Source organism: Falsiroseomonas bella, assembly GCF_003173615.1.
Lineage (GTDB): Bacteria > Pseudomonadota > Alphaproteobacteria > Acetobacterales > Acetobacteraceae > Falsiroseomonas > Falsiroseomonas bella.
Genome location: NZ_QGNA01000007.1, coordinates 55,434 through 242,245, shown reverse-complemented (window position 1 = coordinate 242,245; position 186,812 = coordinate 55,434). Strand labels below are relative to the sequence as shown.

At 70.4% G+C, this 186,812-nt stretch carries 179 protein-coding genes and 1 tRNA gene (1 of these 180 only partly in view); 100 read left to right on the top strand and 80 right to left on the bottom strand.

What is annotated here, in order from left to right; all coding sequences use genetic code 11:
• Positions 1-28 precede the first annotated feature (28 nt).
• Both DFH01_RS26080 and DFH01_RS26075 read left to right on the top strand, forming a co-directional pair.
• Positions 29-7,777, top strand: coding sequence for a cadherin-like domain-containing protein (locus DFH01_RS26080; protein WP_109873456.1), 7,749 nt, complete (start codon positions 29-31; stop codon positions 7,775-7,777).
• A 115-nt stretch (positions 7,778-7,892) separates the two neighbouring features.
• Positions 7,893-8,147: a hypothetical protein gene (locus DFH01_RS26075; protein WP_109873455.1), complete on the top strand. Its 255-nt coding sequence runs from the start codon at positions 7,893-7,895 to the stop codon at positions 8,145-8,147.
• A 12-nt stretch (positions 8,148-8,159) separates the two neighbouring features.
• On the opposite strand, the gene DFH01_RS26070 is transcribed toward DFH01_RS26075, so the two are convergent.
• Positions 8,160-8,798 (bottom strand): LolA family protein, encoded by a 639-nt coding sequence (locus DFH01_RS26070; protein WP_109873454.1) that lies wholly within the window; start codon positions 8,796-8,798, stop codon positions 8,160-8,162.
• 168 nt (positions 8,799-8,966) lie between these two features.
• Here DFH01_RS26070 and DFH01_RS26065 point away from each other — a divergent pair, with 168 nt between their 5' ends.
• Positions 8,967-9,239, top strand: coding sequence for a hypothetical protein (locus DFH01_RS26065; RefSeq protein ID WP_109873453.1), 273 nt, complete (start codon positions 8,967-8,969; stop codon positions 9,237-9,239).
• 28 nt (positions 9,240-9,267) lie between these two features.
• On the opposite strand, the gene DFH01_RS26060 is transcribed toward DFH01_RS26065, so the two are convergent.
• The 5 genes from DFH01_RS26060 to hemC are packed head-to-tail and all read right to left on the bottom strand — an operon-like array spanning position 9,268 to position 14,360.
• Entirely contained in the window at positions 9,268-9,879 is a 612-nt protein-coding gene (locus DFH01_RS26060) for a DUF4412 domain-containing protein (protein WP_109873452.1), read from the bottom strand.
• A gap of 43 nt (positions 9,880-9,922) precedes the next feature.
• Positions 9,923-11,200: a heme biosynthesis HemY N-terminal domain-containing protein gene (locus DFH01_RS26055; protein WP_109873451.1), complete on the bottom strand. Its 1,278-nt coding sequence runs from the start codon at positions 11,198-11,200 to the stop codon at positions 9,923-9,925.
• Between the two features lie 13 nt (positions 11,201-11,213).
• A complete protein-coding gene (locus DFH01_RS26050) occupies positions 11,214-12,521 on the bottom strand; it encodes a hypothetical protein (RefSeq protein ID WP_109873450.1) in 1,308 nt (435 codons plus the stop codon).
• A complete protein-coding gene (locus DFH01_RS26045) occupies positions 12,518-13,276 on the bottom strand; it encodes a uroporphyrinogen-III synthase (protein ID WP_158287909.1) in 759 nt (252 codons plus the stop codon). The genes DFH01_RS26050 and DFH01_RS26045 overlap by 4 nt, the downstream gene beginning before the upstream one ends.
• A 1-nt stretch (position 13,277) precedes the next feature.
• Positions 13,278-14,360: a hydroxymethylbilane synthase gene (gene hemC / locus DFH01_RS26040; protein WP_109873448.1), complete on the bottom strand. Its 1,083-nt coding sequence runs from the start codon at positions 14,358-14,360 to the stop codon at positions 13,278-13,280.
• 58 nt (positions 14,361-14,418) lie between these two features.
• On the opposite strand from hemC, the gene tsaD reads away from it, so the two are divergent.
• The 6 genes from tsaD to DFH01_RS28355 all read left to right on the top strand — a co-directional run bounded on the left by tsaD (position 14,419) and on the right by DFH01_RS28355 (position 18,389).
• A complete protein-coding gene (tsaD, locus tag DFH01_RS26035) occupies positions 14,419-15,459 on the top strand; it encodes a tRNA (adenosine(37)-N6)-threonylcarbamoyltransferase complex transferase subunit TsaD (RefSeq protein WP_109873447.1) in 1,041 nt (346 codons plus the stop codon).
• A gap of 19 nt (positions 15,460-15,478) precedes the next feature.
• Complete coding sequence (locus DFH01_RS26030; protein WP_109873446.1) at positions 15,479-15,778, top strand: hypothetical protein; 300 nt, start codon at positions 15,479-15,481, stop codon at positions 15,776-15,778.
• Positions 15,779-15,842: 64 nt separating this feature from the next.
• Entirely contained in the window at positions 15,843-16,049 is a 207-nt protein-coding gene (locus DFH01_RS26025; protein WP_109873445.1) for a YMGG-like glycine zipper-containing protein, read from the top strand.
• Positions 16,050-16,107: 58 nt separating this feature from the next.
• Entirely contained in the window at positions 16,108-16,941 is an 834-nt protein-coding gene (locus tag DFH01_RS26020) for a 23S rRNA (adenine(2030)-N(6))-methyltransferase RlmJ (protein ID WP_109873444.1), read from the top strand.
• A 4-nt stretch (positions 16,942-16,945) separates the two neighbouring features.
• Positions 16,946-17,941, top strand: coding sequence for an NAD(P)H-dependent glycerol-3-phosphate dehydrogenase (locus DFH01_RS26015; protein ID WP_109873443.1), 996 nt, complete (start codon positions 16,946-16,948; stop codon positions 17,939-17,941).
• Between the two features lie 190 nt (positions 17,942-18,131).
• On the top strand, positions 18,132-18,389 hold the full coding sequence (locus DFH01_RS28355) for a YjiS-like domain-containing protein (protein ID WP_158287908.1): 258 nt from the start codon (positions 18,132-18,134) through the stop codon (positions 18,387-18,389).
• A 14-nt stretch (positions 18,390-18,403) separates the two neighbouring features.
• Here DFH01_RS28355 and DFH01_RS26005 read toward each other — a convergent pair whose 3' ends face one another.
• The gene (locus tag DFH01_RS26005; RefSeq protein ID WP_109873441.1) at positions 18,404-18,658 is read right to left on the bottom strand and encodes a hypothetical protein; all 255 of its coding nucleotides are present in this window, start codon (positions 18,656-18,658) and stop codon (positions 18,404-18,406) included.
• A 207-nt stretch (positions 18,659-18,865) separates the two neighbouring features.
• Here DFH01_RS26005 and DFH01_RS26000 point away from each other — a divergent pair, with 207 nt between their 5' ends.
• Positions 18,866-19,273 carry a hypothetical protein gene (locus tag DFH01_RS26000; protein WP_109873440.1) on the top strand — a complete coding sequence of 136 codons (408 nt, stop codon included), beginning with the start codon at positions 18,866-18,868 and terminating at the stop codon, positions 19,271-19,273.
• A gap of 9 nt (positions 19,274-19,282) precedes the next feature.
• Here DFH01_RS26000 and DFH01_RS25995 read toward each other — a convergent pair whose 3' ends face one another.
• From DFH01_RS25995 to DFH01_RS25975, 5 genes are all read right to left on the bottom strand, one after another.
• Positions 19,283-19,651, bottom strand: coding sequence for a gamma-butyrobetaine hydroxylase family protein (locus tag DFH01_RS25995; protein WP_109873439.1), 369 nt, complete (start codon positions 19,649-19,651; stop codon positions 19,283-19,285).
• A gap of 25 nt (positions 19,652-19,676) precedes the next feature.
• A complete protein-coding gene (locus DFH01_RS25990) occupies positions 19,677-19,877 on the bottom strand; it encodes a Trm112 family protein (protein WP_109873438.1) in 201 nt (66 codons plus the stop codon).
• Between the two features lie 30 nt (positions 19,878-19,907).
• Entirely contained in the window at positions 19,908-20,567 is a 660-nt protein-coding gene (locus DFH01_RS25985) for an LON peptidase substrate-binding domain-containing protein (RefSeq protein WP_109873437.1), read from the bottom strand.
• Between the two features lie 72 nt (positions 20,568-20,639).
• The gene (locus DFH01_RS25980; protein ID WP_109873436.1) at positions 20,640-21,593 is read right to left on the bottom strand and encodes a tetratricopeptide repeat protein; all 954 of its coding nucleotides are present in this window, start codon (positions 21,591-21,593) and stop codon (positions 20,640-20,642) included.
• An 81-nt stretch (positions 21,594-21,674) separates the two neighbouring features.
• Positions 21,675-22,184, bottom strand: a complete 510-nt coding sequence (locus DFH01_RS25975; RefSeq protein ID WP_109873435.1) for a prolyl-tRNA synthetase associated domain-containing protein — start codon at positions 22,182-22,184, stop codon at positions 21,675-21,677.
• A gap of 75 nt (positions 22,185-22,259) precedes the next feature.
• On the opposite strand from DFH01_RS25975, the gene DFH01_RS25970 reads away from it, so the two are divergent.
• The 4 genes from DFH01_RS25970 (at position 22,260) to DFH01_RS25955 (ending at position 26,794) form a co-directional block, all read left to right on the top strand.
• Positions 22,260-22,334: transfer RNA gene (locus tag DFH01_RS25970), tRNA-Gly, on the top strand.
• A gap of 470 nt (positions 22,335-22,804) precedes the next feature.
• On the top strand, positions 22,805-23,485 hold the full coding sequence (locus DFH01_RS25965) for a vWA domain-containing protein (RefSeq protein WP_109873434.1): 681 nt from the start codon (positions 22,805-22,807) through the stop codon (positions 23,483-23,485).
• Positions 23,482-24,279: a PP2C family serine/threonine-protein phosphatase gene (locus DFH01_RS25960; RefSeq protein WP_109873433.1), complete on the top strand. Its 798-nt coding sequence runs from the start codon at positions 23,482-23,484 to the stop codon at positions 24,277-24,279. The genes DFH01_RS25965 and DFH01_RS25960 overlap by 4 nt, the downstream gene beginning before the upstream one ends.
• Positions 24,280-24,283: 4 nt before the next feature.
• The gene (locus DFH01_RS25955; protein ID WP_158287907.1) at positions 24,284-26,794 is read left to right on the top strand and encodes an SH3 domain-containing protein; all 2,511 of its coding nucleotides are present in this window, start codon (positions 24,284-24,286) and stop codon (positions 26,792-26,794) included.
• Between the two features lie 48 nt (positions 26,795-26,842).
• Here the strand turns inward: DFH01_RS25955 and tnpC are convergent, their stop codons facing one another.
• The 11 genes from tnpC to DFH01_RS25900 form a co-directional block, all read right to left on the bottom strand.
• Positions 26,843-28,423: an IS66 family transposase gene (gene tnpC / locus DFH01_RS25950; RefSeq protein ID WP_408609218.1), complete on the bottom strand. Its 1,581-nt coding sequence runs from the start codon at positions 28,421-28,423 to the stop codon at positions 26,843-26,845.
• Positions 28,424-28,469: 46 nt separating this feature from the next.
• Positions 28,470-28,817 (bottom strand): IS66 family insertion sequence element accessory protein TnpB, encoded by a 348-nt coding sequence (gene tnpB, locus DFH01_RS25945; RefSeq protein ID WP_109873431.1) that lies wholly within the window; start codon positions 28,815-28,817, stop codon positions 28,470-28,472.
• Positions 28,814-29,257, bottom strand: a complete 444-nt coding sequence (tnpA, locus tag DFH01_RS25940) for an IS66-like element accessory protein TnpA (protein ID WP_109873430.1) — start codon at positions 29,255-29,257, stop codon at positions 28,814-28,816. Before tnpA ends, tnpB begins: the two co-directional genes overlap by 4 nt.
• A 248-nt stretch (positions 29,258-29,505) precedes the next feature.
• Positions 29,506-30,243 carry a DUF4236 domain-containing protein gene (locus DFH01_RS29165; RefSeq protein ID WP_109873429.1) on the bottom strand — a complete coding sequence of 246 codons (738 nt, stop codon included), beginning with the start codon at positions 30,241-30,243 and terminating at the stop codon, positions 29,506-29,508.
• 181 nt (positions 30,244-30,424) lie between these two features.
• Entirely contained in the window at positions 30,425-30,745 is a 321-nt protein-coding gene (locus DFH01_RS25930; RefSeq protein WP_146217149.1) for a DUF2845 domain-containing protein, read from the bottom strand.
• Between the two features lie 124 nt (positions 30,746-30,869).
• Positions 30,870-31,280, bottom strand: coding sequence for a hypothetical protein (locus DFH01_RS25925; RefSeq protein ID WP_109873427.1), 411 nt, complete (start codon positions 31,278-31,280; stop codon positions 30,870-30,872).
• A complete protein-coding gene (locus tag DFH01_RS25920) occupies positions 31,277-32,599 on the bottom strand; it encodes a recombinase family protein (protein WP_233256296.1) in 1,323 nt (440 codons plus the stop codon). Before DFH01_RS25920 ends, DFH01_RS25925 begins: the two co-directional genes overlap by 4 nt.
• A gap of 26 nt (positions 32,600-32,625) precedes the next feature.
• Positions 32,626-33,144: a DUF2924 domain-containing protein gene (locus tag DFH01_RS25915; RefSeq protein WP_109873425.1), complete on the bottom strand. Its 519-nt coding sequence runs from the start codon at positions 33,142-33,144 to the stop codon at positions 32,626-32,628.
• Between the two features lie 241 nt (positions 33,145-33,385).
• Positions 33,386-34,147, bottom strand: a complete 762-nt coding sequence (locus tag DFH01_RS25910; protein WP_109873424.1) for a hypothetical protein — start codon at positions 34,145-34,147, stop codon at positions 33,386-33,388.
• Between the two features lie 4 nt (positions 34,148-34,151).
• On the bottom strand, positions 34,152-34,433 hold the full coding sequence (locus DFH01_RS25905) for a helix-turn-helix domain-containing protein (RefSeq protein WP_109873423.1): 282 nt from the start codon (positions 34,431-34,433) through the stop codon (positions 34,152-34,154).
• Entirely contained in the window at positions 34,430-35,224 is a 795-nt protein-coding gene (locus DFH01_RS25900) for an ImmA/IrrE family metallo-endopeptidase (RefSeq protein ID WP_233256295.1), read from the bottom strand. Before DFH01_RS25900 ends, DFH01_RS25905 begins: the two co-directional genes overlap by 4 nt.
• Before the next feature lie 228 nt (positions 35,225-35,452).
• Here DFH01_RS25900 and DFH01_RS25895 point away from each other — a divergent pair, with 228 nt between their 5' ends.
• From DFH01_RS25895 to DFH01_RS25835, 13 genes are all read left to right on the top strand, one after another.
• Positions 35,453-36,118 (top strand): sigma factor, encoded by a 666-nt coding sequence (locus DFH01_RS25895; protein ID WP_109873421.1) that lies wholly within the window; start codon positions 35,453-35,455, stop codon positions 36,116-36,118.
• Between the two features lie 49 nt (positions 36,119-36,167).
• On the top strand, positions 36,168-36,482 hold the full coding sequence (locus DFH01_RS25890; protein ID WP_109873420.1) for a hypothetical protein: 315 nt from the start codon (positions 36,168-36,170) through the stop codon (positions 36,480-36,482).
• Complete coding sequence (locus DFH01_RS25885) at positions 36,482-36,907, top strand: hypothetical protein (protein ID WP_233256294.1); 426 nt, start codon at positions 36,482-36,484, stop codon at positions 36,905-36,907. Before DFH01_RS25890 ends, DFH01_RS25885 begins: the two co-directional genes overlap by 1 nt.
• A gap of 156 nt (positions 36,908-37,063) precedes the next feature.
• A complete protein-coding gene (locus tag DFH01_RS25880; RefSeq protein ID WP_109873419.1) occupies positions 37,064-37,537 on the top strand; it encodes a hypothetical protein in 474 nt (157 codons plus the stop codon).
• Positions 37,538-37,539: 2 nt separating this feature from the next.
• Entirely contained in the window at positions 37,540-37,740 is a 201-nt protein-coding gene (locus DFH01_RS25875) for a hypothetical protein (RefSeq protein WP_109873418.1), read from the top strand.
• On the top strand, positions 37,740-38,531 hold the full coding sequence (locus tag DFH01_RS25870) for an ATP-binding protein (protein ID WP_109873417.1): 792 nt from the start codon (positions 37,740-37,742) through the stop codon (positions 38,529-38,531). The genes DFH01_RS25875 and DFH01_RS25870 overlap by 1 nt, the downstream gene beginning before the upstream one ends.
• 3 nt (positions 38,532-38,534) lie before the next feature.
• Positions 38,535-39,095, top strand: a complete 561-nt coding sequence (locus DFH01_RS25865; protein ID WP_109873416.1) for a DUF669 domain-containing protein — start codon at positions 38,535-38,537, stop codon at positions 39,093-39,095.
• 73 nt (positions 39,096-39,168) lie between these two features.
• A complete protein-coding gene (locus DFH01_RS25860) occupies positions 39,169-40,269 on the top strand; it encodes a PD-(D/E)XK nuclease family protein (RefSeq protein ID WP_109873415.1) in 1,101 nt (366 codons plus the stop codon).
• Positions 40,266-41,849, top strand: coding sequence for a DEAD/DEAH box helicase (locus tag DFH01_RS25855; RefSeq protein WP_109873414.1), 1,584 nt, complete (start codon positions 40,266-40,268; stop codon positions 41,847-41,849). The genes DFH01_RS25860 and DFH01_RS25855 overlap by 4 nt, the downstream gene beginning before the upstream one ends.
• 125 nt (positions 41,850-41,974) lie before the next feature.
• Positions 41,975-42,196 carry a DUF6511 domain-containing protein gene (locus DFH01_RS25850; protein ID WP_109873413.1) on the top strand — a complete coding sequence of 74 codons (222 nt, stop codon included), beginning with the start codon at positions 41,975-41,977 and terminating at the stop codon, positions 42,194-42,196.
• Entirely contained in the window at positions 42,193-44,514 is a 2,322-nt protein-coding gene (locus DFH01_RS25845) for a bifunctional DNA primase/polymerase (protein ID WP_109873412.1), read from the top strand. The genes DFH01_RS25850 and DFH01_RS25845 overlap by 4 nt, the downstream gene beginning before the upstream one ends.
• Positions 44,515-44,730: 216 nt before the next feature.
• Positions 44,731-44,958 (top strand): hypothetical protein, encoded by a 228-nt coding sequence (locus DFH01_RS25840; protein ID WP_109873411.1) that lies wholly within the window; start codon positions 44,731-44,733, stop codon positions 44,956-44,958.
• A complete protein-coding gene (locus DFH01_RS25835) occupies positions 44,948-45,499 on the top strand; it encodes a hypothetical protein (RefSeq protein ID WP_109873410.1) in 552 nt (183 codons plus the stop codon). Before DFH01_RS25840 ends, DFH01_RS25835 begins: the two co-directional genes overlap by 11 nt.
• Before the next feature lie 4 nt (positions 45,500-45,503).
• Here DFH01_RS25835 and DFH01_RS25830 read toward each other — a convergent pair whose 3' ends face one another.
• Positions 45,504-45,710 carry a hypothetical protein gene (locus DFH01_RS25830; protein WP_109873409.1) on the bottom strand — a complete coding sequence of 69 codons (207 nt, stop codon included), beginning with the start codon at positions 45,708-45,710 and terminating at the stop codon, positions 45,504-45,506.
• Positions 45,711-45,784: 74 nt separating this feature from the next.
• Between DFH01_RS25830 and DFH01_RS25825 the strand changes: the two genes are divergently transcribed.
• The 7 genes from DFH01_RS25825 to DFH01_RS28565 all read left to right on the top strand — a co-directional run bounded on the left by DFH01_RS25825 (position 45,785) and on the right by DFH01_RS28565 (position 51,146).
• The gene (locus tag DFH01_RS25825; protein ID WP_109873408.1) at positions 45,785-46,120 is read left to right on the top strand and encodes a hypothetical protein; all 336 of its coding nucleotides are present in this window, start codon (positions 45,785-45,787) and stop codon (positions 46,118-46,120) included.
• A gap of 74 nt (positions 46,121-46,194) precedes the next feature.
• Positions 46,195-46,506, top strand: coding sequence for an HU family DNA-binding protein (locus DFH01_RS25820; RefSeq protein WP_109873407.1), 312 nt, complete (start codon positions 46,195-46,197; stop codon positions 46,504-46,506).
• Between the two features lie 28 nt (positions 46,507-46,534).
• Positions 46,535-46,774, top strand: a complete 240-nt coding sequence (locus DFH01_RS25815) for a transcriptional regulator (RefSeq protein ID WP_109873406.1) — start codon at positions 46,535-46,537, stop codon at positions 46,772-46,774.
• 333 nt (positions 46,775-47,107) lie between these two features.
• Positions 47,108-48,577, top strand: a complete 1,470-nt coding sequence (locus DFH01_RS25810) for a site-specific DNA-methyltransferase (protein WP_109873405.1) — start codon at positions 47,108-47,110, stop codon at positions 48,575-48,577.
• Positions 48,567-49,814, top strand: a complete 1,248-nt coding sequence (locus DFH01_RS25805; RefSeq protein ID WP_109873404.1) for a site-specific DNA-methyltransferase — start codon at positions 48,567-48,569, stop codon at positions 49,812-49,814. The genes DFH01_RS25810 and DFH01_RS25805 overlap by 11 nt, the downstream gene beginning before the upstream one ends.
• Before the next feature lie 103 nt (positions 49,815-49,917).
• Entirely contained in the window at positions 49,918-50,154 is a 237-nt protein-coding gene (locus DFH01_RS25800; RefSeq protein WP_109873403.1) for a hypothetical protein, read from the top strand.
• Positions 50,155-50,285: 131 nt separating this feature from the next.
• Positions 50,286-51,146 carry a DUF3489 domain-containing protein gene (locus DFH01_RS28565; RefSeq protein ID WP_199231413.1) on the top strand — a complete coding sequence of 287 codons (861 nt, stop codon included), beginning with the start codon at positions 50,286-50,288 and terminating at the stop codon, positions 51,144-51,146.
• A 16-nt stretch (positions 51,147-51,162) separates the two neighbouring features.
• On the opposite strand, the gene DFH01_RS25790 is transcribed toward DFH01_RS28565, so the two are convergent.
• On the bottom strand, positions 51,163-51,393 hold the full coding sequence (locus tag DFH01_RS25790) for a hypothetical protein (protein ID WP_109873402.1): 231 nt from the start codon (positions 51,391-51,393) through the stop codon (positions 51,163-51,165).
• A 165-nt stretch (positions 51,394-51,558) separates the two neighbouring features.
• On the opposite strand from DFH01_RS25790, the gene DFH01_RS25785 reads away from it, so the two are divergent.
• The 16 genes from DFH01_RS25785 (at position 51,559) to DFH01_RS25715 (ending at position 63,073) form a co-directional block, all read left to right on the top strand.
• Positions 51,559-52,074 (top strand): MerR family transcriptional regulator, encoded by a 516-nt coding sequence (locus DFH01_RS25785; protein ID WP_109873401.1) that lies wholly within the window; start codon positions 51,559-51,561, stop codon positions 52,072-52,074.
• Positions 52,075-52,078: 4 nt separating this feature from the next.
• Positions 52,079-53,998, top strand: coding sequence for a phage terminase large subunit family protein (locus DFH01_RS25780; protein WP_332903299.1), 1,920 nt, complete (start codon positions 52,079-52,081; stop codon positions 53,996-53,998).
• Between the two features lie 14 nt (positions 53,999-54,012).
• Positions 54,013-54,366, top strand: a complete 354-nt coding sequence (locus DFH01_RS25775) for a hypothetical protein (protein WP_109873399.1) — start codon at positions 54,013-54,015, stop codon at positions 54,364-54,366.
• Positions 54,363-54,968 (top strand): hypothetical protein, encoded by a 606-nt coding sequence (locus tag DFH01_RS25770; protein ID WP_109873398.1) that lies wholly within the window; start codon positions 54,363-54,365, stop codon positions 54,966-54,968. The genes DFH01_RS25775 and DFH01_RS25770 overlap by 4 nt, the downstream gene beginning before the upstream one ends.
• Entirely contained in the window at positions 54,968-55,204 is a 237-nt protein-coding gene (locus DFH01_RS25765; RefSeq protein ID WP_109873397.1) for a phage head-tail joining protein, read from the top strand. Before DFH01_RS25770 ends, DFH01_RS25765 begins: the two co-directional genes overlap by 1 nt.
• The gene (locus tag DFH01_RS25760) at positions 55,204-56,676 is read left to right on the top strand and encodes a phage portal protein (RefSeq protein ID WP_109873396.1); all 1,473 of its coding nucleotides are present in this window, start codon (positions 55,204-55,206) and stop codon (positions 56,674-56,676) included. The genes DFH01_RS25765 and DFH01_RS25760 overlap by 1 nt, the downstream gene beginning before the upstream one ends.
• A gap of 2 nt (positions 56,677-56,678) precedes the next feature.
• Complete coding sequence (locus DFH01_RS25755) at positions 56,679-58,790, top strand: prohead protease/major capsid protein fusion protein (RefSeq protein ID WP_109873395.1); 2,112 nt, start codon at positions 56,679-56,681, stop codon at positions 58,788-58,790.
• Positions 58,791-58,904: 114 nt separating this feature from the next.
• Positions 58,905-59,255: a DUF2190 family protein gene (locus DFH01_RS25750; protein ID WP_109873394.1), complete on the top strand. Its 351-nt coding sequence runs from the start codon at positions 58,905-58,907 to the stop codon at positions 59,253-59,255.
• Complete coding sequence (locus DFH01_RS28940) at positions 59,252-59,893, top strand: structural protein (protein WP_233256293.1); 642 nt, start codon at positions 59,252-59,254, stop codon at positions 59,891-59,893. The genes DFH01_RS25750 and DFH01_RS28940 overlap by 4 nt, the downstream gene beginning before the upstream one ends.
• Positions 59,890-60,123 (top strand): hypothetical protein, encoded by a 234-nt coding sequence (locus tag DFH01_RS27945; protein WP_146217148.1) that lies wholly within the window; start codon positions 59,890-59,892, stop codon positions 60,121-60,123. The genes DFH01_RS28940 and DFH01_RS27945 overlap by 4 nt, the downstream gene beginning before the upstream one ends.
• The gene (locus DFH01_RS25740; RefSeq protein ID WP_146217147.1) at positions 60,086-60,277 is read left to right on the top strand and encodes a hypothetical protein; all 192 of its coding nucleotides are present in this window, start codon (positions 60,086-60,088) and stop codon (positions 60,275-60,277) included. The genes DFH01_RS27945 and DFH01_RS25740 overlap by 38 nt, the downstream gene beginning before the upstream one ends.
• Positions 60,274-60,582: a head-tail joining protein gene (locus DFH01_RS25735; RefSeq protein WP_109873392.1), complete on the top strand. Its 309-nt coding sequence runs from the start codon at positions 60,274-60,276 to the stop codon at positions 60,580-60,582. The genes DFH01_RS25740 and DFH01_RS25735 overlap by 4 nt, the downstream gene beginning before the upstream one ends.
• Before the next feature lie 11 nt (positions 60,583-60,593).
• A complete protein-coding gene (locus tag DFH01_RS25730) occupies positions 60,594-60,914 on the top strand; it encodes a phage holin family protein (RefSeq protein WP_109873391.1) in 321 nt (106 codons plus the stop codon).
• Positions 60,911-61,639, top strand: a complete 729-nt coding sequence (locus tag DFH01_RS25725) for a DUF6441 family protein (RefSeq protein ID WP_109873390.1) — start codon at positions 60,911-60,913, stop codon at positions 61,637-61,639. Before DFH01_RS25730 ends, DFH01_RS25725 begins: the two co-directional genes overlap by 4 nt.
• The gene (locus DFH01_RS25720) at positions 61,636-62,082 is read left to right on the top strand and encodes a hypothetical protein (RefSeq protein WP_109873389.1); all 447 of its coding nucleotides are present in this window, start codon (positions 61,636-61,638) and stop codon (positions 62,080-62,082) included. The genes DFH01_RS25725 and DFH01_RS25720 overlap by 4 nt, the downstream gene beginning before the upstream one ends.
• A 34-nt stretch (positions 62,083-62,116) precedes the next feature.
• Positions 62,117-63,073 (top strand): phage tail tube protein, encoded by a 957-nt coding sequence (locus DFH01_RS25715; RefSeq protein WP_109873388.1) that lies wholly within the window; start codon positions 62,117-62,119, stop codon positions 63,071-63,073.
• A 22-nt stretch (positions 63,074-63,095) separates the two neighbouring features.
• Here DFH01_RS25715 and DFH01_RS25710 read toward each other — a convergent pair whose 3' ends face one another.
• The 3 genes from DFH01_RS25710 to DFH01_RS25700 form a co-directional block, all read right to left on the bottom strand.
• Positions 63,096-63,674, bottom strand: a complete 579-nt coding sequence (locus DFH01_RS25710; protein WP_109873387.1) for a hypothetical protein — start codon at positions 63,672-63,674, stop codon at positions 63,096-63,098.
• Positions 63,675-63,761: 87 nt separating this feature from the next.
• Positions 63,762-64,064, bottom strand: a complete 303-nt coding sequence (locus DFH01_RS25705) for a type II toxin-antitoxin system RelE/ParE family toxin (RefSeq protein WP_269846297.1) — start codon at positions 64,062-64,064, stop codon at positions 63,762-63,764.
• Between the two features lie 26 nt (positions 64,065-64,090).
• Positions 64,091-64,354 (bottom strand): type II toxin-antitoxin system ParD family antitoxin, encoded by a 264-nt coding sequence (locus tag DFH01_RS25700; RefSeq protein WP_109873385.1) that lies wholly within the window; start codon positions 64,352-64,354, stop codon positions 64,091-64,093.
• A 72-nt stretch (positions 64,355-64,426) separates the two neighbouring features.
• Between DFH01_RS25700 and DFH01_RS25695 the strand changes: the two genes are divergently transcribed.
• Complete coding sequence (locus tag DFH01_RS25695) at positions 64,427-64,804, top strand: phage-derived protein YdaY family protein (RefSeq protein ID WP_109873384.1); 378 nt, start codon at positions 64,427-64,429, stop codon at positions 64,802-64,804.
• 404 nt (positions 64,805-65,208) lie between these two features.
• Here DFH01_RS25695 and DFH01_RS25690 read toward each other — a convergent pair whose 3' ends face one another.
• Positions 65,209-66,618 (bottom strand): ATP-binding protein, encoded by a 1,410-nt coding sequence (locus DFH01_RS25690; protein WP_109873468.1) that lies wholly within the window; start codon positions 66,616-66,618, stop codon positions 65,209-65,211.
• Between the two features lie 163 nt (positions 66,619-66,781).
• Here DFH01_RS25690 and DFH01_RS25685 point away from each other — a divergent pair, with 163 nt between their 5' ends.
• The 15 genes from DFH01_RS25685 to DFH01_RS25615 all read left to right on the top strand — a co-directional run bounded on the left by DFH01_RS25685 (position 66,782) and on the right by DFH01_RS25615 (position 87,536).
• A complete protein-coding gene (locus DFH01_RS25685; protein WP_109873383.1) occupies positions 66,782-68,956 on the top strand; it encodes a tape measure protein in 2,175 nt (724 codons plus the stop codon).
• A 15-nt stretch (positions 68,957-68,971) separates the two neighbouring features.
• On the top strand, positions 68,972-69,661 hold the full coding sequence (locus DFH01_RS25680; protein WP_109873382.1) for a hypothetical protein: 690 nt from the start codon (positions 68,972-68,974) through the stop codon (positions 69,659-69,661).
• The gene (locus DFH01_RS25675; protein WP_109873381.1) at positions 69,658-70,236 is read left to right on the top strand and encodes a hypothetical protein; all 579 of its coding nucleotides are present in this window, start codon (positions 69,658-69,660) and stop codon (positions 70,234-70,236) included. Before DFH01_RS25680 ends, DFH01_RS25675 begins: the two co-directional genes overlap by 4 nt.
• Complete coding sequence (locus DFH01_RS25670; RefSeq protein WP_109873380.1) at positions 70,236-70,589, top strand: DUF6950 family protein; 354 nt, start codon at positions 70,236-70,238, stop codon at positions 70,587-70,589. Before DFH01_RS25675 ends, DFH01_RS25670 begins: the two co-directional genes overlap by 1 nt.
• Positions 70,590-70,610: 21 nt before the next feature.
• Entirely contained in the window at positions 70,611-72,617 is a 2,007-nt protein-coding gene (locus DFH01_RS29090; protein WP_109873379.1) for a phage tail protein, read from the top strand.
• A 15-nt stretch (positions 72,618-72,632) separates the two neighbouring features.
• Positions 72,633-74,459, top strand: coding sequence for a pectate lyase family protein (locus DFH01_RS25660; RefSeq protein WP_109873378.1), 1,827 nt, complete (start codon positions 72,633-72,635; stop codon positions 74,457-74,459).
• Between the two features lie 486 nt (positions 74,460-74,945).
• Positions 74,946-75,581 carry a hypothetical protein gene (locus DFH01_RS25655; RefSeq protein WP_109873377.1) on the top strand — a complete coding sequence of 212 codons (636 nt, stop codon included), beginning with the start codon at positions 74,946-74,948 and terminating at the stop codon, positions 75,579-75,581.
• A complete protein-coding gene (locus DFH01_RS25650; protein WP_109873376.1) occupies positions 75,581-76,240 on the top strand; it encodes a type 2 periplasmic-binding domain-containing protein in 660 nt (219 codons plus the stop codon). The genes DFH01_RS25655 and DFH01_RS25650 overlap by 1 nt, the downstream gene beginning before the upstream one ends.
• Entirely contained in the window at positions 76,237-77,247 is a 1,011-nt protein-coding gene (locus DFH01_RS25645; RefSeq protein WP_109873375.1) for a hypothetical protein, read from the top strand. Before DFH01_RS25650 ends, DFH01_RS25645 begins: the two co-directional genes overlap by 4 nt.
• A gap of 359 nt (positions 77,248-77,606) precedes the next feature.
• Positions 77,607-79,040 carry a DUF2252 domain-containing protein gene (locus DFH01_RS25640; protein WP_109873374.1) on the top strand — a complete coding sequence of 478 codons (1,434 nt, stop codon included), beginning with the start codon at positions 77,607-77,609 and terminating at the stop codon, positions 79,038-79,040.
• Positions 79,041-79,229: 189 nt separating this feature from the next.
• A complete protein-coding gene (locus DFH01_RS25635; protein ID WP_233256300.1) occupies positions 79,230-80,090 on the top strand; it encodes a helix-turn-helix domain-containing protein in 861 nt (286 codons plus the stop codon).
• 75 nt (positions 80,091-80,165) lie between these two features.
• The gene (locus tag DFH01_RS25630; protein ID WP_158287903.1) at positions 80,166-81,377 is read left to right on the top strand and encodes a patatin-like phospholipase family protein; all 1,212 of its coding nucleotides are present in this window, start codon (positions 80,166-80,168) and stop codon (positions 81,375-81,377) included.
• Positions 81,378-81,748: 371 nt separating this feature from the next.
• Positions 81,749-84,190 carry an arylsulfatase gene (locus DFH01_RS25625; RefSeq protein WP_199231412.1) on the top strand — a complete coding sequence of 814 codons (2,442 nt, stop codon included), beginning with the start codon at positions 81,749-81,751 and terminating at the stop codon, positions 84,188-84,190.
• Between the two features lie 148 nt (positions 84,191-84,338).
• Positions 84,339-85,073, top strand: a complete 735-nt coding sequence (locus tag DFH01_RS25620) for a neuromedin U (RefSeq protein ID WP_109873370.1) — start codon at positions 84,339-84,341, stop codon at positions 85,071-85,073.
• A gap of 174 nt (positions 85,074-85,247) precedes the next feature.
• Positions 85,248-87,536 carry a tetratricopeptide repeat protein gene (locus tag DFH01_RS25615; RefSeq protein ID WP_158287902.1) on the top strand — a complete coding sequence of 763 codons (2,289 nt, stop codon included), beginning with the start codon at positions 85,248-85,250 and terminating at the stop codon, positions 87,534-87,536.
• A gap of 26 nt (positions 87,537-87,562) precedes the next feature.
• Here DFH01_RS25615 and DFH01_RS25610 read toward each other — a convergent pair whose 3' ends face one another.
• Both DFH01_RS25610 and DFH01_RS28350 read right to left on the bottom strand, forming a co-directional pair.
• Positions 87,563-88,027 carry a hypothetical protein gene (locus DFH01_RS25610; protein WP_109873368.1) on the bottom strand — a complete coding sequence of 155 codons (465 nt, stop codon included), beginning with the start codon at positions 88,025-88,027 and terminating at the stop codon, positions 87,563-87,565.
• 613 nt (positions 88,028-88,640) lie between these two features.
• Positions 88,641-89,375, bottom strand: coding sequence for a YfaZ family outer membrane protein (locus tag DFH01_RS28350; protein WP_158287901.1), 735 nt, complete (start codon positions 89,373-89,375; stop codon positions 88,641-88,643).
• 277 nt (positions 89,376-89,652) lie between these two features.
• Between DFH01_RS28350 and DFH01_RS25600 the strand changes: the two genes are divergently transcribed.
• Positions 89,653-92,211 carry an arylsulfatase gene (locus tag DFH01_RS25600; protein WP_199231411.1) on the top strand — a complete coding sequence of 853 codons (2,559 nt, stop codon included), beginning with the start codon at positions 89,653-89,655 and terminating at the stop codon, positions 92,209-92,211.
• Positions 92,212-92,780: 569 nt separating this feature from the next.
• Here the strand turns inward: DFH01_RS25600 and DFH01_RS25595 are convergent.
• The 10 genes from DFH01_RS25595 to DFH01_RS25550 all read right to left on the bottom strand — a co-directional run bounded on the left by DFH01_RS25595 (position 92,781) and on the right by DFH01_RS25550 (position 103,580).
• Positions 92,781-94,967: a hypothetical protein gene (locus DFH01_RS25595; RefSeq protein ID WP_146217145.1), complete on the bottom strand. Its 2,187-nt coding sequence runs from the start codon at positions 94,965-94,967 to the stop codon at positions 92,781-92,783.
• 193 nt (positions 94,968-95,160) lie between these two features.
• On the bottom strand, positions 95,161-97,014 hold the full coding sequence (locus DFH01_RS25590; RefSeq protein WP_146217144.1) for an ATP-binding protein: 1,854 nt from the start codon (positions 97,012-97,014) through the stop codon (positions 95,161-95,163).
• Between the two features lie 26 nt (positions 97,015-97,040).
• Complete coding sequence (locus tag DFH01_RS25585) at positions 97,041-98,369, bottom strand: hypothetical protein (RefSeq protein ID WP_109873363.1); 1,329 nt, start codon at positions 98,367-98,369, stop codon at positions 97,041-97,043.
• 56 nt (positions 98,370-98,425) lie between these two features.
• A complete protein-coding gene (locus DFH01_RS25580; protein ID WP_109873362.1) occupies positions 98,426-99,133 on the bottom strand; it encodes an ImmA/IrrE family metallo-endopeptidase in 708 nt (235 codons plus the stop codon).
• Positions 99,133-99,501, bottom strand: coding sequence for a hypothetical protein (locus tag DFH01_RS25575; RefSeq protein ID WP_109873361.1), 369 nt, complete (start codon positions 99,499-99,501; stop codon positions 99,133-99,135). The genes DFH01_RS25580 and DFH01_RS25575 overlap by 1 nt, the downstream gene beginning before the upstream one ends.
• Positions 99,491-100,078: an RNA polymerase sigma factor gene (locus tag DFH01_RS25570; RefSeq protein WP_109873360.1), complete on the bottom strand. Its 588-nt coding sequence runs from the start codon at positions 100,076-100,078 to the stop codon at positions 99,491-99,493. The genes DFH01_RS25575 and DFH01_RS25570 overlap by 11 nt, the downstream gene beginning before the upstream one ends.
• 10 nt (positions 100,079-100,088) lie before the next feature.
• Entirely contained in the window at positions 100,089-101,087 is a 999-nt protein-coding gene (locus tag DFH01_RS25565) for a DNA-methyltransferase (protein WP_158287900.1), read from the bottom strand.
• 404 nt (positions 101,088-101,491) lie between these two features.
• Entirely contained in the window at positions 101,492-101,713 is a 222-nt protein-coding gene (locus DFH01_RS25560; protein ID WP_233256291.1) for a hypothetical protein, read from the bottom strand.
• On the bottom strand, positions 101,710-103,068 hold the full coding sequence (locus tag DFH01_RS25555; protein WP_109873358.1) for a recombinase family protein: 1,359 nt from the start codon (positions 103,066-103,068) through the stop codon (positions 101,710-101,712). The genes DFH01_RS25560 and DFH01_RS25555 overlap by 4 nt, the downstream gene beginning before the upstream one ends.
• Positions 103,065-103,580 (bottom strand): DUF2924 domain-containing protein, encoded by a 516-nt coding sequence (locus DFH01_RS25550; protein ID WP_109873357.1) that lies wholly within the window; start codon positions 103,578-103,580, stop codon positions 103,065-103,067. Before DFH01_RS25550 ends, DFH01_RS25555 begins: the two co-directional genes overlap by 4 nt.
• A 1,068-nt stretch (positions 103,581-104,648) precedes the next feature.
• Here DFH01_RS25550 and DFH01_RS25545 point away from each other — a divergent pair.
• The 8 genes from DFH01_RS25545 to DFH01_RS28560 all read left to right on the top strand — a co-directional run bounded on the left by DFH01_RS25545 (position 104,649) and on the right by DFH01_RS28560 (position 112,337).
• Positions 104,649-105,869 carry a toprim domain-containing protein gene (locus DFH01_RS25545; RefSeq protein ID WP_109873356.1) on the top strand — a complete coding sequence of 407 codons (1,221 nt, stop codon included), beginning with the start codon at positions 104,649-104,651 and terminating at the stop codon, positions 105,867-105,869.
• Positions 105,860-108,127 carry a hypothetical protein gene (locus DFH01_RS25540; RefSeq protein WP_109873355.1) on the top strand — a complete coding sequence of 756 codons (2,268 nt, stop codon included), beginning with the start codon at positions 105,860-105,862 and terminating at the stop codon, positions 108,125-108,127. The genes DFH01_RS25545 and DFH01_RS25540 overlap by 10 nt, the downstream gene beginning before the upstream one ends.
• A gap of 46 nt (positions 108,128-108,173) precedes the next feature.
• A complete protein-coding gene (locus DFH01_RS25535) occupies positions 108,174-108,677 on the top strand; it encodes a hypothetical protein (RefSeq protein WP_109873354.1) in 504 nt (167 codons plus the stop codon).
• On the top strand, positions 108,674-109,183 hold the full coding sequence (locus DFH01_RS25530) for a hypothetical protein (RefSeq protein ID WP_109873353.1): 510 nt from the start codon (positions 108,674-108,676) through the stop codon (positions 109,181-109,183). The genes DFH01_RS25535 and DFH01_RS25530 overlap by 4 nt, the downstream gene beginning before the upstream one ends.
• Before the next feature lie 14 nt (positions 109,184-109,197).
• On the top strand, positions 109,198-109,809 hold the full coding sequence (locus tag DFH01_RS25525; RefSeq protein WP_199231410.1) for a hypothetical protein: 612 nt from the start codon (positions 109,198-109,200) through the stop codon (positions 109,807-109,809).
• A gap of 501 nt (positions 109,810-110,310) precedes the next feature.
• Positions 110,311-110,802, top strand: a complete 492-nt coding sequence (locus tag DFH01_RS25520) for a hypothetical protein (RefSeq protein ID WP_109873352.1) — start codon at positions 110,311-110,313, stop codon at positions 110,800-110,802.
• A gap of 363 nt (positions 110,803-111,165) precedes the next feature.
• Entirely contained in the window at positions 111,166-111,390 is a 225-nt protein-coding gene (locus DFH01_RS25515; protein ID WP_233256290.1) for a hypothetical protein, read from the top strand.
• A gap of 98 nt (positions 111,391-111,488) precedes the next feature.
• The gene (locus tag DFH01_RS28560) at positions 111,489-112,337 is read left to right on the top strand and encodes a DUF3489 domain-containing protein (RefSeq protein WP_199231409.1); all 849 of its coding nucleotides are present in this window, start codon (positions 111,489-111,491) and stop codon (positions 112,335-112,337) included.
• Positions 112,338-112,713: 376 nt separating this feature from the next.
• Here DFH01_RS28560 and DFH01_RS25505 read toward each other — a convergent pair whose 3' ends face one another.
• The 3 genes from DFH01_RS25505 to metC form a co-directional block, all read right to left on the bottom strand.
• Positions 112,714-114,117, bottom strand: coding sequence for a multicopper oxidase family protein (locus DFH01_RS25505; protein ID WP_233256289.1), 1,404 nt, complete (start codon positions 114,115-114,117; stop codon positions 112,714-112,716).
• Between the two features lie 124 nt (positions 114,118-114,241).
• Complete coding sequence (locus tag DFH01_RS25500) at positions 114,242-115,231, bottom strand: Bug family tripartite tricarboxylate transporter substrate binding protein (protein WP_109873350.1); 990 nt, start codon at positions 115,229-115,231, stop codon at positions 114,242-114,244.
• On the bottom strand, positions 115,228-116,427 hold the full coding sequence (gene metC / locus DFH01_RS25495) for a cystathionine beta-lyase (RefSeq protein WP_109873349.1): 1,200 nt from the start codon (positions 116,425-116,427) through the stop codon (positions 115,228-115,230). Before metC ends, DFH01_RS25500 begins: the two co-directional genes overlap by 4 nt.
• Before the next feature lie 82 nt (positions 116,428-116,509).
• On the opposite strand from metC, the gene DFH01_RS25490 reads away from it, so the two are divergent.
• Positions 116,510-117,415, top strand: a complete 906-nt coding sequence (locus tag DFH01_RS25490; RefSeq protein ID WP_109873348.1) for a LysR substrate-binding domain-containing protein — start codon at positions 116,510-116,512, stop codon at positions 117,413-117,415.
• Between the two features lie 118 nt (positions 117,416-117,533).
• Positions 117,534-118,001: a Cu(I)-responsive transcriptional regulator gene (gene cueR / locus DFH01_RS25485; RefSeq protein WP_109873347.1), complete on the top strand. Its 468-nt coding sequence runs from the start codon at positions 117,534-117,536 to the stop codon at positions 117,999-118,001.
• A gap of 21 nt (positions 118,002-118,022) precedes the next feature.
• Here the strand turns inward: cueR and DFH01_RS25480 are convergent, their stop codons facing one another.
• The 11 genes from DFH01_RS25480 to copM form a co-directional block, all read right to left on the bottom strand.
• Positions 118,023-118,787, bottom strand: a complete 765-nt coding sequence (locus DFH01_RS25480; RefSeq protein ID WP_109873346.1) for a Spy/CpxP family protein refolding chaperone — start codon at positions 118,785-118,787, stop codon at positions 118,023-118,025.
• 114 nt (positions 118,788-118,901) lie between these two features.
• Positions 118,902-119,174: a DUF2933 domain-containing protein gene (locus DFH01_RS25475; protein WP_109873345.1), complete on the bottom strand. Its 273-nt coding sequence runs from the start codon at positions 119,172-119,174 to the stop codon at positions 118,902-118,904.
• Position 119,175: 1 nt separating this feature from the next.
• Positions 119,176-119,850 carry a Spy/CpxP family protein refolding chaperone gene (locus DFH01_RS25470; RefSeq protein ID WP_109873344.1) on the bottom strand — a complete coding sequence of 225 codons (675 nt, stop codon included), beginning with the start codon at positions 119,848-119,850 and terminating at the stop codon, positions 119,176-119,178.
• Between the two features lie 127 nt (positions 119,851-119,977).
• The gene (locus DFH01_RS25465) at positions 119,978-121,396 is read right to left on the bottom strand and encodes a multicopper oxidase family protein (protein ID WP_109873343.1); all 1,419 of its coding nucleotides are present in this window, start codon (positions 121,394-121,396) and stop codon (positions 119,978-119,980) included.
• A 72-nt stretch (positions 121,397-121,468) separates the two neighbouring features.
• The gene (locus tag DFH01_RS25460) at positions 121,469-122,377 is read right to left on the bottom strand and encodes a ribose-phosphate pyrophosphokinase (protein ID WP_109873342.1); all 909 of its coding nucleotides are present in this window, start codon (positions 122,375-122,377) and stop codon (positions 121,469-121,471) included.
• Positions 122,374-123,891, bottom strand: coding sequence for a thymidine phosphorylase family protein (locus DFH01_RS25455; protein WP_109873341.1), 1,518 nt, complete (start codon positions 123,889-123,891; stop codon positions 122,374-122,376). Before DFH01_RS25455 ends, DFH01_RS25460 begins: the two co-directional genes overlap by 4 nt.
• On the bottom strand, positions 123,888-125,285 hold the full coding sequence (locus tag DFH01_RS25450; RefSeq protein WP_109873340.1) for an MBL fold metallo-hydrolase RNA specificity domain-containing protein: 1,398 nt from the start codon (positions 125,283-125,285) through the stop codon (positions 123,888-123,890). Before DFH01_RS25450 ends, DFH01_RS25455 begins: the two co-directional genes overlap by 4 nt.
• 13 nt (positions 125,286-125,298) lie before the next feature.
• The gene (locus tag DFH01_RS25445; protein ID WP_109873339.1) at positions 125,299-125,769 is read right to left on the bottom strand and encodes a hypothetical protein; all 471 of its coding nucleotides are present in this window, start codon (positions 125,767-125,769) and stop codon (positions 125,299-125,301) included.
• The gene (locus DFH01_RS25440; RefSeq protein ID WP_109873338.1) at positions 125,766-127,760 is read right to left on the bottom strand and encodes a heavy metal translocating P-type ATPase; all 1,995 of its coding nucleotides are present in this window, start codon (positions 127,758-127,760) and stop codon (positions 125,766-125,768) included. Before DFH01_RS25440 ends, DFH01_RS25445 begins: the two co-directional genes overlap by 4 nt.
• A 239-nt stretch (positions 127,761-127,999) precedes the next feature.
• A complete protein-coding gene (locus DFH01_RS25435; protein ID WP_109873337.1) occupies positions 128,000-128,590 on the bottom strand; it encodes a phasin family protein in 591 nt (196 codons plus the stop codon).
• A 2-nt stretch (positions 128,591-128,592) separates the two neighbouring features.
• Positions 128,593-129,042 (bottom strand): CopM family metallochaperone, encoded by a 450-nt coding sequence (gene copM / locus DFH01_RS25430; RefSeq protein ID WP_233256288.1) that lies wholly within the window; start codon positions 129,040-129,042, stop codon positions 128,593-128,595.
• 345 nt (positions 129,043-129,387) lie between these two features.
• On the opposite strand from copM, the gene DFH01_RS25425 reads away from it, so the two are divergent.
• The gene (locus DFH01_RS25425) at positions 129,388-130,818 is read left to right on the top strand and encodes a calcium-binding protein (protein WP_109873335.1); all 1,431 of its coding nucleotides are present in this window, start codon (positions 129,388-129,390) and stop codon (positions 130,816-130,818) included.
• Positions 130,819-130,872: 54 nt separating this feature from the next.
• Here the strand turns inward: DFH01_RS25425 and DFH01_RS25420 are convergent, their stop codons facing one another.
• Positions 130,873-133,407, bottom strand: a complete 2,535-nt coding sequence (locus tag DFH01_RS25420) for a heavy metal translocating P-type ATPase (RefSeq protein ID WP_146217143.1) — start codon at positions 133,405-133,407, stop codon at positions 130,873-130,875.
• A gap of 110 nt (positions 133,408-133,517) precedes the next feature.
• Positions 133,518-133,925 carry a four-helix bundle copper-binding protein gene (locus DFH01_RS25415; protein WP_109873334.1) on the bottom strand — a complete coding sequence of 136 codons (408 nt, stop codon included), beginning with the start codon at positions 133,923-133,925 and terminating at the stop codon, positions 133,518-133,520.
• A gap of 204 nt (positions 133,926-134,129) precedes the next feature.
• Between DFH01_RS25415 and DFH01_RS25410 the strand changes: the two genes are divergently transcribed.
• Positions 134,130-134,336, top strand: coding sequence for a heavy-metal-associated domain-containing protein (locus DFH01_RS25410; protein WP_199231408.1), 207 nt, complete (start codon positions 134,130-134,132; stop codon positions 134,334-134,336).
• Between the two features lie 107 nt (positions 134,337-134,443).
• A complete protein-coding gene (locus DFH01_RS25405; RefSeq protein ID WP_199231407.1) occupies positions 134,444-135,475 on the top strand; it encodes a YncE family protein in 1,032 nt (343 codons plus the stop codon).
• Positions 135,476-135,484: 9 nt separating this feature from the next.
• Here the strand turns inward: DFH01_RS25405 and DFH01_RS25400 are convergent, their stop codons facing one another.
• The 10 genes from DFH01_RS25400 to DFH01_RS28930 all read right to left on the bottom strand — a co-directional run bounded on the left by DFH01_RS25400 (position 135,485) and on the right by DFH01_RS28930 (position 146,728).
• Positions 135,485-135,952: a DUF411 domain-containing protein gene (locus DFH01_RS25400; RefSeq protein ID WP_109873332.1), complete on the bottom strand. Its 468-nt coding sequence runs from the start codon at positions 135,950-135,952 to the stop codon at positions 135,485-135,487.
• Complete coding sequence (locus tag DFH01_RS25395) at positions 135,949-137,313, bottom strand: ATP-binding protein (protein ID WP_233256287.1); 1,365 nt, start codon at positions 137,311-137,313, stop codon at positions 135,949-135,951. Before DFH01_RS25395 ends, DFH01_RS25400 begins: the two co-directional genes overlap by 4 nt.
• Positions 137,310-138,071 carry a response regulator gene (locus tag DFH01_RS25390; RefSeq protein ID WP_109873331.1) on the bottom strand — a complete coding sequence of 254 codons (762 nt, stop codon included), beginning with the start codon at positions 138,069-138,071 and terminating at the stop codon, positions 137,310-137,312. Before DFH01_RS25390 ends, DFH01_RS25395 begins: the two co-directional genes overlap by 4 nt.
• Positions 138,072-138,197: 126 nt before the next feature.
• Positions 138,198-138,593, bottom strand: coding sequence for a hypothetical protein (locus tag DFH01_RS25385; protein WP_146217142.1), 396 nt, complete (start codon positions 138,591-138,593; stop codon positions 138,198-138,200).
• 19 nt (positions 138,594-138,612) lie between these two features.
• Positions 138,613-141,726, bottom strand: coding sequence for an efflux RND transporter permease subunit (locus DFH01_RS25380; protein WP_109873329.1), 3,114 nt, complete (start codon positions 141,724-141,726; stop codon positions 138,613-138,615).
• A gap of 3 nt (positions 141,727-141,729) precedes the next feature.
• Entirely contained in the window at positions 141,730-143,430 is a 1,701-nt protein-coding gene (locus tag DFH01_RS25375) for an efflux RND transporter periplasmic adaptor subunit (RefSeq protein WP_109873328.1), read from the bottom strand.
• A gap of 2 nt (positions 143,431-143,432) precedes the next feature.
• Entirely contained in the window at positions 143,433-144,665 is a 1,233-nt protein-coding gene (locus DFH01_RS25370) for a TolC family protein (RefSeq protein WP_158287899.1), read from the bottom strand.
• A 290-nt stretch (positions 144,666-144,955) separates the two neighbouring features.
• The gene (locus DFH01_RS25365) at positions 144,956-146,029 is read right to left on the bottom strand and encodes an alkene reductase (RefSeq protein ID WP_109873326.1); all 1,074 of its coding nucleotides are present in this window, start codon (positions 146,027-146,029) and stop codon (positions 144,956-144,958) included.
• An 82-nt stretch (positions 146,030-146,111) separates the two neighbouring features.
• On the bottom strand, positions 146,112-146,285 hold the full coding sequence (locus DFH01_RS28345) for a hypothetical protein (protein WP_158287898.1): 174 nt from the start codon (positions 146,283-146,285) through the stop codon (positions 146,112-146,114).
• Between the two features lie 74 nt (positions 146,286-146,359).
• The gene (locus tag DFH01_RS28930; protein WP_233256286.1) at positions 146,360-146,728 is read right to left on the bottom strand and encodes a hypothetical protein; all 369 of its coding nucleotides are present in this window, start codon (positions 146,726-146,728) and stop codon (positions 146,360-146,362) included.
• 207 nt (positions 146,729-146,935) lie between these two features.
• Here DFH01_RS28930 and DFH01_RS28925 point away from each other — a divergent pair, with 207 nt between their 5' ends.
• A complete protein-coding gene (locus DFH01_RS28925; protein WP_233256285.1) occupies positions 146,936-147,232 on the top strand; it encodes a LysR substrate-binding domain-containing protein in 297 nt (98 codons plus the stop codon).
• On the opposite strand, the gene DFH01_RS25350 is transcribed toward DFH01_RS28925, so the two are convergent.
• From DFH01_RS25350 to DFH01_RS25335, 4 genes are all read right to left on the bottom strand, one after another.
• Positions 147,212-148,096, bottom strand: coding sequence for an EamA family transporter (locus tag DFH01_RS25350; protein ID WP_109873323.1), 885 nt, complete (start codon positions 148,094-148,096; stop codon positions 147,212-147,214). The two genes, DFH01_RS28925 and DFH01_RS25350, sit on opposite strands and share 21 nt — an antisense overlap.
• A gap of 2 nt (positions 148,097-148,098) precedes the next feature.
• Positions 148,099-151,221: an efflux RND transporter permease subunit gene (locus DFH01_RS25345; RefSeq protein WP_146217151.1), complete on the bottom strand. Its 3,123-nt coding sequence runs from the start codon at positions 151,219-151,221 to the stop codon at positions 148,099-148,101.
• 5 nt (positions 151,222-151,226) lie between these two features.
• The gene (locus DFH01_RS25340) at positions 151,227-152,381 is read right to left on the bottom strand and encodes an efflux RND transporter periplasmic adaptor subunit (protein ID WP_158287897.1); all 1,155 of its coding nucleotides are present in this window, start codon (positions 152,379-152,381) and stop codon (positions 151,227-151,229) included.
• 61 nt (positions 152,382-152,442) lie between these two features.
• The gene (locus tag DFH01_RS25335; RefSeq protein WP_109873320.1) at positions 152,443-153,099 is read right to left on the bottom strand and encodes an FMN-binding negative transcriptional regulator; all 657 of its coding nucleotides are present in this window, start codon (positions 153,097-153,099) and stop codon (positions 152,443-152,445) included.
• Positions 153,100-153,197: 98 nt separating this feature from the next.
• On the opposite strand from DFH01_RS25335, the gene pdxR reads away from it, so the two are divergent.
• Positions 153,198-154,730: a MocR-like pyridoxine biosynthesis transcription factor PdxR gene (gene pdxR, locus DFH01_RS25330; RefSeq protein WP_109873319.1), complete on the top strand. Its 1,533-nt coding sequence runs from the start codon at positions 153,198-153,200 to the stop codon at positions 154,728-154,730.
• A gap of 138 nt (positions 154,731-154,868) precedes the next feature.
• On the opposite strand, the gene ltrA is transcribed toward pdxR, so the two are convergent.
• The 7 genes from ltrA to DFH01_RS25290 all read right to left on the bottom strand — a co-directional run bounded on the left by ltrA (position 154,869) and on the right by DFH01_RS25290 (position 167,711).
• Complete coding sequence (gene ltrA, locus DFH01_RS25325; RefSeq protein WP_408609217.1) at positions 154,869-156,245, bottom strand: group II intron reverse transcriptase/maturase; 1,377 nt, start codon at positions 156,243-156,245, stop codon at positions 154,869-154,871.
• A gap of 855 nt (positions 156,246-157,100) precedes the next feature.
• Positions 157,101-159,329: a hypothetical protein gene (locus DFH01_RS25315; RefSeq protein WP_146217141.1), complete on the bottom strand. Its 2,229-nt coding sequence runs from the start codon at positions 159,327-159,329 to the stop codon at positions 157,101-157,103.
• Between the two features lie 168 nt (positions 159,330-159,497).
• A complete protein-coding gene (locus DFH01_RS25310; RefSeq protein WP_109873315.1) occupies positions 159,498-162,350 on the bottom strand; it encodes a site-specific DNA-methyltransferase in 2,853 nt (950 codons plus the stop codon).
• Between the two features lie 19 nt (positions 162,351-162,369).
• The gene (locus DFH01_RS25305) at positions 162,370-165,414 is read right to left on the bottom strand and encodes a BPTD_3080 family restriction endonuclease (protein WP_199231406.1); all 3,045 of its coding nucleotides are present in this window, start codon (positions 165,412-165,414) and stop codon (positions 162,370-162,372) included.
• Between the two features lie 55 nt (positions 165,415-165,469).
• Entirely contained in the window at positions 165,470-165,868 is a 399-nt protein-coding gene (locus DFH01_RS25300; protein WP_109873313.1) for a hypothetical protein, read from the bottom strand.
• Positions 165,865-167,214, bottom strand: a complete 1,350-nt coding sequence (locus DFH01_RS25295; protein WP_109873312.1) for a recombinase family protein — start codon at positions 167,212-167,214, stop codon at positions 165,865-165,867. Before DFH01_RS25295 ends, DFH01_RS25300 begins: the two co-directional genes overlap by 4 nt.
• Complete coding sequence (locus DFH01_RS25290; protein ID WP_109873311.1) at positions 167,211-167,711, bottom strand: DUF2924 domain-containing protein; 501 nt, start codon at positions 167,709-167,711, stop codon at positions 167,211-167,213. Before DFH01_RS25290 ends, DFH01_RS25295 begins: the two co-directional genes overlap by 4 nt.
• Before the next feature lie 329 nt (positions 167,712-168,040).
• On the opposite strand from DFH01_RS25290, the gene DFH01_RS25285 reads away from it, so the two are divergent.
• The 16 genes from DFH01_RS25285 (at position 168,041) to DFH01_RS25210 (ending at position 183,288) form a co-directional block, all read left to right on the top strand.
• Positions 168,041-169,273: a hypothetical protein gene (locus DFH01_RS25285; RefSeq protein ID WP_109873310.1), complete on the top strand. Its 1,233-nt coding sequence runs from the start codon at positions 168,041-168,043 to the stop codon at positions 169,271-169,273.
• Positions 169,233-170,201, top strand: coding sequence for a winged helix-turn-helix domain-containing protein (locus tag DFH01_RS25280; protein WP_109873309.1), 969 nt, complete (start codon positions 169,233-169,235; stop codon positions 170,199-170,201). The genes DFH01_RS25285 and DFH01_RS25280 overlap by 41 nt, the downstream gene beginning before the upstream one ends.
• A gap of 112 nt (positions 170,202-170,313) precedes the next feature.
• Positions 170,314-170,874 (top strand): sigma factor, encoded by a 561-nt coding sequence (locus DFH01_RS25275; protein ID WP_109873308.1) that lies wholly within the window; start codon positions 170,314-170,316, stop codon positions 170,872-170,874.
• 33 nt (positions 170,875-170,907) lie between these two features.
• Positions 170,908-171,249 carry a hypothetical protein gene (locus tag DFH01_RS25270; protein ID WP_040614007.1) on the top strand — a complete coding sequence of 114 codons (342 nt, stop codon included), beginning with the start codon at positions 170,908-170,910 and terminating at the stop codon, positions 171,247-171,249.
• On the top strand, positions 171,249-171,791 hold the full coding sequence (locus DFH01_RS25265; RefSeq protein ID WP_109873307.1) for a hypothetical protein: 543 nt from the start codon (positions 171,249-171,251) through the stop codon (positions 171,789-171,791). The genes DFH01_RS25270 and DFH01_RS25265 overlap by 1 nt, the downstream gene beginning before the upstream one ends.
• Positions 171,791-172,666, top strand: a complete 876-nt coding sequence (locus DFH01_RS25260; protein ID WP_109873306.1) for an ATP-binding protein — start codon at positions 171,791-171,793, stop codon at positions 172,664-172,666. Before DFH01_RS25265 ends, DFH01_RS25260 begins: the two co-directional genes overlap by 1 nt.
• 16 nt (positions 172,667-172,682) lie before the next feature.
• Entirely contained in the window at positions 172,683-173,321 is a 639-nt protein-coding gene (locus DFH01_RS25255) for a hypothetical protein (RefSeq protein WP_109873305.1), read from the top strand.
• A 17-nt stretch (positions 173,322-173,338) separates the two neighbouring features.
• On the top strand, positions 173,339-175,015 hold the full coding sequence (locus tag DFH01_RS25250; RefSeq protein ID WP_109873304.1) for a DEAD/DEAH box helicase: 1,677 nt from the start codon (positions 173,339-173,341) through the stop codon (positions 175,013-175,015).
• A 3-nt stretch (positions 175,016-175,018) separates the two neighbouring features.
• Positions 175,019-175,390: a DUF6511 domain-containing protein gene (locus DFH01_RS28555; protein WP_199231405.1), complete on the top strand. Its 372-nt coding sequence runs from the start codon at positions 175,019-175,021 to the stop codon at positions 175,388-175,390.
• Positions 175,390-176,157, top strand: coding sequence for a hypothetical protein (locus DFH01_RS25240; protein ID WP_109873303.1), 768 nt, complete (start codon positions 175,390-175,392; stop codon positions 176,155-176,157). Before DFH01_RS28555 ends, DFH01_RS25240 begins: the two co-directional genes overlap by 1 nt.
• Before the next feature lie 47 nt (positions 176,158-176,204).
• Positions 176,205-178,505 carry an AAA family ATPase gene (locus DFH01_RS25235; RefSeq protein ID WP_233256284.1) on the top strand — a complete coding sequence of 767 codons (2,301 nt, stop codon included), beginning with the start codon at positions 176,205-176,207 and terminating at the stop codon, positions 178,503-178,505.
• A 410-nt stretch (positions 178,506-178,915) separates the two neighbouring features.
• Positions 178,916-179,461 carry a hypothetical protein gene (locus tag DFH01_RS25230; protein WP_109873301.1) on the top strand — a complete coding sequence of 182 codons (546 nt, stop codon included), beginning with the start codon at positions 178,916-178,918 and terminating at the stop codon, positions 179,459-179,461.
• A gap of 65 nt (positions 179,462-179,526) precedes the next feature.
• Positions 179,527-179,685, top strand: a complete 159-nt coding sequence (locus DFH01_RS25225) for a hypothetical protein (protein ID WP_233256283.1) — start codon at positions 179,527-179,529, stop codon at positions 179,683-179,685.
• Complete coding sequence (locus tag DFH01_RS25220; RefSeq protein WP_109873299.1) at positions 179,675-180,229, top strand: hypothetical protein; 555 nt, start codon at positions 179,675-179,677, stop codon at positions 180,227-180,229. Before DFH01_RS25225 ends, DFH01_RS25220 begins: the two co-directional genes overlap by 11 nt.
• Positions 180,230-180,533: 304 nt before the next feature.
• Positions 180,534-182,030: a site-specific DNA-methyltransferase gene (locus DFH01_RS25215; protein ID WP_109873298.1), complete on the top strand. Its 1,497-nt coding sequence runs from the start codon at positions 180,534-180,536 to the stop codon at positions 182,028-182,030.
• A complete protein-coding gene (locus DFH01_RS25210) occupies positions 182,020-183,288 on the top strand; it encodes a site-specific DNA-methyltransferase (RefSeq protein WP_109873297.1) in 1,269 nt (422 codons plus the stop codon). The genes DFH01_RS25215 and DFH01_RS25210 overlap by 11 nt, the downstream gene beginning before the upstream one ends.
• Before the next feature lie 14 nt (positions 183,289-183,302).
• On the opposite strand, the gene DFH01_RS28920 is transcribed toward DFH01_RS25210, so the two are convergent.
• Positions 183,303-184,157: a DUF3489 domain-containing protein gene (locus DFH01_RS28920; RefSeq protein ID WP_233256282.1), complete on the bottom strand. Its 855-nt coding sequence runs from the start codon at positions 184,155-184,157 to the stop codon at positions 183,303-183,305.
• Positions 184,158-184,255: 98 nt separating this feature from the next.
• Entirely contained in the window at positions 184,256-184,480 is a 225-nt protein-coding gene (locus DFH01_RS25200) for a hypothetical protein (RefSeq protein WP_233256281.1), read from the bottom strand.
• A gap of 112 nt (positions 184,481-184,592) precedes the next feature.
• Here DFH01_RS25200 and DFH01_RS28915 point away from each other — a divergent pair, with 112 nt between their 5' ends.
• Both DFH01_RS28915 and DFH01_RS25190 read left to right on the top strand, forming a co-directional pair.
• Entirely contained in the window at positions 184,593-185,171 is a 579-nt protein-coding gene (locus DFH01_RS28915) for an elements of external origin (RefSeq protein WP_109873295.1), read from the top strand.
• Positions 185,171-186,812 carry the 5' portion of a phage terminase large subunit family protein gene (locus tag DFH01_RS25190; protein ID WP_109873294.1) on the top strand. The gene runs 329 nt beyond the window's last position, so only the first 1,642 of its 1,971 coding nucleotides appear in the window; the start codon lies at positions 185,171-185,173; its stop codon lies beyond the right edge, outside the window. The genes DFH01_RS28915 and DFH01_RS25190 overlap by 1 nt, the downstream gene beginning before the upstream one ends.

Sequence of the window (186,812 nt, the reverse complement as noted above, 5' to 3'; positions counted from 1 at the left end):
CGATTTTGAGACGCAATCCTCCTACAGCGTGACCATCCGCGCCGATGACGGCGCCGGCGGCACCTACGACGAGACCTTCACCATCGCCGTCACCGACGTCGACGAGACGCCGGACAACACCGCGCCGACAGTCGAGAACGGCAGCGCCACCATCGACGAGGATGGCGAGATCAGCGGCAACCTGAACGACCTCGCCACCGATGCCGAGAACGACACGCTGACCTTCTCGCTGGTCAGCACGACGCCTGCCGGCCTCACCTTCAACGACGACGGCAGCTACACCTTCGACGCGCCGGCCAACTTCAACGGCCAGGTCAGCTTCGACTTCGTCGCGTTCGACGGCCAGGCCACCAGCAACCAGGGCACCGTGACCATCACCGTCAATGCGGTGAACGATGCGCCCACGGCGCCGAACGGCGTCACCAGGACGGTCAACGAGGACACATCGATCCTCATCAGCACGGCCGACCTGATCGCAGGCGCGACGGATGCGGATGGGGACAGCATCGTCGTCTCCGGCGTCACCTCCAACGCCTTCGTCACCGGCGGCCTGGAGGCCGGCGGCATCCGGGTGACCGGCACGCTGAACACCAACGGCGTGCAGACGATCACCTACCAGCTCAGCGACGGGCATGGCGGCTTGGTGGACGGGCTGATCACCCTCGACATCACGCCGGTGAACGACCGGCCCGTGGTCACGCCCACGACCTTCCAGGGCACGGAGGACGTGCCCTTCGTCATCGCCATCGCCGATCTGCTGGCGCAGGTGGCGTCGGACGTGGATGTCGGCGACACGGTCAGCTTCCTGAACGTCACCGGCGACTTCGGGGGCGCGGTGACGATCGGCGGCGGCAACCTGATCTTCACGCCGCTGCCGAACCGGGACAGCGCCGGATCCTTCTTCCTCTCCGTCACCGACGGGCAGCTGAACGCCGGCGGCACCATCACGATCAACCTGGCGCCGGTGAACGACGCGCCAGTGGCCGGCGACGACGTGGTCGCCCGCACCGCCAGCCCGCAGGTCATCACCTTCGCCACGCTATTCGCCAACGACGTCGATGTGGACACGGCGGCCGCGAACCGCACGATCAGCGCCATCACGAACGAAAGCGGCGTGACGGTCGCGGTGAACGGCGCGGCCCGCACGGTCACGGTCACCTACGACCCGGCGCATGTCGGCGCCTACAGCTTCGACTACACCGTCTCCGACGGTGCGGGCGGCTTCGACACCGCGACGGTCACTCTCAACACCGTGCCGTCCGCGACGGACGATTCGACGACCATCGGCGAGAACCGGGGATGGTCCGACTATCACTTCGTCAACGTCATCGGCAATGACAGCGACGCGGATGGCGACCTGCTGACGGTCGCCTCGGTGGTCGCGCTGAACGGTGCGCCGATCGTGGCGGAGCGCTGGGACAGCAACAGCGACGGCCGCTTCGAAAGCCTGCGCTTCTACGTGGACGACCCCAGCAACAACACCAACGGCGTGTTCCAGGTGGAGTACACCGTCTCCGACCAGCGGGGCGGCACGGACACGGCGGTGGTCACGATCACGGTGACGCCGGAGGACGATGCGCCGATCGTTCGGCCCGACCTACTGTCCTCCGAGATCGTCAGCACCAGCCAGTTCACGCCGGTGGACATCGCCTTCGCCACGCTGCTGGCGAATGACGAGCATCCGGACGGCACCGCCTTCACCATCACCTCGGTGCAGACCTTTGTGCGCGGCAGCGCGGCGTTGGTGGACACCGATGGCGACCTGGTGAACGACAGCGTCCGCTTCACGCCGGACGCGAACACGCCGCTGTTCGAGGATTTCAACAGCTCCTGGCTGGCCTATTTCTACTACACGGCCACCGAGACGAACGGGGACGGCGACACCGCCTCCACCTATGCCTTCGTGCGCGTCTTCGACGTGAACGAGGACCCGACTGCGGCCGACGACACCGTCACGCGGACCGGCACGAACCCGCAGGTGATCAGCTACGACACGCTGTTCGGCAATGATGTGGACTGGGACAGCCCGAAGAGCGGCTGGACCATCAGCGCCATCACGAACGAGAGCGGCGTGACCGCGGTGGCGGACAACGCGGCGCGGACGGTGACCGTCACCTTCGAGGCGGGCTTCACGGGCGCCTATGCCTTCGACTACGCGCTGGCCGACGGCGAGGGCGGCACGTCCAGCGCGACCGTCACGCTGAACACCGCGCCTGTCGCCGAGGACGACGAGGTCACCATCGCGGAGAACACCGCCTGGACTTTCTATACCGACGTCGACGTCACTGCGAATGACGGCGACGCGGATGGCGACCTGCTCTCGGTGGTCGGGGTGACGGCGCTGAACGGTGCGCCTGTGATCGGCATCGGATACGACGCGAATGGCGACGGCCGGAACGAGAGCGTCCGCTTCTATGTCAACGATGCGCTGAACGACACCTTCGGCACCTTCGAGGCGCAGTACACCGTCTCCGACGGGCGCGGTGGCACGGACACCGCGGTGCTCACCATCACCGTCACGCCGGAGAACGACGCACCGCGCGGCGTGGTCGAGAGCCCCGGCGTCTTCACGACGCAGGAAGACACGGCGATCGTCATCCCCGTGGCCTCCCTGCTGTCGAACGGCGACTACGATCCGGATGGCGACTCCTTCTGGATTTCCAGCGTCACGGAGTGGGGCAGCTACGGCGGCGATGCCGTGCTGGACGACAAGGGCACCGCCGACCGCAGCGACGACGAGGTCGTGTTCACGCCGGACGCCAATTTCAACGGCAACGCCTTTTTCTACTACGTGCTCGAGGACGTGTTCGGCGCGCGGAACACGGACACCTATGCCAACGTCACCGTCACGCCGATCAACGACCCGGTGACGGCGAATGACGACGTGATCGCGCGCCTCTTCCCCGAAGCCGGCACGCAGACCATCACGCGCGCGCAGCTGGTCGGCAACGACAGCGACGTGGACAACGATGCAGCGATCACCGGCGTCGTCGCCGGCGCCAATGTCAGCAGCATCGTGCTGAACGCCAACCAGTCGGTGACGGTCACCTACACCTCGGGCGCGGCGACCTTCACCTACACGCTGTCGGACGGCACTTTCTCCGACACGGCGCTGGTCACGTTGAACAGCGGGCCGCAACAGACCGGCACGCCAGGCGTGCTGAACCTGACGGAAGACACGCAGTCCTACTTCACGGACGACCAACTGATCGCGCTGGCCGGCGTCACGGATCCGAACTCGGACAACCTGTTCATCCGCAGCTACGGAAGCAACAGCAACATTTCCGCCTCCGATGGCTTCTTCTTCAGCAACGAGGACAACTGGCTGACGCCGGTCCAGAACTTCAACGGCCCGACGACCTTCACCTTCACCATCAGCGACGGCAACGCGGCCACCGACCTAACTGTCACGCTGAACGTCCAGGTGGCCGCGGTGGATGACCCGGCGGTGGCAGTGGACGACCTCGCGCTCGGCCTCGCCACCACGGAGCAGACGCCGATCGTCATCCAGATCGCCGACCTGCTGGCGAACGACTCCGACGTGGAAGGCAATCCCTTCTCCGCGGTCAGCTTCTACACGGTCGCCTGGATCGGGGGCGGCGGGACGGTGGTGAACAACGGCAACGGCACCGTCACCTACACGCCGGGCACCGATGTCGCCGAAGGCTACAATCCCTGGTACGGCAGCAACAGCTGGGGCGGCTATGGCGGCCCGGGCTTCTTCTACCAGGTGACGGGCGGCGACACGGCCTTCGTCCGTGTCACGGTGAACAACGTGAACGACCCCGTCGTCGCGCAGGACGACTTCGTCGCCCGGCTGCCCGGTGCGCCGGAGAACCAGGACGTTTCCTTCCTGGACATGGCGGGCAACGACGACAACCCCGATCCGAACAGCGTGCTGACGATAATCTCGGTGCAGAACGCGGTGAACGGCAGCGCGGTGTTGAACAACAACGGCACGCCGGACAACCCGACGGACGACTTCGTCACCTTCACCCATACGGGCGCCGACGCTTCCTTCCAGTACACGGTGCAGGAGGAAGGCGGCACCACCAGCACGGCGACGGTGTATTTCAACGGCGCGCCGATCGCGCAGCCTGACGCCGTCACGGTCAGCGAGGCCGAGGCGACCTATGCGCCGGACGGCAGTCGCCGCGACATCTACATCGACCGGCTGGAGCTGGTCGGCAACGACACTGACCCGGAGGGCCAGGACCTCTACATCGCATCGCCGATCTCCAGCTTTCCCGAGGCGCGCTGGGACACCGACGTGATCTCCTCGGTGAGCTACTCCTCCTTCGGGGTGACGGTGCGGCTGCTGGATCCCAACTGGTCCGGCGAGACCTGGTTCGAATATCGCGCCCGCGACTTCGGCAACCCGAACGCCTTCAGCGAGGCGGTGCGGGTGACCCTCACCGTCGAGGACGGCAACGACGCGCCGCTCACCGGCTGGGACTACTGGGCGTACAACGGTGCCAGCTATGGCGACGCCGACCCGGCCACCAACGACATGGTGGGCTACGAGGATGCCGTACTCGACATCCCGGTCAGCCGCCTGCTCGAAGGGCAGTTCATCGGCGGCGTCTACCAGTTCGGCGCCGATTTCGACGAGGAAGGCGACCCGCTCTCGATCGACCCGGCCTCGCTCTCGTCCATCTACGGCACGGTGCAGCTGGTGGAGCTCGGTGGCGAGCAGTTCGTCCGCTTCACGCCCCGTAGCGACGTCAATGGCGAGGTGTATTTCGACTACGCCGCCACGGACGGCACGACCGGCACGCGGAGCACCGCCTATGTCTACATCAACCCGGTCAACGACGCGCCGGTGGTCAGCGACGGCGAGATCCCGGTGCCGGTCGGCGCCACGGACTTCTTCATCAGCTTCTCCCAGCTTCTGACCTTCGTCAGCGACGAGGATCACAGCGATTTCCAGCTGACCTTCCTCGACGCCTTCGCCGTCAGCGGCGGCGCCGTCTCCATCGAGGCGAACGGCATCCGGTTCACCGATGACGGATCGGGCGACCCGCTGCAGTTCGAGTTCAGCTATCAGGATCCGCTCGGCGCCTCGGACAGCGGCGTGATCACACTGGTGCCGACCGTCCCGCCGCCCGTCGTGCTCTACTTCCAGGGCTACGACTACGGCACCGGCAACTCGCAGCTCTGGCACTACGTGCCGGACAACAGCCCCTTCGTCGGCATCGCGCTGCCGGAGATCAACGGCAGCCCATACTACTATCCGTCGGAGATCACGCCCTTCGGCGACGGCGTCGCCTTCCTCGCCGGGGACGGCCTGCACAGCTTCAGCGAGGTCGGCGGGCTGAACACGCTGATCAGCGGCGTCTACATCAACGAGTTTCTCGTCGTCGGCGAGAACATCTTTGCCATCGACTACGACAGTTTCCATGCCTTCGGGCCCGGCACAGCCGGGGGAGCGGTGGCAGAGACGGGCTACGCCCTCTCCGGCCTGACGGAAGGCCAGGGCAGCATCTACTTCGTCGGATACGATGACTCGCAGGGCTGGCAGCAGATCTTCCGCTACGATCCGGCGACGCAGCTGGTCGAGCAGCTGACCAGCGAAAGCGGTGGCGCCGTGTCCAGCATCCGCGACCTCGCGGTGACCTCCGACGCGGTCTTCTTCGCGGCCGACACCTACGATTCCGCGACGGGCACGACGGACGTCGGCGTGCTGTTCCGCCTGGATCTGAACAACGGCACGCTGTCGAGCTTCGGCTGGACCGGCATGGCCGAGGATCCCTATGTCCGGGACCTGGTCGCCGTCGGCGAGCAGGTCTACTTCATCGGTCGGAACGAGACCGGCCAGGAGCAGCTCTGGCGCGCGGACGACAGCGGGACAGGGGTGTTCGTCTTCGACAATTCCTCCGGCCTGGATGGCTTTTTCAGCGGCCTGAACTACGCCGGCGATGTTTCGCTCATGGCCTTCCAGGACGGCGTTCTGGCCAATTTCTATGACAACGCCGGCGACGGCAACTACTACCTCTTCTTCGGGAACCAGGACGGCTTCTCGGCCGCGGACGACTTCAACTACTCTCCGTACGATGTCGAGGTGGTGGATGGCGAGGCATTCTACATCGCCTATGACGGCAACAACTTCGATTACCAGGAGGTGTTCGTCTTCGATGGCGCCTCGGTGCAACGCCTGACCACCCACGAGGCCGACTACTACCTGAACGAGCTTGAGGTGATCAGCCGCGACCGGCTCTTCGTCACCAGCTACGGCTACGCCGGCGGCGCCGAAGGCAGCTACGGCAGCATCGTCTACGAGTACAATCCGGCGCAATACGGCGACACCTTCACGCACGCCCTCCAACGCGAAGCCTCGAACATCGCCTATCGCAATCTGACGGCGGCGGATGGCGGGCTCTACTTCGAAGTCAGCATCGACGACATCATCTACACCTACTTCGCCTCCTACCAGTTCGGGAACTTGACGCCGGTCAACGGATTCAACGTCAGCACCAACGGCGACCAGGGCTTCTTCGGCGACATGCCGCTCGCCTCCTTCGCGTTCGGCCTGGGTGCGGAGGCGACCTTCTTCGACATGACGGACGAAGTGGACTTCGTGGACATCGCGCCCGGCCAGGACCCGGACAACGCCGCGATCCCGGCGAACTCCTATCCCTCCGGCTTCGTCCAGCTTGAGCAGCTGGGCGACTCCTCCATCGCGGACATCTACGCCATCGCGACCATCCCGGAGGTCGGGCCGGACCCGACGGTGATGGTGCGCATCACCCACGATCCGGGCACGGGCACGCGCAGCTTCGATCAGGTCAGCGGCCTCACGGCGGTCGGCTACACCGGGAACCCCGAAGACATCCGCGAATACCTCTTCGAGCCGCATGCCCTGGGCGACGTGGTTCTGGTGACCAAGGGCATCTACGACCCCACCACCCTGCAATACGACGCCTTCGAGCTCTGGCTGATCGAAGGCCTCACCGCGACGATGATCGACGACAACGCGGGCTACCTCTTCAGGACCGAGGTTGCGCGTGCCGGCGACGTGCTGTTCTACGAGGACCAGTTCACCCCCGGCGCCGGCACGGAGCTGATGCTCCACGACCTGGCGACCGGCACGAGCACGCTGGTGGACATCAACCTCGGCAGCGAGAACAGCGACCCGCGCGAGCTGGTCGCGGCAGGTGGCGGCGTCTACATGCGCGCCGTCACCGAGGGCATCGGCTTCGCCGGCGATATCGAGCTGGTGCGCGTCGAGACCGATGGCAGCTTCACTGTCATCGACCTGCGCGACGACGCTGAATCCAGCCAGGGCGCTCTGCCGCGGCAGATCACCGCGGTGGACGAGGACACGGTGGTCGTCTTCGGCGACACCGATGCCGGACCGACGCTCTGGTCCGTCACCGGGACGACGGTGGATTTCAGCATCGGCCTCTGGGAATCCGGGATCTCCGGCATTCCGTTCCTGGAAGGCGGGACGGAGGTCTACGGCACGGGCCTGTTCTTCTTCGCAGACACCTGGACCGGCCAGGGCACGCAGCTCTTCCGCTACGACATCCCGACGCAGGATATCCAGCAGATCAGCAGCGGAACCTTCGTCGGCCGCGATGCCTTCGAGTACAGCATGGAGGTGGCGGAAGGCTTGCTCTGGTTCGTCTTTGACGAAGGCTATGGCGATGGGCTCGAGCTCCACTACTACGAGCAGGGCTTCGGCTGGGGCAGCCTCTCCGATCTCGACCAGGGCTCTTCCGGCTACGACGCCTGGAACCTGGCCGCGATTGCGACACAGGAGGTGCTGGTCGCCTGAGGCACCCGCCCGGGCGGCGCGCGGCCGGCCGGGGACTTTACCGGACCGTCACGGTCCCCCCACATAAGCGAAGCCCGGCCCGCATCGCGGCCGGCCCGCCTGCCAGGAGCCCGAGATGAACGACACGATCTATGCCGACGGCGTCACCGACGTCACCGTCGTCGGCGCGAATGCCCGGGTGCGCTTCCACACGCTCGTCGCCGAAGGCAAGGGCAAGCCGAAGGCCGTGCACGCCTTCACGCTGGTGATCCCGGTGGAGGCGCTGGCCACCTTCGGGGAGCGGCTGCCGCAGCTGACCGAGCAGCTGCTGCAGTCCGGGCGCCTCAAGAAGGTGCAGCGCGAGCCCGCGAAGGCCTCCGCGCCGAACTGATCCCGGCGCCGCTCAGCGCCGCTCCTGCTCCAGGAAGCGGGGGTCGTTGAAGTCGAAGATGCGCAGGTCGGGGCGCGCCGTGGTGTCGATCTCGTACAGCGTCACCCGCGTCTCCCGCCCCTGCGCGTCCACCACGGTCCATTGCCGCAGCTGCATCGGATCCTCCGAGAAGGAAAGCGTCAGCCGGCCTTCCGCCGGCGCGCCCGTGCGGTGCAGGCTCACATGCAGGAAGCCGCCGCGTCGCTCCATCCCGGTAACGGTGACATCGCCGGAAAGCCGGATCTGGTCGCGCAGCAGCAGGCCAAGCGGCGTGGAGGAGGCCGGGACGGTGGTGGGCTGGCGCAGCTCCCGATCGAACATCATCACCTGCCCGCCGGAGGCCACCAGCAACAGCGGCTCGGGCGGGTCGTAGTCGAACCGCATGCGCCCCGGCCGCACGATCCAGGCCGTGCCCTGCGCGCTCGCGCCGTTCTGGCCGATCTGCAGGAAACGGGCGCGCAGGGTTCGCAGCCCGTTCAGATAGGCCTCCACCTGGGCCAGCACCGCCCGGTCGGGCGCGGCGGCGCGCGATTGCGGCCGCTGCTGGGCAAGCAGGGGCTGGAGCGGGAGGGCGGCGAGCAGGGCAGCCCCCAGAAGACGACGTCTCGACATGGCGCAAGAGATGGCCCGCCGAGGTGGCGAACGGAAGGCGGGGAAATGTGACGCAGCGTGCCCCGCGGTTAACGCCTCGGTCACCCAGGCCGCGCCATGCTGGATTCCACGCCGAGGAACGGCGCCGACCGAGCCCCGAGGACCGGGCAGGATGCGGAAGACGCCCCGATGCCGCTCGACTTCGCCGGCCCCCTCACCGCCCCGGTGGACGCCGCCGAACTGCATGGCGTGCCGCGCCACCTGCTGGCCCGGCATGTGCTGGACCAGCTCTCGGTCGAGTTGCGCCGCGCGGTCATCGCTGTTGAGTTGAGCGAGGCCGGCAGCTTCGTGAACATGGGCATGAATTTCGACCGCGTTGCCTGGCGGATTGCCTGGCGCCGCCCCGGGCTGCCGCAGATGTCGGGCACGATCCCGGTGCACAGGGGCGAGATCGTGGCCTGACGCGGCCCGCCCGCCCTGCAAGGCAGCCCTACCGGGTGGGCTGGCCGCCACCCAGGCCGGGGATGAGGCCGGGCGGCATGCCCTGGGGCATCCGCATCGTCTGGTAGCCCTGCGGCCGCTGGAAGCGCGCCGGGTCCTGCGCGCCGAAGGTCACCTGCGTCGCCTCCATCCCGCCGCGGCGGCCCTGATGCGCGCCCTCCGCGCGCAGCACCACGCCGTCCTCGGTGATGCAGGACCGGCCCTGGCCGTCGCGATCCTGGATGCTCCAGATCGTGCAGCGCAGCCCGGCGATGGTCGCTGTCCCCTCGCGGCGGAAGCGCGCCTCGGCCGAAGCGATGCGGGCGGCCATGGCCTGCGCGGCGGGAATGTCCATGATGGTGCGCATCTGCTCCATCACCAGGAAGGCGCGGCCGTTGCGGGTGTCGGCCACCATCCAGCCCATGCCGCCCGGCATGTCGGTGCGCATCGTTGCCGTCGCGGCCTGCCAGCTCACCGTCATGCTGGGTGGCACGCCTGCCGGTGCGTCGGCCTCGATCCGGTAGGTCACGGCGACGTCGCGCTCCGGCGTCAGGGAGGGCCGGTCCTGCGCCAGGGCGGGACCGGCCAGCAGCAGCAAGGCAAGGGCGGCAAGACGGGTCATCGGACTCCTCGCTGCAATCCAGGCGCCGGCCCGGCCGGCGGCGTCAGGTGAGGGCCGCCACCGGCAGTTGCTGCGGCGTCGCCCAGCCGATCGTACCCACCGACTGGCAGTTCGGGCACACGGGCGCCCAGGCCGCCTGGTCGGTGCCGCAGGCGCTGCAACGCCAGCGCGGCTCGGGCGCCGCGGTTGCCGCCAGGCGCAGCCATTTGGCCTGCGCCGCGCGGCTGTCCGGCGAGTCGCCGGCCTCCACCTCCTCGAGATCGGCCAGCGCCAGATAGGCGCGGCGATCCGCCCGGCCGGTGGCGACCAGCGCGTCCAGCTCCTGCCGCGCGCGGCCGGTCAGCCCCGCCTCGGTGGCGAGCCGGCCAATCAGCAGCTGGCTCTCCGGGTTGCGCGCCGTGCCGTGGATCAGCAGGTCCGCCGCCTTCACGCGCTGCAGCGGGTCGACCTCGCCGGCGAGGTAGGCCTCCGCGAGGTCGGGATGCGGCTTTGCCTTCCACGCCTCCTCCAGCACCTGCTTCGCGCGGCGGGGGCTGCCCGTCTCGCGCAGCCGGCGCGCATGCGCGAGTGCGGCGGGGGTGAAGCCCTTGTCGGTCTCGAAGGCCTTGCGTTCCAGCTCCGCCGCCTTCCCGCCCTCGGCCGGCTCTTGCCCGGCCGCGGCGAGCGCGAGAGGCGCCTGGTGCGGGCCGGGGGCGGCCAGCGCCAGCGCCTCGCGCCAGTCCCGCGTGCGCAGCGCCAGCGTCTCGCGTTCCTCGCGCAGCCAGGCGGCGCCGGGCTGGGCGGCCTCCGCCTCCCGCGCCAGGCGCTGGGCGGTCGGCCAGTCCTCGCGCTGGATCGCCTGGCGCAGCAGGCCGCGCAGGCCGAGGAAGCGCGAATCGTCGCGCAGCGCCAGCAGGTGGAAGGCTTCCGCCGCGGCCTCGTCGCGGCCGGCGAGGCGCTCGGCCTCCGCGGCCAGCAGCAGGGTCTGCGGCGTGTCGCCCAGCTTGTCGCGGGCGCGGCGCACCTCGATGCGCGCGAGGTCCGGCGTGCCGGCGGCCAGCGCAACCAGGGCGCGGGTCACCGCCGATTCGCCCTCGGCACGCCGCCGCGCCTCGCGCTTCGCGCGACGCCGGGCCGGCCAGCGACGCAGCGCCGCGATGCCCGCCAGCAGCAGGTGCAGCGCCACGAAGCCCAGGGCCAGCAGCAGCAGGGCCAGGGCGAAGGGCAGGATGACCTCGACATCCCCGACGCGGATTTCCACCGCGCCGCCGAGCCGGGCCATGTAGAGCACCCCCGCCACGCCAAGGGCGAGGAGGGCGAGATAGAGCAGAGCCGCGCGCATCCGCCTGGCCCCCTCAGCCCGCCGCCATCTGGCGGAGCGCGGCGCGGGCCGCGACCAGCGCCTCGGCGCGGCCCATCCAGTCGGCCATCGCCGCCTTGGCCGGCGCCGAGAGGCGGGACAGGTGGCCGAGCGCCGCCTGCAGGTCGCCGGCCTCCAGCGCGCGGCGCGCCTTCTCGATCTCGGCGGCCGCGGCGTCGCCCCACAGCACTTCCTCGCCGCGCCGGACGGTCACCAGGCCGGACAGGCGCGAGACGGCGTTGTCCAGCACGCCGCCGGTCGCGGGCGGCTCGCTGGCGGCCAGCGCGGCGCGCGCGGCGGCGTCGAAATCCAGGCGCAGCGCCGCCTCGGTCGGCGGGGCGGCGGTGGCGAAGCGGGCGAGCGGGGCCGGCGCGTTGGCCAGCTGCCCGATCGGCCGCCCGGCCTCGAGCGCGGCGCGGGCCGCGTCGATGGCGGCGAGCCGCGCGGAGCGGCCTTCCAGGGCGGCAAGGCGCTGGGCGAGGCCTTCGAGCGAGGCGATGCGGCCGGAGAGCTGCTCCGTGGCCTGCGCGCGCTGCACAAGCTGCCCCTCCAGCGCCGCGAGGCGGCCGGTCAGGGCAAGTTCCAGCGCCCCGATCCGCCCGGCCTGGCCCTCGATGGCCTGGGCCCGGGCGGCGAGCGCCGCCTCGGCGGCGCCGATGCGGCCGGCGGCGGCCGCGATCGCCTGGTCGACCGCAGCCTGCCGCTGCTGGCCTTGCGTGCCGGCGGCCTGCAGGTCGCGGCCGAGCGAATCGGCCCTGGCCGAAAGCTGGTCGAGCCGCGTGCCGAGCTGCTCCACCGCGCTCCGCGGCGCCAGCGTCGCCGGATCGATGGTCGGCCGCGCGGCAAGATCGCGGGCCAGCGCGTCCGCCCGCGCCGAAAGCTGGTCGAGACGCGTGCCGAGCTGCTCCACCGCGCCGCGCTGTGCCAGGGCCGCGGGATCGAGGACCGGGCGCGCCGCCAGCTCCTGCGTCAGCGCCGCCACCCGCTGCTCCAGCGCGGTCACCTGGCGGGCCGCCGCCTCTGCCCGCGCCGTCGCGGCCTGGGCGGCCTCCCGCAGCGGGGCAAGGTCGGGCGCGGCCGGCGCCGGGCGGCCCTGCAGCTGGGCCAGGCCGGTGCGCAACTCCGTCAGCTGCTGCGCGGTCTGCGGATCGGGGCCCGTCGCCTGCGGCGGCGGCAGCGGCCGACCGAGAAGCCAGAGGACCGCGCCGACCAGCACGAGGGCCGCGACGACGATCGGCAGGACCGTCGGATCGAAACGCCGGAGCCGGTCGAGGAAGCTGGGGGAGGAGTCGGGGGGGCTCATGGCTCTCCTGATCGTGACGGACTGACCGGCGCGCCAGCATCGCGCGGCCGGCCGAGCAGCGCCAGCGTCGCTTGCTCCTCGGGCCGCTCCGCGACATGCACGGCGCGCCATGCGAGGGGCGACGCGGCCGCGACGGCGGCCTGCGCCACCCGGCGGCTGATGGCGAACACCTCCAACCGTGGCGCGACATCCGCAAGGCCGGCGGCCCGGAGCAGGTTCATCGCACAGCGGGCCGAGCGTGGCGAGTGGAACAGGATGCCGGCGACCTGTCCGGCGGCCAGGGCCTGCCGGGCGGCCTCGGGCAGGCGGTCGGCCGGGGCGGCAGCATAGGCGATGCGGCGGATCACCCGGAAGCCGCGCGCCCGCAGCGTGGCCGCGAGGTCCAGCGAATAGCCCTCGCCGACGGCCAGCAGCAGCGGGCCGTCCCGCGGGTCGAGAGTGGCGGCGACGAGGGCGGCGAGGCTTTCCGCGGTGCCGTCCGCGGCGCGGCAGTCGTTCCAGCCGCGCGCGCGCGCCTCGGCCGCGGTCGCCTCGCCCACCGCGAGCACCGGCAGGCCGGGCACCGGCGGCGGCAGGGCACGCGCCGCGGCGCGGCTGGTCAGCAGCAGCGCCTGGCAAGCCGGGATCACGAAAGCGCGAGGCGCGAGCACCAGGGCCGGCGCGAGCACCGGCTGCCAGCCGAGCGCTGCCACCCGGGCCGCCGTCTCGCTGCCGCCCGGCTCCGGGCGGGTCACGAGGACGGCGGGGCGTGGCATGTCAGGCGAAGATGTCGGCCGGGGCGTCGCGGCGCAGGCTGTCGCCCAGCTCCCGGCCGAGCCGCGCGGCCTCCTTCGGCGCGCCATGCAGCGACCGCTTCAGCAGGAAGGAGCCGTCGGCGCGGGCCACCAGCCCGGTCAGGTGCAGCTGGCCATCCGGCAGCAGCCGCGCATGGCCGCCGATCGGGGTGCGGCAGGAGCCGTCCAGCGCGGCCAGCAGGGCGCGCTCCGCGGTGGATACGGCGCGCGCCTCGGCATCCTCGATGCCGGAGAGCAGTTCCAGCAGCTCGACATCCTCGGACCGGACGGTGACGCCGACGATGCCCTGGCAGGCCGCGGGGACCATGGCGTCGGGGTCGAGCACCACTGCCGCCTCCGCCTCCAGCCCCAGCCGCCGCAGGCCCGCCAGGGCGAGCAGCGAGGCATGCGGGCCGTCCGCGGCGCGGACCTTGCCGATGCGGGTCTGGACATTGCCGCGGATCATGGTGATCTGCAGGTCCGGCCGGGCATGCAGGATCTGGCTCTGCCGCCGGACCGAGGCGGTGCCCACCACGGCGCCGGCCGGCAGGCAGGCGAAGGGGTCCGCGGGGTCCACCGCGCCGGCCTTTGGGCCGTCGTGCCGAAGGCACGCAGAACCAAGAATCAGCGCGTCGCGGCTGTCCTCCCGCGTCAGGGTGCAGGCCAGCTCGATGCCGGGGGGCAGGTCGGTCTCCAGGTCCTTCAGGCTGTGGACCGCGAAGTCGATCCGGCCATCGGCCAGCGCCTCATGGATTTCCTTGGCGAAGAGCCCCTTGCCGCCGACATCGGCCAGGCGCCGGTCCTGGATCTTGTCGCCGGAGGTGGCGATGGCGTGCTCCTCGAAGGCCTTCACATCCCGCAGGATCGGGCAGAACTTCGTGACGAGGCCGAGGAAATGCCGCGTCTGCCACAGCGCGAGCGGCGAGCCGCGGGTGCCGACCCGCAGCGGCAGGCTCCGCATGTGCGGGCGGACATGCGCGGTGGCGGCCAGGCGGGGACCGCCATGGGACGGGCCGTTGGACGCGGCGTGAGGATGGGCTGGACCCGGCGGATGGGCTACCGACATGGGGCGGCGTCATAGAGCCGCCGATGGGGCGACGAAAGTGGCGGAAAACGCGGAACCGATGCGCAGTTTGCCGGGGGACGGGCTGGTGCTCGGCCTCGAGAGCTCCTGCGACGAGACCGCCGCCGCGGTGCTGCGCGCCGATGGCACGGTGCTGGCCGAGGCGGTGCTGAGCCAGCTTGCCGACCATGCCCCCTTCGGCGGCGTCGTGCCGGAGATCGCGGCGCGCGCCCATCTGGCGCATCTGCCCGCGCTGGTCGCCCGCGTGCTGGCAGAGGCGGGCACAACGCCAGCCGGGCTTTCGGCGGTGGCGGCAACCTCCGGGCCGGGGCTGATCGGCGGGCTGATCGTCGGCGCCAGCTTCGGCAAGGGGATCGCGGCGGCCCGCGACATTCCCTTCATCGCGGTGAACCACCTGGAAGCGCATGCCCTCTCGCCGCGGCTGCCTTCGGTGAGCCCGGAGGGGCTGCCGTTTCCCTATCTGCTGCTGCTGCTCTCGGGCGGGCATTGCCAGTGCGTCGCGGTGGAGGGCGTCGGGCAGCATCGGCGCCTCGGCTCCACCCTCGATGACGCGGTGGGCGAAGCCTTCGACAAATCGGCCAAGCTGCTCGGCCTGCCCTGGCCTGGCGGGCCGCATCTGGAGCGGCTGGCGGTGGGGGGCGATCCCGCGCGCTTCCCCCTGCCCCGCCCGCTGCTCGGCCGCCCCGGTTGCGATTTCTCCTTCAGCGGTCTCAAGACGGCCGTGGCGCAACAGGTCGCGAAGGGCCTGGACGAGGCGGGGCGGCGCCACCTGGCGGCCAGCTTCCAGGAAGCGGTCGCCGCCACCCTGGCCGACCGCGCCCGCCATGCGCTCGCGATGCTGCCGGCCGCCACGGCGCTGGTCGTCGCTGGCGGGGTGGCCGCCAATGGCGCGGTGCGGGCCGCCCTGGCCGAGGTCGCGCGGAAGGCCGGGCTGCCGCTGGTCGCGCCGCCGATCCGGCTCTGCACCGACAATGCCGTGATGGTCGCCTGGGCGGGGATCGAGCGGCTGCGCCTCGGTCTCTCGGATCCGCTCGACCACGCGCCGCGACCGCGCTGGCCGCTCGACAGCCTCGCAGCCTGAGCCTGGGAAGGTCAAAAAGATGCGCTCACCCGTCGTCCGCAGCGGCGATCTCCGCGAGACGCTCGACGCCATCACCGATCTGCTGAAGGAGATCCGGCGCGAGCAGCTGCAGCAGGAGGCCTATGGCATGGTCACCCGCTTCGCCCTCGGAGCGCTGCTGCGGGCGGCGCCGCCGGACCAGCGCAAGGCGGTGCTGGCGCGGCTCGCGGCGCCGGAGGCGCTGCTCGGCCCGGAGATCCCGCCCGACAGCCCGCTCGGCCGCGCCGTCGCGGCGGAGGCGGCCAGGCTGGCCGCGGCGCTCTCCGAACCCGCCGGTTGACCGGGCCCCGCATCCTTCTGCGCCCTCCGCGCGTTGCCGGGTGCTGATGCGAAAGGAGAGCGCGATGCGGAACACTTCCTTGCTGCTCGTCGGGGCGATGGCCCTGGCACTGGCCGCCTGCGGCGAATCGCGCGGTACGCGCGCCGTCAGCGGCGGCCTGCTGGGCGCCGGCGCAGGCGCGGCCGTGGGGTCGCTCTCCGGCGATGCCGGCAAGGGCGCGCTGATCGGCGGCGGCCTCGGCGCGGTGGGCGGGGCGGTCACCGGGCGGTAGAGCGGCGACGGCAGGGGCGGTGCTTGCGCCCCATCGGGGCGCGGGCTAGCCCGCCGGCGTGAACTACAGGCACGCCTTCCACGCCGGCAATTTCGCCGACTGCCTCAAGCACGCGCTGCTGCTGGCGCTGCTGCGCGGGCTGCTGGCGAAGCAGAAGCCTTTCGGCGTCCTCGACACCCATGCGGGCATAGGTCGCTACGATCTCTCGGCGCCGGAGCCGCAGCGCACGGGCGAGTGGCGCGAGGGCATCGGGCGGCTGGCGGCGGGGACGCCGCCGCCGGCCCTGGAAGACTATCTGGCGCAGGTGCGCGGGGCCGGCTTCCCCGCCGCCTATCCCGGCTCGCCCGCGCTGATCCGCGCGCTGCTGCGGCCGGACGACCGCCTGGCGCTCTGCGAACTGCACCCCGAGGACCATGCCACGCTGAAGGCGGCGTTCCGCGGCGACCCGCAGGTGGCGGTGCACAAGCGCGACGCCTGGGAGGCGGTGACGGCGCTGACCCCCTTCCCCGAGCGCCGTGGCCTGGTGCTGATCGACCCACCCTTCGAGCAGGAGGGCGAGTTCGAGCGCCTTGCCGCCGCGATCGCCGCGCTGCGCCACCGCTTCCGCGCCGGGATCGTCGCGGCCTGGTACCCCATCAAGCATCGCGCCCCGGTGCGCGCCTTCCACACGGCGCTGCGCGAGGCACGCGTGCCCGACTGCATCGCCTGCGAGTTCACGCTGCGCGAGCCGACCGATCCCGCACGCCTCAATGGGTGCGGGCTGCTGGTGGCCAATGCGCCCTTCGGCTTCGCCGAGAGGGCGCAGGCGATCCTGGAAGCCTTGCTCGCCGGGCTCGGCCGGGGCGAGGATGGCGCATCGGCAACGGTGACGCGGATCACCGAGGAGAATTGAGGCCATGCCCGGACGCCCAAGGCGACGCATCGCGGTGCTCGGCGCGGGCGCCTGGGGCACTGCGCTGGCGGTGCAGGCGGCGCGCGCCGGCAATGCCGTGGGCCTCTGGGCCCGCAACCCCGACCGCGCCGCGGCGATGGCGGAAAGCCGGCAGAACGCCACCTACCTGCCCGGCGTGACGCTCTCCCCGGCGATCGAAGTGACGGCCGATCCCGCCGCCGCGCTGGCCGATGCGCTCTTCGTGCTGCTCGTCGTCCCGGCGCAGTTCCTGCGGCCCGTGCTGATGGCGCTGCCCGACACCGGCGCGCCGGTGGTGGTCTGCGCCAAGGGCGTCGAGCGCGGCACGCTGCGCTTCCCGCTGGAGGTGTTGGAGGCGCTGCGCCCCGGTCGCCCCGCGGCGGTGCTCTCCGGGCCGAACTTCGCCCATGAGATCGCCAAGGGCCTGCCCGCCGCCGCCGTGCTGGCGAGCGCGGATGCGGCGCTGCGCAAGACGGCGGGCGACCTGCTCGGCACCGCCGGCTTCCGAATCTATGGCGGCGACGACCCGATGGGCGTGCAGGTGGGTGGCGCGGCGAAGAACGTCATCTCCATCGCCGCGGGCGCGGTGATCGGCGCCGGCCTCGGCGAGAACGCCCGCGCCGCGCTCGTCACGCGGGGCCTGGCGGAGCTGTCGCGCCTGACGGTCGCGCTCGGCGGGAGGGCGGAGACGGCGGCGGGCCTGTCAGGCCTCGGCGACCTGCTGCTGACCACCACCGGGCCGGGCAGCCGCAACACCTCGCTCGGCGTCGAGCTCGCGCGCGGCGCGAGCCTGGCCGATGCGCTGGCCACCCGCGTCGGCGTGGCGGAAGGCGTGGAGACGGCGCCGGCGATCGTGGCGCGGGCCGCGGAAGTCGGCGTGGAGTTGCCGATCTGCGCGGCGGTGGCCGACCTGCTGGCCGGCGGCGTCTCGGTGGGCGATGCGATGGGGCGGCTGCTGGCGCGGCCGCGCCGCGACGAGTAGCCCCGCGCAACATCCGCCACGACGGCAATCTGCGTGTCGCGCGGCCGCCTGCGCGCCGACATGCGCGCAACGCGATTCCCGGCGCCGCAATGCTTGGCGACATGAGGGTGCAAGGTCAGCTCGGCAGGATCCCCGGCATCGCCCCCGCCCCGGCAAGGTGCCGGCGGAGGGGCCAGCCAGGAGACCTCCGATGCGTGTCCCCGCCTTCATCCACCTGCCCGGCGATGCGATGCCGGCTCCGGACCCCGTGCTGCCGCGGCCGCTGGCACGCCTCGCCCTGCGCTTCCGGCTGTGGCGCGCGGAGCAGCGCACCCTGGCAGAGATCGCGCGCCTCGACGCGGCGACGCTCCGCGACATCGGGGTCTCGGCCTGGCAACTGCGGGAACATTTTCGCGGCGAGCGCGAACGCGTCCTGAGGCGCGAAGCCGGCTGGTTGAACCTGTCCTGAAGGCGGCGCCGCGCTCAGGCGCGGCGGCTGAAGCCCCCGTGCGGACGCATCGGCTCCGGGCGGGGCCCCATCACCGCGTCGATCATCGCCTTGGCCTGGGTGACCATCGCGGCGAGCGTCGCGCCGCCCTCCGCCGGGGTGAGCTCATGCGGGGCGCCGCGGCCACCGGGCGGGTGGATGATCACCTGGCAACGGTCGCGGCCGCTGTCCCGCAACTCGATCTGATGGCCCCGGTAGGAGCGGAAGGAAACAGCTGTCAGGCGGCCCACGTTGCACCTCGTGACGGATGGATGACCTCCCCATGGTCGGAAGGCAGGCTAGGCCGGCTCATGCTGCGTCGCAACGCGCGAAGTGCTGCACTGGCGATCCGGAGAGCCTCCGTCTCGCGGAATCGTCATGCCGGTCCGCAAAGTCAGCATAGCCATCTATGCTGCACTGCACCATAAGCAATCGGCGACGACAGAGGACATGCGGACATGAGCAGCAACCCCTTCCTGAGCCAGTGGCTCAGCGCGGCGAATGCCGCCGCCGGCGCCTGGCGCGGCTTCTGGACGGCCGAATTCGCGCGGCAGCAGGCCGCGATGGCCACCGAATGGCAGCGCCAGACCATGCAGTTCTGGACGCAGGCGATGACGGCGACGATGCAGGGCGCGACAGTCGCTCCCGCGCGGTCGGAGCCCGCGGCCCCGATGACGGCCGAGCCCCTTCCGGCGCCGCAGCAGGCGGCGGATGAGCCGGCCGAGGCGCCGGCCGAGGAGAAACCCGCGCCTGCTCCGAAGCGTCCGGTCCCGGCGCGTGCGGCGACGCAGCGGGTGAAGGCCCAGGCCAAGCGCGGCCCGGCCAGGACGCCGTCGCGCCGCGGACCGGCGGCCACCCGGCACTGACCGGGCGGTTCAGTCGCCGCGCCTGGGCGGGTCGCGGCTGAGCCCCCGCGCGGCGATCGCCTGCTCATACGCCGCCCAGCGCTCAGCCTGCTCTCGGCCGAGCTGGAGCAGGTAGTCCCAGGAGTAGATGCCGGTGTCGTGCAGGTCGTCGAAGACCAGGCGCACCGCGTAGTTGCCCACCGGCTCGATCCGCATGATGCCGACATGCCGGCGCCCGGGCACGATCACCCGCTGGCCCGGCCCGTGGCCCTGGACCTCGGCCGAGGGGCTTTCGACGCGCAGGTATTCTGCCGGCAGGGCGAAGCGCTCGCCGCTGTCGAAGCTGACATGCAGCACGCGCTCGGCGCGGTTCAGGCGGATCTCGGTGGGCGTGGGCATGGTCGTGGCGGGCCGAGGCCTCGCCTCAATCCAGCTTGCGGGCTTCCTCGGGCAGCATCACCGGGATGCCGTCGCGGATCGGATAGGCGAGGCCGGCCTTCTCGCTGACCAGCTCGCCGCGCTCGCGGTCGTAGCGCAGCGGGCCCTTGGTCACCGGACAGACCAGGATCTCCAGCAACCGCGGATCCACCAAGCCGCCCGTCGCCACGCCCGTCTCGCCGCTCATCTCAGCACCCCTTGGTCTCAGGAGCCCTCTCTAGCTTGGGCGGCCCTCGGGCGCCATGCCGTGGCTGTCCATCTGCATCAGCGCCACCAGCATGCGCGCGCGTTCCTCGACGCTCGCCACTTCCAGCAGCGCCTGCTTCTCCCGCACGTCGAAGGGGCAGACCATGCAGAGCGTGGTGACCAGCATCGCGTCCCCGGTCTGCTCCACCGCCTCCCAGTTGGCCTCGATGCCGCGCGCGCGGAAATAGGGCTGCAGCGCACCCAGCAGCGCCGCGCGGTCGAGCTGCGGCGCCGGGCGCTCGGCGGAGAGGTCGGCCTCGTAGGCGGCATAGTCGGCGCGCACCCGGCGATAGCCGCGGCGCCCGCCGATCTCCTCGGCGATGCGGTAGCGGATCACGCCGGTGAGCGTGATCAGCAGCCTGCCGTCATCGGTCTCCGCAAAGGAGGAGACGCGGCCGAGGCAGCCGACCTTGAACAGCTGCGAATCGCTGCCGATGCGCGGCAGCGAGGGATCGCCCTGCACCATGCCCAACATCCGCCCGGCGCCGAGCGAATCCTCGACCATCGCCAGGTAGCGCGGCTCGAAGATGTTGAGCGGCAGGCGTCCCTCCGGCAGCAGCAGCGCGCCGGAGAGCGGGAAGACCGGGATCTCCGTGGGGAGATCCGCGAAGGCCGGATGGAAGGCTGGCATGGTCTCCTGCTCGGTCGCGCGGCGCGGCGCCTGACACTGTCGGAAGCTTCCGACGGCGCGGGCCGGGGCCCGTCAACGGAACAGAAGGGTGGAGAGCTTCCGGCGTCCTGCAAGGGTCGCGGGGTCGTCGAATCCCCAGGCCTCAAAGAACTTCAGCAACTGCTTGCGCGCCGCTTCCTCGTTCCAGGCCTTGTCGCGCCGGATCGCCTCGATCAGCGCATCCACCGCCTTCGCCCGCTCCTCCATGGCGTTCAGCGCGACCGCGAGCTCGATCCGCGCCGCGTGGTCGTCGGGGTCGGCGGCGAGGCGCCGCTCGAACTCGCCGAGCTTCTCGCGCGCGGCGCGGCCCTCGATCGCGAGCTGCAGCGCGGAGCGGACAGAGACGACCTCCGCATGCTCCTTCAGCTTGTCGGGCACCTGGTCGAGCACCTGCTGCGCCTGCTCCTCCTCGCCCAGCGCCATCAGCGCGCGGGCGAGGCCGGCGAAGGCCTCGGGGTTCTCCGGCTCGGCCTCGACCAGGGCGGCGAAGAGCTGGAGCGCCGTGTTGTGGTCGCCCTGCTCGGCGGCGGCCTTCGCCTCGGCCAGCAGGTCGGCGCCGGGCAGGCTGCCGCCGCCGGCCTTGAGGAGGTTCTCGACGAACTTCTTCACCTCGCCTTCCGGCAGCGCGCCCTGGAACAGGTCCGCGATCTGGCCCTGCACGAAGCCGACCACGGTCGGCACCGACTGCAGCGGCAGACCCATCTGCGCCAACTGCTGGACCAGGGCGCGGTTCTTGTCGATGTCGATCTTGACTAGGCGCACGCGGCCCTGCGCGGCCTTCACCACCTTCTCGAGCGTCGGCGTCAGCGTCTTGCAGGGGCCGCACCAGGTCGCCCAGAAATCCACCAGCACGGGAACCTCCCGGCTGGCCTGCACGACATCCTGCATGAACGTCCGCTGGTCGCCGTCCTTGATGATGTCGGCGCCGTCGGGCGCGGCCGCTCCGCCGGGCGCGGTCTGGCGGGTTGGGTCGAAGATCACGTCCATCTCTGGCATTCCCAAGGCTTTCGCACCGATACATGCGCAGCCGGGCCGCGGAGGGCAATGGGTGGCCCGGCCGGCGCCGGTTCAGGGCGCTTCCGGCGGGTCCACCAGCTCGGGCCGGTGGCCGAGGCGTTCGAGGAAGCCCAGCAGGTCGGCGGGCCGTATGGCGGTGGTCATGGCGTTGGTCAGCGGGTGGAAGTTCACCCACTCATGCGCCTGCATCAGCTGTCGGTCGAAGACGGGCCGCACGGCACCGGGCGCCGCGTTGACCAGGCCGAAGGGCGTCACCGAGCCGGGCTCCACGCCGAGCTGCGTCATCAGGTCCTCCGCCGGCCCGAAGGCGACCCGCCGCGCGCCGAGGCCGCGGGCCAGCGCGTTGACCGAGACGCGCCGGTCCTCCTGCAACACGACGAGGAGGAAGGGGCCCGGCGATTTCTGCGGCTTGAGGAACAGGTTCTTGGAATGCCCGCCGGGCAGATCCGGTCGGAGCGCCTTGCTTTCCTCCACCGTGAAGACGGGCGGGTGGCGCACGGTGCGGTGGGCGATTCCCAGCGCGTCGAGGCGCGCGAGCAGGCTTTCGGGTGTCTCGGGCATGGGGGCGAGATGCCGTGCGAGAGGGTGGCTTGCAATCCCGATCCGGGCTGCTAAAAGCCCGCCACCGCACGGAGCGCGGGCGTAGCTCAGGGGTAGAGCACGACCTTGCCAAGGTCGGGGTCGAGGGTTCGAATCCCTTCGCCCGCTCCATTCTTCTCTCTCACAACCTGTCTCTCCTGGTCAGTGCACGGCTCTGTCGTGCAGGTTTGGCCGGGGTTTGCGCGCGGACCTTGATGGTGCCCTGCCGGAACGAGGCCGAATTCTCTCTCTGATTGGGCCACAGGTCTCCAAACCTCGGGGGCGGGCCGATTTATCCATCAAGCTTTGTGTTATTGATTTCAAAGGATATTTTCCTCACCGACCTTGATGGAATTCAGCAGGCACTTCGGCCATCGGAGAGTCCCGGAGAACGGAAAATCGCACTCAACCCCGAGATCGGCTGGGACCGGTCGAGCCGCATGGCAGCCACCCGCCGGAGGCCGCTGACTTGCTACGCGTAACTGGCCTGCGCTTAAGCAGACTGCCGAAGAGGGCCTAACGCGCGGGAGGATAAGCGCGCAGCTAGCGCAACCGTGAGCCACCGGGCTATGACTTGCTCGTAACCTTTGCAGGGCATTGCGATGAGCTCGAGCGACCAGATTCCGTTCGCCTATCCCGATCTCGTGGCAAATCCGGAGCCCAGGTGCCCCTGCCTGCTTCTCCTTGACACGTCCTACTCAATGAACGGGCAGCCCATTGCGGAGCTCAACGAAGGCCTGCGCACGTTCAAGGAGGAGTTGACCTCGGACTCCATGGCAATGCAGCGGGTTGAGGTCGCCATGATGACTTTCGGCCCGGTCCAAACGCTCCTCGACTTCCAGACCGCTGACGTTTTTCAGCCCCCGCACCTGACCGCGAGCGGCGACACCCCAATGGGGGCAGCCATCACGCAGGGCCTCGACATGCTGGAGGCCCGTAAGGCCACCTACAAGCAGGCCGGTGTCGGCTACTACCGGCCCTGGGTGTTCCTGATCACGGATGGTGCACCCACGGACCACTGGCAGGCCGCCGCCGACCGCGTCCGGGCAGGTGACGGCTCCGAGCGGAAGGCGTTCTCGTTCTTCGCCGTGGGCGTCGAAGGCGCCGACATGGGCCGGCTCACCCAGATCTGCAGTCCAAGCCGCCCGCCCATCAAGCTGAAGGGCCTTAGCTTCCGAGAACTGTTCATCTGGCTCTCGAGTTCTCTGAGCGGTGTCGCGCGGTCGCAGCCTGGTCAGATGGTGGCCCTGCCGCCGCCGACGGGCTGGTCTGCCGTCGGATGAGCCAAAGGCGCTGGCGCACCGCGTTCGCATCCGTCGTCGGCACCTCTCATATCAAGACCGGAACCTCCTGCCAGGACGCAGGGGGGTGCGCGGTTATCGAGGCGGCGGACGGGAGCGAAGTTCTGGTCGCAGCGGTCGCCGACGGCGCCGGGACCGCTACGCGCTCGGAGGCCGGCGCATGGCTCGCGGTCAAGCACTTCCTGGAGGCGTTCGGCGAAGCCGCGCGCACAGAGCCTTGCCTGGGGAGCATCGATCGAGCCTTCGCCGACCGCTGGTTGGCCGCCTTCAGGGAGGCTGTCTGTCGGCTTGCGGAGGCAGAGGGCCGCCGAGTCCGGGACTATTCCTGCACCCTGCTTGGCGCCGTCATCGGACCGTCTTCGGCGACCTATATCCACATTGGGGACGGCGCCATTGTCGTGGGCACGGAGGAGCCGGGCGAATACACCTGGGTAGTCTGGCCGCAGCATGGAGAGTACGCGAACACCACACATTTCTTGACGCAGGAGGATGCAGACGCCGTCCTGGTGTTCGAGACCGGCCCTGCGGTCGATGAGGTGGCGCTGTTCTCGGACGGAATCGAGCGGTTGGTTCTGGACCTTTCGTCCAACACGGTCCACTCGCCTGCATTCCGGCCCATTTTCAACTGGCTCGCCGGAACGGAGCCCGACAGGTCGGAGCGCCCGTCGGAAGCGCTCGTCGCCTATCTCAGCTCAGACCACGTGAACCGGCGTACCGATGACGACAAGACGATCGTCATGGCTACCCGCGCCATCCCCGAAGCCGGATGCGGCTAACCAGATGAGTTCTGCGAGGACGTTCGACGTCAATGGCAGCCCGATAGCACTGGGTAAGGAACTCGGCCGCGGCGGTGAGGGCGCCGTCTACGACGTGCAGGGGCGCCAGGACTTAGTGGCCAAGCTCTACCACTCCCCGCCGAAACCTGATCACGCGGCGAAGCTGGCCGCTATGGCGGCCATGGCCAACGATCGTCTGATGCGCGTGGCCGCGTGGCCGAGCGGTACGCTGCACGGCGCCTCCCGCTCTGTCATCGGCTTTCTGATGCCGAAGGTCGGCGGCCACCGCCCCGTCTTCCAACTCTATGGCCCGAAGTTACGGCTCCAGGAATTCCCGCGCGCCGATTGGCGGTTCTTGATCCATGCAGCGTCCAACGCTGCGCGAGCCTTTTCGACCGTGCACTCAGCGGGCCTGGTCGCGGGCGACGTAAACCACGGCAATCTCGTCGTCGCCCAGGACGGCACAGTGCGCCTCATCGACTGCGATAGCTTCCAGGTTTCCTACGCGGGTAAGACCTGGACCTGTCCCGTCGGCGTTGGCACTCACCAGCCACCCGAGATGCAAAGCGTATCAAGCTACTCGGGCGTTCACCGCACGACTAACCACGACAACTTCGGCCTCGCCGTCATCATCTTCCAGTTGCTGTGCATGGCCCGGCATCCGTTCGCGGGCCGCCACCTTGGCAGTGGGGAACCGCCTTCGATCGAGGAGGCCATCGCCCGCTCGCGCTACGCCTACTCTCGCGACAGGGCTCGCACGGCGATGGCGCCACCGCCAGGGAGCCTCCCGATTGATGCCCTGACGCCACGCATCCAGGATCTGTTCGAGAACGCGTTCTCACCGGGAAGCGTGCGAGGCGGCAGGCCAAACGCTGATCAGTGGCTTGCGGCGCTACAGGAGTTAGGTGGGGACCTGCGGCAGTGCTCGGTGAATCAGGGACACCACTACCGCAAAGGACTGTCGCGGTGCCCCTGGTGCGACATCGAGGCGGCCAGCGGTACGCCCCTATTCCCGGCGGTGTTCGTCACGACCGGCGGCCATGCCAGCGGCATGGTGGCGCTCTGGCAGCAGGTCACCACTCTCACCGAGCCGCCACCCCTTCCCCCGCCGCCAAACCCACACGCGACCACGGCCCGGCCTTCATCGGCGGCGATTGAGGCGGGCCGAAAGGCCCGCAAGCTAAAGTTGATCGCATACGGCTCAACGGCAGCTGCGGCCGCGACTGCACTGACGCTTGCTCCGTCGGGGTTGGGCGTGCTGCTGGCAGGCGGCATTGCCCTCGCTGCCTATGCCGCCGCCCAAGCTTCACCGGGAGCGGGCGCTCCCAACGAATTCAAGCGCAGGCTGGACGACGCGCAGAGGGAGTGGGGGCACCTGCGCTCGCACTGGCTGGCACCGATGCCAGGAGCGCCATTCGACCAGGAGCGGGCCAAGCTGAACGCCCTGAAGGCCCGGCACGATGCCTTGCCCAGCGAGCGCGCCAAGCGCCTCCAGAAGCTCGCCGAGCAATTGAGGCAGAAGCAGCAGGAAGACCACCTCGACAGGTTTCCAATTGCGAACGCGCGGATCTCTGGCATTGGGAGGGCAAAGATCGCGACTCTCTCTGCGTATGGCATCGACACGGCCGGGGACATTGTAGAGAGCCGGATTCTGGGCATCCCGGGCTTCGGACCGGCAACGGTGGCGAAACTCGTCACCTGGCGGCGCCAGCACGAACAGACATTCAGGTTCGACCCAAATAGGGGTGTCGCGCCGGCGGACATGGCCAAAGTCGAGCGCGACATCGCTATAGAACGGAACCGGCTCGAGGCCGAGGTCGCAGCTGGTTTGGCGAAGCTGAAGGCAACATCGGCCGCGGCCGACACGCGCCGCCGTATGCTCGAAGGCAAGGCGGCCGAATTGCTGCCCAAGCTCGCTCAGGCGACGGCAGACGCGAATGCAGCCCCGGGCACCGAGGCCGCCCTGAAGCGGGTGGTGGCGGTCGCCGGCGTTGCATTGGCTGCCGCCGTCGTCGTCGGCCTGAGCCGCAAGCAGCCTGCTCCTATCTCACCGCCGTTGCCTTCTCCTGTCGAGTTTCAACGTCCCGCGCCGATCAACACAGCGCCACCAGCCCAGCCTGAGCGCGGTTCGACTTCCTCGACGCCGGCCACCCCCGGGCCCATACGGCCACCCGCTCCGCCGCACTCGGAGCCTTCGCCACCTATGCCGCTCTACCCTGAGCAGCGCTCAGCCCCGCCCGCGCCCACTGTTCGGGTTGCGCCCTCGCTCTCTGGAAGTCCTTGGCTTCAACCGACCAGCCCTGCATCGGCTGGCACGCCTGAAGCGGTCGAACGGGTCGCTACGCGTCAGGGCGCGAACGTCCGCGAAGCGCCGAACGGCAGCGCCACAGTCGTGAGGACCGCTCCAGCTGGTTCGGTGTTCCGGGTGTTCGGCCGGAACAGTGGCTGGGTGCAGGTGGGGGACGGAAGTCCGTGGGGATGGATTCACTCCAGCCTCCTTGATCAGGCTCCCTGACCAAGAGATCGGTAAGCGTTGCTCTGCGGCCCTTTGTGGCGGGGCGGGTCAGGCCGGGCCCGATTTCGTCCAGCACCATGGCATGAGTTCGTCGATGCGGCTCTGCGGCCATCCGTCGACGAGGCGGGTGAGCAGGTCGGTCAGGTATCGCTGCGGATCGACGCCGTTGAGCTTGCAGGTCTCGATCAGCGAGGCGATAGCGGCCCAGGCCTCCGCACCCTCGTCGGAGCCTGCGAACAACGCGTTCTTGCGCCCGAGCGCGACGGGCCGCGCGGCGCGCTCGACACTGTTGGTGTCGAGCTCGATCCGGCCGTCGTCGAGGAACCGCAGCAGGCCCTCGCGATGGTTCAGCGCGTAGCGGATCGCCTCCGCCATGGTGCTGCGCGCGGGCAGCCTCGCCAGCGTCACCGCGAACCAGGCGAACAGGTCCTCGACCAGCGGGTAGCTGCGGGCGTGTCTCTCGGCCAGGCGCCGCTCGGGTGGGGTGCCGCGGATCTCGCCCTCGATGACGTAGAGCGCGGCGATGCGGCGCAGCGCCTCCTCCGCGATCGGCGCCTTGGCCTTCTGCGCGAGGTCGTAGAACTGCCGCCGCGCATGGCTCCAGCAGAACGCCACGACGGCCGGGCCGGGCCCCGTGGCCGGAGCGGCGAGGCCCTTGTATCCGGCATAGCCGTCGCACTGCAGGATGCCGCGGTAGCCACCGAGCAGCGACCGGGCATGCTCGCGCCCGCGACCCGGGGCATAGGTGTAGACGACCGCCGGCGGGTCGGCCCCGCCCCAGGGCCGGTCGTCGCGCGCGATAGTCCAGAACCAGCCAGTCTTCGTCCTGCCACGCCCCGGATCGAGCACCGGAACCGAGGTCTCGTCCGCGAACAGCCGCGCCGCGCCGAGCAGGATCGCCTTCATCCGCCGCACGACCGGCGCTATCTCCGCTGCGGCCGTGCCGACCCAGGCCGCCAGCGTCGCCCGGTCCACCGCCACGCCCTGGCGCGCCAGGATCCCGGCTTGGCGATACAATGGGAGGTGGTCCGCATAGCGGGAGACCAGCACATGCGCGACCGTCGCCTCGGTCGGCAGCCCGCCCTCAATGAGGCGCGCCGACGCCGGGCGCTGCACCACGACGCCGGCGCACGACCGGCAGGCGAGCTTCGGCCGGCGCGTCACGATCACCCGGAACTGTGCCGGCATCACGTCCAGCCGCTCCGATGTGTCGGAGCCGATCTCCGCCATCGTCGCCGCGCAGCACGGGCAGGCGGTGCTCTCGGGCGACAGCACCACCTCGACGCGCGGCAGATGGGCAGGCAGCGCACCGCGGCTGGCCCGGCGCTTGGCCGTGCGCTCGCGCTGCAGGTCCGGATCGCGCTTCTCCGCTTCGGCATCGGACTTCGCGATCGCCGTCTCGAGGTCGGCCAGGCCGAGTTCGAGTTGCTCCTCGGGTAGTTGCTCCGACTTCCGGCCGAACTGGTGCCGCTGCAGCTTCAGTAGGATGTGGCGGAGCCGGTCGTTCTGCGCCTCCAGCGCATCGCGCGCGGCGCGGGCATCGTCGCGCTCGGCCAGCGCCTCGACCAGCAGCGCGCGCAGCAAGGCCGGATCGTCGGGGAGTGCTGCGATGTCGAGTGCGTCGGGCACAGCAGAATCGTCACCGATCGCGCCGCGTCGCGCCAAGCGGAAAGCGCTACCCCGCGATCTCCGGGCGCGCTGTCCAGGCCGGCATGCGCCAGTCGATCCCCTCCAGCAGCATCGACAGCTGCGCCGGCGTCAGTGACACCGCGCCGTCCTGCGCGTTGGGCCACACGAAGCGTCCGCGGTCGAGCCGCTTGGCGTAGAGGCACAGCCCCTGGCCATCCCAGAACAGCAGCTTCACCAGATGGCCGCGCCTGCCGCGGAACGCAAAGACGTGGCCGCTGAACGGATCGCGCCCCAGCACCTCCTGCACCAGCCGCGCCAAGCCGTCGAAGCCCCGGCGCATATCCGTCGGGCCGGCTGCCAGCCAGACCCGCACGCCCGGCGGCGGGCCGATCACGCCTCCAGCGCCGCTGCAAGGCGCGCAACCGCCGCGGCATCCGCCGTCGCCGCAACCCGCAGCACCCGGCCGTTGCGCAGCACCACCTCGATCGGCGCAGGCGCGACATCAGCCGGGATCGGAGGCGGAGACGACGGGGCAGGCGCCGCATCCGGCGCCACGATCCGCACCGGCAGCAACGCCGGCTGCGCCACACGCCGGCTCGGCGCCTCGCCGCGTGCCGTTCGCCGCCAGCGATGCAGCAGGCTCGCGCAGATGCCGTGCCGGCGTGAGACGGAACTCACCGTCTCGCCGGGACGCAGTGTCTCCGCCACCAGCCGGACCTTATCCTCCGCGCCGTAGCTCCGACGCCTCTCACCACGGGTGACGATCTCCACCCGCTCCAAAGCTCCAGTGCCAGCACCAGTGCCGGCATCAGTGCCAGCCAATCCTCTCGCCATCGCCACACCTCCGCGATGGCACTCCTCTCAGCCCTCCGCGCGCCGACGCAAGAAGGGCCGTGGAGCAGCGCTTACAGAGATCGGCACTCTGCGCCGGAGCAATCAGCCCCAGGACTACGCGGATGGAGCCGATCCACTACAATGCCTTCCGCCAACGCCCGAAACGTCGGCGCTCGCCCGGATGTCCATGTGTGCTCGCGAGCATGTCGCCATCCGCGCCCGAGCGCACGGCCGTGATATCAATCAGGCTAATCTCGTTGGGCCAACAGGGATCCATGGATCCAGCCGATCGGCGCCGCGTCGCCGGGGTAGCTGACTTGTCTCCAGTTCCCTGCAGTCTGAACAACCCTGAGCCGAGTGCCGCTGGCAATGGTTCGCAGGACCGTTGCCGACACGGACGGGGATGAGCGCACGTTCGCTGCCTGCGTGGTGGTGCTCCAGGTGACCGGCACGCCTTCACCTGCTACCTCGGCGCCCGCGGTGGGGGTGACAAGCTGTGGAACGGCTACCTGCTGCAGCAGCGGCGCATGCGCCGTCGACGGCCGAGGTGTCGGCGAGATGGGCGACCTCGGCGCTGGCACGATGACGGCGTTGCCGCTCCCCATTGGCGGCGTGCCACTGCGCGCGGGATCCGATGAGTTGCGCAGGACGAGAAACAGCGCCAGCACTGCGCCGGCGACCGCCAGCCAAGTGCCTCGCGGCAGCCTAGACTGCCTCGCTGCGACCGCGATTTTGGGTGATGCAGATCCTGGCAGCGTAGCGCCGTTGATCGGCGCAGCCTGTCGGTAGGACGAGGAGCGGCCTGCCAGCCGCTGCGAGTAAGACAGGCCCGTTCCGGGCACAGACACGGAGCCGTTCACGCCGCGGCGGCTGAAATTCACCCTCCCCACCCGACCACCGACAGACACGCTGCTTATGCCACGTGAGCCCAGGTATACGCGCAGCCCTGGGATGATCGTGAAGGATTTACGGAAACGCCATCCCATCCGGGCATCCTCCACCGCGCAAGAAGCCTACCATCCCCGAAGGAGAGCATGAGACACAACGCTGCTTTGCGTACTCCCGGGCGCCTTTAGGCGCGGCGCGGCGGCTCGGCTACCGGAGGCCAGCCGTGCAAGTCAGGAAGATGGCCTGGCACCTGGTGGGCGTCGCGCCGCAGTCTGGCCGTCAATTCTGCTGCCAACCTGTCACCGTGCCGTTCTCCAGCACCACCCGCGATTTGAAGCGGTTCCGGCCTGTCTGCTGGTACTTGCAGGTCTCTACAACCTTGGTGCGCTGCACCTTCTGCGCGGTCTCCACAGGTTCGCCCCAAGAGTCCACCAGCTGCTGCCGGGTCATCCCCTGCCAGACCTTTCGCTGCATGATGGCATCTACGATCTGCGGGTCATTGTACCGTTCCATCAAGATTTTACGGCGCCGGACATTCGAGAGATGTGACCAAGTCGCCGCGATTGCTCCCAATGCAATGACAACAAGCAATATCTCCACCGCATCGCGCTCCGATCAAGTCAGGCAGTATATATCTCCCACAGAACGTGTCTGAGCAAGCGGTTGGATCAGATCTGCTGCAGCGCAGGTTCGTTTTGGGACGAGCGCTTCTGCTCGCTCTGCGTTACCTTGCGAGTAGAGTCTCGAAGCCGGCTTGGCCGGCCCGTACTAGGCGCTGCTCCGTCCAGGCGACCGAAAATGGCTCCATCAGTTTGGGCAGCACGAGACCCTCTGACTGCCCGTTTAGAAACGCTTCAATGATGGGCGGCGCGAGCAGGGTCAGCCGTAGGATCGAGCCCACATATCCCCGCTCGATCTTTTCCGCCCCAGCCAATTCGGTGATCGATGCGTAGCGTCCTTCGTCGAGCATCCGCTGATATCGAAAGGCCCGCGCCAGCGCCTTCACCAGCGCCGGGTCTGCCCGCGTCAGGACCGCGTCGCCCTCCCCGGCCACCGGCGTCACCACCGTCTTCCGCCCCGGCCGCCGCCGGATCTTCAGCGGCACGCGGACCGTGATGCTGGTGGCGGCGGTCATGCCGCGGCGCTCAGCGCGCCGGGTGCGATGGCGCCGAGATCCCGAACCAGGCCGGCCAGCCCCTCGACGCGGAGCCGGATGTCGGCGGCGGCAGGCCCGACCACCACCCGCTCCACGAGCGCCCGCACAATCCGCGCCTGCTCAGCAGGGAACAACTCCTCCCATATCGGATCGAGCCGATGCAGAGCGTCGCGGACCTCGCGCTCCGTCAGGTCCGGTGCTTCCCGCCGTGCCGCAAGCCAGGTGCCGACCACGATCTCCGGCTGGCGCAGGAGGGCACGGACCTGGCCGATCACCGCGCCCTCGATCTGAGCCGCCGACACCCGCCGGACGATGCCGTCGTCCACCATCATGTCGGCCTTCAGCACGCGCTGCGCCACGTAGTAACGATAGCGCCGGCCATTCTTCACCGCGTGCGTCGGCGACATGGCGCGGCCATCGGTGCCAAAGATCAGCCCCTTCAACAGCGCCGGAGCATGCTGCCGATTCTGCGCGGCACGAGCGCGCGGGCTAACCTGCAGGATGGCATGCGCCCGATCCCACAGGTCCCGCGGCACGATGGCTTCGTGCTCGCCGCGATAGATGTTCCCCTTGTGCGTGACCTCCCCGATATAGGTCCGCAGGTTCAGCACCTTATAGACGTCGCCCTTGTCCAGCAGCTTGCCGGACTTGCTCGAGATGCCCTCCGCCTGCAGGCGGCGCACCGTCTCCACGCCCGACCCGGTCTCGACGAAGAGTTCGAAGACGCGCCGGACGCGCGCGGCTTCTGGCTCGTTCACGATCAGCTTCCGGTCGGCAACGTCGTATCCGAGCGGCACCTTCCCACCCATCCACATGCCCCTGGCCTTCGAGGCCGCGACTTTGTCGCGGATGCGCTCGCCGATAATCTCGCGCTCATACTGCGCGAAGCTGAGCAGGATGTTCAGAGTCAGCCGGCCCATGCTCGTCGTCGTGTTGAAGGACTGCGTGACCGAGACGAAGGTGACGCCATGCGCCTCCATGGTCTCCACCAGCTTGGCGAAGTCCATCAGCGAACGGGACAGGCGGTCAATCTTGTAGACCACGATGACATCGACGAGATCCTGTTCGATGTCCGCCAGCAACCGCTTCAGCGCAGGACGTTCCAGCGTGCCACCGGAAAACCCACCGTCGTCGTAGCGGTCCCTGACCAGGGTCCACCCCTCGGCGCGCTGGCTGGCGACATACGCCTCACAGGCTTCGCGCTGCGCATCGAGGGTGTTGAACTCCTTGTCGAGCCCCTCGTCCGTGCTCTTGCGCGTGTAGACCGCGCAGCGGAGCTTCTTCGTGGTCGCCGGCATGACCTCGCCGGCGGGTGCCTTCCGCCTCATGCGCCACCCCCCGGCTGGCGCAGGCCAAAGAACGCCCAGCCATTCCACCGCGTGCCGGTGATGTGCCGGGCGATGGCAGACAGCGACCGATACGGCCGCCCCTCATACTCGAAGTCATCGGCACGGACGGTGACGACATGCTGCACGCCATCATGCTCGCGGATCAGCCGCGTGCCGGGCAGTGGCCGGCTATCGGCACGGATGCGTCGGAGCACGACGTTGCCGCCGTCCAATTGCTCACCGAGTGCCTCGAGGCGTGCCCGCGTCTCCGGCTTCAGGCCGCCATAGGCGAGTTCCTGGATGCGATAGGCGAGCCGGCTGGTGATATAGCTGCGGCTGAACGGCGGTGGCTCCTTCCCGAACAGTTCTCGCCACTGCTGCTTCAGCTGCGCAATCGTCGCGGTCTTCAGCGCCGCGAGGCGCGGCAGCACCTGGGTCGTCGGGATCTTCGGGATGGTGGGCGCCGGCGGCGCAGCATCGTGCTGCCTCGCCTTCGCGGTCGATCGTCGGGTCATGCGACTCCCTTTCTCCTGGGGTTCGCATGACGGCGCTGCCTGGCGGTCGAGTGTAGGCGAACGTCTCCATGCTCCTCGACCTGGGCGGCATCCCGCGCGAGATCCTCGGCAGTGCGGCTGCGCAGCCGCACCAGGCCGCGGGCGAGGAGGTCGCAGACCTCGCGGAGATGGGGCGGGAGATGGTGATTGGTCGGGTTCGGCAGGGGCATCGTGATCCAGCACGCATTGTCCTGCCTCCCCTTTACGGTCCAGCGCGGCGCTTTTTCTCAGGCGGTCGAGCAGTCGGCAGGTCATGGATGCTGCGCAGCGCCGAGGGCCGGCCGACATCCGGCTTGATCCGGTTCCAGAAGCGGCTCACCCGGTTCCTGATCGAGGTGTCGCAGGGGACGTTGTCCTGCCCCACGGTCCTGGCGAACCAGTCCCGCACCTTGTCCATCATCTCCTCCTGCGTCGGCGGCACGCCCTCGTCGTTGACGATGACGATCACCTCGGAGAGCGCGCCCTCCCAATCATACTTCACCGGCGCGCCACGGCCGCGGCGGCGCTCCGGCGCCGTCGGGCTGCGCACGGCGTGCTCCAGCGGCGGCAGCTTCGCGTGCGCCGCCTCGAAGCGCTCGAGCTCGGCATGCCGCACCACCAAGATATCCTGCTTGACGAGGATGTGTGCGTGCTCGTCCTTCTCGCCCAGCGGCTCCAGCAGTTCCCCGGTGGGAGAGAGGAACCGGCCAACAGCCGCCTCACGGCCTTCGAGCACCGCAAAGGCCTCGATCCTGTGCAGATCGATCGTGCCGACATGCCAGCGCTTGCCGCAGGGAACGTGAAACGGACGGCCATTGTCCTCATGATCGATGTCGCTCACCGCGAAGGGCAGGCCGCCGACGGCGATCGAGACGACAAGTTCGCCCTCAAGAGCATAGGCCGTGATGTCCGCCATGCTCAGCGACCAGCGATCGCATACCTCGGCCAGCATGTAGTATGGCTTCCGCGAGAACATGCGCGCCATGGCGTCACCGGCCCCCGATTGCGCGTAGCCGTCGGTAGGCGCGTACCACCTTCTCCATGTCGTCGCGCATATCCGGCGGCAGGCGCCGCGCCACTACGAACAGATCGTCCATCTGCAGCCCGAGGATCGCCGCCGCGCGTTCGATCAGCTCATCCCGCGGCGGGCTCTCCAGCCCGCGCTCGATGCGGGAGAGGTAGGGGGCGGAGATGCCGAGGCGCTCCGACATATCGACCAGCCCGATGTTGAGCGCGATGCGCCGCTCGCGAATGACGCCGCCGAAGCTCACGGCACATCTCCCGCAATCAACCGGTAGCGCCGCAGCCGGACCGCGATGAACCGATCCGACACGCCGAAATCGCCGGCGAGCGCGGCGGTCAGGCCGGCCAGCGCATCTGGCGGCGTCGAGGCGGGCAGCACACGGCTGCCCGGCCGGCCGCGATGCGGTGCATGCACCATCGGAAGCCTTTCGCTTCGCGCTCGCGCCACCAGCCGCAGGTGCAGCTGCCGCGGCGGTACCAGCAACGCGCCCATGAACTCATTGGCGCGTCGCTCCGCGCGCGCCGAGGCGCCGTCCAGGCAGTTCGGCCCGACTGTCACGGAGCGGTACCGCCGCGTCGGTTCTGCGACCGAGGGCGGCGCATCGAACACGATGTGGCCGACCTCATGTGCCACCGTGCTGAGCTCGAGATCGGGCCGGTCTCCGATCAGCCGGCGATTCACGGACACCAGGGCGAGGCCCGGCGTCGAGGGATCCGTCTCGAACACCCCGAGCACCTGCCGCCCCGAGGTATCATGGACAGGCTGGCCGAAATCCCAGGCCGAAGCGATGCGCCGTCCGTTCACCTCCAACTGCGCGACGGCCGCCACGAGGGCGTTGGTGCTCAGCGCCCAGGGCGAGGCGGCGCGGGCGACGACTGCACGAAGCTGCGCGGCCACCGCCCAGACGGCTTCGGAAACGAGGGGGCGCGGCACGCCGGTGGCGGGATCGTGGGGATAGGACAGGGCGAGAGACATTGGCGGGGCCTCTGGGGGATTTATGCGTCGGCGCAAGGCGTATGTTCTGTTTATGTTCTCCATCAGCGCTGAGTCCAGCGCGCGGACAATTATCCGGTCAATAAATCTTCGCATCGATCTCGCGGCCGGCGCCCCGCCACCAGGAAACCCAGCATCGGCCGGCCTCGGCCGTTGGTCAGCAATTCGGCGAGATTGCTGACCAGGAATTCCTGCCTTTGCTGTTCAATTGATCTGCCCCGGCCGTGCTCCGGTCCCGGCGTCGCAACACCCCACCCGACGCCGGAGACCAACATGGCCACGCAAGCCCCCCGACACGTAATTCAGCCTGCCTGCTGGGACCCTGACCGCCTCGCCGCCAGCATCGCCATCGCCCACCGTTACGCGTGCCGCGGTGCCCGTCGGCTGAGCCTTTCGCGCAGCGATCGGGACGATCTGCGCCAGGACATCCTGCTCTCCATGCTGGAGCGCGCCGCGCGCTTCGAGCCGGAACGTGCGCCGTGGGACGCTTTCGCGACCCTCTTGGCCCGGCACGTGGTCGCGGATCGCGTCCGGCTGCAGCGTGCCGGCGTCCATCCTGCGCATGTTCACGTCGATCTCGATGCTTTCCCGGTGGGCAGCTCCGTCACGCAGCGCGACGAGGTCGACCACGACCTGCGGCTCGACCTCGCCCGCGTCGGCGCCGACATGCCCGCGCCCTGCGGCCGACTGCTCGCGCTGCTCCGCAATACGGACGACATCGCCGACGCACAGCGGCAGTCACCGGAATCCTGCGCTGCGTTCTACCGCACGATGGCCGAGCTGCGCTGCTGGCTGCACGCCGCCGGGCTGCGGCTGATGCGCGACACCTCGGCGCGCGCCGCGAGCGCTGCGACCCCCCTGAGAAAAAGCCGCGTCCCGATCCGTAGAGAGGAGATGCCGGACCATGTGCAGAAAGGAACCCGCGTCGATGCGCATTGAGCACCCAGCCTCCTCCACCGTGACGCCGTTCACTACTCGAGGCGGTGCCGTGAGCACCGAGAACGAACTGCATGACCGCCTTGCCAGCGCCCTGCCCGGTACGGCGATCGTCTACCACATCGGGATGCTGGCGCGGGATCGTGACCGGCTCGCCACCATGCTCACGCCGGAGCAGCGCGACGAGCTGAACGCCCTTGCATCGCGGGCTTGGCGGCTGGCGGTCGCGGGCTGGGCGGACCTGCTGCAGCGCCGGATTGGCGAGGCGTGCTTCGCCTATCTACTGGTGGTTCGCAAGCGTCCCCTCAGCGCCCGCAGCGCGCGCGCGCTGGCCGCTCCGCAGTTGATGCTGGCGGAGGCCGCATGATGGGCAAGGCCTCCCGCGACAAGGGGCTGCGCCGCGAGCGGGCTATCGTCGATCTCCATCGCAAGTGCGGCATCCGAGCCGAGCGTGTGCCGCTCTCGGGGGCGCTGCATTATCGCGGCAACGGCGCCGACGTCGACCTCTATGTGCGCGGCGCCGAGCCGCTCAAGGCCGAGGTGAAGGCGCGCGGCGAGGGCAGCGGATTCCGCACGCTGGAGCGCTGGCTCGGCAGCAACGACGCGCTGTTCCTGATGCGCGATCGCGCGACACCCCTGGTGGTGGTGCCGATGCATGTCTGGATGGAGATCGTCAGCCTCAGCACTGTGCAGGCGGAGCCGGATGGCGACGCCAACCGCTGCGCCCGCCGTCGTGACGCCGAGCACGGCCCACTCCCACCGACCGACGCCATCGCGCGCGAGGCTGCATGAGCCGCTGCATTCCTCACCCTCGTCGCCTCGCTCGTGCGCGCGACCTCGCCCGCACCGCCGCCGGTGGCGCCGCCCTCGCCGGTGGCTTCCTCGCCCTGTGCTGGGCCGTCGGCCTCGCCTCGATCCCCTGACCCATCTGCGCCGGAGACCCCCTGAATGAGCAACCGAACCACCTTGGCTGATCTGCGCGGCATGGATGCCGGCCAGGCCGCCCGCCTGCCACCCGCCCATCTCGCCCTGCTGCTGGAGGATGCCGCGGCGCTGCGCGCCGACGCCAAGCATGTGTCGGACCTGCTGAGCGATGCCCTGCACCGCCGCTATGGCGCCATCGCCATCGAGCGCCGTCAGGCCGAGGGCAAGGACACCGGCCGGGTGCGCTTCCTCGACGCCGGCTTCGAGATCACCGCCGACCTACCCAAGCGCGTGGAATGGGACCAGGCGCGGCTCGCCGGCGCAGTCGAGGCCATCCGGGGCTGGGGCGAGGATCCGTACGACTACGTCGCGACCGAGATCAAGGTCGCCGAGAGCCGCTTCACCGCCTGGCCGCCGAAGTTGCAGGCGTTGTTCCAGCCCGCCCGCACCGTCGGCACCGGCCGCCCGTCCTACAGCCTCGAACAGGTGGAGTGGTAAGCATGGCCCACGAGTTGCGCATCCGCGTCGCGATCCCGCTCACGGGCGACGCCATCGCCCGTGCCAAGGGCGTCGCCGCCTTCGAGCAGACCCTGGACGGCTTTGCCGAGGCGGTCGCCCGCGCCGGTGGAGAGATCGCGGTCGACGTGATCAAGGCCAATCCCCGCGCCGCTAGCCCCGACACGAAGCCGGAGATGCATTGATGGCAATCTCCCTCGCATCCCTGCGCCGAGGTGGTGACACCCGTCCGCCGCGCATCCTCGGCTACGGCGTCGCCGGCATCGGCAAGACCACCTTTGCCACCGAAGCGCCCAATCCGATCGTCGTGCAGACCGAGGATGGGCTCGGCAGCATCGCCGTGCCCACCTTCGGTCTGCTGCGCAGCTTCCACGATGTGATGCAGGCGATCGGCAGCCTCTACGACGAGGACCACACGTTCCAAACCGTCGTGGTCGACAGCCTCGACTGGCTGGAGCCGCTGATCTGGCAGCACACGGCGCAGCAGCACAACCAACCGAACATCGAGGCCTTCGGCTACGGTAAGGGCTATCTCGCCGCGCTCGACAATTGGCGCGCGGTCCTGGAGGGGCTGAACGCGCTGCGCGACGAGCGCGGCATGGCGGTGATCCTGCTGGCCCACGCAGAGATCAAGCGCTTCGACAGCCCGGAAACCGAGCCCTACGACCGTTATCAACCCAAGCTGCACGTGCGGGCCTCAGCGTTGGTGCAGGAGCACGTCGATGCCGTGCTCTTTGCCAACTACCGCATCACCACCCTGAAGTCGGATGCCGGCTTCGGCAAGAAGGTCGTGCGCGGCGTCAGCGGCGGCGACCGCCTGCTGCACACCGTGGAACGACCGGCCTTCCTCGCCAAGAACCGCTTTGGCCTGCCGGAGACGCTGCCGCTCTCCTGGCCCGACTTTGCCGCCGGCATCCCGTTCTACGCCGGCGGTAGCGCTGCTGCTGCCACCCCCACCCCCGACGACAGGAGCTGAGCCATGGCCCTTCTCAATGGCACCTTTGACGCCGGCAGCGTTGAGCCGGCGAAGCCCTTCGAGCCGCTCCCGGCGGGGAAGTACCGGGCACAGATCGTCGAGAGCGAGATGGCCGCGACCCGGGCGGGCGATGGCCAGATGCTGAAGCTGACCCTCGAGATCCTCGACGGCCCGCACGCCCATCGCAAGCTGTGGGACCAGCTGAACCTGGTGAACCCGAACAGCCAGACCATGGAGATCGCACAGCGCACGCTCTCGGCGATCTGCCATGCCACTGGCCAGATGCAGGTGTCGGACAGCGAACAGCTGCATTTCAAGCCCATGCGCGTGACGGTGAAGTACGAGCCGGAGGGCAACGACAAACACGGGGTCTGGCAGAAAGCCCGGAACCGGATCGGCGGCTATGAACGTCCCGATGGCGGTCCCGCAGCACGCCCCGCCCCCGCGGGGCCCATGCCGCGCCCGCAGGCGCCGCCGCAGGTGCCCAGCGTTCCCGCCCCACAGGCATCGGCGCCGTCACGCCCGGCCAACAGCACCGTGCCGCCCTGGCGGCGGACCGGCTGACACGCGCCGTCCTTGACCCTCCTGCCGGCGGGCGCTGCTCGCCGGCTGCTCCCTCTTGCACATGGGACCTGTCATGGCCGCGCTGCCACCCCCTTCCTGTCCGACCGTCGATGCCATCTTCGCTGCCTACGAGGCCACCGCCGATGCCGGTTGGCGCGAGCATCTCGGTGCCTCCCTGATCGGCACCGGCTGCGAGCGCGCCCTCTGGTATTCCTTCCGCTGGGCGTCCCGCGCGCGGCACACGGGGCGGCTGCTGCGCCTGTTCGAGACCGGCAATCTCGCCGAGGCGCGTTTCGTCGCCAATCTGCGGCGCATCGGCGTCACCGTCCTGGAGGTCGATCCCGACAACGGCCGCCAGTGGCGGCTGCGCGATAGCAGCGGGCACTTCGGCGGCAACATGGACGCCGTGGCGAAAGGCTTCATTGAAGCGCCCTCCGCCTGGCACGTCGTCGAGTTCAAGACGCACAGCACCAAATCCTTCGCCAAGCTCACGGCGGAGGGTGTGGAGAAGGCCAAGCCGCTGCACTTCGCGCAGATGCAGGCCTACATGCATCTCGCCGCCATCGATCGCGCCTTCTATCTCGCGGTGAACAAGGACACGGATGAGCTCTACCAGGAGCGCATCCGGCGCGATGCCGAGACCGGACTGCGGCTGGTCGCGAAGGCGCAGCGGGTGATCGGCGCGGGGCGCCCGCCAGCGCGGATCAGCGAGGATCCCGCCTGGTGGGAATGCCGCTTCTGCGACCATCACGCCGTCTGCCACGAGGGCGCAGCACCCGAACGCCACTGCCGCTCCTGCCTGCACGCCTCGCCGGTTGCCGAGGGCGGTTGGCACTGCACGCGGCACGGCACGCCTGTCACTCGCCGGGAGCAGGAGGCCGGCTGCGCCGCGCATCTCTACATTCCCGACCTGGTGCAGGGCGAGCAGGTCGACGCCGGCGAGGATTGGGTCAGCTACCGCCTGCTGGATGGCAGCGCGTGGCGCGACGGCGTGCCGCAGGAACCAGCGTCCCAGTTCGTTCCACACGGTCCCTGCAACCGCTGCGGCACCAACGCCTACGCGATCGGGCCCGGCAAAGGGCCGCACCCTTATGGCCTGACCTGCAGCGCCTGTGGTCTCGCTGGCCGGTGGCTCAGCAAGCCCGCCGCCCGCGCCATGGGCCTGCCGGCATGAGCCTGTCCCTGCGCCCCTATCAGCGCGCCGCCATCGAGGCGCTGTACGACTATTTCGCCGGCAATACCGGCAATCCGCTGGTCGTGCTGCCCACCGGCACGGGGAAGTCGGTCGTCATCGGCGGCTTCATCCGCGAGGCGATCGCTGCCTACGCCGACACCCGTGTCCTGGTCCTCACCCATGTGAAGGAGCTGATCCAGCAAAATTTCCTCGCCCTGCTGCGCGCCTGGCCCGAGGCGCCGGCTGGCATCTATTCGGCGGGCCTCTCCCGCCGCGACATTCGCGCCCAGGTACTCTTTGCGGGGATCCAGTCGATCCATCGCCACGCGCGGCAGGTGCAGCAATGCGACCTGGTGCTGATCGACGAGGCGCATCTCCTCGGCCGCAGTGACAGCGGCATGTACCGCTCCTTCCTCGCCCAGCTGAACGACATCAATGGCGGGCTGCTCAAAGTCGTGGGCTTCACGGCCACCCCGTACCGCCTCGACAGCGGGTTGCTGCACGAGGGCAAGGATCGGCTGTTCACCGACATCGCCTTCGAGGTGCCGGTGCTGGAGATGATCCAGCAGGGTTATCTCTGCCCCGTGGTGCCGAAGCACACCGAGACGCAGCTCGATGTCGGCGGTGTCGGCACCCGCGGCGGTGAGTTCATCGCCAAGGATCTCGAGGCCGCGGTCGATCGCGACGAAGTCACTCGCGCCGCGGTGCAGGAGATCGTCCAGCACGGCGAGGGCCGCGGCTCCTGGCTGGTGTTCTGCTCCGGCGTCGCCCACGCGCGCCATGTCCGTGACGCCATCCGCGAGCATGGCATCGCGTGCGAGACGGTCACCGGTGACACCCCAGCGCCCGAGCGCGACGGCATCCTCTCGGCCTTCAAGGCGGGACGGCTGCGTTGCGTCACCAATGCCAACGTGCTGACCACCGGCTTCGACGCGCCGGGTACCGACCTCATTGCCCTGCTGCGCCCGACCAAGAGCGTCGGCCTCTATGTCCAGATGGTCGGCCGCGGCACCCGCCTCGCCGAGGGCAAGGATGACTGCCTGGTGCTCGACTTCGCCGGCAACACCGCGCGGCACGGACCGATCGACAAGGTGGATGGCCGCAAGAAGGAGCCGGCCGGCGACGGCGAGGCGCCGATCAAGGTCTGCCCCGAGTGCCAGACCATCAACCATGCCAGCGTCCGGCGCTGCATTGCCTGCGACCACGAGTTCCCGCCGCCCGAGGTGAAGGTCGCCGCAAAGGCCGCCTCGAACGCGCTGCTGTCGATCCAGGAGCAGGCCGCGTGGTGCGAGGTGACCGGGGTCCGCTACGCCCGGCACGAGAAGCCAGGCAAGCCGGCCTCGCTGCGCGTCACCTATGACTGCGGCATCTCCGCGCATAGCGAATGGGTCTGCTTCGAGCATACCGGCTATCCGCGCGACAAGGCGCTGTCCTGGTGGCGGCGCCGCGCGGCGAACCTCCCGCCGCCCGCGACGGTGGATGAGGCGCTGGCAGCCACCAGCACCCTGCGCCGGCCGATCGCCATCCAGCTTCGCGCCGCGGGACAGTACACCGAGATCGTCGCAACGAGGTTCGTGTGAGATGCCGCACCTGCACGCGCCCTGCCGGTCATTGGGATTGGTTCCATCCGCACCGGCCGCTCCGCGTCCATTGGACCGTCCCATCCTGCTCGCTGACCTGCCTGTCCCTCTGGCCGGAGATCCGCATGGTTGACCCCAACGACCAGGAGATGGCGGCGATGCGCCGGGCCGGGGAGATCGCGGGCGAGTTCATCGAGGCGGTCGGCCGCAGCGACATGGCGAGCTGGTCCGAGGAGGACTGGCGCGGCTTCATCGAGGCGATCTGCGGCGCCTATGTCGACTGCCTGGTCGAACAGCAGGTCGCCATCAGCCAGGCGCTGCATAAGGTGCAGGGGCTGCCCGCATGAGCGAGCAGGTCTCCTTCATGGCGGAGTATGGGGCACGGCTGGCCGACAACGGCTACGCCGTCATTCCCATCATGCCCGGAGCGAAGTTGCCGGGGCGCCTCAGTGGTGGGGAGTGGACGCCCTATCCCGACTGGACTCGACACGCCGACCGTCCGTCGAAACCGTTCGAGATCGACATCTGGCGGCGCTGGCCCGAGTGCGGCGTCGGCATCGCCTGCGGTGCCATCGTCGGGCTCGACATCGACGTCACCGATGCCGCGTTGGCGATCCAGCTCACCGAGTTGGCGACGGAGATGCTGGGCGACACGCCCTGCATGCGCATCGGCCAGGCGCCTAAGCGGCTTCTGGTGTATCGGGCGGAGGCCACCTTCGCGGGCCGGAAGCGCCATCCCCTCGAGGTGCTGGCGCGCGGGCAGCAATTCGTCGCGCACGCAATCCATCCCGGCACCGGCCAGCCTTACACCTGGCCGCAAGATAACTTGCTCGACGTCCCGCTGGCGTCGCTGCCCTCCATCACCGAGGAGCAGGCTCTCGCCTGGCTCGACCGCGCCTACGCCCTGATCCCGGCCGATCGGAGGCCGCGCACGCTGATGGCCGACAGTGCGCCGCCGGGCACCTGGCAGGGCCCGTCCGATCCGCGCGGCACCTTCGCCGCGATCGAGGCCGCCCTGCGGTTCATCCCCAATGAGGATCTGGACGGCGCCTCCTGGATCACCATGGGGGCGGCAATCAAGGCCGCGCTCGGCGAGGAGGGCCGGCAGCTCTGGCTCGACTGGTCGCGGCAATCCTCGAAGTCAGGGGTGTCGGGCAAAGGCGATACGCCGGAACGCCGCTGGGCCGCCCTTCGCCCGCACAGCATCGGCGCCGGCAGCATCTATGCCATGGCGATCGACCGCGGTTGGGTGCCGCCACCGGAGATCACGTTGAATGCCGCGGCGGCCGAACGCGCGGCGCAGCCGCACCCCGCAGCAGGTTTGCTGGCCAAGGCAGCGAACACGAATGCATCGCCCGCTCCGGCGCCGCCTCCCTATCGCGTGCCACCTCAACTCCTCGAGGTCGACGGCGCGCTCAAGATGTTCATCGACTACGCCACCAGCACGGCCGTCAGCCCGCAGCCCTTCCTCGCGCTGGGCGCCGGGCTCTGCCTCATCGGCGCCGCCGCCGGGCGTCGCTACCGCACGCCGACGGACCTGCGCAGCAACGTCTACGCCATCGGCATCGCGGACAGCGGCGGTGGCAAGGATCACGCGCGGCGCTGCGCAAAGCGCGTGCTGCATGCCGCCGGCCTCGAGCGGTATCTCGGCGGCGAGGACTTCGCCTCCTCGGCGGGGCTGCTCTCCTCGCTGCAGCTGCATCCGGCGCGGCTGTTCCTGCTCGACGAGTTCGGTCAGTTCGTGAAACTCGTGCTCGGGCCCCGCGCCCCGTTCCACAAGGCAGCGATCTGGTCCGAGCTCACCAAGCTCTACACCTCCGCCGCGGAACCCTACATCGGCGCCGAATACGCCGACCAGAAGTCGCGGCCGCGCGTCACCATCGAACAGCCTTGTGCCTGCCTGTGGGGCGTCACCGTGCCAGGACCGTTCTGGGCCGCGCTGGAAGGCGGCGCGATGGCAGATGGCTCGCTCGCGCGCTTCCTCGTGTTTCTGACCGACGACGACTACCCGGAGCGCAGCGAGCGCCCGGCACCGATGGATCCTCCCGCCGACCTGGTCGCCGCACTGAAGGCGATCGCGGCCGGAGCGGCCGGCCACGACTATGGCGGCAACCTCGCCGCCATCATGGAGCCGAACGCCGCCATCCGGCCCTACACCGTGCCGCTGTCAGGTGAGGCTGAAGCCGCCATGGCGTCGGTATGGCGGGACGCAACGGATCGTCTGCGTTCCCATCGCGGCACGCACGCCACGGCCCTGTTCGGCCGACACGCCGAGAACGCGGCGAAGCTGGCCATGCTGGTCGCGATCAGCCGCGATCCCGGAAGCCCGGTCATCGAGGCCCGTGACGTCAGCTGGGCGGCGTCCTTGGTCGAGCACTGCATCAGCACGATGCTGCGCGAAGCCGATCGGCGTGTGGCCGACACGCCGGCGGAAGGTCGCGTGAAGAAGGTGCTCGAGGTGATCCGCGCCGCGGGTCGGATCAATCGCAGCCAGTTCGCGCGGAAGACGCAGTCGCTGACAAAGCGCGAGCGCGACGAGGCGGTGGCACTGCTGCTGGAGAGCAAGCAGATCGAGCTCATGGAGGTGCCCAACACGAAGGGGCCGCCGACCGGATGGCTGACTTTCGCATCCAGCCTTGAAGGGTCGACCGATGCAGCCGCCTGACCTCCCGCAAGTCCTTGAAAAGCCGAGTTGCTCAACTTTTCAACCTTTCACGCGGGCGCGAAGGGAGAGGGAGGCTCGCGCGCGTACGAAAGGAGGGGGAGAGATAGGGATGAATAGTATTGAAGAGTTGAATTTATATATCTTTCAGCAGGTTACCCTCCCTCCGGCACCTCCCCGTCACCTGACTCTTCATCCGCAAGGGCAGGAGGCGCGGCCATGACGCTGCCTGGTGCGCCGTGCCCGCCGCGCTCGTCCCTCGACCTTGCGCACAGCCCGACGAGCAGCCCCGAGATGGAAGCCCTGCGCCGCCGCGTCTGGCGCGAGCAGGGCGTGGTCTCGCTGGCGATCGAGGACATCACCGACGACTGGGTGCGCCAGGTCGTCATCAACGAAGCCACGCGGCGCTGGGGGCCGCGTAACGGAGGGGGACAGCATGGCCGGTAAGCGGAAGACGAAGCGGCAGACGTCGCGCGAGGATCTGGCGAAGCCGTCCAAGTGGCGGCTGCAGCATGGACAGGTCGGCGAACCCGTGCGCGAGGCCGATCCCGAGACTGGCCTACCGGTCATGCACCGCCGCACAGTCGACACCCTCGGCCAGATGCTGGCCAACGGTACCATCACGCAGGAGATGCACGATGCAGGCGCCGTGTTCCGCCGGCAGTTCCGCGTTGCGGCGCTCGACCAGCTGCGTGCCATGCCGCTGATCCGCATTCCAGGCGGCTCCGGTGATTCCCTCACCGATCGCCAGGTCGCAGCACGCGAGCAGGTCGCGCATGCCATGATGGCGCTGGGCGGCTTCGAGAGCGCAGCCGGCTCCTGCGCCTGGCACGTCGTCGGCCTCGAGCACTCCGTGCGCGAATGGGCGCTGCGCCAGGGCTGGGGTGGGCGCAGCGTTGGCCACGCGCAGGCCCAGGGCATGTTGGTGGCGGCGCTCGGCGTGCTGGCGGTGGTCTACGGCCTCGTGCCGCGGCAGCGGGCCGCCTGACGGGTCACTCCATGCCGAGCACGAAGGCGGCGGCCTCGCCGATCAGCGTGAACGGCAGGGCGGGATGATGGGCGAGGATGGCGTCGTGCACCGCCTTGCTGGTGTCGACCCTGGTGAAGGGATCGGGAGGTCGCCGCGCAGCCCGCGCGGCGGCCAGCGTCGAGACGCTCAGCCACGGCGGAGGGAGGCGGGGCGGCTCGCCATCGGGCATGCGGACGCATATCGCCCCTATGAGAACAATACAAGAACATGGTAGAGGGGCCGTGGCCAGGAAGGAGGACGGTGATGGCAGCACGGCAGCGGGCGGCGATGCGCCCTCTCGATGCGGCGCTGGTGCGCCTGCAGACCATGGCGGCGCGTGGGGGCCAGCCCAACCGCATGGCGCGTGAGGTCGAACTCATCGTCGGCGAATGGCTCGGCGAGGCCGGCGCGGATCCCGATGAGGTGAGGACGCGGCTCGACGAACTGCACGAGCAGCTGGCGTCGGGTGTCGTCGATGCTGAGGAACAGGTGTCCTACGTCGATCCCGACGAAGCCGCCGCGGTGAAGCAGGCGGGCATCACCCTGGCCGCACTGGTCGCGACGCGGGATGCGGTGCAGCGGGCGCGCGACACGCTGTAGCCGCTAAGCCTCGATGGCTGACACGCCGCCCAGGCTTCGCTATGGCGGGAGAGCATTCAGGGAGATGCCAGTCTATGTCGAAGAAGTTCCTGACCGATGTGATTGCGAAATCGTCCGAGTTGTCGGGCGTCGCTTCCGCGAAGCTGGCGGGAGACCTCATCGAGGCGATCCGCGCCGAGATCGTCAGCAGCGGGCGGTTCACCATTCCCGACTTCGGCTCCTTCGCTGTGCGTGAGACGGCCAAGCGGACGGCGCTGAATCCGCGCACGGGCGAGAAGGTCGCGGTGAAGGCGGGCGCAACGGTGAAGTTCAAGGCGAGCCCCGCGCTGAAGGCGGCTGCGCTCGGCGGGCTGAAGAAGGCCAAGCGCAAGGCTGCGAAGGGCTAATTCGGGCGCGGGGGAGGTCGCGGGCGGTATGGAACCTGTCCTGACGCCGCTGCTGTGCCGCGAGGCACGCACGCTGCTCGATCTGGACACGGCTGAGGTAGCGTTCGTCACGCGCATTCCCGTGTTGGATCTGGAGATGTTCGAGGCGGGCCACACCATGCTGCCCACGATCACCCTCGCCGCGCTCCAACGTCTCTTCGAGCGTGGAGGTGTCGTGTTCGCACCGGAGAAGAGCCGGCGTGGCGTGCTGCTCCAGACCTCTGCGTAGGGTGCAGAGCGGGCTGAGCGCGCTGTTACAATTCACCCGCTGGCGGAGCGGAATCCGCATCTCGTAGACTCTCCCCACGATGATGAATTGCGGGTGCAGCCTTCTGCACCGCGGCTCGCCAGCCACAGCGTCGCTCCATCGAGACAGTGGCTCGCGAGCCGCAGGGTCCTTCCTGGGCCTGGCGTATGCGGGGGGCGGAAGCGCGCAACATCGCTAGCGCCAGGCCGGAAATATGGTTTGCAGTTTGCAGCCTTTCCGAGCCGTTTCAGATCGTTAGCTGCAAACCGACGCCGCCCCGCGGTCCTGCAAACCACCTGCAAACCGGATGGCATCATGACGCTCCCCTGGATGGCGGCGAAGATTGTGCTGCGTCCGGTGGCGGAGCTGCGCCCGCATGCCGGCAACGCCCGCGTGCACAGCCCCGAGCAGTTGGAGCAGATCAAGGCCAGCATGCTGGCCTTCGGCTTCACCAACCCGCTGCTGGTCGATGAGGACGGCGTGCTGATCGCCGGCCATGGCCGGCTCGAGGCCGCGACGGCGCTCGGCATCCAGAAGGTGCCGGTGATCGTGCTGCGGCACCTCTCCGCGGCGCAGAAGGAGGCGCTGCGGCTCGCCGACAACCGCATCGCAGAGAATGCGACCTGGGACCAGGCGCTGCTGCGTGATGCGCTGGCCGCGGTGCAGGCAGTGCCGGACATCGACCTTGGCGCACTCGGGTTCTCGGCCGCGGAACTGGCGGACATCCTCGCGGCGGCTGGAGATGCCGCGTCCGACGGCGACGCGCCCGAGGCTCTGTCCGCGGATCCCGCCGAGGAGGGCAGTGCGGCTGGCGCGGCGAATGGGGAGGAGGCGCTGGCGGAGGACCCCGCCGATGCCGAACCGGAGCCGCCGCGCCAGGCCGTCACCCGCCCTGGCGACCTCTGGCTGCTCGGTGAGCATCGCCTGCTTTGCGGCGACAGCACGGATGCCGCCAGCATGGCGCGCGTGATGGGCGAAGACCGCGCCTCACTGCTGTTCACCTCCCCGCCGTATGGGAATCAGCGCGACTACACCACCGGCGGCGGCACGGATTGGGACGCCCTGATGCAGGGCGTGTTCCAGCATCTCGACGCCGCCTTGCGACCCGACGGCCAGGTGCTGGTGAACCTCGGCCTGATCCACCGCGACAATGAATGGCAGCCCTATTGGTTGGCCTGGCTCGACTGGATGCGTGCCCGCGGCTGGCGCCGGTTCGGCCTCTACACTTGGGATCAGGGGCCCGGCCTGCCGGGCGACTGGAACGGTCGCCTCGCACCGGCCTTCGAGTTCGTCTTTCATTTCAACCGGCAGTCGCGCCAGGCCAACAAGATCGTGCCCTGCAAATGGGCCGGCACGCCGAACAAGGGCAGCGGGCTGCGCGCGGCGGATGGCACCATCTCGGAATACCAGCATGCCGGCCTGCCGGTGCAGGACTTCCGGATCCCCGACAACGTCCTGCGCCTGACCCGCCACAAGGGGCGGGGGATCGAGACCGAGCACCCGGCGGTGTTCCCGGTCGTGCTGCCGGAGTTCCTGATGCGGGCCTACACCGACGAGGGCGAGGTGGTGTTCGAGCCGTTCGGCGGCTCCGGCACCACCATCCTCGCGGGCCAGCGCACCAGCCGTCGCGTGTGCGCGATCGAGCTGGCGCCCGCCTATGTCGACCTGGCCGTGGCGCGCTGGCGGATGCTGCATCCCGACCTGCTGGTGACGCTGGCCGATGACGGGCGCGACTATGACGCCGTTGCCGCGGCGCGGATGGAGGTCACCGCCGATGCAGCTTGATCTCGTGGTTTCCGCGCTGCCGGTCGCATCCCTCGTGCCCTACGCCGAGAACGCGCGCACGCATTCGCCGGCGCAGGTCGCGCAGATCGCCGCCTCCATCGCCGAGTTCGGCTTTGTGAATCCGGTGCTGGTCGACGCCGAAGGCGTGCTCATTGCCGGCCATGGCCGCGTCCTGGCAGCGAAGCAGTTGGGCCTCGCATCGGTCCCGGCGCTGCGGCTTGGCCATCTCTCGCCCGCGCAGGCGCGTGCGCTGCGCCTGGCCGACAATCAGATCGCGCTGAACTCGGGATGGGACGAGGCGCTGCTCGCCGTCGAGATCGCCCGCATCCGCGACGAGGCGGTCGTGGACCTGGACGTGCTCGGCTTCTCTGGCATGGAGCTCGACCGGCTGCTGGCAGCTGCCGATGCCGGCCTCGGCGATGATGCCGATGACGCCCCGCCGCCGCCCGTGGTTCCGGTCACACGCGCCGGCGACCTCTGGCGCTGCGGCGACCACCGCCTTCTCTGCGGTGACGCGACGAAGCTGGTCGACGTGCAGCGCGCGCTCGGTGCTGGCCAGCTGGCCGACATGGGCTTCGTCGATCCGCCCTATAATGTCGCTTACGAGGGCGGCACCGCGGCGAAGATGACCATCGCCAACGACGCGCTCGGCGGCGGCTTTCCCGAGTTCCTGCGCCCCGCGCTGGCCAACCTGCTCTCGGTGACCAAGGGCGCCTGCTACGTCTGCATGTCCTCCTCCGAATGGCCGACGCTGCACCGCGTCTGGCAGGAGGCGGGCGGGAAATGGTCCAGCACCATCATCTGGGCGAAGAACACCTTCGCGCTCGGCCGCGCCGACTACCACCAGCAATTCGAAGCCATGCTGTATGGCTGGAAGGCCGGGGCGCAGCACTACTGGTGCGGCGCGCGCGACCAGGGGAATGTCTGGCACTTCGACAAGCCGGCCAGGAACGATCTGCATCCGACGATGAAGCCGGTGGCGCTGGTCGAGCGCGCCATCCGCAACAGCAGCAAGCCGCGCGACACGGTGCTGGACTGCTTCGGCGGCTCGGGCACCACCATAATCGCGGCCGAACGCACGGGGCGGCGCGCCGTGCTGCTGGAGATCGATCCCGCCTATGCCGATGTGATCGTCCGCCGCTGGCAGGAGGCGACCGGCGAGGCGGCGGTGCTGGAGGGCGAGGACCGCACTTTCGCCGATGTCGCCGCGGCGCGATTGATGATCGAGAAAGCCTAATCATCGCAACAAGATAACGCTGCATCTTGCTTGGCTCGCGCGCGGCACAGCGCGAATGGTCCGTCACCCGCAGGGGATGCCATGCACCACGACGGAGATCGCCATGACCGACCGCACCACCCGCACCGCCCGCAATCAGGAGCGCAGCCTCGAAGCCTTCCTCGCCGAGAAGGCGCGCTTCGACGCGATGGTCGCCGAACTTCAGCAGATGAGCGCGGACCACTTCGGCGCGGATCCCGACACGGTGCTCTGGGGCGCGCATGCCAGCCTGCAGCACTGGAACAGCCTGCTGGCGCGGGTGACGGACTCCTACTTGAAGCGCGGTGAATGGGCCGAATGACGGGCCCCATCGCAGCTTGCTGCGATGGGAACCCGACGCGGGCCACTCCCGCACCGCCCCGACCGGCGCTGCCGGCGGGGCTCCCGGCAGTAGGGGCCGATGACCGGCACCCGGAACCGGAGACCACCACGATGACCAAGCTTTCCGACACCCAGCGCGTGATCCTCAGCGCCGCCGCTCAGCACGAGATGGGCCTGGCCCGCGCGCCGAAGACCCTGCCCGCCGCGGCCCGCAACGCGGTCTTCCGCAGCCTGATCAAGAACAGCCTGCTGACCGAGATCAACGCCCCGCGCGAGCATGTCGGGCTGGGCTGGCGGCAGGACGAGGACGGCACCTGGATCGTGGCGCGCATCACCGACGAGGGGCTGCGCGCCATCGGCATCGACCCGAATGAGGGTGACGCGGGGGCCGGTGAGCCCGACTGCTCGGGCATCGAGGGCAGTGTGCCCGACACGGCGCCCACGGTGGCGCCGGCCGTGGAGCCCGCCACACAGGACGCCCCGACGCCCGAAGCCGCCCAGGCCGCGCCCCTGGCGGAGGACATCGCCCTGCTCGACCAGGCCCTCGCGGCAGGCACCGCGACGCCGCGGGCCAGCCTGCGCGACACCGCCGCGGCCATCCTCGCCGCCTGGGACGACGAAGCGAACCGTGCGGGCGACATGATCGGCGCCCTGGACGCCCCGATGGAGGCCCTGCGCACGCTGCTCGCCGGCAAGCCCGCCCGCGTCGCGCGCGAGCCCGGCGCCCCGCGGAAGCCGCGGGAGGGCACGAAGCAGGAGCAGGTCCTCGCCCTGCTCCGCCGCGAGGAGGGCGCCAACATCGCGCAGATCTGCGAGGCGACCGGCTGGCAGCAGCACACGGTGCGCGGATTCTTCGCCGGTCTCAAGAAGCGCCAGGGAATCACGGTCGTCGCCGCCGAGCGCATCCGCCAGGTTGGGCCGAACAAGGAAGGCGCGCGCGGCAGCTACACCATCTACAAGATCGAAGGCTGATACCTCGCTGACGCAATCAGGGCCCGTCGCGGTGCGGCGGGTCCGCGTATCGTTCCCAGGGCTTCAGCTTGGGCTTGGGCGGATCGAGCGCGAGAAGCAATTCCTCGATCGTCCATGTCTGGCGCTTCGCCGACTTCGCAACGCCAAGCAGCACCTTTCTGGCATCATCGAGGTACAGCTTCACCATGCGGGGCGTACCGCAGCGGTGGGCAGCGAGCGCCATCGCCTTCGCGGTCGCCTCGACCATCTTCTCGATGTCCTTCCGTGCGTCTGGTTGCTGCATCGTCGTTGGCCTTCGATGATGATGGCGATCGCGATGATGTTGCACGGCAGGTCAACTGCCGCACGCGGAAATTGGCGCTCAGCGTGCCTTTCGTGATCGACGAATGCGTGCGGCGGGAGGTCCGCCGCCATGCCAGAGTTGACCCCATCTACCCGCGAGGCCGCCCGTCGCCTTGGCGTCAGCGACACCGCCATCCACAAGGCCGAACGGGCGGGCCGCATCGCCCGTGAACCGGACGGCCAGTGGGACATCGACAAGACCCGCCGCCGCCTGACCGAAACCGCCGATCCCGCCCGCTCGCCCCTGGCCAGCGGTGCTGGCGCAGACGGCACGCCGTTCGCCCGGCTCAAGGTCGCGCAGCTCGCGCTGAAGGTGGAAGCGCAGCGTCTCTCGCTCGACGAGACCAAGCGCCGCCTGCTCGACGTCACAGAGGCCAATGCTGCGCTCGACGAGATCGGCAGCACGATGCGCGACGCGCTGCTGAACTGGCCCGCCCGCGTCTCGGGTCTGATCGCCGCCGAGCTCAACGTCGACCCGCATCTGCTGCAGACCGTCCTGCAGAGCCACATCAATGACCTGCTGACGGAGGCGGCCGATCGCTTCGATCCCGCAGGCCTCGGAGGGGGCCGGTCTCCGCAGCCGTGAGCATGTGCGCCGTCGCGTGGGCTCCATGCTGCGCCCGCCGCCGCAGCTCACCGTCTCAGAATGGGCCGAGCGGCACCGTATGCTCGGCAGCCGTGCTTCCGCGGAACCCGGCCCGTGGCGGACCAGCCGCACGCCCTACCTGAAGGACGTGATGGACGCACTCTCCGCCGTGCATCCCGCCCGGCGCGTCGTCTTCATGAAGGGCGCGCAGGTCGGCGCCACGGAAAGCGGCAACAACTGGCTTGGCTACATCATGCACCACGTGCCGGCGCCCGCGCTCGCGGTGCAGCCGACCGTGGAACTGGCCAAGCGCTTTTCCCGCCAACGCATTGACCCGCTGCTGGAGGAAACGCCGGCGCTGCGGGAGCGCGTGGCGCCGGCACGGGCCCGCGATAGCGGCAACACCATGCTGTCGAAGGAATTCCCCGGCGGCATCCTGGTCCTCACCGGGGCGAACAGTGCGGTGGGACTGCGCTCGATGACGGCGCGGTTCCTGTTTCTCGACGAGGTGGACGCCTATCCCGGTGACGTCGCCGGCGAAGGAGATCCCATCGCCCTGGCCGAGGCCCGCGCCCGCACCTTCGGCTGGCGGCGCAAAGCCTTCCTGGTCAGCACGCCCACCATCGCCGGCCGCAGCCGCATCGAGCGGGAGTATCTCGCCTCCGACCAGCGGCGGTTCTTCGTGCCATGCCCCGAATGCGGGGAGATGCAGTGGCTGCGCTTTGAGCGGCTGATCTGGGACAAGGGTGTGCCCGAGACAGCGCGGTATCACTGCACCGCCTGCGACCACCCCATGCAGGAGCACGACAAGACCGCGATGCTCGGCGCTGGCGAATGGCGCGCGACGGCCGAGGGCCAGGATCCGCACACCATCGGCTTCCACATCTCGGCGCTCTACTCGCCGGTGGGCTGGCTCTCCTGGGCGCAGATCGCGCGCGACTGGGAGGCGGCGCAGGGCAAGCCCGAGGACATCAAGACCTTCAAGAACACCGTCCTGGGCGAGACCTGGCAGGAGCAGGGCGAGGCGCCGGATTGGGAGCGGCTCGTCGAGCGCCGCGAGGACTTTCCGATGGGCGTGGTGCCCACCGGCGCCCTGGTGCTGACGGCCGGCGTGGACGTCCAGGACGATCGCCTGGAATGCGACGTCTGGGGCTGGGCGGAAGGCTTCTCGTCCTGGCTGGTGGATCACGTCGTGATCCCCGGCAGCCCGCGCGAGCGGGAGCCCTGGGACGAACTGGCGAAGGTGCTGGCGCGGGACTGGCCCCGCCATGGTGGTGGTGCGATGCGCATTGCCCGGCTCTGCGTCGACACCGGCGGCCGCGACACCGCCGCCGTGTATGGCCACCTCCGCCGCCTGCGGGATCCGCGCATCGCGCCGACCAAGGGCGTGGACGGCTGGAACCGCGCGCAGCCGGTGCAGGGCCCGACACCGGTCGATGCCCTGGTCGACGGGCGCAAGCTGCGGCGCGGCCTCAAGCTCTGGACCGTCTCGGTCTCGACCTGGAAGGCGGACCTCTACCGCCGGCTTTGGCTCGGCCGCGGTGACGCGGAGGAATTCCCGCCCGGCTGGGTGCATCTGTCGCGGGCGATTGAGGTCGAGTGGGTCAAGCAGCTGGTCGCCGAGCAGTTGCGCACGGCGAAGGACCGGCGCGGCTTCGCCCGGCAGGAATGGGCGAAGCTGCGCGAGAGGAACGAGGCGCTGGACTGCGCCGTGCTCGCCCGCGCCGCGCTGTGGCTGCTCGGCGCCGACCGCTACGGCGAGCGCTTCTGGCAGCAGCTGCGGGACCAGATCGCCGATGCCCCGCTGCGGCCGAGCGGGCTTCCCGCCGCCGGGAATATCGCTCCCCCGTCGCCGCCGCCGGCCGCGCCTGACACCCATCGCCCGCGTGGTTGGCTCGCCCCGCGCGGCGGTTGGCTGCGCTGACACTGGAGATTCTGATGACCACGATTGTGCCCGTGCGCACCAGCATCGCCGCCGGCCAGGCGCTGAGCGGACCCGTCGCCAGCGTCGGCTATGGCGTCTGCCTGCTGCTGCTGCCCGCCGCCTGGACCGATGCGCCGCTCACCTTGCAGGGCTCGCTCGACGAGGGCGAGCCTGCAGCCTGGGCGGATCTCTACGACCATCTCGGCAACGAGGTGGTGCTGACAGCCACAGCCGGCCGCGCCCTCACCCTGCCGCCGACGCTGCTGCTCGGCTGGCGCTGGCTGCGCCTGCGCTCCGGCCTTGCCGCCGCGCCAGTGAACCAGGCGGCGGAGCGGCTGCTCACCCTCGGCATCCGGCCGCTCGCATGACCGCGCTGTTCCAGCACTACCTGCCGCCGGCGCCGGCGATGCTGCCCTACGTCTCGGGGCGCTTCTATGCCTCGCAGCATGCGCGCGCCGTGGGCGGCGCCGTCGCGATGACCGCGAACCGGCTCTTTTGCGTGCCCTACATGCTGGCGCGTCCCGGGCTGTTCTCGGCCATGGCGGTGAGCGTGACGACCGGCGCAGCCGGCCTCCTGCGTATGGCTTTGGCTGCCGACGATGGCACTGGGCATCCGGGGCGCCTCATCGAGGAGCCGGTAGCGGACGCCGACACGACTGCGGCCGGCAACGCGCTCTGCCCCTTCGCGCAGCCGCGTTGGATCTCGGCTGGGGTCTGGTGGCTGCTGTTGTGCTTCTCCGGGGCGCCCTCGGTGCGCGGCACCTCCACCCAGGCGTTCAGCGGCGGCAACACGCTGCTGCTCGGCTCGGCCGTGGCCGATGGCGGCGCCGGTGGCGGCACCGGCAGCGAAAACGGGTTCTTCGCGGCGCTGACCCACCAGGCCGGTGTGCCGATCATGCCCAGCCCGCCGAACGGACTGTCCTATCTGGGCAACGTGGCGACGCCGCTGCCGACGCTGCGGGCGGCGTGATGGACCCCGCTGTTCTTGCCTGGGCGCTGGCGCAGCCGGCCGGCAGCCGGGCTGCGGTGCTGGCCGCGGCGTATACGGGTGGCACCACGCGCGTGACCTTCGATGGGCGCACCGTGGAATATCGCAGCCTCGACGAGCTCGGGCGGGCGCTGGCGGTGCTGCACGCGGCGGAGAACAGGGCCGCGCGTCGCCCCAGCGTCACCTTCGCCAGCTTCTCGCGCGAGGGAAGCAGGTGATGGGCCGTCTCCGTGATGCATGGAATGTCCTGCGCGGCTATGCCGCGGCGCAGGACCACCGCGCCTCGGCCTGGGCATCCTCCGGGGGCAGTGCCAATGCCGAGGTTGGCCTGGCCGCGGCGACGGTCGCCCGCCGCGCCCGCGATGCCGTGCGCAACGACCCCTACGCGAGCCGCATCGTCGACCTGTGGACCGGCAACGCCGTCGGCGCCGGTATCACCACCCGCTGGCCCGATGATGCGCACGGCCGCGCTTGGCTGCGCTGGGCGGAGAGCACGGCCTGCGACGCCGAGGGCCGGCTCGACCTCCACGGCCTGCAGGCGCTGGTGATGCGGGCGGTCGTCGAGAGCGGCGAATGCTTCGTCCGCTTCCTGCTGGCGCCGCCGTCACCATCGAACCCGATCGGCCTGCGCCTGCAGGTGCTGGAGAGTGACCATCTCGACACCGCGCGGAACGGGATGGTCGACGGCGCGCCGACGATCCAGGGCATCGCCCTCGGCGACGCCGGCGCCCCGATCGGCTACTGGCTGCACCGCGTGCATCCGGGCGCCGCGTGGATCCTGCCCAGCGCGACTTGGCAGAGCAGCCAGCGCATCCCATCCGGCGACGTGCTGCACGTCTATCGCAAGCGCCGGCCCGGCCAGCTGCGCGACATCTCCTGGCTCGCCCCGGTGCTGCTGCGCCTGCGCGACCTCGGCGACTACGAGGCCGCCCTGCTGATGAAGGCGAAGATCGAGGCGTGCCTCGCCGCGGTGGTCACGGAGGAGGGCGATGAAGCGCTGACCGGCACCGCTGCCGGCCTGCTGCGCGACGCCCAGGGTCGGACGGTCGAGAGCTTCGAGCCGGGCATGATCCTGTACCGCCGCGGCATGGGCAGCGTGGAGGTGGTGAACCCCTCGGGCGGCGGGTCGCACGCGGCCTTCGCCCGCCGGGCGCTCGAGGCGGCCGCGGTCGGGGCGGGCCTCACCTACGACCAGGTCTCCGGCGACCTGACCCAGGCGAACTACTCGTCGCTCCGCGCCGGCAAGATCGAGTTCCGCCGGCTCTGCGAGCAGGTGCAGTACGGCATGCTGATCCCGATGCTGGTGCGTCCCATCGCGGACCGCTTCCACGCCCAGGGCGCGCTGCTTGGGTTGTGGGGGGCGGAGATGCCGGACGGCGTCAGCCATGTTCCGCCGGCGCACGAGATGATCGACCCGCTGAAGGACACGACCGCCCTGATCGCCCAGGTGCGCGCCGGCTTCGTGCCGCAGCCCGAGGCGGCTGGCGCTTTTGGCTACGACTTCCGCGCCGCAGTGGAGATGATCCGCGAGGCCAACGCCCTGCTCGACGAGGCCGGCATCTCGCTCGACACCGACCCGCGGCGCGTCGCGAAGTCCGGCGGAGCGCAGGACGCAGCGCAGATGGCCGCGGTGGAGATCGCGGCGACCGGCGCTGCGGCACCGCCGCGCGTGACCCCAGCAGAGGGCTGACCATGACGGATATCATCGAACCGGGCGGGGGCGACCCCGCGCCGGAGCCTGCTGCTGCGCCCGATCGACTTCCCGCTGCTGGGCAGTCGATCGTCGCGCAGCGCGCGATTACCGCCCCCGCCACCGTCGATCGCGCCGCCCGCACTGTCGAGGTGGTGTGGAGCACCGGCGCGCGCGCCCGCAACTTCGTCCCCGCCCTCGGCCTCATCACCGAGGAGCTGGAGATGTCGCCGAACGCGGTGCGGATGGATGCGCTGCGCTCCGGCCGCGCCCCCGTGCTCGACACCCATCGCCGCGGTGGTGCGCGCGACGTGCTCGGCCGCGTCACCGCCGCCCGCCTCGAGCGCGGCCGCGGCTATGCCACGCTGCAGTTCTCGACCGCTGCCGACGTCGAGCCGATCTGGCAGCGCATCGCCGACGGCACGCTGCGCGCGGTGAGCGTCGGCTATCGCGTCCACCGCTACGAGCCGCGGCCCGATGCCGCCACCGGCGAGACCGTCCACCGCGCGGTGGATTGGGAGCCCTTCGAGATCTCCGTCGTGCCGGTCCCGGTGGATCGGGATGCCGCGGTCCGGGCGCAGGGAGAGCAGGGCCTCCCCGCGCCGGCGATCGAGCCCGCCCTGCCTGACGAGGATCCCCCCATGCCCGAGACGACGCCGGAGACCCCGGCTGCTGCCCCGTCGGCGCCGCCCTCCGCCGCGCCGTCTACCCCGCCCCAGGAGACCACCGTGACCACCACGCCCGAGCCGACCCGCGCCGCACCCGCAGCGGTCGCGCCTGCCACGCCGGCGCCCGACCTCGATGCGGTCCGAGCCGAGGCCCAGCGCGCCGAGCGCGAGCGCATCGCCGGCATCGACGCCGCCGTCGAGGCGGCCCGCGCCCTGCTGCCCGCAGAACGCATCACCCCGGTCCGCGCCGAGGCCATTGCCCAGGGCTGGACTGGCGACCAGGCCCGCCGCGCCCTGTTCGACGCCTTGGTGGCACACGGGCCGCGTCCCGCGATCCCCGCCCGCCCGGAGACCGGCCCCAGTCACGACGACCCGGCGCAGATCCTCGACGCCATGGCCGAGGCCCTCGCCGTCCGCGCCATGCCGGGCTACCAACCCCAGGGGTCCGGGCGCCACGTCGAGTTCATGGGCTGGCGCCCCTCCGACATGATCGGCGAGCTGCTGCGCGCCCGCGGCGAGCGGAGCGTGCCCCGCAATCCTACCCTGCTGGCCGAGCGCGCCTTCCACACCAGCTCCGACTTCCCGCTGCTGCTGGCCGCCGCCGCCAACAAGATGCTGCTCGCCGCCTACCAGCCGGCACAGCCGACCTACCGGCAGATCTTCCTCCGGCGCGATTTCCGCGATTTCAAGCCGCACCGTCACCTGCGCATCGGCGACTTCCCGACCCTGCTGCCGCTCGCCGAGAACGGCGAGATCCAGGTCGGCACCATGTCCGAGAGCCAGGAGATCGTGCTCCTGCAGACCTTCGCGCGGCGCATCCGCGTCACGCGGCCGATGCTGGTCAATGACGACCTCGGCGCCTTCACCGACTTCGCCGCCGCCATCGGCCGCCGCGTCGCCGAGTTCGAGAACGCCACCGCCTACCAGCTGGTGAACTCGGCCAATGGCGACGGCCCGACGCTGACCACCGGCAGCGCGCCCGTCTTCGCCACCGGCGCCGTGCGCGCCAACAAGGCCAGCACCGGCACGGTGCTCGACACCGACACCATCGGCGCCGGCCGCACCGCCATCATGAAGCAGCGCACGCTGGATGGCCTGCCGATCTCGATGGGCCAGACCATGCGGCTGCTGGTCGGGCCGAACCAGGAGCTGGCGGCGCGGCGCGCGACCGTCACCGTTGCCGCGAGCGAGATCGGCAAGGCGAACGTCTTTGCCGGCTTCGTGCAGCCGGTGATCGAGCCGCTGATCTCGGCGAACCGCTGGTACCTGTTCTCCGACCCGGTCGCCGCACCCGTCTATGTCTACGGCTACCTCAACGGCGCCGAGGGGCCGCAGGTCACGACCGGCCCGGTGCAGGGCGCCGACGGTGTCGAGGTCAGCGTGATCTTCGACTTCGGCGTCGGCGCCATCGACTGGCGCGGCGCCTGGTTCAATCCGGGCACCTGATCCTCCCCACTACTACAGCAGCTTCGTCGAGGGCGCCCGTCCCCCGGGTCCCCAGCCAAGCATCCGCTTGGCTGGGCGGGGTGGGGCGCCTTCGGCGTTTCAGGAGACCCTTCTATGCGCAACTGCATCCGTCCCGACGCGCGCTCCATCCCGATGGTCGTGCCCTATGCCGGCGGGATCCTCTCCGGCCAGGGCATGCTGGTCGGCGCCTTCTTCGGGGTGGCGGCCTCCGACGCCGCCCAGAACGCCACTGTGGACTGTGAGACCCGCGGCGAGTTCGAGCTCACCAAGGAGCCCGCGCTCGCCATCAGCCAGGGCGCGCGGGTGTTCTGGGACAACACCAACCGGCGCATCACCACCACCGCCACCGGCAACTTTCAGGTCGGGCTCTGTACCCTCGCCGCGCTGGCAGCGGATGCCGCGGTTCGGGTGATGCTGGCCCGCGTGCCGGCGAGCGGCGCATGAGCCGCATCGATCCCAGGGCCACGCGGGGCTATCGCAACCGCAATCCCGGCAACATCGAGCACGTCCCTGTCAATAAATGGCAGGGCCTCGCCGATCCGCCCTCGGACGGGCGCTTCTGCCGGTTCGTGAGCCACGAGCACGGCATCCGTGCCCTGGCGGCCCTGCTCACCACCTACCAGGATCGCCACGGCCTGCGGACGGTGCGGGGGATCATCGACCGCTGGGCCCCGCCGGGGGAGAACGACACCGGCGCCTATGTTGCGGTGGTGGCGCGGCGCTTGGGCGTCGGCGCCGACGATCCGGTCGATCTGCACCGGCACGACCAGCTCCGCCCGATGGTCGAGGCCATCATTGCCCATGAATGCGCTGGGCTCGCCTATCCGGCCGCCGTCATCGACCGCGCCCTGACCCTGGCTGGCGTGCCGCCGCCCGCGCCGGCGACGCTGCGGCAGGTCGCCACCACCACCGGCACGGGCCGTGGCGCGGTGGCGGTCGGCGCGGCTGGTGTGGCGACCGTCGCGGCCCAGGCGGCACCGGCGATCCAGGCGCTCGGCGCCCTGGCGCCGATGGTCGCCGTCGCGGTGATCCTCGCCACCATTCTCGGCGTCCTGGTTTGGCGCCTGCGGCGGCCGGCATGACCGCGCTGCTCGCCGCCTGTTGGTCGCGCATCGGCGGCTGGGTCGCGGCGGTTCTCGCGGGGGCGGGCGCGGTGCTCGCCCTGCTGGCCGTGGGCCGGCGGCAGGGCCGCGCCGAGATCGAACACCAGGTGGCCCAGGACAGCCTCGATGCCAGGGAGAGAGCCGATGCGGCATCTGCCGAGTATCGCGCTGATGGTGCTGCTGGGCGCCTGCGCTCCGGTCGGTTCTGAGCCGGCCTGCTTCGCGGTGGTGCCGTATGATGCCCCGAGCCAGCGTCAGGCGGCGGTGGAACTGGCCGCGCTGCCTGGCGATTCGGCGCTGGCGCGCATGATCGACGACTATGGCGATCTGCGTGCCCGCATCCGCGGCGCCTGCGGGCGATGAGCGCCTTCGCCGCGGCGATGGAGGCGCTGGTTGCCGATCCCAATCTCGGCAGCGATGCCGTCTACCGGCAGGGCGGCAGCGGCGCGCCCATCAGCCTCCGCGTCCTGCGCTCCTCGCCAGACCGCGTGGCTGATGCCTTCGGCACCGAGATCCTCTCCGCGACCGACATCCTCTCGGTCGCCATCGCCCAGCTCCCCGACCTCGCCGCCGGCGACAGCTTCGCCCTCGGTCCCGACCTGCTCGCCGTCACCCATGCCGAGCGCGACGCCTCCGGCACCGCCTGGCGCGTGCTCTGCCAGCGATAGGAGTTCCCGCCATGCCGCAGAACGCCCTCACCCTGCTGGAGATCCTGCGCGACCTGTTGCTCGGCGCCGCGGCCGGCCTCGCCGGTGGCTTCGTGCGCTGGAACAACCCGGAGCGCCGGCGCTTCGGCTGGTGCCTCGCCTGGGAGGTCCCCTCCGCCGCCCTGGTCGGCAGCGCCGGCTATGCCCTCGGCGGCTTCCTCGAGTTCAACGAATACGGCCGCTTCCTCTTCGCCTTCGTGTTCGGCTATCTCGGCCAAGCCGCGCTGCACGACCTCGCCGTCGCCATCATCCGCCACCGCACCGGCCTGCCTCCGGGCGACGGCACGCCGTGAGGTTGGCTGCCCGCATCGTCGGCGACCTGCGGCAGGTGCTCGCGGCCGAGGTCCGGGCCGGCGAGCGCGCGGCGATGACGGCGATCCGCGCCGAGACCGAACAGGTCAAGCAGGAGCTGCGCGGGCAGGTGAGCAGCAGCTTCGGCGGCAATGCGCGAGGGATCGCCAATGCCTGGCGGTCGCAGGTGTTTCCCCGCGCGGGGCAGTCGCTGCGTCCTGCCGGGCTGGTCTGGACCAAGGTGCCCAACGTCATCGACGCGTTCGAGCGCGGCGCGCTGATCCGCGCCAAGGGCGGGGGAAAATTCCTCGCCATTCCGACCGGCTTCAATGCGGCGCGAGGGCGCCGGGGACGCGGCGAGAAGGGGATGCGGGTCACGCCGGCGCAGATGGTCGCCTCGGGGCAGGGTTTCCTCCGCCCCTTTAAGTCCGGCCGGGGCTTCGTCTGGTGCTTGCCGCTGCGCCAGGGGGAGCAGACCGGCAGGCGTCGGCGGACGCGCCTGATTGCCGGCGGCCTCGCGGAGGTCGGCACCGGCAACCGCAAGGGCCGCGAGGCCTGGGCGCGCGGCATGCTCGCCCGCGGCATGGTGCCGATGTTCCTGCTGCTGCCGCAGGTGAAGCTCGCCAAGCGGCTGGACGTGCAGGGTGCCGCCGAGCGCGGCCTGCGCCGGTTGCCGGGGCGCTTCGTCGCAGCCTGGGAGCGCGAGAGCGGGAGATCGGCGCCATGAGCGTTCGGGAGGCTGCGATCGCGGCGCTGCACGGCCGGCTGGCAGTGGCGCTCGCCACCCGCAATCCCGCCCCGCAGGTCCTCCGAAACGAGACTGCGCCGCAGCGCTTGCCGCCGGGCGGGCTGGTCGTCATCCGCGACGGCGAGACAGTCGAGGAGACGGCGATCCTCTCGCCGCTCGCCTGGGCCATCGAGCACCGCGCCGAGGTCGAGGTCACCGTCGGCGGCGCGACGCCGGCGGCCCGCACCGCGCTGCTCGACGCTCTGCTGGTGGCCATCGCCGCTGCCATCACCGCCGACCGCACCCTCGGCGGCGCGGTGGAATGGGCGCAGCCCGGTGCGCCCGACTTTGAGGATGTCGAGTTCGAGGGTGCCGCCGCCGCGCGCGCCGCGTCGATCCCCGTCACGCTGTTCTTCACCGTCGCCGGCTCACCGCTGGCCTGACGCTTCTTCCTCCCGCTGATCCCGGAGATCTCCGATGCCCCGTGCCATCGGCGCCAATTGCCGTCTGCTCATGACCCCCGAGGCGACCTACGGCACCGCGCCCGCGGGCGACTGGCTGCGCATGCCGTTCCTCTCCTGCGACCTCGGTGCCGAGCAGCCGCTCCTCGATGCCGATGTCATCGGCGTCGGCAGTAGCCGCGATCCCGCCGCACCCTTCCTCGACACCGTCACCGTGCAGGGCCAGGCGGTGGTGCCGGTGGACCTCAACAACATCGGCCACTGGCTGCGCCTGCTGCTCGGCGCGCCCACCACCACCGGCACCAGCCCGAACTTCATCCACAGCTTCGGCTCCGGCGCCGCGGCGCTGCCATCGAACAGCATCGAGATCGGCTATCCGGACGTGCCGAACTACGATCTCTGCACCGGCGTGCGCGCCGACACGCTGGAGATGGACTTCTCGCCGACAGGGCCTGCCACTGCGACCTTCGGGCTGATGGGGCAGGGCTCGACGCGCGGTGCCTCAAGCTCGGGCGGCACGCCGACCAGCGCTGCCTACACGGCCTTCAATAAGGCGCAGGGGGCGATCAATCGGAACGGCGCCGCGCTCGCCCAGGTGACCGGCGCGCGGCTGACCTACGCAAACGGGATGGAGATGGTGCGCACGATCCGCGCCGACCGGAAGGTCGAGGGCGTGGATCCCGGCATCGCGCGCGCCACCGGCCAGATCACCGCGCGCTTCGCGGACACCGCGCTGCTGACCCAGGCGCAGAACAACGAGCCGGCGGAGTTCGCCTTCGGTTACACGATCGATGCCAACCGCAGCCTGACCTTTACGCTGCACGAGGTCTACCTGGCGCTCGCCAAGACGCCGGTCGAAGGGCCGGGTGGCGTCGAGGCAAGCTTCGAGTTCCGCGCCGCCTTCAACGCGACGGCGACGCGGATGATGACGGCGGTACTGAAGAACCAGCAGGCGGGGACGGAGTACGCGTGAGCGCATCACCCAGAAAATTCATCTATCGGGATGTTCTCTTAACTGATCGCACCTCATGAGGCGGCGCGCCGAGCTTCTGTCTCAGATCAAGTTCATCTGTAGAGCCGATCTTGAACATGTAGGTCAGCGTTCGGCCGGACATTGCGTCGAGAAGATTCACCGCTCGCGACGCGCAGTCGGCGAATTCGACAGGTTCGTCCAGTACCCTCGGCGTGACCTGGGCAAGTTCCTGCACGTGAGCGATGTACGCGTTTCGATGTTTCACCTTCAGGTCGTTCAATGACTGCCGAAAGGCCTTCACGTCCTTGTCGAGGGCGGCTGTCCGTTGAGGGTCCAAGCCCTCTCTTTTCATGGCAGCAAAGGCCGACTGGAAGGATCGAATTCCCCTTCCGTCGTCATCGAGCGCAGTGAGGCGCGTCACGATATCTCTAGACGCGCTCTCCAGAAGCAAAGCCTCAAGGGCGAAAGCCTCATAGCTCATCGTCGCGAGAGTAGGCAAAGCGCACCTCTGACGATGCGCGTAAATGAGGATAAGCAGCCAGAGGATGTCCTCTCTGAGACCGTCAAGAAGCGTCGCCGATGGTGTGAACTGCCTGGTCATATACCTGCGATCCCCTGGAGAATCCGATGGTCGCGCTGCGCGGGCCGGGATGACGGATCGTCCTGCCGAACACGCTATCCGCGATCCTTACTCTCGCTCGAGGTCCTGCAGCACTTCCGGCAGGTCGCGTGCGCCGTGCAGGACCCGGAGGATACGCGGCGGCACCGCATTGGCGCGGTAGACGAGGATGTAGGGGAACCCGCGCAGCACTAGGAACCGCACGCTTTCGGGCGCAAGGTCCCGTCGCTGCTTCCCCATCTCGGGATGCTCCCCGAGTAGCTCTGCAGCATGTCGGATCGCGACACGCAGATCCTCTGCAGCCCGCGGATTGTCCTGCGCGATCCACGCCACCGCCTCACGCAGATCGACGCGCGCCTCCGGGGAGAGGATGGCATCATCGCCTCGAAACCGCGGGCTCAGCGACCCTTCCTCGCAGACTTCGCGCGCGCGATCACCTCGCCGAGTTCGGCATCCACCTCGTCGGCGGTGAGCCAGCCCTTCTCATCCGCCTCGCGCTCAACGCGCTCCAGCATCTCCGTGAAGGCCACGCGACGCGCCTCCTGCTGTTCCAGGAGCCGCAGCGCCGCCCGCATCACCTCGCTCACGTTGCCGTAGCGACCCGAAGCCACGCAGCGCTCCGCGAAGCCTTCGAGTTCGGGCGTCAGACTTACATTCGGCATCCCAGTCCTCCTGCCCGTGTTATGTCAGACTTTGACATGACCCGGGCGTATTTCAAGTCCGGAGACACCCGCATGCTCACCCTCGACCTCCGGGCCGAGCCGTACTGGCTCGACCTGCCGCGCGGCGTCCGCGTCGAGATCCGGCCCGTGACGACCGCGGTCATGGCCGCGGCTCAGGCCGCCGCCGCGCGCCGCCTCGCCGCGATCCGCATCGCCGACCCGGACCTCGACCCCGACATGTCGCGCGGCCTCTCCTTCGCCTTCCTGGTCAAGGCGCTCGCCCGTCACGCCGTCACCGCCTGGGAGGGCGTCGGCGACGCCGCCGGCAAGCCGCTGCCGCTCTCGCCCGAGGCGGTCGAGCGCCTGATGGACCTCGACGACATCGCCGCCACCTTCTGGGACCGCGCCACGGCGCCGGTCGCCGCGGTGGCCGCCGAGGGAAACGGCTGAGGGCCCGCGCCGCCTGGCACTTCGGCCGCGGGCCCGACTACTGCCGCGGCTGCGCCGCCCTGGAGCGCGACTGCGGCCTGGCCTGCCCCTACGGCCAGCACGCGCCCACCAGCGTTGAGGGCGCTGCCTGCTGGTCGGCCGGCACCACCTGCATCGCAGCTACCATGGCCGGCCTCGACCTCGACATTGCTGGGGCTCTCTCTGTCGCACGTGAATTGGGCGCGCCGTCCTGGGTGGCAGCGGAACTGCTGTCGGCACTGCGGGCCGGCATGGCGGCCGGGATAGTCTCCAGGCGGGATCCTCAGGAAAGCCCGGTCGGGGAAAGCCTTAAATAAACAACCCTTTGAATTGGCAAGAGTTTCCGGGGTTCCCGGGTCGTGGCCAGGATGACCACGAAAATGAACTCAGGCCCAGTAGGGGAGGTAGCGTGCGAACTTCCGCGATCCGCCGACCTTCTCGTCGGCCTTGATCAGCCCGGCATCAACCGTCGCGGAAATGATCTGCGACGTAATGGCGGCCTTCGATTCGGGTAGATCAAACCGTTCCCGGAGAGATTGATTGGTCATGCGCTCCGACATCACCCACTTGAGCGCGGCGTGCTGGTAGCAAGCGCGAACACGATCCTCGCGATCCATCCCATCGAACGGCCGGTGTCCGAAAATGGTGATGACAGTGCGCTTGTGACCGACTCGAAAATCCGGCGCAGGAAGCTGATAGGCTTCGGCAGCATGTACGACGCGGTCGATTCCGCTGCCCTTCTCCTCGCAGATGCCGAGGCGCCGCATCAGGTCCGCCAGTCGCTCATTTCGTGACTGGTAACCATCGATGAAGCGATCGACGGCCACGATCGGCTCGCCTGGGTTCGAGATCTCCAGGCGGTCGGCATAGATCTCGACCATGACCGATGCGCCGGCCATCTCGAGGTCCTGATGGATCAACGCATTCGCCACGAGTTCGCGGATCACCACCTCAGGAACGAGCTTCACCTCGGTGCGCAGCGCGTCCTTGATGATCTCGTTCTGCGGAAGCTGCCCCATCACGAAGCGGACGAGGCCTTGGAAGCCAGCCGCGTAGCCGCGTGAGCCGGGCTGGTCGAGCTTCGTCTCCAACTTCGACGTGCCGCTGTAGACGACGACCCTCGGTGCCTTGCGCGCGACGTCCGGGAAATCGGCGAGCTGCTTCGCCAGCATCAACGCGCCCAGCCGGCGGACCGCGTACCCATCGGGCACTTCGTCAATCAAGCGCTCTCGGGCGAGGCGCTCCATGACCCCAGCGCGATCCGTGGGATAGGGCTGCTTCAGCAACTCAAAGAACGCTTGGGTATCGAGCAGCTCGACGATTGCCTGCGCATCGAGACCCGTGCGGGAGTGCTGCTCCAGCCAATCGGGCTGCCCTTCAGCAAAGATCCGCCGCAGCTGATCCTCGCTCATGGGAACCAGCGATTCGCCGGAGCGCATCAAGTAGGCACCGTCGAGGTGATAAGCCGTCCCGCGCGGGCGTGACGGGATGTGGAACACGAGCACGCGACCATCCGGGTGCTGCACTTCCTCCACGTCCACTCTGAATCCCACGGCCTTGAACAAGCGCTCTGCGGTAACCACGACGTCGGGAAAGGCCCGCGATCCGACGACGGGTCGCGGAGGGGCATCGGCGATCCCCAACAGGAGGTGGCCGCCGCCCTCATTCGCGATGGCTACGCAGTATCTGTTGAGCTTATCCGTGTCGTACTGCGCCTTCGCTTCCTTGAACTCGAGACGCTGATGCTCGGTCGAGGCTTGGCGCCAGAGGTCGATCTGCTGCGGGGTGGTCGGCATCCTGCGCTGCGTCTTTCCGGCGATCTGCCCCACCGCGGCCCACGGAGGCGGCGTTGAGAGCGATTCCTGTTCAGCGTGCAAGATAGACCGGCCGCTTCTTCGCAGCGAGAGCACGCGCGGCGCCGATGACGCGTGACGGCCGATGCAAGGAGGGCTGCAGCCCATGGCCGACGCCACCCGCCGCGTCTCGGTCCGCCTCTCGCTGGACGACGCCGCCCGGGTCAAGGCCGGGCTGCGCGAGGTCGGCGAGACCGGCCAGCGCTCCCTCGACCAGATCAAGGGCGGTGCCGAGCGCGCCTCCCGCTCGCTGGACCTCCTCGACGTCGCCACGCGTGGGATCCAGATCGCCGGCGTGGCCGTCGCGGCCCGCGCCCTGGTGCAGGCCGGCGACGCGCTGACGCAAAGCCTCTCCCGCCTGCAGAACGCTACCGGCTCGGTCGAGCGGGCGAGTTCGGTCTACGAGGCGCTGTACCGCAACGCGCTGTCCACCGGCGTCGCGGTCTCCGAGAGCGTCGACGCCTTCCAGCGCTTCTCGATCGCCGCCCGCGAGATCGGCGCTACCTCTGACCAGGTGGTCCGCTTGGTCACCGGCCTGCAGCGCGTCGCCATCGTCTCCGGCGCCTCCACGGGCGAGATCTCCTCGGCCACGCTCCAGCTCGCCCAGGCGCTGGCCTCCGGGGTGCTGCAGGGCGACGAACTGCGCTCCATCCTCGAGGCCATGCCGCTGCTGGCCGAGGGGCTGGCCAAGGAACTCGGCGTCTCCATCGGCGAACTGCGCAAGCTCGGCTCCGAGGGCAAGCTCACCGCCGAACGGGTGTTCCCGGCCCTGCTGCGCGCCACGGAGCGGCTCGGCGCCGAGCTCGACCGCGCCCCGCTCTCCCTCGGCCGCGCCTTCGGGCAGCTCTCCGCGGCGACCGAGAACTTCCTCGGCCAGCTCGACCGTGCGATCGGCCTGTCCAATGCGCTGGCGCGGGCTCTGTCGGCCGCCGCCCGCGCGGTGGACGGCGTCCGCCAGGGCGCCGGTCTGCTCAGCGAGGAGGAACGCTTCGCCGGCATGCGCCGCCAGGCCGAGGCGCTGGCAGCCCAGATCGCCCGGCTGGAAAGCCAGCAGGACGGCCGGCAGAGCCTCAGCGCGCCGGTCCGCCGCGGCAGCATCCGTCCGGGTTTGGTCGGCGCCGCCGAGCAGCAGGCCGGGGTGGATCGTGCGGCCCGGCTGGAGGAGCTGCGTCGGCTATACACGGACCTCCAGGCCGAGATCACCCGCGGCGAGCAGGCCGCCGGCGAACGCCAGCGGACGGAGCAGGAGAGCGCCGCCACCCAGGCCGCCGAGGCCCGGCGCCGCCGCGCCACGCAGGACGTCCAGGACCTCACCCGCGACCTCGACGACCGCTTCCGGATCAATCGCGAATACGAGGAACGGGTCCGCCGGCTGCGCGAGGCCGAGGTGGCGGGCGGCGTCACCGCGGCCGAGCGCACGCGCCTCGAGACCCTGGCGCTGCAGGAGCGCGACGAGGCGCTGCGCCGCCTCGAGCCGCGCGTCGCCGCGGTCCGCCGCGCCAGCAATGAGGGCGCGCGGGAGGCGCGCGAGGCCGAGCGGGAGCTGAACGAGCTGCTGCGCGAACGCGAGCGGCTGATCCAGCAGAACGAGACCGCCTATGAACGCTACCAGCGCCGGATGGCCACGCTGTCCAGCCTGGTGGAGCGGGCGGAACGGGCCGGCCGGGCGGTGCCCGACGAGACCGTCCAGCGCGAGGCGGTCGCGGCGATGGAGGAGCTGGAACGCGCCGAGGAGCGTGTGCAGCGCGGCGCGGAACGCACCTCCGACACCGTCCGCGAGCTGGGCCTCACCTTCTCCAGCGCCTTCGAGGACGCGATCGTCAAGGGCGAGAAGTTCTCCTCGGTGCTGGAGGGCCTGCTGCAGGACATCACCCGCATCCTCGCCCGCAAGGTCATCACCGAGCCACTAGGCAATGCCGTCTCTGCTGGCCTGTCGGGGATCTCCTTCGACAGCCTGTTCACCGATGTCGGCTCCTGGCTCGGTGGGCTGTTCCGCGCCGAGGGCGGGCCGGTCGCCGCCGGTCAGCCCTACATCGTTGGCGAGCGGGGGCCGGAATGGTTCGTCCCGCGCCAGGCAGGCACCGTGCTGCCCAACGGCGCGGTGCCCGGCGGGGCCAGCCCGACCATCCACACCAGCATCACCATCGACGCCCGCGGCGCCGATGCCGGCGTCGAGGCACGGCTGCGGCTGCTCGCCGGGCAGATCGCCCGGCAGGCCTCGGCGATGACGCTGGATGCCATCCGCCGCGGTGGCGCGGCCTACGACACGGTGCGCGGGTAGCGGGGAGAGGTCAGCATGACCGAATACGCCTGGCCCGCCTCGCTGCGGCCGTCGCGGCTGAGCTTCTACCTGCAGCACAACACGCTGCGCTTCGTCTCGCCGGTCAGCCGTGCCACCCAGGTGCTGCGCCGCGACGGCGCGCGCTGGATCGCCGAAGCCAGCTTCGACCCGCTCAACCGCACCCAGGCCGGTGTGCTGGAGGGGCTGCTCGCCGCCCTGGCCGGTTCCGCCAACACGGTCCGCATCTGGGACTGGCGGCGGGAGTACCGCACCGGCGATCCCCGCAGCCAGAGCGAGGTCCCGAGCGGACCCTACTCCTTCTCGGACGCCACCATCTTCACCGACGGGACGGGGATGGTGGTGGGCAGCGGCACGCCGTCGTTGGCCGCCGGCGCCGCGCGCGGCGCCCTCTCCCTGCAGACCCAGGGCTGGTGGCCGAACGCGGTGGCGGTCGGCGCCGGCGACCATATCGGCCTCGCCGGCCGGCTCTACATGGCCACGGAAGGTGTCGTGGCCTCCGGCACCGGCACGGCGACCATCCCGATCGCCCCACCGCTGCGTGCCGCCGCCCCGCTCGCCGAGCCGCTGGTGCTGACGACGCCGACCGTCGCCATGCGGCTCGCCTCCGACGACGAGGGGGCGAACCCGACCCGGCCGGGCCGCTTCACCGCCATCACCATCCGCCTCGAGGAGGCCCTGCCATGACCGACGGCATCGCCGCCACGCCGCGGCTCTCGCCCCAGGCTGCCGCGGCCGCCACCGCCCCGGTCGCCACCCCGGTGGTGCTGGTCGAACTCGACTTCGCCTCCGGGCCGATCCGCGCCTGGACCGGGCTCGGCCCGCTGCATTGGGCCGGGGTGACCTATGAGGGCATGGGCACCATCGGCGCTGTCTCCGACATCGAGGAGACTGCCGAACTCAGGGCGGTGCGCATCACGCTGACCCTCTCCCCGGTGCCGCAGGAGGTGGTGGACATCGCGCTCGCCGAGCAGTCCTTCCGGCTGCGGCCAGCGCGGCTGTGGGGCGCGCTGCTCGATGCCGAGGGTGCCTTCGTCGCCGATCCCTTTCCCCTCTGGGCCGGGCTGATGGACACCATGCAGGTGGTGGACGGCGCCGAGCCGCGCATCTCGCTCACCTGCGAGAGCCGCCTCGTCGACCTCGAGCGTGCCGAGGTGCGGCGCTACACCGATGCCGACCAGCAGGCCGAGTATCCGGGGGATCGCTTCTTCGAGTTCGTCCCCGCCCTGCAGGAGGCGGAGATCCGGCTGCCGGCCAACTGATGGCCCGGCGCCCGGATTGGCCTGCGCGGCTGGCAGCCCTGCTGGCCGCGGCGGAGACGCGTCCGTTCGATGCCCATCGCTGGAACTGCGGGCGATTTGTCCTGGCCGCGGTCCACGCGGTGACCGGCGCGCATCCGCGCCCCAGGATCCTGTCCTCGCTCGAGGCCACCGCGGACAGCGCGGGCTTTCCCCGTATCCCGCCGACCTTCGCCCGCGCCGGCGATGTCGTCCTCGCCGGCGAGCCACCGCGCCTCGGCGTCGTGGTCGATGGCGGCCGCGCCGCCTTCGTCGGCCCCCGCGGCCTGGTCCGCGCCCCCCTTACGACCTGCACCACGGCCTGGCGCATCGACTGACATCTCGGAGGACCGCGCCCGATGCCTGCCGCTGTCCCCCTCATCGCCGTCGCCGCGGCCGGCGTCGCCTCGGCCGCCGTCGGTGGTGGCATCATCGGGGCCGTGGTTGGCGCCGGCGCCGCCTTCATCGTCTCGGCTATCGGCCAGTCGATCTTTCCGCAAAAGCAGAAAAAGCAGGCCAGCCTCAGCCCGCAGGCAGCCGCAATCGCCGGCTTCGACGCCGGCCAGCCCGGTGCCGGCCGCACCCAGGCCTTCCGCCAGCCGGTCACCGAGCACCAGCTCGTCCTCGGCCGCTGCAAGGTCTCCGGGCCGATCGTCTTCCTGCACTCGGCGACCGACGATGAGGGCCGCGCCGACGGCTACTTCTATTCCGTCGTCGTGCTCGCCGCGCATCGTGTGCGGGCGATCGGCGAGGTGTTCCTCGGCGACAAGGTCGAGAACGACGGCTCGCTCGCCGGGCTGGTGCGCATCGACCGGCACCTGGGCGCCTCCGACCAGGCCGCCGACGCCAACCTGATCGCCGAAACCGGCGGCCAGTGGACCAGCGACCATCGCGGCCGTGGCCGCGCCTATGTCGCCGTTCGGCTCAAGCTCACCGCCGAGGCCTTCCCGGCCGGCCCGCCCAACATCGCCGCCATCGTCGAGGGCGCCGACACCATCCTCGACCCGCGCACCGGCATCGTGGGCTGGTCCGACAATCCCGCTCTGCTGCTCGCCTGGTACCTCACCGCGCCCTTCGGCTGGCGGGCAGCCTGGGCCGACATCGACATCCCCGCGCTGATGGCCGCGGCGAATGTCTGCGACGAGCTGGTCGGCACAAGGGCCGGGGTCTACGAGCGCCGCTACACCGCCAACGGCGTGCTGTCGCTCGCCGAGGGCAAGATCGCCATCACCAGGAAACTCGCGGCCGCCATGGCCGGGGCATTGGTCGTGAGTGGGGGGCGGTTCTTCATCCATGCCGGGGCGCCGGCCCTGCCGGCGGCCAACCTCACCTCGGACGACCTGCGCGCTGACGTCACCATCCAGGGCGCGCGGCCGCGGCGGGATCTCTTCAACGGGGTGCGCGCGGTCTATGTCGAGCCGGCCGCCAACTGGCAGCCGACCGACGCCCCGCCGCTGCTCGCCTCCAACTACGTCGCCCAGGATGGCGGCGAGATGATCTATCGCGACCTCGAGTTCCCGCTGACCACCTCGGTCAGCACGGTGCAGCGGCTGATGAAGGTCGAGCTGGAGCGCAACCGCCGCCAGCGCACCGTCGCCTTCCCGGCCAACCTCTCCGCCCTGCGGCTCAGGCCCTGGGAGGCGGCAACGGTCGCCCTCGATCGGCTGACGCCCTTCCCGGCGCGGGTGACCGCCTGGTCGCTGGCGGCCGAGGGCGGCGTCGACCTCACCCTGGAGGAGGAGGACGCCGCGGTGTGGGACTGGAACCCGGCGGTCGACGAGAGGGCGACAGGGAGCAACCCTGCGGTGGTGCTGCCGAACCCGGGCGTCATCGCAGCACCCGCCAGCATCACCATCGAGACGCCGCAGGCGACCGCCTTTGCCGTGCTCGCTGTGTCCTGGGCGGCGGTCGGCTCCTCGCACCTCGTTGGCTACCAGGTTGAGTTCCTCCCCGCCTCCGTCGCGGCCTGGCAGGGCTATGGCGGCTCCCTCGGCGCCACGGCAGCCGCGATCCCCACGGCCGAGCCGACCGGCTTTCGGGTGCGCGCGGTGGCGCGTAGTGGGGCGGTGTCGGGCTGGCGGCAGGCGCTGGTCCCGGCCGCCGTAGCGGCGCCCACGGCGACGGGGATCAGTGGCGGCATTCGCCTCTCCGGCGGCTTCCCGCCCGATGCCATCCGCCTCCAGGTGTTCGAGGCCAGCAGCGCCAGCCTCGCCGCCGCGACCAAGCTGGCGGCGGAGCCGACCAGCCTCTTCTGGGATCGCAGTGGCCTCAGTGCCGGCGATACCCGCTGGTATTGGCTGCGTGCCGTCTCGGCCGAGGGCAACGTCTCCGCCCTGGCCGGCCCGATCTCCGCCACCGCGCTCTGAGCCGGAGCATCCGCTATGCCCGCCCGCATCGACGACCTGCTGGTGCTCGACACCGCGGTCAGCAAGACCGACCTCGCCAAGTACCTGCGCGACCGCGAGACGGTGCTGCCCGCCGACTTCGGCGGCCTCGGTGATGGCGTCGCCGACGACCGTGCCGCCATCCAGGCGGCCTTCGATCGCGCCGCGGCGGACCAGAAATTCGCCGTCATCCCGCCCGGCACCTGGAACGTCTCCGCCGGCGTCACCCTGGGCGGCGGCGCCCGCGGCCTGATCATGCACGGGATCATCCGCTACACCGGCTCGGCTGCGGCGACCGTGCTGACGCTGGGCGATGGCGGCACCGTCCGCAACGGCGAGAAGCACTATGCCGGGCTGCAGGTCGTCCGGCAGACCCAGTCCGACTGGCTGGATGAGGCCGATATCGGCATCGTGGTGCGCAACATCGACGCCTCCGTCGTCGAGCTCCGCCTGGTCTCGGGCTTCACCATCGGCATGCGCACCCTCGGTGACGGCCGCGGCGTCGAAGACAGCACCTTCCACCTCGGCCGCATCCTCAACAACCGCATCGGTCTCGACATCCACTGCGCCACCGCGACCGCCTGGAACACCTCGATCCGCTACTATGGCGGCCACTTTGCGGTGGCGACGGGTATCAACCCCACCATCGACCGCTTTGGGATCCGGCTGTCCAAGGCGGACGGCGCCTATTCCAACCACAACCGCCATGTCTTCGACGCCCCAAACTTCGAGCTACGGCAGCTCGATCCGAACGTCGCCATCCCCTTCCTCAACGAGACCAGCGGCTCGGCGATCATTGGCCGGGCGCTGCGCATGGAGGCCTGTTCGCCCATCGTCGCCCGGCACACCGCCGCCGCGCAGGACTGCGAATACGAGGTCGCCTGGTCCAACACCTACCAGGTCGGCATCGACTACGCTGCCACCGCCACCCGCTGCGGCAACACTGTGCTCAACCGCCATCGGGCACCGGCGTCGCGGCATCTGCGGCTGCTCGGGTCCGTGCCCAATGTGCGGGCCCAGGCCTTCCGCCACAGTGCGACCGAGATCGGCGTCGAGGGGTTGGCGGTGGTCGTCACCTCGACCACCAGTGCCACCACCCTTGCCGGGCTGTCCTTCAACGGGTTGGACGACATCACGCCGACCTCCCGCGGGCTGCTGCTCGCCGCGCAGCGGGGACTGGCCTTCGTTGTGGAGTGCGGGCAGGCGAAGGAGTTCGCCCTCGTGCATTCCCTGGTCGGCGGCGCCGACGGCGGGCGGATCTTCGTGCGCTGCTTCGATGCGGCGATGAATGTGCGGGAGAACGTCGCCGGCGACGCGCTCGCCTCGATCACCACGCTGCTGTGGAATACCCCTTCCAAAGCTTGGACCGGTGGGGCGGCCATGGCCGACGCCTTGCTGAACAAGCGCATGACGGTGCGGCTGGGGTCAGCGGTCGCCTTCGCGCAGATCGGCATCGTCGGCTTCGATGGACAGATCGAGGTCGAGGCGCTGCGGCTCTACGGGTTGCCCGAGGCGGCGCCCGCGCTGCTCTGCGGCACCCCCGCCCTGCCGGTCGGGCAGCGGGAGTTCGCGGCGGAGGTTGCGTGGGATCTGCCGAACTTGGCGCCGGGCGAGACGAGCCTGATCGACGTCACCGTCACCGGCGCGCGGCAGGGAGACCTTGCCCATGCGGCGCTCGCCTCGTCGACGCGCTTCGTCGAGCTCGACGCCGCAGCATGGTCCAGCAACACCGTGCGCGTCGTGGCCAGGAACATTTCCACGGCCACCTTCGATCTCGGATCGGCGACGCTGGCGGTGCAGGTGACGAAGTGGCGCGTGCCATGAGCCGGATGGCGGATGCGGTGTCGCCTCCGCACCCGCCTCCAACCATGCGGCCGGCCCTATGGCGACCGGCCTGGTGGGCACCAGCGGGTTCGCCGCCATTCCCACCACCGCCCTCGATCCGCCCCACCGTGCGGCGTCTCCTGCGGTCCCCGCGCTTACGGGTCCGGGTCCCCGACTGTTCGAACGCTAGCGCCAAGCGACGCACATCCGAGCGAAATTCTTCTCCGAGAGAATCCACCGCGCTGACGCGACCCTAGGCAGCAGGGGGCTGTTGCATCCAGCGACATCATCACGATGAGCGCCTTAAACCGGCGGAGGGCGGCATCGCGCGCATGAGCGCCAGCCGTGGTTGCTCTTGCGACAGTATGCCCTTTAAGGATGAATGGTGTCGCAATCGGACACGGGGGGCGAGTCGTCCTGCGCTTGGCAATTACTGCCTTTGCATGCCTGCTGCTGGTCGGCTGCACCCTCCCGCCCAATACTGCCTTGCGCGACTGGGCGCGCCTCGCCAGCGTGCTCGTAGACCACCCAAGCGCGGCGGCGCCAACTCCCGTCGACCGGGACGGGCTGCTCGCGCAGCAGGAAGCGCTCGCCATCTACCTCTACGCGCTCTCGGTCCTCGCGCAGGAGGAGAGCAAGCTCACCTTCCACGCCGAGGCCTATGCTCCGCTGGTGCCGCGTGCCGCGGCGGCCGACCCCGCCGCGGGACCAGCGGTCGCCGAGATCGGCCGCCTGCTGGACGCCGCCCGGGCGGGCAACCTCGCCCCCGGGGCGCGCGCGAGCAGCGCCGGGTCGCCGACGGTGATCGAGGATCTGCGCCTGCGGCCGCTGATCCGCGCCGCCGATCCGCCGGTGCAGGTGCTGGTCGGCACGCTGTCGCGCGCCACGGTCGGCGCGCCGGGATCGGACCAGGACACCTACCGCCAGCTGCTGGCGGCGATCGGGGAGGGCCACGCTTTGCTCAAGGCACGCGCGTCCAACATCCGGCAGCGCGAGGTCGAGCGCGAGATCCATGCCCAGGAGGACCGGCTGCGCCGCCTCATGTTGCTCCTCGCGCCCGATCCCGCGGTGGGGCTGCGGCCTGGCGCGGCCGGGATGGTCGGCGCCGTGGTGCAGCCGTGATGCGGCGCCTCGTGTTCGCCGCCCTGGCGGCGCTGCCGGCCGCCTGCAGCGCGCCCGACTATACGCCGGTGCGCGATTGGGCCCGCACCGCCAGTCTCGCCGCCGATTTCCCAGCCGGGCGCCTGCCGCCGCCGGTCTCGGAGGATGTACGGGAAGGTGCGCTGGCGATGCGCGAGGCGCTGGCCACCTACCTCGCCGCGCTCGGGCGCATGGCCGATGACGGCGTGTTGCCCTATCCGGAGAATCCCTTCGTCGAACTGGCCCCGCAGGCCGGGCGCGCGGGCACCGGCGGCGAGCAGCCGGTCGCAGCCCTCGGCGCCGTGCTGCGGCGCGCGACCAGGCAGAACTGGCGCGCACCGCAACTGCGCGGCGCGATCGGCGAGACCGATCCGTCCGTGCAGGCGCTGGTCCAGGCGCTGACGGCGGCAATCGGCCGCAATGCCGATCCGAACGAGCCGCCCGCCATCGCGACGGCGCGCGCGCAGTATTCTGCCATCATCGTGCGCATCGGCGAGGATCACGCACTGCTCCGGGCCCGCGCCTCCGACATCACCGACGAAGACGTGGTGGAACTGGTCCGTGCCGCAGAGGATCGCCTGCGCCGCGCCATGCTTGCCCTGCCGCGGCCATCCATCCCCGCGGCCGGGCCGGCGCCGTGATCGGCTTTCGGCGGATCGCACGCGCCCTGGCCGTCGCGGCGATGCTGGGCCTGCCCACGATGGCCGTCGCGCAGCCGACCGGGGAGCGGGTCGAGGCGATCCTCGATCGCATCGATGCCATCCGCGACCAGATCCGGATACGCCCTGGCGGCGTGCTCGGCATCATGGGCTACAACATGTCGCCCGATGGCTCGGCGAATGCGCTGCAGATCAATCGCAGCACAGTGAGCGCCGACGAGGGCGCCTCGACCTTCACGCTCAGCCAGTTCGGCTTCGGCTTTACCTGGAGCGAGAGCTTCCCGCTGTTCACCGAGGCTTATGTCGGCACGGCGCGCTACGACCCGCGCGCGGTGTTCACCAATCTCGGCACGCGGCGCTCGCCCCTGCGGTGGAACAACATCGCGGCGACGCTGGGCGTGGGCTACGACATCCGCATCGGGGAGTATCTCTGGCTGCGGCCGATCCTGAATGTCTCGGGCGGCTATGCGGCGTCTGATGCCTCGCTGTTCGGGCAGTTCATCCAGTACCGCACGGACCGCGACATCTCGGCGCTGACCGGCCAGCACGTGAATGTCGGGGGCCTCGGCGGGTCGCTGATGCTCGCCTACTACGACTACCGCCCGGCGCGCGACATCGATGTCGAGCTGCGCTACACGCAGATCCAGTTGCAGACCTTAGGCGACACGATCCGCGCGGCGCGGGGCAGGTCCACCGCGCAGACCGCCAGCCTCTGGACGCGGTATCGCTGGCCGACCGGCTGGGAGGCGTTCGGCCGGCCGGTGCGCTGGGTGCTCGACGGGTCGTTCAGCTACTACCTCGGCGACCAGGCCGACATCATGGGGTTCACCTGGTCGGCCAAGGTCGGTGGCGGCATCGAGATCGACGTGGGCCGCCAGGAGTTCGGCGCCCTCGGGCTCAACCTGTCCCGGGTGCGCCTGGTCGCGCGGTACTTCATCGGCGACAACAACATCACCGGCACGTCTGTCGGTATCGGCATGAGTTTCTGATCGGGTGCACCAGACTTCGCGCCGTCCGCACGGCCGTCGCTTCGCTGCAAGCTCGAAGCGCGGCGGTTCCGAGGCGGGGGGCGGCGCGCTGGAAGGGCAGCAGTATCTCGAGGTCGCGGTGGAACTTCGACGAATATGATGCTGCCGCTGCCAAAAGGGCAGGGCTTCGTTCCCGACTGCTCCGGCGTCGTGCATGCGGCTGTCATGTCCGCCAGACGTTGCTTCGCCTGTCGCGCGCTCCAGGAGGCAGAAGCCCAGGCAGCGGTGGCCCCATAAGCATCTTGATCTGTATCAACTCTCGCATCGCCACCTTGATGTTCTGTCACGCCGATTTAGAGCCGTCGGCAAAGGGGCGAGCCATGAAGAAGACAGAGAAGAAGTCGGCTCAGATCCCGCAACCGGCGGCTGTGGCCGAGCATGCGGCCCGGGCCGTCGATCTGCATGGCCCTTCTGTCGCCGAGCGCATGGAGATGGGAAAGGCGCTACGCAACCAGTTGCCTCGCACCGCGCACGCCGAATGGAAGCGGCCCGCGCAACGGCAGGATCCTGTTGCCCTGCTGCAAGCATCGGACGCTGAGCGTCTCCCGGAACTGGTGCCGATCCGCTACGGGCGGATGCTGCAGTCGCCCTTCGCCTTCTTCCGTGGTTCGGCGGCCGTGATGGCGGCCGACTTGGCGGGCACGCCGGCCACAGGGATGCGCGTGCAGGCCTGCGGCGATTGCCACTTGGCGAATTTCGGCGGCTTCGCGACGCCGGAGCGCAACATCCTCTTCGACATCAACGATTTCGACGAGACGCTGCCCGCACCCTGGGAATGGGACGTGAAGCGGCTCGCGGCGTCCTTCGTGCTCGCCGCGCGGTCCATCGGCCTGTCGGACGGCAAGGGGCGAGACGCCGCGGTGGCCATGGCGCGCGCCTACCGCAAGCGCCTGCGCGAGTTTGCCGCGATGCATCCCCTCGAGGTCTGGTACGCGCGCGTCACCGCCGAGGATGTCCTTGCCATGGTGCCGGCGGCACGCGTGGCGGCTCTCAAGGCCCGCATCGACAAGGCATTGTCGGGCAGCGGCTCGGAGCTCGATTTCCCGAAGCTCGCCGGCGTCGTGGGTGGCCGCACGGCAATCCGGGATACGCCGCCGCTGATCTTTCATCCGGACTTCGCCCGGTCCCAAGAATTCGACGAGGTCCTGAGCCAGATCTTTGCAGCCTACCGGGAAACCCTGAGCGACGACCGGCGCGTGCTGCTCGACCGCTACCGGTTGGTGGATGCGGCCATCAAGGTGGTGGGTGTGGGCAGCGTCGGCCGGCGCTGCTGGATCGCGCTGATGATGTCCGCGTCGAATGAACCCCTGTTCCTGCAGTTCAAGGAGGCCGCGGCCTCGGTGCTCGAACCCTTCGCTGGCGCCAGCGCCTATGCCCATCACGGGCAGCGCGTGGTGAACGGGCAGCGGCTGATGCAGCCGGCCTCGGACCTGTTCCTGGGCTGGGTGACGGGCGCGAATGGCAAGCAGTTCTACGTTCGGCAGCTCCGCGATGCGAAGATCAAGCCACTGATCGAGACCTTCGACGACGAGTTACTGGAACTCTATGCGCGGATCTGCGGCTGGTCCCTCGCGCGCGCCCACGCCAAGAGCTCGGAGGTGTCGAGCATCGCGGGCTATCTTGGTTCGGGTGCCGCCTTCGACGAAGCCGCCGGTGACTTCGCCGTCGCCTATGCCGACCAGGCGGAGCGCGACCATGCCGCGCTGAAGGCCGCGGTGCGAAGGGGCGCGGTGACAGTGCATCTGGAAGCGTAGACACGAAAGGGGCGCTGCGCCATGACAGTCGTCGCTGCTCTCGCAGAGAGACGGCAGGCAGCGGGCCTGACGCGCCGTTTCGATGATTCGGGCGGCTTCGGGAGAGCACTGCTCGGCGGCCAGTTCGATTGCCTGCCGGTCCGGGAGCAGCCCTTCGCGGCGACGCTTCGGGTGCTGCGCGTGGGCGACATGGTGGTGCAGCAGGCCACCACCTCGGCCCATGTCACGCGGGGCGGCATCGCGCCCGGAATAGCAGTGCTGATGATGAACCTGGAGGCCCCGCAGCGCCCGGCGCGGGTGAACGGCTCAGAGGTCGGTGCCGCGGAGGCGATCCTCGCGCTCGGCGGTGCCGAGATCACATCGAACAGCCCGCGGCCTCTCGATTGGGCGGCCCTTGCCCTGCCGCTGCCGTTGCTTGAGGAGTTGTCCGAGCTTGCGCCGCCGCAGATGCGCGTCAGGGGGGCGGTCAGCCTGCTGGCGCTGCGGCCCGACCGTGCGGCGCGGCTGGCTGGCGCGCTCTCGGCGTCGCGGCAGTTGGCAGACGATCTGCCGATGCTGCTGGAGACCCCCGATTGCGCTGGGAACCTGGCCATGTCGTTGCGCGAGGAGGTCGCCGCAGCCCTGGCTTCCGAGGCCGAGTTCAGGCCGCGCCCGCGTGCCGTCGGTCAGGCGCTACGCATCGTCGCGGCGGCAGAAGCGTTGATGGAGGCGCAGGTGGAGCGGCCGGTCTACACGGAGGAACTCTGCGCAGCGCTAGACGTATCAGCCCGGGGGCTGCACAACGCCTTCCGCGCCGTAGTGGGCATGAGCCCGCACGCCTACCTCAAGTCGCGTCGGCTGATGCTGGCGCACCGCGCATTGCTCTGCCGGCAGCACAGCCCGGACCTAGTGAAATCGGTCGCCCTCGGGCATGGCTTCTGGCATCTCGGCCATTTCGCGCGCGACTATAGGGCGCTGTTCGGCCGGCTGCCGTCGGAGACGCTCGCCATGCGCGCCGCGAGCGACCGCGGCCACGACCGGTCGCCGGGCTGGGGCATGCGGGCCACATGACGCCATGCGTCACCGACGGCCATCCGGGGAATGCCGGATCATGCAAGCACAGAGGCGAATCGAGGATCACGGCTTATGACCCGTCCATACCTGACGCGCCGCGGCGCGCTGCTGGCCACCGGCACAACGGCGGCGCTGGGGCTGACCGCCTGTGCCAGCCCGGATCGGGGCCCGCCCGTCCCGCGCGACAGGACAGGCGCCGCGCAGGTGCTGGGCGTGCCGAACGAACGCTTCCTGACCGCCACCCCCGAGGGCCTGCGCGCCATCGAGGCCGAGTTCGTCGCGGCCGGCGAACGGCAGCGTCGCCGGCTCGCGCTGCGGCCCGGCGCACCGGCGCCGCCGCTCCGCCTGCTTTCGGTGTCGGGCGGCGGGGAGAACGGGGCCTTCGGGGCCGGGCTGCTGTGTGGCTGGTCTGACCTGGGCACGCGCCCCGACTTCAACGTGGTGACCGGGGTCAGCACCGGCGCGCTGAGCGCCCCCTTCGCCTTCCTCGGCCGCGACTACGACCCGCAACTGCGCGCGGTCTACACGCAGCTCACCCTGGCAGACATCGCGGAATCGCGCGGGCTGATCCGGGCGGTGTTCGACGAATCCCTCGCCGACACCACACCGCTGTTCCGCACCATCTCCAGGTATCTCGACGAAGCGATGCTCGCGGCGATCGCGCGTGCCTATGATGACGGGCGCCTGCTGCTGATCGGCACCACCAACCTCGACGCGCAGGTGCCGGTGATCTGGAACGTCGGCGCGATCGCCCGCAGCGGCCATCCCCGGGCGCTCGACCTGGTGCGCCGCATCCTGCTGGCCTCGTCTGCGATGCCGGCCATCTTCACGCCGGTCATGATTGACGTGACGGTGGATGGAGAGGCGATGCAGGAGATGCATGTCGATGGTGGCGCCTTCGCGCAGGCCTTCCTTTACCCGTCCTCGGTGGGCCGGGCGCGGCGCGAACGGATCGCCCGCGGCACCGCCGCGCGCGACGTCGAGGTCTATGTCATCCGCAATGCGCGGCTCGACCCTGAATGGGCACGGGTGGAACGCCGCACGCTCGGCATCGCCGGGCGGGCCATCTCCACCATGATCTCGGCCAGTGGATTCAACGACGTGCTGCGCATCTACGCGGACACGCAGCGCGACCGCGTCGGCTTCAACCTGGCCTTCATCGGCAGCGATTTCGACAAGGAGCTCCCCGCACCCTTCGACCAGGGCTTCATGCGCGCGCTGTTCGACTATGGCTACGCGCGCGGCCGGCGCGGCTACGACTGGGCCAAGCGCCCGCCGCGGTGACCGGCGCGCGACGCCCCCGCACCGCAACTGCCGAAGGAAGATCGGGCGCACGACACGCATGGGCCTGTATTGCGCTCTACTGGAGTCATCCGGGATGACGAGGCACCACCTTGGGCGCGTTACACGACCGCGGCGCCTCCGACAGACACGACGCGAGTGGCGGCGGCCACGATCCTGCTCCCGGCGTGGGCATGCGGACCAGGCAATCCGATGCGCCCGCACCCTGTTCTCGTGCCGCGGGCGGATTGCCGATTTTGGATATGGTCTTCGGGCGAGGCCGCAGGACGCGGCGGCCATACTCACGCAACATTGCGTGGTGGGATCGGGGTGCGCGCAGGCGTACCGCGCGGTTCCTTGAGGGAGGCAGGCCGATGAGGGTTCTTGGAACACTCGCAACCGGGATCGTGGTCACGATGCTGGCCTTCGGGTTCGCCGCGCCGCCGGCCGCGGCGCAGCAACTGCGTGGCACGCCGGGGGCGCCCAACGCGGTGGAGTTCCCCAACTCACGTGTCCTGCCCGCGCCGCCCGGCCGCTTCGAGGGCATCATCGCGCCCTCCGCGCGGGAGAGCACGCCGGCCTGGCCGCCCGCGCTCGGCGCGCCCGAGAACGCGCCGAACGTGCTCCTGATCATCACCGACGATGTCGGCTTCGGCGCGCCCTCCACCTTCGGCGGCATCATCGAGACGCCGGCGCTGGAGCGCGTGGCCCAGGCCGGGCTGCGTTACACGCAGTTCCACACCACCGCCCTCTGCTCGCCGACGCGAGCCTCGCTGCTGACCGGGCGCAACCCGCATTCGGTCGGCTCCGGCGTGATCACGGAGCTGTCCACCGGCTTCCCCGGCTACAACGCCATCATCCCGGCCGAGACGGCGACGATCGCGGAGACACTGCGGCAGAACGGCTACGCCACGTCCTGGTTCGGCAAGAACCACAACGTGCCGCCGTGGGAGGCGAGCCCTGTCGGCCCCTTCACGCGCTGGCCGAACGGGCAGGGCTTCGACTACTTCTACGGCTTCGTCGGCGGCGACACGCACCAGTGGCAGCCCGGCAACCTGTTCCGCAACACGACACGCATCCAGCCCTTCCTCGGCAATCCGGGCTGGAACCTCTCCACCGCCATGGCGGATGATGCGATCGCCTACATCCGCACGCAGCGCGAAGCGGCGCCTGGCCGGCCTTGGTTCGTCAAATACGCTCCGGCCGGGACCCATGCGCCGCACCAGCCGCCGGCCGAATGGATCGCGCGCTTCCGCGGTCGCTTCGACATGGGGTGGGAGGCGCTGCGCGAGCAGATCTTCGCCAACCAGCAACGCCTCGGCGTGCTCCCGCCGAATGCGGTGCTGACACCCTGGCCGGAACAGCTGCCGCGCTGGGCCAGCCTCTCGGCCGACGAGCGCCGCCTGTTCATCCGCCAGGTCGAGGTCTATGCCGCCTTCCTGGCCTATACCGACCACGAGATCGGCCGCGTCATCCAGGCGGTCGAGGATGCCGGCCAGATCGACAACACGCTGGTCATCTACATCAGCGGCGACAACGGCGCCTCCAGCGAGGGGCAGCTGCGCGGCACGCCGAACGAGGTTGCCTACTTCAACGGCATCGAGACGCCGGTCGCGGCACAGCTCCGCCTGATGGACGCCTGGGGCACCGAACGCACCTACAACCACATGGCGGCCGGCTGGGCCTGGGCCTTCAGCACTCCCTACCGCTGGTTGAAGCAGGTCGGCTCCCACTTCGGCGGCACGCGCAACGGCATGGCGATCTCCTGGCCGCGCCGCATCGCGGACCGCGGCGCGATCCGCCACCAGTTCCATCATGTGATCGACGTGGCGCCGACCATCCTCGAGGCGATCGGCATCCCCGAGCCGCAGATGGTGAACGGCGTGCCGCAGCGCCCCATCGAGGGCGTCAGCATGGCCTACACCTTCGATGCGGCGAACGCGCGGGCGCCGTCGCGCCGGCGCACGCAGCACTTCGAGATGTTCGGCAATCGCGGCATCTACCACGACGGCTGGTACGCCAATACGACGCCGGCCAACCCGCCCTGGGACAGCACGAGCCCGCCCCCCGCGGATGTGGTGAACGGCTACGCCTGGGAACTCTATAACCTGGCGGAGGACCCGACGCAGTCGCGGAACCTCGCGGCACAGCACCCCGACCGGCTGCGCGACCTGCAGCAGCTGTTCCTGGTGGAGGCGACGCGCTTCGGCGTGCTGCCGATGGCCAACTCGACGCTCGATCGCCTGCTGGTGGAGCGACCCGGCTTCGCGGCCGGCCGCACGGTGTTCAACTACAGCGGCACGGGCGTCGGCCTGACCTCGGACAGCGCACCATCGATCCTCAATCGCGCCTATCGCGTGACGGCGGAGATCGAGGTGCCGCAAGGCGGTGCGAACGGCATGCTGGTCACGCACGGCGGCCGCTTCGGGGGCTATGGCTTCTACCTGCGGGAGGGCCGGCCGGTCTGGACCTGGAACTTCCTCGACATCGAGCGGACGAAGTGGGAGGGGACGGAGGCGCTGCCCCCCGGCCGCCACAGCATCGTCTTCGAATGGCGCCCCGATGCGTCGGGCCCACCGGTGGGTCGTGGCGGCGTCGGCACCCTCTCCGTCAACGGACGCACGGTGGCGGAACGCCGCATGGAGCGGACCATCCCGATCTACCTGCAGTGGTCTGATCCCTTTGATGTCGGGCAGGATACCGGCACCCCGGTCGATGAGCAGGACTACCAGATGCCCTTCGCCTTCACCGGGACGCTGCGCAACCTGCAGTTCAATCTCGGCGCCTCCACGCTGCCGCAGGCGTCGCGGAACTGACGCCATGGCTGCACAACATGACCCACGGTGGAAGCGAGACCTACGTCTCGCCACCACTGCCTGCGCCCTTGGCGCCTGCGTCCCGCTTCCGGGACGCCTCGCGGCGCAGACGGCTCCGGCCGCGCCGCCGCCCGGCGCCCCCCCGGGGATGGATGCGGACGCGCTCGCCCGTCAGACGCAGAACCCGGTCGCCAACCTGATCAGCGTGCCGTTCCAGAACAACACGAACTTCAACTACGGCCCCCGGAACCACACGCAGAACATCCTGAATATCCAGCCGGTGATCCCCTTCGGCCTCAACGAGGACTGGAACATCATCACCCGGACGATCCTGCCGGTGATTTCCCAACCCGGCTTCGCGCCGGGGGAGGGCACGACCTTCGGGCTCGGCGCGTTGCAGGTCTCGGCCTTCCTGACGCCCGCGCAGTCCGGCCGGCTGATCTGGGGCGTGGGGGTCGTGGGTCAGGCCCCAACGGTCACCGACGAGGTGCTCGGCAGCAGGGCCTGGGGCGTCGGCCCGACCGCCGTCGCGCTGACGATGGCGGGACAATGGACGATCGGCGGCCTGGTCAACAACGTCTGGTCCATCGGCGGCGAGGGCAGCAACAAGTACAACAACTTCCTCTTCCAGCCCGTCCTCAGCTATAATATTCCACAATCGCCGGGCACCTACCTCTCGTTCTCGCCGATCATCACTGCGAATTGGGAAGCGCGCAGCGGCGACCAATGGACAGTCCCGGTCGGATTGTCGGCGGGCCAAGTCTTCCGGATCGGCAGCCAGCCGGTGAACGCGCAAATCGGCGCCTACTACAATGTCGTGCGCCCGGATATCGGACCGGAGTGGCAATTGCGTGCCCAGTTGCAGTTCCTCTTTCCGCGGTAGGGTCGAACATGGGCGGATGTTGTCGTGGGGCAGGGTGCCAGCCGCCCGCGCGGCGGTCAGGAACCTCCGGCGCATCGTAACGCCGTGAGCGAACCATCGGATGCACGGGAAGCGACCGGGGTAGGGCCTCATTGGGCTGCGTTGGTTTGTGTCGCGGCCCTCGTCTGCATCCCCGTGCTCCTGGCGGCGCTGCTCGTCTCGCCGTCCAGCCCGACGGCGCGCGAGCAGCAGCGCGCCAGCTTCGTCGGCTCAGCCACCTGCGCCACCTGTCACGCGCCGCAGGCCGCCGCCTGGCGAGAGAGCGACCATGCCCGCGCCATGGCCGCCGCGGCGCCGGCGAATGTGCTCGGCGACTTCTCCGGCGTGACCGTCACCGACGGCCGCCACACCGCGACCTTCCGGCGGGACGGAGACCGCTACGTCATTCGCACGGATGGGCCCGATGGAACGGTCGCGGACTTCACCATCACTGAGACCTTCGGCGTCGATCCGCTGCAGCAATACCTCGTGCTGTTTCCCGACGGGCGCCGCCAGGCGCTGCCCTGGGCCTGGGACAGCCGGCCACGCGAGCACGGCGGCCAGCGCTGGTACCACCTGATGGCGAACGAGCCGCTGCCCGCGACCGACCCTCTGCACTGGACCGGCCGCGAGCAGACCTGGAACTTCATGTGCGCGTCCTGCCACTCGACCGGGCTGGTGCGCGGCTACGACGCGGCGACGGACCGCTACGACACGCGCTGGACCGAGATCAGCGTCGGCTGCGAGAGCTGCCACGGGCCGAGTGCCGCGCATGTCGCCTGGGCGCAGGCCGGCGCGCTTGGCGAGGACCCGCATCGCGGCCTCTCCGTCCGGCTGCGGGACCGCTCCGGCGGCGCCTGGCGCTTCGCGGCCGACGACCCGCGCGGCATCGCGCGCTGGGAAGGCCCGCCGCGCCAATCGACCGCCGCGCAGGTCGAGACCTGCGCCCCCTGCCATGCCCGCGCCCGCCCGCTGGTGGCGGACCCGTCGCCGGGCCAGCGCTTTCTCGACACCCACGCGCCGCTGCTGCTCGAACGCGGCGAGTACCACGCCGATGGCCAGATCCAGGGCGAAGTCTTCGAATGGGGCTCTTTCGCGCAGTCGCGCATGAGCCGCGCCGGCGTGGTCTGCGCGGATTGCCACGACCCGCATCGCGGCACGTTGCGCGCGGAAGGCAACGCGGTGTGCGCGCAATGCCATCTGCCCGAACGCTTCGACACGGCCGAGCATCATCGCCATCCGTCCGGCAGCGCGGGGGCGCAATGCGTGTCCTGCCACATGCCCGCGGTGACCTACATGGGCGTGGACCGCCGGCGGGACCACGCCTTCAGCGTGCCGCGGCCCGATGTCGCGGCGCAGATCGGCGCGCCGGACACCTGCACATCCTGCCACACGGACCGACCGCAATCCTGGGCGGCACGACAGATCGTGGAGTGGTTCGGGCCGCGTCGACGCGACGACCCGCACCCCGCGCTGGCCATCGTCGCGGGGCGGGAAGGACGCGCAGGGGGGGATGCTCTGCTGGCCGCCATCGCGACGGACCGTTCGCGTGCGCCTATCCTGCGGGCGACCGCCGTCTCGCTGCTGCCCATGCCGCCTTCCCCGGCCACGGCGCAGGCGATCGGTGCCGCGTTGCTTGACCCCGATCCGCTGGTACGCGCCGCGGCGCTGCGCACGCTTGACGGCCTGCACCCGCGCAACCGGCTGCACGCCGCGCGCTTCCTGGGCGACGAGACGCGGCTGGTGCGCATCGAGGCGGCACGCGCCCTTGCCCCCGTGCCGCTCGACGCGCTGCCCGAAGCGGCGCGCCCCGCCTTCGTTCGCGCCTGGGAGGAACTGCTCGCGAGCGAGCGCGTCGCCGCCGAACGCCCGGAGGCCCACGTGAACATCGCCACCCTGCTCGCCGCGCGGGGCGACATGGCCGGCGCCGAGGCCGCCTATCGCGAAGCGCTGGCGCGCGACGCGACACATCTCGGCGCGCTCGTGAATCTCGCGGATTTCGAGGCGCGGCGGGGCCGGCACGCGGCGGCCGAGGCGGCGCTGCACCGCGCCGTCGCCGCCCAGCCGCGGGAGGCCGAGGCACATTACGCGCTGGCGCTTGCGCTCGCGCGCCAGGGTCGCGCAGCGGATGCGATCGGGTCACTGGCGGAAGCCGCTGCATTGCGCCCGGAGGAACCGCGCTACGCCTATGTCCAGGCCATCGCGCTGAACCAGTTGCGGCGGACCGAGGACGCCATGGCCGTGCTGCGCGCGAACCTCGAACGCCACCCGCGCCACCGCGACAGCCTAATGGCGCTCGCGACGATCGAGCGCGACCGGGGGAACTTCACCGAGGCGGAACGGTTGGCTGCCGCGGCAGTCGCGCTGAACGCATCCGACCGCGAGGCCGCCGCACTCCTCTCGCAACTGCGGGGGCTTCGCCAGCGCTTGCCGGGGATCCGTTAGGACAGCGCTGGCGCGCCCGTCCGTCGCTACTCCAACTCGATCAACAGCCCGTCGCCACCGATCTGCAGTGCGACGCCTGTACGCTGCGGACGGAGCTGGATGGACACGCCTGCCGGGTTACGTAGCCAAACGCCACCGCGCACCGCAGCAGAGCCCGCGACCGCGCCCGCACGCGCCGCACCATAGAGGCCGGGGAAGTCGGCGAGTCTGGAGAGCGCGTACACGTCGCCATTGGCCCGGAGTTCGGAGATGCCGACCCCGCCGACGCCAAGGCCGCGGACGCGAAAGCGGTGCGTGTGACCCTCGAAGGTCAGCGTGCCGCTTCCCCAGGACACGCTGCCGAGCAGGCTCACCTGGGTCTGCGTGATGGTCACATGGCCCACCGGGTGCGCGGGCTGGGCGCTTCCCGTTCGCGCCCCGATGCCGGCGGCGAGGACCGTGACCAGGCCGGCCTTGCCGACGGCGCGACGGGTGGATTGGCGGGATGTCATCCTGGGGGTCTCCGCGAAGGACTGGGGCGGCTTGCGCGACGGGGAGCCCCCGGCGCCTGCGGCCGTGATGCTTCCGCCGGTTCGAGCGCTCCGGGTCGGTACCGGGGGGCGCCTTGCGTGCGCCACGGCCACGCGGAGCGGAAGCGACGAAGTGGATGGCTCCTAACGGCCGGCCCGCGGATCAAGCGGTCCGCGGGGGTCCAGCGGTCCTCGCGGATCGAGCGGGCCTCGCGGGTCCAGGGGACCCCGAGGATCGGCCAAGCCACGCGGGTCGGCGGCGCCGCGCGGATCGAGCGGCCCGCGCGGGTCGAGCGGACCTCGGGGATCGGCCAATCCGCGCGGATCGGCCGCGCCACGCGGATTGGCGGGTAGGCGACGGCGTGGCGCCTGCGCCTCCGCGCGCCGCGGGGCGAACAGGGCCAGTAGACCGAGCCCTGCAAAAGTGCCGAAGCTCGCACACACGCGCCGGGTGAAACGCCGGTCGTCTTCTGCCATTGCTTCGGTCATGTCGTCCCCATGAATTCAGGCCGATCTTGGGCACAGAGACGGCCGCATCCGGCGAACTCGCCGCCGCCGCGCGGATGCGAACGCCGGTCAACGCCGTGCCGCGTCCTCAGAAGCGCAGACTCACGCCGATGATCGGCCCGGCCAAGTCGAGCGAGATGTCCGAGCGGCCCTTGTCGTAATCAATATGAATCCAGCGATAGCCGACCGACGCGCTGATGTTCCGAGTGATCTGCCAGTCGAGCGTAGCCATGACCTGGTAGGTCAGTTGCGAGCCGACGCCGAAGCCGCCGATGTCGCCATAGCCGGTGATGGAGAGGCTGTCGTTCAGGCGCAGAACACCGCGCGCGGAGATCACCGGGTCAACCCAGCTTACCGAGTTGTCGATACTGCGTCCCCGCAGCCTGCCGGCATCAAGTGTGAGTTCGGTGTCGAACCACCAGGCGCGCACGCCACCGCCGAGTTCGAACCGGCCCGTCTGTCCCTCGGCAACCGTGTACAGGCCGATCGCCGACACCTCGGCGGATTGTGTCCGCGCGCTTGCGCCGCTGAAGGCGCCGTGACCCGGAACCGGCACGCCCTGCTGCAGGTTGAGGTAGAGCGTATCCATGACAAGGCTGAAGTTCCCCCGCCGCGCCTCGAACAGGCCCATCGCGGAAAACTTCATGGTGCCGAAGATGTCGCCGAAATCGGCGGAGAAGCTTTCCGAACCCTCCGCGGTGGTGACTTCGCCGCCGAGACCCGAGAACCAGACGTAGGGAGACAAGGTGAAGGTCCACTCATCCGGCGCGGCGGCCGGCGCCTGCGCGATGGCGGGCGTGGACAGGAACGCGAGCGCGCCCAAGGCCCTGAGAAGGGATCCCGCCCTCGGCCCGCAACTACCCCACGTCATGCCATCCTGCTCCCCATAACCGACGCTGTCCGGAACGGACTTCAGGTTAGATGGCAGGGCGGATCGCTGTCGATGTTCCCAGAGGCAATTTGCCGATTCAGGATAGCGGGTCCCTGTCGACGCCCACGAACCATTCTGCCACGTCAGGATTGCGGGCATTGTCGGCACCCGGCCGGACGCGTGAAAGAGGGATCTCTCTATGTTCTGCTGCTTGCGCATGGGGGCATCGATGACCGCTTCCCCGTCCATCGCCGCCGCCGGGGGCGACCCTGACGTGGCGCTTGGGCGGAAGCAGGTGAACCCCGGCGCGACGGGCTCGCCGTGGCGCGGCACGGTCGGCCGGTGCATGCGCTTCGCGATTCGTCTAGCCGGCAGCCTGGCGGTGACCCTTGCGACGCTGGTGCTCGCCACTGGGGCCGCGGACGCGCAGCAGTTGCGCGGCACGCCCGGGTCGCCGACCGCGGTGGAATTCCCCGATTCCCGTGTGCTGCCGCAATCGCCCGCCCCCTTCGCCGGCACCATCAATCCTTCCGCGCGGGACAGCACGCCCGCCTGGCCGCCCACGCTCGGCGCGCCCGAGAACGCGCCGAACGTGCTCCTGATCATCACCGACGATGTCGGCTTCGGCGCGCCCTCGACCTTCGGCGGCATCATCGAGACGCCAGCGCTGGAGCGCGTGGCGCAGACCGGGCTGCGCTACACGCAGTTCCACACCACCGCGCTGTGCTCGCCGACCCGCGCCTCCCTGCTAACCGGGCGGAACCCGCATTCGGTCGGCTTCGGCGCGGTCGCGGAACTCTCGACCGGGTATCCCGGCTACAACGCCATCATCGGCGCGGATACCGCGACCATCACCGAGACGCTCCGGCAGAACGGCTATTCGACCGCTTGGTTTGGCAAAAACCACAACACGCCGCCCTGGGAGATCAGCCCCGCCGGCCCCTTCGACCGCTGGCCCACCGGCCTCGGCTTCGATCTCTTCTACGGCTTCATGGGCGGCGAGACGAACCAGTGGGAGCCGGGCAACCTCTACCGTAACACCACGCGCATCCTGCCCTTCGAGGGACGGCCGGGCTGGAACCTGACCACCGCCATGGCGGACGAGGCCATCGCGCACATCCGCCAGTTGCACGAGGTGGCGCCCGGCCGTCCGTGGTTCATCCACTACGCGCCGGGAGGCGCGCATGCCCCGCACCACCCGACGCCCGAATGGATCGCCCGTTTCCGCGGCCGGTTCGACGAAGGCTGGGAGGTGATCCGCGAGCGCATCTTCGCCAACCAGCGGCGCCTGGGCGTGCTGCCGCCGAACGCGGTGCTGCCGCCCTGGCCGGACACGCTGCCGCGCTGGGCGAGCCTGTCGGCCGATGAGCGGCGGCTCTACGCGCGCCAGGCCGAGGTCTTCGCCGCCTACCTTGCCTACACCGACCACGAGATCGGCCGCGTCATCCAGGCGGTGCGCGATGCCGGGCAGATCGACAACACGCTGGTCATCTACATCAGCGGCGACAACGGCGGCAGCGCCGAAGGCCAGATGCACGGCACGCCGAACGAGTTCGCCTTCTTCAACGGCGTCGAGATCCCGGTCGAGCAGCAGCTACCCTTCATCGACGAATGGGGCGGAGAGAGGACCTATCCGAACCTCGCGGTCGGCTGGACCTGGGCCTTCGGCACGCCGTACCAGTGGACCAAGCAAGTCGCGTCGCATTTCGGCGGCACGCGCAACGGCATGGCGATCTCCTGGCCGCGGCGCATCGCGGACCGCGGTGGCGTCCGCCACCAGTTCCACCACGTGCTCGACATCGCGCCCACGATCCTGGAGGCGATCGGCATCCCCGAGCCGCGTTCGGTCAATGGCGTGGCGCAGCGGCCGATCGAGGGCATCAGCATGCTCTACACCTTCGGCGCCGCGAATGCCGGCGCGCCGTCGCGCCGTCGCACGCAGCATTTCGAGATGCTCGCCCATCGCGGCATCTACCACGATGGCTGGTACGCCAACACGACGCCACCGACGCTGCCCTGGCAGAGTTCCGGCCACGCGCCGGAGGATGTCGTCAACGGCTATGCCTGGGAACTGTACAACCTCGCGGAGGACCCGACGCAGAGCCGGAACCTCGCCGCGCAGTATCCCGACCGGCTGCGCGACCTGCAGCAGCTCTTCCTGATCGAGGCCGCGCGCTACCAGGTGCTGCCGCTCGACAATTCGAGCCTGCCGCGGCTGATCGCCCAGCGGCCCGGTCCCTCGGCCGGGCGGCAGGAATTCGTCTACCGCGGGCCGGGCGGCGGGCTGCAGGCCAGCGTGGCGCCGTCGCTGCTGAACCGCGCCTATCGACTGGTGGCGGAGATCGAGGTGCCGGCCGGTGGTGCGAACGGCGTGATCGCGACGCATGGCGGGCGCTTCGCAGGGTGGGGCTTCTACTTGCTGGAAGGCCGGCCGGTCTTCACCTGGAACCTGCTGGACCTCGAGCGGGCGCGTTGGGAAGCGCCAGGCGCGCTGCCTCCTGGGCGGCACAGCATCGCCTTCGAATTCCAACCCGATGCATCCGGGGCGCCCGTGGGGCGCGGTGGAATCGGCATCCTCTCGGTCAACGGACAGGTGGTGTCACAACAGACGATGGCGCGGACGCTGCCCTTCGCCGTGCAGAGCGACGAGACCTTCGATATCGGCCTCGACACCGGATCGTCGGTCGACGACCGGGACTATCGGACGCCCTTCCCCTTCACGGGGCGCCTGGAGCGGATCGTGGTGACGCTGGGCGAGTCCACCCTGCCGAGGTCGCCGGCGCGGTGAGGCCGACCGAGAGGCAGTAGGTGCCGCCACGGAAAGACCTCGGCCCCATGGGGTCCATGGGGCCGCCTGTTTGTCTCCGGAAGCCCCCGCGAGCCATCGACGGTACGAGGAGTTCTTGCATGAGGGACAGGGCATAGATAGGCAGCATCGGAAGCAGGAAGGCGATCGCCTTCACTTCGCAGGCGAGCCGTCACGTTCGCTATCCCGACCAAGCCGACGCGCTTTTTCCTCCCCAGAGAATTTCAGTCCCCGGTTCCCACCGCTGCTCCAGTCGGTCTCATCACAACCTGTCTCTCCTGACCGGGACACCGCGCTGAGGCACAGGTTTCCTGCGGTTTTCGGCCGCGACCTTGACGGTGCAAGGCCGGAACGAGGACGGCTTTTCTCTCCGAAATGCCGGAGACTCTCCGAACCTTGAGGGTTGGCCGGTTTCTCCAACAAGGTTTAACGCCTTGTTTTCAGGCCATCTTCGGTGCGGCTCCCCTGCTCGGATTCAGCATTTCCATCGCCTGACCAAAGCAACAGAGAGTAGAAAATCCCGATTCGCACCCAAGCCGGCAGGCACATGTTCAATCCGATCGGCCGAGCGCACCGGCAAGGTTGCCCGGCCGCGCCGCAAACGCCCGGATGCTAGCCGGGCGCATAGGCAACGTGACGTGGACCAGCAACAGCGGCTCGTCGGAGTACGGGCCGTGCTCCCGCAACCTGGCCTCGGCTTCATCGGCCACGGCCCGCGGGACGTCGCCAGGGCGCGTGGCCACCAACACGTAGGGGCGCGACGCCCCGATCGTGGAATGCCGGTGGACCGCGACTGCGTGCCCCGACGTGCGCGCCGACGCGACGACGGCCCGGACATTGCGATCCAGCTCGTCCTGGGCCTCGAGGGAGAGATCGCGGAGCAGCAGGGCGGCGCCAATCCAGCCCGGCGGCCGCTTCCGGGTCAGGGCGTCAAGGACGCGCTGGACGAAGGGCGTTACTGCCTTCGGTTGCTCGCTGGCAGCACGCGTCCCGGCGCTCAAGGCTACATCAAGGTCGTTGGAGATGCCGTAGATCATGAGCGGTGCACCGGGCGGCCGGTCGCTCGTGTCCGAGAATCCGTGAGCCACGTAGAAGGCCAGGAGGTCCAACTCGTCTGCGAGATAGTCGCCCCGCTCCTCGAAAATCGCTCGCCGGGACAGGTAGTGGAGGATAGCCGTCGGATCAGCGAGGCACCGGGCGACCACATCCAGCATGCCTATGGTCATGGTGGGAGCCAGCGAGATGTCGGCAGGGAGCAGGCCCGCGGCGCGCAGGGTCGGGGCGCTCGCGGTAAGGTGGCCGATGCCCTCGAGAACCACGTTCAGGCGGATGACGCCCTCGATGCGCGCCGGATCGACGTGTAGGCGCCTGCCACCCTTCGCCTGCAGGGTCACGGGCCCTGCCGCGTCCCCGATGAATGCGGCAAGCCGCGCGGACTGGATGGACGCATCAACGACGAGCTTCCCGAGTTCGGCCCGCAGGCGCTCCAGCCCCCCGCGGCGGGCGCTCTCGGCGAAGCGGCCCGACTTGGCCTCGACAAGCAGGAGCCAGCCGTCGAGCAGCAGGACGACATCGTTCTCGTAGCGGCGAGCATCGGACGGATCCGTCCAAGCCACGCCGGGCCAGACCCCTGCCCCCGGGAGGGCAACCCGCAGGATGTCGGCCGCTGTCTGCTCCAGCATCGAGGCGCGGGCCTCGGCCAGCGCCTTGCTGGCATCCGAGTCGTCCTGCGACAGGTAGCGGATGATCTCGGGAGCGAAGCTCGTTAGGGTCGAGGCCATCGGCAGAAGCCAGCGGCCCTCCGCCCTCACGAACGGGCGCGACCAGACGGGGTTCGCCAGGAACAGCCTGTCCACGGGGACGTCTGCTAGGTCGCCTAGCGACATTGCGAGCTTGTCAACGAGCGCGACGGCCGCCTCCACCGTGACATCGGCCCCGGCCTGGGCGGCGGCGGCTGCCACGTCATCGAGACTGATGCTGACGGCGTCCGCCACGAATAGGTCAGAATGGGAGACAAGCCCGAACTTGAAGGCGGCGAGGTTTTCCCCGAAGCGCTCGCGCGCCCAGCCCACGTCTATCGGCTCGGTGTGCGGGAAGGCCCGGTTGTACGCCTCTGCCATCGCCTCGAAGCTGGGCTGGAAGAGGAAGCGGCGGACCCGCGCCAAGTGGGCCTCAAGCCGATCTGCGCATTGCCTGGCCAGGGCGCGAAGCAGCGGATAGACCGCGCTAGCGCGAAGCCCGTGGAGGCTCCGGAAGTGCGGGTCGAGGGGCCGGACGATCGGCAGGAAGATGCGCAGGATCTGCTCGCCGTAGAACTCCCCTCGGATCGCCCAGGTGTGCATGCGCATCGTCTCGGTGACGGCGCGCGCCTGGGCGCGCTCGTCGCCCGTGTACTCGTAGTTCGCCCACCCCCGCATCATTAGGGCGTCCGCGAGCGGCCCAATGAGATCCAGGGCCTCTGCGACCTGCTGCGGCGTGCCGATCACGCCCGTGAAGCTGGCCGGATCGCGGCGCAGGATGAGCGCCTGGAGGAGTTCCGCGTGCGCCTGGCCGATGCCCTTGATGCCTTGGCTGCCGGACATCGCGCCGACCACTACGACGAGGCCGACCAGGCTCAGGACGTGGAAGGGCTCGAAGCCGGACAGGGTCTCGTCGAGCCGGGCGACAAGGGCCTGGTACTCCTGCTCGGCCCGGCGCCCGGTGGCGCGGATGAACTCCGCCCGCTCCTGCGGTCGCATAGCAAGGAACTCATGCTCCACCACCCGCAGCCCACCTTGGCGGGCTCCTCGCGGTTGCGCCCCAATCGTTCGCCGTTCGCTCACCCCGCACCTCGTGCCTGTAGCGCCCATCTGCTGACCGCTGTCACCAGTGCCGACCTCAACGGGCCGCGCTGGATAGCCCAGGCATGATGAACTCGGTGCGTGGCTGCCGTCAGTCGACCATCCGGAGCTGGCAAGGCGACGGGTCGATCGTGGTCATGACGGGCCGAGCAATGTGTGTGAAGGAGCATAGGGCCTGGCCCGGGGCCAGGTTCGGCAGCGAGTTCCAGGTTGCCTCGTTCACGCCGGGGACGACCTTGCGCAGGCGGTTCACCACGCCCGTGTCGGTGAGCTTGTGCAGGATCCAGTTGTTGACGAGGCCGAGCACCTCGTCGGGAAGGTGGCTCGGAAGCTGCGTCACGAATATGAGTCCGAGGTAACGCTTGCGGCCGCGGCGGGCGATGCGGGCAACCTGGTCGAACAGATTCGGCATCTGCTTGATGCGCTGCGCCGACAGAAACTCGTGGGCCTCCTCGATGAAGATGTTCACTCGAGTCAAGGGCTTCGGCTCCCTGTTCTCGCGCAGCGCGTCCTCACGCTCCTTATAGAGCTCGTCCTGGCGCATCTGCAGAGCCCTCAGCATCTGCGCGATCACGAGGTTGCGGAGGTATGGCGCGTCCATGTCGCTGAGGTCGACGATAGAGATCTGGCCGGGGACGAGCATCTCGTCGACGTCAATGCGCTCTTCTTGTGTTTCCGCGAACACACCGGCCTTCTTCATGCGCCAAAGCCGCTTAGCGATAGCCTTCCAGGACCGGGAATCCTTCTCGATCTTGCGCGCGTTGAGCGTTTGCTTAAGCGTGGTCTCGTGACCGCGGAAGCCGTTCGTGCGTCCCTTGTACCGGTCGATGTCGCCCTCGATCATCTCGATGGCTGCGCCAACAACGTCGAGCATCATTTCGATTGTCATGCGCGGCCAGCCGCTTTGGAGCTCGTCGATTTCGAGGGCCTGTCGCTGCTCCTCATCGTCCGCCGGAAAGATCTTCTCGCGCTCCATGGTGATGCGGCAGATCTCGTAGGCATCCAGAAGGCGACGTTCCTGCGGCTCGCTCAGGTCGAGCACCTCGGTGAGCACGTGAGGTGATAAGTCGTCGAAGGCGATCTTGAAGTCGCGCTTGCTTGGGTGTTCGGGATTGGCGGGCGCGCGGCCGGACAGGTAGAACAAGCGCGTATTCGCCGCCCCCCGCGCCTGCAGCTTGCGTTTTCTCAGCGCCGCGAGCATCTGCGGGTTATCGGTCGGACGGTCCATCGTCGTGTACTCGCCCTCGATGTCGAAGACGACGACTGCGTTCCCCGCCTCGGCGAAGTTCATGATGCTGCCAGACACCGTGGTGCTCTTGCCGCCGCCGGTCGTGCCGAGGATGGCGAGATGTTTGAAAAGAACGGACTTCTTCGCCGCCGGCACCTCCACGGCGATCGAGCTCACGCCGTCCATCAGGCCTAGGCGCACTGGCATGTCCCCTGGCGGGATGTCGAGCCCGAGCACCGCCTTGACCTCGTCGCCGTCAAGGAGAAACACGGGGCTGTTGGGGCAAGGGCGGCGGACGGGTGGGATCACCAAGCCATCGACCCGCTCGCCGAACACCTCCACCTGTGCGATGCTGTGGTACTTCGGCGTCAGCACTGCCCCGTGGGCCGCCGCGACAACGAGGGTCGGCGCGGTCGCGCCAAGCGCGTCGGGCTCGGCGAAAGGCCCCGAGGCGACGACGCCCAGGTACTCCGCCTCGATTTCATTGGACCGGGGGTGGATGCTTGGAATGCGGACGTAAGCCTCGCGGCTGACGTTGCCGATCTGGTGCTCAGGGACGAGCACGGTGACGGTGCCGTCTTCAGAGCCGGGGCGGTCGAACATCGTGCGGGCGCAGGAGCCCCTGTACGCCTCCGGCTCCTGGTAGGCCCCGCCGTTGTCGTTGCCCGTGCGCTCGAGCTGGTCGGCGGCCATGGCGATCTTTTCGGCTGCGTTCAAGGACCCCTCCTGTGCCGTGACGGGCGTCACGCCCGGGTGTTGCGTTCGCCGAGAAAGCGGAACGGGGAACCGCTGCGCGCCAGAGCGGCGTGGACCTGGGCCGAGAGGCCGCCGGGCTCGAACATTCCCTTGCAGGTGCGGTCAGCGATGTCGATGAGGTTCGGAAAGCCGCGCGCCTCCTGCAAGGCGCTGTCGGCCATCACGATCTGCGCGGCTTCGTGCACGTGGTCCTCATGCGCGTAAAAGACTCGTCCCGGGCAGAGGGCGGAGGCGCGGTACACCCCGAGCAGCACCTTGGAGCCGACGTCCTCCTGGAAGCTGCGGACAGCCTGATAAAGGCCCGACCTCTTGTAGTGCGGGCGCTCATAGCTGCTGCCCGTGATGTAGCCCTCGATGATGTCCTTGGTATTCCGCAGCACCGCGTATTGGAGAGGGTGGAGCGCGTTCGCGATGGTCACCACCGCCTCGTCGCTGATCTCGCTCGGGACGAAGATGAACCTCCGGTGCTCAAGGAGCAGGCGGCGGAGCATCTCCAGGCTTGCAAACGCCATCTCGTTGCGGCCCGACCCGACGATGAGCTCGTGCGGCATCGGTCCGCCATGGCCCAGGCGCCACGGACGCTCGGAGCGGTCGGCCAGCATCGCGCGCTCCGCGTAGATCATGAGGGCGCGGCACAGCATGTCGCTGATGTTTATCGGCTGCCCATCGTCGCCGAACTCACGATGAGGCACCTCGCGGTTCTTGCGCCGGGCACGGCGGGAGAGGAACTCCAGCACCTCGTCCTCGGCGTTGCCGTTCCGCCGCATGATGTCATGGCGGTAGAGCCGGTGCCCGATCGAGCCGCCGTCGCCAGTGCCCTGGTATGAGGTGAGGCAGATGCCGATCTGGACGACGGTCACCGGCAGGGTGCTGACGGTGACTCGGGTACCGTCGCAGGCCTCGACAAGCCCGTTGAACAGCACGTTGCGGATCGCGCGGGTGATGACCTCCGGGCTGAGCGTGTAGATGCCGCTCTCGCGAGACGCGTCGGGCGCGCTCGGGAGCCCGTCCTCCAAAGCCTTCAGCACGCGCGGCGCCATGTCGTCCTCGAACTGGGCCGCCAACTCGACTTCCCGCTCCAGGCGGGCGGCAAGCAGATCCATGCGCTCACCGGAGGTCCAGGTGTCGAGGTTTAGCGCCTTCCGAAACTCGGCTTCGAGCGAGCTGGCGACCTCGACACCATCCATGTCGTCGGCGGCCTCGTCGGCGTCGACATAGCGGCGGTCGGCGACGAAGCTGGCCGATTCCCCGGCGTCCGATCCTAGGCCGTCGCTGTGATCGCCCTGCGGCAAATGGTTGATCTCGTCGAGCGCCACTGTGACCTCCGGTTCGTCCGCTCTGTCCTTCGGCTCAGCCACAGGAAGTTCGACAGCTATTTTTGCCGGAAAAGGCCGATGACGCCGGGCGAGGTCCGAGGCCGCCCGATCACGCCAGCAAGGCGGGCCGCGACGGGTGCCGGCAGGCCGAAGCGTTCGCGGAGCGGCCCGGGGCCGCCGCCACGCATAGCCCGGAGCTCGCGCCAGGGGGCCAAGAGCTCGACCGCGAGGTCGTCGGCTTCGTCCTCCATGGCGCTGATTACACCCGCGTGCCCGGTATGGCCGCGGTCCATAGCGTGCCGGAACGGCTCGATTGGGACATTTCGCAGGGCGGCGGACAGCTTTTCTCCTGGGGTCGCTGGACGAGTTCGGTCGAGGACAGCGAGGATGCGGGGGCCGAACGCAGTCACGGCCTCCTCGCGTGGCTTGAGGTAATGGAGAAGCAGGTGGGCGACCTCATGGGCGATGGTCATGCGCTGCTCGTCCACCGGGTCGTCCCGGTCCACTAAAATGAGAGCCTTGCCCGCATCGGCGATCAGACAGCCCCGCAGTGGACGTGGCGCACCGTCTAGCCAGGGATCCGCGCCCACACGGCAGAGGAAGCGGACGACCGCGCCGGTGTGGAGGCTGGCGACGCGGTGGACAGCCACCGGTAAGACCCGTGCTGCCGCACGCTCGACGTCGGCCGGGCTCCCAAACCGCGCGCGACCTCCGGCCCCCTCCCAAAAGGCGTTGGCGACGTCCTCGCTCCGGTAGCGCGCCATCACTCGTCCGCCTCGTGGTCACGAGCCGCGAGCAGGCGCCCGGCCTGCGAGGCGTCGGCCGGGTGGGCGCTGCCGAACCGCTCTACCGCTTCGGCAGCGCGCAGCAATGAGATCAGCCGGTCGGCGTCGATGCCGAGCGCGCCGGCGATCTCCGCAACGTCCCCGACCCAGTGCTCGTCGCGCGGGCGTCGGCACAGGGCGAGTTCAGTAAGCGCTCGCCCGCTACAGGCAAGCGCTGCGGCGGGATCCTCGTCGGGGAAGGCCTTGCGCCAGGCCTCGAAGAGCCCGGCGACCAAGGGCGCGGGCCCACGGGCGGCCCGTCGGGCAGCGCGGGCCAGGAAGTCGTACGCCGGTTCTTCAGAGCTCATCGCGCAACCTCTTCAACCGGAGGAGCATGCGATCCTTGGCCTGCTTCACAATCCGCTCGACGTTGGGCGCCTGCGGGTCGAGCCCAAGGGCGTGCGCAAAGGCCTCGGTCTTCTTCTCCTCCTGGAGCAGGAGAGTGAGGAGCCTGGCCTCAGCCTCGTTCGTGGCAAGCCGGTGCCCGTAGAGCTTCATGATCTGCCGCGCGTCTATCGCATCTTCCCCCCTGAACACGTCCTTCGCGCGGGAGGTCCAGAATTCGACATCGCCTTCGACCTCTTTCAGCAGTTCGCCCCGTCTTCGAGAGTTGCGGATGTGGTCGATTGCATCCCGCATCGCGATGCGACAGAGGAAGGACCACAGTGAGCCCTTGGCTGCGTCGCAGCGGTGGGGATCGGTCGCGTAGACGAGAATGGCGTCGGTCGCGAGGTCGTAACTCTCCTCCTCGGAGAGGCCTCGGAACTTGCGCCGGAGAACCGCCTGAATCGGACCCTGAGCCTCTCTGAACAGATCGAGAGAGGCCGTCCGGCTGCCGTCGAGGATCCGCTGGTGGATCTCGTTCAGGCGCTCCTTGAGGTCCATGGAGGCGCCTTCACCGACGGCTGAACTTCGTAATTAGGCGCTGACGGGCGAGGGTCACGTAATGCGAACTGAGCTCAATCCCGATGGACGGGAGGCCGCGACTGGCGGCAACCGCAAGCGTGGTACCGGATCCGACGTAGGGATCGAGGACGACCCCCTTCTTCGGGCACCCCACCGCGAGACACCGGCTGACCAAGGCCTCCGGAAAGGGAGCGGCATGGCGGTAGCGGCGCATGGCATTCGGGGCCGGGATGTCCCAGACGTCTTCCTGCCCGTCCAGGCCGTCCCGGTTGAAGTGGTACTTGCCGGACTTGGTTAGGATGAAAACCGTTTCTGTGGTGTTCCAAGGGCGGTCCCGAACGCTCGGCTCGGCCAGGGGCTTGGGCTTCCGCCAAATGACCGACGATCGGAGGACCCACCCGTCGGCCTGGAGCGCGAGCGCCACTCTCCACGGAACGCCTAGGAGGGACTTTTTCGGCAAGCCGAAGCCAGGTCTGTCGACCGCCCTGTACTTCTGTCGCGCGACACTCCGCCAGACCTGTTTCGGGTCGCCGCCGCGCGGCTGTCCCTTACCCGAATAATATGTGTCCGCCAGCACAACGAAGGCGGTGCCTGTCGGCTTCAGAACCCTGAGTACCTGGCGGAACACGGCGGCAAGCGCCTCCACATAGTCCTCAATGGTGTCTTCCTGGCCCGTCTGTCCGTCGACGCCATAGTCGCGCTGCCAGTAGTAGGGGGGGCTCGTCACCACGCAATCGACGAAGTTGTCGGGAAGCCGGCTCACGCCCGCAAGGGCGTCATCGTTGCTGATGATCCAGGGGACGTCGCCCCGGTAACCGTACTTGACCTTGGCCAGGGTTTCGGGGTCTAGGAGCTTGAACGCTGCCTTCTGCTGGCCCTTGAGGCTCTTGAAGCGTGCTTCCGCGCGCGTCTTCGAGACCTCCTGGGGCTCTCCCGCCTGCAGCCCGCGCAGTATGCCGATGGTATTGGCCTTAGTCACGTCGTCCACCTCGATTCGAATCCCTATCCTCTTACGCCTGACTCCGAGGTTCAAGCGAAAGCAGCGCGGTGTCGCCCGACATCACCGGGTGGACAATGTTGGCCGTCTCCTCTCCCATCGGCAGCAAGTAATCTGGGAAGGGGTCTAACGTCTCGGCCGACAGCTGAATGCATTCACTGGGCACGGACTGCCACCTGCCCGCCGTGGTTCGAACCTGAAGACCCAGTGGTGGACGGAATTTGGCGATCACGCGCAGCAAACGCTGCGCGTTGTCTGTCCCACTCAGCCCGAATCGGATCCATAAGCGTCGCCAGCCCGAGGCTCGCGACCTGCCGCCCGTCCAGGGCTGCCTCAATAATGTCCGGTGCGAGCAGCGTTAGCTGTAGGAGCTGACCGAGATAGCCCCGATCGATTCACTCCGCTGCCGCCATTTCGCTGATCGAGCCGTAGCGTCCTTCGTCCAGCAGCTTCTGGTACCGGAACGCCCTGGCCAGAGCCTTCACCGAGGCCGGATCGGCCCGCGTCGGGAGTGCCGCCTCGCCGCCGTCCTGCACCGGCGTCACCACCGTCTTCCGCCCCGGCCGCCGCCGGATGGTCAGTGGCACCCGGACCGTGATGCTGGTCGCCACCGTCATGCCGCCACCTTCAGAGCTTCGGGCGCGACGGCCGTGAGGTCTCGGACGAGGCCGGCCAGACCCTCCACGCGGAGGCGGATGTCGGCTCCGGCCGGCCCCACCACCACCCGCTCCACCAGCGCCCGGACGATCCGCGCCTGCTCCGCCGGGAAGAGCTCGCCCCATAGCGGGTCGAGCCGAGACAGCGCGTCTCGGACTTCGCCCTCCTTCAGGTCGGGAGCCTCGGCCCGCGCGGCGAGCCAAGTGCCGACGACGACCTCCGGCTGCCGCAGCAGCGAGCGGACCTGGTCCACGACCGCCGCCTCGATCTCCGCCGCCGACACCCGGCGCACGATGCCGTCGTCCCCGGCAGCCGCGGCGTCGCCCTTCAACACCCGTTGGGCGACGTAGTAGCGGTAGAGCCTGCCATTCTTCACGCAGTGCGTAGGTGACAGCGCCCGTCCGTCCACCCCGAAGATCAGCCCCTTCAGCAGCGCCGGCGCGTGCTGCCGATTCTGCGCCGCTCGGCTCCGCGGGCTGACCTGCAGGATGGTGTGCGTCCGGTCCCAGAGATCGCGCAACACGACCGCCTCGTGCTCGCCGCGGTAGACGTTCCCCTTGTGCGTGACCTCCCCGATGTAAGTCCTCAGGTTCAGGATCTTGTAGACGTCACCCTTGTCGAGCGGCCGACCCGACTTGGCGGTGATGCCCTCCGCCTGCAGGCGGCGCACCGTCTCGACGCCAGAGCCGGTCTCGACGAAGAGCTCGAACACGCGTCGCACCCGCGCCGCCTCGGCTTCGTTCACCACCAGCCTCCGATCCGCCACGTCGTATCCGAGCGGCACCTTCCCGCCCATCCACATGCCGCGCGCCTTTGACGCTGCCACCTTGTCCCGGATGCGCTCGCCGATAATCTCGCGCTCATACTGCGCAAAGCTGAGCAGGATGTTCAGCGTCAGCCGTCCCATCGACGTGGTCGTGGAGAATGACTGAGTCACACTCGTGAAGGTGACGCCGTGCGCCTCGAACGTCTCCACCAGCTTCGCGAAGTCCATCAGCGAGCGGCTGAGCCTATCGATCTTATACAAGACAACAACATCGATCAGGCCTTGCTCGATGTCGGCCAGCAGGCGCTTCAGCGCGGGGCGGTCGAGGGTGCCGCCACTGAACCCGCCATCATCGTAGCGGTCGCGGACGAGCACCCACCCTTCGGCGCGCTGAGACGCGATATAGGATTCACAGGCCTCGCGCTGCGCCTCGAGCGAATTGAATTCCTTGTCCAAGCCCTCGTCGGTAGACTTGCGCGTGTAGACCGCGCAGCGGAGCTTCTTTACCGACGCGGGCATGGCCCCGTCCGTCAGCTTGCGGCGGCTCATGCCCCAGGCCTCCCCTTCAGCCCGAAGAAGGTCCAACCGTTCCAGCGCGTCCCGGTGATGTGCCGCGCGATGGCGGAGAGGGATCGGTACGGCCGCCCCTCGTACTCGAAGTCGTCGGCGCGGACCGTCACCACGTGCTGCACGCCGTCGTACTCGCGCACCAGCCGCGTGCCCGGCAGCGGTCGGCTGTCGGCGCGGATCCGCCGCAGCACCACGTTCCCGCCGTCGAGCTGTTCCCCGAGCGCCTCGAGCCGTGCCCGCGTCTCGGGCCGCAACCCGCCGTATGCGAGCTCTTGCACACGGTAACTGAGCCGGCTCACCAGGTAGGGTCGGTTGAAGGGCGGCGGCTCCTTGCCGAACAGCATGCGCCACTGCTCCCGCAGCTCCGCGGCCGTCGCGGTCTGCAGCGCCGCGAGGCGCGGCAGGACCTGCGCGGGCGGGATCTTGGTCGGCGCTGGCGCCGGCGGCGCTGCGCTCTCCTGCTTCGCGTTGGCGGTCGATCGTCGGGTCATGCGACTCCCTTTCTCCTGGGGGTCGCATGCAGGCGCTGCGGCGCAGTGGAGTGTAGGCGAACGTCTCCCGACCCTCGGGCCTGCTCGGCCGCGCGCGCGAGATCCGCGGCAGCGCGGCTGCGCAGCCGCAGCTCGCCAGGGGCGAAGATGCCGCGGGCCTCCCAGAAGCGCGGCGGAATGCGCAGCGGCGGCTGTGGCGGGATGCTGTCCATACTTAGCATTACCCAGCCTCCCCGGAATCCGTCCCACGGCATCGGCCGTTTCTGATCATCACAGCGACAGCATCGCCGGCCACGCTGCCAATGATTGCCGAGCCGGAGACCGCGGCGTCGATGGTCTGGATCGTCTGGCGCATGCGCGTCACATGCCAGCTCCGCGCAGTCCGGCGCCATGCACCAATGTCGCTGCGAAATCCGCATGGCGTGGAACGCAACAGGAGAGCGCTCGCGAGGGGTGCTGTTGTGTTCATCGCGCGCACCATGCCGAGCGCAGCGCGCCGCGGGGAGTGCGTTCTTGTCACGCGCGTAGCCGAGCGAAAACAAACGAAGCGCAGCGTGGCCGCAGCACGGGCCGCCGCTGGTGATCGCGGCCGCGACTCGGGCACGGCACACGCGCTGCCGCGGCAGGGTTCAGACGGGATGATGGCGACCATGGAGGTCCCTCCGACACGCAATCCTCTGCCCCTCATTTACCGATCGAGCCCGCCGTTCTTCTCACGCGCCTCGCTGGAACGCAGACGATCGTCCCCCTCCGGCTGATTACCGGGGCCACCTGTGACGTGTTCCACGCCGGTACCCCGCTCGGGCTTGGGAGCTTGGCGAGCGGTTCGCATCGCAAACCCCCGAGCAGTAGAGATGATGAAATTCTCCGACAGTCATCAGATCCGTATTTCGCGCCCGGTTGCTCTTGCTTGCCGATCGATAATACTGAAATCCGTTCTCCACTACACAAGCCAAAATACTCTTGCGCGGTAATCATCATCGACCTACTTTGACCATGTGAATAACTGCAGCCGGCAATCAACGCGGCGCAGCTCACGCCCCATCCGACAGACAGGACGATTCCCGCATGCGCGCATCGTCGCCCTCTGCCGTTTCAGACGCGGTCTCCGACCTGCGCGACCTTCGCCTCGCCCTCATCGCGAACTGGACGTCGCTGCTGACAGAGTTGCTCGGCAAGCCGGCTCGGCGGACGGCTCGGCAGTGGCGCTGGAACCGCCGCGGCAGCCTCTCCGCGGTCGTGAGCGGCACGAAGCTCGGCACTTGGTTCGACCACGAGGCCGGCACCGGCGGCGGGCCGCTCGAGTTGATCGCGCGCGAGCGCGGTGGCGACTGGCGTGAGGCGGCCGACTGGGCGCGCCGCTGGCTCGGCATGCCGGTGTGGGACCCGACGCGGCCACGCCCCGCCGCAGCCGCCGCGGCCAGTGCCAGCGCTGCCACGGACCAGGTACCCGACCCTGCAGCCGCATGGGAGGCGCAGCTGCGGTACTACGCGCACCGCGCCGCGACGATCACGTGGGAGAGCGCCGGCCCCGCGGATCCCTCGCACGGCTACCTCCAGCGCAAGAGCGTCCGCCCGCACGGTATCCGGATGGAGTCGGGCGACGTGCTGGTGGTGCCGCTGCTGGACCTCGACGGCACGATCCACACGCTCCAGCGCATCTACGAGGACGGCACCAAGCGCTTCTTGTCCGGCGGTGCGAAGGCCGGCCACTTCACCCCGATCGGCGCTCCGCTCGTCGATGCCGCGACGATCCTGATCTGCGAGGGCTGGGCGACGGGCGCCACCGCGCATGAGGCGACGGGCCTGCCGGTGGTCGCAGCCATGGACGCAGGCAACCTCAAGCGGGTCGCGCCTATCCTCAGGGATCGCTACCCGTCAGCGCGGCTAGTGATCCTCGCCGACAACGACACGAAGCCCGGCCGCGTGGACAACCCCGGCGTCACGGCCGCCATCACCGCCGCGCGCGCCGCTTGCGCCCTCGTCGCGATCCCGCTGGAGCCCGGCGACTTCAACGACCTGGCGGCCGCGCAGGGCCTCGAGGCGGTCCGCGAGATCATCGCTGCCGCCGCGCCCCCGCCACGGCCACTGCCGACCTATGCGCTCGCCTCGCTTGAGCTGGTCGGGGCGCGGGCGGCGCTGGAGGACCGGATCGCCGACTTCATGGCTGATGTCGCGGCGTACTGGACCGCCGATCCGCTTGAGGCCGAGCTCGCCCCGCAGCCGGGCCCGCCGGACTGGGCCGTCCGCGCCACAGCTGACGCCGCGCACGGGGCGGCATGCTCCTAGACTTCAACGCCGCGCCCCGTCCGCCACGTCTCGCCCTGCCGGTGGCCGTGGGCCTCGGCAAGACCACCGCCATGCAACGCGGTCTGGCCGGCCTGCTGCGTAGCGGTGCGTTGCGGGGCAAGACGGTGGTGGTCGGCGTGCCGCGGCACGACCTCGCTGCGGAGCAGCGCGACGCCTTCGCGGCGCTCGGCGTGGAGGCAGCGCTCTGGAAGGGCCGCAGCGCCCCGGACCCGCGGCCGGGCGAGCCGGACCGGCTGATGTGCCTCGATCCCTCCGCGCCGTTCGACGCCATCGAAGTCGAGCGCGTCGTCGAGACCACCAGCTGCAAGGTGACCCGCGACGGCGTGACGAAGATCTGCCCCCTCTACCACCAGTGCGGCTACCAGGCGCAGAAGCCGCCGCTGCGCGGTGCCGACGTCGTCATCACCGCCCACGACACGCTGTTCCACATGGCCCCGAAGGAGCTTGGCGCCGTCGGCTTGCTAGTGCTGGACGAGGGCTTCTGGGCGGCCGGGCTCCGCGGCACCGACGGCAAGGCGCTGCTGACGCTGGACGGGCTTCGCCCGCATCTCGGCACGGTGCTGTGCTGGACGGCGCGCAACAAGGAGAACTGGGAGGCTACCGCCGACCTCCACGCCGCGCGTGAGAAGCTCTGGAAGGTCCTCGCCACAGCGCCGAACGGGCCGCTCTCGGTCGCCGCCCTGCGGGCCGCCGGACTCACCCCGCAGATCTGCCGGGACGCCTCCGGCCACGAGCACCGGCGGCTCCGCAATCCCGGCCTCTATCCCGGGATGGACCCAGCCGAGCGCCGGCGCCGCATCGCCGCCGTGCTGCCGAAGGAGGGCGAGCCCTGGGCGCCACCCGGCCGCACCGCCGCGATGTGGATGCTGATCGCGGAAGCGCTGGAGAACGACCACGACGTGGCCGGCGCGGTGCTGTGCGACGTGATGACCGAGAACGGCACGGTGCGGTCGCTGCGCCTGGCCTGGCGGGCTGGGCTGCGGAAGTCGTGGGGCGCCGGCGGGCCCGTGCTGCACCTCGACGCGACGCTGCGGCCCGAGCTGGTCACGCCCTTCCTGCCGGACATCACCGTCGCCGAGCCGGTGCGGGCGACCGAGCCGCATGTCCGGGTTCGCCAGGTGCTGGGGGCGCCAACCAGCGCGAAGGCCCTCGCCCCCGATGCGGGCGCGCCGGCCCGGGACCAGTCCGCCGCCCTGCTGCGGCGGCGCGAGATGGCCGCGCTGATCGCCCTGCGGGCGCGGACGCTGCGCGGCCGGGCGCGATCGGGCAAGGACCTGCTGGTGATCGGCCAGAAGGCGGCGGTCGATGCGCTCCGGGCGCTCGGCCTGCCGGCCAACGCCGAGGCGGTGCACTTCAACGCGCTGAGCGGCCTCGACCGGTGGCGCGAGGTCGCGGGCATGATGGTGCTCGGCCGCACGCTGCCAGCGCCCCTGACGGTCGAGGCGCTCGCCGCCGCCCTCACCAACCGCCCACCCCTGACCAGCCGGGGCGACGTGGCGTGGTGGTATGGCCGCGTGGAGCGGCGCATCGCGCTGGCAGATGGGGGCGTGCACGCCACCACCGGCGAGGAACATGCGGACCCGACCGCGGAGGCCCTGCGCTGGACGATCTGCGAGGGCGAGCTGGTGCAGGCCGTCGGGCGCGGCCGCGGGGTCAACCGCACCCCCGAGAGGCCGCTCGAGATCGACCTGCTGACCGATGTCGTCCTGCCCGTCGCCGTGCATGAGGTGCTGGCCTGGGAGGAGGTCCAGCCGAGCCGGCACGACATCATGGCCGCCGCCGGCGTGGAGCTCGAGAACGCAGCCGACATGGCGCGCTGCTTCCCGGAGCTCTGGCCCAGCCATGACGCGGCCCGCCAGGACGGGAGGAGTGTGAGAAACTGCTATTATAGGGATCTCCATAATAGCAGATCCTCACACTCCTCCTCGATTGTGAGCTACCGGCCCGCCGGGCCCGGCCAGAAGGACCGGCAGGCGCGGTTCGACCTCGCGCTGATTCCAGATCCTCGCGTCTGGCTCGAAGCACGGCTGGGGGCGCTGGCGCATTTCGAGATGCTCGGCAGCGAGCCTTCGCCGCCTGCGGCGGCTGATCCCGTCGCCGACGCGCGTGCCCGCCTAACCGCACTCAGCGCGCGGCTCGACGCCGCCATCCACCAGCGCCTTGCCACCGACCGCGCACGCCTCGCGGCGCTGTCGGCCCGTCTCGACGCCGCCAAGCCACACCCGGCCGCGGCCTGACCCGCGCTGCCCGCGGCGGCGCACCGACCATCCATAGGGAGAGACCATGATCACCGTCTATCGCGCCGGCTCCTTCGCCGAGGAGCCCGATCCGCCCTGGCGCATTGCTGCGCGCGACTACGCGCAGCCATCCGATCTCAACTGGGCGGAAGCAATCTCCGCGGAACTCGACTGCGAGGGCAACCGCATCGCGCTCCACGCCGGCAGCATCCGCGAGGCATCGGTCCTCTGGTGGACCCTGCCCGACGGCGGGCACTACGCCGAGTTCGAGTGCCTCTATCAGCCTGTGGCGGCCGTCCTGGTCCCGGACCAGCGCGACTGGCTCAGCTTCTACATCGCGTTCGTGCTGCCCTTTCTCCAGGGCCATGCGGCGGTCGCACTCGCCCACCGGCAGCAGCGCGTAGGTGACGTGCTCATCGCGCGGGCGCGCCACGGCGAGGGTGACCACGTCGACCCCACCACCGGCACATCGGAGTTCGACACGCACCCGCGCTGGAACCCCGCCCTGCGCGATCAGCACCAGACTACCGGACGCGGGAGGCCAGCATGACCACCAAGCGCATCACCGTGTTCCGTGCTGGTGTCTTCAGCACCGAGCCCCACCCACCTTGGATGGAGGCAGTGCATGCCGCAGAGGTCGAGCGGGAAGACTACGACGCAGCCCTCGACCTCGTGCTCGGTCAGCGCACCTCGCACACTGCGGTGAATGGCGTTGCTTGGCCCGCGGCGGAGGTCATCACGCGTCGCACGCCGGATGGCGGCTACTTCGTCGATATGATGGCGGAGGAGTACAGCCACGCCGAAGTTTGGATCCCTGACCCAGCGGATTGGCTGCCGTTCCACGTCGGCTACGTCGAGCCGTTCCTTATGACGCATGCCACGATCCGTCGCAACGACTGCCTCGACCGCCTCACCAACGCGCTCATCGCCTTCGCGCGGCATGGCGAGGGCAGGCACATCGATCGTTTGACCGGTGAGTCCCGCATCGACGAGCGCGAGGACGAGGAGCGACGCAAGCGCAGCGCTGCCGCGCGCAGCCGCACCACCAGTAACTGACGGGAGACGCCACTATGGCCAGCAAGCGCAAGCGCGCGACCACCCCGCGCGAGGACCTGTCCAAGCCCTCCAAGTGGCGGCTGCAGCACGGCCCCATCACCGCACCGGAGCGCGCCACCGACCCCGAGACGGGCGTGCCCGTGCAGCGGCGCCGCGCCGTCGACACCCTCGGCATGCTCCTGGAGAACGGCTCCATCACCCCGCAGATGCACGAGGCCGCGGAGATCTTCCGGACGCAGTTCCGCGCCGCAGCCCTCGACGGCATGCGCACCATGCCGCTGATCCGGGTGGCACGCGGCACCGGCGACACGCTGACCGAACGCCACGTCAGCGCCCGCCAGAAGGTCTCGGCGGCGATCAAGCACGTGGGTGGGATGGACAGCCCCGCCGGCAGCAGCCTCTGGCACGTGGTCGGGCTCGAGTGCTCGATCCGCGAGTGGGCCATGCAGCAGGGATGGAATGGCAAGGCGCTCGTCCCGGCGCATGGCCAGGGCATCCTGGTCTGCGCGCTCGGGACGCTCGTCGAGCACTATGGCCTGGCGCCCCGGTCTCGCCGTACCGCCGCAGTGGTCATGCCGCCGCCGTCGTCGGCCGAGGTGGCGGCCGGCCGCGCCGCACACGCCTGACCCGCCCGGCCGCTAGACGCGGAGGAGTGTGAGGTTTTGCTATTATGAATCTCCTTCTAATAGCAGATCCTCACACTCCTCCCGTTCTGGGCTTACCTTCTGGTCGGCGCCCACGTGCACGCACCATGGCGAGGTTACAATTGCCCCCGTAGCGGCGCGCGAAGCACCCAGTCTATCGAGAAGCTGCGCCGCGCTGATGGAGCTCGACGTGGCGGTGGCGAATGAGCCACAGCGTCGCCCGATCGAGATCGTGGCTCGCCAGCCGCAGGGTCCTTCCTGGCACCGCTGTATGCGGGGGGCGGAAGCGCGCGACCTCGCTAGCGCCAGGAGAGTTTTTCAGGGTTCCAGGCGGATGCCAGTTTGTTAAGAACGACTCGCAACCGATTGCATACATTGCATTCTCGTTCTGAGCGTGTCGTTGCCAGCCCCGGCCAGTTGCCGCCCCGGGCTGGCATCGCGCCCGCCCCGATTGCCAGCGCCCCTGCCGCGATGGAGAGGATCATGCCGGAGCGCACCACCTCCGCCCGCGAGGTCGCACGCCGCCTCGGCGTCTCGCACACCGCCATCCAAAAGGCCGAGCGGGTCGGGCGCATCAGTCGCGAGCCGGACGGCAACTGGGACATCGACCGGGTGCGCCACGACATGGCCGAGACGGCACGGCCGGGTCGCTCGCCGCTGGCGCCCCCGATGGAGGCGACCGCGCTCGGGCGGCTGACCATCGCGCGGTTGGCGCTACGGGTCGAAGCGCAGCGCCTCGCGCTCGATCGGAACAAGGGGCGGCTGATGGACATCGCGGCCGCGGACGCCCGCATCGACGAGATCGCGGGCGCCATGCGCGATGCGGTGCTGAACTGGCCGGCGCGGGTGTCCGGCCAGATCGCCGCCCAGATCGGCGCCGAGCCGCACCTCGTGCAGACGCTGCTGCAGGAGCATGTCGCGGTGCTCTTGACCGACATGGCCGACCGCTTCGAGGGGCAGGCGGTGGCTCTCTGAAGATGGCGAGCCAGTCGTCGGCTCCGGGCGCATCACGCCGTCGGCGACCTGCCCCGTCATCGCCGAGCATCCCAATGCTGACGCCGCGGAGACGAATTCCGCGCGGGGCGGAAGCCTGGCGCGGCGGCCGCATCGCCGTCACCTGCCTGTCGGCATGCTGTGCTGATGGCAGCGAACTTCCCACCACTGGGAATATCGCCAGCAACTTTCGTTTGCCGATCGGCGGGAAGTCCCTGCCCGGCAGAGATCATGATGTGATTGGGCTATATCGAAGAACGCAATCCGCGTTGTGACGATCCCGCTTGGCTCGGGCGCGGCACAGCGCGAATGGTCCGTCACGCGATGCGGATGACGGAGACAACGATGACGAAGCGCGAAGCCAACCAGCAGCGGAGCCTCGACGCCTTCCTCGCGAAGAAGGCGGAGTTCGACGCCCTGCTGGCGGAGTTGCAGCAGGCCAGCGACGACCACTTCGGGGCGGACCCGGAGGCGGTGCTCTGGGGCGAGACGGCCTGGCTCGCGGACGCCACCGCGAAGCTGAAGGAGATCGCGGACCAGCACTTCCGACGCGGCGAATACGCCCCCTGACGCGGGTCGCTCCCGCACCGCCCCGACCGGGTTCCGCCCGGCGGGGCTCCCGGCAGTAGGGGGCCGAGGGTCGGCTCCCGGAACCGGAGACCCCGACGATGAAGCTTTCGGACACGCAGCGCGCCATCCTCACCGCCGCCGCCGAGCACCCCGAGCACCTCGCCTACCCGCCGGAGCGCCTGCCTGCCGGCGCGCGCCAGAAGGTGGCGCAGGCCCTGCTCAAGAACGACCTGGTGATCGGCGTGCACCGCCCCGCCTACGACGCCATCGCGAAGTGGACGGTGGACGGCGACGAGATGCTGCTCAAGATCACCGACGACGGTCTGCGCGCCATCGGCATCGACCCGAACGCGGGCGACGCGCGCCAGGAGGACGAGCAGAGCGCCGAGGCCATCGCCCGCCGCAACGCCGAGCGCCGCGCTGCCGCGGAGGCCGTCGCGCCGGTGGCCGACACGGCGCCGACGGGCGGGGAGGACGCGACGGAGGGGGATGCCCCCGCGGAAGACGCCGAACCCGCCCAGGGCGCGCCCACGCCCGCCCCGCGCGCCAACCTGCGCGACGCCGCCACGGCGGTGCTGGCCGCCTGGGACGACGAGGCCAACCGCGAGACCGACATCGTCACCGCCCTCGACGGGCCGATGGCGGCTCTCCGGACCGCCCTCGCCGGCAAGCCGCCCCGCGGCGCGCGCGACCCCGGCGCCCCGCGCAAGCCGCGCGAGGGAACGAAGCAGGAGACAGTGCTGTCGATGCTGCGCCGCGAGGAGGGCGCCACCATTGTGCAGATCTGCGATGCGACCGGCTGGCAGCACCACACGGTCCGCGGGTTTTTCGCCGGGCTGAAGAAGCGCCAGGGGATCGAGGTGCAGGTGCTGGAGCGGGTCCGCCAGGTCGGCCCCAACAAGGAGGGCGCCCGCGGATCCTACACGGTCTACCACCTGCCGGCCTGACAGCCGCGCCGGACGCGTCGAAGGCCCGCCGCCGAAGGGTGGCGGGCCCTTGCTCGTGAAGGCCATCGTGAGCGGCGGCATGCGGATCCCCGTCGCGGCTCCGCGATGGCAGCATGAGACAGCGGTAGGCCCGAGCCGCCCCCACATCGACAAGACCCCCGCCGCTCAGTGGAGACGGCGGACCCGCCTGCTCGCCGCTGGTCGAAAGCAGCGGGGGGAGGCAGCGGGGCGCACGCAGCGGCTCGCACCCGACGACAACAAGCGCCGCCTACTCGGCTTCGCCGACGGCAACGCCACGCTCGACCAAATCGCAGGCCGGACGCACGAGGCGCTGGGGAGCAAGCCGACGCGAGCGCCCCCCTACTGACGCCTGCCGCTATGCCACCCGGAACACTCCACCCATTCCGCCGACGTGATGCTCCAGCACGTGGCAGTGCAGCATCCAGTCGCCGGGGTTGTCGCCGACGAAGGCGATCCGGACCTCCTCGCGCGGCGCCATCAGGAGGGTGTCCCGCCATTCGCGGTGCGCCGTGGGCGCGCCGTTCCGCGCCAGCACGCGGAAGGCGTGGCCGTGCAGGTGGATCGGGTGCCACCACGCGGTGGCGTTGCGCAGCGTCACGATGCAGCTCTGCCCTCGCGCGAGGGTGAAGAGCGGCTTATGGGCGTGGCCCGCCATCACCACGCCGTTCACCGCCCAGGCCATCCCGCGGCGCAGCAGCTCCCTCATGCCCAGCCGCTCGCCGTCGAGCGTCGCCTCCGCCAGACCGCCCATCATCCCGCCGCCGAAAGCGATCTCGACGCGCAGCGCCTGCGCGTCGAGAACCGGCTCGGCCAGCGGGTTCGGCGGCAGCATCGCAGGCGCCGGCTGCGGCGTGGCGCGCAGCGGCGGGGCCTCGGCATAGGCCAGCTCGGTCAGCCGGTAGCCGCCGCGCGGGAAGAAGCTGTCGTTGATCGCGAAACGCTCGCCGGGCGCGCCGGTCATGTCGAGGATCAGGTCCGCGCGCATCCCTGGCCCGAGCAGGACGCGCCCGCCCTCCGGCGCATGCGGCGCGACGGGGTGGCCATCCAGCGCGATGACCAGCGGCGCATGGTCCTCGAAGGCAAGGGCGAAGATCCGCGCATTGGCGGCGTTGATCAGCCGCAGCCGGATGCGCTCGCCCGCCCACACCGCGAAGCCGCCCTGCGGCACGCGCCCGTTGATCGTCACCGCGTTGCCGAGCCGCCCGGCATGGGCGATGTCGCGGACCTCGCCGAAATCCGCGCGGATCGCCGCATCCGGCCCGACGCGGAAGTCGGAGAGCAGCCAGGTCACGTCGCGGTCCACCGGCGGTGCGGCGTCCTCCGCCTCCTCGACGATCAGCGCGCCAGACAGGCCGCGGCCGAGCTGCTCTGGGCTGTTGGCGTGCGGGTGATACCAGAAGGTCCCGGCATCCTCGCAGCGGAATGCGTAGGTGAAGGACGCGCCCGGGGCGATGGGTGGCTGGGTGAGGTGCGGCACGCCGTCCATCGCGTGCGGCACGCGCAGCCCGTGCCAGTGGATCGTGGTCGGCTCGGGCAGCCCGTTGCGCAGCTCGACGCGCAGCATGTCGCCCTGCCGCACGCGCAGCTCCGGCCCCGGCACCTGGCCGTCGAAGCCCCAGACGGCGGTCTCGGGATAGGCGCCGCCGAGCAGCGGCACCTGCGCCGGGACGGCGCGCAGCACGCGCAAGGCGGGCTGCGCCGCGCGTGCATGGAGGGGCGCCCCGGCCGCGAGGCCGAGCGCCAGGCCCGACCGCAGCACGGCACGGCGGCGCGGGCCTGTTGCGGCGGGCGGAGAAAGGCTTGGAGCGACCGGCATGGTGGCCGAACGATAGGAGGCCACCCCCGGCTCGGCCAAGCCGCCCCGCGCCCGCCGCGCGGGTTGCTCAGCCCTCGACGCGGATGTTCCGCTCGCGCACCACGCGGCCCCACCGGTCGGTTTCGGCGCGGATGAACTCGGCGAGCTCCGCCGGGCTCGACGCCGTGCCGTCCAGGCCGGCGGCCGCGAGGCGCTGCAGCACGGAGGGCTGGGCCACGGCATCGCGGACCGCGGCGTTCAGCCGCGCCACCGCCGGCTCCGGCGTGCCGGCCGGCAGCATGATAGCGCCCCAGGACGAGCTCTCGGCGCCGCGCAGCCCTGCCTCCGCGACGGTCGGCACATCCGGCAGCAGCGGGTTGCGCGTGGCGCTGGTGGTGGCGAGCGCCCGCAGCCGTCCGTCGCGGATGCCGCCGATCGAGGAGGCTGGCTGGTCGAGCATGAGCTGGATGGTGCCGGCCATCAGGTCGTTCATCGCCTGCCCGCTGCCGCGATAGGGGACGTGGGACAGCTCGATCCCGGCGGCGGCGGCCAGCACCTCGGTGAAGATGTGCGTCGCGGTCCCGACGCCGGAGGAGCCGAAGGCGACCTGCCCCGGCCGCGCCCGCGCCATGGCGATGAAGTCGGCGAGCGTGCGCGCGGGCGACGTGGCCGGCACGACCACGAGGATGTCCGTCTTGAACGCCATCGAGACCGGCGCGAGGTCGCGGCGGATGTCCACGCTCCGCATGAGGCCGAGATTGGGCGCGATGGTCATCACGCCGTTGGTGCCGAGCAGCAGCGTGTGCCCGTCGGGCGCGGAGCGCGCCGCGGCCTCGGTGCCGATCGCACCGCCCGCGCCGGCGCGGTTCTCGACCACGACAGGGTGGCCGAGCGTCTCGCCCATCCGCTCGCCGAGGATGCGCGCCGCGACGTCGGTGGAGCCGCCCGGCGCGAAGGGGACGATAAGGCGCAGCGGCCGCGCGGGCGCCCACGCCGCCTGTGCCGAGGCGGCGCGGGTCACGAAGGGTAGGGTGGCGGCGCCGAGCAGCAGGTGGCGGCGCGGCAGGCGGGTGGTCATCTCGTGCTCTCCACTCGAACGACGTTGATGGGGTCTCGGGGCGGCGGGCCGAACAGGGCGAAGGCCTGCGCGAGGTCGGCCTCCAGCGCCGCGGCGTCCTCCACGCCGGCGCTGAAGCGCAGGATCGGCCCGCCTGCGGTCCAGGGCACCGCCGTGCGGGCGGGGGCGGGGTCGATCGGCGCGACCAGGCTGCGCGTCGCGCCCCAGGAGGCGCCGATGGCGAAGTGGCGCAGCGCCTCGACGACGGCGGGCAGGCGCGGCCGCGTCCAGGCCGCGAGCACGACGGAGAAGACGCCGGAGGCGCCGGTGAAGTCGCGCCGCCAGATCGCGTGCCCCGGGCAGGACGGCAGCGCGGGGTGGAGCACCGCATCCACCTCGGGCCGGGCGGCGAGCCAGCGCGCGAGGCGAAGCCCGGTCGCCTCGGACCGGTCCAGGCGAAGCCCGAGCGTTTCGAGCCCACGCATCACCAGGGCGCAGTCCTCGGGCGAGACGCCGTGGCCGAGCGCGCGCGCCATGTCGCGCAGCCGCCGGTAGAGCGCCTCCTCGCGCACCGACACCGCGCCCATCAGCACGTCGGAATGGCCGTTGAGGTATTTCGAGACGGCGTTGACGGCGAAATCCGCGCCATGCGCGAGGGCACGGAAGCGCAGCGGCGTCGCCCAGGTGGCATCGGCCGCGACCCGCACGCCGCGGAGGCGCGCGGCCTCGGCGATCGCCGGCACGTCCTGCACCTCCATCGTGACGGAGCCGGGCGACTCCACCCAGACCAGGCGCGTGGCGGGCGTGAGCAGGCAGGCGATGTCGCGCCCGATCAGCGGATCATAGAAGGCGACCTCCACGCCGCAGGGGGCGAGGAGCGTCGTCGCCAGGGTGCGGACGGGATCATAGGCGCTGTCGGGAAACAGCACGCGCCCGCCCGCGCCGGCGCAGGCCAGGGTGACGAGGGTGATCGCCGCCATGCCGGACGGGACGACGAAGCTCCGCGTGGCGCCTTCCAGCGCGGCGATACGACGCTCCAGCTCGCGCGACGTCGGCGTGCCGTAGAGGCCGTAGGAATAGCCGTCGTAGAAGCGCTCCCGGCGGCTGCCGTATTCGGCCATGCTGCCGAAGACCACGGTCGAGCCGCGGTGGACGGCAGGTGCGAGGCTGCGGAACGCCTGCGGATGCGCCGATGCGGGAAGCGGAAGCTCGTCCATGCCCGGCAGCTTAGGGGCGGGCAGGCATATGCCAGCACCTGCGCAATGATGCAGTGATCATGCGCTTTGGTTATAAAGGCGCGTGAACCTCGCCCTGCTCGACACCTTCGCGGCGGTGATGAAGACCGGCTCGGCGACGCGCGCCGCGGCGCTGCTCGGCGTGTCGCAGCCCGCCGTCAGCCGCGCGCTCCTGCGGCTCGAGGACACGACGCGGCTCCGGCTGTTCGAGCGGACCGGGAAGCGCATCGCCCCGACGCCGGAGGCGGAGGCGCTCTACCGGGAGGTGCTGGCCGCGAAGGCCGGGCTGGACCGCGTGCGCCAGGCGGCGGCGCGGCTGCGGGAGGTGGGGACGGGCCTGATCCGCGTGGGCAGCTCCGCCGCGCTCGGCCTGCACCTGATCCCGCAGGCGATGCGGCGCTTCCTCGACAGCCGGCCCGGCGTGTCCGTCAGCCTCGAGGTCACGAGTTCCGCCGCGGTGCGGGACGGCGTCGCGGGCGGCACCTTCGATCTCGGCGTCTCGGCCGACGAGGTGGACCGGTCGAACGTGACCGCGCAGTTCCTTCTCCGCTCCCCGGGCGTGCTGGTGGTGCCGCCCGGGCACAGGATGGCCAGCGCAGGAACGGTGGGACCGGGCGACCTCGACGGCGTGGCGATGGTCGCCCTCGCGCCCGAGGACCGCGCGCGGCAGCGGCTTGCCGCGTTGCTGGCGCGCGCAGGGGCGAAGCCGGTCATGGTGGCGGAGACGCCCTTCTCGGCGACGGTCTGCGAGCTGGCCATGCAGGGGCTCGGCGTCGGGCTTGCGAACTGGGTGGCCTATGCGGCGGGGGGCTTCGCCGAGCGTGGCTTGGTGGCGCGCCCCTTCCGCCCGGCCATCGAGTTCCGGGCGCTCCTGCTGCTGCCGCCGCGGCCGGCGCGCTCGGTGCTTGTGGATGAGTTCGTCGCGGCCTTGCGCGCTGGGATCGCGGCGCTGCCGCCCGGCCCGGATTAAGGCGCCGGTCTCCCTCAGCGTCGGGGCGCTGCACACAAGATCGTGACTCCGCATCTGTACGCTTGACCCTCCCACCTTGGGAGGGAGCATCCATGCCGCTGAAGACGGGAGACCGGCTATGAACATCGGCGAAGCCTCCAAGGCCTCGGGCGTTTCGGTGAAGATGCTGCGCTATTACGAGAGCATCGGCCTGTTGCCGCGCGCGCAGCGCACCGAGAGCGGCTACCGGGTGTACCGTGCCGAGGATGTGACCGCGCTGCGGTTCATCCGCAACGCGCGCGACCTCGGCTTCCCGCTCGACAGGATCGAGGCGCTGCTCGGGCTCTGGCGCGACCGCACGCGCGCGAGTGCCGAGGTAAAGCTCCATGCCGAGGCGCACGTCGCCGATCTCGACGAGAAGATCGCGGTGCTCCAGCAGATGCGCGACGCGCTGCGGCACCTCGCCGCGCATTGCCACGGCGACGACAGGCCGGACTGCCCCATCATCGACGGGCTGGCGGGCAGCGCGCAGCCTGCCCCGACCAGCCGGTCCGCGCGGCGCCCGGCGAGCGCGGCCTCGGCCACCTACGCGCGCATCGGGGTGTAGGCAGCCGTCGCCGCGGCCCGTTCAGCGCATGCCGGAGCGCATGCCCGGCCCGAAGCCGTCGGCGGCGTCGTCCAGCGTGCGCCGCTGTCCCTCGTCCAGCACGGCGGTGAGCGCGCCGAGCGCGGAGCGCAGCGCGCGCATCGCGTCCAGTCGTGCCGACAGGGCGGACTCGTAGATCGCGACGCGCTCGTCGAGGCTGCGCGGCTGCGACATTGCTTGGCGATGGGCGCGCATCATGTTGCCTGCCGCGTCGCGCGCTGCGGCGGCGAAGCGGTCCCAGGCGGTAAGCTGGTCCGGCCGCAGCTGCAGGGCACCGCGCAGCGCGCCGAGATGGGCGTCCATGAAGCGCGCCGGGCCGGCCTCGTCACGAGGGCCCATGCGGCCGCCCATGCCGCGCGCGCCGCGGCGGTAGCCGCGCTCCTCAGCGTCCTCGACCTCGACCCGGTTGTTCGGTCCGATGTTGATGATGATCTGCATCGGCGCGTCCCGCATGCCGCCCCGCCCACCCCGCATCGGCCAGCCGTCGTCGTCGTCATCGACATACCGCGTGCCGGGGCGGCCGCCCATCATCCCCATGCCTGCGCCGGGCGCCTGGCCACCCATCATGCCCATGCCCGGTCCCTGGCCGCCCATCATGCCCATCCCGCTGCCGGGCCCCTGCCCACCCGTCGGGCCGCGCGGCGCCGTGGGCGAGGAAGCGGCCGGCGGCTGCGGAGATGTCTGCTGTGCCACCGCCGGCCAGGTCAGAAGCAGGGCTACCGCCCCGGTCAGGATCGTCTTGCGCATCTGGCTTCTCCTTCCTCCCGTCAGTGTGGCGGGCGTCCTATCGGACATCCCTCGACAAGCGGGGCACGCTGCGCCGCGAGCCGCAAATCTCCCTTCCGCGATGACCTCAGGCCGTCAGCCGAGCCCCGCCTTGTCGCTCCGCGCAACGTCGCCTTCCGCGCCAGCGCTCTGACGATGGTTGCCGTTGCGGCCGTGGCGGCCGTGGCCGAACAGGTGCAGCAGCGGGCACGCGAGGATGATCAGGTAGGGCAGCAGGCCAAGCGCGTGCGCGTAGTGCTCCCGCAGGACGTAGAAGGCCGCCACCAGCGCGAAACCCAGCACCGTGATTCCGGTCGAGGTCCGCCACCAAGCCGGCCGTGCCGGCGGCACCGCATCACCACCGGCCATGTCACAACCCTCGCATCCGCATGTCACGGAGGTGCTCCGCCATCAGCTCGTCGGCGAGGCGCTTCTGCTCGTCGCTTAGCACGGCGTAGAGCGCCGAGGTGGCGGCGGCCATCGCCTGGGTTGTGTCCAGCTGCGCCCGCAGCAGCGCGGCGCGGCGCTCGAGCTGGGCCGGGGCGGAGGCCAGCTGACTGGCCGACTGCATCGCCTGCGTGTACGCCTGACGGAGCCGACCCGACTGGGCGCGCACCGCATCGGCGAAGGCGTTCCATTGCGGCATCTGGGCGTCGGTCACGCGCAGCTCGGTGCGGAAGTAGGCCAGCTGTCCCTCGATGCGTTCGAAGGCCCTCAGCGTGCCCGGGGACATGCCGCCCTGACGCATCGACATCATGCGCTGCATCATCTGCATCATCTGGCCCATGTCGCCGCCCATCATGCCGGGCTGCCCATCGGGGCCGGGCATCATGCCCATGCCGGAGGTCGCCGGCCGGCCTGGCTGTGGAGGCACAATGGTCGGCGGGGCGGGCGGCGTCGCCTGTGCCTGAGCTTCGCTTCCGGGCGGGTGGTGGGCGGAGTGGTCCTGGTCGTCCTGCGCGGGCGCCTGGGCGTGCGCATTGCCGAGCGCGAGCGTCATCCCGAGTGCAGCTGTCGCGAGGACCGAGCCGATACGTGCAACCATCTTGCCTTCCTCCGTTCTTCTCACCGCCAGCAACCGAGGCCCTGTTCGGCGGGTCAGCGCAAACGCCGTAACGCGCGAGGATCCATCCAAGACGCGCGCCGAGCAGGGGCTGCCCTTTGGCGGGACATCACCCCTCCACCACGAACTCGGTCATCATGCCGGTCGCGAGGTGGGGCATGTGGTGGCAGTGGAACATCCACCGCCCCGGCTGGCCGGCATCCAGCGCCAGGACCAGGCGCTCGTTAGCGGGAACCTGCACCGTGTCGCGCACCGCACCCGCGATCCGACGCCCGCCCGCCTCCACGACCTGGAAGCGGTGGCCGTGCAGGTGCATCGGGTGCGCCATGCCGCTGCGGTTCGTGAGCGCGATCTCGATCCGCTCCCCGGAGCGCGCCTGCAGCGGCCGGTGCCGCCCCCAGGCGCGGCCGTCGATCGTCCAGGCGTACGGCGCCATGGTTCCGGTCAGGGCCACGTCGAAGCGGCGCTGGGGTGGCCGACTCGCGAGCGGCAGGGCCGCGCGGAGAGCCGCCTCCTGGGCACTCGCATAGGGCGCCGCGTTCGCCTCGCCGAGGGGCGCGATCCGGCGGATCTCGGCGCCTGCAGTGGCGAGCACGATTCCGGTCCGCTCCGTCGCGCCCTCGCGCAGGGCGAGCATCGGGAAGGCCCCGCCGCCGGCGGGGATCTCGACCAGCAGGTCGGCCCGCTGCCCCATCGCCAGCGCGAACCGCTGCGCCGCGATGGGGAGCACGGGCTGGCCGTCCACCGCGAGGATGCGTGCGGAAAGGCCGCCCGTGTCGATGCGGAAGACCGTCGCGGAGGCCCCATTGATGATCCGCAGCAGGACGCGGCCGCCCCGCTCGACGCGGACCACCTGCGGGTCACTGAGGGTGCGGTCGTTCGCGAGGTAGGCGTCGAAGTCGATGTCGTTCAGGTCCATCGCCGCCGCCGCCGTCGCGCCGCCGGCGGGTGCGCCGTGACCCGCGTGCCCGGCATGGGGGTCGGCGGGTGCGGCGTTCAGCCGGGCCAGGTGCTCGGCGAGCGGGGTGAAGGAAAAGTCGTGCAGGAGCAGGGTGACCTCCTGCCGGTCGGCCCGCAGGTCCTCCGCGCTGCGCACGATCAGCGGCGCAGCGAGTAGCCGCATCTCCTGGTCGGGGACGTGGGCGTGCATCCAGTGCGTGCCCGGATCGGCGGCGAAGTCGTAGCGGCGCGTCTCGCCGGGCCGCAGCATCGGCGCCGGCATGTCGCCCACCCCGTCCTGCTCCACAGGCGGGATTTGCCCGTGCCAGTGGATGATGGTCGGCTCGTCGAGGCCGTTCGTCAGCGCTGCACGGAAGCGCATGCCGGGCTCGAGGGTCATGCCGGCCGTGCCGTCGGGCTGCAGCAGACCGAGCACCCGGGCCGGACGGCCGCCGATCTCCAGTATCCGCGTCGTGGCCCGGATGACCGGCGCGTCGGTGCCCGCCACCGCCGACCGGCCGCCGGCTCCGATCCCGCCGAGCATCGCGCCACCCAGCGCCAGGACGGACCGACGAGACAGCGATATCATTTTGAAGCCCTTCGACTGCTGCGATCATTCTCGGTCCGCATCACGTCGTCAGCGTTGCTCGATTATGACGAATCAATGCTGCCGCCCGCGCTGTAGCAGCAGGTCGACCACGGCCGCGCCGAGCAGCGCCGTCACGTCGATCGCATTGCTCGCGTGGGGAATCGTGTTCGTCGTCAGCACGCGGGCCGCGCCGGCGCCCAGCAGTGCATCGTGGGCGCCCTCCGCGAAGACGCCGTGGACGGCCATGCAGACTGGGGCGGCGGCCCCCGCCGCCCGCAGATGCCCGACGGTCTCGATCATGGTCCGCGCCGTGGAGACGATGTCATCGACGAGGACTGGCGTCCTCCCCTCCAGGAGCGCCGGATCGGGGGGGGTCACCTCGACGTCCCGGTCGCCGCGCCGCACCTTGCGCAGCACGGTGTGGGGCGCCCCGGCCGCCCGTGCGACTTCGGCGGCCCATTGCTCGCTCTCCTCGTCGGGACCGACGACCAGAGGGCTCGGCACCTCCCGCGCGATCCACGCCGAGAGCAGAGGGGCCGCGTGCGCAGCTACCGCCGGGATGCCGTACAGCGCCGCGAGGGAGGCGTGCCGGTGCAGATGGGGATCCACCGTCACCAGCCAGTCCACGCAGCGCGAGACGAAGCCGGCGAAGAGCAGCGAGGTCACGGCCTCACCCTCCCGGAATCGCCGGTCCTGGCGCATGTAGGCGAGATAGGGTGCGACCAGTCCGACGCCGGCGGCGCCGAGCTCACGCGCGGTTTCCGCCGCGAACATGAGGGGCAGCGCCTTCGGGTCCGGCCGGTCGAGGGTGCAGAGCAGGACGACCTCCCGGCCTTGCGGCGACGAGCCGTAGCGCAGGTAGGTCTCGCGGTCCGGGAAGCGCCGGATCTCGGCCGAGGCCAGTTCGCCGCTGAGCGCCATGGCGAGCCCGGGGGCCAGGGGATCGTCAACATCGAGGGGAACCACCAGCGGCCGGGTCACGACGGATCCCCCAGCGCCAGGATGTCGGGGTTCGCCGCCACGTAGGCGAGCGCGTAATCCAGCTCGCCGGCGTTCTCGGCGTGCACCGTGAACAGCGGCTCGCCGACGGCGACGCGCTGGCCGACGGCCGCATGCAACTCCAGCCCCGCCGCCTTGTCGGCCGGCGCGCCGGCGAGCTTGGCGACGCGGGCGAGGCGGCGGTTGTCGATGCTCGCAACACGCCCGCCCTGGCACGCCAGGACGGGCCTTCGGAAGGCCGCCCTGGGCGGCCGCCGCATGCCGCCCTGCGCCTCGCAGATGCGCTGGAACTTTGCCCAGGCCCTGCCATCGGCCAGGGCGGCGCCCGCCACCTCCTGGCCCCTGCCGCGCGCGGCGGCCCCCGTCAGCTCGAGCAGGGCCCCGGCCAGCGCCAGCGCGCGCGCCCGCAGGTCGGCGGGCGCGTCAGCGGTCCCCTGCAATACCGCCAGCACGTCGTGCGCCTCGAGTGCCGGTCCTATTCCCCTTCCGACCGGCTGCGTGCCGTCGCTGGTGACGATCCGGGTCGCCAGCCCGAACGCCGCCGCGACGCGCTCCAGGCTCGCGCCGAGCGCCTCGGCGGCCGCGGCGCTGCGCACCTTGGCGGTGGGGCCGACCGGGACGTCCAGCACGACATGCGTCGAGCCTGCGGCGATCTTCTTCGACAGCACCGAGGCGACGAGCTGCCCCTCGCTGTCGAGGTCCAGCGCGCGCTCGACCCGGATCAGCGTGTCGTCCGCGGGGCTGAGCCGCACGGCACCGCCCCAGACGATGCATCCGCCTTCACTCTCGACCACGCGCCGCATCGCCGGCAGGTCGAGATCCACAGGCGCCAGCGTCTCCATGGTGTCTGCCGTGCCGGCCGGGGAGGTAATGGCACGCGAGGAGGTCTTCGGCATGGTCAGCCCGCAGGCGGCGGCGATGGCGACCACCACCGGCGTGGTGCGGTTGCCCGGCAGCCCGCCGACACTGTGCTTGTCGGCTATGGGAGCTCCTTGCCAGCCCAGGCGATCGCCGGCCTCGACCATGGCCCGCGTCAGGCCGACGGTCTCGTGGTCGTCGAGCGGCCGCGCCGTGCAGGCCGTCAGGAAGGCCGAGAGCGCGATGTCATCGTAGTGCCCGGCGACGATGTCGGCGATGATGTCCGTCAGGGCCTCCTCGCCCAGCCGCCGGCCGTACATCTTGCCGCGGACATGGCCGAGCGACCGGAGCGGAGGCGGATGGCTCACGGCCACCGGCTCGCCGGGGATCACGCCGAGGCGCCGCCAGGCCGATTCCGACAGACCGACCTCATGGAGGGACACCAGCCCGTCCGCGACATGGTGCAACGTGGCGAGGATCGTCCGACCGGCCGCGGTGGTCAGCTTGACGCGGGCGTGGGCGGCGAAGCCCTCGGAACGGCAGAGCGGGCAGTCGGTGCTCATGTAGGCGACCGTCTCGTGCTGCGTGTCGATGCCTGTCCGCTTCGCGGCCAGCCTGCCGTCGGCGGCGCCGCTCACGACAGCACCGCGCGGCCGCCGTGCTCCGCGACCCGGCAGGGCCAGCCCAACTCCTCCTCGATGCGATGCCGAAGCGTGTCGGACGCCTCGGGCTCGCCGTGCACGACCCAGGTCGCCTTCGGCGGGCGCTCGAAGCCCTTGAGCCAGCGGAGCAGTTCGTCCGCATCGGCATGCGCCGAGAGCATCGGCAGGTTGGCGATCTCGGCCCGGACGGGGATGTAGCTTCCGTGGATCTTCACGGCTTCGGCGCCGGCCACCATCGCGGCGCCGCGGGTGCCGCCGGCCTGGAAGCCGCTGAAGAGGATCGTGTTGCGGCGGTCGGGCGCGAAGACCTTCAGGTGGTGCAGCACGCGGCCGCCGGTGGCCATACCGCTCGCGGAGATGATGACCTTGGGCATGGGGGTGACGTCGAGCGACTTCGACTCCTCGACGTCGCGCACGTAGCGGGCGACGCCGCAGGCGGCGCGGCACTCGCCCTCGCTCAGCCGCGTCAGCCCGGGGTAGCGGCAGAGGATATCGCTCGCATCCTGGGCCATCGGGCTGTCGAGGAAGACCGGCAGGTCCGGGATGCGGCGCGCCGCCTTCAGACGCTGCAGGTGGAACAGCAGCGCCTGGGCCCGCCCGACTGCGAAGGAGGGGATCAGCACCGTGCCGCCGCGGGCCGAGGTGCGGGTGATGACCTCGGCCAGCGCATCCTCGGGCGATTTCGGATCGTGGCGGCGGTTGCCGTAGGTGGACTCGACCAGCAGGTGGTCGGCGAGCGGCAACGTCTCGGGGTCCGGCATGGTCGGGCTGTCGAAACGGCCGATGTCGCCCGAGAAGACGGTGCGGACCCCGTCATGCACCAACTCGACACTGGCGGCGCCGAGGATGTGCCCTGCCAGGCGGTAGCGGATCGTCACACTGGGCAGGATCTCGTGCTCGCGCCCGAAGTCGAGCGTGCGGAACTGGCGCAGCGAGCGCTCCGCGTCCGCCTGCGTGTAGAGCGGCAGCGCCGGCTTGTGCTTCGAGAAGCCGTGCCGGTTGGCGAAGTCGGCGTCCTTCTCCTGCAGGTGCCCGCTGTCCGGGAGGATCAGCGCGGAAAGGTCCAGCGTGGGCGGCGTGCAGTAGATCGGCCCGCGGAAGCCGTTCCGGACCAGGAGCGGGAGATAGCCCGTATGGTCCAGATGCGCATGGGTCAGGACCACCGCGTCGATGCTGCGCGGCTCCACCGGGAACGGATCCCAGTTGCGCAGGCGGAGCTGCTTGAAGCCCTGGAACAGGCCGCAATCGACGAGCAGTCTGGAACCGCGCAGCTCAACCAGGTACTTCGACCCCGTGACGGTGCCGGCGCCGCCCAGGAAGGTGAGGCTGGCGGGACCCGTCACCGCCCTGCCCTGCTGCTTCGCCCTCATCCGATGTCCCCCGTCACGCGCCACCGCCGCGCCAACGTGCGACAAGCAGCGCGGCGGGCGGCAGCAACACCCATTGCAGGAAAGGCGTCAGGCCCGTCCCGAACGGCGGCAGGCGCGGCATTGCCTCCGCATAGGCCCAGGCGCGCTTCACCTCGACGTTCAGCCATTCGAGGTAGACGGTGACGGCGAGACCGATCCCAAGAGTCAGCAACAGCACCGGGCCGAAGCGCGCCCGCGGCCATTCCGGCGCGCCGGCGAGCAGCAGCGCGGCGCCAAGGGAACTCATGCCGATGATCGCGTCGCCGGCGGTGCAGTGGATCACCGCCCAGGCGATCTCGCCGGCTGTGCGCTCACGCCAGAGCGTGTAGAGGGGAAGCTGCGCCACCTCCCACGCCAGCATCAGCGCCACCAGCACGGCGAGGTACGCCCGCAGCGTGCGCAGCCACGCCAGGTCGGCCCGACCCGGGCGCGTTCGCGCCGTCATCCCGGCTGGCTCCAGGCAACCTCGCGACGCAGCGCCGCGAGCCGCCTGGCGCCCTGCCGGCCGAGCAGGCGTGCGTTCACCGCCACCACCACCGTCGAGAGCGACATCAGCGCCGCGCCGAGCGCGGGGGACAGCAGAACCCCCCAGGGCATGGCGACGCCCGCCGCAAGCGGGATGGCGATCACGTTGTAGCCCGTTGCCCAGGCGAGGTTCTGCGCCATGCGATTGTAGGTGGCGCGCGCGAGCGCGAGGATCGCCACCACGTCGCGCGGGTCGTTCCTGACGAGCACGATGTCGGCTGCTTCGGCCGCGACATCCGTGCCGGCGCCGATCGCGATGCCGAGGTCGGACTGCGCCAGCGCCGGCGCGTCGTTCACGCCGTCGCCGACCATCGCGACCGACAGGCCGGTGGCCTGGATCGCCTGGACCGTCTCGGACTTCTGGTGCGGCAGCACCTCGGCGCGGACCTCGTCGAGCCCGAGCTCGCGGCCGACCTGCTCGGCCACCGGGCGCGCGTCGCCGGTCAGCATCATGCACCGCAGATCGAGTGCCTGGAGCTGCCGGATCGCCTCCCGGCTTTCCGGGCGGACGACGTCCGCCAGCGCAACGGCGCCTGCGACCGTGCCGTCCAGCGTCACGAAGACCACGGTACGGCCCGCGGCCTGCTCGGCAGCGACACGCTGGTCCTTCACCTCGATTCCGCGCCGGCGCAGAGTGCCGGGGCTGACCACCTCCACCTCGCGCCCCTCGACCGTTGCCCGTGCCCCTTCGCCAGGCAGATTGCGGAAATCCGCTGCCGCCGGCGACGCGATCCCGCGCTCGGCGGCGCCGCGCAGGACGCCCTTGGCGATCGGATGTTCGGACTGGGCCTCGAGCCCGGCCGCCAGGCGCAGCACCTCCGCCTCGCCGAGCCCCGCGTCCAGCGGGACGACAGCGGCGACCGAGAAGGCGCCCTCGGTCAGCGTGCCGGTCTTGTCGAAGACCACGGCCTGCAGACCCCGCGCGCGCTCGAACGCCGCGCGGTCTCGCACCAGGAGGCCGTTGCGCGCGGTAAGCTCCGTACTCACTGCGACGACGAGCGGCACGGCCAGGCCCAGCGCGTGCGGACAGGAGATGACCATCACCGTCACCATCCGCTCCAGCGCGAAGGCGAGCGGGGCGCCGAGCACGAGCCACGCGACGAAGGTGCCGCCACCCACGACGATCGCGACCCAGGTGAGGACGCCGGCGGCCCGGTTCGCCAGGTCCTGCGTGCGCGAGCGGCTGGCCTGGGCACGCTCGACCAGCGTGATGACCTGGGAAAGGTAGGTCTCGCCGCCGGTGCGGTCGATCGCGACGGTGAGCGCACCCTCGCCGTTCACCGATCCGCCGACGACGCGCGCGCCCGGTGACTTCTCCACCGGCTTGGACTCGCCGGTCAGCATGGATTCGTCCACGGAGGAGCGGCCCTCCGTCACGCTGCCGTCCACCGGGACCTTGGCGCCGGGCCGCACCAGCACGGCGTCCCCGGCCCGGAGCTCCGACAGTGGCACTTCCTCCGTCGCCCCGCCGGGGCCGAGGCGCGTCGCCGTGGACGGCATCAGGCGCACCAGCGCCTGCAGCGCGCCAGAGGCGCCGAGCACGGATTTCGCCTCGATCCAGTGGCCGAGCAGCATGACCAGGATCAGCGTCACCGTCTCCCAGAAGAACACCTCGCCCGGGAGGCCGAGCAGCACCGCGAGCGAGTAGACGTAGGCCGAGACGATGGCGAGGCTGACCAGCGTCATCATGGCGGGCTTGCCGCGCCGCAGCTCGCCAAGGAGGCCGGCGAGGAACGGCCAGCCGCCGTAGAAGAAGACGATGCTGGCGAGCAGCGCCTCGACGAGCCTTGCGCCGGGGAAGTCGATGAGGCCCGGGAGCCCGACGAGCATCTGGATGTGCTCCGAGAGCAGCACCACGGCGACCGTCAGCGGCAGGCAGATCCAGAAGCGTCGCTGGAAGTCGGCGACCATCGCACCGTGGTCGTGGCCCTCATGGCCGTGGGCGGCTTTCGACGCGCTCGCCGCGCGCGCAGGATGCTGGTGCGTGCCACGCGACGCGGGCGCAGGATCTTTCGGCGGTGCGTGCCCGTGATGGCCTGAGTGACGGGCGTGGCTGTCGTTCGGGTTCATTCCGGTGTCCCACGATGCTGCCCGGACTTCAGGACCGCCGGGGCGACGGACCACGGCTCCAGCTCAAACGCTCGGCATGGTCAGCCTGTCGCAGCAGCCGGTCCGGTGCCGTCGGCCCCGGTGCGCCGCTCAGGGGCGGCACCATGGTCGGTGTCCTTGGCCTGCCTGGCCGCATCGATGCAGCACTCGTGCAGCTTCGGCAGCGCGTCGAGCCAGGCGCGGACCGGTGCGCCGGCCAACTCGCCAAAGGCCAGCGCGAGGCCGGTCTGCGCCGCCATGGCTTCGACCGGGTCGCGGGCCGCCATCAGGCGCTGCCCGGCATCCAGCGCATGGCGTACCGCCGTATCGGCCATCGCCAGAGCACCCTGGACGGCATCCTGCTGCCCCTGTTGCATGCCGCGCAGCATCGCCAGCGCAACCGGATGGCGGCGGGACGGCTCAGCCATCTCAGCCAGCCCGCCGCCGCCAAACCACGGCGCGACGGCGCCGAGGCGCCAGAGCGTCTCGGCCAGCGGCGCCTCCTCAGTCCTCGAGGCCATGTCGTCCTCCTCCTCTGAACGGCGGTCCCGGCGGCGACCGGGCGCGGCGCGCGACAGCGGCAAGCGACGCCGGCGCATCGAACCCGCGCCGGCCGGTGTGCGGGTCAGCGCCGGTTTCCGCGCCTCCGTCACGGTCAGCGATACCTGGCGAGGAAGGCGCGCAGCTCGGCGATCTCGCGCTCCTGCTCGCGGATCACCGCCTCGGCGAGGCGGCGCATGTCGGGGTCGCGGCCGTACTGGATCTGGATGCGGGCCATGTCGATGGCGCCCTGGTGGTGCGGGATCATCGCGGCCGCGAAGTCGCGGTCGGCGTCACCGGTGAACTGCAGCGCCATCTCGCGATGCATCTTCTCGTTCGCGGCCAGGAAGGCCGCTGTCGAGGGCGAACTCGCCGCGCGCTGCGCGGCCTGCCCGTGACCCGCGTGCGGATCGGTGGACCGGCCTCCGCCCATCATGTTGCCCTGCATGTGCTGCGTCATCGACTGCATCTGCTGCATCTGCTGCGGCGTCATCCGCTGCATCATCTGCATCATCCGCTCCATCTCCTGCTGCGTGGGCGGGCTCTGCGCCGGCGATGCCTGCACCGGCGTGGCCGAGCGATGACCGCCGTGATGCGGCATTCCTTGCGCGAGCACTGTGCCCGCTGCGACGGCAACGCTCACGGCACCCATGACCGCAAGAGCAGCGCGAAGACCAACCATCTACTTTTCTCCCGGCCGATGAACCTCGCACATCTTCGCGCGGCTTCATGTCGGCGCCGTCAGCGGTTCATGACAAAGTATGTCCGGATACCGGGCTGCGTCTGGCTCCGTGCAACCGGCCGGAACTCACGCCGTTCCGCGACGCACCAGGGCGACGCGCTGTCCCGCGAGCGATTTCGAACGCCCGCCGCAGCGCGCACCGCACAGGCAAGCGCGAGGACAGGCCAGATGCACACCAACCGCCACCAGACGAACCCCGCCGACGGTCGCCACTGGGACGACGCCAGCCCACCTTTCGCGATCCGTGTGCCGGCTGCCCACCATGAATACCGGCTGCTGCTCGATGGCGACGAGCCAGGTCGCATCGCCGGCACGGAGGCACGCGATCACGTCTGGGGCCAGGGCGGCGATGACGCGATCGGCGGCGGCGCGGAGGATGACGTCATCGACGGCGGCGGCGGCAATGACCTGCTCTCGGGCAACGACGGCATGGATCATCTGCACGGCGGCGACGGCGCGGACACGATCTACGGCGGTGCGATGGCCGATATGCTGTTCGGCGGGTCGGGCGACGACGTGCTGGACGAGGGCGCGGGGCATAGCGGTCTGGATGGCGGCCCCGGCAACGATACCCTGATCGGCGGAGCGGGCCCTGATGCCTTCATGGTGGATCCGGAGAGCGGCGACGACGTGATCCGGGACTTCACGGCGGGGCCCGGCATGTTCGACCACCTGGCGCTGCGCGACCTGCGCTGGGAGGATCTCGGCTTCGAGGACGCCGCCACCGGCGTGCGCGTGTTCTGGGACGGCGGCTCGGTCCTGCTGGAAGGCGTGCGGATGGCCGACCTCGCGCAGGACGACTTCATGTTCGCCGACAGCCCCGACCTGCCCTCCGCGAGCCGGGATGCCACCGCGCCGACCGGCGAGGCGCCGACGCCCAGCCAGGCTGGCCCGGAGATCGAGGGCGACGACATCGCGACGCGCAACATCGGGCCAGGCGGCGTCACGCTGGCCGTGGATGGCGGAGAGGCGATGATCGGCCGCGCCCGCGCCGACGAGCTCGTCGGGGGCGAGGGCAACGACCACGTCATCGGCCGTAACGGCGACGACGCCCTCGCCGGTGGGGGCGGCGACGATATCCTCCAAGGCGACATCGGCCGGGACACGCTCGACGGCGGCGACGGCATGGACCGGCTCGACGGCGGGGACGGGGCGGACAGCCTGGCCGGCGGCGCGATGGCCGACGAGCTCATGGGCGGGGACGGCGACGATGTGCTGGACGAAGGCGGCGGTCACGGCATGCTGGAGGGCGGCACCGGCAACGACACGATGACGGGCGGCACCGGTGCCGATGCCTTCATCGTCACGCCCGACAGCGGCCACGACGTGATCACCGATCTCGAGGTGACCGGGCTCGCCGAGGGCGCCTTCGACCACCTCGCCCTGCGCGACATAAGGCCGGACGAGGTCTCGGTGAGCGACTCCGACGAAGGCGCGCTGGTCAGCTGGGACACGGATGGCGACGGGACCGACGAAGGCTCCGCCTTGCTGCTGGGCGTCGCGCGTGCCGATCTGCGGCAGAGCGACTTCATGTTCATCGAGGAACCCGGCTTCGTAGCCGGGATCTCGGCCGACGGGTCGGACTACATCTTCGCCTGAATGCATCGGCCCCGACCCTGGGCAGGGTCGGGGCCGACAGCCCGCAGGTGGCGTTCAGCCGCGCGATGCGGCCAGCGGCGGCGCGAAGCCGCGCAGGCGGAGCGCGTTGCTCAGCACGAAGACGCTCGAAAGCCCCATCGCGGCCGCCGCCAGGATCGGGGAGAGCAGGATCCCGAAGGCGGGCCAGAGCACGCCCGCCGCGACCGGGATCAGTGCCGCGTTGTAGGCGAAGGCCCAGAACAGGTTCTGCCGGATGTTGCGGATCGTCGCCTGGCTGAGCGCGATCGCATTCGGCACACCGCGCAGGTCGCCGCCCATCAGCACGACGTCCGCGCTCTCGATCGCGATGTCGGTGCCGGTGCCGATGGCCAGGCCGACATCGGCCGCCGCCAGCGCCGGCGCGTCGTTGATGCCGTCGCCGACGAAGGCGACCTTGCGCGTGCCGCCCGCCTTCAGCCGCTCGACCACCGCGACCTTGCCGTCCGGCAGGACCTCGGCCTCGACCTCGTCGATGCCGAGCTGGCGAGCGATCGCCTCGGCGGTGCGCCGGTTGTCGCCGGTCACCATCGCGACCTTGAGGCCGAGCGCGTGCAGCGCGGCGATCGCCGCCGGCGTCGTCTCCCGGATCGGATCGGCGACCGCGATCGCCGCGGCGAGCCTGCCGTCCACGGCCGCGTAGAGCGGCGTCTTGCCCTCGTCGGCCAGCCGGGCCGCCTCCTCGGCGAAGGGGAAGACCTGGATGCCTAGCCGGGCCATGAAGCGGTCGGCGCCGACCGCGATGCGCCGCCCGGCGACCGCCGCCTGCACGCCGTAGCCGGCGACCGCCTCGAAGGCCTCGGGCTCGCCGATCGCAAGGCCGCGTGCCTTCGCTGCCTCCACGATCGCCTCGGCCACCGGGTGCTCGGAGCGCGCCTCGACGGCGGCGACCAGCGCCAGCACCTCGTCCGCGCCGAAGCCCGGTGCGGGGATGAGATCGGTGAGCTCCGGCCGGCCCCTGGTCAGCGTGCCGGTCTTGTCGAGCGCGACCACCTCGGCCTCGCGGAGCGTCTGCAGCGCCTCTCCCTTGCGGAACAGCACGCCCATCTCGGCCGCGCGCCCCGTGCCCACCATGATGGAGGTCGGCGTGGCGAGCCCCATGGCACAGGGGCAGGCGATGATCAGCACGGCGACCGCATTCACCAGCGCGAAGGTCAGTGCCGGGTCGGGGCCGAAGACGAGCCAGATCAGCCCGGTCAGCGCCGCGACGGCCATCACGGCCGGCACGAACCACATGGTCACGCGATCGACCAGCGCCTGGATCGGCAGCTTCGAGCCCTGCGCCGCCTCGACCATCTTCACGATCTGCGCCAGCACCGTGTCGGCGCCGACGGCAGTCGCGCGGAAGCGGAAGGCGCCGGTCTTGTTCACCGTGCCGCCGACGACGCGCGCGCCTTCCGCCTTCGCCACCGGCACCGGCTCGCCGGTCACCATGCTCTCATCCACGTAGGAGTGGCCGTCCAGCACCTCGCCATCCACGGGCACGCGCTCGCCGGGGCGGACCAGCACGGTGTCGCGGGTGCGGACCTCGGCCACGGGCACCTCGATGGCCTCGCCGTCGCGCTCGATCCGTGCGGTGCGGGCCTGCAGTCCCATCAGCCGCTTGATCGCCTCCGATGTGCGGCCCTTGCTGCGCGCCTCGAGCAGTCGGCCGAGCAGGATGAGTGTCACGATGACCGCCGCCGCCTCGAAGTAGACCGCGAGCGCCTGGCTGGGCAGCAGCGAGGGTGCGAAGGTCGCGACGACCGAATAGGCCCAGGCGGCGCCGGTGCCGATCGCCACCAGGGAGTTCATGTCGGGCGCGCCACGCAGCAGGTTCGGCCAACCCTTGCGGTGGAAGCGCAGGCCAGGGCCGAACAGCACGACGGTGGCCAGCGCGAACTGGAGATACCAGGAGCCCTGCATGCCGATGGTGCCGGCGACCCAGTGATGCACCGCCGGCACCAGGTGCCCGACCATCTCCAGCAGGAAGAGCGGCAGCGTGAGCGCGGCCGCGAGCAGCGTGGCGCGCGCGAGCGAGCGGAGTTCCCTGGCGCGTGCCTCGCGTTCGCGATCCTCGCGCGCGCCGGCGGCCTCCAGGGCGATGGGGCTGGCCTCGTAGCCCGCCTTGCTCACCGCCGCCTGGAGCGCGCCGACCGTCACCACGCCGGTAAGGTGCCGCACGGTCGCCCGCTCGGTGGCGAGGTTGACGGAGGCGTCAACGACCCCCGGCACGCCGCGCAGCGCACGCTCGACGCGCCCGACGCAGGAGGCGCAGGTCATACCCTTGATCGCGAGTTCGGTCGTCTCCTCCGGCACCGCGTAGCCGGCGCGCGCGACCGCGCCGACCGCGGCGCCGACATCAGGCGCCCCGGCGAAGCGGACCTCGGCACGCTCGGTCGCGAGGTTGACCGTCGCGGCCTGCACGCTGGGCACGGCGGCCAGCGCGCGTTCGACACGGCCGACGCAGGACGCGCAGGTCATGCCCTCGATGGGGAAGGAAACGGCGGTGACGCCCGCCGTTCCGGGGAGCGGCCCGCCGGAATGGGCCGCGAAGTTCGTGTCCGGAGCCATGTGTCCCTCCTGGGATCTGAGTGGTCGGACGCGACCGTCATGTCTCCCAAGTTGGGAGGGTCAAGCGCATCCGACCGACCCCGACGCCGATCACGCTTTCGTGATAGCGCTCAGTGCCGCGCCATGCTCCGCATCGCCTCGGCGCAGGCCTGCTGGCAGCGGCGGCACGCCTCGGTGCAGACCCGGCAGTGCGCGTGCATCTTCGCGTGCTTCTCGCACTCGTCGCCGCAGAGCCGGCAGGCCGTCTCGCAGGCCGCCAGCATTTGGCGGATGACCTCCTCGTTCGACCCGGTCCGGCGCGATGCGACGGTGCCCGTAGCAGCACAGACATCGGCGCAGTCGAGGTCGAGGCGGATGCACTGGGCGAGCTGCTTCACCATGTCCTCGCCGAGGCAGGCATCGGCGCAGGAGGTGCAGACCTGCGCGCAATCGTAGCATTCCTCGATGCACCGGATCAGCGCGTCGTTCGGGTTGCCGCGGACATGCGGATGGGTGCTGATCATCTGCTGGACGTGCATGGGGCCTCCTTGTCGTGTCGCTGGTGCGATCGGTGGCGCGTGATGCGATGAAGTCGCTGCCGATCGCCCCTTTCCGAACACGGGGGCGACCGCGGCGGTTTGGTCCCGCTTTGCGACAAAAGATGTCATCCCTGGCCGGCTCTTGACCCTGCCAGGATAGCAAGCCCCACCTGTCTTCCCGGACATCAGCCAGAGGAGACCACGATGATCCGGTTCCGCATCGCGAACATGACCTGCGGCGGCTGCGCCAAGGGCGTCACCGCCACGTTGAAGGAGATCGACCCGGCCGCCGAGCTGCGCTTCGACCTCGAACGCCGCGAAGTCGCGGTGGAGAAGGCCGCTGCCGATCCCGCCATTCTCGAGACGGCGCTCACCTCGGCGGGCTGGAAGACCGAGCGCCTCGCCGACTGAGGCACGGGGAGGCTTCGTCGGACGCGCTGCAATGGTTTGTCGCGCGCCCGGCACGCCAGCGACATCCTGGCGGCGCAGGGTCGCTGCGCCGCCAAGGAGCAGCTTCGATGACACACAGGCTATCGCGCCGCCAGATGATCCCGCTGCTCGCCGGCGGGGCGCTCGCCCTGGGCCTGCCGCCGGCTCATGCCGCCGCGGCCTGTGGTGGGACGGTCTTCACCGCGGATGAGGGCGCGCCCGGCATCACCGCCATCGACCTCGCCACGGGCCGCACGAGCACCACCCGCCTGTCCGTTGCGCCCCACAACGTCGAAGCCGCCGGCGGGGGACGATGGCTGCTGGCGGTCGGCAATGCGCCGACAGCCCACGGTGCCGGTCACGGCCCCTCTGCCGCGCTGCTCGTGGTCCTGGAACCGGTGCCCGGCGCCGCGCCGCGCCTCGTCGCGGAGGTGCCGGTCGGGCGGCACCCCGCGCATGTGGTTGCCGACAGCACCGCAACGCGCGCCTTCGTCACGGATTCAGAGGCCGATGCCCTGCAGGTCGTCGACCTCGAGCGCCGCCGCGTGTCCGCGACCGTGCAGCTGGGCGACTACCCGCACGGCCTGCGCCTCTCCCCGGACGGGCGCGAGGCCTGGGTCGCGAACGTCCGCGACGGCACGGTGTCGGTCGTGGACGTCTTGCAGTCGAAGGAGGTCGCGAGGATCCAGGTCGGGCCCTCGCCGGTCCAGGTCGCCTTCCTGCCCGACGGATCGCGCGCCTATGTCTCGCTGCGCGGCGCCGACGCGGTGGCGGAGATCGAGGTGGCCACGCAGCGCGTAATGCGCCGTATCCCGGTCGGTCGAGGGCCGGTGCAGGTCTTCGCGACACCGGATGGCAGGCTGGTCTACGTCGCCAATGAGGGAACGCGGGCGGCGCCGGGCACGGGCGTGTCGGTGGTGGACGTCGCGGCGGGGGCGGTCATCGCGACGACGGAGACCGGCCGTGGCGCACATGGGGTCGCGATCTGCGCCGACGGCAGCCGTGCCTTCGTGACCAATATCTACGACAGCACGGTCGCGGAGATCGACGTAGCGGCCCAGCGTGTCACCCGGCGCTTCCGCACAGGGCGAACACCTAACGGCATCACCTGGATCGGGTGAGGCCGAGGATCAGACCGGCTCGCCGCCCCGGAAGCGCATGAAGGTCCGGTGCGGCCCCTCGCCGAATGCCACCAAGTCATAAGTGTCCGGTGCCCGGCCAGGCACTTCCATGCCCGGTGAGCCGAGCGGCATCTCAGGCACGGCGAGGCCGCGGATGCCGGCCGGCCGCTCCGCAAGCAGTCGCTTCACCGCGAGAGCCGGCACATGCCCCTCCAGCACGAAGCCGCCGACGAGGCCGGCGTGGCAGGACAGCAGGTCGGCCGGCGTGCCCAGCATCCGTCGCGCCGCCGCCACCGAGCGCACGACGTTGTCCTCCACCGCGAAGCCGGCGGCGCGCATGTGCTCGACCCAGCCCCCGCAGCAGCCGCATCCGGCATCGCGCCAGACCTGCAGCTTCGGCAGTGGCTCGGCACGCACGACGCGCGGCGCCGCCAGTCCGGCCAGACCCACCGTGAGCAGACCGCGACGTGCGATCATGCCTGCCTCCTCTCATGTTCCGACGATCTGGGGAGCCGGACCGTCGCCACCAGCCCGCCGCCGAGCCGGTTGGCCAGCACGACCGTCCCGCCATGCGACTCCACCGCGCGGCGGGCGATGGTGAGCCCGAGCCCGCTGCCCCCGGTGCCCCGGTTGCGCGACTGCTCGAGACGGCGGAACGGCTCGAACACGGCGTCCATCTCCGCCTCGGGGATGCCAGGCCCGTCATCCTCGATGGCGACGACCGCCTCGCTGTCCCGGTCCTCGAGCGCGACCCGCGCCGCACCGCCATACTTCACCGCGTTGTCGATCAGGTTCGCGAAGGCCCGCTTCAGCAGCACGGGGCTGCAGACCAGCCGCGCCTGCGGCGGCCCCTGGAACGAGACGGCGGCGCCCGCGTCGACGGCGGCGTCGCACAGCGTCTCCAGCATGGCCACGAGGTCCGCGGGCCGCCGCTTCTCGCTTTCGGTCTCGCCGCGCAGATAGGCCAGCGTCGAGGATATCATCGCCTCCATCTCGTCGAGGTCGGCGTCGATCGCCCGCGCGGCCTCGGTGTCCTCGAGAAAGCCGGCCCGCAGCCGCAGCCGCGCGATCGGCGTCCGCAGATCGTGGCTGACGGCCGCGAGCGCCTGGGTGCGGTCGGCGATCAGCGTGTCGATCCTCGCCTGCATGCGGTTGAAGGCCTGCGCCGCGTGCCTGATCTCCCGCGGGCCGACCTCGGCGACCGGCGCCGACGGGCCGGAGCCGCCGATGCGGTCCGCGGCCTCGGATAGCGCGCGCAGCGGCCGCCCGATCAGCCGGACGACGACGAGGCCGAGGAGCAGGATGCCGACGCCCATCGCCGTGGTGGAGGCGAGCGTCGCGTGCTCCGGCGCGGTGGAACGGAACAGCGCGGCGGAGAAGTTCAGCCAGCTCCCGTCCGGAAGTGGAATCGCGCCGAGCAGCTGGTGCCGCGCGGGGTCGTGGCCAGGGGTGCCCTCCTCGGCGTAACCCAGCCGGAGGTCGGCCACGTCAAGATCCGGGACCAGTTCGACAAGCCGTGCCCTGAGCGCCTCGATGCGCGGGCTCGTCTCGTCCACCAGCCGGACCGTCGGTTGCGGCGTCCAATGGATGTCGAGGCTCGCGGAGGAGAGCGCGTGGGCCGTGCGGTCCCGCTCGGCCTGCGGCAGCTCGGCGACCGCGCGCTTCGCGCCGGCCAGCTGCTCGGCCAGCTGCGCCTCGCGCGTGCTGCCCAGCAGCGCGTCCGTGCCGACCTGGTGCAGCCAGAGGCTTCCCAGGTGAAACGCCATCAGGCCGACAAGCAGCACGAGCATGATGCGCCCGCCGAGCGTGTCGGGCAGCAGGCGCCGCAGGCGGCTCACGATCCGCGCCGCACCGCCGGCACGAGCATGTAGCCGGCCCCGCGGATGGTCTTGATGACCGCCGGGCTGTCCTCCGTCGGCTCGAGCTTGCGGCGCAGGCGGCTGACCATCACGTCCACCGATCGCTCGGTGCCGTTGTAGGCCATGCGGTTGCGCGCGAGGTCCAGCAGCTGGTCGCGGCTCAGCACCCGCTGGGGATGCTCGCAGAACGCCAGCAGGAGGTCGTACTCGCCACCCGAGAGATCCACCACGGTGCCGTCCGGAGCGGCCAGCTCCCTCCGCCGCGTGTCGAGCGTCCAGCCTCCGAAGGTGATGCTCTCCCCGGCCGAGCCGGCGACAGGTTCCCCGGCCGCGCCCCGCGAGCGACGCAGTAGGGCGCGGACGCGGGCGAGAAGCTCGGCCGGGCCGAACGGCTTCGGGATGTAGTCGTCGGCGCCGAGCTCGAGCCCGAGCACGCGGTCCGTCTCGCCGCCACGCGCCGTGACCATGATGATCGGCACGCCGGACTTCGCGCGCAGCGCACGGCAGAGGTCGAGCCCGGACTGCCCCGGCAGCATCACGTCGAGCAGCACGAGGTCCACCTGCGCGTTGCCCAGCGTCTCCCACATCTCGCGCCCGTCGCGCGCACCCGTGACCCGGAAGCCGCTCTGACGCAGCAGCTTCACGATGAGGGCGCGCATCTCGCCGTCGTCCTCCACGACAAGGATGTGCGCCTCGGGGTCGAGCGGGGGCGTGGTGCCGCGTGCGGGGTCCATCATGCAACCGTGGTCAGGTCGGGCGACGCCCGGCACGCTGGCCGGATCGCGCCGCATGTCGGACCATACGCCGCCGCGCGCCCGGACGTCAGCCGGGCGGTCCGCACAGGCAGCATCCGCTCCGCCGCCTCAGTCCTGATCCATCGGCGTGAAGCGTGCCTGGACGGGGCGCTGGTTCGGCAGCGTCAAGGTGACGACGGCCCGCATGCCGCGCGCCGCGGTGAAGTCGCCGCTACCCGCCAGGACGTTGGCGCCCGCCGGCGTGAGCGCCACGGTCGCCTGCCGGCCGCCGGCGAGCACCACGGCCTGGGCGCTGGCGCCGGCCGCGGGGAGCGGGCGGTCGGCTCCGTCGAACAGGAACAGCCGCAGCGTGCCGCCCTGCGCGACCAGCTCGCCGTGGTTCTGGCCGATATCCACCTTCTGCCCGCCGTTCGGCCCGCGGCGCGGCTCGTGCGCGCCGGCCACTCCGGGGGTCAGCGCCAGGGCAGCCAGCCCGATGCCGAGGGTGCGACGTGTCGTCATCATGCTGCGCTCCGTCATGGGGTCAGTAGGCCTCGGCCACCGTCAGCTCGCCCTGGCGCGCGCGCAGGCGCTCGAGCGCCGGTCGGCCGAAGCGGTGGAAGAGAAGCGGCGTGAGGAAGGTGTCGAGCAGGGTCGCCGTGATCAGGCCGCCGAAGATGGTGATGGCGACCGGGTGCAGGATCTCCTTGCCCGGCTCGCTGGCGCCGATCATCAGCGGGATCAGCGCGAAGCCTGCCGAGAGCGCGGTCATCAGCACCGGCGTCAGCCGCTCCAGGCTGCCGCGGATGACGAGCGCGAGCCCCCACCGCTCGCCCTCCAACAGCGCGAGGTTCAGATAGTGGCTGACCTTGAGGATGCCGTTGCGCGTCGCGATGCCGGCGAGCGTGATGAACCCGATCATCGAGGCGACCGAGAGGGGCTGCCCGGCGATCCACAGTGCCGCGATCGCGCCCACCAGCGCCAGCGGCACGTTGCCCATGATGATCAGCGCCAGGACCGCGGAGCGGTAGCGGCCGTAGAGCACAACGAAGATCATCGAGAGCGAGACGAGCGAGAGCAGCGCGATGAGCTGCGACGCCTCCTCCTGCGCCTGGAAGGTGCCTTCGAGGGCGAAGAAATACCCTGATGGGAGTTGCGCGGCCGCCATCTCGGCGCGGATGCGCGCGACGATGCCGGCCATGTCGGAGCCGTCGGTGTTGGCCAGCACCACGATCCGGCGCCGCCCGTTCTCGCGCAGGATCTGGTTGGGACCGTCGGTGTCGCGGATCTCGGCCAGCAGCGAAAGCGGGACACGGCCGCCAGGCGTCTCGATCATCACCGCGGAGAGGCCGGCCCCGGTGCGGTCGGCGTCGGCGAGGCGCAGCACGATGTCGAAGCGGCGCGAACGGTCCACCACCTCGCTCACCACCTGCCCGCCGGAGAGCGACTGGAGGGCTTCCGCGACGGCGGTCGCCGAAACGCCATAGAGCGCGGCGCGCTCGTGATTGACCGCGACCTGCAACTGCGGCACCCGCACCTGCCGCTCGACCTGCAGGTCGCGCAGCCCGGGCACGGCAGCAAGGCGCTGCTGCATGGTGTCGGCGAGGACCCGCAGCGTGTCGAGGTCATCGCCGTAGATCTTGAGCGCGATCTCGGCTCGCACGCCCGAGAGCATGTGGTCGAGGCGATGGCCGATGGGCTGGCCGACATTGGCGTTGCCGGGCAGCACGCCGAGCCGCGCGCGGATGTCCGCGGCGATCGCCTGCTTGCCCCGCTCCGAGGGATGCAGCGAGACGTCGATCTCGGAGGAATGGACGCCTTCCGCATGCTCGTCGAGCTCGGCCCGGCCCGTGCGGCGCCCGACGGTGCGCACCTCCGGCACCTGCATGATCAGCCGCTCCGCCTCGCGGCCCAGCCGGTCGGCCTCGGCCAGGCTGATGCCGGGCTGGAACTGCAGGCTGATGGTCAGCGTGCCCTCGTTGAAGGGCGGCAGGAAGGAACGCGGCAGTAAGGGGACGGTGGCGATCGCGCCGGCGACGCCGAGCCCGGCCGCCAGGTAGACCAGCCGCGCGCGCGCGAAGGCCCAGAGCAGCGCGCGCTCGTTCCAGCGCTTCAGCACCCGCACCAGCCAGCTGTCGCCGTGCTCCATTCGCTTCATGCGCGGCAGGAGGTAGTAGCAGAGCACCGGCGTCACGGTGATGGAGACGATGAGCGAGGCGAGGATGGAGACGATGTAGGCCACGCCGAGCGGCGCGAAGAGCCGGCCCTCGATGCCGGACAACGCGAAGAGCGGCACGAAGACGAGGATGACGATCATCGTCGCGTAGACGATGCCGGAGCGGACCTCCTGGCTCGCCCGCGCGATCACGGTCAGAGCGGGCAGCGGGTGCGGCGCCTGCCGGTTCTCGCGCAGCCGCCGGAACACGTTCTCCACGTCCACCACGGCGTCGTCCACCAGCTCGCCGATGGCGATGGCGAGGCCGCCGAGCGTCATCGTGTTGATGGACAGCCCGAGCAGGTGGAAGACGACGACCGTGATCAGCACGGAGAGCGGGATGGCGGTCAGCGAGATGAAGGTGGTGCGCCCGTTCAGCAGGAAGATGAACAGGACCACCGCGACGACCGCCACCGCCTCCAGCAGCACCTTCTGCACGTTGCCGATCGAGGCCTGGATGAAGTCGGCCTGACGGAACTGCACCTTGTCCGCGACCACGCCGGGCGGCATGGCGCGCTGCAGGTCGCGCAGCGCCGCCTCGACCTGCTGGGTCAGCCGCACCGTATCGGCCGAGGGCTGCTTCTGGATGGAGAGGATCACCGCCGGCCGCCCCATGCTGCCGGCCTCGCCCCGCTTCAGGCGGGCCGCGAAGTCCACGGTCGCGACCTGGTGCAGCAGGATCGGCTGGCCAGCGCGAAAGGCGACGGGCGTGCCGGCAAGGTCCTGCAGGCGCGCGGTGCGGCCGATATTGCGGATCAGGTATTCCCGCCCGGCCTGGTCCACGTAGCCGCCGCCGGTGTTGGCGCCGAACTGGCGCAGCGCCGCGACCAGCTGCTCATGCGTGACGTCGAGCGCGTTCATGCGCGCGACGTCAGGCGTGACCCGGTACTGGCGCACCTCGCCGCCGATCGGGATGACCTGCGAAACCCCGGGGATCGTCAGCAGCTGCGGCCGCACCACCCAGTCCGCCAGCTCGCGCAGCTCCATCGGGCTGGCGCGTCCGTCAGTGGACATCGCCACCAGCATGATCTCGCCCATGATAGAGGAGACGGGCGCCATTTGCGGCAGGACGTTGGGCGGCAGCTGGGCGCGAACCAGGGACAGCCGCTCGCTCACCTGCTGGCGGTTGATCCAGATGTCGGTGCCCCAGTCGAACTCGACGAAGACGATGGAGAGGCCGACGCCGGAGACGGACCGCACGCGCGTCACGCCCGGCATGCCGTTCATGGCCGTCTCGAGCGGGAAGGAGACGAGCAGCTCCACCTCCTCCGGCGCCAGCCCCTCCGCTTCCGTCATCAGGGTGACGACGGGCTTGTTGAGGTCCGGGAAGACGTCCACCGGCAGGCGCTGCAGCGTCATCGCGCCGTAGATGACGAGCACCAGCGCAGCCGCGAGCACGAAGAGCCGGTTCCGCAGGCTCGCGGTGACGAGCAGGTTGAACATCGCTCAGCGGACCTGGGCGATCAGGCCGGCCGCTTGCGTCACGACGCGCGCGCCGCGATCGAGACCGGCGGTCACGAGCACCGTCCTGCCATCGAGCGGCTGCACGCGCACCGGGCGCGGCACGAAGCGCTCGGCGCCCGGCATCTCGAACACGATCTGGCTGCCTTCGGGGCTGCGCACCACCGCCTCGGACGGCAGCACGATTCCGCCCGCGCGCCGCGGCGTCTGCACCGTCACGGTCACGGGGGTGCCGACGGACAGGCCCGGGGGCACCTGCTCGATGCGGAACTGCAGGGGCACGGCCTGCTGCCTCAGCGCGAGGCCACGGCCGATGAAGGAGAGGGCCAACGGCTGGCCGCCGGTGGTGACGGCGGAGGCGCCGGCGATCTCGGCGACCAGCGCGGCGTCGAAGGCGACCGCCTCGATCCAGAGCCGGGCGGGATCCACGACCTCGAAGAGCGGCTCACGGGCGTCCACGATCTGCCCGGCGACCGCGTTCACCACGCTCAACACGCCGGAGGCCGAGGCGCGCACGGCCTCCCGGCCGTTCAGCCCGGATTCCACCGCCGCGCGGCGCTGGCGCAACCCGTCCAGCTCGGCCCTGGCCTCGCTGATCTCCCGGGCGGAGACGCTGCCGGCCAACCCCGACAGGCGCTGCACGCGCGCCTGCGCGATGGCGATCTGCGCGTCGAGCTCGGCGAGGCTCGCCTGCACGCCGCTGCGCTCCTGCGCGGCGAGGACGGGGATGATCCAGGCCAGCACCTGGCCGCGCTCGACGCGGGAGCCCAGCGTCGGGAAGCCGCCCTCCGGCGGCTCGATGCGGCCGGCCTGCGGGGACTGGACGCGCCCGGAGGCATTGGGATCGGCGATGACCTGACCGACGATCTGCACCGCCACCGGCGCTTCGGCGCGTTCCGCCATGACTGTGCGGACGCCCAGCAGGCGCTGGGTCGGCTTCGGCACGAAGACGCTTCCGTCGGGCTGGCGGCGCGGCGCGTCCATCGGCTGCGCGGAGGCCGCCGTCGGCAGCAGTAGGCCCACCAGGAGCAGCGCCGGGACCAGGGCGGCGGCGCGCTTCGGCAGCGGCGTCGGACCGTGCTTCGCCGCAGCAGGCGCCGGTGCCGGTTCCTCCTCGACCAGCGCCGGCAGGCGGCGCGGCGAGGCAAGCCGGCCGAGCAGGAGGCCGAGCAGCAGCGACACGCCCGCGAAGCCCCAGACCAGCGGGTTGCGCAGAAGGGCCGCGGCATCCTCGGCGATGCCGTGCGGCGCCGCGACGCCAGCCGCCACGGCCGGCACCTCGAGCGTCGCGGGCAGGAGGTCCATCTCCTCGCCGGCCGTGATCGTGAAGAGGAGGTTTCGGGGACCGGGCGTGGCGAACGCCGGGGGGGACGCGACATAAACCGCCTCGCCGGCACGCTCGACGGCGACCTCTTGCCCGTCGACGCTCATGGCGAGCGTCGCACCATCGATCGGCTCGTTCGAGGCGTGGCGGTCCAGATAGATCCACAGCCGCGCGTCGGTCCCGAGCACGGCGACCAGCTCGAAGAGGTCCGAATGCGCCTCCGCGCGTGGGGCCGCGGCTGCCGGCGGCGGCGGCTCGTCGCCATGCGAATGGCCCTCATGAGCCAGGGCTTGGCGGAACAGCAGCAGGGCACCGAGGAGCAGCCCGACGTAGGTTAGGGCACGGAGCGAACGTGACGTCATCTCTATCGCGGCTCCACTCCGAGCGCCTGGTTGTATCGGGACGCGGCCTGCCGCAGCGCGACCTGGCTGCGCCGGCGGTCCGCATCCGCGGCCGCGAGCGCGGCGCGGATCCGGAGCGTCTCCGCAAGGCCGGTCTGGCCGGCGCGATAGGCCGCCTCGGACAGGCCGGCCGCTTCGGTGAGGGAGCGGTGTCTCTCGTCTGCGAGGCGGACCGCGGCCCTGGCATCCGCGAGCGCGGTGCGGGCCCGCTGCTGCTCCGCCGCGATCAGCCGCTGCGCGGTCGCCGTCTCGGCCGCCGCCGTGGTCAACTCCGTCTGGGCGGCGGCGCGCCGTTCGGCGTTGCGCGGCTCATGCGCGAAGGGGATGCGGACACGCACGCCTAGCCGGCTGTCCCAGCCCGCGCCACGCTCGTCCTGCTCTTGGCGCCCGAAGATGGACACCTCGGGGTTGTCGCGGTCCTCGACCGTCGCCACGCGCAGCGATGCCCGGCCGACATCCTGGCCGAGCCGTGCGGCGGCCAAGCGGGGGTGCTCGGCGGCCAGGGCCGCGCCCTCGCGCGCCGCCTCCTCCCAGCCGGGGCGCGGGTCTCGGCCGGTCAGCGCATGGAACGCGAGGCGCGCCTCGCGGACCGCGATCTCCGCTTCGCGCAGACCGGCCTCCGCCTCGCGCGCGTCGGCGGAGGCCAGCAGCTCGTCGGCGCGGGCGACCTGCCCGCCCCGTGCCTGCCGCGCGACGTCCCGTGCCAAGGCCGATGCGCTCGCGGCACGCGCCCTGGCGGCGGTGAGCGCGGCCTCGGCGGTCGCCCAGGTCCAGTAGGCGTCGCGCACCTCGCCGGCGAGTGTGAGGCGCTGGAGGGCGATCCTCGCCGCCAGCCGCTGCGCTTCCGCCCCGGCCAGGTCGCGCTGCGCACGCGACTGGCCGGGCAGCCAGACCGGCACGCCGAGCTCGACCTCCGCCTCGCGGAACCCCCGGTTCTGCGTGAGGCGATCTGAGGTGTAGCCGAAGGCGATGCTCGGCGCGCCCGGGGTCAGGGCATTGGCGCCGCGCAGCCGCGCGTCGATCTCCGCCCGGCGCCCTTCCAGCGCCTGGATCTCGGCGTTCAGGCTTGCCGCCGCATCGAAGGCCTCACGCAGGGGCGAGGCAAGCGCCGGCGCCACCGCCAGCGCCAGAGCGGCGCCCATCAGCCATCGAGCAAGCACATAGACCCCCGGCCCGGTTTCCCCGGTCGGGAACATGCTGGGCATTCACGTCACCCGGGTTGCGCAAGTATGACAAAAGATTGCACGCGCCAGGTGGACGACGCATCGACACCTCCAGTGCCCGTCCCGCGCCGGCCGGAGTCGCCGAGCCTGTCGCCGGTCAGCAAGAGCATCGCCTCGATCAGCGCCTGCTGTCAGCAACACGAAGCGCGTTGAGGCGAGGAAACACAGGGCGTCGGCAGCAGGCTTCGGGCTCAGGGCACTTTCGGTGCTGGGCACGACGAAGCGGCGCTGGAGCGCACATGGCGCCGCTCCGCCCACGCACATCACGCTGCCAAAACCGGATCCAGCAGCGGATAGTCCACATAGCCCCTTGCATCGCCGCCGTAGAAGGTCCCGCGGTCGGCCGCGGCCAGCGGCGCGCCGCTCCGCAGCCGCACCGGCAGGTCGGGGTTGGAGATGAAGGGTGTGCCGAAGGAGACCAGCGCAGCGCGGCCGGCGGCGATGTCCGCCTCCGCGCGGGCGCCGTCGTAGCCGCCGTTCAGCATCACGGCGCCGCGGTAGTGCTGCGCGACCAGCGCCGGCACGTCGAAGCCGGGACGCGCGTCCACCACATGCAGCCAGGCGAGTTCGCGCCGGTCGAGCGCCGAGATCACATGCGCATAGGTCGCCTCGGCCTCCGGATCGGCGATGTCGTTGAAGCCGCTCCCTGGGCTGAGGCGCACACCGACGCGCCCGGCGCCGATCTCGGCGATCGCGGCGTCGGTGGCGGCTAGCAGGAAGCGCGCGCGCTTCTCGACGCTGCCGCCCCAGGCGTCGCGCCGCAGATTGGCGTTCGGCGCCAGGAACTGGTTGGGCAGATAGCCATTCGCGCCGTGGATCTCCACGGCGTCGAAGCCGGCCTCGCGCGCCAGCCGCGCCGCGCGGGCATAGGTCGCGATCACGCCCGGGATCTCCGCGGCGTCGAGCGCGCGGGGCACCGGATGCGGCTTCGGCCCGGTCCATGTGTGGATCGCCCCGGCCGCCGCGACGGCGGACGGCGCGACCGGCGTCGCGCCCTCGAGGAAGTCGGGATGCGAGATGCGCCCGACATGCATCAGCTGCACGGCGATCAGCCCGCCGCGCGCGTGGACGGCATCCGTCACCTGCCGCCAGGCGGCGACCTGCGCGGCATCGTAGAGGCCGGGGATGTCGATGTAGCCCCGCCCCATCGCGTCCGGCGCGGTGCCTTCCGTGATGATCAGCGCCGCGGCGGCGCGCTGCGCGTAGTAGGTCGCGTTGAGCGCGTTCGCCAGGTTGCCGGGCGAGCGGTTGCGCGTCATCGGCGCCATGACGACGCGGTGCGGCAAGTCGAGCGCGCCGAGGCGGAGCGGCGTGAACAGTCCGGCTTGGGTGGGCATGGGTCTCTCCTTGGGGTTGGGCGGTGGTGGTGGTTGTGTCAGGCGCCGAGGTGGGCCGGCGCGCAGGCCGTGCCGGCAGAGATCAGCGCGGTGAGGCGCGTGGCCCGGCTGCCGAGGAAGGCCGCCAGCCGCACGGCGAAGTCGGGCGCCAGCGCGCGACGCGCGGCAGCCGGTCGAAGCTGTCCTCGCCGATGGCGGGGTCGATCAGGTCGACGCAGCGGAAGGCCGTGAAGCGCACCAGTTCGAGGCGGGCCATCGGACGTTGTCCTTGGGAACGGGGAGGAGGGCGCCGGGGCGCGGCGACCGCAGCAGGGTCGCCGCGCCTCAGGCTCAGCCGCGCGAGGCGATGTGCTGGAACAGCAGCCCGAGGCTGGTCGTCGCGGTGTCAGCCGGGACCCAGACGGTGCTGACGTTCTCGCCGCTGCCAACAGCCACCGGCACCTGGCCGGCGGGCGGGAGCTGGACGAAGGACGGATCGAGGTGGTGGATCTCGATGCTATCGCCGGAGCCGCTGACATGCACCGCGCCGCCGCCGACGATATTGCCGCGCGGGCCGGGGCCGTACTCGATCTCGACATTCTCGCCGCTGCCGATGGTGCGCGGCCAGGCCGGGCCGTCCGTGGCAAGAGCGGGCGCGGTGAGCGTGGCGCCAAGCAGCAGGGCCGCCGCGCGCAGCGCGGCCCGGGAGAGAGTGGACATGAGGGATTCCTTTCGCAGTCCGCCGCTGCGGTCGCCGCCGGGATCGGGGCGCTGGCATTGGCAGAGGCGACCGTCACGGCTCCCAAGTTGGGAGGGTCAAGCGCGTGCAACCTGCCTCGTCGAAGGTCACGCGTTCGTGATAACGCTCAGCGCTGTGGCATGCGCCGAGGCGCCTTTGGCCCGATGCCGCAGCCGGGCAAGGCGTGCATGCTCCGCCGCATCTTCGCGGGCGAAGCGCACGATCGCGTTTCTACGGTCGCGCCAGCGGCGCGGGAGGGCATCGGGCTCGCCGTGCTGCCCTGCTACCACGGCGATCCCGAGCCCAGGCTGGTGCGCGTGCTGGCGGAGCCGGTACCCGCGCTGACGCGCGAGCTGTGGGTGGTGACGCATGAGGATCTGCGCCGCACCGCGCGGGTGCGCGCCTGCCTCGACGTGATCGGCGAGGGCATCGCCGCGCAGCGCGCGCTGATCGAGGGCGCGGGCTCAGCCGGCGGAACGGCGTGATGCGCTCCGCCCGCCCTGCGCGAGCTGGCTCGCCACGATGCTGCCGATGACGACGAGCATGCCGGCAAGCTGAACCGGGGTCAGCGTCTCGCCGAGCCCCCACCAGCCAAGCAGCACCGCGGCGACCGGGCTCAGCAGGGCTAGCGGCGCGGCCGCGGTCGGGCCGAGCCGTGCGATGCCGCGGAACCACAGGATGTAGGTCAGCGCCGCGCCCACGAGGCCGAGCCAGGCGAGGCCAAGCAGATTGAGCGCGCTCGGCGCCGGCAGGGGCGGCTGCAGCCAGAGCACCACGGGCAGCAGCAGCAGGCCGCCCGCCGCCAGTTGCCAGGCGGTGAAGGTCAGCGCCGGCACCGGCGGCTGCCAGCTGCGCGTCAGCACGGTGCCGAAGGCCATGGAGACGGCGCCGCCGAGCCCCGCGGCGACGCCGAGCGGATCGAGCGCGGCGCCTGGCGCGAGCACCAGCATGGCAACGCCCGCGATGCCTCCGAGTGCGGCCAGCACGGCCAGCGCGCGGATCGGCGTGCCCAGCACGGCGCGCGAGAGCAGCACCACGATGAGCGGCTGGATGGCGCCGACCGTCGCCGCGACGCCGCCGGGCAGCCGGTAGGCCGAGACGAAGAGCAGCGCCCAGAACACCGAGAAGTTCAGCGCGCCGAGCAGCGCGCTGCGGCCCCACCAGATCCCCTGCGGCAGCTGCCGCACCAGCAGGGTCAGCAGCAGCCCGGCCGGCAGCGCGCGCAGCAGCGCAACGACCAGCGGATGCCAGCCGGCCAGCATCTCGGTCGTGACGATGTAGGTGCTGCCCCAGACCGCCGGCGCAAGGGCGGTCAGCAGCAGGTCCGCGCCGCGCGCGCCGCGTTGCATCGTCACGCCTTCACCGGCTGCGCCGCGCCCCGCTGCTGCGCCATGCGGCGCAGCAGCAGGTAGAAGACAGGCGTGAAGACCAGGCCGAGCAGCGTGACGCCGGCCATGCCCGAGGCGACCGCGATGCCCATGGCGCGGCGCATCTCCGCCCCTGCCCCCGTCGCGATGGCGAGCGGCACCGCGCCGGCGATGAAGGCGATGGAGGTCATCAGGATCGGCCGCAGCCGGAGCCGCGCCGCCTCGATCACGGCGTCCAGGGGATCGGCGCCCGCCATCTCCCGCTCGCGGGCGAACTCGACGACGAGGATCGCGTTCTTCGCCGCTAGCCCGACCAGTACCAGCCAGGCGATCTGCGTGAAGACGTTGCTGTCGCCCCCGTTCGCCAGCACGCCGGCCAGCGCGCTGACCACCGCGAGCGGCGCGACGGGCAGCACCGCGAGCGGCAGCGACCAGCTGCCGTACTGCGCCGCCAGGATCAGGAAGGCGAGCAGCACCGCGACGGGGAAGACGTAGATCGCCGCGTTGCCGGCCAGCCTCTCCTGCAGGGCGAGCTCGGTCCATTCGACGCCCATGCCGGGCGGCAGCACCTCGCGCGCCAGCGCCTCCATCGCCGCCTGCGCCTGGCCCGAGCCATAGCCCGGCGCAGGCGCGCCGCCGACCTCGGCCGAGGGATAGCCGTTGTGGCGCACCACGCGGTCCGGTCCGGTCGAGACCTGCACCGTCACCAGCGAGGCGAGCGGCACCATCGCCCCGGTCGCGCTGCGCACGCGCAGCCGCGCCAGGTCCTCCTCCCGCAGGCGGAAGGCGGCGTCGGCCTGGGCGATGACGCGGTAGGTGCGGCCTTGCCGCTGGAAGTCGTTCACGTAGAGCGATCCCATCGCCAGCTGCAGCGCCTGCGCGACATCGGCGGGCGCGACGCCGAGCGCCAGCGCGCGATCACGGTCGAGCTCGACCCGCAGCTGCGGCGCGGAGACGTGGAAGCTCGCCATCACGCCGGCGAGTTCCGGCCGCTGCGCCGCCGCGGCGACCAGCTTCTGCGTGGCTTCCGCCAGCGCCTCCAGCCCCAGCCCGGCGCGGTCCTGCACCTGGAGCTTGAAGCCGCCGACCGCGCCGAGCCCGGGCACGGGCGGCGGCGGGAAGACCAGGGCAAGGCCCTCCTGGATGCCGAACAGCTTGCCCTGCAGCCGCTGCGCGATGGCGTTGGCGGAGAGCTCCGGCGTCCGCCGCTGCTCGAAGGGGTCGAGCATGGTGAAGACGACGGCGGCGTTGGGCAGCGTGACGAAGCCGTCGATCGAAAGGCCGGGGAAGGCGACGACGCTCTCCACGCCGGGCTCGTCCAGCATGATCTGCGACATCTGCCGGGCCACCGCCTCCGACCGCTCGATCGAAGTGCCGGCGGGCAGCATCGCGATGCCGACCAGGTAGTACTTGTCCTGCTGCGGCACGAAGCCGGTCGGCACATGCTGGAAGCCCTGCCAGCCGAGGCCGAGAATGCCCGCATACAGCGTGAGCGCCACTGCGCCCATGCGCGCCGAACGCTTCACGAAGCCGGCATAGCCTCGGGCGGTCGCCTCGAAGCCGCGGTTGAACCGGCCGAAGAACCAGCCGAGCGGCCCGCGCCGCGGCGCGCCGTGCGGCTTCAGCAGCACGCCCGCCAGCGCAGGGCTCAGCGTGAGGGAGTTGACCGCCGACAGCACGGTGGAGACGGCGATGGTCACCGCGAACTGCCGGTAGAACTCGCCCTGCAGGCCGGAGAGGAAGGCGGCGGGGATGAAGACCGCGGCGAGGACCGAGGTGATGGCGACGATCGGCCCTGTCACCTCCTCCATGGCGCGTCGCGCGGCGTCCTTCGGCGCGAGGCCGGCGGCCATGTGCCGCTCGACGTTCTCCACCACCACGATCGCGTCGTCCACCACGATGCCGATCGCCAGCACCAGGCCGAACAGCGAGAGCGTGTTGAGCGAATAGCCGAGCGCCAGCATCACCGCGAGCGTGCCGACCAGCGAGACGGGCACCGCCACCAGCGGGATCAGCGAGGACCGCCAATCCTGCAGGAACAGCACCACCACCAGCACGACCAGGGCCACCGCCTCCAGCAGCGTGACCAGCACGGCCGAGATCGACGCGCGGACGAAGATGGTCGGGTCATAGGCGATGCGCTGCTCGATCCCCTGCGGGAATTCCGCGGCCATCTCCGCCATGGCGCGCCGTACGGCGGCCGCGACGTCGAGTGCGTTCGCATCGGGCGCCTGGATGATCTGCAGCGCGGCGGCCGGCTCGCCATCGAGCAGCGAGCGCAGCGCATAGCCTTCCGCGCCGAGCTCCACCCGCGCGACGTCGCCGAGCCGCACCATGCGGCCCTCCGCGCCGGTCCTGAGCACGATGGCGGCGAATTCCTCCGGCTCCGCCAGGCGGCCGCGCAGGTCAAGCGCGAGCTGCGGCGCCATGCCCGCGCCGGGCTGGCGGCCGACGGCGCCGGCGGCGACCTGCAGGTTCTGGGCGCGCACGGCGCGCACCACCTCCGCCGCCGTCAGGCCGCGCGCGGCCATCCGTTCCGGGTCGAGCCAGATGCGCATCGCGTAGTCGCCGGCGCCCCAGACATTCACCTCGCCGACGCCCGGGATGCGCTGCAGCCGGTCGCGCACCTGCAGCGTCGCGAAATTCGCCAGATGCAGCGCGTCGTAGCGCCCGTCCGGCGAGACGAGGTGCACCACCATCAGCATGTCGGGCGAGACCTTGCGCGCGACGACGCCCTGGCGCTGCACCTCCTCCGGCAGCCGCGGCAGGGCGCGCTGGATCCGGTTCTGCACGCGGATCTGCGCGAGGTCCGGATCCGTGCCATGCGCGAAGGTGACGGCGAGCGTCACCTGCCCGTCCACCGATTGCGAGGTCATGTAGAGCATGCCCTCGACGCCGTTCACCTCCTGCTCGATCGGCGCGGCGACGGTCTCCGCCAGCTCGCGCGGGGAGGCGCCGGGGAATTGCGCGACGACCTGCACCGTGGGGGGCGTCACGGCGGGGTATTCCGACAGCGGCAGGCGCAGCAGCGCCAGCCCGCCGGCCACCAGCATCAGGACCGAGAGCACGACCGCGAAGATCGGCCGGTCCACGAAGAAGCGAGGGATCGCGTTCACGACCGGGGTTCCCCTGCATTCGCGGCAACGGAAGCCGGCAGCGGGGCGATGCGCGTGCCGGGGCGGACCATGCCGCGGGCGACCACGCTCTCGCCGGGCGAAAGCCCCTCCCGCACCACGCGCAGCCCCTCGCCGGCCGCGGGGCCGAGGCGGACCGGGCGGAACGCCGCGACCCCCTCCGGCGCGGCGACCAGCACGTAGCGCCCGCCCTGCGCCGCGCCGATCGCCACCTCCGCCACCAGCACCATCGGCCGTGGCGCGGAGAGCGGCACGCGGACGCGGGCGAAGAGGCCCGGTGCGAGGCGGCCATCGGCGTTCGGCAGCACCGCGCGCAGCCGCGCCGTGCCGGTCGCGCGGTCCGCCTGGATGTCGAGGAAGTCGAGCCGGCCGCGGCGCGGGAAGCCCTCTTCGCCCGTCAGCCCGATGTCCACCTCGACCGGCGCGTCGCCCGCTTCCGCGGCGGCGGCGAGCAAGCGGAGGTAGGTGGGCTCATCCACGTCGAAGAGCAGATGGATCGGGTCCACCGCGACAATGCCGGCCAGCAGCGTCTCGCCGGCCGCGACCAGATTCCCCTCGGTCACCAGCGCACGGCCGACGCGGCCGGCGATGGGCGCGGCGATCACTGTGAAGTCAAGGTCGAGCCGTGCGCTGGCGACCGCAGCCTCGGCGGCCTGCACCTGCGCGGCCAGCGCCTCGCGCTCGGCGGCCTGCTGGTCGAGACGGTCGCGCGGCGCATAGCCCTCGCCGGCGAGGCTGCGCGTGCGGGCATGCTGGCGGCCGGCGAAGGCATGGCGCTCGCGCGCCTCGGCCAGCGCCGCCTCCGCGCGGGCGAGCGCGGCGCGATAGGGCCGCTGGTCGAGGCGGAACAGCACCTGGCCGGGCTGCACCAGCCCGCCCTCCGGCACCTCCACGGCCTCGATCATGCCGCCGACGCGCGGGCGCAGATCCACGCTGCGCGCGGCGTGCAGGAAGCCGGTGAATTCGGCGATCTCGGCCAGTTCGCGGACCAGCACCGGCGCGACCGGGACGGGCATGGGCGGCGGCGCGACGGCCGGCGTGTCGGCCTGGGCCGGGCGGCCGGACTGGTGCCAGGCGAAACCTCCGCCGGCCGCCATGGCGGCCGCAAGGGCGAGGGGAAGCAGGCGAGGCATGGTCGTTGGTCCTCTGGACATTGTCGGTGCCGGAGGCTGCGGGCCTCCCAGCTTGGGAGGGTCAAGCGCCTTTCGCGGCCTGCTTCGTGGCGAGGCTTTCCCCCATCAGCGCCGCGACGGCGTGCGCAGCGGGATCGGGCCGGGCGGAGAGACCGGCGATGGCGCCGCGATGCTCGGTCTCACCCTTGTGCTGGATCAGCTTGCGCTGCGCCTCGATGCCCTCGGCCGGCACCAGGATCTCGATGCCGACGATGGCGCGCATCATCGCCTCCAGCCGGTGCGGCTCGACCTTTTCCATCCGCCACGGCGCCTTGGGCGCGAGGCGGCCTTCGAAGGCGTCGGACAGGCGCTCGAGATGGCCGGGCAGCGCCTCGGCCGGCAGGGTGCGCGCGGTGCCGGAAAGATGGACGGCGGTGTAGGTCCAGGTCGGCACCTGGTTCGGCACGTCGTACCAGTCGGGCGACAGATAGGCGTCCGGCCCCTGCACGGCGAGCAACGCGGGCCGGCCGGCCTCGGTCAGCAGCCCGTGGATCGGGTTGGCGCGCGCGACGTGTAGCTCGATGCGGAGCCCGTCGGCCTGCAGCTTTGCCAGGAAGGGAATGTGCACGGCGTGCGGCAGGCCGGCTGCGTCGGCGATCACCAGCAGCCCGAAGCCGCGCGCGCCGAGCATCGCCAGCGCGTCGGCGGTCTCGGTGCGGAAGGCGGGGTGGACATACATGGCGGCATCTCCGGGGCGGGTTGGGACGCCATTCCGCTACGCCGGACCGGCGCCATGCCCTATGACCGGTTCCTCGAAACCGATCGGTCCAGTTCGCCATGCCGAGACGCCAGGCGCCGCCGGTCTGGGGCAGCTTCGCGCCCGACCACGCCAGCGGTGTGCCGCTGCAGGAGCAGCTCGCAGCGCATTTCCGCGGCGCCGTGCTGGAGGGACGGCTGAAGCCGGGCGCGCAGCTGCCCTCCACCCGCGCCCTGGCCGCCGAGGCCGGCGTTTCGCGCCAGACCGCCGTGCTCGCCTATGAGCGCCTGGTCGCCGAGGGCTACGCGGAGGGCCGCGCCGGCGCCGGCATGTACGTCCCCGCCCTGCTGCCCGAGGCGCTGCTGCAGGTCGGCCGCCCCGCCGTGCCGGTCGCGCCGGATGCGCCGAGCGGCAGCCTCTCCCCCCGTGGCCGCGCCATCGCGACGCTGCCGATCACCCCGGCGCGCCGCGGCCCGGGCCTGCTCTCGCCCGGCCTGCCGGCCTTCGACGCCTTCCCGGCCGAGATATGGGGCCGCCTGTCGGCGCAACTCTGGCGCGACCGGCCGACTTCGGAGTTGCTGGGCTACATGGAACCGGCGGGCCACCTGCCGCTGCGCGAGGCGGTCGCCGCCCATCTGGGCGCCGCGCGCGGCCTGGCCTGCACGGCCGAGGAGGTGCTGATCACCTCGGGCTCGCAGCAGGGGATCGCGCTCGCGGCGCGGCTGCTGCTCGACCCCGGCGACGCGGCCTGGGTCGAGGACCCCGCCTATGTCAGCGGGCGCAGCGCGCTGGCCGCGAACGGCGCGCGCCTGGTGCCCGTGCCGGTGGATCAGGAGGGGCTGGATGTCGGCGCCGGCGAGGCGCTGGCTCCGCATGCCCGGCTCGCGCTGGTCACGCCCTCGCACCAGTATCCGCTCGGCGTGACGATGAGCCTGCGGCGGCGCCTTGCGCTGCTGGATTGGGCGGAGCGCACCGGCGCCTGGATCCTAGAAGACGATTACGACGGCGACTTCCGCTACGCGGGCCGCCCGCTGCAGCCGCTGCGCGCGCTGCCGCGGCACGGCGCGGCGCGCGTGATCTACATCGGAACCTTCGCCAAGGTGCTGGCGCCGGGGTTGCGCCTCGGCTTCGTGGTAGTGCCGCGCGCGCTGGCGGAGGCCTTCGCCACCGCACGCGCGCTGACCGACCGGCAGTCGGCCGGGCCCGAGCAGGCCATCCTCGCCGCCTTCATCGCCGAGGGGCACCTGGCGCAGCATCTGCGGCGCATGCGCGTGCTCTACGCCGCGCGACGCGCCGCGCTGCTCGAGGCCTTGGCCGAGGGCGCGGCCGACCTCGTCGCCTGGGAGGCCGACGGGCCGCAGGCGGGGCTGCACCTCACGGCACTCTTTCGCGACCCGGCGCTGGACGACGTCGCCGTCTACGACGTCGCACGGCGCATTGGCCTGCAGACGCCGCCGCTCTCCGGCTCTTTCCTCGGCCCGCCGAAGCGCGGCCTGGTGCTCGGCTTCGCGGGTACGGCGCCGGAACGCATGCGCGAGGGCGTGACGCTGCTTCGGCGCGCCATCCGAAGCATCAGCGGGACACGACCGCGCAATGTCGAAGGCGCCGCTTGATACCTACAACGGGAGCGATGACACAGAGGGCTCCCGCGATGCTGCGACAGAGACCGCCGGGACTGGTCCCCGGCCGGTGACGCCGCCCAGCGAGACGCCAGGTGCCGCGCGCAACTTGCATCCCGGTAGGGACGCGGGTTACCCCGCGCCCCCCGGACAGATCCGAGCGTGCGCTGCTAACGCACTCGGCTCCCACCTCGGGTATTTGACGAGGAAGCGTGCTTGCGGCCAAGGATGCCGGACCCTGGCGGATGGTATCCAGCGCGCGATGAACAGCTTCATCCGCTGCCACGTGACGAAGGCCTTCTGGCTGCGCCGCATCAGCGCGCGCCGCCAGTGCCGAACCACGTGAAAAGCGAATGCGGTCATCCGCCGCGAGTTGGTGGGCACCGCGTGATACGCGAAGTAGCCGCGCAGCACCTGCCCCAGCCAGCGCCCCTGCTCGGGCACCGGCAGGTGGCACATGCGGTAGAGCGTCTCCTTGATCTCCCGAAGCTTGTCCCGCATCCGCTTGGTGATGGTCTGCCGCACCAGGATGAACTTGCCGTCCTGCCGCTTCCCGCAGATATGCGTGAAGCCGAGGAAGTCGAAGGTCTCCGGCTTCCCGAGCCCCTTCACCGACCGGCGCGGAACCGCAAAGCGGCCGAACTCGATCAGTCGGGTTTTCTCGGGATGCAGGTCCAGGCCAAACGTCGCCAGCCGCTCCCGCAGATCGCGGAGGAACCGCTCGGCATCGGCATGCCGCTGGAAGCCGACGATGGTGTCGTCGGCATAGCGGATGACGATGACCTCGCCGATCGCCCTGCGCTTGCGCCACTGCTCCACCCAGAGGTCGTAGACGTAGTGCAGGTAGATGTTCGCCAGCAGCGGCGAGATGACCGCGCCCTGCGGCGTCCCCTCCGTGCCTTCCGTCCATCTCCCCTCCTCCATGACCCCGGCCTTCAGCCATTTGGCCACCAGCCGGAGCACACGGCGGTCGCCGACCCGGTGCCCCAGGAACCGCACCAGCCACTCATGGCTGATGCAGTCGAAGAAGGCCCGGATGTCGGCGTCCAGGACCCAGTTCACTTGCCGCAGATTGATCCCGTACGCGAGCGCATCCAGCGCATCGTGCTGAGAGCGCCCGGGTCGGAACCCGTAGGAGAAGCCGAGGAAGTCCGTCTCGTAGATGGCGTTCAGCACTTCCACCATCGCACGCTGGACGATCTTGTCCTCCAGCGACGCGATGCCGAGCGGCCGTTGCCGGCCGTCGGGCTTCGGGATGTACTGCCGCCGCGACGGCTTCGCCCGGTAGCCGCCGTGCATCACGCGGCGGTGCAGGTCGTCGATGTTGGCATCGAGCGACACCGCATATTCGTCCCACGTCACCCCATCGACGCCGGGAGCAGCCTTCGGCTTGAGCTGATGGAAGGCCCAGGCCAGCAGGTCCGGTGTGATGTGGTGCATCAGCGCGGTGAACCGTTCACGCTTGTTCCGCTTCGCCGCTTCTCGTACGCGGGCCAGCGCCTGTGACACGGCGTCCCGGCTCAGCGTCCGGACCGTGCTTTGCTGCCCCGCGGTTCCCTTGGCCCCGCCCCTTCCCTCCACAGCCTCCGCGCCTGGTCGCCCGGGTCTGTTCGGCCGCTTCCCTGGTACTATGGACGGGTCTGACTTCCCTGGGCCGTGCATCAGCGGATTTCGGCCGAAGCCTTCCCGCCGCGGCCTGGCGCACTCATGCCAGGCAGCCCATGGATCTCCCGGTTCTCGTGTGGATGGTGTCCCCGCGTGCATGGGGTCTCGGACCGCGCAGGGCCGACATGCACCTCGCCATGATGGTGCGCGTCGTGTGGCCTTCCGCTTATCTCTACAGCGTCGGCGCCCTGGAGTACAAACATTTCGCGGCTCAATACCCAGCCCGCGGTTTCCCCTGTCAACGCTTCGCCGCCGCCCTCGCGGGCGCCAGCGCATGACTCGGGGCCGTCGTGGTCGGCTACACCTTCAACGTGCGGCTCTTTCATCCGCTTCCATCCACCGATCTCCCGGCGCGCAGAGACGGTTGTGTTCCCAGTTCCCACCGCTGCTCCAGTCGGTCTTCCAACCTCGCATTTTCAATGCGTCGACGGCGCCGTGAACCGCAGGTTTCCTGGGGTTTCGCCGCACTGGCTTGGGGTTTGGAGAACGCAACGACCCCTAAAATCGCTCTCCGGAGACTCGAAAGTCTCCGAAGCTCGGGGGTAGCCCGATTTAACCCTCAAGCCGTATTCCGTTGAAATTAAACGGGATTCCCCACTCCAAGCACGGGGCAAGTTCGGAAGCCGACCGCCTGGCAGAGGCTACCGGAGGTCGTAGTCAGCGGCACCCAAAGGCAGGATGGACACCGCTTGGCAGAAATTAGGCGCGCGACGCGCCGCGCATGAAGCGAAAGAAGCTGATTCCGTCGAACGTCAGAAAACTCGACCGGCGTACCCTGAGCATGACCACGCAGTCCGTCGCACCAAACTGCCGGGCCAAATCGTGCCCGATGAACCGCGCCGTGTCGGCCCACGACCGCTCGTCAAGCGGTGGCTCCTTGGTCATGTGGACACCAACGACGAACACGCGATCGGCGATCTCCATCCGGCACACGGCCGTGTCGCCATTCTTCGAGCCGGTTCCTGCCCGCCAGCGTTGTGCTTTCTGCGCGATCGCATGGAGCGAGCCGGGGAGCTGATTCAAAATCGATATGAGGATATCGAACCGATGCCGATGATTTGACGCGTAGACCTCCCGGGCGACCAGGCTCCACATTGGTGGCAGGTCGATCCCCGGCGTCGCGAACTCGCGCCGGTCAGTGCGGGGCGAAGCACGTCCGCGGACGGCTGCGTCGGCCTGGAGGAAAAGCACCTGGCGTCCTTCAAGTCCCCGCGTGTCAACCACGAACCCATTGGTGAGATACAGCGAGAGGAGGTCCTGTTCATCGGCAACGAAGTCAAGCACATCGTCCGCCGTTGCCCGCCGCGTCAGGTAGTGCAGGAAGGATATCTCGGTGTCGAGGCGCTCGGACAGCATCCGGAGCTCGGCGAGGGACAGCACTGGCGCCCACTCCTGATCGCTCCGTAACAAGCCCATATCTCGGAACAAACGGCGGCTGCTTGTGACCGACGCAAAGTGCTCAATGCAAACGCCAAACTTGTGGACGACGCTCGGTCCCGACGTGTCAAACCGTACGGTCTCCCCCGCGTGGTCAGTGAGGCTTACGTCATGCCGCCGGCTTGCCAGTAACGCCTCGAGACGCGAGGCCTGGACGCCCGGCTCGACGAACAGTCTCTCGAAGTCGGTCTTCAGACTCGCGAGCCCGCCGCGGCGGCCAGCAGCGGCCAGCTTGCCGGACTTCGCCTCGAAGATGAGCACTCGCATCCCGAGGACGGCAACGACGTCGTGCTCGTATAGGACCTTCGTGTCTGGATCGGTCCACGTCACGCTGCGATACACGGCGGCGGACGGCAGCGAACGGCGGATGATCCGCTCAACGTCCTCTTCAAGATAGAGGGTTCGAGCACGCGCATACGCGGCTCTGAGCTTCTGGTTGGCGCCCTGTAAGCGTTCGACGATGGCGAACGGGAAGCTCACGATCAACACCGGTAACGGCAGAAACAGGGTGTCGTCAGTCAGAGCGACGAAGGGCCGTTCCCATATCGGGTTTGCGAGGTAGACGCGCTGCAGGTCCTCCTCGGTCAGCGAACCCAGGGGGATTGAACAGGAGAACAGCGCCTTGGATATCTTCTCGCCAAACCAGGCAGCGAGCTCCTCCCGATGGAACGTGAAGAGGGGCGCGCAAAGCATCTCCGCCACCTGGAAGCCCGCTAGGCCTCGACCTTTCTGCTGAAGGGGACAAGCGGCAGCCTTGCGCCACATTCGCCGCGCCCATTCGGAGCCGTCGAGCATGCTCTGCACGACCTCGTCTACGTCGGTCCCCTGGCGAAGTATCTCCTCTCGGTCGAGGCGCTCAGCGAAGCGCGCGCGGACCTCATCCAACAGCGAGAACAGCGCTCTCGCGAAGTCGGAGAGCCGGTAGCCGAGCTCAGCCTCAGACACAGCATCCATTTGGGACAGCAAGGCGGGCACTACCTCGGCAGCGTCGTCGCTGTTGAAGACGTTGCGGTAGTAGACGGTCCGGAGGCGGATGTTTCGCGCAAGCACGGCATCAGGGCCGGCCTCCTGGCCAGGCGCAGTCGAGGTCAGGTACGCAGCCAGATTTCGCTGAAGGAGGTTCCATAAGCGCACCATAGATTTCGGTGACGCAGCCACCCGCCGTCCGGGGCCTGCGGCGAGCACAAATGCCTGCAGCAGTTCCACGTGGACTTGCTCGAGTTCCGAGGGTCCGGGGCCGAGCGCAGCCGGCACCATCTCCTTGAGGAGCTGCTCGCCGGACTTCGCCAGAAGGGCAACCGAATCCCGGGCGCCAAGGAAGCGGACGAGGCTTGCGCTGGTCTCAGCTACGACGGCCAGAGCATCGCCTTCAATGCGTTCGATCCGGAGGCGATCTTCGTCAATCTCGCCATATCCTGGAATGGCGGTGAGCGGCGATGGGGCGCCTGCACCCCGGAACTTGGGGCCACGACGAGTTGGTCGCCTTGTCACACCAGCCCGCCGTCCTGCTTCAGAACGCTTGGCCTCGCACGATCCGAAACTCTGCGTCGGTGCATCGCGCCTGCGGCCGCTAGTGGGGCCGTGCGGCGCAAGCGAGAACGACCCCAGGTCGACGCTCCAGGAGAAGCCTTGCTCTCCGCCTCGCCCAGCGGGGCGTCCTCATAGCCGGAACACCCGCATCGCCTCGTCGCCGTAGTGGTTGATCACCTTCACCGCGATCCGGCCCGACTTCGGCTTCACAAAGGGACGGCTTTCCGTGCGGTAGAGGCTCGCCCAGGCGTCCTCGTCCACTTCGGCCTTCAGCGCGGTCTTGAGCTTCTCGAAAGGGTCCTTGCCGCCGAGGAAGTAGGCGTGGCGGACGAAGAAGCTGTCGCCGTCGTAGTCCGTGTCCACGAACCAGCAGGCCACGTCATCCTCGACGCGACCGGAGGAGCGGACCTCGCCCGTGGTGGGGTCGAAAATGTCCACGCCCTTAAGGCGCACGACGTATGCGCCGTCGGCCTGGTCGAGCGCGATATCCGGCTCGCCGAACACCACGAACAGGTTGCCGCCGCCGGCCTTGTAGGCTTCGGCGGCGCGCAGCTCCTGGCTCATGCGCGCCTTCAGCACCACGAGCCGCCCGAGGTTCATCGTGCTGTCGCCCACCTGCGGGTCGAAGGCGAAGCCGCAGACGACCATGGCATCCGCCCAGTCGCGGCATTCGCGCGCAGCCTCGCGCACCAGGTCGGGGCCGACGGTGCCGTATTCGGGGCCGATGACGATGGCGGCGCGCTTCTTCACGCCGGCTTCCTCGTATTCGCCCTCGGCCGAGACTCGGCTGCCGCCAGGCCAGGGGCGCAGCGTGGCGAAGGTCAGGCGCTCATCCTTCTTGGTGTTCTGCACGCCGGCCTTCTGGAGGTTGTCCAGCACTGCGGTCACGAAGTCATCGCCAGCGTCCGGCCGGGTGCGGAGCGGGCGGCGTTCGGGCACGGGCTCGCCCGCTTCCTGCGCGAGCGCCTCCATCACGGCCTGGTCGTCCTCATCCGCGGGCAGGACGCGGTGGGGCGAGAGGCTCTCCACGGTGAAGGGGCCCGTGACGCGGACGGCATTCTTCTTGGCGTAGGGGCGGTCGTGCAGGAACTCGGTCTCGGCATTGCGGGCGATGGAGGCGTCCATCTCCGCCTGCCGGGCGCGGCGGGCGGCCCAGAAGGCCGCATGCGCCTCCTGCGCCGCCGGCTTCGCGTCTTCGGGCAGGTTGCGGGGGACCTGCCATTCGGCGTGCTGCGTGCCGAGCGCGGTGTTCAGGGCGGCGAGCGCGGCCTCGATCTTCGGCACCCAGTTGGCGTGGATGACGTCGATCTCGGCGTTGTTGGCGATGGATTTCAGGGTGACGTGCGGCACGCGCTCCAGCACCAGGCCCTGGCGGATGTCGTGGCGGAATGGGCCTTCCTCGGGCGGGCGGCCGGTGATCTCGCCCTCCTTCGCCGCGCCCTCACGGCTGTCGCGCAGCAGGTAGGCAGGGAAGCGCCCAGCCATCAGGCGCGTGCGCGCCAGCGCCAGAGCGACGCGTGAGGTGTCGGTGGTGATCCAGCGGCGGCCCCATTGCTCGGCCACGAAGGCGGTGGTGCCTGAGCCGCAGGTGGGGTCGAGGACGAGGTCGCCGGGATCGGTGGTCATCAGCATGCAGCGCTGAACGACCTTGCTCCCCGTCTGCACCACGTAAACCTTCGGGTCAGTGAAGCTGCCCGTGTGCGTGTCATCCCACACGGTTGTCATTGGCTGGACTGGAAAATCGTCGAAAAACCGAACGAGGCGAAGATTGTCGCCTACGACTTCAACTCGCCCACAAGCCGCTGCCCGAGCGATCCCCTCGACAGTGGTGCTCCAGCCTCTTGTGCCGCTCGGTGCGTACTCCCGGCCCCGAAACGGGAACCTGAACGCCATGGCCGATCCTTCTCCGCTCGGGCGCCCCTGGCGCGCAGACGTGAGGTCACCAAGACGGGCAAGCCGTTCGTTCTCTGGAACCAGAGAGAGGTTCGTTCGCTCCTCAGTCGAAAGGGGCCTTCTCCAACCCGCGTCATCTTGAGCAAGCGGGTACAAGCTGACGTCGCCGGATACACGAGGCTTATCGAGAAACAGTGGCCGATACTTTGCCTGAGACCGATTTTTCGCGAACCACGCAACATAATCCACTGGGGCAGAGAGAAATTCTGACGTTTGCCCCGACGTTTTCGTGATCACCAGCAAGCCGAGAAAATTCTCCGACCCGAACACCTCATCGAGCAGATTGCGAACGAGGTGCACGTTCTCGTCGCCAATCTGCACGAAGATGCTGCCGCTTTCCGACAGAAGTTCCCGCGCCACGATGAGTCGATCACGCAGGTAGGCCAGGTAGCTGTGGATGCCGTCCTTCCAGGTATCCCGGAAAGCCTTGATCTGCTCCGGCTCCCGCGACATGCCGTCGGCCTTGCCCTCCTTAACGTCGCGACTGCGCGTGCTCGGCTGCCAGTTGCTCGCGAAGCGGATGCCATAGGGCGGGTCCAGGTAGATCATCTGCACCTGGCCGCGGAGCCCTTCCTTCTCCGCCAGGCTGTTCATCACCAGCAGGCTGTCGCCCAGGATCATCCGGTTCGACCAATTCTCGGCGTGCTGGTAGAATTCGAGCCGCGCCGCCTCATCCGTGATGCGGTCGAAGCTGCCGAACAGATCGGCCTGCGGTGCCGCTTCCGTCGCCGAGACGCGTTGCAGGTCGCGGATCAGCGCCTCGGGATACAGCTTCTCCTGGATGTAGATAGGGACCGTCTCAACGCGCAGCGGCGCGCTGTCCTGCTCGTCCTTCCCACGCCAGACCAGTTGCGGATCGAGGTCAGGGTTGCGGGGATAGAGCTTCGGTTCCGCCCGCGCTTCCTCCTCCGCCATCAGTGCCGCAGTCTCCGCGGTCGGGATGTTCTTGCGCGCGATATCGGCGGGGTGGACGAGCGTCTCCACCTCGGTGGCGGGAGCGTCGGGCTTGAGCTTCTTCGGACGGGCCATGCTGCGCTGTCTTCCGGATTCAGGCGGCGCGTGAGAGCGCGTCGGCGTTCAGCCGCCGCCGGATGATCTCATCCACGCCATAGGGTCCATCCACCCGGCAAAAATCCCAGCGGCCGAAGCGCCCCAGCGCGTTCACCGCCGGCACCCAGAGCTTGCGCATGGTGTCGTGCTTTGCGTCGTCCTGTGCGGTCTGGCGGCCCTTCACCTCCAGCACGAGGTGCAGCGGATCATCGGGGCCGCGACCGTCATCCACCACCACGATGAAGTCGGGCCGGTAGTGCCGCTCGGTGCTGCCATCCACATAGGGCACTTCGAAGCCCAGCCGGTCGTTCTTCACGTAGCGCAGTACCTCCGGCATGCCGTCCAGCGCCTGCGCCGCCGCGGCCTCCCAATTCTCGTCACAGACGATCAGGTTGACCTGGCACTTGGTCGCGTCGGGCGGCCAGAAATTGGTCTTGGTGGTGGCGAAGCTGACATGGCGGCTGCTGCCCGCCTCGTTGTATGGGTCCAGGATGGGCCGCAGCGTGCCCGGGCCCGCGACCTCGGGCGTGCAAGCACGGAAGATCCGCTCCGCCGCCTTGTCGCCGATGTCGCGCCACAGCAGGTAGGCCGGGAAGGTGCCGCCCAGGCAGGTCAGGCATTCCGCCATCCAGCGACGCGTGATGGTCAGCAGTGGCGGAAACAGCCAGGGCTTCAGGTGGTCCTCGCTGTCGCGAAACCAGGTACGGAGCGTGTGGCCAGCCAGGTGGAAGGCGATGGTGGTGTCGCGTTGGTGGCGGAGATCGTTGAGCGTCAGCGTGTGCTCGGCGCCGATGATAGCGGCGTTAACGGCCTCAGGCGGCGCGTCCTCGGGCGTGATGGTCAGGCGGCTTTCGTTGGTGAAGGCGGCGGTGATGCGGCCGGGCGGCAGAACGGTGCGGTAGCCAATGACGCGCGGGAAGCGGATTTCCAATGCCGCGCGCTCCGGCAGCACGGCGTGGACCTGGGTGGTCTTCTTCGGGGGCGTGTAGTCGGCCTTGGAATTGGCCGGCACGAAGCTGAAGGGGATGCCCAGCACCTCGGCATATTCGGGCGCGAACATGGCGTTGCCGGCGTCATCCACGCCGACCGGGTCGTAGGAAACGCGGCGCAGCGCGCGGCCGATCACCTGCTCGCACAGCAGTTGCGTGCCGAAGGCGCGGACGCCCAGCACATGGGTGACCGTGCGCGCGTCCCATCCCTCGGTCAGCATGGAGACGGAGACCACGCAGCGGATCGGCTCGCCCAGCCGGCCGGGCTGGCCGACGGTGTTCATCACTTCGCGCAGCAGGTCGCTGTCGGTGACGGTCTCGGCCTGCGCATGGCGGCCGCGGGCGCGGAGTTCGCGCTTGAAGGCGTCAATCTCCGGGCCGGCCAGCTTGCGGAAGTTGTCCGACAGCGCCTCGCCGGATTCGAGTTCCTCGCTGTCGATGAGGATGGTGACGGGGCGCTCGACCATGCTGCTCTGGCCGATGCCGGCCTGGGTGACGTTGGAAAAGAGCGGCAGGTTGCCAGGCACGATCACGCGGCGCTCGGCGCCCCCGGCGTCGGTCTCGATGCGCTCGTAGCCGGCGATCCAGTCGTGCACGAGCTTGGAGGTCGCGGTGTTGTTGCACACCACGATGAAGACCGGCGGTGTGCTGCCGCCGCGGCTGGCCCAGTTCTCGAACACCTGGCGGTAGTGGCCGTAGAGCGCCTGGAGCGCGCCGGTGAGCTGGGAGGGAAGCTGGTCGGGCGTGAGTGGCTTGCCCTGCTTGGCCCGGCCGGCCTTGGGCAGCTTCACATCCGAATGTTCCTGGATGTAGCGATAGACGTGGCGATAGACCGGCTCATCGGCGCCCGGCAGGTCCTGCACCGGCACGCGCGGCACCTTCACGATCCCGCATTCGATGGCGTCGATCAGGGAGAAATCGGAGACGACCCACGGGAAGAGCGTGCCCTCGGGGTAGCCTGAGCCGCGCAGGAAGAAGGGCGTGGCGGAGAGGTCGTAGACCAGGACGGGCTGGCCGACGACGCGTTGCAGAGCCTCAATCCCGCTGATCCAGAGGCGGGCGGCGGCATTGTTCTTCTTGGCCTCCGCCTTGCCTTCAGCATCGAGCTTCGCGCCGGCGTCATCCGCGGCGCCGACCTTCTGGCGATAGCAGTGGTGGGCTTCGTCGTTGATGACGATGATGCGCTTGCGGCCGAGCAGGTCCTTGCAGATGCGCTGCGCCATCTGGCCATCGGTTTCGGGGCGCTCCACCTTGCCGGTGCGGCCGGCCAGGATCTCCTTCGCCAGCTTCGGCGCCTCGAGCGTTTCGCGCTTCTTGAAGGCGTGGAAGTTGGTGATGACGATCCGGGCGCGCTGGAGGTCGTCACGCAGCTCCCGCGGCACGATGTCGAGGGCTGCATAGATGTTGGATGGGTCGGACGGGTGGAGCACACGCAGGCGGTCCCTCACCGTCAGGCCGGGGGCCACGATCAGGAAGGCGTCCGTGAAGCGGGTCGAATTGCGCGTGCGGGCGGCGTTGAGGGTCTGCCAGGCGATCAGCATCCCCATGACGGTGGTCTTGCCGGCGCCGGTCGCCAGCTTGAAGGCGATGCGCAGGAGGTCCGGGTTGGCTTCCGAATTGAGGGTGCGCAGGCGCTCGGTCTCGGCGCGGGGAGCGACTTCGGTCAGCCAGATGGCGGTCTCGACTGCCTCGACCTGGCAGAAGAAGAGCGGGCGGGCCCGGCCGTGTTCCCGCCAGTGGCGCAGCAGGCGGGCCGTGACGGGCGTGACGGGGCGCAGGCCCTGTTCGCCAAGGGAGCGCCATTGCGCGACTTTGGCCCTGATTTCATTGATGTAGTCGTTCGGCTGGCGCTTCCCGTACTCGTCCTCGAGGTCGAGGGTGGCCTGGGCCTTCACCTTGTGCTTCGGCGGGGGGACGGGGACGATGAATTCGCTGCGCCGCCGGCCGAGCGCCGGGGTGCCGGTGGGGATGCCGTTCTCGTCGAGCTCCCAATGGCGGGATGGCTCCGCGAAGGGGCTGTTGAGAATCGGATTGTCGATCACGGGGCCTGTCACGCCCCGAAGATGCCACGGACTTCGCCCTCGCATAATGGCCATGTGGCCGCGGCCGTTACTTTCCCGACCCGTCACTGCCGAACAATTCGCCCTGGCTGCGCCAGCATAGCGGAAATGGTTCCAACAGGGCGGCCAGGGCTACCGAGGGCGGTTGCCGCCCATCGACGGCGTTGGTTACGAGGTCGGGCGCCAGGAGGGTCAGGCGCAGCAGGGACCCCAGGTACCCCCGCTCGATTCGCTCCGCCGCAGCCATCTCGGTGATCGAGGCGTAGCGCCCCTCGTCCAGCATCCGCTGATAGCGGAAAGCCCTGGCCAAAGCCTTCACCAGCGCCGGATCGGCCCTTGTCATGACCGGCGCCGCGCCATCTGCCATCGGCGTCACGACGGTCTTTCGCCCCCGCCGGTGGCGAATCTGCAGCGGCACCCTGACCGTGATGCTGGTGGCGGCAGTCATGCCGCCGCCCTCAGCGCATCGGGCCGAATGGCAGTGAGATCGCGGACGAGGCCGCCGAGCCCGTCCAGCCGCAGCCGAATGTCCGCGCCCCCCGGGCCAACCACCACCCGCTCCACCAGCAACCGCACAACCCGCGCCAGCTCCGCCGGAAAGAGGTGTTCCCACAGCGGGTCGAGCCGATGCAGCGCGTCGTGGGTCTCGCCCTCGGTCAGGTCCGGCGCCTCCACGCGCGCCGCGCGCCATGTGCCGACCACGATCTCGGGCTGCCGCAGCAGCGCCCTCACCTGGTCCACGACCGCGGTCTCGATCTCCGCCGCCGATACCCGGCGGACGATACCGTCGTCGCCAGCGGCGTCGCCCTTCAGCACGCGCTGCGCCACGTAGTAGCGATAGAGCCGGCCGTTCTTCCGGGCGTGGGTGGGCGAAAGCGCACGTCCGTCCACCCCGAAGATCAGCCCCTTTAGCAGCGCCGGCGTATGGGCCCGATTTTGATTGGCGCGGACCCGCGGGCTGACCTGCAGGATTGCGTGTGCCCGGTCCCACAGATCCCGCGACACGATCGCCTGGTGCTCGCCGGGGTAGACCTGCCCCTTGTGCGAGGCCTCCCCGACGTAGGTCCGATTGTTCAGCAGCTTGTAGACATCACCCTTGTCGAGCAGTCGCCCGGACTTGCTGGTGGCGCCCTCGGCCCGAAGGCGGGCCACCGTCTCGATGCCCGACCCGGTCTCGGCGAAGATCTCGAACACGCGGCGGACGCGTGGGGCCTCCTCCTCGTTCACAACCAGTTTGCGGGCTACGACGTCGTAGCCGAGCGGCACCTTGCCTCCCATCCACATCCCTCGCGCCCGCGACGCTGCAAATTTGTCGCGGATGCGCTCGCCAATGACCTCGCGCTCGAACTGCGCAAAGCTGAGCAGGATGTTGAGCGTCAGTCGTCCCATGCTGGTGGTCGTGTTGAAGCTCTGCGTCACGGACACAAAGGTGACGCCATGCGCGTCCATCACCTCGACAAGCTTGGCGAAATCCATCAGCGAGCGGCTCAGGCGATCGATCTTGTAGACCACGATCACATCGATGAGGTCGGCCTGGATATCGCGCAGGAGCCGCTGCAGCGCCGGCCGCTCCAACGTGCCGCCGGAGAAGCCGCCGTCGTCGTAGCGGTCGCGGAGCAGCGCCCAGCCCTCGGCGCGTTGGCTGGCGATGTACGCCTCGCAGGCGTCGCGCTGCGCGTCGAGCGTGTTGAACTCCTTGTCCAAGCCCTCGTCGGTGCTCTTCCGCGTGTAGACCGCGCAGCGCAGCTTCTTCGTGCTGGAGGGCATCGCAGCGGTGGTGGCACGCGTCTTCATGCGCCACCGCCTGGCTGGCGCAGGCCGAAGAAGGTCCAGCCGTTCCAGCGCGTGCCAGTGATGTGCCGCGCGATGGCGGATAGAGACCGATACGGCCGGCCCTCGTATTCGAAGTCATCGGCGCGAACGGTGACCACGTGCTGCACGCCCTGCCATTCCCGGATGAGGCGGGTGCCAGCCAGCGGCCGGCTGTCAGCCCGGATGCGGCGCAGCACCACGTTGCCGCCGTCCAACTGCTCGCCCAGCGCCACCAGGCGATCGACGGTCTCGGGCTTCAGCCCGCCATAGGCGAGCTCCTGGATCCGATACGCCAGCCGGCTCTGGATGTAGGCGCGGTTCCAGGGCGGCGGCTCCTTGCCGAAGAGCTCCCGCCACTGCTGTTTCAGGTCCGCGGTGGGCGCTGTCTGCAGCGCGGCGAGGCGCGGCAGCACCTGCGTCGGCGGGATCTTCGGGATAGTGGGCGCCGGCGCGGGCGCGGTAGTGGATCGCCTGGTCATGCGAGTCCCTTCCTGTTGGGGTTCGCATGCAGGCGCTGCCTGGCGGTGGAGTGTAGGCGAACGTCTCCCGCGCCCCGAGCTATCTCGGCATCTCCCGCATCGTCTTCGGCAGCGCGGCTGCGCAGCCGCACCAGGCCGCGCGCCAGGATGGAACAGACCTCCCGGAGGTGCGGTGGGAGGTGGGCGTTGCCGGAGGGCTTGGATGGGGGCGCCATCCCCATGATTACCGGGGCTGCCGCCGGGGTGTTTCACCGCCGAGCTGCAGATTAGATTCGACAGCGGCATGCCGAATCATGTACCTGATACGTTCCACATTACAGGGACGTCACGTGCAGAAGGACTTCACCAAGTTCGCCAACCAGCGGTTCCTCAAGACCGTGGACTGGGAAGTTCTGGGCAAGCTGCTCACGGCGCACCGGGCAGGCATCAAGGGCCTCGACCTGGAGGCCCTGCTCGCCGATGAGGTGGAGGGGCGGACGCGGATCACCGAGTACCTGCTCGGCTCGAAGGACTCCTACCCGGAGGGCCTGATCCAGGACCTGCATCGCATCGTCCGACTCGACAGCCCGACCGGGATGCGACTGCTGCAGGAGGAGGCGGAGCGCCAGGGGGTCGTGATCATCGACCCCGCCGAGTGCCCGACAGCGACTCCGCGTGACTACGCCCTCGTCGCCTTCGTGAAGTTCCCGGACGTGTTCAAGGAGGCGGAGCACACCTCCGTCTTCATCGCGCCGCCCAGCGTCACCGAGTTCGATGCCGGTGAGGATGGGCTTGCGGCCAGCATCACCAAGGAAACGCTAGAAGCCCTGCGCGTCCGCGCCTCCGGCATCTTCGCCGCCGACCTACGCGGGAAGTTCTGCCGCGTCCGCGACTATGTCGATGATGGCGAGCTGTGCATCGCAGTCCGCCATGGGGCGCCGCCGGTTTCGACCGAGGTCATTCGCGGCGACGAGGACGAGGTCATCGGCTTCCAGGAAGTCGACACCGCGGTGATCTCCTTCGTCGAGGCGACGGGGCGGCTCACCGTCTGGGGCTGCGCGAAGAAGCGCCGTGCCGACCTGGCAGAAGCATTCGCCACCGAGATTCTCGGGCGCCCCGGCGTGTTCAAGGCAGCCAGCTCGCAGAACCTCTACACGCTGGCCCCGGCAGAGAAGTCGCATGGCACCTTCACCTTCCGTGTCGGTGACCTGGAGCAGATCGAGCGGGTCGAGATCACGGAAGCGCAGGCCAACCGCGTCGCCACCAATGTCCGGACCGGCCGCGAGAAGACCCTGTTCTCGGTGCGGGTGAAGGACTCCGAGGGCAGCGCGCTGCGCCGTCTGCATGAGAGCCGGGCTGACATCAGCTATGGCGACAATGCGTGGCGCCTCGACCACATCATCGCGCGCATCGTCCTGAAGACGCCGAGCGGCCGCGCGCCGACGATCAGCGTCACGATCAAGCCGCCCGGATCGGTCACCTTTCCCAGGGTCCGGCACAAAAAGCTGGTCATGGCATTGCTCAAGCTGAACGCGCTGACGAATGACCGGCGGCCTATCGTACCAGCTCTGGCGGCTGAGTGAGGCCGGCGAGCCGGTCGTCATGCTCGGCCGGCAGCATGGTGCGGAGGAGGAGGCTGCCTTCGAGCGCCTCATCCAGCTCGGCATCCTCCTGCATCGCGGGCGCGAGGCGTCCTGGGCTGTCTGCGACGACTGCGACTGCGGCGCTGATGAACGTGCAATCGTGTGGGACGGCGATGTCGCCACTGCCAAATGCGCCGGCGATCGCCGAAGGGATGAGCGCCTGCGCGCGGACGATGTGCGCAGCTTCAACGTGGTCCTGTCGGCCTTCATGGAAGGCGTGGCTGAGTCCATGGGATTGGGCCGTCCGGACCAGATCGCGCCAGGGCTGTGGAGCCTTGGCATGCTTGCGGACGGGCGGATCATCGTGGCCGCACCCACCCGCATTGGCATCCGGCAGCCAGGGCTGGTCGGCGCGATTCGCCTCGCCCACAAGGAAGGCACGGTCATCCTGGTCGGGCCAGAACTGCCCACGCTGATGCGCGGCAACCTGGCCGAACAGAACATCCATCACGTTCAGCCGATCCACGCCCTTCTCCCGCCGGTGGGTGATATCCCCCTGGCACTGGACGTCGCCCGACTGCCAGATGGGCGCGCCGGCCGACACAGCCTCGTGCTCACCGTCGAGACGCGCACGGTCCTCATCGGCGGGAAGGCCGCGACACTGCCGCCGCGGCCGTTCCAGCTGCTCCACATCCTCGCGCGGCAGCACCGGCGCGGAAAGCCGATCGTCAGCCGGCACGCCCTCCTGGACGAGATCTTCACGCCGAGCACGGCCGAAGGCGCAGTCCGCGACCTGGTGTCCGAGACCCGCCGGCAGCTGAAGCGGGCCTTTGGCGATGCCGCAGAGGTTGAGCAGCTGATCACCACCCACACGACGACCGGCTACGCCATCAATCTCCCTCCGCTCACCGTGGCGGTGGTGGAGTAAGCGGCGGGCTCGGTGAGGGCCGTTCCCACACCTCTCCCACACCCGTCCCACCCCTGTGGGAAAGCATCCCCGGCAGGTTCGGCTGGTCATCACCAGCCAGCCGGAGCCGCCGATGCCCTCGCTCACCTTCGCCGAATTCGAACCCCTGCACCGTATGGCCGTGCGCATGGCGCGCGGCCTGTGCCGCCGCCTCGGGCTGCCCGCGCATGACGCCGAGGATTTCGCCCAGGACCTCCTGACCGATCTGCTCGCCCGCCTGCCCGGCTTCAACTCGGACCAGGGCGACCTCGGCGCCTTCGCGCTCACCTGCTTCCGGCATCATGCCGCGCTTCTGGCGCACCGCACCCACCGGCACCGGGCCCTCCACCACGCCACCTCCCTCGATGATCCGCTGCCGGAGGGTGCCACGGTCGGCGCCATGCTGTCGGAGGCAGACGGCTACGGCGCGTGGATGGGCCAGCAGACCGATGCCTTCGCGGACGTGAATCGCCGGCTGGACCTCGAGCGGATCGCCGGCGTGCTGACGGAGGAGGATGCGCCCCTCTGCGCCGCCCTCGCGCGTGGCGACGTCGATCCCGCCCGCCACGCCGGCCTGTCGCGCACCACGGCGTTCCGGCGCGTGCGCGAGATGCGACTGCGGCTGCGCGCCGCCGGCATCGCCCCGGCGGCCTGAAACAGAACGCCTGCAGCCTCGGTAATCATGGTCATGGACACCAGCATCACCGACATCCGCGCAGTGGTGACGCCTCTCACCGAGGCTTCGCTCTGCACCTGGCTCGGCGCCGCGGCCCCCGGCGACAGCATCACCTACCACCGTGGCGCGCTCGCCCGGCAGGTCTGCCCGCAGTTGCAGTGCCTGCCCGAGAACGAGCGCACCGCGCTCCAGCGCCTGGCGGCCCGTGCCTGGAAGCTGGCCGAGCTCGGCCTCGCCGACATCGTGCAGCGCCGCTACGGCTATGAGGACTACGCCTACATCCTCGTCGCCCGCCGCCGCCCGCGCCGTACCGCCTCAGCCATCCTGCCGATGCTGCTCGCGGAGGCCGCGTGATGGACGCGCTCCGCACGAACCGCCCCAGCCTCGACGCGCTGCGCCACATGCCGGTGAGCGACGTCATGGCGCTGCCCGCCGAGCATCTGGCGCTCCTGCAGACCGATGCGCGCGAGGCGCTGGACGCCGCCAAGCGCATGCAGGACTGGATCGAGGCCGCGATCGCGCTGCGCTACGAGCAGCGCGCCATCGGCGCCCGTGCTGCTGCCGGCAAGGACACCGGCACGGTGCGCTTCCAGGACGGCGCCGTGGAGATCGCGGTCGACTTGCCGAAGAAGGTGGAATGGGACCAGGCGCGGCTCGCCGCGCTGGCGGAGCAGATCCGCGCCGGCGGCGAGGATCCGGGCCAGTACGTCGAGGTCAGCTTCAAGGTCTCCGAGCGGGCATACACCGCCTGGCCCGATCGCATCCGCCAGGCCTTTGAGCCGGCCCGCACGGTCCGCACGGGCCGCGCCACCTATCGCCTCGCCATCATGTCCGAGACGGCGCTGCGCGACAGTCCGCATGGCGCCGGCGTCATCCCGCTGCGGGGAGGCCGCTGATGGCGCTGCGCATCATCACCGCCGATGAGCGGCAAGCGGAGGCCCGCGGCATCAAGGCCGTGATCTTCGGCAAGAGCGGCATCGGCAAGACCTACCTCCTGCTGACGCTCGATGAGGGCAGCACGCTGTTCATCGACCTGGAGGCGGGCGACCTCGCCGTGCAGCACTGGCGTGGCGCGTCGATCCGCCCGCGCACCTGGGAGGAATGCCGAGACCTCGCGCTGTTCCTGGCCGGCCCCAACCCCGCGCTGCGCGACGACCAGCCCTATTCCGCCGCGCAGTATGCGCGCGTCCTGCAGGCCTATGGCGATCCGACGCGGATGGACGGCTTCGCCACGATCTTCGTGGACAGCATCACGGTCGCCGGTCGGCTCTGCTTCCAGTGGTGCCGGGGCCAGCCGGAGGCGCATTCGGAGAAGACCGGCAAGCCCGACATCCGCGGCGCCTATGGGTTGCATGGACGCGAGATGATCGCCTGGCTCACGCATCTCCAGCATGCGCGCGGGCGCAACGTGATCTTCGTCGGAATCCTCGACGAGAAACTCGACGACTTCAATCGCCGCGTCTTCGTGCCGCAGATCGACGGCAACAAGACTGGCCTCGAACTGCCCGGCATCGTCGATCAGGTCATGACGCTGGCCGAGATCAAGCCGGACGCCGCTCCCGGCCAGCCTTCCGTCGCATCCTTCCGCGGTCTGGTCTGCCAGACGCTGAACCCTTGGGGATATCCCGCGAAGGATCGCAGCGGCCGGCTCGACATGCTGGAGCCGCCGCATCTCGGGCAGCTCTTCCAGAAAATCCGCAGCCCATCGCCGCCGATCGACGCGCACGGCGCGCCGTCGATCGCGCTGCCCGCCCCCACCCCCAACACCTGATCGGAGCAGAAGCACCATGGCTGCCTGGAACGACTACAACGACGCCCAGTCGAACCCGAACCTGATCCCCAAGGGGACGCTGGCCAAGGTCCGCCTCACCATCCGCCCCGGCGGCTTCGACGATCCGAGCCAGGGCTGGACCGGCGGCTACGCCACGCGCGGCAGCACCGGCGCCGTCTATCTCAATGGCGAGTTCACTGTGCTGGAAGGCCCCTACGCCAAGCGGAAGATCTTCACGCTGATCGGCCTCCACAGCCCGAAGGGGCCGGAATGGGCGGGGATGGGCCGCAGCTTCCTTCGCGGGATGCTGAACTCGGCGCGCGGCATCTCCGACAAGGATGTCTCGCCCCAGGCCCAGGCGGCGCGCCGCATCGGCGGCTTCGCGGACCTCGATGGCCTCGAGTTCGTGGCGAAGATCGAGCACGGCACCGACGCCGGCGGCGAGACCAAGAACGAGATCCGCATGGCGGTGACGCCGGACCATCGGGACTACGCCAAGCTGATGGGGCGGCATGTGGCGCCGGCGGGTTACGCACCGCCCGCCCAGGCCTACGCGCCGCCCGCCGCGCCGGCCATCCACCAGGGCGCCTTCCCTGCCGCGGCGCCGCAGCCCGCCGCTGCCGGCGCCGACCCGCGTCCCGCCTGGGCGCGCTGAGGGAGGGCCGCACCAGCATGCTGCTCCGCCCCCGCCAGAAGCTTTTCGTCGAGCGCAGCCTTCGTGCGCTCGGCCAGCGCGGCAACACCCTCGGCGTCGCCCCGACCGGCGCCGGCAAGACGATCATGCTGTCGGCGGCGGTGGGCGAGCATGTCGGCGGTAGTGCCGCCAAGGCCGCGGTCCTCGCGCATCGGGATGAGCTCACCGCGCAGAACCTGGCGAAGTTCCGCCGCGTGAATCCTGGCATCGCCACCTCGGTGGTGGATGCCGGCCAGAAGTCCTGGGGCGGCCAGGTCACCTTCGCCATGGTGCCGACCCTGGCGCGCCAGGCGAACCTGGAGGCGATGCCGGCGCTGGACCTGCTGGTGATCGACGAGGCGCACCACGCCGTCGCGGACAGCTATCGCCGCATCATCGATCGCGCCCTGGATCGCAACCCGGCCTGTCGCATCTATGGCGTCACGGCGACGCCGAACCGCGGCGACAAGATCGGGCTGCGCCAAGTCTTCTCGAACGTCGCCGATCAGATCCGGCTCGGCGAGCTGATCGCCTCCGGCCACCTGGTGCCGCCGCGCACCTTCATCATCGATGTCGGTGTGCAGGACGAGCTGCGCGCGGTGCGCCGCAGCGGTGATGACTTCGATATGGGTGAGGTCGCCCGCGTGATGGACACGGTGCCGGTCACCGACGCCGTGGTGAAGCACTGGCAGGAGAAGGCCGGCGGCCGCCAGACGGTGGCCTTCTGCTCGACGGTCGCGCACGCCGAGCATGTCGCCGCCGCTTTCAACGCCGCCGGCGTCCCCACCGTCATGGTCACCGGCGACATGCCGGACGGCGAGCGACGCTCGGTCCTCGCCGCCTACGCCCGGGGCGAGGCGCGCATCGTCGTGAATGTCGCGGTGCTGACCGAGGGATGGGATCACCCGCCCACCTCCTGCGTCATCCTGCTGCGGCCCAGTTCCTTCAAATGCACCATGATCCAGATGGTCGGGCGCGGGCTGCGCACCGTCGATCCGGTCGAGCATCCCGGCATCGTCAAGCGCGACTGCATCGTGCTCGACTTCGGCACCTCATCGCAGATCCACGGCTGCATGGAGCAGGACGTCGATCTCGACAGCCAGCCCGGCGAGGGCGAGCCGCCCACCAAGACTTGCCCCGCCTGCGAGGCCGAGGTGCCGATCGCAGTGATGGAGTGCCCGATCTGCGGCCACGCCTTCGAGCCCCGCGGGCGCGAGACGGCGCCGCTCGCCGACTTCATCATGACGGAGATCGATCTCCTCCGGCGCTCCGCCTTCCAGTGGTGCGATCTGTTCGGCGATGACGCCGCACTGCTGGCCAATGGCTTCAACGGCTGGGCGGGTATCTTCTTCCTGAACGGAGCCTGGCACGCCGTCGGCGGCGCCAAGGAGGAGCGGCCCCGCCTGCTGTCCATCGGCGAGCGGCTGGTGGCGCTGGCCGCGGCGGATGACTGGCTGAACACCTACGAGACCGACGAGAGCGCCCATAAGAGCCGGCGCTGGCTGCGCGAGCCGCCGACCGAACGCCAGCTGATCCATCTGCCCGCCGCCGCACGGGCCGATCTCGGCATGACCCGGTACCAGGCCTCGGCGCTGCTGACCTTCAAGTTCAACCGCCAGGCCATCCAGCATCTCGTGCGAAGCGCCCAGCCCGCGGCGCTGGGGCAGGCGGCATGATCGATGGCCCGCTCCCCGGAGCCGCCCTGCGCCGTCTGCTCCCGCCCGGCGCGTGGCTTTGGCTGGTTCGACCCGGCGCCGCGGAAGAAGCCGCGGCCCTCGGTCTCCTTCTGCTGCATCGCCTGCCAGGGCTTCTGGTCGCGCTTGGCTGGGAAGTCGTCCGCCATGGTTGACCTCACCGAGCAGGAGAAGGCCGCGATGCGCGCCGCCATGCGCCGCGTCGCGGAGACGATGGCCGAGATCGGCTGGGGCACCCGCTTCCAGGAGTTGAGCGAGGCGCAGGTGCTGACGCTGATCGAGGTCGCCGTCGGCGGCTTCCAGGAGGCGATGCAGGCGATCGCGCGGCAGGACGCGGCGGCGGAGGTGCCCTTCTGATGCTCGACTTCAACAGCCGCAGCCAGACCTCGACGCATGTGAACGCCGCCATCGACGCGGCGCTGGTCGCCGCCAATCAGGCGACGCCTCCGCGCAGCTACCTGGGCGGCTCCCGCCTCGGCCATGCTTGCGAGCGGGCGCTGCAGTTCGAGTTCGTGAAGGCCCCGAAGGATGAGGGCGCCGACTTCGACGGCCGGCTGCTCCGCATCTTCGGGATCGGCCACGCTCTGGAGGACGTCGCCGTCGCCTGGCTCCGCGGCGCCGGCTTCGATCTCTACACCCGACGCGGCGGTGGCGAGCATGGCGAGCAGTTCGGCTTCTCCGTCGCCGGCGGTCGCATCCGCGGCCATGTCGATGGTGTCTTCGCCGGCGGCCCGACCATCCCCGGCATGGCGTTCCCGGCCCTGTGGGAGTGCAAGACCATGAACGCCAAGGCCTGGCGCGAGACGTCCAGCAAGGGCGTCGCCGCGGCCAAGCCGATCTACGCGGCGCAGATCGCGGTCTACCAGGCGTACATGGACGCCAGTGTCCCGGGCGTCGCCGACAACCCGGCGCTGTTCACCGCCATCAACAAGGATACGGCGGAGCTGCACCACGAGCTGGTGCCGTTCAACGCCGAACTGGCGCAGCGCATGTCGGACCGCGCCGTGCGCATCCTGGCCGCGACGGATGCCGGCGAGTTGCTGCCCCGCGTTGCCGCCCAGGCCGATCACTTCGAGTGCCGCTTCTGCCCCTGGGCCAAGCGCTGCTGGGCGCTGCCTGTATGACGGCATGGGGCGACTTCAACGATGCCGCGCCGCTGCCGGATGACTGCGTGAGCGAACTTCCCGCCGCTGGGCAGATCGCCCTCGATCAATTTCCCGGCGCTGGGCTGTCGATGCTGAAAGCCGCTGGGCCTATCGCGCCGGACATCGAGCAGATCGCCACCTTCCTCGACGTGGTGTTCGGCTATTGCGACGGGCTGATCCCGGTCCGCGGCTTCGTCGACCAGGGCCAAGGCCTCGACACCAAGCCGCACAACATCTGGGTGCCGGCCGATCGGCACGCCGCCGCATCTCTCAGCGCGTATGCCACCTGGGCCGCACGTGAGGGCAGCGCGGTCTATGTCATTCCCGGCACCGTCGCCGAGCAGGGCCAGGCCCGCGCCGAGCATGTGCTGCAGATGCAGACGGTGGTCGTCGATCTTGATGCCGGCGACATCGCCGCCAGGCTGGCGCATCTGGTCCACCACCTCGGCGCGCCCACCCTGGTGGTGGAGAGCGGCGGCCGCACCCCCGAGGGCGCCGCCAAACTGCACGCCTGGTGGCGCCTCACCGAGCCGGCCGAGGGTGAGGACCTGGCGCGGGTCTGCGCGCTGCGCGGCGAGATCGCGGAAAAGGTTGGTGGCGATCTTCACTTCCGCTCCGCTCACCAGCCGATCCGGGTGCCAGGCACGGTCCACCAGAAGCATGGCACACAGCGGCGCGTCACCATCCTGGAGCACCGCCCCAGGGTCGAGGTGGAACTCGCCGACTTTGCCGCGGCCGTCGCGGCCATGCCCACCATGCCGGGCCTCGTGGCGCCCACTGCCGCAGCTGGCGCCAATCGGCCAGGGCTCGATGCCGTCCTGACCACGCCGGTGCGAGAAGGCGCCCAGGATGGGTGGACGCGCTTCCAGGGGGCGAGCGCCGCCATCGGCCACTTCGTCCGCCAGGTGCATGAAGGCCGCATCACGCCGGACCAGGGCTGGGAGGCGATCTGCGGCTACAACGCTGCCTGCCTGCGCCCCGCCTGGCCGCTCGATCGCCTCAAGGCCGAGGCCGACGCGATCTGGGCGCTGCACGTCGATCGCAACGGGCCGCCGCTGCTGCGCGCCGACAGCGCACCACCAGCAGCCGTCCCCGCCCACACGCTCGGCGCGCTGCTCGACGACACCTCCCCGATGCCCGACGACCTCATCGGGCCCCGCCTGCTTACCCCGGGTGGGATGCTGGTGCTCGGCGGCGCGCCGAAGGTCGGCAAATCCGACTTCCTGATCAGCCTGCTGGTGCACGCCGCCGCCGGCGCGCCGTTCCTGCGCTTCACGGCGCCGCGCCCGCTGCGCGTGTTCTATCTCCAGGCGGAGATCCAGTACCACTACCTGCGGGAGCGCCTGCAGCAGCTGCGCCTCGACCGCGCCGTCGTTGCCCGCGCGCGCGACACCCTCGTCGTCACCCCGAAGCTCCGGATGCTGCTCGATGAGCGCGGCGTGCCGCTGGTGGCCGCCGCCATCCGCCAAGCCTTCCCCGACGCGCCGCCGGACGTGATCTGCATCGACCCGATCCGCAACCTCTTCGATGGCGGCCCGGGCGGCGAGGGCGAGAACGACAACGCGGCGATGCTGTTCTTTCTGCAGAGCCGCGTCGAGGCGCTGCGCGACGAGGTGGCAACCGAGGCGGGCATCATCCTCGCGCACCACACGAAGAAGCTCAGCAAGCAGCAGGTGAAGGACGATCCCTTCCTGTCGCTCTCCGGCGCCTCCGCCCTGCGCGGCTTCTACACCTCCGGCATGATCCTCTTCCGGCCCGACGAGGAGGAGACGCCGCGCGAGCTGCATGTCGAGCTGCGCAACGGGCCCGGCCTCAATCCGCTCCTCATCGACAAACGAGGCGGCGCCTGGGTCGAGCTCGACCGCAAGGGCGAGCGCATCGTGCGGCGTGACCTCGGCGCCCGACTCGATGCCGAGCGCAGCCGTCGCCACGACGTCATCCTGCAGATCATCGCGCAGGAGGCCCGCGAAGGGCGCGTGTTCACGGGCGGCGCCTTCGCGGCGCAGTTCGAGAACACCCACGGTCTCGGTGGCAACGACACCATCGCGCGCCGCATCAACGTCCTCGCCAACAAGGGCTACATAAAGTTCCTGCGCGCCGCCCCGGAGCACGGCATTCCTGCCAGCAAATCCTCCAAGGGCTATCTGCTGGTGCAGGACATGCTCTTCGCGACCGGCGAGGAGACAGTGGATCCCGAGACCGGCGAGATCACGCCCACGCTGGTCCGCCTGCTGCCCAGCCACTTCCAGTCCGACACCAACAGCGCCGTCCTGCCGGTCGAGAACCCCGAGGTCTGGGTGCTGAACGACCCGGAGGTCGAGGCATGATCGGCCCGATCGGAACGCTCTCGCACCGTGCGGAACTTGGCAGTTCCGCAAGTTCCGCAGCGCTGCGGAACTTCGCTGCGGAACTTGATTTGCCCAAGCGAATCAACGGGTTCGCCAAGTTCCGCAAGTTCCGCAAACGGGCTTTGCGGAACTGGCTTGCGGAACTTGAAAACATCCAACCCGATCAATCGGTTAGGCAAGTTCCGCAAGTTCCGCAAAATCCCACCCCCCTACGGGGGGTGTGCGTGCGCGCCTCAACGGCGCGCGCACACCACACCCGGAGCGGTCGGGTTCGGGCTCGTGGTCCACCCCGAGAGGGCCATCCCGGAAAGCCGGGCAGCGACGGCGAGCTCCGCCAAGAACCGCGCCGTCGCCGCCCTCACCACAGCCGTCCCCTCCCGGAGACCACCATGGATCTCGCGACTCTCCCCATGCCCTCGGCCGATGCAAGCGGCGCCCTGCCCGAGCCGGCGCTCTTTCTGCCGCGCAAGCCGGGCATCCTCGCCCTGGATCTGGGCACCACCACCGGCTGGGCCCTGCGCTTCGACACCGGCCGGATCACGTCCGGCGTCGAGACATTCAAGCCCCGCCGCTTCGAGGGCGGCGGCATGCGCTATGTCCGCTTCGTCGACTGGCTCGTCGAGATCGCCACGCACGCCCACGGCATCCGCCGCTTGGTGTTCGAGGAAGTCCGCCGACACGCCGGCACCGATGCAGCGCACGTCTACGGCGGTTTCCTGGCGACGCTGACCTCGTGGTGCGAGGAGCATGACGTCCCCTACGAGGGCGTGCCCGTCGGCACCATCAAGCGCTACGCCACCGGCCGTGGCAACTCAGACAAGGCGGCGATCATCGCCGCCATGCGCGCCCGCGGCTTTGCGCCGGCCGACGACAACGAGGCCGACGCCCTGGCGCTGTTGCTCTGGGCGACCGACCCGGAGGGTGGTCGAGCATGAGGCTGCCCGATGCGCCGCGTCCGCCCCGGTCGTGTCTGGACCTGGCACGCAGCCCGTCAACGGCGATGGACATCGACGCCATGCGCGCCGCCGCCTGGCACCGGCACGGCGTCGCCGCCCTGGCCGTGGAGGACATCACCGATCCCTGGCTCCGCCAGGCCGTCATCAACGAAGCAAGCCGGCGCTGGGGGCGTCGGCACGGAGGGGACCAGCATGGCCGGTAAGCGCAAGGCAAAGCGGGCAACGTCGAAGCACGAGGATCTAGCGAAGCCGTCGAAGTGGCGGCTTCAGCACGGCACCTTCGAGGGGCCGATCCGCGCGGCCGATCCAGAGACCGGGTCACCGACGCAACATCGCCGTGCGGTGGACACGCTTGGGCAGATGTTGGCCAACGGCACCATCACGCCGCAGATGCACGAAGCGGGCGAGATCTTCCGCGGGCTGTTTCGCGCGGCTTGCTTCGACGGCATGTCGACGTCGCAGATCGTGCGCCTCCCCGGCATGCGTGTCGACACGCTCTCGACGCTGCAGATCGACGCGCGGCGCCGTGTCGCGGCAGCGCTGGATGCGCTCGGTGGGCACGACAGCCCGGGCGGCTCCTGCGCATGGTTCGTCGTCGGCCTGGAGTTCTCGGTCCGCGAGTGGGCGATGCGCCAGGGCTGGGCGGGACGGACAGTACACGGCCCTGTCGGGCAGGGCATCCTGGTGGGGACGCTCGGCACGCTCGCCATGCACTTCGGCCTGACGCCGCGCACACGGGCGGCGTGAGAGCGGTGGCCGGGGCGATCTCCACCGCCCCGGCCACGCTGTTACAATTGGCCCGCTGGCGGCGCCGAAATCGATGAGGCTAGACTCTGGACACGTAGAGAAGGCGCGACCGCGCCGCGGCTCACCAGGCACAGCGTCGCTCCATCGAGACAGTGGCTCGCGAGCCGCAGGGTCCTTCCTGGGCCTGCTGTATGCGGGGGGCGGAAGCGCGCAAGGTTCCTAGCGCCAGGCCATTTTTCCAGGTTGCCAGCGCCGAGCAGTTGCCAGCCGCGCCGGCCACCATTCCACGATCACGCAGGTGCAGATGCCCCAGGCCCCATGGTCTGCAAGCGCCGTCGAGGCGCGCGCGGTCGCCGCGCTGCTGCCCTATGCCGGCAACGCGCGCACGCATTCCGCCGAGCAGGTGGCGCAGATCGCGGCCAGCATCCTCGAGTTCGGCTTCGTCGCGCCGGTGCTGGTGGACGAGCGCGGCGAGCTCATCGCCGGTCACGGCCGGCTGCTGGCCGCGAAGTCCCTCGGCCTCGACACTGTGCCGACCATCGTCCGCGCTGGCCTGACCGAGGCGCAGAAGGCAGCGTATCGCCTCGCCGATAATCGCATCGCGCTGAATGCCGGCTGGGACGAAGCGCTGCTCGCGACCGAGGTCGCGAAGCTGCAGGAGATGGGCGGCGTCGACCTGGCGCTGACCGGCTTCGACGGCGCCGAGATCGAGCGGCTGCTGGCCGGGCTGGAAACCGATGCCGGCAACCTGCCGGCGCCGGTGGTTGCCAGCGGTGCCGAGCCGGCCCCTGGCAACCAGCCGGACGCGGATAGCGCCGAGCCAGCCGACGACCCCGCGGATGCCACGCCGGAGCCGCCACGCCAGGCCGTCGCGCGGGTCGGCGACATCTGGCTGCTCGGCGAGCACCGCCTCGCCTGCGGCGACAGCACGAACCGCAGCACCGTCGCGCGCGTGATGGCCACCGATCGCGCGTCGTTGCTCTTTACCAGCCCGCCCTACGGCAACCAGCGGGACTACACCACCGGCGGCGTCTCGGACTGGGATGCGCTGATGCAGGGCGTGTTCCAGCATCTCGACGGCGCGCTGCGCCGCGACGCGCAGGTGCTGGTGAATCTTGGGCTGATCCATCGCGAGGGTGAATGGCAGCCGTATTGGCAGGGCTGGCTGGACTGGATGCGTGGCCAGGGCTGGCGGCGCTTCGGGCTCTACGCCTGGGACCAGGGGCCCGGCCTGCCGGGCGACTGGAACGGCCGCCTCGCACCGGCCTTCGAGTTGGTGTTCCACTTCAATCGCGAGGCGCGGCCGCCCAACAAGATCGTGCCCTGCAAATGGGCCGGCACGCCGAACAAGGGCAGCGGGCTGCGCGCCGCCGACGGCGAGGTGAAGGCCTACACCCATATTGGCCTGCCGGTGCAGGAGATGCGCATCCCCGACAGCGTGCTGCGCATCACCCGCCACAAGGGTCGTGGCATCGAGACCGAGCATCCGGCGGTGTTCCCCGTCGCGCTGCCAGAGTTCCTGATGCGCGCCTACACGGACGAGGGCGACGTCGTGTTCGAGCCCTTCGGTGGCTCGGGCACGACCATCCTCGCCGGCCAGCGCACGGGTCGGCGCGTCCGCGCCATTGAGCTCGCGCCGGCCTATGTCGACCTCGCGATCGCCCGCTGGCGGATGCTGCATCCCGAGCTGCCGGTGACGCTGGCCGACGACGGCCGCGACTACTGCGTGGTCGCTGCGGCGCGCACGAGCCTTCAGGCAGCGCCCGAGCAGGGCGGTAAGGCGACGGCCGATGCTGCCTGATCTCCGCGTCGAGATGATGCCTGTGGCGGCGCTCGCACCCTACGCCGCGAACGCCCGGCTCCATCCCACCGAGCAGGTGGCACAGTTGGCCGCCTCGATCGGCGAGTTCGGCTTCAACGTGCCCGTGCTGGTGGACGACGCCGGCGTGCTGATCGCCGGCCATGGCCGCGTGCTCGCCGCGAAGGCGCTCGGCCTCGAGGAGGTGCCCGCCATCCGGCTCGGGCACCTGTCCGAGGCGCAGGCGCGGGCGTTCCGTCTGGCGGACAACCAGCTGGCGCTCAACTCCACCTGGGACGAGAGCCTGCTCACCGCCGAGCTGCGCTCGCTCCGGACGGACGAGTTCGACCTCGGGCTGATCGGCTTCGACGGCGCCACACTCGATCGGTTGCTGGGAGAGGCGGCGCCGGACGCGGCAGCGCAGGGCGGCGGCGATCCCGACGCCCCGGCGCCGGAGCCGCCGGAGGCACCCGTCACGCGGCCCGGTGATCTGTGGCTACTCGGGCCGCATCGCCTGCTGTGCGGCGACGCGACCAGCGCCGCGGACGTCGCCCGGCTGCTCGACGGCGCGCGGCCGCACCTAATGATCACGGACCCGCCCTACGGCGTGAACTACGATCCCGAATGGCGGAACGAGGCGGGCGTGTCGGCGACGATGCGCACCGGCAAGGTGGCGAACGACGATCGCGCCGACTGGCGCGAGGCCTGGGGGCTGTTCCCTGGCGATGTCGCCTATGTCTGGCACGCCGGCGTGCACGCGCGGACCGTGATCGAGAGCCTGGAGGCAGCCGGCTTCGCGGTGCGGAGCCAGATCGTCTGGGCGAAGTCGCGTTTTGTGCTCGGGCGAGGCGACTACCACTGGCAGCACGAGCCCTGCCTCTACGCGGTGCGCAAGGGCGCCACCGGTCACTGGCAGGGTGCGCGAGACCAGGCGACGCTCTGGCCGATCAGCACCGGTGGCGACGAGGACTCGGCGACGGTGCACGGCACGCAGAAGCCGGTCGAGTGCATGCGCCGGCCGATGGTGAACAATTCCGCGCTGGGTGATGCGGTCTACGAGCCGTTCTCCGGCAGCGGCAGTACGATCATCGCAGCGGAGACCACCGCGCGCATCTGCTACGCGATGGATGTCGACGCCCGGTACATCGACGTAGCGGTGCGGCGCTGGCAGACCTTCACGGGGCGCGCCGCCGTGCTAGCCGGGGAGGATCGAGTCTTCGACGACATCGCCGCCGCCCGCGGCACGCAGGCGGCGGCGTGATTCCTTCGGCGCGATCAGGCCGGCAGGTGGTAGATGGTGAAGGAGCCCTTCGCGCCCTCCTTGTTCGGGCCGACCTGGCGGACCCGCTCCAGCACCTGCACCTCGATCCCCTGGCGCTTCTTCAGGCCCGCGAAGAAGCCGCGGACCGTGTGCTGCTGCCAGCCGGTCGCCTCGCAGATCTGCGCGATGGTCGCGCCCTCCTCGCGGCGGAGCAGGGCGAGCACCGCCTCCTGCTTCGTCCCCTCGCGCGGCTTCCGCGGCGCGCCGGGCTCGCGCGCCTGGCGGGGCGGCTTGCCCGCCAGGGCGGCGCGCAGGGCCTGCATCGGGCCGTCGAGGGCGGTGATGATGTCCGTCTCACGGTTCGCCTCGTCGTCCCAGGCGGCCAACACCGCCGCGGCGGCGTCGCGCAGGCTGGCGCGCGGGGCGGGCGTGGGCGCGCCCTGGGCGGGTTCGGCGTCCTCCGCGGGGGCACCCCCCTCAGCGGCGTCCTCCCCGCCCGTGGGCGCCGTGTCGGCCACCGGCGCGGCAGCCTCCGCGGCAGCGCGGCGCTCGGCGTTGCGGCGGGCGATGGCCTCGGGGCTCTGCTCGTCCTCCTCGCGCGCGTCGCCCGCGTTCGGGTCGATGCCGATGGCGCGCAGCCCCTCGTCCGTGATGCGCGCCACGATCCAGGTCCCGTCCTCATCCTGTCGCCAGCCGAGCCCGACATGCTCCCGCGGGGCGTTAATCTCGGTGAGCAGGTTGTTCTTGATCAGGCTGCGGAACACCGCGTTGCGGGCGGCGGCCGGCAGGGTCTTCGGCGCGCGGGCGAGGCCCATCTCGTGCTGCGCCGCGGCGCTCAGGATCACGCGCTGGGTATCGGAAAGCGTCATCGTCGTGGTCTCCGGTTCCGGGAGCCGACCCTCGGCCCCCTACTGCCGGGAGCCCCGCCGGGCGGAACCCGGTCGGGGCGGTGCGGGAGCGCGGCGCGTCAGGCGCGGTATTCGCCGCGCCGGAAATGTTGGTCGGCGACCTCCTTCAGCTTCGCGGTGGCGTCGGTGAGCCAGGCGGTCTCGCACCAGAGCACCGCCTCGGGATCCGCGCCGAAGTGGTCATCGCTGGCCTGCTGCAACTCCGCGAGCAGAGCGTCGAACTCTGCCTTCTTCGCGAGGAAGGCCTCGAGGCTCCGCTGCTGGTTGGCTTCGCGCTTGGTCATGGTCGGCTCCGTCATCTGCATCGCGTGACGGACCATTCGCGCTGTGCCGCGCGCGAGCCAAGCGCCGTCGCCGCGATGGCGATTGCTATCTTCGAGGGATCTCGATCACATCATGATCGCCGCTGCGCAGCCGGGCCGCGTGGCCTCGCAGCGCGAGGTGGCGCGCCGCCTCGGCATTTCCCACACGGCGCTGCAGAAGGCGCAGCGCGCCGGCCGCATCGCGCCCGAGGCCGATGGCGCTTGGGATGTCGAGAAGGTTCGGGCACGGCTCGCTGACAGCAGCGACCCCGTCCGCAAGACGGCGACGCTGGCGCCAACCGCACCGGCAGCATCGCGGCTAGCGACGCCACCGCCTGTCGCCGCGATGGCGCCGGCGGCCGATCCGCTGCCGCGCGCCGCCCAGAATACCTTCCACGATGCGCGCACGGCGAACGAGGTGCTCAAGGCGCAGGAGCGCCGGCTGCGGCTCGACGAGCGCAAGGGCAAGCTGGTCGACAAGGCCCGCGCGCTCCTGCTGGTGCACCGCCTCGCCAAGGAGGAGCGGGACGCCATCCTCGCCTGGCCCGCCCGCGTCGCCGCAGAGATGGCAGCCGAGCTCGGGGTCGATGCGCACCGGCTGCAGACGATGATGGACGCGCGGCTGCGCCAGCACCTCGCTGAGCGGCACGACGTCCGCGTGAGCGTCGGCTGATGGTCGGGGAGCATCTGCTGGACGAACTTGGCCGCTTCGAGGGCGACGCCGAAATACTGCAGGCCTGGCGCGACGGCATGGCGCCGGAGCCGGCGCTGCTCGTGTCGGAATGGGCCGACCGGCATCGCCTGCTCGGCAGCCGCGGCTCTGCCGAACCGGGGCCGTGGCGCACCGCGCGCACGCCCTACCTGCGCGAGATCATGGACGCGCTGTCGCCGGCGCATCCCGCTCGGCGTGTCGTGTTCATGAAGGGCGCGCAGGTCGGCGGCACCGAGTGCGGCAACAACTGGATCGGCTACGTGATCCACCACGCACCGGGGCCGATGCTCGCGGTGCAGCCGACCACCGAACTGGCCAAGCGCTTCTCCGACCAGCGCATCGACCCGCTGGTGGAGGAAACGCCGGCGATCCGGGAACGGGTCGCGCCGGCCCGCTCCCGCGACAGCGGCAATCGCCAGCTCAGCAAGGAGTTCCCGGGCGGCCAGCTGGTGATGACCGGCGCGAACAGTGCCGTGGGCCTGCGCTCGATGTCGGCGCGGTTCCTGTTCCTCGACGAGATTGACGCCTACCCCGGCGACGTCGAGGGCGAAGGTGACCCGATCGCACTGGCCGAGGCGCGGGCCCGCACCTTCGGCTGGCGGCGCAAGATGCTGCTGGTCAGCACGCCGACCATCGCCGGGCTGTCGCGGATCGAGCGGGAGTATCTGGCGACAGACCAGCGGCGCTACTTCGTGCCCTGCCCGCATTGCGGCCACCGCCAGCATCTGCGCTTCGAGCGGCTGGTCTGGGACGAGGGTCAGCCCGAGACGGCGCGGTACCTCTGCGAGGACTGCGATGCGCCGATCGGCGAGCAGCACAAGGCGGCGATGCTGGCCGCGGGCGAATGGCGAGCCACCGCCATGGCCACCGATCCCCATGCGATCGGCTTTCACATCTCGGCGCTCTACTCGCCGCCCGGCTGGATGCCCTGGTCGGAAATCGCCCGGCTCTGGCTCGCGGCGCAGGGCGACGACCGCGCCATCAAGACCTTTCGCAACACGGTGCTGGGCGAGACCTGGCAGGAGGCGGGGGAGGCACCGGACTGGCAACGGCTCTACGACCGCCGCGAGCACTGGCCCGCGGGCACGGTGCCGATGGGCGGGCTGCTGCTGACCGCCGGCGTGGACGTGCAGCGGGATCGCCTCGAGGCGAGCCTCTGGGCCTGGGGGCAGGACCGCCAGTCCTGGCTGGTCGAGCACCGCGTGCTGGCGGGGAACCCGTTCGAGGCGGCGGTCTGGGAGGAGCTGCGGCTGCTGCTGGGCGAGACCTGGCGGCATGCCAGCGGGCACCGCCTCCCCATCGCTATGGCGGCGATCGACAGCGGCGACGGCATGACCACCGCGGAGGTGTACGCCTTCGTGCGGCGCGCTGGCGCGGGCCGCGCGCTCGCCGTGAAGGGCCAGGACGGGCTGCGCGCCGCGGTCGGCCAGCCCGCGGCAACGGAGGTGCGACGCAACGGCCGGAAGCTCGGTGGGCTGAAGGTCTGGCCGGTCGGCTCGTCCTTCCTGAAGGCCGAGACCTATGGCTGGCTGAAGCTCGACCGGCCGACGGAGGAGAGCGGCGATCCCTTCCCGCCGGGCTACGTGCACCTGCCGGTGCATG

Bases quoted from the DNA above. Each gene is read 5' to 3' on its own strand.
- DFH01_RS25340 (WP_158287897.1), bottom strand. From the start codon at position 152,381: ATGCCTCGCCTGCTTCCCCTCGCCCTTGCGGCCGCCATGGCGGCCGGC.
- DFH01_RS29090 (WP_109873379.1), top strand. From the start codon at position 70,611: ATGCCTGCCGCTGTCCCCCTCATCGCCGTCGCCGCGGCCGGCGTCGCC.
- DFH01_RS25530 (WP_109873353.1), top strand. From the start codon at position 108,674: ATGACCACCAAGCGCATCACCGTGTTCCGTGCTGGTGTCTTCAGCACC.
- DFH01_RS26075 (WP_109873455.1), top strand. From the start codon at position 7,893: ATGAACGACACGATCTATGCCGACGGCGTCACCGACGTCACCGTCGTC.
- DFH01_RS25500 (WP_109873350.1), bottom strand. From the start codon at position 115,231: ATGACCACCCGCCTGCCGCGCCGCCACCTGCTGCTCGGCGCCGCCACC.
- DFH01_RS26045 (WP_158287909.1), bottom strand. From the start codon at position 13,276: ATGCCACGCCCCGCCGTCCTCGTGACCCGCCCGGAGCCGGGCGGCAGC.
- DFH01_RS25215 (WP_109873298.1), top strand. From the start codon at position 180,534: ATGCCCCAGGCCCCATGGTCTGCAAGCGCCGTCGAGGCGCGCGCGGTC.
- DFH01_RS25290 (WP_109873311.1), bottom strand. From the start codon at position 167,711: ATGACCAGGCGATCCACTACCGCGCCCGCGCCGGCGCCCACTATCCCG.
- DFH01_RS25775 (WP_109873399.1), top strand. From the start codon at position 54,013: ATGACCACGATTGTGCCCGTGCGCACCAGCATCGCCGCCGGCCAGGCG.
- DFH01_RS25255 (WP_109873305.1), top strand. From the start codon at position 172,683: ATGGCTGCCTGGAACGACTACAACGACGCCCAGTCGAACCCGAACCTG.
- DFH01_RS26000 (WP_109873440.1), top strand. From the start codon at position 18,866: ATGAGCAGCAACCCCTTCCTGAGCCAGTGGCTCAGCGCGGCGAATGCC.
- DFH01_RS25985 (WP_109873437.1), bottom strand. From the start codon at position 20,567: ATGCCAGCCTTCCATCCGGCCTTCGCGGATCTCCCCACGGAGATCCCG.
- DFH01_RS25690 (WP_109873468.1), bottom strand. From the start codon at position 66,618: ATGCCGACCACCCCGCAGCAGATCGACCTCTGGCGCCAAGCCTCGACC.
- DFH01_RS25755 (WP_109873395.1), top strand. From the start codon at position 56,679: ATGACGGATATCATCGAACCGGGCGGGGGCGACCCCGCGCCGGAGCCT.
- DFH01_RS25790 (WP_109873402.1), bottom strand. From the start codon at position 51,393: ATGGTCGAGGCGACCGCGAAGGCGATGGCGCTCGCTGCCCACCGCTGC.
- DFH01_RS25730 (WP_109873391.1), top strand. From the start codon at position 60,594: ATGCCGCAGAACGCCCTCACCCTGCTGGAGATCCTGCGCGACCTGTTG.
- DFH01_RS25280 (WP_109873309.1), top strand. From the start codon at position 169,233: ATGACCGGCGGCCTATCGTACCAGCTCTGGCGGCTGAGTGAGGCCGGC.
- DFH01_RS25630 (WP_158287903.1), top strand. From the start codon at position 80,166: ATGACCCGTCCATACCTGACGCGCCGCGGCGCGCTGCTGGCCACCGGC.
- DFH01_RS25715 (WP_109873388.1), top strand. From the start codon at position 62,117: ATGCCCCGTGCCATCGGCGCCAATTGCCGTCTGCTCATGACCCCCGAG.
- DFH01_RS25680 (WP_109873382.1), top strand. From the start codon at position 68,972: ATGACCGAATACGCCTGGCCCGCCTCGCTGCGGCCGTCGCGGCTGAGC.
- DFH01_RS25415 (WP_109873334.1), bottom strand. From the start codon at position 133,925: ATGCACGTCCAGCAGATGATCAGCACCCATCCGCATGTCCGCGGCAAC.
- DFH01_RS25785 (WP_109873401.1), top strand. From the start codon at position 51,559: ATGCCAGAGTTGACCCCATCTACCCGCGAGGCCGCCCGTCGCCTTGGC.
- DFH01_RS25300 (WP_109873313.1), bottom strand. From the start codon at position 165,868: ATGACTGCCGCCACCAGCATCACGGTCAGGGTGCCGCTGCAGATTCGC.
- DFH01_RS25825 (WP_109873408.1), top strand. From the start codon at position 45,785: ATGGCAGCACGGCAGCGGGCGGCGATGCGCCCTCTCGATGCGGCGCTG.
- DFH01_RS25365 (WP_109873326.1), bottom strand. From the start codon at position 146,029: ATGCCCACCCAAGCCGGACTGTTCACGCCGCTCCGCCTCGGCGCGCTC.
- DFH01_RS25960 (WP_109873433.1), top strand. From the start codon at position 23,482: ATGAGCCAAAGGCGCTGGCGCACCGCGTTCGCATCCGTCGTCGGCACC.
- DFH01_RS25845 (WP_109873412.1), top strand. From the start codon at position 42,193: ATGAGCGAGCAGGTCTCCTTCATGGCGGAGTATGGGGCACGGCTGGCC.
- DFH01_RS26050 (WP_109873450.1), bottom strand. From the start codon at position 12,521: ATGAGCCCCCCCGACTCCTCCCCCAGCTTCCTCGACCGGCTCCGGCGT.
- DFH01_RS25525 (WP_199231410.1), top strand. From the start codon at position 109,198: ATGGCCAGCAAGCGCAAGCGCGCGACCACCCCGCGCGAGGACCTGTCC.
- DFH01_RS25250 (WP_109873304.1), top strand. From the start codon at position 173,339: ATGCTGCTCCGCCCCCGCCAGAAGCTTTTCGTCGAGCGCAGCCTTCGT.
- cueR (WP_109873347.1), top strand. From the start codon at position 117,534: ATGAACATCGGCGAAGCCTCCAAGGCCTCGGGCGTTTCGGTGAAGATG.
- DFH01_RS25920 (WP_233256296.1), bottom strand. From the start codon at position 32,599: ATGCCGGCGACCACGAAGAAGCTCCGCTGCGCGGTCTACACGCGCAAG.
- DFH01_RS25895 (WP_109873421.1), top strand. From the start codon at position 35,453: ATGGCCACGCAAGCCCCCCGACACGTAATTCAGCCTGCCTGCTGGGAC.
- DFH01_RS25400 (WP_109873332.1), bottom strand. From the start codon at position 135,952: ATGATCGCACGTCGCGGTCTGCTCACGGTGGGTCTGGCCGGACTGGCG.
- DFH01_RS25685 (WP_109873383.1), top strand. From the start codon at position 66,782: ATGGCCGACGCCACCCGCCGCGTCTCGGTCCGCCTCTCGCTGGACGAC.
- DFH01_RS25450 (WP_109873340.1), bottom strand. From the start codon at position 125,285: ATGAGGGCGAAGCAGCAGGGCAGGGCGGTGACGGGTCCCGCCAGCCTC.
- DFH01_RS28920 (WP_233256282.1), bottom strand. From the start codon at position 184,157: ATGACGCTTTCCGATACCCAGCGCGTGATCCTGAGCGCCGCGGCGCAG.
- DFH01_RS25230 (WP_109873301.1), top strand. From the start codon at position 178,916: ATGGATCTCGCGACTCTCCCCATGCCCTCGGCCGATGCAAGCGGCGCC.
- hemC (WP_109873448.1), bottom strand. From the start codon at position 14,360: ATGTCGGTAGCCCATCCGCCGGGTCCAGCCCATCCTCACGCCGCGTCC.
- DFH01_RS25625 (WP_199231412.1), top strand. From the start codon at position 81,749: ATGAGGGTTCTTGGAACACTCGCAACCGGGATCGTGGTCACGATGCTG.
- DFH01_RS25885 (WP_233256294.1), top strand. From the start codon at position 36,482: ATGGGCAAGGCCTCCCGCGACAAGGGGCTGCGCCGCGAGCGGGCTATC.
- DFH01_RS26070 (WP_109873454.1), bottom strand. From the start codon at position 8,798: ATGTCGAGACGTCGTCTTCTGGGGGCTGCCCTGCTCGCCGCCCTCCCG.
- DFH01_RS25545 (WP_109873356.1), top strand. From the start codon at position 104,649: ATGCGCGCATCGTCGCCCTCTGCCGTTTCAGACGCGGTCTCCGACCTG.
- DFH01_RS26025 (WP_109873445.1), top strand. From the start codon at position 15,843: ATGCGGAACACTTCCTTGCTGCTCGTCGGGGCGATGGCCCTGGCACTG.
- DFH01_RS25425 (WP_109873335.1), top strand. From the start codon at position 129,388: ATGCACACCAACCGCCACCAGACGAACCCCGCCGACGGTCGCCACTGG.
- DFH01_RS28940 (WP_233256293.1), top strand. From the start codon at position 59,252: ATGAGCCGCATCGATCCCAGGGCCACGCGGGGCTATCGCAACCGCAAT.
- DFH01_RS25385 (WP_146217142.1), bottom strand. From the start codon at position 138,593: ATGATGACGACACGTCGCACCCTCGGCATCGGGCTGGCTGCCCTGGCG.
- tnpA (WP_109873430.1), bottom strand. From the start codon at position 29,257: ATGGCGAGAGGATTGGCTGGCACTGATGCCGGCACTGGTGCTGGCACT.
- DFH01_RS25850 (WP_109873413.1), top strand. From the start codon at position 41,975: ATGGTTGACCCCAACGACCAGGAGATGGCGGCGATGCGCCGGGCCGGG.
- DFH01_RS28930 (WP_233256286.1), bottom strand. From the start codon at position 146,728: ATGTCCACTCTCTCCCGGGCCGCGCTGCGCGCGGCGGCCCTGCTGCTT.
- DFH01_RS25405 (WP_199231407.1), top strand. From the start codon at position 134,444: ATGACACACAGGCTATCGCGCCGCCAGATGATCCCGCTGCTCGCCGGC.
- DFH01_RS25295 (WP_109873312.1), bottom strand. From the start codon at position 167,214: ATGAAGACGCGTGCCACCACCGCTGCGATGCCCTCCAGCACGAAGAAG.
- DFH01_RS25480 (WP_109873346.1), bottom strand. From the start codon at position 118,787: ATGCGCAAGACGATCCTGACCGGGGCGGTAGCCCTGCTTCTGACCTGG.
- DFH01_RS25865 (WP_109873416.1), top strand. From the start codon at position 38,535: ATGGCCCTTCTCAATGGCACCTTTGACGCCGGCAGCGTTGAGCCGGCG.
- DFH01_RS25210 (WP_109873297.1), top strand. From the start codon at position 182,020: ATGCTGCCTGATCTCCGCGTCGAGATGATGCCTGTGGCGGCGCTCGCA.
- DFH01_RS25570 (WP_109873360.1), bottom strand. From the start codon at position 100,078: ATGGACCTCAAGGAGCGCCTGAACGAGATCCACCAGCGGATCCTCGAC.
- DFH01_RS25860 (WP_109873415.1), top strand. From the start codon at position 39,169: ATGGCCGCGCTGCCACCCCCTTCCTGTCCGACCGTCGATGCCATCTTC.
- DFH01_RS25520 (WP_109873352.1), top strand. From the start codon at position 110,311: ATGCCGGAGCGCACCACCTCCGCCCGCGAGGTCGCACGCCGCCTCGGC.
- DFH01_RS25640 (WP_109873374.1), top strand. From the start codon at position 77,607: ATGAAGAAGACAGAGAAGAAGTCGGCTCAGATCCCGCAACCGGCGGCT.
- DFH01_RS25965 (WP_109873434.1), top strand. From the start codon at position 22,805: ATGAGCTCGAGCGACCAGATTCCGTTCGCCTATCCCGATCTCGTGGCA.
- DFH01_RS25390 (WP_109873331.1), bottom strand. From the start codon at position 138,071: ATGATGGACCCCGCACGCGGCACCACGCCCCCGCTCGACCCCGAGGCG.
- DFH01_RS28925 (WP_233256285.1), top strand. From the start codon at position 146,936: ATGCTCCGCCGCATCTTCGCGGGCGAAGCGCACGATCGCGTTTCTACG.
- DFH01_RS26065 (WP_109873453.1), top strand. From the start codon at position 8,967: ATGCCGCTCGACTTCGCCGGCCCCCTCACCGCCCCGGTGGACGCCGCC.
- DFH01_RS25735 (WP_109873392.1), top strand. From the start codon at position 60,274: ATGAGCGCCTTCGCCGCGGCGATGGAGGCGCTGGTTGCCGATCCCAAT.
- DFH01_RS25610 (WP_109873368.1), bottom strand. From the start codon at position 88,027: ATGACATCCCGCCAATCCACCCGTCGCGCCGTCGGCAAGGCCGGCCTG.
- DFH01_RS25765 (WP_109873397.1), top strand. From the start codon at position 54,968: ATGGACCCCGCTGTTCTTGCCTGGGCGCTGGCGCAGCCGGCCGGCAGC.
- DFH01_RS25380 (WP_109873329.1), bottom strand. From the start codon at position 141,726: ATGTTCAACCTGCTCGTCACCGCGAGCCTGCGGAACCGGCTCTTCGTG.
- DFH01_RS28555 (WP_199231405.1), top strand. From the start codon at position 175,019: ATGGCCCGCTCCCCGGAGCCGCCCTGCGCCGTCTGCTCCCGCCCGGCG.
- DFH01_RS25955 (WP_158287907.1), top strand. From the start codon at position 24,284: ATGAGTTCTGCGAGGACGTTCGACGTCAATGGCAGCCCGATAGCACTG.
- DFH01_RS25855 (WP_109873414.1), top strand. From the start codon at position 40,266: ATGAGCCTGTCCCTGCGCCCCTATCAGCGCGCCGCCATCGAGGCGCTG.
- DFH01_RS25465 (WP_109873343.1), bottom strand. From the start codon at position 121,396: ATGATATCGCTGTCTCGTCGGTCCGTCCTGGCGCTGGGTGGCGCGATG.
- DFH01_RS25620 (WP_109873370.1), top strand. From the start codon at position 84,339: ATGGATGCGGACGCGCTCGCCCGTCAGACGCAGAACCCGGTCGCCAAC.
- tsaD (WP_109873447.1), top strand. From the start codon at position 14,419: ATGCGCAGTTTGCCGGGGGACGGGCTGGTGCTCGGCCTCGAGAGCTCC.
- DFH01_RS25420 (WP_146217143.1), bottom strand. From the start codon at position 133,407: ATGGCTCCGGACACGAACTTCGCGGCCCATTCCGGCGGGCCGCTCCCC.
- DFH01_RS25810 (WP_109873405.1), top strand. From the start codon at position 47,108: ATGACGCTCCCCTGGATGGCGGCGAAGATTGTGCTGCGTCCGGTGGCG.
- DFH01_RS25270 (WP_040614007.1), top strand. From the start codon at position 170,908: ATGGACACCAGCATCACCGACATCCGCGCAGTGGTGACGCCTCTCACC.
- DFH01_RS25995 (WP_109873439.1), bottom strand. From the start codon at position 19,651: ATGCCCACGCCCACCGAGATCCGCCTGAACCGCGCCGAGCGCGTGCTG.
- DFH01_RS25595 (WP_146217145.1), bottom strand. From the start codon at position 94,967: ATGCGACCGCAGGAGCGGGCGGAGTTCATCCGCGCCACCGGGCGCCGG.
- DFH01_RS25695 (WP_109873384.1), top strand. From the start codon at position 64,427: ATGCTCACCCTCGACCTCCGGGCCGAGCCGTACTGGCTCGACCTGCCG.
- DFH01_RS25310 (WP_109873315.1), bottom strand. From the start codon at position 162,350: ATGGCCCGTCCGAAGAAGCTCAAGCCCGACGCTCCCGCCACCGAGGTG.
- DFH01_RS27945 (WP_146217148.1), top strand. From the start codon at position 59,890: ATGACCGCGCTGCTCGCCGCCTGTTGGTCGCGCATCGGCGGCTGGGTC.
- DFH01_RS25265 (WP_109873307.1), top strand. From the start codon at position 171,249: ATGGACGCGCTCCGCACGAACCGCCCCAGCCTCGACGCGCTGCGCCAC.
- DFH01_RS25225 (WP_233256283.1), top strand. From the start codon at position 179,527: ATGGACATCGACGCCATGCGCGCCGCCGCCTGGCACCGGCACGGCGTC.
- DFH01_RS25675 (WP_109873381.1), top strand. From the start codon at position 69,658: ATGACCGACGGCATCGCCGCCACGCCGCGGCTCTCGCCCCAGGCTGCC.
- pdxR (WP_109873319.1), top strand. From the start codon at position 153,198: ATGCCGAGACGCCAGGCGCCGCCGGTCTGGGGCAGCTTCGCGCCCGAC.
- DFH01_RS25975 (WP_109873435.1), bottom strand. From the start codon at position 22,184: ATGCCCGAGACACCCGAAAGCCTGCTCGCGCGCCTCGACGCGCTGGGA.
- DFH01_RS25550 (WP_109873357.1), bottom strand. From the start codon at position 103,580: ATGACCCGACGATCGACCGCCAACGCGAAGCAGGAGAGCGCAGCGCCG.
- DFH01_RS25875 (WP_109873418.1), top strand. From the start codon at position 37,540: ATGGCCCACGAGTTGCGCATCCGCGTCGCGATCCCGCTCACGGGCGAC.
- DFH01_RS26055 (WP_109873451.1), bottom strand. From the start codon at position 11,200: ATGCGCGCGGCTCTGCTCTATCTCGCCCTCCTCGCCCTTGGCGTGGCG.
- DFH01_RS25475 (WP_109873345.1), bottom strand. From the start codon at position 119,174: ATGGCCGGTGGTGATGCGGTGCCGCCGGCACGGCCGGCTTGGTGGCGG.
- DFH01_RS28355 (WP_158287908.1), top strand. From the start codon at position 18,132: ATGCGTGTCCCCGCCTTCATCCACCTGCCCGGCGATGCGATGCCGGCT.
- DFH01_RS25770 (WP_109873398.1), top strand. From the start codon at position 54,363: ATGACCGCGCTGTTCCAGCACTACCTGCCGCCGGCGCCGGCGATGCTG.
- DFH01_RS25260 (WP_109873306.1), top strand. From the start codon at position 171,791: ATGGCGCTGCGCATCATCACCGCCGATGAGCGGCAAGCGGAGGCCCGC.
- DFH01_RS25445 (WP_109873339.1), bottom strand. From the start codon at position 125,769: ATGACGGCGCGAACGCGCCCGGGTCGGGCCGACCTGGCGTGGCTGCGC.
- DFH01_RS25670 (WP_109873380.1), top strand. From the start codon at position 70,236: ATGGCCCGGCGCCCGGATTGGCCTGCGCGGCTGGCAGCCCTGCTGGCC.
- DFH01_RS26030 (WP_109873446.1), top strand. From the start codon at position 15,479: ATGCGCTCACCCGTCGTCCGCAGCGGCGATCTCCGCGAGACGCTCGAC.
- DFH01_RS25515 (WP_233256290.1), top strand. From the start codon at position 111,166: ATGACGAAGCGCGAAGCCAACCAGCAGCGGAGCCTCGACGCCTTCCTC.
- DFH01_RS25650 (WP_109873376.1), top strand. From the start codon at position 75,581: ATGCGGCGCCTCGTGTTCGCCGCCCTGGCGGCGCTGCCGGCCGCCTGC.
- metC (WP_109873349.1), bottom strand. From the start codon at position 116,427: ATGGACGAGCTTCCGCTTCCCGCATCGGCGCATCCGCAGGCGTTCCGC.
- DFH01_RS25870 (WP_109873417.1), top strand. From the start codon at position 37,740: ATGGCAATCTCCCTCGCATCCCTGCGCCGAGGTGGTGACACCCGTCCG.
- DFH01_RS25840 (WP_109873411.1), top strand. From the start codon at position 44,731: ATGACGCTGCCTGGTGCGCCGTGCCCGCCGCGCTCGTCCCTCGACCTT.
- DFH01_RS25700 (WP_109873385.1), bottom strand. From the start codon at position 64,354: ATGCCGAATGTAAGTCTGACGCCCGAACTCGAAGGCTTCGCGGAGCGC.
- DFH01_RS25710 (WP_109873387.1), bottom strand. From the start codon at position 63,674: ATGACCAGGCAGTTCACACCATCGGCGACGCTTCTTGACGGTCTCAGA.
- DFH01_RS25880 (WP_109873419.1), top strand. From the start codon at position 37,064: ATGAGCAACCGAACCACCTTGGCTGATCTGCGCGGCATGGATGCCGGC.
- DFH01_RS25820 (WP_109873407.1), top strand. From the start codon at position 46,195: ATGTCGAAGAAGTTCCTGACCGATGTGATTGCGAAATCGTCCGAGTTG.
- DFH01_RS25750 (WP_109873394.1), top strand. From the start codon at position 58,905: ATGCGCAACTGCATCCGTCCCGACGCGCGCTCCATCCCGATGGTCGTG.
- DFH01_RS25410 (WP_199231408.1), top strand. From the start codon at position 134,130: ATGATCCGGTTCCGCATCGCGAACATGACCTGCGGCGGCTGCGCCAAG.
- DFH01_RS25560 (WP_233256291.1), bottom strand. From the start codon at position 101,713: ATGACGGTGGCGACCAGCATCACGGTCCGGGTGCCACTGACCATCCGG.
- DFH01_RS25335 (WP_109873320.1), bottom strand. From the start codon at position 153,099: ATGTATGTCCACCCCGCCTTCCGCACCGAGACCGCCGACGCGCTGGCG.
- DFH01_RS25370 (WP_158287899.1), bottom strand. From the start codon at position 144,665: ATGTTCCCGACCGGGGAAACCGGGCCGGGGGTCTATGTGCTTGCTCGA.
- DFH01_RS25900 (WP_233256295.1), bottom strand. From the start codon at position 35,224: ATGGAGAACATAAACAGAACATACGCCTTGCGCCGACGCATAAATCCC.
- DFH01_RS25275 (WP_109873308.1), top strand. From the start codon at position 170,314: ATGCCCTCGCTCACCTTCGCCGAATTCGAACCCCTGCACCGTATGGCC.
- DFH01_RS25760 (WP_109873396.1), top strand. From the start codon at position 55,204: ATGGGCCGTCTCCGTGATGCATGGAATGTCCTGCGCGGCTATGCCGCG.
- DFH01_RS25535 (WP_109873354.1), top strand. From the start codon at position 108,174: ATGATCACCGTCTATCGCGCCGGCTCCTTCGCCGAGGAGCCCGATCCG.
- DFH01_RS25830 (WP_109873409.1), bottom strand. From the start codon at position 45,710: ATGCCCGATGGCGAGCCGCCCCGCCTCCCTCCGCCGTGGCTGAGCGTC.
- DFH01_RS25915 (WP_109873425.1), bottom strand. From the start codon at position 33,144: ATGACCCGACGATCGACCGCGAAGGCGAGGCAGCACGATGCTGCGCCG.
- DFH01_RS28560 (WP_199231409.1), top strand. From the start codon at position 111,489: ATGAAGCTTTCGGACACGCAGCGCGCCATCCTCACCGCCGCCGCCGAG.
- DFH01_RS25635 (WP_233256300.1), top strand. From the start codon at position 79,230: ATGGTGGTGCAGCAGGCCACCACCTCGGCCCATGTCACGCGGGGCGGC.
- DFH01_RS28915 (WP_109873295.1), top strand. From the start codon at position 184,593: ATGATCGCCGCTGCGCAGCCGGGCCGCGTGGCCTCGCAGCGCGAGGTG.
- DFH01_RS28345 (WP_158287898.1), bottom strand. From the start codon at position 146,285: ATGGCCCGCCTCGAACTGGTGCGCTTCACGGCCTTCCGCTGCGTCGAC.
- DFH01_RS25740 (WP_146217147.1), top strand. From the start codon at position 60,086: ATGGTGCTGCTGGGCGCCTGCGCTCCGGTCGGTTCTGAGCCGGCCTGC.
- DFH01_RS25555 (WP_109873358.1), bottom strand. From the start codon at position 103,068: ATGAGCCGCCGCAAGCTGACGGACGGGGCCATGCCCGCGTCGGTAAAG.
- DFH01_RS25925 (WP_109873427.1), bottom strand. From the start codon at position 31,280: ATGACCGCCGCCACCAGCATCACGGTCCGCGTGCCGCTGAAGATCCGG.
- DFH01_RS26060 (WP_109873452.1), bottom strand. From the start codon at position 9,879: ATGACCCGTCTTGCCGCCCTTGCCTTGCTGCTGCTGGCCGGTCCCGCC.
- DFH01_RS25835 (WP_109873410.1), top strand. From the start codon at position 44,948: ATGGCCGGTAAGCGGAAGACGAAGCGGCAGACGTCGCGCGAGGATCTG.
- DFH01_RS25580 (WP_109873362.1), bottom strand. From the start codon at position 99,133: ATGGCGCGCTACCGGAGCGAGGACGTCGCCAACGCCTTTTGGGAGGGG.
- DFH01_RS25440 (WP_109873338.1), bottom strand. From the start codon at position 127,760: ATGGTCGCCGACTTCCAGCGACGCTTCTGGATCTGCCTGCCGCTGACG.
- DFH01_RS25470 (WP_109873344.1), bottom strand. From the start codon at position 119,850: ATGGTTGCACGTATCGGCTCGGTCCTCGCGACAGCTGCACTCGGGATG.
- DFH01_RS25600 (WP_199231411.1), top strand. From the start codon at position 89,653: ATGACCGCTTCCCCGTCCATCGCCGCCGCCGGGGGCGACCCTGACGTG.
- DFH01_RS25805 (WP_109873404.1), top strand. From the start codon at position 48,567: ATGCAGCTTGATCTCGTGGTTTCCGCGCTGCCGGTCGCATCCCTCGTG.
- DFH01_RS25240 (WP_109873303.1), top strand. From the start codon at position 175,390: ATGCTCGACTTCAACAGCCGCAGCCAGACCTCGACGCATGTGAACGCC.
- DFH01_RS26015 (WP_109873443.1), top strand. From the start codon at position 16,946: ATGCCCGGACGCCCAAGGCGACGCATCGCGGTGCTCGGCGCGGGCGCC.
- DFH01_RS25990 (WP_109873438.1), bottom strand. From the start codon at position 19,877: ATGAGCGGCGAGACGGGCGTGGCGACGGGCGGCTTGGTGGATCCGCGG.
- DFH01_RS25220 (WP_109873299.1), top strand. From the start codon at position 179,675: ATGGCCGGTAAGCGCAAGGCAAAGCGGGCAACGTCGAAGCACGAGGAT.
- DFH01_RS25800 (WP_109873403.1), top strand. From the start codon at position 49,918: ATGACCGACCGCACCACCCGCACCGCCCGCAATCAGGAGCGCAGCCTC.
- DFH01_RS25350 (WP_109873323.1), bottom strand. From the start codon at position 148,096: ATGCAACGCGGCGCGCGCGGCGCGGACCTGCTGCTGACCGCCCTTGCG.
- DFH01_RS25980 (WP_109873436.1), bottom strand. From the start codon at position 21,593: ATGGACGTGATCTTCGACCCAACCCGCCAGACCGCGCCCGGCGGAGCG.
- DFH01_RS25540 (WP_109873355.1), top strand. From the start codon at position 105,860: ATGCTCCTAGACTTCAACGCCGCGCCCCGTCCGCCACGTCTCGCCCTG.
- DFH01_RS25375 (WP_109873328.1), bottom strand. From the start codon at position 143,430: ATGACGTCACGTTCGCTCCGTGCCCTAACCTACGTCGGGCTGCTCCTC.
- DFH01_RS25575 (WP_109873361.1), bottom strand. From the start codon at position 99,501: ATGAGCTCTGAAGAACCGGCGTACGACTTCCTGGCCCGCGCTGCCCGA.
- DFH01_RS29165 (WP_109873429.1), bottom strand. From the start codon at position 30,243: ATGGGATGGCGTTTCCGTAAATCCTTCACGATCATCCCAGGGCTGCGC.
- DFH01_RS25200 (WP_233256281.1), bottom strand. From the start codon at position 184,480: ATGACCAAGCGCGAAGCCAACCAGCAGCGGAGCCTCGAGGCCTTCCTC.
- DFH01_RS25660 (WP_109873378.1), top strand. From the start codon at position 72,633: ATGCCCGCCCGCATCGACGACCTGCTGGTGCTCGACACCGCGGTCAGC.
- DFH01_RS25910 (WP_109873424.1), bottom strand. From the start codon at position 34,147: ATGGCGCGCATGTTCTCGCGGAAGCCATACTACATGCTGGCCGAGGTA.
- DFH01_RS25720 (WP_109873389.1), top strand. From the start codon at position 61,636: ATGAGCGTTCGGGAGGCTGCGATCGCGGCGCTGCACGGCCGGCTGGCA.
- DFH01_RS28565 (WP_199231413.1), top strand. From the start codon at position 50,286: ATGACCAAGCTTTCCGACACCCAGCGCGTGATCCTCAGCGCCGCCGCT.
- DFH01_RS25815 (WP_109873406.1), top strand. From the start codon at position 46,535: ATGGAACCTGTCCTGACGCCGCTGCTGTGCCGCGAGGCACGCACGCTG.